At 36.7% G+C, this 230686-nt stretch carries 204 protein-coding genes, 2 tRNA genes and 6 pseudogenes (2 of these 212 only partly in view); 141 read left to right on the plus strand and 71 right to left on the minus strand.

Going from position 1 to position 230686, the window contains the following annotated elements:
* The 3 genes from cydC to trxB form a co-directional block, all read right to left on the minus strand.
* Nucleotides 1–610: the start of a heme ABC transporter ATP-binding protein/permease CydC gene (gene cydC, locus ABN080_RS00675; RefSeq protein WP_349440114.1), read on the minus strand. Its footprint begins 1142 nt before the window's first position; the window shows 610 of its 1752 coding nt (coding positions 1–610); the start codon lies at nt 608–610; the stop codon falls past the left edge of the window.
* 2 nt (nt 611–612) lie between these two features.
* Nucleotides 613–2382, minus strand: a complete 1770-nt coding sequence (gene cydD / locus ABN080_RS00680; protein WP_284551553.1) for a heme ABC transporter permease/ATP-binding protein CydD — start codon at nt 2380–2382, stop codon at nt 613–615.
* Between the two features lie 140 nt (nt 2383–2522).
* Complete coding sequence (trxB, locus tag ABN080_RS00685; RefSeq protein WP_036938142.1) at nt 2523–3482, minus strand: thioredoxin-disulfide reductase; 960 nt, start codon at nt 3480–3482, stop codon at nt 2523–2525.
* 543 nt (nt 3483–4025) lie between these two features.
* On the opposite strand from trxB, the gene lrp reads away from it, so the two are divergent.
* From lrp to allD, 9 genes are all read left to right on the plus strand, one after another.
* Entirely contained in the window at nt 4026–4520 is a 495-nt protein-coding gene (lrp, locus tag ABN080_RS00690; RefSeq protein WP_004244566.1) for a leucine-responsive transcriptional regulator Lrp, read from the plus strand.
* A 133-nt stretch (nt 4521–4653) separates the two neighbouring features.
* Entirely contained in the window at nt 4654–8364 is a 3711-nt protein-coding gene (locus ABN080_RS00695) for a DNA translocase FtsK 4TM domain-containing protein (RefSeq protein WP_349440115.1), read from the plus strand.
* 112 nt (nt 8365–8476) lie between these two features.
* Nucleotides 8477–9085 (plus strand): outer membrane lipoprotein periplasmic chaperone LolA, encoded by a 609-nt coding sequence (lolA, locus tag ABN080_RS00700; RefSeq protein ID WP_196553346.1) that lies wholly within the window; start codon nt 8477–8479, stop codon nt 9083–9085.
* 7 nt (nt 9086–9092) lie between these two features.
* The gene (locus tag ABN080_RS00705; protein WP_072069730.1) at nt 9093–10442 is read left to right on the plus strand and encodes a replication-associated recombination protein A; all 1350 of its coding nucleotides are present in this window, start codon (nt 9093–9095) and stop codon (nt 10440–10442) included.
* Nucleotides 10443–10559: 117 nt separating this feature from the next.
* On the plus strand, nt 10560–11849 hold the full coding sequence (serS, locus tag ABN080_RS00710; protein WP_072069685.1) for a serine--tRNA ligase: 1290 nt from the start codon (nt 10560–10562) through the stop codon (nt 11847–11849).
* A gap of 259 nt (nt 11850–12108) precedes the next feature.
* On the plus strand, nt 12109–13149 hold the full coding sequence (locus tag ABN080_RS00715) for a methionine ABC transporter ATP-binding protein (protein WP_349440116.1): 1041 nt from the start codon (nt 12109–12111) through the stop codon (nt 13147–13149).
* A 1-nt stretch (nt 13150) separates the two neighbouring features.
* Nucleotides 13151–13837, plus strand: a complete 687-nt coding sequence (locus tag ABN080_RS00720) for a methionine ABC transporter permease (protein ID WP_349440118.1) — start codon at nt 13151–13153, stop codon at nt 13835–13837.
* A gap of 50 nt (nt 13838–13887) precedes the next feature.
* Nucleotides 13888–14712, plus strand: a complete 825-nt coding sequence (locus tag ABN080_RS00725; RefSeq protein WP_349440119.1) for a MetQ/NlpA family ABC transporter substrate-binding protein — start codon at nt 13888–13890, stop codon at nt 14710–14712.
* A 262-nt stretch (nt 14713–14974) separates the two neighbouring features.
* Nucleotides 14975–16024, plus strand: a complete 1050-nt coding sequence (gene allD, locus ABN080_RS00730) for an ureidoglycolate dehydrogenase (RefSeq protein ID WP_196553344.1) — start codon at nt 14975–14977, stop codon at nt 16022–16024.
* A gap of 82 nt (nt 16025–16106) precedes the next feature.
* Here the strand turns inward: allD and ABN080_RS00735 are convergent, their stop codons facing one another.
* The 5 genes from ABN080_RS00735 to ycaO all read right to left on the minus strand — a co-directional run bounded on the left by ABN080_RS00735 (nt 16107) and on the right by ycaO (nt 24011).
* Nucleotides 16107–16994, minus strand: a complete 888-nt coding sequence (locus tag ABN080_RS00735; protein WP_349440120.1) for a BPSS1780 family membrane protein — start codon at nt 16992–16994, stop codon at nt 16107–16109.
* A gap of 545 nt (nt 16995–17539) precedes the next feature.
* On the minus strand, nt 17540–18280 hold the full coding sequence (pflA, locus tag ABN080_RS00740) for a pyruvate formate lyase 1-activating protein (RefSeq protein ID WP_036938126.1): 741 nt from the start codon (nt 18278–18280) through the stop codon (nt 17540–17542).
* A 109-nt stretch (nt 18281–18389) separates the two neighbouring features.
* Nucleotides 18390–20672, minus strand: coding sequence for a formate C-acetyltransferase (gene pflB / locus ABN080_RS00745; RefSeq protein WP_197269379.1), 2283 nt, complete (start codon nt 20670–20672; stop codon nt 18390–18392).
* A gap of 54 nt (nt 20673–20726) precedes the next feature.
* Nucleotides 20727–21581 (minus strand): formate transporter FocA, encoded by an 855-nt coding sequence (gene focA, locus ABN080_RS00750; protein ID WP_109408791.1) that lies wholly within the window; start codon nt 21579–21581, stop codon nt 20727–20729.
* Nucleotides 21582–22253: 672 nt separating this feature from the next.
* Nucleotides 22254–24011 carry a 30S ribosomal protein S12 methylthiotransferase accessory factor YcaO gene (ycaO, locus tag ABN080_RS00755; protein WP_196553341.1) on the minus strand — a complete coding sequence of 586 codons (1758 nt, stop codon included), beginning with the start codon at nt 24009–24011 and terminating at the stop codon, nt 22254–22256.
* A gap of 228 nt (nt 24012–24239) precedes the next feature.
* On the opposite strand from ycaO, the gene ansB reads away from it, so the two are divergent.
* Nucleotides 24240–25277, plus strand: a complete 1038-nt coding sequence (ansB, locus tag ABN080_RS00760; protein WP_349440121.1) for an L-asparaginase 2 — start codon at nt 24240–24242, stop codon at nt 25275–25277.
* Nucleotides 25278–25346: 69 nt separating this feature from the next.
* Here ansB and ABN080_RS00765 read toward each other — a convergent pair whose 3' ends face one another.
* Nucleotides 25347–26777 (minus strand): MFS transporter, encoded by a 1431-nt coding sequence (locus ABN080_RS00765; protein ID WP_197269378.1) that lies wholly within the window; start codon nt 26775–26777, stop codon nt 25347–25349.
* A 136-nt stretch (nt 26778–26913) separates the two neighbouring features.
* Between ABN080_RS00765 and serC the strand changes: the two genes are divergently transcribed.
* The 11 genes from serC (at nt 26914) to kdsB (ending at nt 40332) form a co-directional block, all read left to right on the plus strand.
* Nucleotides 26914–28002: a 3-phosphoserine/phosphohydroxythreonine transaminase gene (serC, locus tag ABN080_RS00770; RefSeq protein WP_197269377.1), complete on the plus strand. Its 1089-nt coding sequence runs from the start codon at nt 26914–26916 to the stop codon at nt 28000–28002.
* 193 nt (nt 28003–28195) lie between these two features.
* The gene (gene aroA, locus ABN080_RS00775; RefSeq protein ID WP_349440122.1) at nt 28196–29482 is read left to right on the plus strand and encodes a 3-phosphoshikimate 1-carboxyvinyltransferase; all 1287 of its coding nucleotides are present in this window, start codon (nt 28196–28198) and stop codon (nt 29480–29482) included.
* Between the two features lie 313 nt (nt 29483–29795).
* On the plus strand, nt 29796–30482 hold the full coding sequence (cmk, locus tag ABN080_RS00780; RefSeq protein ID WP_109408797.1) for a (d)CMP kinase: 687 nt from the start codon (nt 29796–29798) through the stop codon (nt 30480–30482).
* A gap of 173 nt (nt 30483–30655) precedes the next feature.
* Nucleotides 30656–32329 (plus strand): 30S ribosomal protein S1, encoded by a 1674-nt coding sequence (rpsA, locus tag ABN080_RS00785; protein WP_036938108.1) that lies wholly within the window; start codon nt 30656–30658, stop codon nt 32327–32329.
* A 63-nt stretch (nt 32330–32392) separates the two neighbouring features.
* On the plus strand, nt 32393–32680 hold the full coding sequence (ihfB, locus tag ABN080_RS00790) for an integration host factor subunit beta (RefSeq protein ID WP_006537420.1): 288 nt from the start codon (nt 32393–32395) through the stop codon (nt 32678–32680).
* Nucleotides 32681–33225: 545 nt separating this feature from the next.
* The gene (locus ABN080_RS00795; RefSeq protein ID WP_349440123.1) at nt 33226–35469 is read left to right on the plus strand and encodes a DNA internalization-related competence protein ComEC/Rec2; all 2244 of its coding nucleotides are present in this window, start codon (nt 33226–33228) and stop codon (nt 35467–35469) included.
* 36 nt (nt 35470–35505) lie between these two features.
* A complete protein-coding gene (gene msbA, locus ABN080_RS00800) occupies nt 35506–37251 on the plus strand; it encodes a lipid A ABC transporter ATP-binding protein/permease MsbA (RefSeq protein WP_072069672.1) in 1746 nt (581 codons plus the stop codon).
* Nucleotides 37248–38237 (plus strand): tetraacyldisaccharide 4'-kinase, encoded by a 990-nt coding sequence (lpxK, locus tag ABN080_RS00805; protein WP_349440124.1) that lies wholly within the window; start codon nt 37248–37250, stop codon nt 38235–38237. Before msbA ends, lpxK begins: the two co-directional genes overlap by 4 nt.
* A gap of 519 nt (nt 38238–38756) precedes the next feature.
* Nucleotides 38757–38972, plus strand: a complete 216-nt coding sequence (locus ABN080_RS00810; RefSeq protein ID WP_023581324.1) for a cold-shock protein — start codon at nt 38757–38759, stop codon at nt 38970–38972.
* 414 nt (nt 38973–39386) lie between these two features.
* A complete protein-coding gene (locus ABN080_RS00815; protein WP_004244593.1) occupies nt 39387–39566 on the plus strand; it encodes a Trm112 family protein in 180 nt (59 codons plus the stop codon).
* Between the two features lie 4 nt (nt 39567–39570).
* Nucleotides 39571–40332 carry a 3-deoxy-manno-octulosonate cytidylyltransferase gene (gene kdsB, locus ABN080_RS00820; RefSeq protein WP_196553336.1) on the plus strand — a complete coding sequence of 254 codons (762 nt, stop codon included), beginning with the start codon at nt 39571–39573 and terminating at the stop codon, nt 40330–40332.
* An 81-nt stretch (nt 40333–40413) separates the two neighbouring features.
* Here the strand turns inward: kdsB and elyC are convergent, their stop codons facing one another.
* On the minus strand, nt 40414–41244 hold the full coding sequence (elyC, locus tag ABN080_RS00825) for an envelope biogenesis factor ElyC (protein WP_349440125.1): 831 nt from the start codon (nt 41242–41244) through the stop codon (nt 40414–40416).
* 377 nt (nt 41245–41621) lie between these two features.
* On the opposite strand from elyC, the gene cmoM reads away from it, so the two are divergent.
* The 8 genes from cmoM (at nt 41622) to ABN080_RS00865 (ending at nt 53481) form a co-directional block, all read left to right on the plus strand.
* Nucleotides 41622–42395 (plus strand): tRNA uridine 5-oxyacetic acid(34) methyltransferase CmoM, encoded by a 774-nt coding sequence (gene cmoM / locus ABN080_RS00830; protein WP_109408802.1) that lies wholly within the window; start codon nt 41622–41624, stop codon nt 42393–42395.
* Nucleotides 42396–42404: 9 nt separating this feature from the next.
* The gene (mukF, locus tag ABN080_RS00835; protein WP_349440126.1) at nt 42405–43727 is read left to right on the plus strand and encodes a chromosome partition protein MukF; all 1323 of its coding nucleotides are present in this window, start codon (nt 42405–42407) and stop codon (nt 43725–43727) included.
* The gene (gene mukE, locus ABN080_RS00840) at nt 43708–44439 is read left to right on the plus strand and encodes a chromosome partition protein MukE (RefSeq protein ID WP_166539631.1); all 732 of its coding nucleotides are present in this window, start codon (nt 43708–43710) and stop codon (nt 44437–44439) included. Before mukF ends, mukE begins: the two co-directional genes overlap by 20 nt.
* Nucleotides 44436–48896, plus strand: coding sequence for a chromosome partition protein MukB (mukB, locus tag ABN080_RS00845; RefSeq protein WP_340895829.1), 4461 nt, complete (start codon nt 44436–44438; stop codon nt 48894–48896). Before mukE ends, mukB begins: the two co-directional genes overlap by 4 nt.
* A gap of 225 nt (nt 48897–49121) precedes the next feature.
* Complete coding sequence (gene aphA, locus ABN080_RS00850) at nt 49122–49835, plus strand: acid phosphatase AphA (RefSeq protein ID WP_072069664.1); 714 nt, start codon at nt 49122–49124, stop codon at nt 49833–49835.
* 354 nt (nt 49836–50189) lie between these two features.
* Nucleotides 50190–51917 (plus strand): L,D-transpeptidase, encoded by a 1728-nt coding sequence (gene ldtD, locus ABN080_RS00855; protein ID WP_349440127.1) that lies wholly within the window; start codon nt 50190–50192, stop codon nt 51915–51917.
* A 327-nt stretch (nt 51918–52244) separates the two neighbouring features.
* Nucleotides 52245–52793 (plus strand): peptidoglycan L,D-endopeptidase MepK, encoded by a 549-nt coding sequence (gene mepK, locus ABN080_RS00860; protein ID WP_072069662.1) that lies wholly within the window; start codon nt 52245–52247, stop codon nt 52791–52793.
* Between the two features lie 37 nt (nt 52794–52830).
* Nucleotides 52831–53481 carry an MBL fold metallo-hydrolase gene (locus ABN080_RS00865; RefSeq protein ID WP_072069661.1) on the plus strand — a complete coding sequence of 217 codons (651 nt, stop codon included), beginning with the start codon at nt 52831–52833 and terminating at the stop codon, nt 53479–53481.
* A 155-nt stretch (nt 53482–53636) separates the two neighbouring features.
* Here ABN080_RS00865 and ABN080_RS00870 read toward each other — a convergent pair whose 3' ends face one another.
* The 4 genes from ABN080_RS00870 to pncB form a co-directional block, all read right to left on the minus strand.
* Nucleotides 53637–54827, minus strand: a complete 1191-nt coding sequence (locus ABN080_RS00870) for an amino acid aminotransferase (protein WP_072069660.1) — start codon at nt 54825–54827, stop codon at nt 53637–53639.
* Between the two features lie 412 nt (nt 54828–55239).
* The gene (locus ABN080_RS00875) at nt 55240–56352 is read right to left on the minus strand and encodes a porin (RefSeq protein ID WP_349440128.1); all 1113 of its coding nucleotides are present in this window, start codon (nt 56350–56352) and stop codon (nt 55240–55242) included.
* Nucleotides 56353–56692: 340 nt separating this feature from the next.
* Nucleotides 56693–58093, minus strand: coding sequence for an asparagine--tRNA ligase (asnS, locus tag ABN080_RS00880; RefSeq protein ID WP_349440129.1), 1401 nt, complete (start codon nt 58091–58093; stop codon nt 56693–56695).
* A 257-nt stretch (nt 58094–58350) separates the two neighbouring features.
* Entirely contained in the window at nt 58351–59565 is a 1215-nt protein-coding gene (pncB, locus tag ABN080_RS00885) for a nicotinate phosphoribosyltransferase (RefSeq protein ID WP_166539552.1), read from the minus strand.
* A gap of 340 nt (nt 59566–59905) precedes the next feature.
* Between pncB and pepN the strand changes: the two genes are divergently transcribed.
* The 3 genes from pepN to ABN080_RS00900 all read left to right on the plus strand — a co-directional run bounded on the left by pepN (nt 59906) and on the right by ABN080_RS00900 (nt 64506).
* Nucleotides 59906–62521, plus strand: a complete 2616-nt coding sequence (gene pepN / locus ABN080_RS00890) for an aminopeptidase N (RefSeq protein ID WP_349440131.1) — start codon at nt 59906–59908, stop codon at nt 62519–62521.
* Between the two features lie 204 nt (nt 62522–62725).
* A complete protein-coding gene (gene pyrD, locus ABN080_RS00895; protein ID WP_036912193.1) occupies nt 62726–63736 on the plus strand; it encodes a quinone-dependent dihydroorotate dehydrogenase in 1011 nt (336 codons plus the stop codon).
* Between the two features lie 218 nt (nt 63737–63954).
* Nucleotides 63955–64506 carry a cell division protein ZapC gene (locus ABN080_RS00900; protein WP_196553331.1) on the plus strand — a complete coding sequence of 184 codons (552 nt, stop codon included), beginning with the start codon at nt 63955–63957 and terminating at the stop codon, nt 64504–64506.
* 267 nt (nt 64507–64773) lie between these two features.
* Here ABN080_RS00900 and ABN080_RS00905 read toward each other — a convergent pair whose 3' ends face one another.
* On the minus strand, nt 64774–65898 hold the full coding sequence (locus ABN080_RS00905; protein WP_196553330.1) for a YcbX family protein: 1125 nt from the start codon (nt 65896–65898) through the stop codon (nt 64774–64776).
* A gap of 107 nt (nt 65899–66005) precedes the next feature.
* Here ABN080_RS00905 and rlmKL point away from each other — a divergent pair, with 107 nt between their 5' ends.
* The 7 genes from rlmKL to rmf all read left to right on the plus strand — a co-directional run bounded on the left by rlmKL (nt 66006) and on the right by rmf (nt 74795).
* Nucleotides 66006–68120: a bifunctional 23S rRNA (guanine(2069)-N(7))-methyltransferase RlmK/23S rRNA (guanine(2445)-N(2))-methyltransferase RlmL gene (gene rlmKL, locus ABN080_RS00910; RefSeq protein ID WP_196553329.1), complete on the plus strand. Its 2115-nt coding sequence runs from the start codon at nt 66006–66008 to the stop codon at nt 68118–68120.
* Between the two features lie 6 nt (nt 68121–68126).
* Entirely contained in the window at nt 68127–70058 is a 1932-nt protein-coding gene (locus tag ABN080_RS00915) for an ABC transporter ATP-binding protein (protein ID WP_349440132.1), read from the plus strand.
* A gap of 89 nt (nt 70059–70147) precedes the next feature.
* Nucleotides 70148–71437 carry a membrane integrity-associated transporter subunit PqiA gene (pqiA, locus tag ABN080_RS00920; protein WP_349440133.1) on the plus strand — a complete coding sequence of 430 codons (1290 nt, stop codon included), beginning with the start codon at nt 70148–70150 and terminating at the stop codon, nt 71435–71437.
* A complete protein-coding gene (gene pqiB, locus ABN080_RS00925; protein WP_340895855.1) occupies nt 71430–73082 on the plus strand; it encodes an intermembrane transport protein PqiB in 1653 nt (550 codons plus the stop codon). The genes pqiA and pqiB overlap by 8 nt, the downstream gene beginning before the upstream one ends.
* Nucleotides 73082–73654, plus strand: a complete 573-nt coding sequence (gene pqiC, locus ABN080_RS00930) for a membrane integrity-associated transporter subunit PqiC (protein ID WP_349440135.1) — start codon at nt 73082–73084, stop codon at nt 73652–73654. Before pqiB ends, pqiC begins: the two co-directional genes overlap by 1 nt.
* Nucleotides 73655–73744: 90 nt before the next feature.
* Complete coding sequence (locus ABN080_RS00935) at nt 73745–74158, plus strand: ASCH domain-containing protein (RefSeq protein ID WP_072069648.1); 414 nt, start codon at nt 73745–73747, stop codon at nt 74156–74158.
* A 466-nt stretch (nt 74159–74624) separates the two neighbouring features.
* The gene (gene rmf, locus ABN080_RS00940) at nt 74625–74795 is read left to right on the plus strand and encodes a ribosome modulation factor (protein WP_023581348.1); all 171 of its coding nucleotides are present in this window, start codon (nt 74625–74627) and stop codon (nt 74793–74795) included.
* 379 nt (nt 74796–75174) lie between these two features.
* Here rmf and fabA read toward each other — a convergent pair whose 3' ends face one another.
* On the minus strand, nt 75175–75693 hold the full coding sequence (fabA, locus tag ABN080_RS00945; protein ID WP_349440136.1) for a bifunctional 3-hydroxydecanoyl-ACP dehydratase/trans-2-decenoyl-ACP isomerase: 519 nt from the start codon (nt 75691–75693) through the stop codon (nt 75175–75177).
* An 83-nt stretch (nt 75694–75776) separates the two neighbouring features.
* Nucleotides 75777–77519, minus strand: a complete 1743-nt coding sequence (locus tag ABN080_RS00950) for an AAA family ATPase (protein ID WP_349440137.1) — start codon at nt 77517–77519, stop codon at nt 75777–75779.
* Nucleotides 77520–77883: 364 nt separating this feature from the next.
* Between ABN080_RS00950 and matP the strand changes: the two genes are divergently transcribed.
* Nucleotides 77884–78345: a macrodomain Ter protein MatP gene (matP, locus tag ABN080_RS00955; protein ID WP_072069645.1), complete on the plus strand. Its 462-nt coding sequence runs from the start codon at nt 77884–77886 to the stop codon at nt 78343–78345.
* A 185-nt stretch (nt 78346–78530) separates the two neighbouring features.
* Here matP and ompA read toward each other — a convergent pair whose 3' ends face one another.
* Nucleotides 78531–79622, minus strand: a complete 1092-nt coding sequence (gene ompA, locus ABN080_RS00960; RefSeq protein WP_196553322.1) for a porin OmpA — start codon at nt 79620–79622, stop codon at nt 78531–78533.
* A 349-nt stretch (nt 79623–79971) separates the two neighbouring features.
* The gene (sulA, locus tag ABN080_RS00965) at nt 79972–80523 is read right to left on the minus strand and encodes an SOS-induced cell division inhibitor SulA (RefSeq protein WP_349440138.1); all 552 of its coding nucleotides are present in this window, start codon (nt 80521–80523) and stop codon (nt 79972–79974) included.
* A gap of 230 nt (nt 80524–80753) precedes the next feature.
* Between sulA and ABN080_RS00970 the strand changes: the two genes are divergently transcribed.
* Nucleotides 80754–81362 (plus strand): TfoX/Sxy family DNA transformation protein, encoded by a 609-nt coding sequence (locus tag ABN080_RS00970; RefSeq protein WP_349440140.1) that lies wholly within the window; start codon nt 80754–80756, stop codon nt 81360–81362.
* A gap of 75 nt (nt 81363–81437) precedes the next feature.
* Here ABN080_RS00970 and yccS read toward each other — a convergent pair whose 3' ends face one another.
* Complete coding sequence (gene yccS, locus ABN080_RS00975; RefSeq protein ID WP_349440141.1) at nt 81438–83606, minus strand: YccS family putative transporter; 2169 nt, start codon at nt 83604–83606, stop codon at nt 81438–81440.
* Nucleotides 83607–83719: 113 nt separating this feature from the next.
* Between yccS and helD the strand changes: the two genes are divergently transcribed.
* Nucleotides 83720–85771: a DNA helicase IV gene (helD, locus tag ABN080_RS00980; protein WP_349440142.1), complete on the plus strand. Its 2052-nt coding sequence runs from the start codon at nt 83720–83722 to the stop codon at nt 85769–85771.
* 2 nt (nt 85772–85773) lie between these two features.
* Here the strand turns inward: helD and ABN080_RS00985 are convergent, their stop codons facing one another.
* Nucleotides 85774–86232 (minus strand): methylglyoxal synthase, encoded by a 459-nt coding sequence (locus ABN080_RS00985; RefSeq protein WP_072069639.1) that lies wholly within the window; start codon nt 86230–86232, stop codon nt 85774–85776.
* Nucleotides 86233–86369: 137 nt separating this feature from the next.
* Here ABN080_RS00985 and ABN080_RS00990 point away from each other — a divergent pair, with 137 nt between their 5' ends.
* Entirely contained in the window at nt 86370–86783 is a 414-nt protein-coding gene (locus ABN080_RS00990; protein ID WP_072069638.1) for a CoA-binding protein, read from the plus strand.
* A gap of 79 nt (nt 86784–86862) precedes the next feature.
* Here ABN080_RS00990 and hspQ read toward each other — a convergent pair whose 3' ends face one another.
* Entirely contained in the window at nt 86863–87183 is a 321-nt protein-coding gene (gene hspQ / locus ABN080_RS00995; protein ID WP_181879868.1) for a heat shock protein HspQ, read from the minus strand.
* A 197-nt stretch (nt 87184–87380) separates the two neighbouring features.
* On the opposite strand from hspQ, the gene ABN080_RS01000 reads away from it, so the two are divergent.
* The gene (locus ABN080_RS01000) at nt 87381–87662 is read left to right on the plus strand and encodes an acylphosphatase (RefSeq protein WP_072069637.1); all 282 of its coding nucleotides are present in this window, start codon (nt 87381–87383) and stop codon (nt 87660–87662) included.
* 38 nt (nt 87663–87700) lie between these two features.
* Here the strand turns inward: ABN080_RS01000 and tusE are convergent, their stop codons facing one another.
* Nucleotides 87701–88030, minus strand: a complete 330-nt coding sequence (gene tusE, locus ABN080_RS01005) for a sulfurtransferase TusE (protein WP_072069726.1) — start codon at nt 88028–88030, stop codon at nt 87701–87703.
* Between the two features lie 182 nt (nt 88031–88212).
* On the opposite strand from tusE, the gene ABN080_RS01010 reads away from it, so the two are divergent.
* Nucleotides 88213–88300 (plus strand) — tRNA-Ser (locus ABN080_RS01010).
* 194 nt (nt 88301–88494) lie between these two features.
* Nucleotides 88495–88761, plus strand: a pseudogene (locus ABN080_RS01015) (Arm DNA-binding domain-containing protein); the annotation flags it as partial.
* A gap of 73 nt (nt 88762–88834) precedes the next feature.
* Here ABN080_RS01015 and ABN080_RS01020 read toward each other — a convergent pair.
* Complete coding sequence (locus ABN080_RS01020; RefSeq protein ID WP_231619318.1) at nt 88835–89035, minus strand: hypothetical protein; 201 nt, start codon at nt 89033–89035, stop codon at nt 88835–88837.
* A 42-nt stretch (nt 89036–89077) separates the two neighbouring features.
* On the opposite strand from ABN080_RS01020, the gene ABN080_RS01025 reads away from it, so the two are divergent.
* Together ABN080_RS01025 and ABN080_RS01030 are read left to right on the plus strand one after the other, a co-directional pair.
* Nucleotides 89078–89344: a phage tail fiber protein gene (locus ABN080_RS01025; protein WP_196553318.1), complete on the plus strand. Its 267-nt coding sequence runs from the start codon at nt 89078–89080 to the stop codon at nt 89342–89344.
* Nucleotides 89345–89496: 152 nt separating this feature from the next.
* Nucleotides 89497–89760 (plus strand): hypothetical protein, encoded by a 264-nt coding sequence (locus tag ABN080_RS01030; protein ID WP_349440143.1) that lies wholly within the window; start codon nt 89497–89499, stop codon nt 89758–89760.
* A 41-nt stretch (nt 89761–89801) separates the two neighbouring features.
* Here the strand turns inward: ABN080_RS01030 and ABN080_RS01035 are convergent, their stop codons facing one another.
* Nucleotides 89802–90008, minus strand: coding sequence for a hypothetical protein (locus ABN080_RS01035; protein WP_349440145.1), 207 nt, complete (start codon nt 90006–90008; stop codon nt 89802–89804).
* Between the two features lie 534 nt (nt 90009–90542).
* On the opposite strand from ABN080_RS01035, the pseudogene ABN080_RS01040 reads away from it, so the two are divergent.
* Nucleotides 90543–90854, plus strand: a pseudogene (locus tag ABN080_RS01040) (colicin E3/pyocin S6 family cytotoxin); the annotation flags it as partial.
* Between the two features lie 16 nt (nt 90855–90870).
* A complete protein-coding gene (locus ABN080_RS01045) occupies nt 90871–91125 on the plus strand; it encodes a colicin E3-like toxin immunity protein (RefSeq protein WP_196553317.1) in 255 nt (84 codons plus the stop codon).
* Nucleotides 91126–91485: 360 nt separating this feature from the next.
* Here the strand turns inward: ABN080_RS01045 and ABN080_RS01050 are convergent, their stop codons facing one another.
* The 7 genes from ABN080_RS01050 to ABN080_RS01080 all read right to left on the minus strand — a co-directional run bounded on the left by ABN080_RS01050 (nt 91486) and on the right by ABN080_RS01080 (nt 98153).
* Entirely contained in the window at nt 91486–91716 is a 231-nt protein-coding gene (locus ABN080_RS01050) for a DNA polymerase III subunit theta (RefSeq protein ID WP_196553316.1), read from the minus strand.
* Nucleotides 91717–92419: 703 nt separating this feature from the next.
* Complete coding sequence (locus ABN080_RS01055; protein ID WP_196553315.1) at nt 92420–92869, minus strand: hypothetical protein; 450 nt, start codon at nt 92867–92869, stop codon at nt 92420–92422.
* Between the two features lie 238 nt (nt 92870–93107).
* Nucleotides 93108–94040: a nucleoside hydrolase gene (locus tag ABN080_RS01060; RefSeq protein WP_340895985.1), complete on the minus strand. Its 933-nt coding sequence runs from the start codon at nt 94038–94040 to the stop codon at nt 93108–93110.
* A 76-nt stretch (nt 94041–94116) separates the two neighbouring features.
* Nucleotides 94117–95304, minus strand: a complete 1188-nt coding sequence (locus tag ABN080_RS01065; protein ID WP_196553314.1) for a NupC/NupG family nucleoside CNT transporter — start codon at nt 95302–95304, stop codon at nt 94117–94119.
* 52 nt (nt 95305–95356) lie between these two features.
* Nucleotides 95357–96556, minus strand: coding sequence for a ribokinase (locus ABN080_RS01070; protein ID WP_340895988.1), 1200 nt, complete (start codon nt 96554–96556; stop codon nt 95357–95359).
* Between the two features lie 283 nt (nt 96557–96839).
* Nucleotides 96840–97034, minus strand: a complete 195-nt coding sequence (locus ABN080_RS01075; protein WP_196553312.1) for a hypothetical protein — start codon at nt 97032–97034, stop codon at nt 96840–96842.
* A 666-nt stretch (nt 97035–97700) separates the two neighbouring features.
* Nucleotides 97701–98153 carry a multidrug/biocide efflux PACE transporter gene (locus ABN080_RS01080; RefSeq protein WP_196553311.1) on the minus strand — a complete coding sequence of 151 codons (453 nt, stop codon included), beginning with the start codon at nt 98151–98153 and terminating at the stop codon, nt 97701–97703.
* 100 nt (nt 98154–98253) lie between these two features.
* Between ABN080_RS01080 and ABN080_RS01085 the strand changes: the two genes are divergently transcribed.
* Nucleotides 98254–99126, plus strand: a complete 873-nt coding sequence (locus tag ABN080_RS01085; RefSeq protein WP_072069628.1) for a LysR family transcriptional regulator — start codon at nt 98254–98256, stop codon at nt 99124–99126.
* 68 nt (nt 99127–99194) lie between these two features.
* On the opposite strand, the gene ABN080_RS01090 is transcribed toward ABN080_RS01085, so the two are convergent.
* The 3 genes from ABN080_RS01090 to dkgB form a co-directional block, all read right to left on the minus strand.
* Nucleotides 99195–99533: a DUF1869 domain-containing protein gene (locus ABN080_RS01090; protein ID WP_349440146.1), complete on the minus strand. Its 339-nt coding sequence runs from the start codon at nt 99531–99533 to the stop codon at nt 99195–99197.
* A 4-nt stretch (nt 99534–99537) separates the two neighbouring features.
* The gene (locus ABN080_RS01095) at nt 99538–99870 is read right to left on the minus strand and encodes a TehB family protein (protein ID WP_196553309.1); all 333 of its coding nucleotides are present in this window, start codon (nt 99868–99870) and stop codon (nt 99538–99540) included.
* A gap of 366 nt (nt 99871–100236) precedes the next feature.
* Nucleotides 100237–101040 carry a 2,5-didehydrogluconate reductase DkgB gene (dkgB, locus tag ABN080_RS01100; RefSeq protein ID WP_196553308.1) on the minus strand — a complete coding sequence of 268 codons (804 nt, stop codon included), beginning with the start codon at nt 101038–101040 and terminating at the stop codon, nt 100237–100239.
* Nucleotides 101041–101417: 377 nt separating this feature from the next.
* Here dkgB and cbpA point away from each other — a divergent pair, with 377 nt between their 5' ends.
* From cbpA to ABN080_RS01115, 3 genes are all read left to right on the plus strand, one after another.
* Nucleotides 101418–102359: a curved DNA-binding protein gene (cbpA, locus tag ABN080_RS01105; protein ID WP_349440147.1), complete on the plus strand. Its 942-nt coding sequence runs from the start codon at nt 101418–101420 to the stop codon at nt 102357–102359.
* The gene (gene cbpM, locus ABN080_RS01110) at nt 102359–102667 is read left to right on the plus strand and encodes a chaperone modulator CbpM (RefSeq protein ID WP_196553306.1); all 309 of its coding nucleotides are present in this window, start codon (nt 102359–102361) and stop codon (nt 102665–102667) included. Before cbpA ends, cbpM begins: the two co-directional genes overlap by 1 nt.
* A gap of 534 nt (nt 102668–103201) precedes the next feature.
* Nucleotides 103202–104698: a C69 family dipeptidase gene (locus ABN080_RS01115; RefSeq protein ID WP_196553305.1), complete on the plus strand. Its 1497-nt coding sequence runs from the start codon at nt 103202–103204 to the stop codon at nt 104696–104698.
* A 73-nt stretch (nt 104699–104771) separates the two neighbouring features.
* On the opposite strand, the gene ABN080_RS01120 is transcribed toward ABN080_RS01115, so the two are convergent.
* Nucleotides 104772–105668, minus strand: coding sequence for an AraC family transcriptional regulator (locus ABN080_RS01120; RefSeq protein WP_115350998.1), 897 nt, complete (start codon nt 105666–105668; stop codon nt 104772–104774).
* Between the two features lie 357 nt (nt 105669–106025).
* Between ABN080_RS01120 and ABN080_RS01125 the strand changes: the two genes are divergently transcribed.
* The 4 genes from ABN080_RS01125 to lpxL all read left to right on the plus strand — a co-directional run bounded on the left by ABN080_RS01125 (nt 106026) and on the right by lpxL (nt 109878).
* A complete protein-coding gene (locus tag ABN080_RS01125) occupies nt 106026–106358 on the plus strand; it encodes an MliC family protein (protein WP_196553304.1) in 333 nt (110 codons plus the stop codon).
* 630 nt (nt 106359–106988) lie between these two features.
* Nucleotides 106989–107846 carry an alpha/beta fold hydrolase gene (locus ABN080_RS01130; RefSeq protein ID WP_349440148.1) on the plus strand — a complete coding sequence of 286 codons (858 nt, stop codon included), beginning with the start codon at nt 106989–106991 and terminating at the stop codon, nt 107844–107846.
* Nucleotides 107847–108271: 425 nt separating this feature from the next.
* On the plus strand, nt 108272–108484 hold the full coding sequence (gene cspE, locus ABN080_RS01135) for a transcription antiterminator/RNA stability regulator CspE (protein WP_193014255.1): 213 nt from the start codon (nt 108272–108274) through the stop codon (nt 108482–108484).
* A gap of 464 nt (nt 108485–108948) precedes the next feature.
* A complete protein-coding gene (gene lpxL / locus ABN080_RS01140; protein ID WP_349440149.1) occupies nt 108949–109878 on the plus strand; it encodes an LpxL/LpxP family Kdo(2)-lipid IV(A) lauroyl/palmitoleoyl acyltransferase in 930 nt (309 codons plus the stop codon).
* Nucleotides 109879–110258: 380 nt separating this feature from the next.
* Here lpxL and ABN080_RS01145 read toward each other — a convergent pair whose 3' ends face one another.
* Entirely contained in the window at nt 110259–110570 is a 312-nt protein-coding gene (locus ABN080_RS01145; RefSeq protein ID WP_349440150.1) for a YmdA family protein, read from the minus strand.
* A gap of 523 nt (nt 110571–111093) precedes the next feature.
* Here ABN080_RS01145 and ABN080_RS01150 point away from each other — a divergent pair.
* Nucleotides 111094–111846, plus strand: coding sequence for a class I SAM-dependent methyltransferase (locus ABN080_RS01150; protein WP_349440151.1), 753 nt, complete (start codon nt 111094–111096; stop codon nt 111844–111846).
* Between the two features lie 606 nt (nt 111847–112452).
* Here the strand turns inward: ABN080_RS01150 and ABN080_RS01155 are convergent.
* Entirely contained in the window at nt 112453–113874 is a 1422-nt protein-coding gene (locus ABN080_RS01155) for an SMI1/KNR4 family protein (RefSeq protein WP_349440152.1), read from the minus strand.
* Between the two features lie 773 nt (nt 113875–114647).
* On the opposite strand from ABN080_RS01155, the gene ABN080_RS01160 reads away from it, so the two are divergent.
* Nucleotides 114648–115583, plus strand: a complete 936-nt coding sequence (locus ABN080_RS01160; RefSeq protein WP_349440153.1) for a 5'-nucleotidase — start codon at nt 114648–114650, stop codon at nt 115581–115583.
* 256 nt (nt 115584–115839) lie between these two features.
* A complete protein-coding gene (locus ABN080_RS01165; protein WP_115351004.1) occupies nt 115840–116019 on the plus strand; it encodes a hypothetical protein in 180 nt (59 codons plus the stop codon).
* Between the two features lie 150 nt (nt 116020–116169).
* Here the strand turns inward: ABN080_RS01165 and ABN080_RS18175 are convergent.
* A pseudogene (locus tag ABN080_RS18175) lies at nt 116170–116319 on the minus strand (DUF1543 domain-containing protein); the annotation flags it as partial.
* A 286-nt stretch (nt 116320–116605) separates the two neighbouring features.
* Here ABN080_RS18175 and ABN080_RS01170 point away from each other — a divergent pair.
* Nucleotides 116606–116785 (plus strand): hypothetical protein, encoded by a 180-nt coding sequence (locus tag ABN080_RS01170; RefSeq protein WP_349440154.1) that lies wholly within the window; start codon nt 116606–116608, stop codon nt 116783–116785.
* 357 nt (nt 116786–117142) lie between these two features.
* Here the strand turns inward: ABN080_RS01170 and ABN080_RS01175 are convergent, their stop codons facing one another.
* The 4 genes from ABN080_RS01175 to ABN080_RS01190 all read right to left on the minus strand — a co-directional run bounded on the left by ABN080_RS01175 (nt 117143) and on the right by ABN080_RS01190 (nt 120398).
* Nucleotides 117143–117724, minus strand: coding sequence for a hypothetical protein (locus ABN080_RS01175; RefSeq protein ID WP_349440155.1), 582 nt, complete (start codon nt 117722–117724; stop codon nt 117143–117145).
* A gap of 521 nt (nt 117725–118245) precedes the next feature.
* Nucleotides 118246–118322 (minus strand) — tRNA-Pro (locus ABN080_RS01180).
* 85 nt (nt 118323–118407) lie between these two features.
* Nucleotides 118408–120144 carry an LPS biosynthesis-modulating metalloenzyme YejM gene (gene yejM / locus ABN080_RS01185; RefSeq protein ID WP_349440156.1) on the minus strand — a complete coding sequence of 579 codons (1737 nt, stop codon included), beginning with the start codon at nt 120142–120144 and terminating at the stop codon, nt 118408–118410.
* A gap of 26 nt (nt 120145–120170) precedes the next feature.
* Nucleotides 120171–120398, minus strand: a complete 228-nt coding sequence (locus ABN080_RS01190) for a YejL family protein (protein WP_004247042.1) — start codon at nt 120396–120398, stop codon at nt 120171–120173.
* Between the two features lie 155 nt (nt 120399–120553).
* Here ABN080_RS01190 and yejK point away from each other — a divergent pair, with 155 nt between their 5' ends.
* Nucleotides 120554–121558, plus strand: a complete 1005-nt coding sequence (gene yejK / locus ABN080_RS01195) for a nucleoid-associated protein YejK (RefSeq protein WP_109408876.1) — start codon at nt 120554–120556, stop codon at nt 121556–121558.
* 83 nt (nt 121559–121641) lie between these two features.
* On the opposite strand, the gene rplY is transcribed toward yejK, so the two are convergent.
* Both rplY and radD read right to left on the minus strand, forming a co-directional pair.
* Nucleotides 121642–121926 carry a 50S ribosomal protein L25 gene (gene rplY / locus ABN080_RS01200; protein ID WP_006537318.1) on the minus strand — a complete coding sequence of 95 codons (285 nt, stop codon included), beginning with the start codon at nt 121924–121926 and terminating at the stop codon, nt 121642–121644.
* A 144-nt stretch (nt 121927–122070) separates the two neighbouring features.
* On the minus strand, nt 122071–123834 hold the full coding sequence (gene radD / locus ABN080_RS01205) for a DNA repair helicase RadD (protein WP_349440157.1): 1764 nt from the start codon (nt 123832–123834) through the stop codon (nt 122071–122073).
* Between the two features lie 193 nt (nt 123835–124027).
* On the opposite strand from radD, the gene rsuA reads away from it, so the two are divergent.
* The 3 genes from rsuA (at nt 124028) to ABN080_RS01220 (ending at nt 126832) form a co-directional block, all read left to right on the plus strand.
* Entirely contained in the window at nt 124028–124732 is a 705-nt protein-coding gene (gene rsuA / locus ABN080_RS01210) for a 16S rRNA pseudouridine(516) synthase RsuA (protein WP_164526138.1), read from the plus strand.
* 37 nt (nt 124733–124769) lie between these two features.
* Nucleotides 124770–125954 carry a Bcr/CflA family multidrug efflux MFS transporter gene (locus ABN080_RS01215; RefSeq protein WP_231619316.1) on the plus strand — a complete coding sequence of 395 codons (1185 nt, stop codon included), beginning with the start codon at nt 124770–124772 and terminating at the stop codon, nt 125952–125954.
* A gap of 530 nt (nt 125955–126484) precedes the next feature.
* Entirely contained in the window at nt 126485–126832 is a 348-nt protein-coding gene (locus tag ABN080_RS01220) for a YejG family protein (protein ID WP_072069943.1), read from the plus strand.
* 125 nt (nt 126833–126957) lie between these two features.
* Here ABN080_RS01220 and mepS read toward each other — a convergent pair whose 3' ends face one another.
* Together mepS and ABN080_RS01230 are read right to left on the minus strand one after the other, a co-directional pair.
* Nucleotides 126958–127572, minus strand: a complete 615-nt coding sequence (gene mepS / locus ABN080_RS01225) for a bifunctional murein DD-endopeptidase/murein LD-carboxypeptidase (protein ID WP_072069942.1) — start codon at nt 127570–127572, stop codon at nt 126958–126960.
* A gap of 364 nt (nt 127573–127936) precedes the next feature.
* Nucleotides 127937–128644 carry a phosphatase PAP2 family protein gene (locus tag ABN080_RS01230; protein ID WP_349440158.1) on the minus strand — a complete coding sequence of 236 codons (708 nt, stop codon included), beginning with the start codon at nt 128642–128644 and terminating at the stop codon, nt 127937–127939.
* 346 nt (nt 128645–128990) lie between these two features.
* Here ABN080_RS01230 and ABN080_RS01235 point away from each other — a divergent pair, with 346 nt between their 5' ends.
* Nucleotides 128991–129302 carry a YmdA family protein gene (locus ABN080_RS01235; protein ID WP_349440159.1) on the plus strand — a complete coding sequence of 104 codons (312 nt, stop codon included), beginning with the start codon at nt 128991–128993 and terminating at the stop codon, nt 129300–129302.
* A 266-nt stretch (nt 129303–129568) separates the two neighbouring features.
* Complete coding sequence (locus tag ABN080_RS01240) at nt 129569–129898, plus strand: YmdA family protein (protein ID WP_349440160.1); 330 nt, start codon at nt 129569–129571, stop codon at nt 129896–129898.
* Between the two features lie 141 nt (nt 129899–130039).
* Here ABN080_RS01240 and yeiP read toward each other — a convergent pair whose 3' ends face one another.
* The 3 genes from yeiP to ABN080_RS01255 all read right to left on the minus strand — a co-directional run bounded on the left by yeiP (nt 130040) and on the right by ABN080_RS01255 (nt 132702).
* Nucleotides 130040–130612 carry an elongation factor P-like protein YeiP gene (gene yeiP / locus ABN080_RS01245; RefSeq protein ID WP_072069938.1) on the minus strand — a complete coding sequence of 191 codons (573 nt, stop codon included), beginning with the start codon at nt 130610–130612 and terminating at the stop codon, nt 130040–130042.
* Nucleotides 130613–130753: 141 nt separating this feature from the next.
* Nucleotides 130754–131995, minus strand: a complete 1242-nt coding sequence (mtr, locus tag ABN080_RS01250; RefSeq protein WP_349440161.1) for a tryptophan permease — start codon at nt 131993–131995, stop codon at nt 130754–130756.
* A gap of 290 nt (nt 131996–132285) precedes the next feature.
* Nucleotides 132286–132702 carry a nucleotide triphosphate diphosphatase NUDT15 gene (locus ABN080_RS01255; protein ID WP_072069936.1) on the minus strand — a complete coding sequence of 139 codons (417 nt, stop codon included), beginning with the start codon at nt 132700–132702 and terminating at the stop codon, nt 132286–132288.
* Between the two features lie 186 nt (nt 132703–132888).
* On the opposite strand from ABN080_RS01255, the gene fruK reads away from it, so the two are divergent.
* Complete coding sequence (gene fruK / locus ABN080_RS01260; RefSeq protein WP_349440162.1) at nt 132889–133827, plus strand: 1-phosphofructokinase; 939 nt, start codon at nt 132889–132891, stop codon at nt 133825–133827.
* Between the two features lie 46 nt (nt 133828–133873).
* Here fruK and nfo read toward each other — a convergent pair whose 3' ends face one another.
* Both nfo and ABN080_RS01270 read right to left on the minus strand, forming a co-directional pair.
* Nucleotides 133874–134716 carry a deoxyribonuclease IV gene (gene nfo / locus ABN080_RS01265; protein ID WP_115351016.1) on the minus strand — a complete coding sequence of 281 codons (843 nt, stop codon included), beginning with the start codon at nt 134714–134716 and terminating at the stop codon, nt 133874–133876.
* Between the two features lie 168 nt (nt 134717–134884).
* The gene (locus tag ABN080_RS01270; protein ID WP_349440163.1) at nt 134885–135979 is read right to left on the minus strand and encodes a YeiH family protein; all 1095 of its coding nucleotides are present in this window, start codon (nt 135977–135979) and stop codon (nt 134885–134887) included.
* 184 nt (nt 135980–136163) lie between these two features.
* On the opposite strand from ABN080_RS01270, the gene yieE reads away from it, so the two are divergent.
* The 25 genes and pseudogenes from yieE (at nt 136164) to ABN080_RS01385 (ending at nt 164036) form a co-directional block, all read left to right on the plus strand.
* Nucleotides 136164–137057, plus strand: a complete 894-nt coding sequence (gene yieE / locus ABN080_RS01275; protein WP_349440164.1) for a DNA-binding transcriptional regulator YeiE — start codon at nt 136164–136166, stop codon at nt 137055–137057.
* A 118-nt stretch (nt 137058–137175) separates the two neighbouring features.
* A complete protein-coding gene (locus tag ABN080_RS01280) occupies nt 137176–138666 on the plus strand; it encodes an amino acid permease (RefSeq protein WP_349440165.1) in 1491 nt (496 codons plus the stop codon).
* A 485-nt stretch (nt 138667–139151) separates the two neighbouring features.
* The gene (locus ABN080_RS01285; protein WP_349440166.1) at nt 139152–140240 is read left to right on the plus strand and encodes a FecCD family ABC transporter permease; all 1089 of its coding nucleotides are present in this window, start codon (nt 139152–139154) and stop codon (nt 140238–140240) included.
* The gene (locus ABN080_RS01290) at nt 140240–141022 is read left to right on the plus strand and encodes an ABC transporter ATP-binding protein (RefSeq protein WP_349440168.1); all 783 of its coding nucleotides are present in this window, start codon (nt 140240–140242) and stop codon (nt 141020–141022) included. The genes ABN080_RS01285 and ABN080_RS01290 overlap by 1 nt, the downstream gene beginning before the upstream one ends.
* A 170-nt stretch (nt 141023–141192) precedes the next feature.
* Nucleotides 141193–143211, plus strand: coding sequence for a ligand-gated channel protein (locus ABN080_RS01295; RefSeq protein WP_349440169.1), 2019 nt, complete (start codon nt 141193–141195; stop codon nt 143209–143211).
* 756 nt (nt 143212–143967) lie between these two features.
* On the plus strand, nt 143968–144177 hold the full coding sequence (locus tag ABN080_RS18180; RefSeq protein ID WP_371032732.1) for a hypothetical protein: 210 nt from the start codon (nt 143968–143970) through the stop codon (nt 144175–144177).
* Entirely contained in the window at nt 144167–145546 is a 1380-nt protein-coding gene (locus tag ABN080_RS01300; protein WP_072069927.1) for an APC family permease, read from the plus strand. Before ABN080_RS18180 ends, ABN080_RS01300 begins: the two co-directional genes overlap by 11 nt.
* A 576-nt stretch (nt 145547–146122) precedes the next feature.
* Complete coding sequence (locus ABN080_RS01305; protein ID WP_072069926.1) at nt 146123–146674, plus strand: fimbrial protein; 552 nt, start codon at nt 146123–146125, stop codon at nt 146672–146674.
* Between the two features lie 58 nt (nt 146675–146732).
* Nucleotides 146733–147431 carry a fimbrial biogenesis chaperone gene (locus tag ABN080_RS01310; RefSeq protein ID WP_349440170.1) on the plus strand — a complete coding sequence of 233 codons (699 nt, stop codon included), beginning with the start codon at nt 146733–146735 and terminating at the stop codon, nt 147429–147431.
* A complete protein-coding gene (locus tag ABN080_RS01315) occupies nt 147409–147963 on the plus strand; it encodes a fimbrial protein (RefSeq protein ID WP_072069924.1) in 555 nt (184 codons plus the stop codon). Before ABN080_RS01310 ends, ABN080_RS01315 begins: the two co-directional genes overlap by 23 nt.
* 25 nt (nt 147964–147988) lie before the next feature.
* Nucleotides 147989–148516: a fimbrial protein gene (locus ABN080_RS01320; RefSeq protein ID WP_349440171.1), complete on the plus strand. Its 528-nt coding sequence runs from the start codon at nt 147989–147991 to the stop codon at nt 148514–148516.
* An 8-nt stretch (nt 148517–148524) separates the two neighbouring features.
* The gene (locus tag ABN080_RS01325; RefSeq protein ID WP_349440172.1) at nt 148525–149217 is read left to right on the plus strand and encodes a fimbrial biogenesis chaperone; all 693 of its coding nucleotides are present in this window, start codon (nt 148525–148527) and stop codon (nt 149215–149217) included.
* Nucleotides 149218–149221: 4 nt separating this feature from the next.
* Entirely contained in the window at nt 149222–149968 is a 747-nt protein-coding gene (locus tag ABN080_RS01330; protein WP_196553282.1) for a fimbrial biogenesis chaperone, read from the plus strand.
* Between the two features lie 34 nt (nt 149969–150002).
* A complete protein-coding gene (locus ABN080_RS01335) occupies nt 150003–152588 on the plus strand; it encodes a fimbria/pilus outer membrane usher protein (protein WP_349440173.1) in 2586 nt (861 codons plus the stop codon).
* Nucleotides 152589–152623: 35 nt separating this feature from the next.
* Entirely contained in the window at nt 152624–153790 is a 1167-nt protein-coding gene (locus ABN080_RS01340) for a hypothetical protein (protein WP_196553281.1), read from the plus strand.
* A gap of 519 nt (nt 153791–154309) precedes the next feature.
* On the plus strand, nt 154310–155935 hold the full coding sequence (locus ABN080_RS01345; RefSeq protein WP_349440174.1) for a ShlB/FhaC/HecB family hemolysin secretion/activation protein: 1626 nt from the start codon (nt 154310–154312) through the stop codon (nt 155933–155935).
* 72 nt (nt 155936–156007) lie between these two features.
* Nucleotides 156008–156100: pseudogene (locus ABN080_RS18185) on the plus strand (hypothetical protein); the annotation flags it as partial.
* Nucleotides 156101–156292: 192 nt separating this feature from the next.
* Nucleotides 156293–158071: a hypothetical protein gene (locus tag ABN080_RS01350; protein WP_349440175.1), complete on the plus strand. Its 1779-nt coding sequence runs from the start codon at nt 156293–156295 to the stop codon at nt 158069–158071.
* Nucleotides 158072–158213: 142 nt separating this feature from the next.
* On the plus strand, nt 158214–158381 hold the full coding sequence (locus tag ABN080_RS01355) for a hypothetical protein (protein WP_349440176.1): 168 nt from the start codon (nt 158214–158216) through the stop codon (nt 158379–158381).
* A complete protein-coding gene (locus ABN080_RS01360) occupies nt 158381–158980 on the plus strand; it encodes a hypothetical protein (RefSeq protein WP_196553278.1) in 600 nt (199 codons plus the stop codon). Before ABN080_RS01355 ends, ABN080_RS01360 begins: the two co-directional genes overlap by 1 nt.
* Nucleotides 158981–159170: 190 nt before the next feature.
* Nucleotides 159171–160400: a VENN motif pre-toxin domain-containing protein gene (locus ABN080_RS01365; RefSeq protein WP_349440178.1), complete on the plus strand. Its 1230-nt coding sequence runs from the start codon at nt 159171–159173 to the stop codon at nt 160398–160400.
* A 171-nt stretch (nt 160401–160571) separates the two neighbouring features.
* On the plus strand, nt 160572–161111 hold the full coding sequence (locus ABN080_RS01370) for a hypothetical protein (RefSeq protein ID WP_349440179.1): 540 nt from the start codon (nt 160572–160574) through the stop codon (nt 161109–161111).
* Between the two features lie 603 nt (nt 161112–161714).
* Nucleotides 161715–162404 carry a hypothetical protein gene (locus ABN080_RS01375; protein WP_349440180.1) on the plus strand — a complete coding sequence of 230 codons (690 nt, stop codon included), beginning with the start codon at nt 161715–161717 and terminating at the stop codon, nt 162402–162404.
* Nucleotides 162388–162627, plus strand: coding sequence for a hypothetical protein (locus tag ABN080_RS01380; RefSeq protein ID WP_196553273.1), 240 nt, complete (start codon nt 162388–162390; stop codon nt 162625–162627). Before ABN080_RS01375 ends, ABN080_RS01380 begins: the two co-directional genes overlap by 17 nt.
* A 1022-nt stretch (nt 162628–163649) precedes the next feature.
* Nucleotides 163650–164036, plus strand: coding sequence for a hypothetical protein (locus ABN080_RS01385; RefSeq protein WP_349440181.1), 387 nt, complete (start codon nt 163650–163652; stop codon nt 164034–164036).
* Between the two features lie 199 nt (nt 164037–164235).
* Here ABN080_RS01385 and ABN080_RS01390 read toward each other — a convergent pair whose 3' ends face one another.
* Nucleotides 164236–165885, minus strand: coding sequence for an alpha-keto acid decarboxylase family protein (locus ABN080_RS01390; RefSeq protein WP_349440182.1), 1650 nt, complete (start codon nt 165883–165885; stop codon nt 164236–164238).
* A gap of 148 nt (nt 165886–166033) precedes the next feature.
* On the opposite strand from ABN080_RS01390, the gene ABN080_RS01395 reads away from it, so the two are divergent.
* Together ABN080_RS01395 and dld are read left to right on the plus strand one after the other, a co-directional pair.
* A complete protein-coding gene (locus tag ABN080_RS01395; protein WP_349439773.1) occupies nt 166034–166921 on the plus strand; it encodes a LysR family transcriptional regulator in 888 nt (295 codons plus the stop codon).
* 232 nt (nt 166922–167153) lie between these two features.
* Nucleotides 167154–168923, plus strand: coding sequence for a D-lactate dehydrogenase (gene dld, locus ABN080_RS01400; RefSeq protein ID WP_072069910.1), 1770 nt, complete (start codon nt 167154–167156; stop codon nt 168921–168923).
* Between the two features lie 57 nt (nt 168924–168980).
* Here the strand turns inward: dld and ABN080_RS01405 are convergent, their stop codons facing one another.
* The gene (locus ABN080_RS01405; protein WP_349440183.1) at nt 168981–169970 is read right to left on the minus strand and encodes a DUF4917 family protein; all 990 of its coding nucleotides are present in this window, start codon (nt 169968–169970) and stop codon (nt 168981–168983) included.
* Nucleotides 169971–170131: 161 nt separating this feature from the next.
* A complete protein-coding gene (gene sbcB / locus ABN080_RS01410) occupies nt 170132–171562 on the minus strand; it encodes an exodeoxyribonuclease I (protein WP_349440184.1) in 1431 nt (476 codons plus the stop codon).
* A 339-nt stretch (nt 171563–171901) separates the two neighbouring features.
* Here sbcB and ABN080_RS01415 point away from each other — a divergent pair, with 339 nt between their 5' ends.
* Together ABN080_RS01415 and tmaR are read left to right on the plus strand one after the other, a co-directional pair.
* Nucleotides 171902–173164 (plus strand): MFS transporter, encoded by a 1263-nt coding sequence (locus tag ABN080_RS01415; protein WP_196553266.1) that lies wholly within the window; start codon nt 171902–171904, stop codon nt 173162–173164.
* A gap of 255 nt (nt 173165–173419) precedes the next feature.
* Complete coding sequence (gene tmaR, locus ABN080_RS01420; protein ID WP_036937771.1) at nt 173420–173758, plus strand: PTS system regulator TmaR; 339 nt, start codon at nt 173420–173422, stop codon at nt 173756–173758.
* Between the two features lie 182 nt (nt 173759–173940).
* On the opposite strand, the gene rne is transcribed toward tmaR, so the two are convergent.
* A complete protein-coding gene (gene rne, locus ABN080_RS01425) occupies nt 173941–177441 on the minus strand; it encodes a ribonuclease E (RefSeq protein WP_349440185.1) in 3501 nt (1166 codons plus the stop codon).
* A 531-nt stretch (nt 177442–177972) separates the two neighbouring features.
* Here rne and rluC point away from each other — a divergent pair.
* Nucleotides 177973–178926: a 23S rRNA pseudouridine(955/2504/2580) synthase RluC gene (gene rluC, locus ABN080_RS01430; RefSeq protein ID WP_196553264.1), complete on the plus strand. Its 954-nt coding sequence runs from the start codon at nt 177973–177975 to the stop codon at nt 178924–178926.
* Between the two features lie 106 nt (nt 178927–179032).
* Here the strand turns inward: rluC and ABN080_RS01435 are convergent, their stop codons facing one another.
* A complete protein-coding gene (locus tag ABN080_RS01435; RefSeq protein ID WP_196553263.1) occupies nt 179033–179428 on the minus strand; it encodes a hypothetical protein in 396 nt (131 codons plus the stop codon).
* A gap of 45 nt (nt 179429–179473) precedes the next feature.
* Nucleotides 179474–180073: a Maf family protein gene (locus tag ABN080_RS01440; RefSeq protein ID WP_196553262.1), complete on the minus strand. Its 600-nt coding sequence runs from the start codon at nt 180071–180073 to the stop codon at nt 179474–179476.
* Nucleotides 180074–180214: 141 nt separating this feature from the next.
* Between ABN080_RS01440 and yceD the strand changes: the two genes are divergently transcribed.
* From yceD to umoD, 21 genes are all read left to right on the plus strand, one after another.
* Nucleotides 180215–180748 carry a 23S rRNA accumulation protein YceD gene (gene yceD, locus ABN080_RS01445; RefSeq protein WP_023582576.1) on the plus strand — a complete coding sequence of 178 codons (534 nt, stop codon included), beginning with the start codon at nt 180215–180217 and terminating at the stop codon, nt 180746–180748.
* 5 nt (nt 180749–180753) lie between these two features.
* The gene (gene rpmF / locus ABN080_RS01450; RefSeq protein WP_006537252.1) at nt 180754–180924 is read left to right on the plus strand and encodes a 50S ribosomal protein L32; all 171 of its coding nucleotides are present in this window, start codon (nt 180754–180756) and stop codon (nt 180922–180924) included.
* 24 nt (nt 180925–180948) lie between these two features.
* The gene (gene plsX / locus ABN080_RS01455; RefSeq protein WP_349440186.1) at nt 180949–181986 is read left to right on the plus strand and encodes a phosphate acyltransferase PlsX; all 1038 of its coding nucleotides are present in this window, start codon (nt 180949–180951) and stop codon (nt 181984–181986) included.
* A gap of 4 nt (nt 181987–181990) precedes the next feature.
* Nucleotides 181991–182944, plus strand: a complete 954-nt coding sequence (locus ABN080_RS01460) for a beta-ketoacyl-ACP synthase III (RefSeq protein WP_109409383.1) — start codon at nt 181991–181993, stop codon at nt 182942–182944.
* Nucleotides 182945–182963: 19 nt separating this feature from the next.
* Nucleotides 182964–183896 carry an ACP S-malonyltransferase gene (gene fabD, locus ABN080_RS01465; protein ID WP_349440187.1) on the plus strand — a complete coding sequence of 311 codons (933 nt, stop codon included), beginning with the start codon at nt 182964–182966 and terminating at the stop codon, nt 183894–183896.
* A gap of 8 nt (nt 183897–183904) precedes the next feature.
* A complete protein-coding gene (gene fabG, locus ABN080_RS01470; RefSeq protein WP_115349522.1) occupies nt 183905–184639 on the plus strand; it encodes a 3-oxoacyl-ACP reductase FabG in 735 nt (244 codons plus the stop codon).
* A gap of 157 nt (nt 184640–184796) precedes the next feature.
* Nucleotides 184797–185033 carry an acyl carrier protein gene (gene acpP, locus ABN080_RS01475; RefSeq protein WP_004247087.1) on the plus strand — a complete coding sequence of 79 codons (237 nt, stop codon included), beginning with the start codon at nt 184797–184799 and terminating at the stop codon, nt 185031–185033.
* A gap of 74 nt (nt 185034–185107) precedes the next feature.
* The gene (gene fabF, locus ABN080_RS01480) at nt 185108–186349 is read left to right on the plus strand and encodes a beta-ketoacyl-ACP synthase II (RefSeq protein WP_349440188.1); all 1242 of its coding nucleotides are present in this window, start codon (nt 185108–185110) and stop codon (nt 186347–186349) included.
* 134 nt (nt 186350–186483) lie between these two features.
* Nucleotides 186484–187311 carry an aminodeoxychorismate lyase gene (pabC, locus tag ABN080_RS01485; protein ID WP_349440189.1) on the plus strand — a complete coding sequence of 276 codons (828 nt, stop codon included), beginning with the start codon at nt 186484–186486 and terminating at the stop codon, nt 187309–187311.
* Between the two features lie 17 nt (nt 187312–187328).
* Nucleotides 187329–188351 carry an endolytic transglycosylase MltG gene (mltG, locus tag ABN080_RS01490; RefSeq protein ID WP_196553258.1) on the plus strand — a complete coding sequence of 341 codons (1023 nt, stop codon included), beginning with the start codon at nt 187329–187331 and terminating at the stop codon, nt 188349–188351.
* A 2-nt stretch (nt 188352–188353) separates the two neighbouring features.
* A complete protein-coding gene (gene tmk, locus ABN080_RS01495) occupies nt 188354–189001 on the plus strand; it encodes a dTMP kinase (protein WP_349440190.1) in 648 nt (215 codons plus the stop codon).
* Nucleotides 188998–189981, plus strand: coding sequence for a DNA polymerase III subunit delta' (gene holB / locus ABN080_RS01500; protein ID WP_196553256.1), 984 nt, complete (start codon nt 188998–189000; stop codon nt 189979–189981). Before tmk ends, holB begins: the two co-directional genes overlap by 4 nt.
* A gap of 78 nt (nt 189982–190059) precedes the next feature.
* Entirely contained in the window at nt 190060–190845 is a 786-nt protein-coding gene (locus tag ABN080_RS01505) for a metal-dependent hydrolase (RefSeq protein ID WP_340896053.1), read from the plus strand.
* Between the two features lie 42 nt (nt 190846–190887).
* Nucleotides 190888–191238, plus strand: a complete 351-nt coding sequence (hinT, locus tag ABN080_RS01510; RefSeq protein ID WP_098943364.1) for a purine nucleoside phosphoramidase — start codon at nt 190888–190890, stop codon at nt 191236–191238.
* A gap of 39 nt (nt 191239–191277) precedes the next feature.
* Nucleotides 191278–191679, plus strand: coding sequence for a YcfL family putative periplasmic lipoprotein (locus ABN080_RS01515; protein ID WP_072069893.1), 402 nt, complete (start codon nt 191278–191280; stop codon nt 191677–191679).
* A gap of 17 nt (nt 191680–191696) precedes the next feature.
* Nucleotides 191697–192278, plus strand: coding sequence for a penicillin-binding protein activator LpoB (locus ABN080_RS01520; RefSeq protein WP_196553254.1), 582 nt, complete (start codon nt 191697–191699; stop codon nt 192276–192278).
* Nucleotides 192256–193155, plus strand: a complete 900-nt coding sequence (locus ABN080_RS01525; RefSeq protein ID WP_349440191.1) for a phosphotransferase — start codon at nt 192256–192258, stop codon at nt 193153–193155. Before ABN080_RS01520 ends, ABN080_RS01525 begins: the two co-directional genes overlap by 23 nt.
* A 38-nt stretch (nt 193156–193193) precedes the next feature.
* The gene (gene nagZ, locus ABN080_RS01530; protein ID WP_072069890.1) at nt 193194–194213 is read left to right on the plus strand and encodes a beta-N-acetylhexosaminidase; all 1020 of its coding nucleotides are present in this window, start codon (nt 193194–193196) and stop codon (nt 194211–194213) included.
* Nucleotides 194210–194749: an alpha/beta hydrolase YcfP gene (gene ycfP / locus ABN080_RS01535; protein WP_072069889.1), complete on the plus strand. Its 540-nt coding sequence runs from the start codon at nt 194210–194212 to the stop codon at nt 194747–194749. The genes nagZ and ycfP overlap by 4 nt, the downstream gene beginning before the upstream one ends.
* Nucleotides 194750–195198: 449 nt before the next feature.
* Nucleotides 195199–196506 carry an NAD(P)/FAD-dependent oxidoreductase gene (locus ABN080_RS01540; RefSeq protein WP_072069888.1) on the plus strand — a complete coding sequence of 436 codons (1308 nt, stop codon included), beginning with the start codon at nt 195199–195201 and terminating at the stop codon, nt 196504–196506.
* Between the two features lie 852 nt (nt 196507–197358).
* Nucleotides 197359–197859, plus strand: coding sequence for a flagellar biogenesis regulator UmoD (gene umoD / locus ABN080_RS01545; RefSeq protein WP_196553251.1), 501 nt, complete (start codon nt 197359–197361; stop codon nt 197857–197859).
* Between the two features lie 86 nt (nt 197860–197945).
* On the opposite strand, the gene mfd is transcribed toward umoD, so the two are convergent.
* Nucleotides 197946–201389 (minus strand): transcription-repair coupling factor, encoded by a 3444-nt coding sequence (gene mfd / locus ABN080_RS01550; protein ID WP_349440192.1) that lies wholly within the window; start codon nt 201387–201389, stop codon nt 197946–197948.
* Between the two features lie 193 nt (nt 201390–201582).
* Between mfd and lolC the strand changes: the two genes are divergently transcribed.
* The 6 genes from lolC to ABN080_RS01580 all read left to right on the plus strand — a co-directional run bounded on the left by lolC (nt 201583) and on the right by ABN080_RS01580 (nt 207682).
* A complete protein-coding gene (gene lolC / locus ABN080_RS01555; RefSeq protein WP_072069885.1) occupies nt 201583–202785 on the plus strand; it encodes a lipoprotein-releasing ABC transporter permease subunit LolC in 1203 nt (400 codons plus the stop codon).
* Nucleotides 202786–202825: 40 nt separating this feature from the next.
* Nucleotides 202826–203536: a lipoprotein-releasing ABC transporter ATP-binding protein LolD gene (lolD, locus tag ABN080_RS01560; protein WP_072069987.1), complete on the plus strand. Its 711-nt coding sequence runs from the start codon at nt 202826–202828 to the stop codon at nt 203534–203536.
* Complete coding sequence (lolE, locus tag ABN080_RS01565; RefSeq protein WP_349440194.1) at nt 203536–204783, plus strand: lipoprotein-releasing ABC transporter permease subunit LolE; 1248 nt, start codon at nt 203536–203538, stop codon at nt 204781–204783. The genes lolD and lolE overlap by 1 nt, the downstream gene beginning before the upstream one ends.
* A gap of 84 nt (nt 204784–204867) precedes the next feature.
* A complete protein-coding gene (gene cobB, locus ABN080_RS01570; RefSeq protein WP_196553248.1) occupies nt 204868–205725 on the plus strand; it encodes a Sir2 family NAD+-dependent deacetylase in 858 nt (285 codons plus the stop codon).
* Between the two features lie 52 nt (nt 205726–205777).
* The gene (gene pepT / locus ABN080_RS01575; RefSeq protein WP_196553247.1) at nt 205778–207022 is read left to right on the plus strand and encodes a peptidase T; all 1245 of its coding nucleotides are present in this window, start codon (nt 205778–205780) and stop codon (nt 207020–207022) included.
* Between the two features lie 351 nt (nt 207023–207373).
* Nucleotides 207374–207682, plus strand: coding sequence for a hypothetical protein (locus ABN080_RS01580; RefSeq protein ID WP_349440195.1), 309 nt, complete (start codon nt 207374–207376; stop codon nt 207680–207682).
* A gap of 97 nt (nt 207683–207779) precedes the next feature.
* On the opposite strand, the gene ABN080_RS01585 is transcribed toward ABN080_RS01580, so the two are convergent.
* From ABN080_RS01585 to rluE, 8 genes are all read right to left on the minus strand, one after another.
* Nucleotides 207780–208901 (minus strand): ribosomal protein uL16 3-hydroxylase, encoded by a 1122-nt coding sequence (locus tag ABN080_RS01585; RefSeq protein WP_072069880.1) that lies wholly within the window; start codon nt 208899–208901, stop codon nt 207780–207782.
* A gap of 183 nt (nt 208902–209084) precedes the next feature.
* Entirely contained in the window at nt 209085–210548 is a 1464-nt protein-coding gene (gene phoQ / locus ABN080_RS01590) for a two-component system sensor histidine kinase PhoQ (protein WP_197269340.1), read from the minus strand.
* 1 nt (nt 210549) lies between these two features.
* On the minus strand, nt 210550–211224 hold the full coding sequence (gene phoP, locus ABN080_RS01595; protein ID WP_072069878.1) for a two-component system response regulator PhoP: 675 nt from the start codon (nt 211222–211224) through the stop codon (nt 210550–210552).
* 213 nt (nt 211225–211437) lie between these two features.
* Complete coding sequence (gene purB / locus ABN080_RS01600; RefSeq protein WP_197269339.1) at nt 211438–212808, minus strand: adenylosuccinate lyase; 1371 nt, start codon at nt 212806–212808, stop codon at nt 211438–211440.
* Between the two features lie 31 nt (nt 212809–212839).
* Nucleotides 212840–213469, minus strand: a complete 630-nt coding sequence (gene hflD, locus ABN080_RS01605) for a high frequency lysogenization protein HflD (RefSeq protein WP_349440196.1) — start codon at nt 213467–213469, stop codon at nt 212840–212842.
* 2 nt (nt 213470–213471) lie between these two features.
* Nucleotides 213472–214575, minus strand: coding sequence for a tRNA 2-thiouridine(34) synthase MnmA (gene mnmA / locus ABN080_RS01610; protein WP_109409358.1), 1104 nt, complete (start codon nt 214573–214575; stop codon nt 213472–213474).
* A gap of 109 nt (nt 214576–214684) precedes the next feature.
* Nucleotides 214685–215134, minus strand: a complete 450-nt coding sequence (locus ABN080_RS01615) for an NUDIX hydrolase (RefSeq protein WP_197269338.1) — start codon at nt 215132–215134, stop codon at nt 214685–214687.
* Entirely contained in the window at nt 215127–215756 is a 630-nt protein-coding gene (rluE, locus tag ABN080_RS01620) for a 23S rRNA pseudouridine(2457) synthase RluE (protein ID WP_196553241.1), read from the minus strand. Before rluE ends, ABN080_RS01615 begins: the two co-directional genes overlap by 8 nt.
* A 138-nt stretch (nt 215757–215894) precedes the next feature.
* On the opposite strand from rluE, the gene icd reads away from it, so the two are divergent.
* Nucleotides 215895–217148: an NADP-dependent isocitrate dehydrogenase gene (gene icd, locus ABN080_RS01625; protein ID WP_006537208.1), complete on the plus strand. Its 1254-nt coding sequence runs from the start codon at nt 215895–215897 to the stop codon at nt 217146–217148.
* Nucleotides 217149–217257: 109 nt separating this feature from the next.
* Here the strand turns inward: icd and ABN080_RS01630 are convergent.
* Nucleotides 217258–218202: pseudogene (locus ABN080_RS01630) on the minus strand (tyrosine-type recombinase/integrase); the annotation flags it as partial.
* Between the two features lie 6 nt (nt 218203–218208).
* On the opposite strand from ABN080_RS01630, the gene ABN080_RS01635 reads away from it, so the two are divergent.
* The 7 genes from ABN080_RS01635 (at nt 218209) to ABN080_RS01665 (ending at nt 220543) form a co-directional block, all read left to right on the plus strand.
* Complete coding sequence (locus ABN080_RS01635) at nt 218209–218322, plus strand: transcriptional regulator (RefSeq protein WP_502935107.1); 114 nt, start codon at nt 218209–218211, stop codon at nt 218320–218322.
* A gap of 223 nt (nt 218323–218545) precedes the next feature.
* Nucleotides 218546–218821: a NinB/YbcN family protein gene (locus tag ABN080_RS01640; RefSeq protein ID WP_349440197.1), complete on the plus strand. Its 276-nt coding sequence runs from the start codon at nt 218546–218548 to the stop codon at nt 218819–218821.
* Nucleotides 218822–218852: 31 nt separating this feature from the next.
* The gene (locus tag ABN080_RS01645; protein ID WP_349440198.1) at nt 218853–219074 is read left to right on the plus strand and encodes a hypothetical protein; all 222 of its coding nucleotides are present in this window, start codon (nt 218853–218855) and stop codon (nt 219072–219074) included.
* 125 nt (nt 219075–219199) lie between these two features.
* Nucleotides 219200–219469 carry a phage holin family protein gene (locus ABN080_RS01650; protein ID WP_046334538.1) on the plus strand — a complete coding sequence of 90 codons (270 nt, stop codon included), beginning with the start codon at nt 219200–219202 and terminating at the stop codon, nt 219467–219469.
* The gene (locus ABN080_RS01655; protein ID WP_349440199.1) at nt 219469–219939 is read left to right on the plus strand and encodes a lysozyme; all 471 of its coding nucleotides are present in this window, start codon (nt 219469–219471) and stop codon (nt 219937–219939) included. Before ABN080_RS01650 ends, ABN080_RS01655 begins: the two co-directional genes overlap by 1 nt.
* On the plus strand, nt 219921–220079 hold the full coding sequence (locus tag ABN080_RS01660) for a hypothetical protein (protein WP_164530192.1): 159 nt from the start codon (nt 219921–219923) through the stop codon (nt 220077–220079). The genes ABN080_RS01655 and ABN080_RS01660 overlap by 19 nt, the downstream gene beginning before the upstream one ends.
* Nucleotides 220080–220081: 2 nt before the next feature.
* Complete coding sequence (locus ABN080_RS01665) at nt 220082–220543, plus strand: lysis protein (protein WP_349440200.1); 462 nt, start codon at nt 220082–220084, stop codon at nt 220541–220543.
* On the opposite strand, the gene ABN080_RS01670 is transcribed toward ABN080_RS01665, so the two are convergent.
* Both ABN080_RS01670 and ABN080_RS01675 read right to left on the minus strand, forming a co-directional pair.
* A complete protein-coding gene (locus ABN080_RS01670) occupies nt 220540–221442 on the minus strand; it encodes an LPO_1073/Vpar_1526 family protein (protein WP_349440201.1) in 903 nt (300 codons plus the stop codon). The genes ABN080_RS01665 and ABN080_RS01670 overlap by 4 nt on opposite strands.
* Complete coding sequence (locus ABN080_RS01675) at nt 221439–221693, minus strand: hypothetical protein (RefSeq protein WP_349440202.1); 255 nt, start codon at nt 221691–221693, stop codon at nt 221439–221441. Before ABN080_RS01675 ends, ABN080_RS01670 begins: the two co-directional genes overlap by 4 nt.
* A 202-nt stretch (nt 221694–221895) precedes the next feature.
* On the opposite strand from ABN080_RS01675, the gene ABN080_RS01680 reads away from it, so the two are divergent.
* From ABN080_RS01680 to ABN080_RS01710, 7 genes and pseudogenes are all read left to right on the plus strand, one after another.
* Nucleotides 221896–222057 (plus strand): hypothetical protein, encoded by a 162-nt coding sequence (locus ABN080_RS01680; RefSeq protein ID WP_349440661.1) that lies wholly within the window; start codon nt 221896–221898, stop codon nt 222055–222057.
* Nucleotides 222058–222074: 17 nt separating this feature from the next.
* Nucleotides 222075–222623: an Ail/Lom family outer membrane beta-barrel protein gene (locus ABN080_RS01685; RefSeq protein WP_198626589.1), complete on the plus strand. Its 549-nt coding sequence runs from the start codon at nt 222075–222077 to the stop codon at nt 222621–222623.
* Nucleotides 222624–222691: 68 nt separating this feature from the next.
* Nucleotides 222692–223090 carry a DUF6950 family protein gene (locus tag ABN080_RS01690; protein WP_349440204.1) on the plus strand — a complete coding sequence of 133 codons (399 nt, stop codon included), beginning with the start codon at nt 222692–222694 and terminating at the stop codon, nt 223088–223090.
* Nucleotides 223090–226848: pseudogene (locus tag ABN080_RS01695) on the plus strand (phage tail protein). The gene ABN080_RS01690 and the pseudogene ABN080_RS01695 overlap by 1 nt, the downstream one beginning before the upstream one ends.
* Before the next feature lie 3 nt (nt 226849–226851).
* The gene (locus ABN080_RS01700) at nt 226852–227103 is read left to right on the plus strand and encodes a hypothetical protein (protein WP_100159826.1); all 252 of its coding nucleotides are present in this window, start codon (nt 226852–226854) and stop codon (nt 227101–227103) included.
* The gene (locus ABN080_RS01705; RefSeq protein WP_100159827.1) at nt 227088–227351 is read left to right on the plus strand and encodes a hypothetical protein; all 264 of its coding nucleotides are present in this window, start codon (nt 227088–227090) and stop codon (nt 227349–227351) included. The genes ABN080_RS01700 and ABN080_RS01705 overlap by 16 nt, the downstream gene beginning before the upstream one ends.
* Nucleotides 227348–227989, plus strand: a complete 642-nt coding sequence (locus ABN080_RS01710) for a hypothetical protein (protein WP_349440205.1) — start codon at nt 227348–227350, stop codon at nt 227987–227989. The genes ABN080_RS01705 and ABN080_RS01710 overlap by 4 nt, the downstream gene beginning before the upstream one ends.
* Before the next feature lie 59 nt (nt 227990–228048).
* Here ABN080_RS01710 and ABN080_RS01715 read toward each other — a convergent pair whose 3' ends face one another.
* Nucleotides 228049–230686: the 3' portion of a hypothetical protein gene (locus ABN080_RS01715; RefSeq protein ID WP_349440206.1), read on the minus strand. 497 nt of this gene lie beyond the right edge of the window; only the last 2638 of its 3135 coding nucleotides appear in the window; its start codon lies beyond the right edge, outside the window — the gene reads right to left on this strand; the stop codon is at nt 228049–228051.

Here is a 230686-nt window from a genome sequence, read left to right on the forward strand (position 1 = left end):
TTAGCACAGTGCGATATTGCCCACGTAAATCAGTCAGATCTCGGCCGATAGGCTTACCCGCATAATAGAACACAAAAGGTAAAACAATCAGCAAGGTGAGCATAATGCCACCTAATGTATTGGCTAAGCGAGCATCAATTAACCCAAGGCCAAACATAATCATCATAATGACGACAAAAGCGGCAATAATAGGTGATATAACACGAATGTAGAGGTGATCTAATGTTTCAACATCAGCCACTAAGCGGTTAAGTAGCTCACCTTGACGAAAACGGGCAATTCCACCAGGAGAAAGAGGCAAGATCTTTTCAAAGGTGAATACCCGTAAGTGTGATAACACGCGAAATGTTGCATCATGACTAACGAGTCTTTCAAAATAACGACCCGCAGTACGAAATATCGCTGCACCACGAACACCTGCCGCAGGTAGCATATAGTTAAAGCTATAAATCCCCGCAAAACCGGCTAGAGAAGTACCTGCTAAAAACCAACCTGATAGTGTTAAAAGGCCAATACTCGCCAATAAAGTTAAGATAGCAAGAATAATACCTAGCAATAACATAAACCAATGGCGACGATAGAGTGCGAGAAAAGGAAGCAATACTTTCATAATTAAAGTTCCTCTTTACGATGAGCAAGAAGACGAGCAAAAGCCCCTTGTTGCTGGCTTAATGATGCATAAGTGCCCGTTTCAATAATTTGACCTTTTTCCATTACCCAAATCTGATCATAACCTAATGTTTCTTCCAATAAATGGGTAACAAGCAATGTAGTTTGATTTAATGATGCATTATTGAGTGCATGCATCACACGTTGTTCGCTATGAGAATCAAGGCTTGCCGCTGGTTCATCTAGTAATAATAATTGGCAAGGAGATAATAGGGCACGGGCTACGGCAATTCGTTGTGCTTGACCAACAGAAAGACGTGCAGCACTATCGCCAATGACTGTATTTAACCCATCAGGTAAATCGTTAATAAAATCGCTGACATAGGCGTTTTCAATAGCCAGATTAATTTGTTCTGAACTGGCATTTGGAGCGCTTAAACGTACATTATCAAGTAAAGTTTGTTCAGGTAAATTTGGATTTTGTCCCACCCAACTTAAACATTGACGCCATGCTTCAGGTGAAAGCTGAGTTAATTCAATACCATTAACTTTTAATGAACCGTGATAAGGTAAAAAACCTAAAAGTGCATTTAATAATGAGCTTTTTCCTGCGCCACTTTGACCTACAATTGCAATACGTTGCTGAGGATTAATTGTAAAACTTAATGGACCAGCCAATTTTACGCCTTGATGCGATAAAATCTCTAGTTCATGTGCCGTTATTTCAATACTTTCGTTTGTATTGATACGCTCATTACCGGCTAATTGAGGTTTTTCGCCATCAGTCTCTAAAAACTCAACCAGAGACTCCGCTGCGCCCACTGCTTGCGCTTTTGCATGATAATAAGTGCCTAAATCTCGTAAAGGTTGAAAAAATTCAGGAGCAAGGATCAGCGCTAAGAAACCTGAAAAGAGGGTAACACCCAAACCATAACTGCCAAAATTAAGTTCACCTAAGTAAGAAAACCCGAAATAAACGGCAACAACAGCAATAGAAACAGCTGTAAAAAACTCCAATACACCAGAAGAAAGGAAAGCCATTCTTAGTACTTCCATCGTACGTTTACGGAAGTCTTCTGTTGCTTCTGTAATTTGTTTGACTTCAGCATTACCACGATTAAATAGCCGTAATGTGTCTAGTCCTCTTAATCTATCGAGGAAATTACCACTTAAACGGCCTAACGCGAGAAAGTTTCTACGGTTTGCATCAGCCGCACCTAAGCCAACCAAAGCCATAAATAGCGGAATAAGCGGAGCAGTAAAGAATAAAATTAGCCCCGCAACCCAGTTAACAGGGAATAGGGTGATAAGGATAAGAATAGGAACAATAGCGGAAAGATACATCTGTGGAAGATAACGTGCATAATAATCTTGCATATCTTCAATTTGTTCTAAGATAATCGTTGCCCAACTTCCTGCTGGTTTACCTTTAACCCAAACAGGGCCTAATTCTTCAAGTCTATCAAGGACAATTTTACGAATTTGTTGCCTAACAGCCATACCACAGCGATAACCAACACGCTCCCGTATTGCCATTACTGCTGCACGTAAGATAAAAATACCAATAAGAGTGAGAAAGGTAGGTATATGCGTATCACGGTTAATACTGTCCATGATAAATGCTTGAAGTAAAACAGCTAATAACCACGCTTGAGCAATAATTAATAAACCGCTTACAACACCTAGAATCATTGATAGCCGTAGCCATCGACGGGCTGGAGCACTTTGCTGTTTCAGCCATCGAACCAATTCATTTTGTTTAGTTTTATCCATAAGAAAAGATTCAAATCTGCAGGTGAGATACAAAGTATCAGAAAGGCCAAGGTAAGTAGTTATACTCTTTGGCAACCAGGTTAGTATGTTACATGGTAAAAGGCGCTACTGAAATAGCGCCTTGAAAGGAAGTGATGATTTTAGTTGGATTTTTGTGCGTCTAAGTAACGTTCTGCATCTAAAGCGGCCATACAACCGGTTCCTGCAGAGGTAATTGCTTGACGATAAATGTGATCCATTACGTCACCTGCTGCAAAAACACCTTCAATTGAGGTTTGTGTTGCATTACCTTGTGTGCCTGATTGTACCTTGATGTAACCGTTATCTAATTCCAATTGTCCATCAAAAATAGCGGTATTTGGGCTATGTCCAATGGCAATAAATACACCCATTACATCCAATTCTTCGGTTTTATCGCTCTTAGTATCTTTTAAACGAACTTTAGTCACTCCCATATCGTCGCCAAGAACTTCGTCTAAAGTACGATCAGTATGCAAAATAATATTGCCACTGTTTACTTTGTCCATTAAACGATTAATTAAGATTTTTTCAGAACGGAATGAATCACGGCGGTGTATCAGATGAACTTCGGATGCAATATTGGCTAAATACAGTGCTTCTTCTACTGCAGTATTACCGCCACCAACGACCGCGACTTTTTGGTTACGATAGAAGAAACCGTCACAGGTTGCACAAGCAGAGACACCACGGCCTTTAAAAGATTCTTCTGAAGGTAAGCCGATATAACGTGCAGAAGCACCTGTAGCGATAATTAATGCGTCACAGGTGTATTCTTGTTCATCACCAAATAGGCGGAAAGGACGGTTTTTCAGATCGACTTTATTAATATGGTCAGAGATAATCTCTGTATTAAATTTTTCAGCGTGCTGAAACATGCGATCCATTAAACCTGGGCCTGTTAACCCTTCAGGGTCACCGGGCCAGTTTTCGACTTCTGTTGTTGTTGTCAGCTGACCGCCTTTTTCAACACCCGTAATCAGTACTGGTTCTAAGTTTGCTCTTGCAGCATAAACGGCAGCGGTATAACCCGCAGGGCCTGAACCTAAAATAATAAGTTTGCTATGTTTGATGGTGCTCATGTGTACCTCATCTCTGATTAGGCGTGATGCGAATTGTGGGATTGTAGGAGAAATAAGACGTTAAAAAAAGCCAATGACGAGAAATAGACATAATATTTTAGCTATTTTAGCAATAGTTAATACTAATATAGTTTAATAATTATAGAGTTATATTGGGCTAACATCATCGAATCAACATGAAACATTTTGCTTTACAATTGATGACTATCTTGCGTATATAGAGAATAACATAGCGCCTTGTTCTGATTTTTACTCATTTGCTTTGACAATCCGCTGTACATTTGCGAAAACATGATTGTTAAAGATAATTATCTTCGGATGTTATAGGTACAATTTTTCGACAGACAGGGTGTAAGATAGTTACTTTGCGATATTTGCTAATGAGTATTTAGATAAAATAGATGTTTTATCTGGCATTAAAAGAAAATAGATTGGTAGTTTGCTCTGACCGTTTGATACCGAAGTTTCGACATTGATGCTGAAGGTGTACAGGTATGGGTATAGGAAAATAAAGTAAGAGAAAAAGAGAAAGAGAGTATAGAGATGATTGATAATAAAAAACGTCCGGGTAAAGATCTTGATAGAATAGACCGGAATATTCTAAATGAGCTCCAAAAAGATGGTCGTATTTCAAACGTTGAGTTATCTAAACGTGTTGGTTTATCACCAACACCTTGTTTAGAGCGTGTACGTCGTTTAGAGCGCCAAGGATTTATTTCTGGTTATACTGCGCTGTTAAACCCTCATTACCTCGATGCATCATTACTGGTATTTGTGGAAATCACACTAAACCGTGGCGCGCCAGATGTTTTTGAACAATTTAATATGGCTGTTCAAAAACTTGAAGAAATCCAAGAATGTCATTTAGTTTCTGGTGATTTTGACTATCTGTTGAAAACTCGTGTGCCTGATATGTCTGCTTACCGTAAATTACTGGGTGAAACTCTGTTACGTCTTCCGGGTGTTAATGACACACGTACTTACGTGGTTATGGAAGAAGTTAAACAAAGCAACCGCCTTGTAATCAAAACTCGCTAAGCCAACTTAATAGGTTGGTGCAAAGCAGGAAAAAATTAGGTACACTCCTGTTTATGCATACAGTTTCAACGCTGAGATATCTCAGCGTTGTTCCGTTTTAATTTAACCCTAAGTTAAACCTGGAGAGCCCTCTTTGAGCCAGGAATATACAGAAGACAAAAATATTCGTTTAACAAAGATAAGTAACCGTCGTCGTGTTTGGGAAGCTATTCTCATTTTAATCGGGATTGGTGCTGTCTTTTTGATGGTTTCTTTATTTAGCTTTCATCCCTCTGATCCTAGCTGGTCACAAACCACATGGAATGAACCTATTCAAAACCTAGGTGGCAGTATCGGAGCATGGTTAGCTGATATCCTATTTTCAGCATTTGGCTTACTCGCCTATGCCATTCCTGTTGTGGTTGTTTTTGGTTGTTGGAATTCATTGCGCTACCAAAAAAATCGCGAATATACTGACTTTTTCTCCCTTGCACTTCGCACGATTGGCGCCTTGGCTCTGGTTTTTACCTCTTGTGCATTAGCTGATCTTAATTTTGATGATATCTACAATTTTAGCTCAGGCGGTGTTATTGGCAGCTTATTTAGTAAGGCATTGTTACCTTGGTTTAATGTATTAGGCGCAACACTTGCATTATTATCTGTTTGGGCTGTTGGTTTTACATTATTTACAGGATGGTCGTGGCTAACTATCACCGAAAAGATTGGTGCTGTTATCCTTGGTACGGTAGGTTTTATTACTAATCGAGGCCAACACGACGCTGAATATGAAGACGAACAAGATGATAACACTCAAGATTTTGTTGATGCAGTTAATGAACATTCAAATCAAACAGAAAAACAATCATCAGAACTGACAACAGAAGAGTGTGATGACATCTTATTTTCTGCGCCTTCAGCGCTTGAACTTGCTCGTCAGCAAGATATTGATTCATCTCAGCCTTCTAAAACAGAAGAAGATGACTTGCCTTCATTCAGTGCAACAAATGATACCGACGATCATGTTCAATCATTAACACCAGCTGCGCCTGTTATCGCCGAGTCTGTTGTAGAAAATACGCCTGAAATAACAGAAGAAGCACCTGAACATTACCGTTTTGATATTCCGGAAGCCTTCCTTAAAAAAGATATTCAGACAGAAGTCAGTACTCCTCAACATTCTGTTTATTCAATTCCAGAAGAGAACACATCTTCTGTGAAGCCATTAGTTGAAAATAATTCTATTGCACAACCTGCAGAGAGTTTTATGCCTGTAGGACGAGCTGAACCTACATTTTCACTGGCGCCAGATAGCGATGATACCTTAACACAAGTTGCAACGGTGACTGCTGGAGTCGCAACAAGCGCCTTAGTTAGTCACGGAGCACAAGTTAAACAGGGCTTAGGGCCTGAACTGCCACGACCAAATCCAGTACGTTTGCCTACTCGCCGTGAGCTTTATGGTATTCACATCCCTTCGCAACGTGAAGCAGAGTTACGTCGTCGTGAAGAAGCTGTTCAATCTGAGCCTGAAGATGAGTTAGCTGATATTCAAGACCAAGCGAATTTTGAACAAGAATTACGTCAGCAATTTCTAGAGCAACAGCGTAAACGCTATGGTGACGAAGCTGATGAAGTTATTGAGCAATCCGCTTCTCATTATGAGCCGAATATTGAAACGCCACTTTCTTCCTTTGATCATCAACAAGATAATTATCAAGACGAACCTACTGTTACTGCAAATACATTCTCTTCAGCAGAAGATAATAGCCATGATATCGACGAGAACGAGCTTTATGAACAGCAACAACTCGCTGCGCAATTTAAGCAACAATTGCAGGATCGTTATGGTGATGATGTTTCGTTAGATGATGACAATGATGAAGTTTTACCTCAAATATCAACATCAGCACCTTCATTACAAGCAACTACGGGTTATCAACCTCATATTCAACATTCGTTTGCCTCACAATCAGCAAAACCAACGCAAACAATGGAGAAAAAAGTAGAGTATCCAACCAGTAATGCGTTTTTACAAATCTCACCTCGTGATGATGACGAGGAAGAGTACACCCCAAAAATTGAGTTAGAAAGAGAACTCACCGCATTAGAAGCTTTCTCACCTATTGATGATTTATTGGATGAAGAGCCGATAGAGCCGGTATTTACACCGATTGTTTCTGAACCTGTTACGCCACATGCTGCATCTCAAACTGCATCGCAATCACGTATTGAACCACAGCCAAATATGGCTCAGCATTTTGCACAGCAACAGCAACAGCAACAGCAACAGCAACAGCAACAGCAACAGCAACAGCAACAGCAAGAATCTTTAATTCACCCATTCTTGATGCGTAATGACAGACCGTTGCAAAAACCAACCACACCAATGCCTTCTCTGGATCTATTAACAACACCACCAGTAGAAGAAGAACCTGTTGATATGTTTGAGCTTGAGCGTATTGGTAAACTTATTGAAGCGCGTCTTAATGATTACCGTGTTAAAGCCAAGGTGGTTGGTATTTCGCCGGGGCCTGTTATCACGCGATTTGAACTTGAACTTGCACCGGGTGTAAAAGCCGCTCGTATTTCAAATTTATCACGCGACTTAGCACGTTCATTGTCTGCTATTGCAGTACGTATTGTTGAGGTTATTCCAGGAAAACCGTATGTAGGATTGGAATTACCTAATAAAAAACGTCAAACCGTATATATGCGTGAGTTGTTAGATAGTGATGCATTTCGTGACAGTCGCTCTCCACTGACAGTTGTCTTAGGTAAAGATATTGGTGGACAACCCGTTGTTGCCAATCTTGCTAAGATGCCACACTTACTGGTGGCAGGTACAACAGGTTCAGGTAAATCTGTCGGTGTGAATGCGATGATTATCAGCATTCTCTATAAAGCGAAACCAGAAGATGTTCGTTTTATTATGATCGACCCTAAAATGCTTGAGTTATCTGTATATGAAGGTATTCCACATCTTCTGACTGAAGTTGTGACAGATATGAAAGATGCCGCAAGTGCGTTGCGATGGAGCGTGGCGGAAATGGAGCGTCGTTATAAATTAATGTCCGCACTTGGTGTACGTAACCTTGCGGGCTATAACGAAAAAATTAAAGAAGCTGAAGCAATGGGACGCCCAATTCCAGATCCATTCTGGAAACCAACAGACACTATAGCGACAGAATTGCCAACGTTGGAAAAAGAACCTTATATCGTGGTTGTCGTCGATGAATTCGCTGATTTAATGATGACTGCGGGTAAAAAAGTGGAAGAGTTAATTGCTCGCTTAGCGCAAAAAGCACGTGCTGCGGGTATTCACCTTGTACTTGCAACACAAAGACCTTCAGTTGATATTATTACTGGGTTAATTAAAGCCAATATACCTAGCCGTATTGCCTTTACAGTTTCAAGCAAAATCGACTCTCGAACTATTTTAGATCAAGGTGGTGCTGAATCATTATTAGGCATGGGTGATATGCTTTATGCACCGAATGGTTTTGTGCCTGAGCGTGTCCATGGTGCTTTTGTTAGCGATGATGAAGTACATGCTGTTGCAACTGATTGGAAGGCACGAGGTCGCCCGCAATATATTGAAGCTATTACTAAGTGTGGTGAAGAAGGCGAAAGTGGTAATGGTGGTGGTTACGATGACGGTGAAGAACTTGATCCATTATTTGACCAAGCGGTAGAATTTGTTGTTGAAAAACAACGTGTTTCTATTTCTGGTGTACAGCGTCAATTTAGAATTGGCTACAACCGTGCTGCAAGAATTGTAGAGCAAATGGAGATGCAAGGTATTGTCAGTACGCCAAATCACAACAATACGCGTGATGTACTTTCACCACCACCGTCTGATATGTAATATCTTGAAAACTCAGTTATCAGCTAATGAGATAGCATGATAACCTGCACAATATCATTAAAATTTATACGCCGACATTATGTCGGCGTAATCTCATGCCGAGGCTTGTAGAATGAAAAAAGTATTATTTGCAGTGTGCGCGATGACATTAATAAGTAGCCAAGCCGCTTGGGCTGATGCGCGTCAAGATCTGCAACAACGATTAAATAAAGTAAATAGTTTTCAAGCTAACTTTAGTCAAACTGTCACTAGTAATGAAGGTGCCCTTATTCAAAAAGGGGAAGGAAATTTAAAAGTACAACGTCCTGATTTGTTTAATTGGCAAATGACTGCGCCTGATGAGAGCACATTGATTTCTGATGGCAAAACATTATGGTTTTATAATCCCTTTGTAGAGCAAGTCACAGCGAGTTGGCTTGAAAGTGCGACAACCAACACTCCGTTTATGTTGATCGCGCGTAACGACAGTAAAGAATGGCAAAATTACGAAATTAAACAAACGGGTGACCGTTTTGAGCTAACACCAAAAGTAGAAAATAACTTAAAACATTTTACGATCACCGTGTTACCTAATGGGCAAATCCAGCAATTTGCTGCCACAGAACAAGATGGCCAGGTGAGTAATTATCAACTCACAGCTCAAACGGTTACACCAATCGATGCATCCGCATTTCGCTTTACACCTCCTGCGGGTGTGACTGTGGATGACCAACGTCAGTGAGGATATTTTGAGTAATTTATCACTCGATTTTTCACGCAATGAGTTCCAACCTCTGGCTGCAAGAATGCGGCCTGAAACATTGGAGCAATATATCGGACAAACGCATTTGCTTGCCGAAGGTAAACCATTACCTCGTGCTATTAAGGCAGGGCAATTGCACTCCATGATTTTATGGGGGCCACCAGGAACAGGGAAAACAACCCTAGCTGAGATTATTGGTCGCTATGCACAAGCTGATATAGAACGTTTATCTGCGGTAACATCGGGTATTAAAGAAATCAGAGAGTCTATTGAAATTGCGCGCCAAAATCGTAATGCAGGGCGCAGAACAATACTGTTTGTTGATGAAGTACATCGTTTTAATAAAAGCCAGCAAGATGCTTTTTTACCTCATATTGAAGATGGAACTATCACTTTTATTGGCGCAACGACCGAAAATCCTTCTTTTGAACTTAATTCAGCCTTGCTCTCTAGGGCGAGAGTTTATCTATTACGTTCATTGAGTGAAGCTGATATTGAGTTAGTACTTCAACAAGCATTAGATGATACTGAGCGTGGTTTAGGTGGTCGCAATATCATTTTACCTACTGACACCCGTAAAATGATTGCACAATTGGTTAATGGTGATGCACGTCGTTCATTAAATTTACTTGAAATGATGGCAGATATTGCCGAAGTAGATAGCCAAGGAAAACGTACATTGACACCCGCGTTACTCACTGAAATCAGTGGTGAGCGTAGTGCGCGTTTTGATAATAAAGGTGATCGCTTTTACGATCTTATCTCTGCATTGCATAAATCAGTAAGAGGGTCTGCACCTGATGCAGCACTTTATTGGTACGCAAGGATCATAACAGCAGGTGGCGATCCACTTTATGTTGCTCGCCGTTTATTGGCAATCGCATCAGAAGATGTAGGTAATGCCGATCCTCGCGCAATGCAAGTTGCTATTGCTGCATGGGATTGCTTTACGCGTGTAGGGCCAGCTGAAGGTGAACGCGCGATTGCGCAAGCCATTGTGTATTTGTCTTGCGCACCAAAAAGTAATGCGGTTTATACTGCATTTAAAGCAGCTATTGCAGATGCCAAAAGTAAACCTGATTATGATGTGCCTGAACATTTGCGTAATGCGCCGACAAAACTCATGAAAGATATGGGGCTTGGTGCTGAGTATCGTTATGCTCATGATGAGCCTAATGCTTATGCGGCAGGAGAGGTTTATTTTCCTAAAGAAATGGCCAATACGCAGTACTATTACCCAGTAAAAAGAGGGTTAGAGATCAAGGTTGCAGAGAAATTAGACTGGCTTTCTCAACAAGATCAAAATAGTGCTACAAAACGCTATCGCAAAATGTAAAGATGCGGTAAGGTTATTAAATTATCATTAATTTCTTAACTATGCCTTGTCTCAGATATCTTTTTATAAGATAGGAGAGAAGGTTTTTATTAATCTATCAATAAGCACAGGATAAGCATGCTCGATCCAAATCTACTGCGTAATGAGCTAGACGCGGTCGCCGAAAAACTGGCTCGCAGGGGGTTCACCCTCGATGTGGAAAAAATCCGTCAACAAGAAGAACGCCGTAAGGTGTTACAAGTTGAAACCGAATCCCTGCAAGCAGAACGTAATTCTCGATCGAAGTCCATCGGTGCGGCAAAAGCGCGTGGTGAAGATATTGAGCCACTTCGTCAGGAAGTTAACCTGTTAGGTGAAAAACTTGAAGCTGCAAAAGCAGAACTTGAAGTTCTTCAAGCAGAAATCCGCGATTACGTTTTAACTATCCCGAATATGCCAGATGATGCTGTGCCAAATGGTAAAGATGATAGCGAAAACGTAGAAGTTTCTCGTTGGGGCACACCAAAGACTTATGATTTTGAATTAAAAGATCATGTAACTTTAGGTGAGCTGACTGATGGTTTAGATTTCGCTTCTGCGGTGAAAATTACTGGTTCACGTTTTGTTGTGATGAAAGGTCAAATTGCACGTTTACATCGTGCTATCACACAATTTATGCTGAATCTGCACACCGAAGAGCACGGCTACCAAGAAATGTATGTTCCTTACTTGGTTAACCACGCAACTCTGTACGGTACAGGTCAGTTACCTAAATTTAGTGAAGACTTATTCCACACTAAACCGTTAGAAGAAGAAGCAGAAAGCCAATACGCGCTTATTCCAACAGCAGAAGTACCAGTTACCAACATGGTAAGAGACGTTATTCTTGAAGAAGACGATTTACCATTGAAAATGACAGCTCATACGCCATGTTTCCGTTCAGAAGCGGGCTCTTATGGCCGTGATACTCGTGGCCTTATTCGTATGCACCAATTTGATAAAGTTGAGCTGGTTCAAATTGCTCATCCTGAAAAATCAATGGAAGCATTAGAAGAGCTAACAGGTCATGCTGAAAAAGTACTGCAATTACTGAATCTGCCATATCGTAAAGTTGTGCTTTGCACAGGTGATATCGGTTTTGGTTCACGTAAAACTTACGACTTAGAAGTTTGGGTTCCGGCTCAAAATACTTACCGTGAAATTTCTTCATGCTCGAATATGTGGGATTTCCAAGCACGTCGTATGCAAGCACGTTTCCGTTCTAAAGGTGACAAGAAAACACAACTGGTTCATACATTAAATGGTTCTGGTTTAGCAGTAGGTCGTACTTTAGTCGCAATCATGGAAAATTATCAAATGGCTGATGGCCGTATTGAAATTCCAGAAGTGTTACGTCCTTATATGAATGGTTTAGAATATATCGGTTAATTATTATCTAATTAATTGAGTATTAATAATTTAACCCTCTGCTTAGGCAGGGGGTTTTTTATTGTTTGCAATAAGTATTAATCTCTATTAATTTAATTTAGCTTAGAGATTAAAGCTAATATATAAAAATATAATCGAGTAAATGTTTTCTAAAAAGATAATTAGAAACCTTTTAATTCTAAGGTATGCCATTTTTATTTATCGCATTTTCATTCCCTGCTTGACAATTTCTCTCATTAACATTAATTTGGATTTCTAGATGTTTAGCCATCTAGATTTCTATTTGATGAGTGGGTTACTTAAAATGATAACACTAAAAAATGTCAGCAAAATTTATCTGCGAGGTAAAAAACAAACTGTTGCAGTTGATGATATTAATCTCAATATTGAACAGGGGGATATCTTTGGCATTATTGGTTATAGCGGCGCAGGGAAAAGTAGTTTGATCCGACTATTAAATCGCTTAGAGCCAGTAACTAAAGGTGAGGTGATTGTAGGTAAATATAATATTACTACCAGTAGTGAGCGCGAGATCCGTAAAATTCGTCACTCGATAGGCATGATTTTTCAACATTTTAATTTATTGTGGTCACGCACAGTTAGAGAAAATATTGAATTTCCACTTGAAATCTCTGGTTTAGATAAAAAACAACGTTTTCAGCGAGCAAGTGAACTTATGACGTTGGTTGGGCTTGCTGATAAAGCAGATGAATACCCATCAACATTAAGTGGTGGACAAAAGCAACGTGTGGGCATTGCTAGAGCGCTAGCAAACAATCCTGATGTTTTATTATGTGATGAAGCGACATCTGCATTAGATCCAAAAACAACACAAACAATTTTAGCACTGCTTGCTGAAATTAATAAAAAAATGAATATCACGATAGTGTTGATCACACATGAAATGCAAGTTGTAAAAGCAATATGCAATAAAGTTGCAGTTATTGAGCAAGGAAGAATAATAGAACAAGGTGAAGTGCTAAAAATATTTAATCAGCCAAAACATAATGTGACGAAACAATTTTTATCTCAATCAATACAGGTTATAGATAATAATGATGATATTGATGATATTGATGATATAAAACAACAAAGCACAGTAATAAAGCTGTTACTGCAAGAGGGTAAAAAATATGACTATTTACTTTATGATTTAATTTCTAAATTTAATGAGCCTGTTAATTTAATAAAAGGTAGTTTTTCACAAGAGAATGGATTTATTTATTTACAGTTAAATAATAAATCAGATGAAATAATCCAATATCTTGAGAGCAATAATTTTGATATAGCGGTTGTATGATATGGATGAAATACAAATTTTAGTTAATAATTATTTTCCACATTTAAAACTCAATGTCTTAGGAGAAGAAACATTAAATACTCTATATATGACATTAGTTTCGGGCCTATTATCTTGCTTATTAGGTATATTAATTGGTGTCGCATTATTTTTAACAGCAAAAGAAGGCTATAAAGAGCAGATTTCTATTTATAGAACGCTCTCATTTATTGTAAATATTTTTAGAGCCGTTCCTTTTATTATTTTAATTATCTTATTGTTTCCTTTTACCAAATGGATTGTGGGAACTATATTAGGTGTTAATGCAGCACTACCTGCATTAGTGATTTCTGCGGCTGCTTTTTATGCTCGATTGGTTGAATTAGCACTGCGTGAAGTTGATAAAGGCGTAATAGAAGCAAGCCTTTCAATGGGGGCTAGTTTACCTACATTAATATTTAAAGTGTTGCTGCCTGAATCATCTCCTGCGCTGGTTTCTGGATTAACCGTAACATTAATTTCTTTAGTTGGAGGAACGGCTGTTGCCGGAGCGATTGGTGCCGGTGGATTAGGGAACTTAGCTTATTTAGAAGGATTTCAGCGCAGTCATCTTGATGTGGTTTGGGTCGCTACATTAGTTATTTTATTAATTGTGTTATGCATTCAGCTATTGGGAGATAGTGTTGTAAGAAATATAGATAAACGCTAATCAAAGAATAAACTTAATTAAAAATCAAATTTAAAAATAAGGTTATAACAATGAAATTAACAGTAATTAAAAAACTGGGTTCAGTGCTACTTGTTAGCTTAGCTTTATCTGCTTGTAAGCCAACGAATGAAAAGTCAGAAAATAAATTAATTATAGGTGCATCAAGTACACCTCATGCTGAAATCCTAGAATTTATAAAACCCCAATTGGAAAAAGAAGGATTAGAGTTAGATATTCGGATCTTTAATGATTATATTATTCCTAACCAAGCATTAGCAGAAAAAGAATTAGATGCGAATTTTTTCCAACATGTGCCTTATTTAAATAAAACCTTAGCAGATCATCCTGATTGGAAATTAGTTTCTGCTGGCGCTGTGCATATGCACCCTTATCGTTTTTTCTCACAAAAATATAAAAGCTTACAGGATTTGCCTAATGGATCGAAAATGATAAGTAGTAATAATCTGGCACAGCATGGACATATATTAAAATTATTCCAAGACGAAGGAATAATTAAATTACGTGATGGCATCGATCCTGATGATTCTACAATTGACGATATTGTAGAAAATCCTCGTAATATTAAATTCCTATTTACTTATGATGGCCCATTATTACCACAAATTTATAAAAATGGTGAAGCGGATGTTGCTTCTATTGATGGGCACTTTGCTATTAATGCGGGGCTAGATTTAAGCAAAGAAGTGATTTATACCGAGCCTGCCGCAAATAGTAAATTTGCTAACGTGGTTGTGATTAGAGAAGAAGATAAAAATGATCCGCGTATTGCTAAATTAATGACGCAATTACGAGCTCCAGAGACAAAACAATTTATTCTAGAAACGTTTAAGGGCGAAGCTGTTCCTGTTCCATAATATTATCTGTAGCAAAAATTTGTGATCAAACCATCAGTGGAACAAGAAATTGTTCCACTTTTTTGTTTATAACAAGAGCTATTATAAAAAGGTTTTTAATAAAGAAATGACTATTTAACAAAAATATAACGCAATCCTTCATTGGTTAAACCGATCACGGCAGATCCTATTTATGCTGTTAAATTAGACCTATCGCTCGAATTTACCTCAATTATTTTATGACGTTTCTATTTACATAGAACCCTACAAAAGAGCATATTCTATGATAGTTTCTAAACCGCAGTTACATCAATTAATTAAAAATAAATTACATCATGCAGGACTAAATGAAGCGCATGCAGATACGGTGGCTGATGTCTTAGTCCATGCTGATGGTAAAGGCATTCACTCTCATGGTGCTGTGCGTGTAGAGTATTATGCAGAGCGCATTAGCAAAGGTGGTACAAATACCACACCTAACTTTACTTATACTGAAACTGGACCTTGTAGCGCTGTATTTGATGGCGATAATGGTGCTGGGCATGTTGCAGCTAAAGATGCAATGGAACGTGCTATCAAAATGGCACAAGACAAGGGCGTTGCTGTTGTCGGTGTTCGACGCATAGGTCACAGTGGAGCACTATCTTATTTTGTCGAGCAAGCATCACAAGCAGGAATGATTGGTATCTCACTTTGCCAATCTGATCCTATGGTTGTTCCTTTTGGTGGCTCAGAAGTGTATTACGGTACAAACCCTATCGCGTTTTCTGCCCCAGGTGTAGGTGATAAACATATTACATTTGATATGGCGACAACCGTGCAGGCATGGGGTAAGGTACTAGATGCACGTTCAAGACATACTGATATTCCTGATACTTGGGCGGTAGATGAAAGCGGAAAACCTACGACAGATCCTTTTGCGGTAAAAGGCTTATTGCCTATTGCTGGTCCTAAAGGTTATGGCTTGATGATGATGGTCGATGTGTTGTCAGGTATTTTGCTTGGACTTCCTTTTGGTAAACATGTTAGCTCGATGTATCACGATTTAACGCAAGGACGAGAGTTGGGTCAATTGCATATTGTAATTAATCCAGCATTCTTTACTGATGCGACATTATTTAGAGAGCATATCTCACAAGTTATGGGGGAATTAAATGCCATTAAGCCGGCCCCTAATGTTGAAAAAGTCCTTTATCCTGGTGAAAATAGTCAAATAGAAGAACAGAGAAGTGAAAGTGAAGGTATTGAAATTGTTGATGAAATTTATGACTATTTAATATCTGATGCACTTTACAATAAATCTTATGATAATAAAAATCCGTTTGCGGGTTAATGATAATAGCTATTTATACTAGACAATAAAAAGCAGTAGAATTTACGCTCTACTGCTTTTTTATTTAAGTTAATGCTAAGAATTAACTAACTAATTTACCAATATTAGATTCAGCGGTTTTATTTAGAGAAATTGTTCCATTTCCACCATTTCCACCGTTATTTCCTTGATTTCCTATATTATGGTGATAAAAAACGTCACGATAAGAACCATACATTGCAGTATAGGAAAGAGGGATGGTAATAAGTAAACCTAAACCAAATGGAATAATACTAATAGCAATAATAAAGAACAGTAAAATAAAGAAGAAGAAACCACCAGATAAGTTTATTTTTACTGCTGAAAGGCTTGCTTTAACTGCAGGGAATGCTTTATAGCCATTGACTAATACCAGAGCTGGTACAAACCAATAGGCTGCAGTGCTTAACGCACCAAAAATAGCGATAATAACAAAAAATAATGTAAACCCAGATGAGTTATCCATCATCATTTCAGCAATGATTTCGTCAGGGTAATCGCTATTGATAGCATAAAAAATATCCATCATAGCAGCACTGCTGACGACAACCGCAAGAATAATCCCTACGAGTAAGATAAGAAAGCTGATCCCATAAGCGCCCATTAAACTGAGATAGCGCTTGTTATAAAAACCAAAAAATAAATTATCAACATCAATACGCTGTGTTTCATACTGTTGATGAGCAATTGCCACGACACCTGCGGCTAATACAGTAGTAATAAAAGGTGAGATGATTGGACCAATTAGTGGAATAAACCCAAGAATGGTCGAGATAATAAGACTAACGATAAAGTAGATAATAATAACGCCTATCCACATCCAAAAACGTTCTTTTATTAAATCCCATCCTAGCCCTAACCAGCGAACACCGCCTGAGGCACCTCGCGCTTGAGGGATAGGCGTAAATACCTCTTGTGGCTCTGTTAGCGATGAATTGTTGTCTTGTTCCATTTCCTGTACCTTAATCCCGATATTTTTGTTTATAAATATAAGCGCTCTATAATATCTTTTTGTTTTGTTATTAATCAACTGTATTAAAGCTAATATAGGTTAAGGATAATCTTATTATGAGGTTAATTTTATTTTGCCTATAAAAATATTCGATGTGAGTTTGATAAAAGCAGAATAAAGATAATTAATTGTCTTTTTGATAAAGGATTAGTTTATTTATCAGCATATAGAAAATTTATAGTTTAATTATGATGTAGTACTACATTGCTCACTTTAAGTTGATACCATCTTTCTTATATTAAAATATACGTGAATTAAATAAGAAGTATATCATGGGGAATAAAACAGGCGCTAAACCTGCTGCAAAAGCGACAGGTGAAACAGATAAGCGATGAAGAGTAACACCTGTAAGTAAGAAGAAACTCCCTGATTTTAAAGTTCATGATCATAAAAAAGGTAATTAATATAAGCTTTTGCTAATTTTAGTAAAACAAAAAAGCAGCGCTAAAAACGCTGCTTCTTAAATTAATTTTAAGTAGAAAAACTTAATACATGACTTTATGGCCGTAAGACTCAAGAATAGATTTTACATTTTCCATTGTCTCTTTTGACGGTGGATGAATACCATCTAATTTGTATTCTTCGCCTAAAGCGACCCATTTATGTTTGCCGAGTTCGTGGTAAGGTAGTAGCTCTACTTTTTCAATGTTTTTCATATCTTTAATAAATTCGCCTAAACGATGAGCAGAATCATCATCATCAGACCAACCCGGAACAACCACATAACGAACCCATGTTTTTTGGCCTCGTTTTGCTAAATAACGCGCAAATTCAAGTGTACGTTGGTTTGATACGCCCACTAATTTTTGGTGAATTTCATCATTGACTTGTTTTAGGTCGAGCATCACCAAGTCAGTAGCATCCATTAATTCATCAATAACGGGATCATAACGACGAACAAAGCCGTTAGTATCTAAGCAAGTATGGATATTTTCTTTTTGACATGCGCGGAACCAATCGCGCACAAACTCTGCTTGCAAAATCGCTTCGCCACCAGAAGCAGTAACACCGCCACCAGAAGCATTCATAAAATGACGATAGGTTACCGCCTCTTTCATTAATTCATCAACTGTGACGATTTGCCCACCATGAGTATCCCATGTGTCACGGTTGTGACAATAGAGGCATCTCATTAAGCATCCTTGAAAGAAAACAATGAAACGTATTCCGGGACCGTCAACAGTACCGCAGGATTCAAATGAGTGGATACGACCAAGTACGGACATAACAGGGTTACTCCAAAACTGTCTAGATAAAAAGGCCCCAAAGTAGGGGCCTTTATTCTAAGCGATTTTATCTACTTTCTCAGTAAATAAATGCATATAGTTATCTTTATTACATTGTTTGTGTAAATGTACGAGTGATAACGTCTTGCTGCTGCTCTTTAGTCAGTGAGTTAAAGCGAACTGCATAACCAGAAACACGGATAGTTAACTGAGGATATTTCTCAGGATCTTCCATTGCTTCTAACAGCATTTCACGATTCATCACGTTAACGTTCAGGTGTTGACCACCTTCAATGCCAGCTTCATGGTGGAAATAACCATCCATCAGACCCGCAAGGTTCGCTTTACGAACATCATCATCTTTACCTAATGCATTAGGTACGATTGAGAAGGTGTAAGAAATACCGTCTTTTGCATAAGCAAATGGCAGTTTAGCAACTGAAGTCAGTGAAGCAACAGCACCTTTTTGGTCACGACCGTGCATTGGGTTAGCACCTGGTCCGAATGGTGCGCCTGCACGACGACCGTCTGGAGTGTTACCCGTTTTCTTACCGTAAACAACGTTTGAAGTAATAGTCAGGATAGACTGTGTAGGTACCGCATTACGGTAAGTACGCAGTTTCTGAATTTTCTTCATGAAACGTTCAACTAAGTCACAAGCGATATCATCTACACGTGAATCGTTGTTACCAAATTGTGGGTATTCACCATCAATTTTGAAGTCAACTGCTAAGCCGTTTTCATCACGGATTGGAGAAACTTTTGCATATTTGATAGCAGACAATGAGTCAGCTGCAACAGACAGACCTGCGATACCACATGCCATTGTACGATATACATCACGGTCATGAAGTGCCATCAGAGCTGCTTCATAGCTGTATTTATCGTGCATGTAATGGATAACGTTCAGTGCAGTTACGTACTGAGTTGCTAACCAATCCATAAAGTGGTCCATTTGGTTCATCACAGTATCGAAGTCTAATACTTCATCCATGATTGGCGCATGTTTTGGACCTACTTGGATCTTCAGTTTTTCGTCAACACCACCATTGATGGTATACAGTAAGGTTTTCGCTAAGTTTGCACGAGCACCGAAGAACTGCATTTGTTTACCAACAACCATTGGGCTAACACAACATGCGATTGCATAGTCATCGCTGTCGAAGTCAGGACGCATTAAGTCATCATTTTCGTACTGGATTGAAGAAGTATCGATTGAGACTTTCGCTGCGTATTTTTTGAAGTTGATAGGCAGTTGTTCTGACCACAGGATGGTCATGTTTGGTTCTGGAGATGGACCCATTGTGTACAGGGTATTTAAGAAACGGAAAGTATTCTTAGTTACCAGAGTACGGCCATCTAAACCCATACCAGCTAAAGATTCTGTTGCCCAGATTGGGTCACCAGAGAACAGTTCATCATATTCAGGAGTACGTAAGAAACGAACCATACGTAATTTCATGACTAAGTGGTCAATTAATTCCTGAGCTTGTTCTTCTGTCAGTAAACCAGCTTCAATATCACGTTGGATGTAGATATCTAAGAAAGTAGATACACGACCAAATGACATTGCAGCACCGTTTTGAGATTTAACAGCGGCTAAGTAACCGAAGTAAGTCCATTGTACTGCTTCTTTTGCGTTTTGAGCTGGGCGAGAAATATCGTAACCGTATTTCGCAGCCATTTCTTGGATTTGACCTAAAGCAGCATGTTGCTCTGCGATTTCTTCACGCAGTTGGATAGTCATTTCCAGATCTTCGCCTTTTTCCATTCTTTCTTGTAAAGAAGTGAACTGAGCGAATTTGTCTTTACGCAGGAAGTCGATACCGTACAGTGCAACACGACGGTAGTCACCGATGATACGGCCACGACCATAAGCATCTGGTAAACCTGTTAAGATACCAGATTTACGGCATTTCATGATGTCTGGAGTATAAACATCGAAAACGCCTTGGTTGTGAGTTTTACGATAATCAGTAAAGATTTTTTTCAGTTCTGGGTCCAGCTCACGGTTGTAAGCGTGGCAAGAACTTTCAACCATACGGATACCACCGAATGGGATGATCGCACGTTTCAGAGGTGCATCAGTCTGTAAACCTACGATTTGTTCTAAATCTTTAGTGATGTAACCCGCATCGTGTGATGTGATAGTTGAAGCAACAGAAGTATCAAAATCAACCGGCGCATGCGTACGGTTTTCGATTTTGATGCCTTCCATAACTTGTTCCCAAAGTGTATCAGTTGCTTTAGTGGAACCTGCTAGGAAAGATTCGTCGCCTTCATATGGAGTATAGTTTTTTTGGATAAAATCACGAACGTTAACACCGTTCTGCCATTCACCTTCAGAAAAACCTTTCCATGCTTCAGCAAATTTTTCATTTAAATCAGACATGATACTTCTACCTTTTTACAATGGAACTTAAGAAATCAGTCATACCTGCACGGATTAATGTTTGTCACCGCGCAGATGCATTAACCAGTATACCAGACCGACTAGGACTGCCCCGCCAATAATGTTACCGATAGTGACAGGCAATAAATTATCAGAGAGAAAATTTGATACCGTTAAATTTGAAAATTGTTCGGGTGATGCACCTACTTTAGTCCAGAATTCTGCGGGTGCAAAATTCTTAATAACAATACCTAAAGGAATAAGAAACATGTTAGCGATACTGTGCTCAAAACCGCTAGCAACGAACATACCGATAGGTAAAATCAGTGCAAAAAGCTTATCAATGAGTGTACGACCTGCATAGCTCATCCATACTGCAAGACAAACCATTAAGTTAGCTAGAATGCCTAAACAGACTGCTTCGATAAAGGTGTGTTCAACTTTATGTTGTGCAGTTTGTAAAACGTTTAGCCCCCAAAGCCCATTCGCAGCCATATGTTGGCCAGCAAACCACATTAAGGCAACAAAAAAGAGTGCGCCAATGAAGTTACCAAGATAGACATTTATCCAGTTAGCAAACATTTTGCCCCAAGATATACGTCCAGTCGCTTTAGGAATAATAGTCAGAACAGTTGAGGTAAATAAATCTGCGCCACAAACGACGACGAGCATTAACCCCAGAGAGAAGCAGATCCCGCCAACTAATTTAGCCAGCCCAAATGGAACAGATGCGGTGCCTGTAGTAGCAGTAATATAAAAAACAAAAGCAATTGATATAAACATTCCCGCAGTAAATGCAGATAAGTAAGTCGTTGGAATATGTTTATTTGCTTTATAACAACATGCATCATCGGCAACTTTTGCCATATCAGCAGGTGATAATAAATTAAAAGGGCTGTCAGCTTTCATACTAACACTCTCTTATATGTTGGAATAATTATAGCACGCAATAATAGTAGCAAAGGGGCTTACTTCTAAAATTGATATGGATCATGGTCGCTTATTAGAAACCCGTTTTTAGTGCGTAAAAACCCGCTATTTATGCTATAACTATTTGATTAATAAAATAAAAAAATTTTTTAAAAATTATCAAAAAATTTTAGGGTAGCTGGATAAATAAAGTAAAAAGTAAAGATAAAGTATTATTTAGACTCCGTATGTTAAGAATTAAAAATCAAATTTAACGCCTTATTTACTTTTGCTATAAATATAAACATTACTTTATTTGTGGTTAATCAAGATTGATTACTCCAGACATATAACCATTATAAAAATAAGGTTTTTAAATTTTTGAGATCTGGTTAAACAAATAGCAATTTAAACTACACTTAAGCACTATTCTTAGTGCAAAAGTTTAATATCCATTTATAGTGTCGTATTAAATATCTCAAATCGTCACTTTTGCCATATTTTGGCAATTTTGTCGGATGGCATATTTGTCAAGTTGACAAAATTGTCAAAAATTTATTTTTAGCAAAATAAAACACTCTACTTTTCAATAGAGTGTTTCAATTTAAATACGCGCTTATTATTCAGTTAAATCTAGTGATTATTTAATAAGTCATCCTAAATAAAATAGGCTTATTTGTTCGATTGACGTTTTGCTTTTTGTAATTTTTCATAAGCAGCAAGTAGCGACTGATGAATAGGTAAATTTGTTAAGTCAGCATCGATAGGCTGTAAACCATAAAATGCTTGTTTACCTTGTATTGCGTTTAAGGCTGCTTGTAATGTTTCTTCTCCATACATACGAGAGAATGCATACATGTATTGCGCAGGTTCACGTTCAGTCTCTTGTTGTAATAATAAGAGATTGTGTAAGCAACGATAATAATTTTGGCGTTCTGGCGTAAATAAAGAAGCATTGAAATCTTGAGTCCATTCAACCCAAACAAGCGCTTGGTCAAGATCACCACCAGCCAGTGCAAGCATGGATTTTAATTCACCCACTCGCAAATGGCTCCAGCCATTATCTTTACCTGGTGCAATACCAATCATTTCTCTGATGCGAGTAAAGTCGTCTAAACCATCTTCATCAAATTGACCGATAAGTGATAAATATTCTTCTTTTGTACCTTCGCTTGTTGGTAACGAAAGAATAGTATCACGCCAATGTACACCCATAATGTTATTGGCTAACTGTAGATCTTCTGCAGGGTAAATATCCGATAAACCAGGCACTAAAATACGGCATGCATAAACGCCTAAGTGTGAGTAATCCATAATATAGACTTCAGCATCACACTGTTGGCATAGTGCCATTAAGGTATGGAACTCTTCTTCAGTGGTGCCACTGAAATTCCAATCAGCAAAAGTATAATCGGCATCTTTCTTAAATAGATCCCAACTAATTAAACCACTTGAATCAATGAAATGTGTTTCAAGATTGGTGTGATCACCCACTTCTTCATCATCAAAGCTTGGTGGGTTGAAAACATCAAGATCTTTAAGACTACGGCCTTGTAATAATTCAGTGACAGTACGCTCTAAAGCGACACCAAAATCAGGATGAGCTCCAAAAGAAGCGAAGCAAGTTCCATTTTGTGGGTTAAATAACACGACACAAATAACAGGGAATTTTCCACCTAAAGAAGCATCAAAGCTAAAGATTGGGAAACCTTCTTGCTCTAAGGTATTAATCGCTTCAATAACAGCAGGGTAGCGAGCTAAAACCTCTTTAGGAATTTCAGGTAAGCTAATTCTTTCGGTGATAATCCGGTTTTTCACATAGCGTTCAAAAACTTCTGAAAGTCCTTGGACACGAGCTTCATTCTTTGTGTTACCCGCAGACATACCATTAGAGGCATACAAGTTAGCGATAATATTTACAGGAATATAAACCGGTTTTTCATCTGATTGACGTATAAATGGTAGTGCGCAAATTCCACGATCATGATTACTTGATTGTAAATCAACTAATTCACTGCCACATAACTCACCTTCAGGATCATAAAATTCACGTAAACGTGCATCCAATAAGCCCGTAGGAACAGAATCATCCTCAGTGAGAGGGAACCATTTTTCACTTGGATAGTGAACAAATTCACCTTCTGCAATATCAGTACCTAGCCAGAAATCAGAGAAGAAATAATTAGTTGAAAGACGTTCAAAGTATTCGCCTAATGCGGAAGCTAATGCTGCTTTTTTGCTGGCACCTTTACCGTTAGTAAAACATAAAGGGCAATCTTTATCGCGAATATGAACAGACCAGACATTAGGAACTGGGTTTAACCATGAAGCTTCTTCAATGTTAAAGCCTAAGTCGGTTAATTTTTTTTGGAAGCTAGCGATAGAATCTTCCAGTGCGGCATCTTTGCCAGGAATGAATGTTTGTGACATGGCAGGTTTCATTAATATTTTGCGGATGATAGTTAGGGGCACATGATACTGAAATCCCTTGTTAAGCACTAATAATTTCTCTTATTTCGAACAGGCTAACCATATTCTTCACTAATAAATTGTTTAACATATGAGTTTTTTTAATAAATACGTTCGATTTATCACGGAATTAATAATTTAAAATCATCATAATTAGATTTATTTATAAACTCATAAGGGATCAGTTCGATGATGAAAAAAACATTACTTGCCAGTCTATTAGCTGTAGTTAGTGGTTCTGTTTTCGCCTTACCTAATGTCACCATTTTAGCAACTGGTGGTACCATCGCAGGTGGTGGTGATTCAGCAACAACATCAAGCTATACAGCAGGTAAATTAGGTATTGATACGTTAATTAATGCCGTGCCTGAGGCTAAAAAAGTCGCTAATTTAAAAGGCGAGCAAGTCGTTAACATTGGTTCTCAAGATATGAATGACCAAGTATGGCTTAAGCTGGCTAATAAAATTAATGCAGATTGTGATAAAACGGACGGATTTGTTATCACTCATGGTACTGATACCATGGAAGAGACGGCTTACTTTCTGGATTTAACAACAGCCTGTAAAAAACCAGTTGTTATGGTTGGTGCAATGCGTCCTGCAACTGCATTAGGTGCTGAAGGTCCTTTAAATCTTTTTAATGCAGTTGTGATTGCCAGTGATAAAGCCTCTGAAAATCGTGGTGTGTTAGTCACTATGAATAATGCGGTTATCGGCGGTAAAGATGTCGTGAAAATGAATACGACTGAAGTACAAGCATTCCAGCCGGTTAATGCAGGCGCTCAAGGTTACGTACACAACGGCAAGGTACATTATTATACTGCAGCATTACCTCGTGCTGATAAGCCTGCATTTGATATCAGTAAATTAACTGAATTACCAAAAGTGGGTATTGTTTATAACTATTCAAACGCTTCTAATTTACCAGCAAAAGCCTTTATTGATGATGGTTACAAAGGTATTGTCAGCGCCGGTGTTGGTAATGGTAACTTATATACTGATATTTTTGATACTTTAGCTGATGGCGCTAAAAAAGGTGTCGTAATTGTTCGTTCAAGCCGAGTACCCGTTGGTTTCACTACACAAAATGGCGAAGTCGATGACGTAAAATATGGTTTTGTGGCATCAGAACGCCTGAATCCACAAAAAGCAAGAGTATTATTACAATTATCACTCACACAGACTCAAGATCCTGCTAAGATCCAAGAAAATTTTGAAAAGTATTAATTTAAAATAGCTTGAATAATAACAAGGCCTCATTAAAGAGGCTTTGTTATTTTTAGCAATAAAATCAGGTTAATTTTTTTTGGTTCGAGACACGACTATTTGTGCTGTAAAGAAAGCAATTAGCGGAGTTACTGCAAAAACAATAAATAACCAATGTGCTGCATTTTGTGCACCCTCTAATCCCCCTGGCTCAGTCAAACCAGCCATATTAACGACAGTACCTGATATCGAAGCACCAACTGCAGCTGAAAATAATTGAATTGTCGTAATTGATGTCGCTGCTTTTTGAGCCTCTTGCCCCTGAGAGACATGTAATACACGGGTTAAATAATGAGGCCAAGCCATACCAATTCCTGCACCAGTAAAAAAGAGTGCTACACAAATAACGACAATTTGCCCATAAGGTAATGTGACGTTATTGGATATAAATAAACCAAGGATCACTATGGCAGAAAAATTAATCATAGGGCCAAAGCGCATTAAGCGTTGAGCAGTATATTGTTGGCTAGATGAAGAAATAATCGCAGAAAAAGACCAGCCAGCGCCCACTAATGCTGCTAAATAACCGGAAAGCAATGGGGTAATATTATGAATAGTCTGTAAAAAATAGGGCACAAAAACTTCAGTTTGTACACTTATACCTAATAATGCCATGGTGAGATAAATAGGGGCTAAAGGTGCAGAAAAAGAGAATGTCCCTTTAGGAAATAAGCCATCATTTGATTTTTTATCTATGTGTATTAAAAGCAAAATAAAGATAATAGCAAATAAAAATGATAATACATGATACAACGTGGTGTTATAAAGACTGCCGATTGAAATAGATAACACAGCAACCATTAATAGAAAAAGTTGCTGATAGGGTAAAGGTGATTTGGCGATGATATTATCAGCATTATTTTCAGTAGGAAGAATAGTAAATAATAAAATAGCATAAGGAATACCTACAAATAGAATAGACCAAAATGCACCGCGCCAAATATCATATTCTGCAAATACTCCACCTAATGCAGGGCCTAACAGTGTTGATATTCCCCACATACTTGACATTAATGCCATAGCTCTAGACCAAAGTGGCTGTGGAAACATCACTCTGACTAGAGAATAAGCTAGTGCAAGCAACATGCCACCACCCGCCCCTTGAATAAATCGGCCTAGCAGCAATATCTGCATAGAAGGTGCTGTTGCACAGATAACGGAACCGATTAAAAAACAAAGCGTAGCAATCATGTAACTATTACGAGGTGCAAATTTGCTCAACAAACGAGACGTCAACGCGGAAAAAAGAATAGAGGCTAAAATAAAAACAGTCGTATTCCATGCATATAAATTGAGCCCACCTATATCTCGGACAACTGAAGGTAGTGTTGTTATCGTGATATAAACATTAATTGCATGTAATGCAACGCCTCCTGCTAAAGCTAGCGATTTTAGACTATTTTTTCCATGAAGAAGCATTCCCCAGCTTGCTTCTTCTTTTTTATTCACACTCCCCGACATAAAACACTCCTAATCGTTATTTTTACGCACTGCGTATTATGCGTTAGCTCACAATAATCATTGCGCCAATTTAATGAGAATGATACAACCGATAAAGGTCATTTTGTAAAAACATATTCAGATAGGGTGAATTTGAATGAGTCAGGTATATAACTTTAGTGCAGGTCCGGCTATGTTACCGGCAGAAGTCCTTCGTCGTGCAGAATTAGAATTATGCAATTGGCATGAACTTGGGCGCTCGGTCATGGAAATCAGCCACCGCAGTAAAGAGTTTCTTGAAGTTGCTCATCAGGCAGAGCAAGATCTTCGTGATCTTCTCAATGTGCCAGAAAACTACAAAATTCTTTTTTGCCATGGTGGGGCGCGAGGCCACTTTGCAGCTTTACCTCTCAACTTATTAGGTGAGAAGACAACGGCTGACTATATTGATGGTGGCTATTGGGCGAAAAGCGCAGCTGAGGAAGCTGAAAAATATTGTTCGCCAAATATCATTAAAATTAAAACAGAAATTGATGGTAAAATTGGTATTAAGCCAATGAAAGAATGGCAATTAAGTAATGATGCTGCTTATGTACATTATTGCCCAAATGAAACTATCGATGGTATCGCCATTCATGAAGAACCCAATTTTGATGACAACAAAATTGTTATTGCAGACTACTCATCTTCTATTTTATCCCAACCACTAGATATTAGTCGCTTTGGTGTAATTTATGCTGGTGCACAAAAGAATATTGGCCCTGCGGGTTTAACCATCGTTATTATTCGTGAAGATCTATTAGGTAAAGCTCGTAAAGAAACACCATCAGTGTTTGATTATACAGTGCTCGCTGAAAATGACTCAATGTTTAATACACCACCTACCTTTGCTTGGTATTTATCAGGTATGGTCTTTAAATGGCTAAAAGAGCAGGGTGGTTTGCAAGAAATGGCAAAACGTAACTATGAAAAAGCGACGCTTCTTTATAGTGCTATTGATAACAGTGATTTTTATATCAACCGTATTGCAACAGAAAATCGCTCATTAATGAATGTACCTTTCCAAATGTCTTCTCCTGAATTAGATTCAGTCTTCTTAAAAGAGGCAGAAGCACAAGGCTTAGTCGCATTAAAAGGTCATCGTGTATCAGGTGGTATGCGTGCATCAATTTATAACGCAATGCCATTAGCTGGTGTTCAAGCATTAGTTGATTTTATGGCTGATTTTGAGCGTCGCCACGCATAATTGATACATTATATGTTTAGGAAGCCTATGTGAAAGTGGGTTTCCTTTTATCCAAAGATGTTGATAATGACAATCAAATTATCCCAGTACTAAAAATAAATAAAAAATAATAAGTACCTAAGTCGTTTTCTTATTTTTTGATTAAACCGTATCCCATCTTATTTTATTTGTTTATCGGAGTTCTTACCTGTTTATGGAATCGTTGACATTACAGCCTATTGCTCATATTGAAGGCACTATTAATTTACCAGGTTCAAAAAGTGTCTCTAATCGTGCGTTATTATTAGCCGCTTTAGCTAAAGGTAAAACACGTTTAACTAATCTATTAGATAGTGATGATATTCGTCATATGCTAAATGCATTAAAAGCATTAGGTGTGCAGTATCAATTATCAAATAACAATACAGTCTGTGATATAGAGGGTTTAGGTGGTGAATTTAAAACTAAGTCACCATTAGAACTCTTCTTAGGTAATGCAGGTACAGCAATGCGTCCATTGGCAGCTGCATTAAGTCTAGGCTCGCATGATATTGTATTGACGGGTGAGCCACGAATGAAAGAGCGTCCCATTGGGCACTTAGTTGATGCTTTACGCCAAGGTGGAGCGAGTATCGATTATCTCGAACAAACGGATTATCCACCTATTCGTTTACGTGGAGGTTTTAAGGGGGGGAATGTAGAAGTCGATGGCAGTGTTTCAAGCCAATTTTTGACCGCCTTATTAATGACCGCTCCATTAGCTGAGCAAGATACAACTATTACAATTAAAGGTGAGCTAGTATCAAAACCGTATATCGATATTACCTTAGCATTGATTAATACCTTTGGTGGCAAGATTGAAAATCAAAATTATCAACAATTTGTTGTGAAAGGTGGCCAACAATATCAATCACCTGAAAAATACCTTGTAGAAGGAGATGCATCATCAGCATCTTATTTCTTAGCAGCCGCGGCAATTAAAGGTGGAATAGTCCGAGTGACAGGTATTGGCAAAAATAGTTTGCAAGGCGATATTCATTTTGCTTCTGTACTTGAAAAAATGGGAGCGAAAATACGTTGGGGTGATGATTATATTGAATGTGAACGTGGCTCGTTAAAAGGCATCGATATGGATATGAATACTATTCCTGATGCAGCAATGACCATTGCTACTACAGCACTGTTTGCAAAAGGTGATACTGTTATTCGTAATATCTATAACTGGCGAGTAAAAGAGACAGACCGATTGGCTGCAATGGCTACAGAGTTGCAAAAAGTGGGTGCAATTGTAGAAGAAGGGCATGATTACTTAAAAGTAACGCCACCACAGCAGTTAACAACTGCAAATATCAAAACTTATAACGATCATCGTATTGCTATGTGTTTTTCGCTGGTGGCATTGTCTGACACACCTATTACTATTCTTGATCCGGGTTGTACAGCCAAAACATTCCCAGATTATTTTGATAAGTTAGAAACTCTTTCTCAGCATCATGGTTAATATCCATTATATTTAATAAAAACCAGTCAAATTTAAATCAGTTAAATCGGCAGTATTGGACTTTTAAAAGCACAATATTGCCGATTTTTTATTATATTCGGATAAAATTTTCTAAAAAATAACCTATCTATAAAAAATTGTATTGAATAAATCTCTTTGGCCTTTATCTGCTTGTTTCTTCCTATACATTGTATGCGTATAATGACGCGCATACATTAATACTGTTTTTCTCTGTTTGAATTTTAAGCCTGTTATATCAATGTAATAAGCGCGATAAACACAGAAATACAGTGCCCACGAAAAGGAGAAACTCATGGCGGTTATCGTCCCTGTTATAACTGTTGATGGGCCTAGCGGAGCCGGTAAAGGAACATTGTGCCAAGCATTGGCGAAAGCGTTTGGCTGGCATTTACTCGATTCTGGCGCTATTTATCGTGTATTGGCATTAGCTGCATTACATCATCATGTCGATATTACTTCTGAAGATGCATTAGTACCTCTAGCAGCAAATTTAGATGTACGTTTTGTTCCTAATGAGAATGGCTTAAGTGTTATTCTCGAAGGTGAAGACGTGTCGAATGAAATTCGTACTGAAACAGTTGGGAACACGGCCTCACAAGCAGCAACTTTTCCCCGTGTAAGAGAAGCATTATTGCGTCGTCAGCGAGCATTCCGTACAGAACCTGGTCTTATTGCCGATGGGCGAGATATGGGAACGATCGTTTTCCCTGATGCTCAAGTGAAAATTTTTCTTGAAGCCAGCGCAGAAGAACGAGCGCGTCGTCGCATGTTACAGTTGCAGGAAAAGGGCTTTAATGTTAACTTTGAGCGCCTTTTATCTGAGATAAAAGAACGCGATCACCGTGACCGGAATCGCGCCGTTGCGCCACTTGTTGCAGCGAAAGATGCATTAATTCTCGATTCTACAAGTTTGTCTATCGACGAAGTTATTGAAAAATCGTTAACTTATGCTAAAAAAAATCTGCAATTATCAGCGTAATTAATTTTTATTTCGTTTATACTAGGTAATTATCAAAATCGGGTTGACGTGTTAATGAAAACACAATAATGCCCGATGACCTTGTCACAAAGGATGTAACGAGGTATGTGAAACAACCCCATTCGGCCGGATGCTAAATGGACGTTAATTAAATTTACTTGAAGATCATTAACATGACAGAATCTTTTGCTCAACTCTTTGAAGAATCCCTAAAAACAATCGAAACTCGTCCTGGCGCTATCGTTCGCGGCGTTGTAGTTGCTATCGATAAAGACGTTGTTCTGGTTGATGCAGGTCTGAAATCAGAATCTGCTATTCCTGTAGAACAATTCAAAAACGCTCAAGGCGAATTAGAAATCCAAGTGGGCGACGAAATTGATGTTGCTCTGGACGCGGTTGAAGATGGCTTCGGTGAAACCGTTCTGTCTCGTGAGAAAGCTAAACGTCACGAAGCGTGGCTGATGCTGGAAAAAGCTTACGAAGAAAACGAAACTGTTGTTGGTATCATCAACGGTAAAGTTAAAGGTGGTTTCACTGTTGAACTGAACGGCATTCGTGCGTTCTTACCAGGTTCACTGGTAGACGTTCGCCCAGTTCGCGATACAACTCATCTGGAAAACAAAGAGCTTGAGTTCAAAGTCATCAAATTAGACCAAAAACGTAACAACGTTGTTGTGTCTCGTCGTGCGGTTATCGAATCTGAAAACAGCGCAGAACGCGATCAGTTATTAGAAAACCTGCAAGAAGGCATGGAAGTTAAAGGTATCGTTAAGAACCTTACTGACTACGGTGCATTCGTTGATCTGGGCGGTGTTGACGGCTTACTGCACATCACTGACATGGCTTGGAAACGTGTTAAACACCCAAGCGAAATTGTCAATGTTGGCGACGAAATCACTGTTAAAGTCCTGAAATTCGACCGTGAACGTACTCGCGTATCATTAGGTCTGAAACAACTGGGCGAAGATCCATGGGTAGCTATCGCTAAACGTTATCCAGAAGGTACTAGACTGACTGGTCGTGTAACTAATCTGACTGATTACGGCTGCTTCGTAGAAATCGAAGAAGGCGTTGAAGGTCTGGTACACGTTTCTGAAATGGATTGGACTAACAAAAACATTCACCCATCTAAAGTTGTTAACGTTGGTGATGTTGTTGAAGTTATGGTTCTTGACATCGATGAAGAACGTCGCCGTATTTCACTGGGTCTGAAACAGTGCAAATCTAACCCATGGCAGCAGTTCGCAGAAACTCACAATAAGAACGACCGTGTTGAAGGTAAAATCAAGTCTATCACTGACTTCGGTATCTTCATCGGTTTAGACGGCGGTATCGACGGTCTGGTTCACTTATCTGACATTTCTTGGAATGTTGCAGGTGAAGAAGCAGTTCGTGAATACAAAAAAGGCGACGAAATCGCTGCTGTAGTTCTGCAAGTTGATGCTGAACGTGAACGTATCTCACTGGGCGTTAAACAATTATCAGAAGATCCATTCAATAATTACCTGTCTGCTCACAAAAAAGGTGCTATTGTTTCTGGTAAAGTAACTGCTGTTGACGCTAAAGGTGCAACTGTAGAATTAGCTGACGGTGTTGAAGGTTACCTGCGTGCTTCTGAAGCTTCACGTGACCGCGTTGAAGATGCAACTCTGGTTCTGAATGTTGGCGAAGCTGTTGAAGCTAAATACACTGGCGTTGACCGTAAAAACCGCGTTATCAACTTATCTGTTCGTGCTAAAGACGAAGCAGACGAGAAAGACGCTATCGCTTCTGTAAACAACAAAGAAGAAGTTGGTTTTTCAAACAACGCTATGGCTGAAGCTTTCAAAGCAGCTAAAGGCGAATAATTTAAGTTATTAACGGAGGCAACGTTAATCGTTGCCTATATATCGGTAGTTTAGGGAGGTAATATGACCAAGTCTGAGTTAATCGAGAGACTTGCAGGCCTACAATCTCATCTTTCGGCTAAGACGGTTGAAGAAGCTGTAAAAGAAATGCTTGATCATATGGCTGATACTTTAGCTGATGGTGAGCGTATCGAAGTCCGCGGATTCGGCAGTTTTTCTCTACACTACCGTGCGCCGCGTACGGGTCGTAACCCGAAAACTGGTGATAAAGTAGATCTGGAAGGTAAATACGTTCCACACTTTAAGCCAGGTAAAGAGTTACGTGACCGTGTAAATATTTATACGGAATAATAACTCCTGTCGAAATGGCACGATGTTAGTTAACTTTCTCAAAAACGGTGCTTCGGTGCCGTTTTTTATTATCTTTTATTTGTGTTGATTATTTTTGATTACTTACATACGTTAGTTTTTGATTGTTAGTCCTTTACTTCATTTACCATATCTACTTATTTTCCTTTTCGTTCCCCTTTTTATTCTCTTTACTTACTTTTCTTTGTGTTACTTTATTGTACTTCTCTCGTTATTTCTTTATTTAATTATCACAATTGTTGACTTGTTTTGTTTTTTTCGAGTTTCTTCTCAAAATATAGTGTATACGACAATAAAGAATTTTCTTTTTATAGCGAAGTACAAAAAAATGCTCTAAAGAGCTACCTTTAATAAAAATATAACTTCATGATATTTAGATATGCTTATGAAGGGATGCAAAAATGATTCTATTGAGAGGAATAATAAGTATTTTGAGGTTGAAAATATTATCAATAAAACAACACTTCTTTTATTCAAAATATTTTAAACAGTTTTACTTCACAACACTGAGTTTAGATAGTATTGCTTTGACAATATTATTAGGTTGTTTACCTTTATTATTTCAGTATACGCTTTTTAGTTTAACGACTTATTATATTGCAATTATTATTGCAGTATTCTTATTATTTATTCCTTTTTCATTAATTCGTTTCTTAGCATTTTTTTTGTTTTTCTGGGTTTATTCTAATCTTATCGCACACTCATTGATGGCAAGAACAGTTCAACTTGTTGATAATATTGTGTCATTTGAAACAAATATTGTTGAATATCGTCAATTATCAGATGGTAATATTATTATCAAAATTCCCATTCCCAAAGAGACATCTTTTTCATCTTCTATTTACGCTAACGTATATTGGAGAAATCCACCTAAAAATATTGAAGTAGGGCAGTTTTGGAAGTTTAAAATTCAATTTAAAGCTGTACATAGCTATTTAAATGAAGGGGGATTTGATAGCCAAAAATATGCAGTTTCTAAGAAAGAAACCTTAGCGGGAAAAGTGATGTCAGCTACATTCGTTTATGCAGATGTTTCGCTACGTACTCAATTTATTCATTCACTTTTAACCTATTGGCAAACAGCAAAAAATAAAGGTGAGATTATTGCGTTAGTTTTAGGTGATAAACGCGATATAGATCATGAAAAAAAAGATCTTTATATGAAAACGGGAGTTGCACATCTTATTGTTATATCGGGATTACATATTGGATTAGCCGCGCTTGTAGGGTGGGTTATAGCAAGGGGTATTCAGTTCTTATTTCCTATTAAATGGATAAATACACAATTTCCATTGTTAATGGCTTGGGGATGTGGTGTATTTTATGCAACTTTATCGGGTTGGGGAATACCTGCAACAAGAGCTGTTATCGGATTAAGTGTTTGGGTGATTTTATATTGGCAAAGCCGGTTATTTCTGCCTTGGCAATGGGCTCTCTGGAGCGCTGCTCTTATTTTGATTATTGAGCCACTATCAATACTTTCAGCCAGTTTTTGGCTTTCATTTTCAGCTGTATTTGCCATTATTTTTTGGTATTGGATGTATCCATTAAAAGCTAAATATAATTATCAAAAACGGTGGTTTATTTTAAGGCTACTTCACTTACAATTTGGATTGTTAATTATTTTATTACCTTTTCAATTTTATTTATTTGGTGGTGCTAATTTTTTTAGTTTTATCGTTAATTTATGGGCAGTTCCTATTATTTCATTTATTACCGTACCGTTAATAATGTTTGGATTATTGACATCTTTTTTCTCATTTATACAACCAATAATTTGGCACTGGGTTGATCTTTCTATTAATCTTGCTTTTTGGTGTGCTCCTTTATTTTTACCTTATTGGCAATATAGTGGTGCTATTCCTTTTTTATTGGGATTTCTCGGTGTTGGTATTCTTTTAATTATAAAAATGTCATGGTGGCGTCATCATTTTATTTTGCTTATTGCTAGTGGTATTCTTTTATATTGTGAATTCACTACTTTCTCGCGTTATCAATGGTGTATGTCTATGCTAGATGTTGGTCATGGTTTAGCTATTATTCTTGAAAAAGACAGAGAAGCGATTATTTATGACACAGGAATACGTTGGAAAAGTGGTGGTTCAATTGCAAAAAGTGTCATTATTCCTTATTTAAAATATCATCGACTTAATCCAGTGGCATTAATAATCAGCCATGATCATTTAGATCATACTGGTGGTATTAATGATTTAATGATGGCTTATCCTAATTTAACACTTCGTAGTAGTTTTGATAATTCTTCACATTTACCCTGTTTACAGGGGGGATCATGGCAATGGAAAGGGATTAAGTTTGAGGCATTATGGCCACCCAATAAAGTTCTTTCACCTAAAAATAATCAATCATGTGTGATCAATGTAAGTGATGGTAAACATAATATCCTGTTGACAGGTGACATTGAAAAAGAGGCTGAAATTCAATTAACGAGGTCAAAAAAACGCCAGTTAAGTGCTGATATTTTGCAGGTTCCTCATCATGGTAGCCAAACATCGTCCACATTGGCGTTTATCCAAACAGTATCGCCCAAATTTGCACTCGTTTCTGCCGCTCGTTATAGCCTTTGGCGTTTACCTTCTGATAAAGTACACCTTCGTTATAAAAAAGAAGCGATTAATTGGCTAACAACCTCTATTAGTGGGCAGATATCGATCGAGTTTAATCAAGACAATATTGATGTATTTACCTATAGACGAGATATTTTACCTCGTTGGTATCATCAGTGGTTTGGTGTTTTGACGTTTCCCGAGTAGAATGGCCGGCTAATTATTAAAAGTTTGGTAATATATATGAATGATATAGACCTATCAACGTGGCAAACATTCCGACGCTTATGGCCGATGATTCGGATTTTCAAAGCGGGTTTGATCGCTGCAGCAATTGCATTAATCGTCAATGCGGGTGTGGATGCATTTATGATTTCTTTATTAAAACCACTGCTTGATGAAGGTTTTGGTAAAGCAAGTAATGACGTATTAAAATGGATGCCGATTGCTGTTATTGGACTGATAGTTCTGCGTGGTATATCTAACTTTATTTCAAGTTACTGCCTTTCTTGGGTATCTGGGAAAGTTGTAATGAATATGCGTCGCCGACTGTTTTCCCATATTATGGGAATGCCAGTGAGCTTTTTTGACCAGCAATCAACAGGAACTTTGCTTTCTCGTATTACATATGATTCAGAGCAAGTTGCGTCTTCATCATCAGGTGCATTAATTACAGTTGTTCGTGAAGGTGCCTACATTATTGGGCTCTTTGGCTTGATGTTTTATTATAGTTGGCAATTATCCATGATCCTCATTGTTATTGCCCCTATTGTTGCCATTGTTATTCGTTTGGTATCAACACGTTTTAGAACGATCAGTAAACGTATCCAAAATAGCATGGGACAAGTAACAACTAGTGCTGAACAGATGCTGAAAGGGCATAAAGAAGTGCTTATTTTTAATGGGCAAGAAGTCGAAAATAAGCGCTTTAATCATGTGAGTAACCATATTCGTCGTCAAGGTATGCGTATGGTTGTTGCATCGTCAATTTCAGATCCTATTATTCAATTAATTGCTTCCTTCGCATTAGCATTTGTTCTATACGCGGCGAGTTTCCCTGACATTATGGATACATTAACCGCAGGTACAATCACTGTTGTTTTCTCATCAATGGTTGCATTAATGCGCCCATTGAAATCATTGACGAATGTAAATGCTCAGTTCCAAAGAGGTATGGCGGCTTGTCAGACCTTATTTGCTATTCTCGATATGGAACAAGAGAAAGATACAGGTAAGCTAGAACTGAAAAAACCAACGGGTGATATTGAATTCCGTAATGTGACTTTCCAATATGTGACAAAAGATACACCTGCCTTGAAAAATATGTCATTTACTATTCCAGCAGGAAAAACTGTTGCATTAGTGGGGCGTTCTGGTTCCGGCAAGTCAACAATAGCTAATCTGATCACACGTTTTTATGATATCAATGAAGGACAAATATTGATTAATGGTCATGATATTCGTGAATACACATTGAAATCTTTACGTAATCAAGTTGCTCTTGTTTCTCAAAATGTTCACTTATTTAATGAAACAGTAGCAAACAATATTGTTTATGCGTGTGAAGACCAATACAGTCGTGACGATATCGAAAAAGCAGCCAAAATGGCACATGCAATGGACTTTATTAATAAAATGGATAAAGGCCTAGATACTGAAATTGGTGAAAATGGTGTTCTGCTTTCGGGGGGACAGCGTCAACGTATCGCGATAGCAAGGGCTTTACTACGTGACTCACCAATTCTTATCCTTGATGAAGCTACATCGGCACTTGATACAGAATCAGAACGAGCTATTCAATCTGCACTTGATGAACTGCAAAAAAATAGAACCTCTTTAGTAATTGCTCACCGCCTATCAACCATTGAAAAAGCAGATGAAATTTTAGTTATTGAAGATGGTGAAATTGTTGAACGTGGCTCACACATTGATTTAATCGATCAAAAAGGTGTTTATGCCCAACTTCACAGGATGCAATTTGGTAAATGATTGAACGGATTTGGTCTGGTAAATCTTGGTTTTATTTCCTCTTACTTCCATTTTCATGGTTGTACGGTGCAATTACTCTATTAAGGCGCTTTGCATATCAAAAAGGATGGTTGTCATCATGGAAAGCTTCTGTTCCTGTTGTGGTTGTTGGTAACTTAACAGCAGGTGGCAATGGCAAAACACCGGTTGTTATATGGCTCGTTGAGCAATTAATACAGCAAGGATTTAAACCAGGCATTGTTTCCCGTGGTTATGGCGGAAAATCAGATCATTATCCATTACTGCTAACATCAGAGACCCCACCTGCAATGGCAGGTGATGAACCTGTGTTAATTTATCATCGAACAGGTGCACCCGTTGCGGTTGCACCTAATCGACGAGATGCAGTAAAAGCCTTATTAGCGCAACATGAACTTGATGTAATTATCACTGATGATGGCTTACAGCATTATGCACTACAGCGTGATTATGAAATTGTTGTTATTGATGGGCAGCGTCGATTTGGTAATGGCTGGTGGCTTCCTGCTGGTCCTATGCGGGAACGAGCGAGTCGCTTACATTCAGTTGATGCAATTATCGTTAATGGTGGTTTAAGCCAAGATAATGAGATAGCTATGGTTTTAGCGGGTGATATTGTGGTGAACCTTAAAACAGGTGAGAAAAAACCAGTTCAACAGATCGCTAAAGCGGTAGCAATAGCCGGAATTGGTCATCCCCCTCGTTTTTTTAATTCTTTGCGTGAAAAAGGAATTCAATTAATTTCAATTAAAGCATTTAGTGATCATAGTGATTACAGTGCCAAAGAATTACAAGATTTAACACCTTTCAATGAAACCCTTATTATGACAGAAAAAGATGCTGTTAAATGTCAGCATTTTGCTCAAGATAATTGGTGGTATTTGCCAGTCAGTGCTGAATTAAATAGTCAATCGGTGCTAAAACAAGTCAGCAATTTAATTTACAGCTCGAAAAAAACTTGTATCTGATCTGAAACAATGATATTTATAGTGGAAATCAGGATAGCGTTACATAAAAGATTACCTACCCACAGTCGCATATCGCTTTTGTCGTAGTTCAATTTAACTCGCCAATACCCTATCTACTCAAAAGCCTTGTGTGGAGATTTTGTGGATCTTTAATGTAGACGTAGTATTTTTATGCTGTGAATGCAATTGGCTTTGTACCTAATGGATTGTAGAAACTATTTTAAATGGTGATTATTAATCCTTATATATGATTATTTTATTTATAGGTGCACAATAAAGTATTTTTCTCATGTCATCGTTTTGTCATGTTGATACTGTAAATATTGATTGAGCCTTAGAATATTCATTAAGCTTAGCTATCATGGTTTTGAACATTTATATTAAATAATAAAATGCACTACTTAAATTAATGTGTTCAGAATTTAATTGGGGTTTTATATAAGAAGACATAATAAAAAGTAGGATGCATTAGTATAGAAAAATAAAAACTATACGAAGAACAAAAGGAGTTTATCTATCATGACATTACAATTAAGAATGGGTCGCGTAAAATGGTTTGACAATAACAAAGGTTATGGTCTTATTGTTGCAAGAGATATTGAACAAGAAGTTTATGTCAATAAAAAAGCGATTGCCAATACAAAAAACAAAGCATTAACAGAAGGTCAAGACGTTGAATTTTCTGTTATCAGAACAGCCGCTGGCTTGGAAGCCGCTGATGTTATCGGATTTTAAATAAGGTTTACCTTGTTGATGATGTAGTTGAAACGATAGTTTAACACTGAGATTGAATTATCGTTTATACCTATTTTGGGGCAGGTAAGGTCAAATAGCTTACTACCAAGCCGAATAAGTAATATAAAAGAGTTATAACGTTAATTAGAATGCAATAAAGATAATAAAAAGGTTAAATTATTATCAATAAAAGCGGAATGTAATTCTTTATTAATGATGTTGCAGACTCAACGATAAAAAGCCACATTAATGTGGCTTTTTTGTTGCCTATAGTAAAAAAGAAAATAATAAATTTATTAATAACTAAAATAATTTTCGAATTATCACTAAACGAGAGGCTTTGAGTATTAACGCAGATCCTTCCTTATGATATCCTTTTGCTATATAAAATGATTAACCCTTGAGAGGGACAAAATGGATCACCGCTTACTTGAAATTATTGCTTGTCCAGTTTGCCACGGCAAACTTATCTTTGATAAAGAAAATTCAGAGCTTATCTGCAAAATTGATCATTTAGCTTATCCTGTTCGTGACAATATCCCCGTTCTTCTGGAGAATGAAGCAAGAGAATTATCACTAGAAGAGGAAAAGTAACTTCATGTTCACGGTCATAATCCCTGGTCGATATGCATCGACCCGCTTACCGGGTAAACCCCTCGCGGATATTCACGGTAAGCCTATGATTGTTCGTGTTATGGAACAGGCTATGCGTTCTGGAGCAAACCGTGTCATTGTCGCAACCGACAACTTAGATGTTGTTGCCGCTGTGGAAAAGGCGGGTGGGGAAGCGTGTATGACTCGAGAAGATCACCATTCGGGTACAGAACGTTTAGCTGAAGTCATTGAAAAATACCAATTTGCAGATGACGAGATAATCGTTAACGTACAAGGTGATGAGCCTCTTATTCCTCCCGTAATTATTACTCAAGTTGCTGAAAATTTAGCAAGTTGTGGTGCCGGAATGGCAACATTAGCAGTGCCTATTGTTGATTCAAAAGAAGCTTTTAATCCTAACGCTGTGAAAGTAGTGATGGATGCAAAAGGTTTCGCACTTTATTTTTCTCGTGCAACCATTCCTTGGGAAAGAGACCGTTTTAACTTATCACACGATGAAATTGGTGAGCATTACTTACGCCATATTGGGATTTATGCTTATCGCGCAGGTTTTATACGTCGATATATTACTTGGGAACCAAGCCCATTAGAATCTATTGAAATGTTAGAGCAACTGCGGGTGTTGTGGTATGGCGAAAAAATCCATGTTGCAAAAGCATTAGAAGTTCCAGGCGTGGGTGTTGATACTCAAGATGATCTCGTCGCAGCCAGAGCTGCATATCGAGCACTAAACCAAGAGTTCTGATCTTTTAACGGACACAAATAAATTTCAACGGCACTTCAATTAAGTGCCGTTTTTGTATCAGTCTGTAATGATATTTTTTAATTATTGGTTTGCTTCTTCATCAGATTGATGACTTTCATTTTTAGGAATAGTGGTGGGTTGTCCTGCTGGTTTTACTGATTGCCATATTGAGCCTAAAAACTCATACCATGCACGTTCACTATGTTGAAAATAGGTCGCTGAAGGGAAATATTTCTCCCAAGGATGTAATGGCGAAGTGATAGCCAATTGGTTAGCTGGTGCAACGATAGGTTTCATGCCTCTAGCTAAAAAGAAACGTTCAGCGCGTGCTAAATGGTTAGCAGACGTCACAAGTAAAAATGGTTTCTTACCAATTAATTTATCAACTTCATAGGCTTCTTCTTCAGTATCTTTCGGTGTTGATAATGCGATAGTTCTTTCAGGAGGTACACCTAAAGATTGTGCCACCTGAGCTGCCACCTCTGCACTACTTATTTGATTAACACCTGCACCACCTGTAAAAATCAGTGTCGAATTAGGATTGCGATAATAGAGCCTTACACCTTCAGCAACACGAAACAAACTATTATTAAGAAGATTAGAACTGGGTGCCCAATCTGGGTTATAAGTAAATCCACCCCCCAAAACAACAATGTAGTTCACATCTTGTTGTGAATTTTCTCGTAATTCATAACGAGCTTGATACTCTTTTTCACTTGGCATTAGTAATGTATCAGCAACAGGCTGTATGCCTAACATCGTCAATAAAATAAGGACAACAGTAAGTAGGCTTTTTCCTGTTTTTTGCCAACGAGTAAACCAAAGTAGAGCTAAGGCAAAAAAGGCGATTAATAAGAGTAAAGGCAAGGGCATTAGAAAACCTGCAACATACTTTTTGAGCAAAAACAGCATAAATCATCCTAAATTGAGTGAAATACATGCAATTGATAGAGAAAGCTTAGTGAAAACTAGGGGATCACAGAGGCATTGTGTCAAAATAGTCGCTACAACAACGTTTCACTAAGTTTTAATCAATAGAAATAAAGAACCGTTAAATTATTTATAAAACGATAAGCGTTCGAACATTAATTTTTTCATTAATAAGCGTTATATTTATACTGCGCTTTGCGAATAATCTGATTCATGGCTTATTTCTTTAGAGAAAACAGTCAGTATCATAGAACACTGGTAAAATTGCCGTCTTAATTTTATGTACAGTGTCTCATATTTTTTGAATTTATCAGAATGCAAAGAGCGCAAGTAGCAAGTTGTTATCATGAGGCGTTTTAATGTCAGATCGTAATTTTGACGATATTGCAGATAAATTCTCCCGCAATATCTATGGCACAACAAAGGGTAAAATTCGCCAAGCAGTGATTTGGGAAGATTTACAACAATTATTAACCCTTCTGCCTAATCGCACTTTGCGTATTTTAGATGCCGGAGGTGGAGAAGGGTATTTTTCTCGCCAATTGGCTAAATTAGGACACCAAATTATCTTATGTGATTTATCACAAGAGATGCTTAATCGTGCACAAGAAGCGGCGATTGATGAAGGTGTTGCTGAGAACATGACGTTTATTTGTTGTGCTGCTCAAGAGATTAAAGAGCATATAGATGAAAGAGTTGACTTAATTCTGTTTCATGCCGTATTGGAGTGGATCACGGATCAGAAAGACGCCGTAAATGTTCTTACCGATATGCTACTACCTAATGGTATCTTATCGCTGATGTTTTACAATGCGAATGGCATTGTTATGAGAAATGCGATATTGGGGAATTTTCATCTGGCAAATCCTGAAATTCCTCGAAGAAGAAAAAAATCATTATCGCCTCAAAATCCATTGCAACCTGAAGATGTTTATCAATGGCTGACAGAATTTTCAATGACAATATTAGGAAAAACGGGAGTTCGTGTTTTTCATGATTATTTACAAAGTCGCCAGTTGCAAAATAAAGATTTTCCATCGTTGCTTGCATTAGAGCAACGTTATTGTCGGCAAGAGCCCTATATCAGTCTGGGGCGTTACATTCATGTCATGGCACAAAAGCGTGTAAATTAAGGATGTACTATGAGTGATTTTACCCAGACCGTTCCTGAGTTAGTGTCTTGGGCGAGAAAAAATGATTTCTCAATCTCACTGCCACCTGAAAGATTAGCTTTTTTGATGGCAGTCGCTGTATTAAACAGTGAACGCCTTGATGGCGAAATTAGTGAAGGGGAGTTAATTGATGCCTTTAGAGAGGTCTGTAAAGGCTTTGAGCAACCCGCAGAATCAATACAAGTTCGTGCCAATAACGCCATTAATGATATGGTTAAGCAACGGCTTTTTAATCGTTTTACCAGTGAATTGGTAGAAGGCAATGCAATATACCGTTTAACACCGTTAGGCATTGGAATTAGTGATTATTATATTCGCCAACGTGAGTTTTCATCGTTACGTTTATCTATGCAGTTATCTATTGTAGCGGGAGAACTCGATTCTGCTGCAAGTTCTGCTGAAGATGGTGGCGATGAATATCATTGGCATCGTAACGTTTTTGCGCCACTGAAATATTCAGTCGCAGAAATTTTCGATAGCATTGATTTGTCACAGCGAATAATGGATGAACAGCAAAATACAGTAAAAGACGATATTGCAGCGCTATTAAATCAAGACTGGCAAGCCGCTATATCAAGCTGTGAACAACTGTTATCTGAAACCTCTGGCACATTAAGAGAGCTACAAGATACGCTTGAAGCCGCAGGTGATAAACTTCAAGCTAATCTATTGCGTATTCAAGAAGCAAACATGAATACGGGTCATGTTGATCAAATAGATACGTTAGTATTTGAGCTACAAAGTAAGCTAGACCGTATTATTAGTTGGGGTCAGCAATCTATTGATTTATGGATTGGCTATGATAGACATGTCCATAAATTTATTCGTACTGCGATTGACATGGATAAAAACCGTATATTTTCTCGTCGATTACGTCAATCAGTACAAAACTATTTCGACAGCCCATGGGCATTAACTTACGCTAATGCAGATAGGTTGTATGATATGCGTGATGAAGAACTGACTTTACGAGATGAAGAAGTCACGGGTGAATTACCTGAAGAACTCGAATATCAAATGTTCAGCGAAGTGAATGAACAAATAGCGCAATGGGTAGAGCAAGAGCTTGCTTCTTACAAATTAGAGCAACGAGCATTAGATCTCAGTTCAGTATTAGTTGAATATCTTGATCGTTACCCGCAACAGAAACATTTTGATGTTGCCCGTATTGTTATTGATCAGGTGGTACGATTAGGTGTAGCAAAAGCTGAGCTCGCAGGATTACCTGCAAAATGGTCAGAAATTAACGAATATGGAGCTAAGGTACAAGCGCATGTCATCGATACATACTGAACAATTTATGCCAGCAAAACTAGCGCAGGCATTAGCGAACTCACTTTTTCCTGAACTGGATAGCCAGTTACGTGCAGGTCGACATATTGGTATAGATTCTCTGGATAATCATGCTTTCTTGATGGACTTTCAAGATGAATTGTCAGATTTTTATGCGCGTTATAATGTTGAATTAATCCGAGCTCCAGAAGGCTTCTTCTATTTACGTCCTCGCTCAACTACGCTTATTCCCCGTTCTGTATTGTCTGAAATGGATATGCTGGTGGGGAAAATTCTTTGTTATCTCTATCTTAGTCCAGAGCGATTAGCGAATCAGGGTATATTTACTGTTCAAGAACTATTCGATGAGTTAAGAACGTTAGCAGATGAAAATAAATTATTACGTTTAGTGAATCAGCGTTCCACCGGTTCTGATCTTGATTTGCAAAAGCTACAAGAAAAAATGAGAACCTCTCTAAATCGTTTACGTCGTTTAGGTATGATCTCATTCTTATTAAATGACTTGCAGCGTTTTTCAATAACAGAATCAGTGTTCCGCTTTGGTGCTGATGTGCGTAGTGGTGATTCTCCACTTGAAGCTCAAATGCGAATGATCCGTGATGGTGAAGCGATGGCGCTTGATACAGGATCAGAGACACCAAACGATGATGAAGAAAATGAAGATGAGCAATTACAATCAGGTGAAGATGATGCGGAGGAAGAAAATAAATGATTGAACGTGGAAAATTTCGCTCATTAACACTGATCAACTGGAATGGGTTCTTTGCTCGCACTTTTGACTTAGATGAATTGGTGACGACATTATCAGGCGGGAATGGTGCAGGTAAATCAACCACTATGGCTGCATTTATCACAGCAATGATCCCTGATCTTACTTTACTGCATTTTCGTAATACTACTGAAGCTGGATCAACAAGTGGCTCTCGTGATAAAGGATTATATGGAAAGCTACGCCCGGGAGTTTGTTACGCTGTATTAGATGTGATCAACTCACGTCATTTACGTGCTGTGGTAGGGGTTCGTTTACAGCAGATTGCTGGTCGCGATAAAAAAGTTGATATCAAACCCTTTATGATCCAAGGGTTGCCAATGGCAGAAAACCCAACAGAAATTCTGACTCAAGCTGTTGCAGATCGCCAAGCACGGGTTTTACCACTCAATGAACTAAAAGAAAAAGTTGAAGCCATTGATGGGGTTGTTTTCAGACAGTTTAATTCAATTACTGACTTCCATGCAGTGATGTTTGATTTAGGGGTGATCCCTAAGCGCTTGCGGTCAGCCAGTGATCGTGCCAAATTTTATCGTTTAATTGAAGCTTCATTATATGGTGGTATTTCAAGTGCGATCACTCGTTCTTTACGTGATTACTTACTACCTGAAAATAGCGGAGTCAGGAAAGCATTCCAAGACATGGAAGGTGCGTTGCGGGAAAACCGTATGACGCTTGAAGCTATTCGTGTCACACAATCAGATCGTGATTTATTTAAACACCTGATCACAGAAGCAACATCTTACGTTGCGGCAGACTATATGCGTCATGCAAATGAACGACGCGTTCATCTTGATGAAGCTTTAGAAGTTCGCCGTGAATTATGGAGCCAGAGAAAATCCATCAATAACGAGGCATATCGCTTTGTTGAAATGGGTAAAGAGCTGGAAGAACAACAAGCACTTTCTTCTGATCTTGAAGCAGATTATCAAGCAGCAAGTGACCGATTAAACTTAGTACAAAATGCAGTTCGTCAACAAGAAAAAATTGACCGTTATGTTGCCGATGTGGAAGAAATAACTTTCCGCTTAGAAGAACAAAGTGAAGTAGTTGAAGAAGCCGCGTCTAAGAAAGAAGAACTTGAAGCACGAGTAGAATCGGCAGAAGAAGAAGTCGATGAACTGAAAAATCAGTTAGCAGACTATCAGCAAGCATTAGATGTACAACAAACACGCGCTATTCAATATCGCCAAGCTGTGCAGGCTTTAGAGCGAGCTAAAGCACAATGTGATATTGCTGATTTAGATGAAAGTAATGCTGATCAGTGGGCTGAACGTATTCAAGCAAAAATTCAGACCATTACTCATTCACTACTTTCTATGGAACAGAAACTTAATGTTTCTGAAGCAGCGAAAACACAGTTTGACCAAGCTTATAAATTGGTTAACGCTATTGTTGGTGAGGTTGATCGTAAAGATGCATGGAGTGCCGCCAAAACGGCATTACGTGAATGGTCTTCGCATCGACACCAAGCGGATAGGGTTCATCCTATTCGTATGCAATTAGCAGAATTAGAGCAACGTTTACATCAGCGAAACAATGCTCAGCGTCAACTTGAAGAATTTAATAAACATCATGGCAAATCAATGGAGCCAGATGATCTTTTAATTTTACAAGATGAGTTAGAAGCTAAAATTGAAGAGCTTAGTGATTATGTTAATGAGTCTGGTGAACATCGCATGCAAATGCGCCAAGAGCTAGATCAACTCAAGCAACAAATTGAAAAGCTGAAAAAACAAGCCCCAGCATGGCTTGCAGCACAAGATGCATTAACGCAACTGTGTGAGCAAACTCGTCAATCTTTTGAAACAGGTCATCAAGTAACTGAATATATGCAACAGTTACTTGAAAAAGAGCGCGAAGCCACCGTATTACGTGATGAAACAGCAACACGCAAACAACAAATTGAAGCACAAATTGAACGTTTAAGTCAGCCAAGTGGTGCTGAAGATGGGCGGTTAATTACGTTAGCAGAGCGTTTTAATGGGGTTTTATTATCAGAGATTTATGATGATATTACATTAGATGATGCACCTTATTTCTCAGCGTTATATGGCCCTGCACGTCATGCCATCGTAGTACAAGATCTCTCTCTTGTTCAGGCGCAATTAGAAACATTAGAAGATTGTCCTGAAGATCTCTATTTTATCGAAGGCGATCCTCAATCTTTCGATGATAGTGTATTTAATGCACAAGAGATGGATAAAGCGGTTCTTATCAAGAGCTCTGATAGACAATGGCGTTATTCTCGCTATCCTGAGATCCCACTTTTTGGTCGTGCTGCGCGTGAAAATCAATTAGAAATATTATCTCGTCAACGCGATGAGCTTTCTGAACTTTATGCAACGCAAGCTTTTGATGTGCAAAAAATTCAACGAGCACACCATGCCTTTAGTCAATTTGTTGGGCAACATATTTCAGTCGCTTTTGAAGCCGATCCTGAAGAGGATATCCGCCAGCTTAATCAAAGACGTAATGAGCTAGAAAGAGCATTAGCACAATATGAAGAAAGTACTCAGCAGCAGCGCCAACATTATGCTCGTGCCAAAGAATCACTGAATCTGCTTAATAAACTGATCCCTCAAGTGAATATCTTGATGGATGAAACATTGATTGACCGTGTTGAAGAGCTACGTGAAGAGCTATATGTCGCTGAAGAGTCTATGCGCCACTTACAGCGTCATGAAAAAGCACTAGCAACGCTAGAACCTATTGCGTCAATTTTGCAAAGTGATCCACAAGAGCATGAGCAATTAGCGCAAGACTATGAACAAGCAAAGGAAGAACAACAGCGTTATCAACAACAAGCTTTCTTGTTGGTGGAAGTCGTACAACGTCGTGCGCATTTTAGTTATAGTGATGCAGTTGAGATTGTGAGCGAAAATAGCGATCTTAATGAGAAGTTACGTCGTCGTTTAGAGATGGCAGAAACAGAACGATCTACAGCAAGAGAGCTTTATCGCCAACAACAAGCGCAATGTGCTCAATTTAATCAAGTGCTCGCATCATTAAAAAGTTCTTTTGATACTAAATCTGAATTGCTTAGAGAGCTTGAGCAAGAGATGCGTGATACGGGGATACATATTGATGTTGGCGCAGAAGTAAGAGCAAAAGAACTGCGTGATCAACGTTATTCTGCCGTTAGTGCTAACCGTACTCGTATTAGCCAACTTGAGCGCGATATCGCACTTAGTGAAGCCGAACGCGATAATTTAACCAAAAAAATTCGTAAACTTGAGCGTGATTACACTCAAATTCGTGAGCATGTTGTGAGTGCAAAAGCGGGTTGGTGTGCAGTGATGCGATTGGTGAAAGAAAATGGCATGGAACGTCGTTTACATCGCCGAGACTTCGCTTACCTTTCTGCTGATGAATTGCGTTCAATGTCAGATAAGGCACTAGGTGCATTACGTCAAGCTGTTGCTGATAATGAATATTTACGTGATGCATTACGTCGTTCTGAAGATGCTAAATATCCTGATCGTAAAGTTCAGTTCTTTATTGCGGTATATCAGCATTTAAGAGAGCGTATTCGCCAAGATATCATTAAAACTGACGATCCAGTTGATGCAATTGAACAGATGGAAATTGAGCTGGCTCGCTTAACGGAAGAACTGACAAGCCGTGAACAGAAATTAGCGATTAGCTCACGAAGTGTAGCGAATATTATTCGCAAAACCATCCAACGAGAGCAAAACCGTATCCGTATGCTAAACCAAGGTTTACAAGCGGTTTCATTTGGCCAAGTGCGAGGTGTTCGACTTAACGTCAATATTCGTGAAAGCCATCAAGTGCTTCTTGATGTGTTATCAGAAGAAGATAATCAATACCAAGACTTATTTAAAAACCAAAACCTTACCTTCTCTGAAGCGATGGCGAAGCTCTATCAACGTTTAAATCCACAAGTAGATATTGGGCAACGTATGCCACAAACGGTGGGAGAAGAGCTGTTAGATTATCGTAATTATCTAGAAATGGATGTCGAGGTTAATCGTGGGCCAGAAGGGTGGTTAAAAGCGGAAAGTGGCGCGTTATCAACGGGTGAAGCGATTGGTACTGGTATGTCAATTTTGGTGATGGTTGTACAAAGTTGGGAAGAAGAATCTCGGCGCTTAAGAGGAAAAGATATTTCCCCTTGTCGTTTGCTTTTCCTCGATGAAGCTGCACGTTTGGATGCTAAATCTATTGCAACGCTATTCGAGCTTTGTGATCGTTTAGATATGCAGTTAATCATTGCGGCACCAGAAAATATCAGTCCAGAAAAAGGTACGACTTATAAACTCGTCCGTAAAGTGTTCAATGGTACAGAACATGTTCACGTTGTGGGTTTAAAAGGTTTTGGTCAACACGCAGAAAAAGATAAAATCGCATCATCAAATGTTGCTGAAATAACAGAATAATTTTATTTGATTATCAGCTAAAAATAGGCAAATAGAAGGCGTTACGGGCATATGTTCATAGCGCCTTCTTTTTTTCAAAGTGTTAGACAGATCAAAAAATGAAAGTAAATTAACAAAAAAATGAAAATTTAAATGATATAACGTGCGCTATATCTCATTTAAATGTAAGCGTGATGTCTATGATTGTTCCCGTATGTGATTAATATAAAAATTAAAGGAAAGAAAATGCGTAAAGTCACGTTAGCTTTTAGTGCAATTGCTTTAGCGTTAAGTTTAAATGGCGCGGCAATGGCAAAAGTCCATATGCCAGAAGTTGTAAGCCCAGGTGTTACTGTTGCTCAATTAGCACAACAACAACCAATTAATTGGGTTTCTGTTGCAGAAATCGAGAAAAGCTTAGCTGGTCAAGCACCGATGGCTGTTGGTTTTGATATTGATGATACTGTTTTATTCTCAAGTCCAGGTTTTTACCGCGGTAAACTAGAATATTCTCCAAATGATTTCAGTTATCTGAAAAACCCAGAGTTCTGGGAAAAAATGAATAACGAGTGGGATAAATTCAGCATGCCTAAACAAGTCGGTATCGATCTTGTTCAAATGCACTTAAAACGTGGTGATACTGTTTATTTCATTACTGGTCGTACTCAAACTAAAACTGAGACTGTGACCAAATATGTTCAAGAGGGTTTAAATATCCCTGCTGATAAAATGCAGCCTGTTATTTTCGCGGGTGACCAACCTGGTGCAAATAATAAAGTAAGCTGGATGCGTGATCATAAACTGAAAATTTACTACGGTGATGCGGATGCAGATATCGCAGCAGCAGATGAACTGAATATTCGTGGTATTCGTATTCTGCGTGCAGCTAACTCCTCTTACCAACCACTGCCTAAAGCGGGTCAGTTTGGTGAAGAAGTCGTTATCAATTCAGAATACTAATCTTTACCCTTTGTTTACCTTTATTTGTAAGGCGTAGGAAACTACGCCTTTTTTCTATTTAAAAATACCATCCATTTAAATAATTTTATTTATTTAGTACATTGTAATTCTTAATTTCTATAAAACGCTCACTTTATTTGTCTGTTTTTTGCGCACTGATTATTTTTCCAGATAAAATAATATATTGAAGATAAAAATAGAAAATTAGTCTTTTTATGATTGGATAAAATAAAATTCCCGACAAAGGTTTATAAAACTTTAAAAATATTAGTTTATTCCTATAAAACTCTTTTCCAAGCTCATCTAATATTCTAGGATACCAAAATAATAATAAGGGATGAGGGTAGAGGATTTATGGCGCACCAACCAATTAAAAGAGCAATCGCATATTCAGTTGTTGTAGGTACACTTCTTTCTGGGCATTATGCTATGGCGACTGAAACTAAATCAGTTGTATTATCTACACCCGAAACAGAAACTATGACATTAATGCCTGTCATTAATGAAACGATGCTAACATCCACCAATGTGGCAATGAATATCCCACAAGTGACCGAGCTAGAGACAAAAGCAAAGTTACAGTCTTGGCTCCCAATAGGATATAAACCGTCATATTTAACTCAACTGGTAAAAGTCTACCAAGCAAATAACCTCGCACTGATTTGGCAAGATGAAAAAATTGCACAGCAATTACAGGAACAAATTGCAGAAGTGGCTATTTCAGGTATTCAGCCTCAATTTGGACAATGGTTAGTACAATTAGAAACACCGGAGTTAACAAAAGAAGGGCGTGATATTATTTTATCAGACGCATTTTTAGGTTATATCAGTTTTGTTGAGCAAGTGAATAAATCAGGTGCGTCTTTGCTGTATCGTAATGGCTCACAAACTTTGCCATCACCATCAGATAAATTTGTGGTTGACCTGCAACAAAATATTCAAAATGGCACTTTAGGCAGTTTCGTTATTTCTTATGCACCTTCTCATCCTTATTACAGTTTAATGAAAGAAGAAGTGCACAAACAATTACATAGTGCAGTTGTTTGGCCTGAAATGAAAGGAACAGGATCATTAAAGCCAAATCAATCCTCTGAAGAAGTCTTAGCACTTAGACAAATTTTACGCCATTTAAAATTGATCCCTGAATTAGCAGAAAATGAACAAGAAATTGCCACAACTGTTTATGATGCTCCTTTAATTTCCGCAGTTAAAGTGTTTCAAACAGCTCACGGATTAGAGCCTGATGGCATTATCGGGCGACAAACGCGAGTGTGGTTGAATATAACTCCCGAACAACGTGCCAGTATTATGGCACTAAATATTCAACGTCTTCGCTTAACACCAGCCATAGGTAATACTGGAATTTGGGTAAATATCCCTGATTTTTCGCTTTATTTTTATGCCAATAATGAACTTATTCTTGATTCAAAAGTGATTGTAGGCAGACCAGATAGAAAAACACCGATTATGAGCAGTGCGTTGAACAACGTAGTGGTTAATCCACCTTGGAATGTGCCAACAAGCATGACACGTAAAGATATTGTGCCTAGAGGTAAAGCAGATCCTAGCTACTTTAGCCGTAAGGGATATACCATTTACTCTGGATGGGGAAATGATGCTTACCCAATTAATCCTTATGATATTGATTGGCAAAATATGAGTGCAGCAAACTTTCCTTATCGTATTTGGCAGGCACCGGGTCCAACCAATTCATTAGGTCGCTATAAATTTAATATGCCAAATTCAGAAGCGATTTATTTACATGACACTCCAAATCATTCACTATTTTCAAAAAATATGAGAGCAATTAGTTCAGGTTGTATTCGTGTAAATAAAGCCTCTGAGCTTGCTTCAATTTTATTGGGTGATGCAGGATGGAAACAAGATAGAATTGATGCGGCGTTAAAACGTGGTTCAACACAATATGCTCCAATTCCTGAACGTATCCCAGTTTATTTATATTATCAAACAGCATGGGTAGCACAGGAGAATGTGCCTCAATATCGTGTAGATATTTATGGTTATGACAAAAGTATTTCAAATGCACAACCTTATTTAGAGAATATTAAGAAATACTTGTAATATAAAAAAACATAAATTGAATAAAGGGTGGCTAAATTGACTGCCCTTTTTTATATATAAATCAATAATATATTTTATTTACTGTGTTTTTTTAATAAGGAAATCAAAAGAATAATAAATTACAAAATATTTTTAAAATTTCCATTAAAAATAGAATGATAAAAAGAGTCTTTAGTATAAATAACTAAATTAATAAGATTTGAAATTCTTATAAATAAAAACGAAGTGTTATTTACAATACTATACAAACCATAAGAAACAATTCGGGAAAAATATTGTCATAATAAAGGTTCTTCCTCCTGAAATAATTTTTTGAGTGCATATACTATGGATATTATTGATTCACACCGCCGTAAGTGGCTGGGGTTGGGTATGGCGGCCGTGGGATTAGGTTTATTGCCTTCTCATGCTTTTGCTTCGTTAGCTACACCTCGTCCAAAAATCCTTCGCTTTAATAATTTAAATACGGGTGAAACTATTAAAGCCGAGTTTTTTGATGGTAAACGTTATAATAAACATGAGCTAGCTAAGCTAAACCATCTATTTAGAGATTACCGACAAAATAAAATTAAAACGATTGATCCCGCCTTGTTTGATCAAATCTACTTATTGCAAGTGATGCTGAATAACAATAAACCTGTTGAACTTATTTCAGGTTATCGCTCTTTAGTGACGAATAATAATCTACGTAATAGCAGTAGTGGAGTAGCAAAAAAGAGCTATCACACGCGTGGACAAGCAATGGACTTTCGTTTGGTTGGTACTGATCTTTCTAAAGTGCGCCAAGTTGCATTAAGAATGAAAGCGGGTGGTGTTGGATATTATCCAAGAAGTAATTTTGTGCATATTGATACAGGACCAGTTCGCTCATGGTAATCTATTGAGAATTAGTTAATAGAGAGTGGAGTGATTCATGATGTATCACATTGTACCTGTGACAAACTATATGCAAAATTGCACCCTTATTTGGTGTGATGAAACGAAGGAAGCGGCAATTGTTGATCCTGGTGGAGATGTCGAAACGCTTATTGCGGAAATCGAAGCCCGTCAATTAACATTAACCAAAGTATTATTAACTCACGGACACTTTGATCATATTGCAGGCACCTCTCAAATTGTTGAACATTTCAATGTTCCTGTTTATGGGCCTCATAAAGATGATAGTTTTTTACTTGAAGAATTAGAACAACAGTGTCGTATGTTTAATTTTCCTTGTGGAAAATCATTTACACCAGATAGTTGGTTAAATGAGGGTGATACCGTGACAATAGGTAAAACAATTTCGTTATCTGTTTTACATTGCCCTGGTCATACACCAGGACATATTATTTTTGTTAATCACCAGAATAAACTTATTTCAATGGGTGATGTGTTATTTAAAGAAAGTATTGGTCGTACCGATTTTCCACGCGGAAACCATGCTGATCTTATTGCATCAATCAAAAATAAAGTCTTACCTTTAGGTGATGATTATCTGTTTATTCCGGGACATGGACCTATGTCTAACTTAGGCCATGAGCGCCAATACAATCCGTTTTTACAAGATGAAATGCCAATTTGGTAATAGTGCGCTGATATAAGTGAATAAATATGAAAGCACTTTATTATAAAGCGCTTTTTTATCAGTAAGAAATGAGATTTATATTTCTTTGATTCTAAATATAAATGCCACATTATTAAATAAAGTGGCATTTATCTTAATTACGCTTTAGAAGGCAATTAAAGCACAGCAACAATGGCTTCACATAGTGGAACCATATTTTCAAGGGTTAAACCAGCTACGTTAATACGGCCTGATCCTACAATATAAATACCGTATTCAGCGCGTAAACGCTCAACTTGTTCTTTATTTAAACCACTAAATGAGAACATCCCATTTTGGTCAATAATAAAGCTAAAGTCTTGCTTAGCACCTTTTTCTTGCAGTGTCGTCACTAACAGTTGACGCATACGCTGAATACGTTCGCGCATAGTTGTTAGCTCTTCAATCCATTCTTCTTTTAACTCAGGGTTAGAAAGAATGGTTGTTACTACTGAAGCACCGTGTGCTGGTGGATTTGAGTAGTTGGCACGAATAATTGCTTTTGCTTGGCTAAAGGCTTTTTCAGCAGTATCGCTGTCTTTGGTGACAATGGTGCATGCACCTACACGTTCATTGTAAAGGCCGAAGTTTTTAGAATATGAACTTGCAACAATAAGCTCAGGATTTTTTTCTGCAAAGAGGCGTAAGCCTTGTGCATCTTCTTCAAGACCACGAGCAAAACCTTGGTATGCAAAGTCAAAAACAGGTAACCAGCCTTTTTCTGCGGATAGTGTCGCTAGTTGGCGCCATTGTTCTTCTGTTGGATCAATACCACTTGGGTTATGGCAGCAACCATGGAATAAGACAACGTCACCAGCTTGAGCATTTGCAAGACTTGCTAACATACCGTCAAAATCTAACCCGCGATTTTCTGCATCATAATAATCATAATTACAGATCTCAAGACCTGCAGTTTGGAAAATATTATTATGGTTAGGCCAAGTTGGATTACTTATCCAGACGCGTTTTGCAGTGGTTTGTTGAGCAATAAAATCTGCAGCAATACGTAAAGCTCCTGTACCACCAGGGGCTTGTGCTGTGCGTGCGCGTTTTTCAGTGATGATAGGGTGTTGTTCACCAAACAAAAGTGCTTGGGTCACATTACCAAATTCAGGAATACCGCTAATAGGAAGGTAATTTTTAGTGGTTTCGTTTTCTAACAGGTATTTTTCTGCTTTTTTAACAGTGGTTAAAACAGGAGTTTTGCCTGTTTCATCCTTGTAAACACCAATCCCTAAATTAATTTTGTTTTCACGAGGATCAGAACGGAAACTATCAGCTAAACCCAGAATAGGATCGGCTGGTGCAGCAATGATTTTCTCAAACATAGTGTAATTGTTCCCTAAGCTCAAAACGAAGCCGAAATATGAGTATCAAGAGTAACGCTATGAGGACTTTTTGCCAACTGTTTGTAGAGAAATTAACAAGAAGTTGTGAACTAAGTGAGAATAAATAGCAAATCAAGATGTAAATAAGTGAATATCCTGTGATTACATTAACATGTAAAAATAATCACTGAAAAGTCATAATTGTTTAGTATGATAAACTTTTATGATTTTAAAAAAGAGAAGTAAGGGGATTTATTGTATTCAATAAGCTAGTTGGGTGTGATTGGTTTAGGTAAAAAATAAGCAAGTAGGGAGGAGAGAGTGATGGTTAAATTGAACAAATAAAAAAGCAACACCGAAGTGTTGCTTTTCAAATCAATTAACTTGACTGTTTAATTACCTATAAGGGTAATTAGAACTGATAAGTCAGACCTAAACCAACTACGTTATCAGTTGCAACGCCGTAAGTTTTAGTGAAGTCATTTTCATCTAACAGGTTGATTTTATAATCAACAACTGCAGTCATGTTTTTGTTAAATTTGTAGAAAGAACCTACAGAGATATATTTAACTAAATCTTGATCGTTGCCTTGAGCAGCACCTAAGTCTTTACCTTTAGATTGTACATAACCTAAAGATGGTTTCAGACCTAAGTCAACGAAGTCATACTGTGCAGTTAACTCGATGTTTTGAGTTTTGTTAGCGATCAGAGCATCTGAACCGTAGTAGTTCATGTTACGGCTTTCACCGTACATAGCTGCTAAGTAAACGTTGTTAGCTGCGAATTTACCACCGAAGTTCCATGCTTCTGCATTTTTACCAGTAGCAGAACTGTGGTGTTCCTGCCAGTTAGTACGAGCAGAGTTAGAGTAACCACCACCCAGTGTTACGCCCCAGCCTAAGTTATAAGCTGTAGAGAAACCGAAACCGTCGCCATTCGCTTTAGCTGTGTCAACACGTTTGCTGCTGTTGTTAGTGTTTTCGTTGTTTTTGCCTTGATATTGCAGAGCAAAGTTCAGGCCATCAACGTAACCGAACATATCAGTGTTACGATAAGTTAAAACACCAGTAGTACGGCCAGTCATGTAAACGTCAGACTGAGACATTGAGTCACCGCCCCATAAAGGCAGAACGTCTGTCCATGCGTTGGTGTCGTAAATTACACCGTAGTTACGACCATAGTCTAATGAACCGTAGTCAGCAAATTTAAAACCAGCGTAAGCAAAACGAGTTTTAGATGAGTTTTCGCTTTCAGTAGTGTTAGTTTTGATTTCATACTCAAAACGACCGAAACCAACTAAATCTTTATTGATTTGAGTTTCGCCTTTGAAACCGATACGTGCACGTGAAGCGTCACCGCTTTCGTGATCACTCTTAGAATCAGAATCTGCGAAGTAATGACGAACGTCAACTTTACCGTAGATGTCTACTTTGTTGCCGTCTTTGTTATACATTTCAGCTGCGTTTGCTGCACCAGCAAACATTAAAGCTGGGATTACCACTGCAAGAAGATTGCGCTTCATCATTATTATTACCCTCATTGGTGTTATTCAGACACCTTTGCCACTGCCAGAAATAGTTTCTTAATTTTTATGGAACTATTTATGAGAGTTAAGTGTCGTCTGTGTCGGGTGACAGTGTTCCATTGGTAAAAAATTTTATCTACCCCCAATTTGCTACAAAAACGAAAAAAGTGTAACAAATTGTAACTATGTATTTCAAAGTGTGTATTTCGGGGAACTTTTGAATCAAATAACAGCCATGCATAAAAAAAGCCAACCTTGCGGTTGGCTTCTTTACTTAAGCTAAATCTGTACAATAAAACAGCACTACAAAATTTTAACTGAATACTAATTAATCACTAAATTAAAAATCTGCATTTCTTGGTGTGCGAGGGAACGGAATAACTTCACGAACGTTTGCGACACCGGTCACATAAGCAACTAAACGTTCAAAACCTAAACCGAAACCTGAATGAGGCACTGTGCCATAACGACGTAGGTCGCGATACCACCAGTAGTCTTCTTTATTCATTCCCATTTCTTCTAAACGTTTATCAAACATATCTAAACGCTCTTCACGCTGAGAACCACCAATGATCTCACCAATTCCTGGTGCTAATACATCCATTGCTGCAACTGTTTTACCGTCTTCGTTCATACGCATATAGAATGCTTTGATATCTTTCGGGTAGTTTTTCACAACCACAGGTGCTTTAAAGTGTTTCTCTGCAAGATAACGCTCATGCTCAGAAGAGAGGTCAACACCCCAATAAACTGGGTTTTCAAATTTCTCACCACAGTTTTCAAGCACAGTAACTGCATCGGTATAATCAATTTGAGCAAAATCAGAGGTGATAAAATTCTCTAAGCGTGTGATAGCGTCTTTATCGACACGTTGTGCAAAGAATTCCATATCATCTTTACGCTCTGCTAATACGGCTGCAAAGGTGTATTTCAGCATTTTTTCAGCAAGTGCTGCGATATCGCTAAGATCAGCAAATGCCACTTCAGGCTCAACCATCCAGAATTCAGCAAGGTGACGACTGGTATTTGAGTTTTCAGCACGGAATGTTGGGCCGAAAGTATACACTTTGCTTAATGCAGAGGCATAAGTCTCACCATTTAATTGACCTGATACGGTTAAAAACGCTTCACGGCCAAAAAAGTCTTCACTGAAATCAACTTCGCCTTTATCTGTACGTGGCAGATTGTTCATATCAAGTGTAGAGACACGGAACATTTCACCAGCACCTTCTGTATCAGCCGCTGTAATTAGTGGCGTAGAAACCCAGAAGAAGCCTTGTTCATCGAAGAAACGATGTAGTGCTTGTGCTAATGTGTGGCGAACACGAGCAACTGCACCAATTAAGTTAGTACGAGGACGAAGGTGAGCAACTTCACGCAGGTACTCAATACTATGACGTTTGGCGGCCATCGGATAAGTTTCCGGATCATCGACCATTCCTACCACAACAACATTGGTGGCGTGAATTTCAAAGTTCTGTCCCTGGCCCGGAGATTCAACAATTTTACCGGTGACTTCCACAGAACAACCTGTGGTTAAGTGCAGCACTTCATCTTGATAATTCGGTAAATTATTATTAATGATGGCCTGTACTGGATTAAAGCAGGAACCGTCATAGACGGTAAGAAATGAGATACCAGCTTTTGAATCTCTTCTTGTACGTACCCAACCGCGAACGGTGACGTCTTCGCCAACCGCGATACGGCCTTGCAGTACGTCGACTACAGGCGCAACGATCATAAATAAATCTCTCTTCGTTTAATTAAAATAATTGTTTGGTTAATTCACTCTGCCCCTGTCGGACAGTTTTTCTATGTTACTTGCAATAGCGCAGGAAACAAGTAGGAAATTTTAGTTTAAAGAGTCAATAAAGAAGAGAAAAGCTTTTGTATAAAATAAATTGGCAAAAATAGGAGAAATATTGATAAAAGTAGGAGTTATGACAAAAGAAAGGGTAATTATTACCCTTTCTTTTATTAATAAAGATTTTTGGCTAATTAACAGGCTTGTTTGACAAGTGGAACATCAAAGGCTTTGCGTAGCTTGTCAACAAAATCATCGTCTTCGCAAATCGTTTTACCTGGACTATCTGATAATTTAGCAACTGGCTTACCATTACACTCCACCAGCTTAATGACAATATTAAGTGGTGTTATTTCTGGAATGTTACAGGTGAGCCGAGTACCAATACCAAAGATTAAACGAATACGTTTATGGAAATGTTTATAAAGTACTAACGCCTTTTGAAAATCGAGGCTATCAGAAAAGACTAATACTTTACTCATTGGGTCGATGCCCAGTTTCTCATAATGCGCAATCGCTTTTTCACCCCATTCAATAGGATCACCAGAGTCGTGGCGTAAACCTTGATAACTCTCTGCGAAGGCCTTATCAAAATCACGCAAAAAAGCATCCATCGTAATACAGTCTGTTAATGCAATACCTAATTGATCGGGGTATTCATCTAACCAAGATTGTAAAGCTGCGCGCTGACTATTGGCCAGCTCCGGGCTAATTTGCTGATGTGCCTGAAACCACTCATGAGCTTGTGTACCCACAGGGGCTAATTGCATGCGTTCTGCTAAATGATAGTTACTTGTACCAATAAGATAAGGGAAATGATTTTTCAGCTCATCCACAATGGCGCACTGCACATCATAAGAAAAACGGCGACGAGTACCAAAATCCATCAATTTAAAATCAGCTAAGTCAATCTGCTGCTCAGCGGCATCACGGTAGAAAATATCAATTAATTTACGTAATTGATTAACTGCGTCATCTGGTGTGATTTGAGGTGAACGAGCACGATGTACAATTTCACTCACTAGAGCCAACAAAGGTACTTCCCATAAAATAACTTCACGCCAAGGGCCTGTGATTTTAATGGTAAGTTGGTTTTCAGGTGTCGTTGAAATATGGACTTGTTCTGGTTTAAAACGGAAATGCTTAAACCATTGCAGATAGTCATTTTTGAAAAAAGGGAGACTCTGAAGATAGTCAAATTCTTCATTCGTTAATGACAAGTCTGCCATCATATTAACTTGATGGCGTAAGGTTGTTGCATATTCACCTAGACGTTCATCACTCCGACAACGGAACTCAGCAACGACAGGAATATCACTATAATGATGGTAAACCGCTTGCTGCATGTGGAGCTTGTATGCATCGGTATCCAACAGTGATGTAATAATCGGTGTAGCGTCTAAAATCATAGCGCGTCAAGCATCCTCACGGAGCGTTTTTATGTCTGCTAAATCGTTAAGGTTGGAGAGTATACCCGAATATGGCGACAAAGCGTCACTATTCAACAATATTTCTCTGCAACATAAAAACAAGCTGTAAAACTTAGATGAGTTTACCACGTTAAACATAATTTGGGAGTATATTAGCATCATTTACCAAATAAATTGATTACATGTATTAATAAACTATTAACATTCCGTTGACTTTTAATGTTTTCAATTGAATATTCGACTGGCTAAACAGATTTTTGACGAGTAAGCTTTGGCAATATAACCGTTAAATAGTCGTGTTAACTAAAAGGTTTTTTCTATGACACAACAAAGAATCGCGAAATTTCGCAAAGATTATCGTGCCCCTGACTACACAATCACCGATTTACATCTTGATTTTATCTTAGATAAAGAAAGCACTCAGGTTACAGCAATCAGTCAATGTAAACGTCTAAACTCAAATGCGACGGTATTAGTATTAGATGGTGAAGATTTAACATTAAAATCAATTTCAGTTAATGATGTTGCTTGGACACACTATAAAGAAGAAAACGGCAAACTCATCATTGAACAATTACCAGAGCAATTTACATTAAAAATTATCAATGAAATTAATCCATCAGCCAATACAGCATTAGAAGGACTGTATGTGTCAGGTGATGCATTGTGTACACAATGCGAAGCTGAAGGTTTTCGCCATATTACTTATTATTTAGATAGACCTGATGTGCTAGCTCGTTACACCACGACAATCACCGCAGATAAAAAACAGTATCCTTATTTATTATCTAATGGTAACCGCATCGCACAAGGTGAACTTGAAGATGGACGTCATTGGGTAACATGGGAAGATCCACATCCAAAACCAAGTTACTTATTTGCGGTTGTTGCAGGTGATTTTGATGTACTACGAGATACTTTTATCACCAAAAGCGGTCGTGAAGTTGCTTTAGAGCTTTTTGTTGATAAAGGTAATTTAGATCGTGCAGATTGGGCAATGACATCATTAAAAAATGCGATGGCATGGGATCAATCTCGCTTTAATTTAGAATACGATCTTGATATCTATATGATAGTTGCTGTTGATTTCTTTAATATGGGTGCAATGGAGAATAAAGGGCTGAATGTCTTTAACTCTAAATATGTACTAGCGAAAAGTGAAACGGCAACTGACAAAGATTACTTAGGCATTGAGTCTGTTATTGGTCATGAATATTTCCATAACTGGACAGGTAACCGCATTACTTGTCGTGATTGGTTCCAACTAAGCCTAAAAGAAGGCTTAACGGTTTTCCGTGACCAAGAATTCAGTTCAGATTTAGGCTCTCGTTCCGTTAATCGGATCAACAATGTACGAGTAATGCGTACTGCTCAGTTCGCAGAAGATGCAAGCCCAATGGCACATCCAATTCGTCCTGATAGTGTGATCGAAATGAACAACTTCTATACTTTAACAGTATATGAAAAAGGTTCAGAAGTGATCAGAATGATCCATACATTATTAGGTGAAGAGCAATTCCAAGCGGGCATTCAAATGTATATTCATCGTCACGATGGTAGTGCTGCAACCTGTGACGATTTTATTCAAGCGATGGAAGATGCTTCTAATGTTGATCTTACTTTATTCCGTCGTTGGTATAGTCAATCAGGTACACCACAACTGACAGTGCGTGACAGCTATGATGTGAATAAAAAACAATACACTTTAACTGTTGGTCAAATGACACCACCAACAGCTGATCAAGCAGAAAAACAAGTACTACATATTCCATTAGATATTGAATTGTATGATCATAAAGGCAATGTGATCCCTCTGCGTTCACAAGGTCAGGCGATTTCTAATGTATTAAATGTCGTCCGTGAAGAACAACAATTTGTATTTGATGACGTTCCAGAACAGCCAATTCCCTCTTTATTACGTGAGTTCTCTGCACCTGTAAAACTTGATTATCCATTTACGGATGAACAATTGTCCTTTTTAATGAAATATGCTCGTAATGCATTTTCACGTTGGGATGCGGCACAATCATTGTTGGGGCGCTATATAAAAGAAAATGTTACTCGGGTGCAAAAGGGTGAAAACTGCATTCTTCCTGAAATGGTAATTGATGCTTTCCGCGCAGTATTGCTGGATAAAGATATCGATCCTGCATTAGCAGCACTTATTCTGACATTACCAACAGATGTTGAAGCGGGTGAGTCATTTAGCATTATCGATCCAATAGCTATTCATGAGGTACTTGGTTTTATTCGTAAAACACTAGCAACTGAAATGGCAGATGAATTCTCTGCTGTTTACCATTCTATGCATATTGACGCTTATCGTGTTAATCATGAAGATATTGCAAAACGTGATTTACGTAATGTTTGCTTAGGTTATTTAGCGGTTGAAAATGAGCAAACAGGTAACAAACTTGTTGATGCACAATATCACAACAGCGATAACATGACTGATGCTCTTGCGGCGCTTCATGCTGCTGTAATGGCGCAGTTACCTTGTAAAGATGTGCTATTACAAGAGTTCGATGATAAATGGTATCAAGATGGATTAGTGATGGACAAATGGTTTAGCTTGCAAGCCATGAGCCCAGCAAAAGATGTGTTACAAAAAGTACGTAGTTTGTTATCTCATCGCTCATTTACACTAGCAAACCCTAACCGTACTCGTGCATTAATTGGCGCATTTGTAAATAATAATCCAGTCGCTTTCCATGCTGAAGATGGTTCAGGTTACTTACTATTGACAGAAATTCTGACTGACTTAAATAGCCGTAACCCACAGGTTGCTTCACGCCTTATTGAACCTTTTATTCGTTTAAAACGCTATGATGCAACACGCCAAGAAAAAATGCGTGCAGAGTTATTAAAACTGAAAGCACTTGAGAATTTATCTGGTGATCTCTATGAGAAAATTACCAAAGCGTTAGCTGATTAATATCGTGCTTAATATCACTTTATAAGTGAATAAGTAGCGAAAAATTAGCATGATAATCAGATCCCCAGCATAGCCTGGGGATTTTTTATGGCAAATTGTGAAATTAGAGCGTTTACTTTTCATGCTTTTATCTATATTATGCTCGACGCTTAAATCGTCGTAGACATATCATTCCTAATACCCGATATTCTCAATGGAGATCGTATGTATTATTCCTTAGTAAGGAAGGCATTGTTTCGGCTAGATCCTGAACGTGCCCATGATTTTACCTTCCGTCAGTTAAAACGTTTATCTCATTCCCCATTTCAATTTCTTATTCAGCAATCACTTCCTTCAAAACCTGTTTCCTGTATGGGACTCTCATTTAAAAATCCACTTGGTCTTGCAGCTGGTCTTGATAAGAACGGTGATTGTATAGATGCCCTTGGTGCTATGGGATTTGGTTTTATTGAAGTCGGCACAGTGACACCACGCCCTCAAGTGGGAAATGATAAACCGCGTTTGTTTCGGTTAGTGGAAGCTGAAGGGTTAATTAACCGTATGGGATTTAATAATCTCGGTGTTGATAACCTTATTGAAAATGTAAAACAATCTCGTTATGGCGGTGTGCTAGGTATTAATATTGGTAAAAATAAAGATACTCCTGTAGAGCAAGGCAAAGACGATTATCTGATTTGTATGGAAAAAGTTTATGCACATGCTGGTTATATCGCGATTAATATTTCATCCCCAAATACCCCGGGCTTGCGTACACTGCAATATGGCGAAGCATTAGACGATTTGTTATCTGCAATTAAAAATAAACAATTAGAGTTGCAAGGAAAATATCAAAAATATGTTCCTGTTGCCGTCAAAATTGCACCTGATTTAACACATGAAGAATTAATTCAAGTTGCAGATAGCTTAGTGCGTCATCATATTGATGGTGTTATTGCGACAAATACCACATTAGATAAGTCATTAGTCAGTGGATTAGATCATTGTAATGAAGCTGGGGGATTAAGTGGTCGCCCTGTACAATCAAAAAGCACACAAATAATTCGCCAATTAAATGAAGAATTAAAAGGCGCATTACCTATTATTGGTGTAGGTGGAATTGATTCATTAACAGCAGCCAGAGAAAAAATGGATGCGGGTGCTTCTCTTATTCAGGTCTATTCAGGATTCATTTATCAAGGTCCTGCACTTATCAAATCCATAATTAATCACATATAAATACATTTAATAATGAGTTAAGGGCTTTTCTTCTGCCCTTAACTCGTTTATATTGCCCCTAGTTGGTTATTTTTTATTAAATTGCACTGATTGTGCTTAATTAATAGTAAAATGAATCCTGTTTTTGTTAGGTGATATTAAATATTTTATTTATGTCATTTAATTTTGATTATTTTTCAGAGTATAAAACAGGTAATGAATCGAAGGGGGATTAATTAGTGATAATAAAACCCGATGATCGCTGGCGTTGGTATTTTGATGTTGAGCAACAAAGATTAATGCTTGATTTAGCCAATGGCATGGTTTTTCGTTCTCGCTTTCCAAGCAAAATGCTAAGTGAGAGTGCTTGCCAATCAGCATCTTTTACCGTCGATGATGCAGCTCTTTATTATGGATACGATGAGCAGATCCGCCAAATTGATATGCCATCAGAATCAAGAGCTGAATTAGCTTTAAATGCATTAATAGCCCATCGCTTTTTAAAGCCACTGATGCCCAAGAGTTGGTATTTTGAAGTTAACAATAATCCAACCAACCCTTATTTATCGCAAGTGGTAGGGGCTTCATTAAAAGAAGGTAATGAAAAAGCTCTTTTTTTAGTGGCAGAAGTGGGTACTCAAGCTTGTTTATGCTTATTAGCGCAACCTCAATTAACGTTATTCGATAGAACACTTAATTTTTGTGACCCAATAAAAATTATGAATGACAGGTTAAGCAATTACCATAAAGAATCGGAGTCAGGATCATTTTTGTACGAAAAAGTTATTTAACAAAAAGAGTAAAAAGGACTTACTCTTTTTATTATTACTCATTAATTTAACATCCAAAAAAATTTACCTTAAACAACACTTCCTAAAACCAAATCTCTATTATCCTTTTCTTATAATACACTTTTAGAAACAAATAAAATGAGTTCATCGATAATTCATTATTCAGGTCTTAATGAGATAATTCTTATTAAATAAACTGTTTTATTTAAAATAAAAAAAGAAGATAAGGGCAAATTACCTTCTTTTAATTTGTGATAAAGATAAGTGTTATTTTTTGTTAAGTGAAAGTTTTACATTACTTTTAGGTATGCAACTGCATGCTAAAATTTTACCTGCACGTTTAATGGCTCCTGCTTTTAATGCGTTAACATCACCTTCATCTAATTGAATTAGACAAGAGCCACAAAGACCAGCTCGACAACTATAAGGAATGGTATAGCCATTATTCTCAAGTTGCTCTAATAGTACTTCTTGATTATTACCTTCAAAAACTTCACCGTTAAATTCAATACTGACAGTCTGTTCTTGTGTGTTTTCAACAATAGGTACTGATTGTGTTTCAATAGGAGCTGTTACAAGATACTGTTTCGCTTTTTTATAAGCTAATACCTCAACAGTATCCCCCACACGAATAATGCCAGTTTGACGAATGATGACATTTTGACCAAAATCGACATCACCTGTTTCATCACTACGGAATGTTTGCAGTGTTGCAAGTGGTTCTGTGTTAGGATGTTTAACGCCTTTATCAATACTAATTGTAGTCATGATGCAACGGCTACAAGGTTTCATCAGATCCATCACAACAGAGCCAACACGAATAGTCTGCCAAGTATCTTCTTCAAAAGGCTTTGCACCTGTTATGAGGATATTACCTCGAAATTGCTCAATATTAATTGAAGCGGGGCAACGCTGTTGTAAGTATTGAAATGAGGCTTCATTAATTAATAAGTAAGGGTAACCATCAGCAAAAGAAACAGAGGTTTCCGGATTTTTTTTCACTCGACGTGTCGATTTTTCGCCAGTCCAACGAAGTTGAACATCCATATTTAAATAACGACTGAACCACTGATTTATTTCATCTGGAGCCACATACGCGGTAAAATGGTTGCCCCAAACTTCTGTCGGTTGCAATGTGGTCTCAAAATCTTGATAAGTGATAGCAATACCCTCACCATCAGGTGCTTGAATATAAATACCATTTGCCATGACAGTGGGAATAAAACACAGCAAAACGGGAAATTTTCGTGCCGTGATAAAAGTCCCTTCAGGGGTAGTTATCATAAAATCACGATCAAACGTGAATCCGCTCTCACGAGCAAATGCATGAGAAAGGCGAATTCCCTTCATTGATTTAACTGGGTGTATATAAAGGCGTGAAACGTTGATCATCGGTGCTCCCAAAAGACATTATTATTTTTTATAGCCAGTAACTTTATGACAACGTAATACAATTAGCTATAATGCCCAACAATTTTATTTTAGGTGGTAACAATACTATGCGCTCTCTGTTTGCCAGCACAGGCCGAGGTCTGGAAGAACTATTAAAATCTGAACTTGAACACCTTGGTGCTCAGGCTTGCCAGATAACCCAAGGCGGTGTTTATTTTCGTGCAGATGATAAAACCATGTATCAGTCTTTGCTTTGGAGTCGTTTAGCGTCACGTATTATGCTGCCGTTAAATGAATTCAATGTGTATAGTGATCTAGACTTATATCTTGGTGTGCAGGCAATTGATTGGAGTGAGATTTTTACTGTTAATCAGACCTTTGCTATCCATTTTAATGGTACTAATGACATTATTCGTAATAGCCAATATGGTGCATTAAAAGCAAAAGATGCCATCGTTGACTCATTTCAACGCAAAATAGGGCAACGTCCTGATGTAGCTAAACAATCTCCTGATATCCGCTTAACGATCCATCTTCATAAAGAAAAAGCATCACTCTCTTTAGACTTAAGTGGTGATGGCTTACATCAACGAGGTTATCGTGATTTAACTGGGCAAGCACCTTTAAAAGAAAATTTAGCGGCTGCGATCATTATGCGTTCTGGTTGGAAAACCGATACACCATTAATTGATCCAATGTGTGGCTCAGGAACATTATTAATTGAAGCTGCTATGATGGCGACAGACTGCGCTCCAGCATTAAATCGAGTTCATTGGGGCTTTCGTCATTGGTTAGGCCATGATGAAGCATTATGGAAAGAAGTCACTCATGAGGCTTTTGCTCGTTTTCGTGAAGGTAAAAAGAATACCACTGCTCGTTTTTATGGTTTTGATGTTGATAAACGCGTGTTGGATATGGCAAGAGCTAATGCGCGTAGAGCTGATGTTGCTGATTTAATTACTTTTGCTCATGGTGATGCGGCAAAACTGACTAATCCTGTGTCAGCAGAAATAAAAGGAACAATTATCAGTAACCCGCCTTATGGTGAGCGTTTAGAAAGTGAGCCAGCACTAATTGCACTGCATAGTCAATTAGGAAGAGCTATAAAGGCACACTTCCCAGGTTGGCGATTATCATTATTTAGTGCATCACCTGAGTTATTGAGTTGTATTCAATTACGTGCAGAACGCGAGTTCAAAGCAAAAAATGGCCCTCTTGATTGCGTACAGAAAAACTATTTACTTTCTGATACCCCATCAACAATTAACACTGGGCTTGCTGAAGATTTTGCAAACCGTTTGCGTAAAAATGAGAAAAAACTCGCGAAATGGGCAAAACAACAGCAAATTGAATGCTATCGCTTATACGATGCTGATTTACCTGAATATAATGTTGCCGTAGACCGTTATGGCGAAAAAGTCGTTATTCAAGAATATGCACCACCTAAAACTATTAATGAACATAAAGCTCGCCAACGTTTGTTTGATGTTATTAGCGCTACGATGGAAGTATTAGCATTACGTTCTGATCAACTGATTTTAAAAACCCGCCAACGCCAAAAAGGTAAATTACAGTATGAAAAAATGGCAGAGAAGGGTGATTTCTTTTTAGTTAATGAATTTGGTGCAAAATTTTGGGTAAATCTTACGGATTACCTCGATACAGGGCTGTTTTTAGATCACCGTATTGCACGAAAAATGCTGGGTGAAATGAGCAAAGGAAAAGATTTCTTAAACCTCTTTGCTTATACCGGTACTGCATCTGTACATGCTGGGATTGGTGGTGCAAAAAGTACGACGACAGTCGATATGTCACGCACTTATCTTGAATGGGCGGAGAAAAACTTCCAAGCAAATGGCCTATCAGGTAGACAACATCGTTTAATGCAGGCTGACTGTTTACAATGGTTAATGCAAAGTAATGAACAATTTGATGTGATTTTTATCGATCCACCTACGTTTTCTAACTCAAAGCGTATGGAAAATACCTTTGATGTTCAACGTGATCATATTGAATTGATGAAACATCTAAAGCGTTTGTTGAGAAAAGGTGGCACGATCATGTTCTCAAATAACAAACGTGGGTTCAAAATGGAACATGAAGAGTTAGCAAAAATAGGATTATCCGCAAAAGAGATAACACAGAAAACATTATCGCAAGACTTTGCGCGTAACCGCCAAATCCACAATTGCTGGCTGTTAACTCATGCTGGTGAGGAATAATTTACAATGCCGTTAATTAGTTTGACAGGGGCTTATTTATCTTTCAGTGATGCTCCTCTATTAGATAGCACCGATTTATTTATTGAAGAAAATGAACGCGTTTGTTTAGTTGGTCGTAATGGTGCCGGAAAATCAACACTATTAAGAGTGTTATCAAAAGAACAACCTTTAGATGATGGTCAAGTTGTTTATGAGCAAGATCTTGTAACTGCTCGCTTACAGCAAGATCCCCCAAGAGATATTGAAGGCACTATCTTTGATTTTGTTGCTGAAGGTGTTGAAGAGGATGCTAAATATCTAACGGATTATCATCATATTTCTAAATTGATTGAGACAGATCCTTCTGATAAAAATCTCAATAAAATGGCAGAGCTGCAAGAAGTACTCGATAGTCGTAACTTATGGTTACTTGATAGCCGAATTGCAGAAGTGCTAGAGAAACTTGGTTTAGATGGTGAAGCTGAGCTTTCTTCTTTATCGGGGGGTTGGTTAAGAAAAGCGGCATTAGGGCGTGCATTAGTTAGCGCACCAAGAGTGTTGTTTTTAGATGAACCAACAAACCACCTTGATATTGAAACGATCCTTTGGCTTGAGAAATTTTTAAAAGATTTCCAAGGAAGCATCGTATTTATTTCCCATGACCGTTCCTTTATTCGAAATATGGCAACCCGTATTATCGATCTTGATCGAGGCAAACTTTCTTCATGGCCGGGAAATTACGATAAATATCTTGAGAGCAAAGAAGAAGCATTACGTGTTGAAGAGCAACAAAATGCAGAATTTGATCGCAAATTAGCGCAAGAAGAAGCGTGGATACGACAAGGGATTAAAGCACGACGTACTCGTAACGAAGGTCGTGTACGTGCTCTAAAAGCATTGCGTGTTGAACGTAGTGAACGCCGTGATGTGTTAGGCAGTGCGCGTATGCAAGTCGAAGAAGCAACTCGTTCTGGTAAAATCGTATTTGAGTTAGAAGATGTTAATTATAGTATTGGAACCCGCAAGTTAGTTCGCGATTTTTCTGCCAAAGTACAACGTGGCGATAAAATTGCGCTGGTGGGACCAAATGGTTGCGGTAAAACTACATTGTTAAAACTGATGTTAGGTGATTTAAAAGCTGACAGTGGTCGAGTGCATTGTGGTACTAAACTTGAAGTGGCTTATTTCGATCAACATCGTGCCACTCTTGATCCAGATAAAACTGTGATGGATAACCTTGCTGAAGGTAAGCAAGAAGTAATGGTCAATGGCCGCCCTCGTCATGTATTAGGTTATTTACAAGACTTTTTATTTCCACCTAAGCGTGCAATGACACCGGTTCGGGCACTTTCAGGTGGTGAAAGAAATCGTTTATTACTGGCTCGTTTGTTTTTAAAACCAAGCAATCTACTTATTCTCGATGAACCAACCAATGATCTTGATGTTGAAACATTAGAGTTATTAGAAGAACTCGTGGATGCGTATCAAGGCACTGTTTTACTGGTTAGCCATGACCGTGAATTCGTTGATAATAGTGTCACGGAATGTTGGATCTTTGAAGGTGATGGCGTTATTAATAGTTATGTAGGTGGTTATTACGACGCTCAGCAACAAAGAGCACAAACAGTTTCACTGAGAAGTGAACAAAATAAATCACGTAATGCACCAGAAAAAGCTGAAAAAGAAGCTAAAACTAAAGATAGCGCTAAAAAGAACACCCGTAGTGGCAATAAGTTAAGTTATCATTTAGCGCGTGAACTTGAACAATTGCCTGCTAAACTAGAAAGTTTAGAAACACAGTTAAGTGCCTTACAAGAAGAAGTAAGTGCCCCAGACTTCTTTACTCGTCCCCATGAGGAAACTGAAAAAGTCTTGAAAACACTTGCGGATAAAGAACAAGAGCTTGAAACCGCTTTTGATCGATGGCAAGAGTTAGAACTGATGCAAAGCGGTGAATAAATCGCCAGCCGAAAACGGGGCATTTGCCCCGTTTCACTTTCTGGATTAAATATTCTTTTATTGATCATTAAAAAATAAGAGGTGTCACTGTGTGTTCTGGTCAACAACATCGTCATGAACATAAGCATGAGCAAATATTATGTCCTCAGTGCGATCTGGTGGTCAGTGTTCCTGAATTAGTGCAAGGAACCAAAGCAACATGTCCTCGTTGTCACACAGTGCTAACGGCACGTTGGCGCCAGCCTTTTTATCAACCTGTAGCATTGGCAATCAGTGCATTATTTATGTTACTGATGGCGAGTCAGTTTACATTTGTCAGTATGGAAGTTGCGGGTATTGCTAATAACGTAACATTGATGCAGATCCCAAGAGTGATGTTTAGTGAAAACTACATTGAATTGGGGGCTTTTTTCTTACTATTTGTTCAAATTGTGCCTGCTTTTTGTATGGTGGCAATTTTATTACTGTGTACCCCAATCAAACTGCCTAGAAAATTACAAATCTGGTTATCTCGTATTTTATTCCAACTTAAATCATGGTGTATGGCTGAAATTTTTCTCGCGGGAATTTTAGTTAGTTTTGTAAAATTAATGGCTTATGGTGATATTGGTTTAGGGTTAAGCTTTTTACCTTATGTTTTGTATTGTTTATTTCAAATCCGCGCCTTTCAGTGCCTTGATAGACATACACTATGGGAAAAACTAGAGCCACGCCCTGATTATCCTAGTATTAAATCAGGTAAACCAGGATTAAAACAAGGCGTAAGATTATGTCGCTCATGTACGGCAATCTTACCAGTAGATCAATACGAATGTAGTCGTTGTGAAGTTAAAGGACATGCAAGAAGACCGAAAAGCTTGCAATGGACAGTCTCACTGTTGATTACATCACTTATTCTTTATATCCCTGCAAATTTATTGCCTATTATGGTGACCGAATCGCTAGGTAATAATCTTTACTCTACGATTATGGCTGGGGTGATTTTGTTATGGGAAGATGGCTCTTATCCTGTTGCGATGGTGATATTTATTGCCAGTATTATGGTGCCAAGTTTGAAAATGATAGCAATAGCTTGGCTGTGTTGGGATGCACACAAATCCAGTGGTAAAAGAGATCCTGCTAGAATGCATTTTCTCTATGAAGTTGTTGAATATGTAGGGCGTTGGTCAATGATTGACGTCTTTGTTATCGCTGTTTTAGCTTCATTAGTCAGAATGGGACGTCTGATGAGCATCTATCCAGATTTTGGTGTAGTGCTATTTGCAGTAGTTGTTGTATTAACGATGTTCTCTGCAATGATGTTTGATCCTCGGTTGACGTGGGATAAATGTACAGCCGATGATGATAAACCGATGATTAAGGAGCCTAAGGGTGACTGAAAAGAATGAAACTGCTTTAACAGAAGCAAAAATTAACAAACTAAAAAGCTGGTCTCCAGTTTGGATCATACCGCTTGTCACCTTATTGATTGGTGCATGGATACTTTATTATCATTTCAGCCATCAAGGTCCAGAAGTTACCTTAATTACTTATAATGCTGAGGGCATTGAAGCGGGTAAAACAAAAATCAAAAGTCGTAGTGTTGATATTGGTTTAGTCGAAAGTGTTACACTCGATAGCAATTTTAGTCGTGTTATTATTAATGCGCGCCTAGATACAGGTATGAATGAGCTATTACGGTCAGATACCGCTTTTTGGGTTGTAAGACCTCAAATAGGTAAAGAAGGGGTGACCGGTTTAGGTACCTTGCTTTCTGGTGCCTATATTGAATTACAACCAGGTCTAACTGGTAAAGAGAAAGGTGAATTTAATCTTCTTGATGCACCTCCTCTTGCTTCACCTGATGCAAAAGGTATTCGCATAAACTTGGTGAGTGAAAGAGCCGGGCAGTTAAATGCGGGAGATCCTGTTTTATTCAGAGGTTATCAAGTTGGCTCTGTAGAAACCAGTGAATTTAATATTGATAGCCGAGACATGCATTATCAACTCTTCATTAAAGCGCCTTACGACAAAATGGTGACATCCAATGTTCGTTTCTGGAAAGATTCAGGAATTGCTTTTGATATGTCTTCATCGGGTGTGCGTGTTGAAATGGCATCACTTTCTACACTCTTTAGTGGTGGCGTGAGTTTTGATGTGCCGGCTGGTTGGTTACCTGGTGAACAAATTGCACCTAAAACAGAATTCAAACTCTACGATAATGAAAAGAGTATTCAAAACTCCTTATATACAGATTATCGCAGTTACATCATGTTTTTCTCTGATTCAGTAAGAGGGTTACAAGCTGGAGCACCGGTTGAATTCCGAGGAATTCGAATGGGGACTGTTGTGCAAGTGCCTTATTACACGAAAGGAATGCAACAATCGCTTGATAAAGATTTTCGTATTCCAGTGCTTATCCATGTTGAACCAGAACGTTTTGCCAATGATGTTGGTGAAAGTTTTGATTTCGTTAAAGAGATCTCTTCAGCTTCTAATAATGGTCTAAGAGCTTCATTAAAATCAGGAAATCTTTTAACGGGTGCTCTGTATATTGACCTTGATTTCTATCCAGACGAAACAAAATGGGAAGGACCTCAAGAGGTCGCTGGTTTTCAACAAATTCCTACTGTTAGCTCAGGTTTAGCGCAAATTCAGCAAAAAGTGATGACATCGCTTGATAAGATCAACAATCTTCCGGTTGAACCGATGCTTAAAGAGATGACAGCAACTTTATCTGAAAGCCAAAAAGCAGTAACTGAGGCAAAAGAAACACTGAAAGCATTAAATGCCATGATTGGCAGTGATGAATTTAGAAATCTTCCTAATGATATTCAACAGTCACTGAAAGAGATCAATCGTAGTATGCAAGGGTTCCAACCAGGCTCTCCGGCATACGGAAAAATGATCGATAATATGCAGCAGCTTGATCAGGTTTTAAGAGAAATGCAACCTTTATTGAAAACATTAAACAATAAAAGTAATGCATTAATTTTTGAGGCGAAGGAAGGTAAAGATCCAGAACCAAAGAGGGCTGAAAAATAATGAGATACATTATTGGAATATTTGTTTTGATGCTAACGGCATGTTCAAGCCAAACTGAGAAAACCTATTACCAGTTACCTGATATTTACCAAACAGGGGTATCAACTCAAGTTACGACAACACAGTCAGCGAAAAGGCCTCAAATTTGGGTTCAGCCGATCCGTTTGTCCAATATGCTGGTTAATGCTGGTATTGTTTATCAAACAACAGATATTAACTATACCGTAGCAAATCAACATTTATGGATAAACCCACTTGATCAGCAATTACAACAGAACCTCATTTCAGGTTTAACAAAAGCACTACCAGGAACTGTTGTTGCGAACCAGCCAATTGAAGATAATTTAGCAAAATTAACAGTTACAGTTAATTACTTTCAAGGTCGTTATGATGGGCAAGTGATCATTTCTGGTGATTGGATTTATACTGAAAATAATAAAGTGATTAGTCAGCCATTCTCTCTTGTGTTGACACAAACAGAAGATGGTTATCCTGCTTTAGTCCGTACATTAGGGCAAGGCTGGGAGCAGGTTGTTTCTGATATTGCGACAACAATTCAAACTCAATATTAACTAGCCTAGCATACATTTATTTAAACCCAATATTCTCTTAAATTGCATTTAAGTTGAATATTGGGTTTTGTTTATAAAAAAAGGAACAATATGTTAGAAATGCTTAAAAAGAAATATCCCTCTGCAATCAGCTGGTCATTTGGTGATAATGCTCAGTTAGCGGATGAACTTGCAGTGCTGGTGGTCGAAGGAAAAAAAACGGCAACGTGTAGTTCATTAAGCGGTTTTTTTAGTGACAGTACTATTCCTGTTATTGGTGGTTTTAGCATTATTTTAAATAGTCAAAATGAGCCTGTTTGCGTTATTCGCACACGTTCTATGCAGTTAATCCGTTTTAATGAAGTTACAGAAGAACAAGCTAAGAAAGAAGGGGAAGGGGATTTAAGTTTGGCATATTGGCAAGACGGACATAAAACTTTTTTTACTCGAGAAGGTCATTTCTCAGAAGATATGGAGTTGGTATTTGAAGAGTTTGAATTAATAGAAGTATGTAAGAGGTATTAATAACTTATTTTACTTTCCAAGATGGCTAATTCCTTAATAACAATAAGGTAATTCTAATAGGCTTTTCTATAAATAAATAAAGAAAGAGAAAAAAGTTATATCGGCTAATAATAGCTTATATTGACATTACTTTAAAAATAAAGATTATTTTTGTTTATTTAATTTGTTGATTATATAAGATAAAAATAGATGTTATTATCTGAAATATTTTTAAATATTTTCAGATCAATAGGTTAACTTAATCTCTATTTTAAATCTTAAATTTAACTCTACAAATATTAATTAAATAAAGTTAATGATAACAAGTGTTATTAAAGTTAAATTTAGCTCGGCTTCACAAATATGACATTTGTATTAACTTCTTTACTTGCTTAAATGCTCAATAAAGCGTATCAATTTATAGTGGCTGTTGAAAAAACAATCATTATCTTTCCGCTTAAACTTAGAACGTGAGGGTTGTCTAGACATGAAAAGACAGAAACGAGACCGTTTAGCAAGAGCATTATCGAAAGGTTATCAAGCTGGTATGCAAGGCCGTTCAAAAGAGCTTTGTCCTTATTTCGCGATTGATGCGCGTTCACATTGGCTGGGAGGTTGGCGACAGGCCATGGAAGATCGCCCAAGTCTGGTAAAATAAATAACCCGTCGTAGTAAAATAAACAATGGTGATATTAAATATAATCACTAAATTTTGCCGACGAACAGAATAAGGGTTATTTATATATATTTCTGTGCTCACATTGAACACAGGACAATTTGAGTATAAATAACAAACAGTAGTTATAAATTGAATACAAAAAGGCTTGCATATTTTGCGAGCCTTTTTACATTCAGTTGTACTTATTTTCTTACGTAAACGAAACCCATAAATGGTGAAAAAATATATTGATAAAAACTAAAATGAATATGATCTGTTTTTTATAAAGAAAATAAATACATTATTAGTACAGATAAAAAAATACCGTGTACTGTATATTACACGGTATTTCTATAATAATTTTTTGGAATTACCGATCTTAGAATGCAGTCGTATCTTTAAATAAGCCAACTTTTAAATCTTTTGCTTCATAAATCAGCTTACCATCAACATACACTTCACCGTCGGCGATACCCATAATCAGTCTACGATTGATAACACGTTTGAAATCAATTTTATAGGTAACTTTTTTTGCAGTTGGTAATATTTGTCCAGTGAATTTAACTTCACCGACACCAAGAGCACGACCTTTTCCTTCACCACCAAGCCAGCCAAGATAAAAGCCAACAAGTTGCCACATGGCATCAAGGCCTAAGCAACCCGGCATCACAGGATCATTGACGAAATGGCAATCAAAGAACCATAAGTCAGGCTTGATATCGAATTCTGCTTCGATAAAGCCTTTATTATGGGTGCCGCCATCTTCAGTCATTTTAATGATGCGATCCATCATTAGCATATTACCAGACGGCAGTGGTGGGCCATCTTGGCCAAATAATTCACCACGGCCTGAAGCAATGAGGTCTTCTTTAGAATAAGATTCGCGTTTATCAACCATTGTCTATATAGCCTTTATCAAGTGTAAGACAACAGAATAGCTTACACTTGTACGCTGAACAACTCCGATCACTTGAAACAGAATTATCTGAATAGGCGTAAGAACCAAGGTAACTTAGGTCTATCTTGATTATTTGCAAGTGTTATACGGTCATGGATCACAGCTAACAAGTGTGCATCAGATTGTTCTGGCTCACATTGCTCTTCATAATATGGCTGACGGGTTAGTAATGTTATGGCTTCAGCAACATGTGTTACAGGCCAAATATGAAATTTCTCTTCTTTGACTGCTTGTTGAACATTTTCATTTAGTACTAGATGACGAATGTTCGCGAGAGGAATAATTACACCTTGTGATCCAGTTAATCCTCTTTGCTGGCAAATATCAAAGAAACCTTCGATTTTTTGGTTTACGCCACCAATAGGTTGAACCTGACCAAATTGATCAACAGCACCCGTTACCGCAATTTGTTGATCTATCGGCTGCAGTGCAAGTGTACTAATTAATGCACACAGTTCAGCGAGAGAAGCGCTATCACCATCAACCTCACCATAAGACTGCTCAAAAACAATAGAAGTGCTAAATGGTTGTGGTTGGTCTAAACGTAATTCTGAGTTTAAGTAAGCTTGCATGATCATCATTCCTTTAGCATGAAGATTACCACCAAGCTCAGCTTTACGTTCAACATCAGTAAACTCGCCATCACCAATATGGGCAACACAAGTTATACGAGTAGGTTCACCAATTAAATCAGGATAACCAGGATAATCTAAGACAGAAAGTCCATTGATTTGGCCAACGGCTTCACCTTCTGTTTGTATCATTACCTGATCTTGCAAAATTTCATCACGACTACGTTCTAACAGATAACTATGTCGCCATAAGCGATTTTCTTCTGCTTTTTTTAGTGCGTCTGCATTTAGATAAGCATCATGATTAAAACGCATTGCGTAACGGAGTTGACGTAAGATCCATTCTAAATCTAAGCTCAATATCAATTGATCTTCATGTTGCCTTGCTGCTTGTGTTAATAACACTTCCCAAGCATCTGCTGATAAAGAAGGGAGGCGGTATTTTTGGCACAATGCATTTACAAAACCACACCATTGAGAAAGTGCAGACTCGTCTTCTAAATACATATCGTATTCATATTCGCCATATAAAGCTACGTTGCTTAATTCTGGCTCCATGAATTCAAGCTCTTCAAGGCTTAGTCTATCGCCAACTAAAATCACTCGCAGATTGAGCGGCATACTTTCAATGGGTAAAGGCAATGATTGATTATCATTCCAAACAAGCCATTCAAAGCGTTGCTCTTCAACCATTTTTTTCAGGCGAAACCACATTAATGGTTGAGCTAATAAAGATTTAATGGAGAGAACAAGAATTCCGCCATTCACTTTATGTAATAGACCTGGGCTGACAGTGACATTATCTTTATGACAATAGAAAGAGCCAAAGAGTTGTTCGGGTTCTATCCACTGGCAGCAAGTAATAGATTCTGATGATGAAAATGTACCTTGTACATTTTCTTGCCAATAGATTTTATTTGATTCTGCTTGATAGGCACCAACAACCGGATAGGTTTTGATCTCTGATTGCGTTAATGTGTCTGTCAGCATATCAAAGTAAGCGGTAGAATCATCGGCTTTTAACAGCATAAACTGGCCTGAATCTGCATTATTTAGCCACTGTAGGCTTTCATACAGGCGAGGCTGAACCTCACGTAGTAGTGATGCAGGTAATTGAGATGCTGTTTGAAAGAAAGTCTGGTAGGAGGCGTAATCAGGACGTAACGCCTGCCATTCTAATTCGTTGTTTTTCAAGGTTACCGTTTTTATTATTGGTTAGTGAAAAGAGATTTATTAGATGCCACTATAAGTGGGTATCTATCCTGCAATAAGACGGTTCTTTAACTGTCATCAACTGCATAGGCAGGGAATATGTATCGCTACGACCTTATAATGATGAGCTAACAAATCAGCCATTAAGTTTTATTATAGCGACGCTCGATTCTATCATAACGTGCCTAGAAAACTATCCCTTATCAAGGCTTGTTATTAATTGATAAAAAAAGATTATTCAAAACATCTTTGCTTATAAAATAGGCAAAAAAGTTCGGTTCAATGGCAGTATTTTTGTAAAATTGTTGATATGCTAGTATATAGTTACGTTGTCACGGGGATTTGTATGAAATATCAACAGTTAGAGAATCTAGAATGTGGCTGGAAGTGGGCGTATCTCGTCAAAAAGCATCGTGAAGGTGAGTTAATTACCCGTTATATTGAAAAAAGTGCGGCTGATGAGGTTGTTGAGCAATTATTGTTGATAGAATCACAGCCATTAAAAGTTTTAGAGTGGATAGACTTGCATATGAATCCTGATCTATCCAATAAGATGAAACAAACTATCCGCGCTCGTAGAAAGCGATATTTTAATGCAGAGCACCAACATACACGAAAAAAATCGATAGATTTAACGTTTAAAGTTTGGCAGCGCTTATCGGCTTTATCGCAACGCCGAGGAATAACATTATCAGAAACAATAGTACAATTAATTGAAGATGCTGAACGAAAAGAGCAATATGCTTTAAAAGTACATAGTTTAAAAGACGGATTAATTGAATTATTAGAACGAGATAAAGAAAAGTAATCGATATTATTTTTTTATCTGTGTTAACGACATCTCTTTTTTATTGTGATACTTCATATCTCTTTTTATTTATTCAATCTTTGCCTCTCTATTCTTAATTTGTATATTTTTTCTTCCCATAAAGAAAAACCCTGCCAGTGGCAGGGTTTTGAATTCATCAACAGTAGATTATTCTACTATCTGAATTATTTACCAGGTTGAACAACAACTTCAGTTGTACCTTGGATTTCGATTTCAACACGACGGTCTGGCGCTAAGCAATCGATCAGAGCTGAACGAGCTTTAACGTTGTCACATGTGTTGCCAGTAACTGGATTTTCTTTACCACGACCTTCTGCAGAGATGCTGTTTGCAGGGATACCTTTAGATACCAGGTAATCAACTACAGATTGAGCACGTTTTTCTGACAGAGGTAGGTTGTAGTTTTGAGAACCGATACGGTCAGTGTAACCAATAACTACTACACGACCTTGAGTTGGGTCGATGTTAGCCAGTTCATTGTACAGACCATTCAGAGCTTCTTGACCTTCAGCTTTCAGGGTAGATTTGTTGAAGTTGAACAGAACGTCTGAACGCAGAGTAAAGGTTTTGTTCTCAACAACTGGAGCTGGAGCTACAACTGGAGCTGGAGCTACAACTGGAGCTGGAGTTTCTTGGTTGAAGCGGTAAGCAACACCAACACTCAGCATGCCGTTGTCTGGACGCGCATTCAGAGTACCTTTATCACCAATGTTGTTGATCCATTGATATTCAACACGAGTAGCGATGTTTGGAGTGATCGCGTATTCAGTACCTAATGCGAATACTGGAGAAACGCCAGTGTCGTTATTAGAGAAGCTTTTCTGAGTTGGAGCTGGTGAAGTTGCGTTTTTAGTTGCAGAAGAATCTGCACGCCACACCATACCACCTAAACGTGTATAAACGTCTAAGTCTTCCATTACTGGATAACTTAATTTAGTGGTTAATTGGATACCTTGAGCACGGAATGCGCCATTGTCATATGAACCTTTATAAGTCATACGACCTAACCAATCATAACCCAGTTCAAAACCTAAGTATTGGTTGTACTGATAACCAGCAAATGCACCTGCACCTAATTGATCACGGTGAGTGTTACCATTACCGATAGAAGTACCATCAAAATGGTTGCTAGTACCTTGGTATTGAGACCAACCTAATTTACCACCGGTATACCAGGTATTGTCTTTTGGAGCTGCTTGCGCTGCAGTTGCGAAAGCTGCCACTGCCACTGCTAATGCGATAGCTGTCTTTTTCATTTTTACGCCTCGTTATCATCCAAGTTAGGCATTTGGCTTTAAGCCTTATTATTTGCCCTTGGTTAAATTATTGTTAGGAATCCAATGCTTTCATCAAATGATGATCCCAAAAAATGGGATTTAAAGCATAACCTTAACGACATAAAGTCTACAATGAACTTAAAAAGTTACAAGTAATCCTTTAAAATTCGACTTAAAATTTTAAAAAGATCTGTCTAATTCCACAATGGGTAAGATTCTGTATTTTTGTTAAAATTATTGTAACTATATGATTTAGGTTAGAAATACTTTTAACTTATCTTAAATGATATTGAGGTGTTCTGAGTATTAGGAAAACTCTTAAATTTCACTAATGGTAGTGAATTGAATGAATTTTTACGGAATTCAAATGTCGTTTAGATGTATTAGTACTTTCTAAATGGATATTTGTATTAATTTGTTGACGCATGATAAACCCCAAGCTTTTACCTTTGCTTGCAGCAGATTCTAATCTTTTCATCTCTTCTGGCGATATTTCTGGTAACCAAGCTAGAACGACACTGTAATTTCCACTCATTAACGCTTTTTCCATTAAATCAACCGTATTGATTGTATTTATATGATTTAACTGAATTATTTTATCAAGAGGTAATCCTGCGTTTTTCAACCAAGAGCGATTGAGTCTTTGTTGTGGGCTTAACCACAATAACCAACGTGATTCATGGCTATACTGTTTTAGTAATGGCAAAAGGATGTGATTAATAACGAGTGGATTTTGGTAGAGAAGTTCACTTACCATGCCTTGTTTATTATCACTCTCCAGAGTAACCCTTGCTGAAGGGATAGATAGAGGTAATACCTCATTCGAGATCTCTTGGAGAATGGTGTTTTGTCTTATCGGAGATGATGTTGAGATTTTCATATTTACCCCTGCCTATGTATACTGTATGAATATACAGTATCTCTAAATTTCGCTTAAATCAAGCTCAATTTTTTGAAAGTTCCTCTCAAATTTTATGTAAATCTCTATTTTCAAGTTGTTAGCTATTGGCAATAAAAAGGAAATTCTTTATTGTCTTTATGGTAAGTTTTATATGCATGTTTTTGAATTCAAAGATAAAAATTAACATCAATGTTTATGTTGGAGTTTTAATGTCATTTTTACCTGAGCAACGGAAGGCTCATTTACTATCGCGTATTGCGAAATATGGAGAGTTAACAACAAAGTCTCAATTTGGTGGTGTTAGCTTAATGATTGATGACGTTATGTTTGCTATCACGTCTGATAATCAACTTTATTTAAAAGGAAGCGATTTTTTAGAGACGCTTTATAAGGCAACAAAAATGGAAGCCTATATATATCTGAAAAAAGGAAAACCAATAACGTTACGTTATTATAAAATCACAGCTTCTTTATGGGAAAATCAGAAAAAATTAGATCAATATATTGATTTGTCATATCACTACAGCATGCAAGAGTATTTAGGACAACGGAAAAGGCCTTGTCGAATAAAAGACTTACCTAATTTAGGCGTTATATTAGAGAAAAGACTAAGCCAAATTGGGGTTAATAAAGTTGAAGAATTACGACTTATTGGAGCCAAAGCCTGTTATTTGAAATTAATGCGCAGTCATAATTTAAAAAATAGTGAGCTTTTACTTTCATTAGCGGGGGCAATAATGGGTTGTCATCGTTCGGTGTTACCTAACCAACTAAAAGCAGAACTATTAGATTGGTATAATGAATTATCTTTTCAATAAGCTGAACCTAAGGACAGTTATTTTCTCTGATCTTCATATGAAATTAGAGAAAATAACGTCGATTAGGTATTAATGTTAATGTTGTGGTTCAAGTGCTTTGTTTGTTTCTCCTTGCTCAATCATTTGAATGCAGTTAATGATTTGAGGGAGCAAATCTAGTAATAATCGAATCTGAGTAATGACTAATTGAATTCGGCCATCATCAGCATTAGGTAATGAATTGATCCGTTCAATTAACTCGATATAAGATTGTTTAAATGCTTTATCTTGCGCTGTTTTACGACGCAAAGCAGCGTCGATATAACAAACAGTATCATTAAGCAACGTAAGTACTGTTTCATCTTCGATTTTAGAACGATGAACACCAAGTGCCGAAATATAACTAAGCAAGGTGTGATTCAAACAGAGTAACTGGAAAGCGACCTCTTGGGAGGCTTGATAACTTTTTGGCTCTGATGACATATTCGAGATAAGTGAAGCAAGTTCACCATCACTACTATGAGCATTACGGCGAGCAATTCGATAACCTAAACTATTGTCTTTTCCTTGATAATATTGAATAAGGATAGCATCAAGGTAATAGCAGTTATTTGTCATTGTTTTTTGAATAACAAAAGGTAATTGGCGGAACTTCCAATCAGGCCAAATAAAACTGACCGCAAACCATGCAATAGCGCAACCAATTAAGGTATCAATAATTCGAGGAAGAGCGACATCATAGCCTTCACCAAGTAAATTAAAACTTAGCAAAACTAATAATGTAATAAATAGTGTGGCATGTGCATATTGTATTGTTCTAAATGCAAAAAAGAGCGTACCGGTTATTACGATTAAGACCAGCTGTCCTTCAATAGAGGGAACAAAATACAAAATAGGGAAACCGATTAAAATACCAATAATGGTGCCACTTACACGTAATGTTAAGCGTCTACGTGTTGCATTGTAGTTAGGTTGGCACACAAACAAACTGGTTAATAATATCCAATAGCCTCTGTCTAATTGGAAAAATTGAATAATTGCATAACCAATACAAAGTACGAGTGACATTCTAACCGCATGCCTGAAAAGCGCTGATTTAGGGGTGAGATGTTCTTTTATTCTTAATGCGATATCTCGCCATCCGGTTAAACCATCATCGGAAAGTTGCGTTTCTTCTTTTTGGTCATGAGATATTTGGTACTGCTCTGTGCTAATACTGCGTAAAAGAGCATCAATCCCTTGAAGGTTTTGCAATAAATTATTCAAAGGAGTCATTAATTGCGGTTCTGAGGTTGTATTTTTTAAATGATGGAGGGCATTTTCTAAATAATTAATGGAACGCTCAAGGGCGGGATTATGCTGATATTTTTTATGCCAAAGAATCGATTGTGCAACTTGCTCACAAGCCCGAGCCTGCATAGAAAGTAAACGTTGAAAACGAAAAAGTACATCACTGTGGCGCAATTCATTACTCAATAATTGATACTGGACATGAGATGAACTTGCTCTTTCATGAATATCTTGAGCTACAAAATAGTAATGAAGCGTAAAGCGACTACTGCGCTGACCTCTATCACCTTTGAGTCGGCTTAATAATGTGACTTTAGTTTGATTCATTGTGTCAATAAGCTGGCTGTTTGCCATAGCCAAACTATAAAGCGAGTGTTGATAGTCATCTTCAATATCAGGATCAAATAAAGTTGCTTTTGCCTCTAGGTACGTTGCAAGTTGCTGGTAGCAGCGAGTCAAATTATCTTGTACAGGGCGAATAGGAAACAATAAGTGACCAACCAAGGTTAGCGAATTGTACCAAATAGCACCTAACAGCAGCAAAATAGGTTGTTCATACCAAACGGGGAAAATAGGCATGCCGAGCATAGTGTAAATGGCAATTAATAAAGCTCCAAAAGCAATGGTAGCGTAGCGTTGTCCTAACGCACCTAATAAAATAAATCCCCAAGTTGAAATTGCTAAACCACAAAAGAATAAAATAGGGTAAGGGTAAAGCAATCCTATTGATGCTGATGCAAGAAGAAAACAGCATAAGGTAATGACCAGGTTTTTTAAACGCCCGACAAGTCTGTCATCTAAGTCCGTTAATGCTGCTGCGACCACACCTAAAGTCAGCGGAATGGTATATTTAGGCTCTTGACCTAACACCCAAGGAAACAAAGTCGTTCCCGTAAGTGCGATTATTATGCGAATATAATAGAGAAAGTGGCTATTATAGATAAATCGGCGGGCGCCATTTAGCAAAGTGAACACAAAAAGCCCTTAAATAAACAAGATGGAGATAATTACCTCTTAGAATATAGGGTTTATCACCGATTAAAAAGAGCTTAACAACAGACTATTGTTATTTATTGCAGGAATTACGTATGGAACTGAAATCCACTCCGATGGGGCAACGTTTAGCACAGCATCCTTATAATAGAGTCAAATTGTTAAATGCAGGTATTGAAGTCAGTGGTGAAAAACACCAGTATTTAATTCCTTTTAATGAATTGATTGATATTCACTGTAAAAAAGGGATTGTGTGGGGCGAATTAGAATTTTTATTGCCTGAAGATAAAGTGGTTCGATTACATGGAACAGACTGGGAGGAAACACAGCAGTTCTATCGATATCTATTCCAGACATGGCAAATTTGGAGTCAAGAAATGAGTGAAATAAGTGCTCAAGTTCTTGAGAAACAACTCCAAAATATTACTGAAATTACGCAATCTAATAAATGGATAAAACAATCTAACCTTAGTGAAATTCAACAATCTATAAAAGAAAGCTTCTCGGCTATTCCACTTCCACTCGAACGCCTTACCCAATTTGATAATTGCCAAGTGCTTTATCAGCAATGTTTAGAGTGGTTAAAACAAGGTGAATCACTTATTAATAAAGAAAATTCTGCATGGATAACACAAATGCTAAATGAGCATGCGGAGTTTTTTAATTCGATTGAATCATCTCCACTCAATGGATCACAATGTCGCGCGGTTATTAATGGTGAAGAGAATATTTTAGTCTTAGCAGGGGCAGGAAGTGGTAAAACATCTGTATTAGTCGCAAGAGTAGGATGGTTATTACGTCGAAATTTAGCGCAGCCAGAGCAAATTTTGTTATTGGCATTTGGGCGTAAAGCGGCGCAAGAAATGAATGAACGTATCTCAGCGCGTTTAAATGCCGATATTATGGCGAAAACATTCCATGCATTAGCATTATCCATTATTCAACAAGCGACAAAGAAACAACCTAAAATTAGTGAACTTGAAATAAATAGTGAAAAAAGAAGAGCATTATTATTAGGCGAATGGCGAAATCAATGCCAACAGAAAAAAGCACAAGCAAAGGGATGGCGTGAATGGTTATCTCAAGAGCTTGATTGGGATATTCCAGAAGGTGAATTTTGGCATGATAAAAAATTAGAAAATCAAGTTGCTGTAAGGTTAGAACGTTGGATTGGCTTGTTAAGAATGCAAGGCGGTAGCCAAAAATCACTGATTGAAAGTGTACAATCTGAATATACAGATGCATTTAAAAAATATTTAAAATTGTTATCTCCTTTATTAAAAGCATGGAAGATGGCATTAAAAGAAGAAGATGCGATAGATTTTTCCGGTTTATTACACCAAGCTATTAATCTTATTGAAAAAGGGCGTTTTATTAGCCCATGGAAACATATACTTGTTGATGAATTTCAAGATATTTCGCCACTTAGAGCATCATTATTAACAGCATTAAAGCAACAAAATAAACAAACGTCTTTATTTGCTGTGGGTGATGATTGGCAGGCTATTTACCGTTTTAGTGGTGCAGAATTATTATTAACGACCTCTTTTCATCATTCATTTGGAGAAGGCGCCGAATGTGCATTAGATACGACCTACCGCTTTAATGACATAATTGGTGATGTTGCTAATACATTTATTCAACAAAATCCAATGCAATTATCTAAGCCTTTAAATAGCCTGGTTAAAGGTAATAAAAAAGCGGTTGTTTTATTATCAGATGATCAGCTTGAAAATCTATTAAATAAAATGAGTGGTTACGTTGGTGACAATGAAACTATCCTTTTACTCGCCCGTTATCATTATTTAAAACCTGAGCTATTAAAAAAAGCTAAGACACGTTGGCCTAAATTAAATTTAGAATTTATGACTTTCCATGCATCGAAGGGACAACAAGCTGATTATGTTATTATTTTAGGTTTACAAGAGGGTAAAGATGCTTTCCCTGCACCTGCAAGGGAATCAATTATTGAATTAGCGTTATTACCAAAAGTTGAAGATTATCCTAATGCGGAAGAACGACGTTTAATGTATGTCGCATTAACAAGAGCAAAAAAACAAGTATGGCTATTATTTAATAAACAACAGCCATCTTGTTTTGTTTCAGAGCTAAAATCTCAAGGTGTCCCTATACAGCGAAAACCTTAGAATTATTTTAATCTTTCTTTTAAATAACCTTCGTAATCAGGAATTTTAATTGTTGATTCTTGTGAAAACAGAGGCGATGAAATTAAAAAGTTTGCAGTTGCACGATTGGTGGCAACCGGAATGTTCCATACCGTTGCTAAGCGTAGAAGGGCTTTAACATCTGGATCGTGAGGAACAGCGTTCAATGGGTCCCAAAAGAAAATCATAATATCGATTTTCTTTTCAGCGATCATTGCACCTATTTGTTGGTCACCACCCATTGGGCCACTTAGCATTTGAGTAACACTTAAGCCCGTGTGGTGGTTAATTAAATTTCCTGTGGTTCCTGTTGCAAATAATTTATGTAAAGACAATTGTTCACGATTATTTTGAACCCATTCAAGTAATGAGCTTTTGCAGTGATCATGGGCAACAAGCGCGATATTTTTTTCTTTTAAGAGCGTGCGGTCAATTTGTTCCATTTGATACCTTTAAAAATAAATATAGTTATTGTTCCAGCTGTCAAAATACCTTTTTTTTATCTTACAAGCTATGAACGGATCAAGATACTATGATGTATCATAATATTTTCAATCTTCATGATGAACGGAGTATATAAATGGTGGACTCAGATATTTATGACATTTTAAGAAGTGTCAAAACAATTGCACTTGTTGGTGCGAGTAGCAAAGAAGATCGTCCAAGCTATAAAGTCATGAAATTCTTATTAGAACAAGGTTATGATGTTATTCCTGTAAACCCAGGTATGTCTGGGCAAACATTGTTAGGTCAACAATGCTATACCTCATTAAAAGATATTCCTGTCTCGATTGATATGGTTGATGTTTTCCGTCAATCATCTGCCGCATTAGAAATCGCAAAAGAAGCGATTGAAATTGATGCCAAAGTCTTATGGTTACAAATTGATGTGATTAATGAAGATGCCAAAGAGTTAGCAGAAAAGGCAGGATTACGAGTGGTTATGGATCGTTGCCCTAAAAAAGAAATCGAAGCACATGGCCTTCCTTGGTAAGAAATCAAAATAAAATCGCCGAAAACAAATTCGGCGATTATCATATTTATTCAGATCACAGCTTATTTAGATTATTCGGTTAATTTCTTAATCGTGGAGCCTGTAATTGGCTACGAATTGACTGCGATAGCTCATCCAATGAGTCATTATCTAAGTGTTCATCTGAGACTTCATAAGTTATCTGCGCTTCAGCAAGATAAGTATGAATAGGTTGTCCTTCATCATCTTCCATCACAACATGGTACCAAGGTGCTGCTCGCAAGGTCACATTAGATGCAATATCATCCTCATTAGGCTGATCAAGGGAATATTCAGCATCCACATCGACAACAACGCCTAAGTAGCCGAGTAATTTATGTCTAACTTGCTGTCCTATCCCAAATTTGCTGGCGGTCATCATAGTATCACCTCCATATAGCCTTGCTTATTGGTTATATATATGAGGGCACAAAGTGAAATATCAAGGATTTGAAAAAAATATAATCCTTTGCTTTCATTATGAATAAAGAACCTCACAAAATTAGATTATCTATTGTATAAAGAAAAGACAATAACCTGAGTGGAATTTTTATTTTAACAATACTATCAGGAGAGCATATGAAAAAAGGTAGAGAATATATTATTCAAGGGCGTGTACAAGGTGTTGGATTTCGTTTTTTTACTTATCAATGGATGAAAAAACAACCAATAACAGGTTATGTTTGGAATCGTGACGACGGTAGTGTGGGAGTAAGAGCGTTTGCAAAGGAAGATGTATTCAAAGAATTTGAAAATTGGTTAGAAGCTGGTGGCCCTAGAAGCGCCAAGATTACATTTTGGTCTGCCACACCTTGTGAATATGAATCAATGGCAGATTTTTCAATCCGCCATTATGAGTAATGTAGCTTTTAATTATTTTTTTATTAAAAGCTAATGTTTTAAATACATTTAACGGGTTTAGGCAAACCAGCCAGTTTTGTGGCTTGCTTCGCTGGGCCTTTAGGAAATAAGCGATAAAGGTAACGACTATTGCCTTTCTCTTCGCCATATTTTTGCGCAAGGGCTTTTACCAGCATACGAATAGCAGGGGAGGTATTAAATTCTAAATAAAATTGGCGAACAAAGCGGATAATTTCCCAGTGCTGTTCTGTCAGCTCAATTTCTTCTATTTCAGCTAATGTTGGAACCATATCTTCGCTCCATTCATTGCTATTTTTTAGATAACCGTGACTATCTGTCTCGACTTCTTTTCCGTTAAATACAAACATATGCATTATGACCAATCAAAAATAATAGCGTTAATTTAGCAAAAATAAGGAAAATACCCAAGCAGAACCCATAAATCGTTGATTAATTAAGCCATTGACTTGTAATACGTTTAATTTTACAGCAAACAGTACAATAAGACCTTTACAATATAAGCCTAGGTGTTTATATTGCTCCCCATTGCGGAGGGGTGGCCGAGCGGCTGAAGGCAGCGGTCTTGAAAACCGCCGATGGGAAACCATCCGAGAGTTCGAATCTCTCCTCCTCCGCCATCTCAACATCTCCTAGCGTCTCCTGAAGTCTCCTTATCCCAGTAAAATCAAACCTTCGCACTAAATCATTGTCTCTTGAAGTCTCTTAACGTCTCTTGAAGTCTCTTAACGTCTCTTGAAAGCTCTACCACTTGTTGTATAGTTTTTTGTATAGAATTACCCTATACAAATTCCCTATACAAAATTGGTGATTTATGAAGCTAACGGACATGGCGATTAAAAAAGCCAAACCACGCGAAAAAGTTTATTCACTGGGTGATGGCAACGGATTGTCTTTAATTGTTGAACCTAACGGGTCAAAAGGGTGGAGGTTCAGATATCAGTTCAATGGTAAATCAAAGATGATATCGCTTGGCATATACCCTGTTATTACATTAAATGAAGCCAGAGAAAAAAGAGATGACGCTAGAAGATTGGTTGCAAATGGAACTGATCCAGCAGAAGCAAGAAAAGAAGAAAGGAATAACGCCAATTAAATGACTATCAGGTGGCGCTACTGATGGGCTATATCCGTGAGACTTCTTAAACCAGACTTCAAATGCTTCTTCTAATATATCCATCACTCCACCTTTTTAATTCTTCAATACCTAACTCTGTTAATTGCCATCCGTCCTTTGGGTGAAGCTTAATAAGCCCTTTATTCTCCAACGAGAAAATTGACATACTATTGCTTAACTGACCATATCCATTATTTATATTTTTTAATGTGCTAATTTGACGTTCTGTTAATTTCATATTCATTCCTCTTCATTGCATCCCTGTGAGTTAAATTAAGCTGTGCGTATTCTCGTTAAAACGTATCACCGAACTCATCCTAATGCGCCAGAGTTTGCCAATAATACAATTGATGGTTTCAACGATGGGGATCCAATTGATATTCCTGATGGTCGTTTTATCTCTGTTCGTGTGCAGATGCCAGAACAATCAATCTATAACGTGAGAATGCGTGAAATGGAAGAAGCGCAGAAAGCTGAAGAGGAGCGTAGACAAAAAGAAGAGGAAGAAAATCAGGACACCAATAGCGCACCAGAAATTGATAACTAGCTGATTATATTTATTTGACTCAAGGATGAGTTAAATGCTAATGATAACCATTCCGAGCATAGCCGAAATAAGACGATTGCTTAGTTATTTATATAGGAGTACTGTTTTTATACACAGTGATTGTGTGATTTTAAATATAAAAAGGAGTTTGTATGAGTAGTCGCGTCAAGCCAATTGAGGTCATGAAGCGTAATATTTGTCCCGTATGTGCAAAAATGGACTGCCCATTCTTGACAAAGGATAAGCATTGCAAAGAGATGATGGATGCTTTCAGGGAAGGTGATATAACCAAAGCGATAAAAATTTATTCTCAGCGTTATTTACAGTATGCGGGGCTGATGAGTGGTAGCTTAAAGAAAGCGATTGAATCATACGATTCCATTGTTCAAATGGTTACTTCAACACCTAAGCAATAAATCAGTATTCCTGCTGAGTTAAATACAGCAATAACATCCGCTCAGTCAACTTTAATCCCTGGAAAGACTATTGATAAAGCCACTTTAGCACCAGTTGCTATTTTTACGCCAGCAGTAACAACGACAAGCGCAACGTCCGCGACAGAAACGTTGGGGGCTATTTTAGGGCGCGCATTAGGTTTGGGTGCTGGTCTTATGCTGTATTCTCCTCCCGTTGGTGTAGGCAGTGATAGATATCCTTCCGTCATTTACCAAGAGTATCCTAAAAACCAAGAAACCAAGAAACCAAGAAACCAAGAAACCAAGAAACCGCACTTACTGTAGCTGGACAGAGATTAAACATCCCTAAAGAAGCACATTTAAGAGATATTGCAAAGCGAAAAGGTATCATTAATACCTCAGCTACTGTAATTGAAAAGGTCGTTAATGGAGCGAAGCAAATTGAGTTAGTGCAAACGGATACACCAGTTAAAACTCGTGTGGTTGAGGCGAGAAAAACTGCTGAGAAAGGCATTTTTGCTTATACATTACCACATGAAAAGCAGGAAAGAATGGCTCAAATTGGTAATGTGGCGATATTAACGGGTGCGGCTTTACCTGAGCCTGAAAAGCATAAATACATACCAGGCGGGGTATATGATATTCCTAGGTTTAATAAGCTACCTTTAGAGGCTCCAACCTTTTTTACAGAAGGCGAGAAAAAGCTGTCCACATTGAAAGAGCCTATAATTTTGGTATTTCCATGGGAATTAGGAATAAAGCCAATTTATTTATCGACGGGTAAAAAGGATAAAGCTCGTCAAGGAGTTAAAGAAAAAGGGCATAGTTACCACCCCGCGCCTAAGACCGAAGAAATTAAAGGGTTAGGGGAGTTAAAAAAAGGTCAGAAAAAGACCCCCAAACAAAGTGGAGGGGGAAGACGAGATCGCTGGATTGGCGACAAAGGTCGAAAAATCTACGAGTGGGACTCACAGCACGGTGAACTGGAAGGGTACCGCGCTAGTGATGGACAGCATATCGGTGCATTTGACCCGAAAACCGGTAATCAGCTGAAGCCAGCCGACCCGAAACGTAATATCAAAAAATACCTGTAACGACGGAGATAACATCATGGGATTGAAATTAAGATTAGAGTGGTTTGATAAAAAAACGGAAGATTTTATTGGTGAAGAGTATTCGGTAGATCTGGGTGATGATGATACGGTTATTGAACAAACCGTTAAGCCGACAGAAAACATCATCAATAACGGCGGTTTTGATGTTATTTCTGCTTGGGTTCCTTATCTTCAGAAGCATCTGACTCATAAGATTGAGTTGGATAAATACACTTATTTCATTTCATTTGATTACAGGGATAAGTGGTAATGAACAAACGTATATAATATTTATTCGTATCGTTTTGAAAGCCTCTTAACGGAGGCTTTTTTTGTTCCAAATGACGATCTAGAAAAATCAGTAAGTTAATCAGTCTTAACACACTCACCTTCAATAAAATCCTCTCCGTCATTTTCGTATTTCACCAGGCGACACTCTCCTAGTAAGCCATACCGACTAACTACACAGCGAACACCAGGTGATGAACTTGAGCTTTGGTGTTTGTTTTGTCTTCACTCGTAACTGGACACTTTCTCTAGCAAAGCATCTTTAACCATGCTATCTAATGTTCTGCGGGTAGATTCGAGAATATTTTTCTTATCAAAAGAATCTATTTCTTTAAGCATCGCACTACTCTATTTTCAAATACTGCACCGAATTCCCATCTGGCAACTTCTTACTTCTCTCACGATAAAACGCTAGTCGTTCATTTAAGTGCTCGCGTAAATGTGCTGGTTGTTGTCGTTCAACTTCGGACGCAACAACTGGCATATTGAGTCGTTCTTTATATGCGACACCACTTGCAGCTAAATCGACATTGATCTTGTCTTTTTCTTCTTGAGTTAGGTTTGCGATGTTCATAATAGATCCGGTTAGTTTTTGGAGAGTATAGCAGGGTGTGGAATTAAAGATGAGGAGGTGGTATAAAAGCATCACCTTTCTTTTTTACTGTTCAAAAAATATCTAGCATCAGTCGTGGTTGTATAGGATTTTGTATAGAATAATAATTATTATTAAATTTACACTTATAAATCAACGCTGTATTTCTTTTGTTTTATTCTCTCCTCATCCGCCATCTCAACATCTCCTAGCGTCTCCTGAAGTCTCCTAATTCCAGTAAAATCAAACCTTCGTACTAAATCATTGTCTCCTGAAGTCTCTTGAAAGTTCCATTTTTTGGGTACAAATGGGGGAACATTATACCCCCTTAATACTTAATACCCTCAATATGAAACCTCAGATATTTAATCATGAAACTGGTGATGAAGATGATCTCTATTTAATCAATGCAAAATTGAGTAGGGATAAGTTTGAAAGACTTTCTATTAAAAACATTTCCATGTGTGACCCTATTCAGTATCTATCAGGATTTGAAGCATTAGTTAAAATGAATGCAATCGACCTGAAGTGGTAGTTTGCTACTATAAGTAACTATACCAAAGAAAATAAAAGTACTGCGGAATCATTGCCATTTTAGGGCTGTTTTTTCATTCTATTTTATAGGTGAGAAAATAATCAATAAAACTCACCTATTTAGTATTAGTATCAAAATAATTTTAAAGGCTTATTTGTTGATTTCATTATTTTGAGCTTGAAGAAAATCAGTGAGAAATGCTTGTGCATTACCTTCATGGGATATTTCTTCAGAGTAATTTACTGATATAGGCTGAGGTTCTCCTGGTATATAAAGGTTACCACAGCATTTATTCTCAATAATTAGGGTAACAAATTTATTTCCATTAATATTTATTGAGTACCGGGTATCTCTAGTGGTTTTTTCGACCTGCATTTTTTGAATTTTTAAATTCCAGTCATGGTCAATATTTTCGATCTGTACTAATGCTTCATTAGCATTACGATCACCAACACGTAGAGTCCAAACAATCACTCCTTGTTGACCTTTATAGGCAATGACATTATCTGCCACATCAGGGCGTTGCTCTGCATGTGCGCTCCCTATTATGCAGGTAAATAATATAACGATTAGTGCTATTAAATTTTTATAACTAGTCATATTTTCCATCCTAATTTATTGTTATATATAAATAATTATGTAAATACTAATATTCTATTACTATGATGTTAGTCATCATAATAGATTTATTTATTTTTAGACATAGCACGAATTTACTATTATGATATTTCTTGTTTAATTTTCAACAAAATATTAATCAATTCTTTTTAAGAAAAAAATAATATAATAAAGATTGATACAGAGAAGCTACACTTCTCTGTATTTTTCTTGATTTAGTTTATAAAGATAAAATTCGTTCAGATATCAGCGACATTAATTTCTCTGATTGAACATCAGTGATTATCATCGTATTCATGCGGCATTCATTTGAATTGCCATTACTTCTAGATGGTGTTTGGTCATCATGGATTGTTGCGAAGCTTAGACCAAAGAGTTTGCCTGATCCGTACTCAATATCAATATGACCGTTTATACCTGTAAAAATATCTGGGCGAATTAGATAACCTATTACACAGGGATCATGTAAGAAGGGATCAAATGCAGCATATCCACGAGCCATTTTTGCTGCTGTTCTAGCAATAACGTTACCTTGCTCTAACGATTGACATAAACCAGCTCGAATATCAGCTTTATGGGTTACATCTAATCCCAGCATCGTAATATGTTCTGCTGTATCAAAAACAATATGTGCTGCATGTGGATCAACATAAAAATTGAATTCAGCGGCAGGTGTTATATTTCCACCGCGAAATGCTGCGCCTCCCATTAGAACAATATCTTTTACATTATCTTTAAGCCTTGGTTCTTTGAGCATAGCCATTGCGATATTGGTAAGTGGTGCTGTTGGACAAAGGGTAACTTCTTTAGGGTTAGACATCACTGTATCAATAATAAAATCCACTGCATGTATATCGGGATAAGTGTAATTGGATTTCGGTAACGTAACCCCCGCAAGACCATTGTTGCCGTGTACTTGAGTCTTATTTCCTCGGCGTGTTATCAAAGGTCGTTCACATCCTCTTGCTAGAGGTATATCGGGTCGTGATACAAATGAGAGAATATTACGAGCATTTTCATGAACTTTATCCAACTCAATATTTCCGGCTACGGTTGTGATCCCCAGAACTTTAATTTCTGGTGATGCTAATGCAAGTAAAATTGCAATAACGTCATCGACACCCGGATCACAATCTATAATAATTTTAGTCATATAACTTCTCCTTTGATAACTTACATAACACATTGAATAACAAATAAAACTAAAACTAGGACTAAGGAAATAAATATCAACTGACAAAAATACCGACTATTGTTGCAGATAAGCAACTCACCAACGTTGAACCGACTATCAGTCGAAAACTGTTTGCCGCTATCATTTTTCCATGTTCTTTACTGATACTGGCGACACAGGCAATAATCATTCCTATTGAACCAAAATTTGCGAACGAAATTAGGAATACAGAGATAATGGCTTCTGTTCTCGGGCTTAAATCATCCAATTTGCTATAATCAAACATTGCAACAAACTCATTTGTTAAAATTTTTGTGGCAATAATTTGCCCAAACTGAATACTGTCTTGCCATGGAACACCAAGTAAAAACGCAATGGGTGAGAAAATATAGCCAAGAAGACCTTGGAAACTAATTCCTATGCTGTATAAAAAAATATCATTCAACATGCTAATCAGGGCAATAAAGCCAAGAAGCATTGGAACTATAGCTAGAATTAATTTAAAACCATCAAGCATATGTTCTGTTAGTACTTCAAAAAAACTATGATGCTCATTTTTAGGGGCAAAAAAATGGCTCGATATTTCAATGGGATCGTTAGGATTAATAATAGAAACAATAACAAAAGTACTAAAAAAGTTTAGACATACACCAATAAAGACAAATTCAGGTGATAACATTTGAGTGTATGCACCCAGTATTGCGATATCCACAGTAGACAACGAGCATGCAGCTATTGTGTACATTTGTGGTTTTGTTAAATTGGGAATGTATTCTTTAATCGAAACATATACGGCCATCATACCTACAATAACAGCACTAACTGCTGAAAAAGACTCAAGTTTACCGACTTTTGCTATTTTATTAATAAGGTAACCAATAGTAAGAATAATCAATCGTAGAATACCGAAATATTTTAATATCCCAATAATTGAACAAATAAATACTAAAGGCATTAGAGCAACAATAACAAACACAATAGGTGTTTTTGTGCTTATATCTCCAAATACAAAATCAATTCCTTTATTTGCATGATGTATTAAATATTCTATACCTATATTCGTTGTATTAAGAATTGTGATCCCAATAGTTGTATGTAAAAGTATAAAAGCAACGGTGGCCTCTATTAATAGAAGAATAATTATAGGAATAAATTTCATTTTTATTTTATTAGCATTAAAACTAATAGAAGATGCCACTATAAAAATTAAGAGAAGGCTAATAATGAAAATTAAATATTTCATAACGACCTCGATTATATAATTTATTAACGGGGGGGTTATTTATGCACTTCCCTTACATACGCTCTTTTTTTAATCTGGCATCAACACTTGTCCTAGATGGCATTGATGATGCACCTTTTTTTTCAACGGCCAATGATGCATAAGCAATAGAAAATTTAATTGCTTCATCCATATTTTTACCTTCTATTAATTTTGCGGCCAAAGCACCAGTGAATGCATCACCTGCACCACTTGTATCAACGACAGATGCACTCATCGCTTTGTAATATTTCATCGTTTTACCATTGAAATAAAGAGCACCACTGTCACCAAGTGTCATTACTATTTCTTTAACACCTAAGTTGTGTATTGCTTTTATGGCTTCCTGCGCTGAAATAACGCTATCAATTTTAATGTTTGATATTAGTTCTGCTTCTGTTCCATTTGGTATTAATAAATCAACAGATGGCAAATGTGAGACAATGTGCTCTGAATAGGGTGCTGGATTAAGAATGACATAACATCCCGATTTTTTTGCTATTTCAATCGCAAACTTAGTTGCTTCTATATTATTTTCTAATTGAGTAAGAAAAATTTTTGCCGATTGTAGATTATTAATATCTGAAAGAATTTCAGCTTTAGTAATGGTTGCATTAGCCCCTAGATCAATAACAATACTATTGTTACCGGTGGTGCTCTCAACCATAACTAATGCATTCCCTGTCTTTGCATTGGCATCCTTAATTAAGGTATATGAACTTATCTTTGTAGTTCCGAAATATTTCTCTGCAGTAGCGCCGAATGAATCGTCGCCTACTTTAACAAAAAAATGCACATGGTCATTTAATTCAGCCGCCGCAACTGCTTGATTAGCACCTTTCCCACCAGGAAAAAAATTTGTAGAGATTGCTTTGATTGTCTCTCCGACAAAAGGAAATCTTTCAACTTCTGTGACAACATCTAAATTGAAAGATCCTAAAATATATAATGAGCATTTATCTGCAGTTTTTTTATCTCTACTTTGTTCTTCATAATTAAATTGAAGTACTCTGGTTTCATCAATAGTTCTATTTATTATTGGTTCTAATTCAATTTTTTGTAATCTCACTCCACCATGAAATTTAGTTGCTATACCTAATAACTGTAATTCATCTATGTATCTTCTTACTGTTCTTTCCGATACATGAAGTAGCGTACTGAGCTCTTTCACGTAGATAGAATTATCTTTCACTAATTTTTTTCTGATAAATGCAATACTACTCTTTTTTTTCATATCACCTCTCATTTGTTAAAAAAATGTTTTACTATTTGTTAACATAATAGAGGTTAATTAAGTTTATTCTGCCTGAGTAGTCACGTTTTTTGCTCGTAATTGGACAATTAACTGTCCGTTTAGATAAGTTTTAAGGAAAATATATGAATAATGCGATTTGCTTGTATTGGATGATTATCTAAAATCGTAATGGAATTATTGAAAATATTTAGACCAAAATTAATAAAAATATAAGATAAAGAAAAACAACTTCGATAGTATTTTCATATAAATTTCAATCAAATCAAAGTAATTGACTGAGTAAAATAAAAATCAAACAAATATCAGCGATAACAAGTAAGACGCCAATAAGTGTTCTGACCAAAAGGCATGAAAGTGCTGTAGAAGGAGCTTTAGGAAATAATGCAGAAAAAGACCAATGAGCCAGTGCGGCAATCAAAAATATAGCGAGTATCATATAACTTATAAAAAATACCATCATAAAATCCTTTAGACTAAGTGTTATATTTTCTTCTAAAAAAGAATACCTTTATTTTTTATAGAAATTTTATAATTCTAATTTACTATTGAGATAATTTGAAGCATGTTAGTATGATGATAGTCATTAATTTGATTATTACTATCTTTATATTAAGAAATTTATACTATATTTGTACTAGTAATTGTTTTTTTTTAGATGTTTTTTTGTGTGTTTTTTTATTTGTTTCTAGTTTTAATAAAACCTAGAAAATCAATTGGATTATATTCTGATATTATTTTTATTTTTATTTTTATTTTTATCATCATATTAGCTTTGTGTTTTTATATTGAATTTATTCTTTGATATGGTTTTAATTAAATTAATACTCTTTATTTGTATAAATACAAGGTTCTTATATCAATGAGGTCAATATGTTCCAACTTAAACGCAAGCTAGTTTGCATTAGCAAATTTCCCTGTTCAAGATCAAACGGTCAATATTAAATTTACCTCTAACTATTCACTATAGTAACGATCCAGTTAAACATGATGAAGCGAATGGCAAAGTAGATTTCACATTTACCTATGATTAATTATGAAAAATAAGTAAAAAAGCACCTAATGGAATATGAACTATCCAATAAACTGGGGTCATTTCAATATCAAAGGGTGCTTTTTTGAGATTTTAATTACGTGCAACAATACGTTTTTCTTTATGGCTGAACCAGCTTTCGCGTAATTTATCGTAACTAAGATTAAATGCATAAGTATAGAAAAGGAAGAAGATAAAAAATCCTATTTCTAATAAAAATGCATCCAATAGCGACATATTTAATAAAAATGCCAGTATTGGCAAACCGATAATAACAAAACTAAATTCAAAACCAATTGCGTGCATAATACGTATTTTTGTTGGCCTTGGTCCTTTAGATAAAGGCCAATAACGATCGAAAATCATGTTATAAAATAGGTTCAATAGCATCGCTAACGTTGATAAAACAATAGCCACTGTGCCCATTTGAAAAATGGAGCGACCCAAAAGCCATGCACTAAGCGGTGCTGTTATGGCAATAGCAATTGCTTCAAATGTAACAGCGTGAAAAACGCGCTCAGTAAATGTTTTTTGATATTGGCTCATATCCCACCTCAAATTAATTATTTAACAAAAAACGAGTGCAATTATTGGTGATATTTTGTATATATACAAAATAGGTGCCATCGAAAAAACCGATACCATAATGAATTATTCCATAGAAACTTTACGTACATTTATTGAAGCTGCTTCATTAAAATCATTTTCTGCAGCTGCTCGAAAATTAAATAAAAGCCAATCTACGGTCAGTAGCACAATAACTGGTTTTGAAGATGATATGGGGTTTGAATTGTTTGAGCGCAAAGGACGAGAATCAACACTCACTTTTGCAGGACAGAAAGTATTAAGCCTCGTTGAAGATATCTTAGCCGCTGATGAGCGATTACAGGCATTAAGAATAGAACTATCGCCTGAAATGGAGCCTCGTTTAAGTTGTGTATTCTCTGATATGTATCAACCACCTTATTCAGAGAAACTCTTGAAAATTCTAGATAAAGAATTCCCACATCTTGAATTTGAGTTTCTTGTTGCTGAGAATGATGATGTGATTAATATGCTGCAAAATAATCAGGCGCATATTGGTATGATGGAATCACGAATAGAATATCCTGCTGATATTGCTTTTGCCCGATTACCTATACAAGGTGAGCTAGGATTATATGCACATAAAGCCCACCCTTTGGTGAAAGAAAAGCAGATAACTTATCAGCATCTCACAATGAATCGTCAGCTTAGATTAAGTAGTCGTGCTCAATTTGTTATTAATAGTGAGAAAAACTGGCAGGCACCTAATTATCTATTATTGCTCGAAATGGCAGAACAAGAGATGGGATGGGCGATACTACCTACATGGCTAGTAAAGCAATTTGGGCATGGCTTATTAATGAGCTTAAATTACGATCAATTTCCTAAAAAAATAGATATTGATTTAGTTTGGTCTAGAAACAATCCGCCAGGAAAAGCAGGGTATTGGATGATAGATAGGCTCTTAAAAAATGATCTTCAATTTTCTCTCTAAGTATTAATCAATCACCTTCATTATCAATATATATAGTGAAGGTGATATATTCCTTTCACGACATCAGATCACCAACCACAAACATTTGTTTCTTCATCCATATCATAACCACGTACAATATTGATAAGATCTTTTACCATTAAACTTGATGTATCAGCATCGAGTAAATCGGTTAAATAACACTCTTGATCAACAGAAACGCCATTATTTTTGTTCGTGAGTTCCAAAGAGAGTTCTTGAGTATCAAGATTTATTTTATTTTTTAATTCATCAACTAATGATATAATTTCTTTTGTTGCGATTTCTGGAATATATAAAATTTTAGGGTTAAGAAAGATTTTTTCAGCTTTTTCATTATCATTAGTGTTAATCAATGCTAATAAATAACCTTTGTTTTCATTTTCCATATTATTAACCTTCAGCAAGGACTTTGGGATCGACATAAAAATCGACATTAAAAACAGTATCTTCAGTTTTTGCTTCTATTTTGTGCCATGTTTCTGGTGGGAATACACCAAATTCACCCGCATTAATCACTAATGTTTCTGTTGGCTCCGGGCTAATTTCATCTGCATATGCGTAATAAACAATCACTCCTTGCATAACAGATAGTTTTGGGTAAACCCCTTGGCGAGTTCCTTTATCTAAATGTCTTTCCCATATTGATTTTGGGGCTGTATCTACAGTCCAAAGTGGCGTTGAGCGTACATGAATATAGTGAGTAGGGATAATAATCCTTTCCATTTTACCGCCCTTATTGCATTGAATAATGTGATTTATCTGCTTTTTATCTTAGTCAGAATAAAAAGCTAAATTTGTCACTAGGTAAATGACTTTTCTTAATGACAAATCTACCTCGTATAAAAAAGTATTTCAAATGCCACTTAACAATAAATTGCTAAAAATAGACGGAGGGTTAAATAAGATATTGTTTTTACTTAATAAAAAATATTTTAAAAAATAAAAAATATTTTAAATGAGAGGGTTAAATGATAACACTATGTTATTTAATTTGTTTATAAGGTGTCTCATTATAGTGCGAAAAAATAAAAAAATAGGGTGAAAAGTCATCTTTTCACCCCATGTTTGACAAAATTTGTCGCTATTTCATTAATCCCAATTAGGTGCTAATCCTTCAGGGCTAACTAAACGATCATTACAATCTAATGCTGCAATTGCTTTTTTGTCTTCAGCATCAAGTTGAAGATGAAGGCTTAATAAATTACTCGCTAAGTTTTCACGTTTTGTTGAAGATGGAATAACAGAATATCCTTCACTTATTGCCCAAGCTAAAATAACTTGTGCGGCAGTTGCATTATGTTTTTTAGCAATTGCCTGAATAGTTTCATCTTTTAATGCTTTACCATAGGCTAATGTCATATAAGACGTAATAGGGATCCCATGTTCTCTCGCCCAATTAACAACATGATGACTTTGCAAATAAGGTGATAATTCGATTTGATTAGTTGCGATATTTTCTACACCAACGGCGTTAATTGCTTGTTCCATTAATGGGATCGTAAAGTTAGAGATCCCAATTTCACGTGTTAAACCTTGTTTTTTTGCTTCTAATAATGCTTGCATAAATTCTTCTACTGAAACCGCATTATTAGGTGATGGCCAATGAATAAGGGTTAAATCAACATAATCGGTTTGTAAATCACGTAAACTTTGTTTTAAGCTCGGGATCAATTTGTCTTTAGGTAAATTTTCTATCCAAATTTTAGTTGTGATATAGAGATCTTGACGTGGAATACCACTTTCAGTGATTGCTTGACCAACGGCTACTTCATTACCATAAATTTGAGCAGTATCAATTGCACGATATCCTAATTCTAACGCTGTTTTTACAGAGGCAATAACAACGTCATCTTTTAAACGAAAAGTACCAAGACCTAATACTGGAACGCTCATAATATTCTCTCTTAATAAATTAAATTAATTTTAAAGCACAACTTAATATTCAAGATGGATTAATACAGCACATGCTCATAACTTATTGAATTTAGTTATCGTTACTTGCTGCTATAAGCTCATATTGATAGAAGGTTGTGCTATTCATAATGTTTCGATGGCAGTTATTATATTCTTATCTTCTTTTCTAAAAAGAGGGATAAAAACAAAAAACTTTTGCTAAATAGGCAATAATGAAAGGGTAAATCTATGTGTTATAAGCTGAAAAATTCTGCTTTAAAGAGTTTCATTAACCAACGTAGTTTCTCTGTTCTATAATAAATTAAGTATAAGGTATTAATATTTTATTTGTTATTTAACGTAATTGAGATATCACTATGGAATTAAAGGATTATTACGCCATTATGGGCGTTAAACCTACGGATGATATTAAAACGATTAAGACAGCATATCGCCGTTTAGCAAAAAAATATCACCCTGATGTCAGTAAAGAGCCTGATGCTGAGGCGCGTTTTAAAGAGATTGCTCAAGCTTGGGAAGTTTTAGGTAATGAACAACGTAGGGCAGAATATGATGAGCTCTGGGCTCATCGCAACGACCCGAAATTTAGGCAATTTACGCAACAACACTCAAATCAAAACCAAGAAAGCTTTAGCCAAGAAGAGTTTGACGATTTTTATACCTCTTTTTTTGGACACCATTCTCCATTTGAAGGGCGACGAGCTCAACAACCTCAAAAACAACGTGGTCATGATTTAGAAATAGAATTAGCTGTTTTTTTAGAAGAGTCGCAAGAAGAGCATAAACGTACAATCAGTTATCATTTACCGGTTTATAATGTGTTTGGGATCTTAGAAAAAGAAATGCCTAAAACATTGAATGTTAAAATTCCTGCTGGTGTTATTGATGGTCAACGTATTCGTTTAAAAGGGCAAGGAACAACCGGTGAGAATGGTGGTGAAAACGGTGATTTATGGCTAACAATCCGGATTGCACCACATCCTTTATTCGATATTAAAGGCCATGATTTAGAAATCGTTGTTCCTGTTGCACCTTGGGAGGCTGCATTAGGTGCAAAAATTCCTATACCCACAATAAAAGAAAAAATCTTATTAACGATCCCTGCAGGAAGTCAAACTGGGCAAAGATTGCGCATTAAAGGGAAGGGATTGGTTAGCAAAAAAGTCAGTGGTGATTTATATGCAATTATTAAAATTGTCATGCCACCGAAACCGGATGAAAAGACACGCGAATTATGGCAACAAATTGCAGATAGCCAGGCCGATTATAATCCACGTAAAGACTGGGAGAATAAATAATGGGTCAATTAACAACAACAGTATTTACTGTTACTGAATTTTGTCATCATACGGGAATATCCAGTGATGATCTCAAAGAATTTGTCGCACTTGGCGTTATTGAACCATTAGAAATTGAAACTCAAGAATGGTTTTTTGATGATAATGCGATTGTAGTAACACACCGCGCATTAAAACTGCATAAAGAACTTGCATTAGATTGGCATGGGATTGCGATAGCGCTCACTTTATTAGATGAAAATGAGCAACTTAAACAAGAAAATAAACAATTACGTCAGCAGTTAATGCGGTTTATCGATAAACTCTAGTTAAATAACATAGCCATTAAAGACATTAACTCTCTTAGTGGCTATTTTATTATTTTCTGACTTTAGCCACTTTTTATGCACTACTAGATACAGGATATAGAGTTATTTATACAAGTGCAGTAGGGCCTAACAAAGAGATCTACTATTTATTAGAATTTATAAAAAAACGCATCATTTAAATTTAATAAGAAAATAAATATTAATAAATGGGGGGATGTTTATTAAATCACAATGGAATTAACATAATTTGTGCATTATATAATGATTTATTACATGAAGTGATTACTAATAACAATATTTTTTAATATTTAATTGCATTCTAAATATATCTTTTAATAAAGATTATTAATATTAATACGATATGATTAAATAATGTTTTTATTTCGAAATATAATGCTTGTTGAGATATAAATCACGGAAATACTCTCTTTCTCATTGCTAATATTCTATCTCCAATTATCTATCTGGTTTTTTATTTCTTTATAGATATTTAATTAATATACAAATTATAAATAACAAGCAAATGGGAGTTTTATGTCTTTATTCAAAAAAGGCATTATTGCCTTATCAATTAATATAGCACTTGCTTCTTCTGCATTAGCATGTACCACGCTTTTAGCTGGCACTGAAGCAACAAATGATGGTTCATATATCATTGCTCGTAGCGCAGATAGTGATGCATTAAAAGCACAACATTTTGTTATTCATCCAGCAAAAACAAACCAAACAGGCATCTATAGCACTAAAGAGCATAATGGTGTTAATAACTTCACTTATCCATTACCTAAAAATTCATTACGTTATACCACTGTACCTAATTGGAAAACACAATTGCATGGTGCAACTGGGTTTAATGAATTGGGTGTTGGGGTTAGTGGAACAGAATCTATCTTCGCCTCACCTCAAGCACTTGCATTTGATCCTTATGTTGAAGATACAGGAATAACAGAAGATGATATTCCTGATGTGTTACTTTCAAGAGCAAAAACAGCGCGTGAAGCAATCGAATTATTAGGAAGCATTATTGAAAAACAAGGGGCTGGAGAAGGATTCGGAGTTGCAGTTGTTGATAAAAATGAACTTTGGTATTTAGAAACAGGGACAGGACATCATTGGGTTGCACAAAAATTGCCTAAAGATAAGTATTTCGCAACAGGCAATCAAGGCAGGCTACAATTTTATGATATTAAAAGAGATGATGTTTTAGGTTCTAAAAATTTAGTGGAATTTGCGATCGAAAAAGGACTTTATAACCCAGAAAAAGAGGGGGTTTTTAATTTCTCTAAAGCTTATACGCGTGATGATGAACGTGATCGCACCTATAATGATCCTCGAGTGTGGATCATTCAACAACAATTTAACCCATCACTAAAACAAGCTGTCGATGATGGGCGCAATTTTGCACCTTTATTAACGCCAGAGAAAAAAGTTTCTGTTGAAGAAGCTAAGGCAATGTTACGTAATCATTTTGAAGGTACAGAGCACGATCCTTATACCAATGGATTAAATGGTAAAGAGCCATGGCGCCCAATTAGTGTATTTAGAACTTATGAAGCACATGTAATGCAAGTTCGTCCTGAACTTCCTCAGGAAATAGGTGAAGTAACTTATGTTGGTTTAGGTATGGCGGATTTAACTGCATTTGTTCCGTATTACAGTGGACTAAAAGCTTATCCTCAACATTATGGAATAGGTACAAATAAAGCAGATAGCGATTCTATTTATTGGAAATATCGAAAATTACAAACATTAGTGATGACAGACTATCCAAAACTTGCACCAATAGTAAAAAAAGCCTACCAAGAATGGGAAGAAAAAACAGCATTAGAGCAAAAAGAAATGGAAGCTAAATATCTTGCTATGGTTAAAACAAATAAAGTAGGTGCAGATAAAATGCTAAATGAATTTAATTTACGTGTGATGGCAAGTGCGGAGTTATTGACCGAAAATTTAACAAATGAATTATTTACTGTAAAAACAAAAGATATTCAAGATGATATTTTCTTTGCTAATAAGTCTAAAAAAGACTGATAAAGAAATATTGTTTTAAATACAATTTAGACAAAAGATCCCAAATTGTTGGGATCTTTTTAATAATAGGCCATTAAATAACAGGAATATAGTAGCTAATTTTTTGCAAATACTGCCCACTTTGATCAAGTAATTTATCGTAACTCACTGGCTCTTTTAGTGTATATCGTTCAATATCAGGGCCAGGTCTACGTAATAAATTCATTTTTGGTAATACCTTAGTATATACCGTATAAATAATGTCATCATAACCCGTTAATGAATCCAAAATTTCATCCATATGGAAAGTAATTTCTAAGTAATTACCACTGGGTAGTTCTAATTGTGACATTGCTGAGATATTAGCTGCCGTTGATAGCTTTTCTTTATCAACCGCAGTGTTATAAATGTACATGGTGTCATCTAATGTACTTGCAGATGCTCTGTGCATTGCGTATAACTCAGTCGGTATTGTATGTACATCTTTCAAAAATTTACGCCAAAACTCCCTTCTGAATTTTTTCTTGTCTGAATTCCACGTTGAAATGGGTTTATTATACTGGTGTGACATGCCGGCTAATTTTAGAGAAGGGAAGGTAACGACCTCATATTTGGCACTTAGCTCAACAGTTTCTAGTGCTGGAAAAATAAGCTCACTAATATCCCAACCTGGTTTTTTTCTATACTCGGAAGGGGTGATATTAAATTGTTTTTTAAATGCACGACAAAATGTTTGCTGAGAGTCAAACCGGTATTTCAATGAAATATCTAGCAGACTGCAACGTGTAATACGTAAGGCATAAGCACCACAAGATAAGCGGCGGGCGAGTATGTATTTTCCTAAAGATATTCCTGTATATGCTTTAAATAAGCGCTGAAAGTGCCACTTCGTATAGCCTGATTTTTCAGCAACGATATCTAATGATAAACGTGAATCAAGATTCTGCTCGATCCAAACAATGATATCTTTAACAACATTCTCTTGAAGCATGAATATTCCTATTATTTTTCTCTATCGATATTTTTCAATAAGATCGATTTAATTTATTGAACTACAATAAATTTATAGGTGCTAGGATAATAGCATATCGTATAGTGGTAGTTACATTGAATAAAGTAAAATAGGCGAGTATTAATGTAAAGTTATGTATTGAAAATTATTTGAATTAAATTTGATTTTAAATAAAAAATAACCGGCGAGGTCATTAATCAATGATTGATTTTATTTATTCAAATAAAGATAAATTTTTTGTTTTCATTAAATGCGGAAGTATCCTATTTTGTCTTTAAAAGAAAGCGCCTAGCTTTATTGTATTAGTGAAATTCATTTACTATTTTAGGAGATATAATGAATAAGTTATTTTCTATTTCAGCTGTTGCTTTAGTCTCATCGTTAATAGCAGCTCCCGCTTTAGCTGCTAAAACGGATACTTATAATTGTGAAGGCCAGAAAATTAGAGTTTCATTTCCTAATGAACAGCTTGCTGTTATGTACTACAGCGATGAAATTATTGTTCTGCAAGAGGCTATTGCGGCGAGTGGTGCTCGTTATGTTGGTGAAAATTTCCAAATATGGGGAAAAGGGAAAAATGAGTTTAACCTCGCTACCATTTCAGAAGATGATGCTATAAATGGACGTGTTGCCGAAGATAAAGGGCGTATGTGCGAATTAGTAAAATAGCTTCGTTATAGCAATAATGTTTAAAATTAAAGGGGAGTGTGTATAACTTCCCTTTTATTTACAAATCAGGTTGAATATAAAATATTTCCATAGAATGCAATTAGTTTTAGCATATCTATTATCAATTTAGTAGCTTTTAAAATTTAAAAATAAAAAGATCATAAATATAACTATAATAATTCCTGTGCTGTTAAATATAAGTTGGTGTTTTTACTGTTGTTCAATAGAAGGGAGAATATACTGTTTTTTTATTTAACAAATAGAAAAGGAAATTATTTGAATTAAACAAATATACTTAAAAGTACACGGAAGATGATGATAAAGGTATTATTTTGAATTCAATAAGTAAGCTTAATTTAACTATATAGTGATATTGTGACTTAAGCAGTGATAACAGTATAAATAGGCTCTTAACGAATGGGCTCATTTTAGTTATACTGTATGAAATAACATAAAAGTTATTCGTTTTTTGCCTTGAAACACTATCAGAAAATTTATTGTGAGTTTATATGAAATCTTATCCTTAGCTAGTCTCATATTAGTTTTTAAAAGTTAAATTTAGAAGATAATACACCGCTATTTAATATAGTGGGAATTATACTATCAAAAAATTAATAGAGAATAAATCTAATGAAAGTTAAAAATTCAAGAAAATATAATGTAGTGTTACCTGATAATAGAATTTTAGAGTGGTATGAGTCTGGGTCAGAGCAAGGCAAACCAGTGGTATTTTGTACTGGTGCAGGTATGAGTGGTCTATTAGGTGTGGACGCTGAATATCTAAATAAGCTTAATATCCGTTTAATTACTCCAACTCGTCCAGGATTAGGTGATTCAACGATCGATCCTCATAAAACGTTAAAATCTTTTTCTCAAGATATTTTATTTTTACTCGAACATCTTAATATTAAAAATTTTAATGTAGTGGGGTTTTCTCAAGGGGCTGTATTTGCTATGGCACTTTGCTTTTATTGTCATGTAGACAAATTAGTCATTGTCGCAGGACAAGATCAATTTGATTATCCTGATACGCGGAACCAACTCACAGAAGATGTTGCTAATATGCAACAGCAGGCGGTGAGTGCTCCTGATGTATTAGCTTCTTGGATTAAGCAAAATATATCAGCTAATTGGTTAATGGACTTTATTCTAAATTACAGTGCAGATGTTGATTTAGCTGTTTATCAATCGATAGATTTTCTTCCTGTTTACCAAGAATGTATGGCTGAAGCTTTTAAACAAGGTAATGAGGGATATACTCAAGATCTTCTTATTGCTATGCAATCATGGGGCTTTTCACCAGAAGACATAAAAACGCCAACAACATTATGGTATGGCATGAAAGATACGAGTACCGTTCATTCTCCTGATTTTGGAGCATTGTTGTTTCAACGTTTTCCTAATGCACAACGACATTTATGGCCAGAAGAAGGTGGATCACTTCTGTGGACAAAAACTGAAGATATTTTATTAGAATTAGTTGATTAAAACTAAGCACTATATTATTGATGGAGTAGATACTGCGTATTATAAAAAATAACAGTATCTACTGTTTTAAGGTATATTTAATCGATTTACTTCAGTTCTACCGGAAAATACAATTATAAATATGGTTTTCGATTGGATGGATAATTACTCTTATATTATAATTATTTTCTAAATTGCCAAAATGACATTTTTTTTTAAATAAATTTGAAAATAATTTGCTATAGATCGAATTATATGACTTAATAGCGCCACTGGTTTGGAAGTACAGACCTATTTATGTTAGTGCAGTTTTAAGTAGTTCACCGTTTAGCGTTATCCATGATACCTCTTCGTAGCGAATTCCTTCAAATAGTGACCATAAGTAAAATCCGAAATCAAACCGCAAACAATGCCTTATGGCAAAATAATTAATTAAAGGAAATCTTATGTCTAATACAATGACTGGTACAGTAAAATGGTTTAACGATGATAAAGGCTTCGGTTTTATCACTCCTAAAGATGGTAGCAAAGACGTATTCGTACACTTTTCAGCGATCCAAAGCGAAAGCTTCAAATCTCTGAAAGAAGGCCAAGAAGTTTCATTTTCTATCGAAAATGGCGCTAAAGGCCCTGCAGCCGCGAACGTAATCGGTCTGTAATTTTTAGTCATGATTAAATAAGATATTACGTTAAGTAATATTAAATTTATTAATCAGGCTAATAAAAAACCTCGCTTCGGTGGGGTTTTTTTGTGTCTGCTTTTTATATCCGCTTTTTATGTTACTTTATTTTTATTTTCACGTAGTAAGATATATAAGTCATTTTATTAAAGTTAAGTAAATATTTAATGTAAATAATTTAAATTACCATAAGTATATTTACCTTTATAATTGGTATGATAGATAAAATAATAAGATTCTTATAATGCTGAAATAAAGATAGCAAGATATTGCCTTCTCGATGAAAAGAAAGAAAAAAACTTCATTAGAATAGAAAGATATCAGATAAATCATAAAAAATAATTTAAAGAAGAATATTAAATTAATATTTAATGACTTATCTAAAAAAAATGCTGTCTAATTCAATGTGGCTTAAATGCTTTTAGTTCTCTAAGGACAAACTTGTGTACGCTAAAAATTTTTTTTCATTGCATCTGTTACACCCAAAATATTTTTTAACTTGGTTTGGTGTTTTTATTCTTTTTCTATTAGTACAATTACCCTATTCTTGGTTACTTTTCTTAGGTAAACGTTTAGGGTTACTATCTCGTTTTTTTGTAAAAAGAAGAGTCTCTATAATAAAGCGAAATTTAGAGCTATGTTTTCCTAATAAAGATAAATATGAAATAAATAAACTCGTCATGGAGAATTTATCTTCACTTGGTGTTGCTTTATTTGAAACAGGAATGGCTTGGTTTTGGAGTGATCGCCGATTAAAAAACCTTTTTGTAGTACAGGGAATATCCAATTTTACAAATGCTAATGAGAAAAATGCAGGAATTTTATTAATCGGTATACATTCGATGTCGCTAGAGTTGGGTGGGCGTATCATGGGGCTTTGTTTCCCTGTTAATGCCATGTATAGACCGCATAATAATAAAGCGATGGAATATATTCAAACTAAAGCGAGATGCCGTTCTGATAAAGGGATGATAGATAGACGTAATTTAAAATTTATGGTTATGGAGCTAAAAAAAGGAAGGGCAATTTGGTTTGCTCCTGATCAGGATTTTGGTTTGAAAGGAACCACATTCTCACCTTTCTTTTGTGTCGAAAAAACATCAACTTCGAAAGGTGTTGCAATATTAGCCAAATTATCAGGAGCACCTTCTTTAACTGTAACGCTGATTAGAAACGAAAATAAGAAAGGTAAACAATACAGCTTAATTATTGGTGAAGAGTTGGTTAATTACCCTAGTGAGAATATTCAAAACGATACAGATAGAATGAATAAGTTGATTGAAACAGAAATTATGAGGGCGCCAGAACAATACTTATGGGCCCATAGACGATTCAAAACACGACCTGCAGGTGAAGCGAGTTTCTATCATTAACCTATTTATAAATAGGTTAATAAAAAAAGACCAACACATAATGTGTTGGTCACAGTAAATACTGGAAGCAATGTGAGCAATGTCGTTGTAAAGGTTGAGTAAAAAACTCAATCATTTACAATCTAAAAGATAATCATTATCAATTGCCTTGTCAACCCTTACGTTTGTATGGATTAATGAAAAATGCAACAAAAGGGATAGAATGGAAAATAAAGAGGCAAGAAAAAGAATAGAGTCAGCAGGTATATAAGTTAACTATACCTGCTTAATATATTATGATCATAATAGAGCAATACCATTAATATAAATATAGTAATAACTTCTAATGTTCGAAAATATATACTCATTATTTAATAATAAATATTAGATTAGAGAAGTGATTAATTATATACTATATCCATTATGGCTAAATTTTCACCAATCCAATTTATATTCATTGAACCTCTATTTTCATTTAATTTAACATTAAAAATTTCATTTGGTTCAATTTTATGCTGTATTTCCTCCATTTCAACACCATTCCAGCAATTTGTCTTAAATATATGTCCGACAGAGTTAATCATACAATTACCTTCTACGATAGAGCCTGTAAAAGTAATTGTTCCTGAACCAATAACCTTATTATTATTTGCGAGGGTAGGAGGTGATAATAAAAATGTTAAACAAGCTCCTATAATAAGATTCTTTTTCATTTTATATTCCTTAATATTATTCTATTGGTCAAATTTAATAATTGATCTCTATTGTGAAAGATCTGTATTTTTTGTACTGGGCTGATGGAAGGAATATTAGAGAAAAAAAATATATCAATCTGTAAAAAAACTTGATGGATAATGACAATTATATAAACATTTATGAATGAATTTTTGAAGGCTACAATAATAGAATAATAATTGAAATAAAAAATAGCTCACATAACTAGTTGAATAGTATTAATTTGATAAAATTAGGTCTACTTTTATTAACAAACTAAATTTATTAAACATAAGTTATATTACTTAATTTTTTCATGATACATTTTGTTGTTAAAACAAAAAATTAATAATCTGAGCTATTTAAATATGACAAAAAATTTGTCAAAATATTTCGACGAAGTTACTGTAAAAATAAAAACTATATCTTTATTTGATGATTTTTATCTAGTTAAGCATTGATATCTTAATTTATCACTTTATTATCATTTAAAATAAACAACAAAAAGAGAATAAAATATTTATGCAGAGTTATCATTCACTATCAGCCCAAGTTTACCAAATAGATAAACCTATAGGATGTAGTTTTGGTGATGTAGAATATTATCAAGAGCGTCTTAAGGATGTTAATGGTAAAATCTTAGAACCCGCTGTGGGAACTGGGCGTATTTTGATCCCTTTATTAAAGGCTGGGTTTAATATTGAAGGGTTTGATCTTTCAGATGAAATGCTTTATTTCTGTATGGAAAATCTAAGAAGTAATGGATGCCCTCAAGATAAAGTGACTAAAGATAATTTGTTGACATTCCAAGTTGAGACACTTGTTGATGCAATAATTATTCCGACAGGAACTTTCTTATTGTTAGATAGCGAAACAAAAGCACTACAGTCACTTCAACAATGTTACAACGCATTAAATCCAGATGGACGTTTGCTAATTGACATTAGTTTGGCGCATACCTTTACCAAAGGCCAATGTTCTAGTCGACAATTTGAAACGCCGGAAGGGGATTTAATTACCTTGCAGATGGTGAATGCCGAAATAGATTATATTAATCAATTAATAATATCTCATCACCGTTATGATAAATGGAGAAATGGGAAAATAATTGAAAGTGAGTGGGAAGTGTTTAAATTGAAATGGTTTGGTATTTATGAATTTAAACGGCTCCTTGAGTTTATTGGTTTTAAAAAAATAACAATTTCTGGAGATTATCAATATTTACGCGAACCAAATAATGAAACAGAAATTATTACTTTTGAAGCTTATAAATAGAAATGAAATAAAATAGTGATAAAAAGGTCATAAAAATAATGGCCTTTTTAACTTGTTAGTTTTTTTGGTTTTTTCTTGAGAAATTAAATTTTATCTTAGCTATAAAAAACAAGTGAACATTTAATTTGAAAGGAACAGTAATTTTATTTACCAGTATTAAATTGAGTTCTTGAGATAAAAAAATCCCCGCACTAGGCGGGGGGAAATTAAATATCTATCAGTGATGAAATACTGAAACCAATAGTAAGGGAAAAAAAGATATCAATCTGTAACAAACTTTAAAAAAAAATAATGAAAATAAGTGTGAAACTAAAAGTGTTTTTTGAAAAAATCAATAGATACTTGATTCATTTTTAATATAATTGATTGTTTTTAATCGATTTTTAATTTATTGGGAACTCAGGCTTGGATCATATAGCTAATAATCATGTTAATTTAGCAATAAAATTTGTATACATTTAGCTGAGAGCATTGATAAATTTCTTAATCTTTAGAACAAAAATATACGTATTATAATTATTTTGGGTGAAAATTAGGCAATGATAATGATTGATTATTGCCTAATTAGAACAGATGCAAGAAGATGATAGGGTGTCTATCTATTAACTACCATTGTTTTACATCAATCATATTGTTTGGGTATGCCTTTGCGATATAAGAAGAGATATTATTGCGAATATAGGGACTTTTTTCTTCAGGATACATTTTCCACGCTTTTTTTAAATAACCCAATAGCTCACTATTGATATAATTTGAACTAGATAATGCCTGAATTGCGCCTAAGCTGATTTCTGCGTTATCAGAGATAGTTAGTTCAAAAAATGCTGAAATTTTATATTTTAAATTAGTATCATGAGAGGCAGCATAAATAGCACTTCTTATGATCTCTACATTTTGATGAGTAAAGAAAGGCTGAAAGTCCTCAACAAAAATAGTTTCTAGTTCTGTTAAAATGTAGCCGATAAAGCGCAATGTATCTTCGTGATTGGTTACTTTAAGAATAGAAATAAGACTTTCTTTAAACTGTGCATATTGGTCTTTATATTTGAAGTAAATAACATAAATCGCAATATCTGTTTTTTCATCATATGGCGTAATTAATGTTCGTTGAATATAAGGTAAAGCTAGTTCTTTAAAATAAGTTGCTAAGACATTTAAAGAGGCTTTATATAACTCAATACTTTCAGTTTGTAGTTGTTGCTCTAAAAAATATAAACTCCTATTTGATAATTTAGGTAGTTTAGTTAATGAGTTGATAGCATTGGTTTTTTTAGTAATATCATCATTATCATTGGCAAGACAAAGTAGAACTTCTTCATTACCTCCCATACGATGACCAAACCAACTTGTGTCATAACCTAAAATAACTTCATCTAACCAACGTTCATACCATTGTGTAAATGATGTCTCATAAGAAAATGTGTAGGGAGTATCTGAATTTACCCAATCAGATGTATATAAAACATGACCTTTATAATCACCATTCACCACTAATAAAAGATCATACTCACAACCACAGGTTCCTAAATAGAGTGTACCTTGGTGAAGCCTATCGTAAATATTATCAAATTCTTCATCACTACAATCATCAGGCACATGACATAATGCTTTCCATTCCTCAATATCCATATTAGGGCTAAGCAAGCAGGGTAACGCATAGTTTTTTATATCATGTCTATCTATCGCATCATCAAAAGCGTAGAGCCCATAATAAGGGCCTGCACCACCATAAGAACCTATACCACCATGACCAATTCGAGTGATAAAGTCGATATAGTCCTGTGGAAATTTACATCCAGTTTTTTCTTGTAACTGACCAGCTTTTTCTATCGAGAGTGGTGGGTTTAATTGATAGTTATGGTTATTAGCGCCAAATTCTTTGTGTTCGTGATCGACAATAGCAACAAGTACTAATTTTTCACGGATACGCTCAATAGGATTATCTGCATATTTTTTATTTATTTGTTCCCATTGTTGCAACGATGTCAATTTGTTCTCTTTTTCAAAGAGAGATGAAATAAAGCCCATAAAGTAAAATCCCTATTGATGATATGCTTTAAGTCTAAAATGCTTGTTTAACAATCCATTATTATGGGTAGAAAACCAAATATAAAATGATTTTCTTACTGAAATTACACTATAAACTATTTTATCTTTAATAAGAAAATAGTATTTTTAGGTAATGGCTTTCTTTATTTATTGTGAAATGAGTATAAATATACGATAGATAAAAAAAAGACCAACGCTAGGAGAGTTGGTCAATAAATACTAGAAGCAATGTGAGCAATGTCGTTGTGAAAAACCAAGTAAAACACTCAACTATTCACAAGGTAAAAGATAATCATTATCATTTGATATGTCAACCCCACTAAGATTATGGTCACTACTCATTCACACTAAAAACCAACAAAATAATCTAGTTTATAGAAACTAAAGTCGGTAATTTATCAATTATAACAATGAGATCACTTTTTTCTGATTTGGTATTTATCGCATTCTCAATTCTTTTCATTTTTTTTATTTTATTGATTAAATCCTTAGCGTGTCGAGATCGTAAATGTATTGTTTTTTTTACCATGAGTTTTCTCCTTATTTGTGATGACCACTACGATAATAGTGATAACACTCAAATGCAAATGATAATCAATATCATTTATTGTTTTGTATTGAGGAGGAGAATAAATTCTTGGTAAAGATTGTGACACATCTTATCCATACTTTATGCGCAAATTTTCTTATCTCAGCACTAATAAAAAAATGATAGTATAAATAATCAAGAGCTTTAATAAGGAATTGACGCTATGGCATATGATTTAACAAAAAGATTAGTCATAGGGCTATCTTCTAGTGCGCTATTTGATTTAGAAGAGTCAGATAATATATTTCGTACTGAAGGTGAGGAATCTTATCGAAAATATCAGCGAGAAATGCAAGATATTCCATTAAGTAAAGGTGTTGCATTTCCGTTTATTAGCCGACTTTTGAAGTTAAATAATATTAGGATTGATGATCCTTTGGTCGAAGTTATTTTATTATCTAGAAATGATCCTGATACAGGATTAAGAGTGATGAATTCTATTGAGCATTATGAGTTAGGGATCACCAGAGCCGTATTTCTTCAAGGAAAATCACCTCATATTTATATTCCAGCCTTTGATATTGAATTATTTTTATCAGCAGATCATGATGATGTTATACAAGCAATTAAAGCTAATTATCCCGCAGGACAAATATTAGCGGGCCATATTAATGATGATAATGCAGATGAATTAAGAATTGCTTTCGACTTTGATGGTGTTATCGCTGATGATGAGGCTGAGGTTATTTACAAAACATCGGGAGAATTATCACAATTTCATCTTCATGAGGCTAAAATGGTTGATACTCCTCATAACCCAGGGCCGTTAAAAAAATTTCTACTGCGCATTTCAGATATTCAAAAACTAGAATTAGAAAAAGTAAAACAAGATCCTAGTTATGTTCCATTACTTAAGATCTCCATTGTTACTGCACGAAATGCACCGTCTCATAAGCGAGTTATTAATACCATGAGGGCGTGGGGAATTTCTGTTAATGAAGCTTTTTTTATGGGAGGAGTAGAGAAAGCAAATGTACTAAAGATTTTAAAACCACATATATTCTTTGATGATCAAAAGTTACATTTAAAATCCTCGTCTGAACTTCCTTCTGTACATATTCCATTTGGAATAGCGAACAAAGATATAGATAATAAATAAATTATTATAATAAAAAAAGGTGTGTGATATTTATATCATACCCTATTTTTTTATTTTGTCTAATATTGCCTTTGGTGAAAACATTCTATTTTTATTGTTTTATTTTTGTTATTTTAAATAAAAGTAAGAACAAAATTGGATCTATTTTTATAGAAGTAGTATGGTGTTGTCTGAATTATATATACTATAAATTAATAATATATATAAATATTTTATCTTAAGAGTTATCTAATTAATATTAGTAAGGAAAATTGAAATGGATAATAATCATAGATTTTTTTCTGATGATGTATGCCCTAAAACTGCATTATATGGCCAGTTTTATGGTGATAATCACTATGCTGGCCGAGATTATGAGCGGAAAATATATAATGGAAATAAATTTCCAAAAACTAAAAAAGGATTCTATTTTAAAAAATTAATGAATTTCAAATAATAAAAGTAACAAGCAAGTAATATAAATTTATTTTAAATAAAAATATCAATATTATTTAATACGTTCAAATTGATATTTGAAAATGAGTTGATGATTGCAAATTCGGGTAATTTACTACACTGATAATTTACAGTGAAGTAAAAATAATTATTAATTTTTCTCAATACCAATCGGTTGATCACCTTGCCATAAAGGTTTGAAATGTTTGCCTGAATTATTTGGTATTAGATGAATGTAGTGATCACCGATTTTGCTCAATAAAATGCAATCATCAACATCTTTTAAATTATCTTTATGTTGTTACTGGCTATCGAATAAAATTGTTGTGATGGCTTTTTGGGGCCTTATTTGTTGATTGTGCAACAAATTGAATATCGTGAACTTCGATATTTTACTTACCGATATTGTCACTAGCGTAAATAATTTCATTAAGAATCCATTTTTTTGTATTATTATCAATATATTATTTATTATATAATCATATTGAGAGTAAGTGTAAAAAATGAAAATGATTGGTTTTGTGAACTAATTTATTCATTTTCACTCTAAATACTTGCTATTAATTTAAATGTTATTTGGGGTAGATATGAGGTTACTTATGCTTTTGAGTGTTTTTTTTATTTCTGCTTGCTCATCAACAGGAGCAATAGAATCTCAAGGAAGTAAAAGTCATAAAGAAGATCCATATTCTGATAGCACATTAAATAGTATTAAAACTAATCAGAGTATTTATATTGAACAGCAACGTAGTAAAGGAAATTTTTAATCTATTAACTATAGGTCCAGATGAGGCTAAACTTAAATTATCAGATGTGTCTAGCTCTTTATTAATATCAGGCAGACCTACACCTGTTCTAGTGACCAGTAGTTACTTAAAAGATTTTCTATCAAGTTTGGAAAAATAAAGTAGCATTGATAATAAGCCTCTTCAAACAGGCGAGGTTTATTATCTAAAAAATATAGGAAAATCAGACTTTGTGGGTTAGTTTTTATAGAAGGCAGCTATATTAGCCAGTTACATAATATTTATGAGAGTAATTTAATGTGCATAATACCTACTAAAAGAGAGACAGAAAGCAAAATAAAAATTATCATTTAAATGATATGTTGTGAAAGAGCAGACTTAATCATAATTAGAAAAAGACTTTCTTATCGTAATAATAGTTACTGCCCCAAAAAATATAATAAAGAAAATAAGCGAATAAAACATTAAAAAATTAATATCGCTTTCTTTAAATAACATTATTATCAATAATAAAAACAGAGAGAGTAAAAGGAATTTTTTGTTACTATTAATCATGCAATATATGAAAGAAACAAAAATAGATACGAAGAGAAAAGAAAAATAAGCTATAAGAAAAGCAATAAATTCCACACTGTTAAAAAAATCAGAGGGTACTTTTTCTTCATGGAGTATAATTATCAACACTATGGCGGTTGCTATAAAACTCATTAAAGTAAAGATTAAAATAACAAATTTATTAGTATATAAAAATGATAGCTCTTTAAAATAAATAATTTTTATAGAAATTTCTAATGAAGATATGAATATGAAAAAAGCGATAAAGAAAATAACAGAAGAAATAGCTAGCCAAATAATATTATTACAGCCAAATGTAGATATGCTGATATAGAGTGATATCGTCAAAGATAATAATGGAGATGCAAATGTTAATAATTTTTTGTTTTCTTGTTTATCGTTCATATTCCTATCCATTGTAAAAATAACAGGATATTAATTAGACAGTGGCAATGATAACTGAATGATTATATCGCTTAGTCAGTTACATTGAGCATTATTTGCCACGTTTAGTTTTGTTAGACCTTCGATACAGAGAAGCCGTTTTTGCTAACTAAGCTGATTTTATTTTATATGAGATAGTATCTGATTTATCCAACGAGAAGAATATGCAACTATTCAAAAATGTGGTTAATGTGATAATACCAAGTATGCATATTATTTTTTCATATTACGCATCAAACATTTCTTGTTTTTCTCTTAAGTAATGATACCTGCTATTTAATTTTACTTTTCTAGTTATCCAGTAAGAATCTTTTTACATAAGTTTTGCTAATAATTTTGGCAAAATAATCGCAATAAGAAAAGGGCAATTTTATAAGCGAAAGAAAGGACTGTTTTGAGGGATTAATTGTCGGGGTTTTACCAGTGGCAAATTTCAGGCATAAAAAAACCAACCCTAAGCGGTTGGTTTTCTTAAATATATTTGGTCGGCATGATAGGATTTGAACCTACGACCCCCGACACCCCATGACGGTGCGCTACCAGGCTGCGCTACATGCCGTTTGTGCCCTGTATATTACTGTTTTTAGCTGCTAAAGCAACCCTTTGCTAATTAAGTGACGTAATTTTATACATCACTAAATGTGTTAGCGTTCAATAAAGCGTTTTTGTTCGGCAAGAACTTGTAGTAATAATTTTAAGTCAGGTTTTGCAGAGCTAATTTCTTTTCCTGATTTATCAAATAAAGCATATCGGCCATGTTTATCTATCAACAAAGTATTGTCTTGTAAAAAGACCACAAATGCTTCGTCATCACCAGTAAAAATCCATGGATGATTACGAGTGCTTGCAAATAAATCCTCACCTTGTGAATAGTTATCCGCAGGGCTAATCACACGTAAAACATGTTGCATTAAGGTTGTCATGATATCTTGATGGCTAGTCATTTTATCAATCAACTGTGGTTTCATGTTTGGCCAGTGTATCATTAGAGGCACTTGTGATTGGCTTAAGTTAAAGGTGGTTTTATCAGAAAGCCATTGGTTATTTTGTTTTTTATCACCGTCTTGATGATAGCTAGAAGTGACAACCACAACGGTATTATCGAGTACTTTGGTTTCTTGCAATGTATTAAAAATACGCTCTAATTGCTGATTTAATGTCATACGTTGAGACGTTTTATTGGTATGACCATTAATTTGTAAGAAAGAGAACCAAGGTGTTGTTTGGTTATTTTTTATTAGCCAATTGCGCCAGCTATCAATGGTGGCATCGTTATTACCACTGCGTGATGTTGGAATAGAGAAATCTGATAACACAGCTTGTTTAAACAATGGTGTCTGAAAGCCATATGTTGAGAACATTGCTAATTGATAGTTTCGATAACTTAAGGCATCAAATAGTGCAGAGTTTTTTCTGCTACTCAATACACTATCTAAATAAGAAGGTGAGATCCCATAAAATAAACCAAACAACGCCGTATCATTATCAATACCCGATGAATAATGATGGGTAAAATTGAGATTATTTTGTGCAAATTCTTGCAAGCTTGGTAATTCAGGAACTTCTTCATTACCTAATCCATCAACAACGATGACTAATAGATTATAAGAATATGTTTCTTTTGAGTAAATCAATGGTGCAAGAGGGTAGGTAATACCTTGTGCGGCTGGGTTACCTTCACTGATCACTCGTTGTTCATACTCTGATTGGTTAATAAAACCATGGCGCTCCAAGAACTTACGTGCAGTCATCGGGTAGGATAATGGTAAATTGGCGCGTTGCATTGTAATCGGGCGATAAAAATTAGCATCAGCCCAAATTGACATAGAGTGAGATAAGACAAAACAAGTAATAAAAATACCCGCTAATGGTTTACCCCATCGCTGACGGTTTAAACTGCGTAATTTTTGCCAACTCCATGTTGCAAAAAGCATCTCAACAAGAAAGATAATAGGAATGCCAATAAAAATAAGTTGCCATTCTCGAGCCATTTCACCTTCATCTGGATTAATGACTAGATCCCAAACAAGTTGAGTCAGATGAAGCTGAAATTGCTGGTAAACAGCCATATCAAAGATAAGGATAGTGAGTCCTGCACTGGCAAGAGCACAAGAGATCACCCTAAGTAGCCGTTGAGAAACGACTACAAAGGTAAGTGGAAAAAGAACAAGAATATAGATAGCAAAAACAATAAAACTAAAGTGTCCCATCCAACTTACAATAGCGTAAAAACGACCCGCGAAAGTTGCAGGCCAATCTGAAATAAACAGGTAACGGCTTCCAAGCAATAAGCTTAGAATAATATTAAATAGCGCAAACCAGTGACCCCAACTGATCATTTGGGATACTTTTTCACGATAGGACTGAGGTCTCGTTACCATGTCTATAAATAATTTTTCTATGTTTATTAGTGAATATTGCCTTCATCAATTGAAGCACGCAATGCGTGAACAAAAGAATCAGCAATCAGCATCCGTTGAGCAGGGGCAATACTTGTATTAATTAAGTTTGTCACCATGTTCCCCAACACCATCAAAGAAAGATCTGTAGGAGTATGATGTTTTTCAAGAACGCTGACAAGTTCTGCTAATAACTGCTCAACTTGTTCATCACTATAACGGGATTTTTGTGGCATAAAATCAGAATTCCTACTAAATGAATAAAACGCTATATATTACCGTATTGCTGGGCCTTTTTCCGCTATTAAATTAATTAATTTTCCCTTGATACTGAAAGTGGGGAGTGTTTGAATACGCGCATGAGAAAGTGAAGGAATAAAAGAGGACGACCATGAGTCTAGATATTAGTCAGTTAGTCTTACATCAGCTTATCAAGCGAGATGAGCAGACATTAGAAGTTGTGTTACGCGATTCAGTATTAGAGATTGAACCTGTTGTTCAGGAAATGATTGAAGAGTTGCATCGTGTCTACAGTGCAAAAAATAAAGCTTATGGTCTGTTTAATGAAGAAAGTGAATTAGCGCAAGCATTACGTTTGCAGCGCAAAGGTGAAGAAAACTTTTTAGGCTTTTCGCGTGCCGCCACAGTGAGATTAAAAGATGAATTAGCAAAATACCCCTTTGCAGAAGGGGGAACGGTTCTCTTTTGTCATTATCGTTATTTAGCGGTGGATTATCTTCTAATTGCAGTATTGAGTAGCTGCAATAGTATGTGGGTGAATGACAGTCTTGATGTTTCATCAACACGCTATCTAGATATTCCTCATGCAGATATTATTGCTCGTATTGATTTAACTGAATGGGAAACGGCTCCAGATTCTCTGCGCTATTTAACTTTCTTAAAAGGTCGAGTAGGACGCAAAGTCTCTGACTTTTTTATGGACTTTTTAGGTGCTCAAGAAGGTTTAAACGCTAAAGTTCAAAATAAAGGTTTATTACAAGCGGTTGATGACTTTTGTGAAGCTTCTGAAATGGACAAGCAAGCACGTCAGACTTGTCGCGAACAAGTATATAGTTACTGTAATGAGCAATTACAATCTGGTGAAGAAATTGCCTTAACTGAGCTTGCTGAGGAATTACCATCTTTGGGTGATCAAAACTTTGTTCAATTTACCGAAGAGAAGGGCTATGAATTAGCTGATACTTTTCCGGCTGATCGCAGTACTTTACGCCAATTGATGAAATATTCTGGTAGTGGCGGTGGATTAACCGTTAATTTTGATGCGAAATTATTGGGTGAAAGAATATTCTGGGATCCAGCAACAGATACACTCACGATCAAGGGTACTCCACCTAATTTACGTGATCAATTACAGCGTAGAGCATCAGAAAAATAATAATCTAGTAGAAACAAATAACGCCACATTAAGTGGCGTTACATGCTCGGCGTCCCGAAAAATAAAGCTCGAAGGGTGGCTTATTAAGCGCGCAGGAAGTCAATATGAGTAATTTTTGGCTTATACTCGTGACGTTGCACTGCTTTAACTTTAACTTTAGTTTCTTTACCATCGATTACCAGGTTAACGAAATCAGAATAGAATTCAGATTTGTGCTCTTGGTTGATCACTTCGTTGTGATCTAAATCGATAGCGATTGGCTCTTCATTTCCGCCATAAACGATAGCAGGAAAACGGTTAGCCACACGCAGGCGGCGGCTCGCACCCTTACCCTGCTCTTTACGTACAGTTGCATTAATAGTTAACATCTTTTTTCTCTTATAAAAAAGAAAGAAAATACATACTTGTTACAGGCGACCCAGCAACAAGCTCGAGATTTGGTTTATCTAAAAATAGATAAAGCGGGGCGCATTTTAACGAAAAAGTCCACTAACAGCAAATATAAATCCAGATTAATATAAGGTATCTGCTTTTCGATAGCGTCCTGTATAGTCAAAAATCTTATTTCTTATCTTCCAAAAATGTTCTTTTTTACCTTTATGGGCGACAATAAAATCAGGATGGCGTAATAAATCGAACTGCTTAATGATATCGTTAGCATTATGCCAAACAAAAGGAACAGCGGGTGCTCGTTGGTGTTCACGTAGAAATTTCAACTCAAAAACTTTACGTTGTGCTGGGGTGGTTAAGCGAAAACGCTCTGATACAGAAGTGCCTTCTTCATCGTAATAATTGATGTCTAACCATTCTCCTTTAACATCATTCCCTGATTGAAGTTGCATGCCACCACAGCGCAAAACAAGCGCTCCTTTTAGCTTTAATGCGGCTTTAAGCATATCATCAGGATCAACTAATATTTCATCACAGTGAACACAACGACGCGCGGCAATATCATTTTCTTCATTACAATAAGGGCATAATTTAAAGCGGAAGCGGAATTCACATTGCTGTTTTTGCCCATGTTCATTTAGTTCCCAGCCTTGGCAACGCCGACCATAATGTTCAATGATATCGCCATCAGCATCCATTATTCCCCAAAAAGTATTAGCAAATTGGCAAACAGGACAGAATACTTGTACGGGTTTGCTATTAGGGTTGGGTTTTTTGGTGCCAACTTCAGGAAGATAAAGATCATGAGGATTACCCGCATAGTCCAATATCAGACATTCGGTTTTTCCTGCAAATAATCTTAATCCTCGTCCTACAATTTGTTGATATAAGCTGACTGATTCTGTAGGGCGCAAAATAGCAATTAAATCAACATGAGGTGCATCAAAGCCTGTTGTTAGCACGGCGACATTGACCATATAGCGTAACTGTTGCTGTTTAAAACGAGAAATCAGCGTATCTCGTTCATGAGAAGGCGTATCTGCGCTCACTAATGCCGCTTCATCTTGGGGCAAAAGAGAAAGAATTTCCTTTGCATGTTCAACGGTGGCTGCAAATATCATGACGCCACGGCAGTTTTCTGCATATTCAATAATCTGTGAAACAATGTGGGGAGTAATACGTTTTTGTCTTTTTATTTCACGATTAAGATCTTCTTCATTAAATATTCCATTTTGACTTGTTCGGACTTGGCTAAAGTCATATTGCAAAATGGGCATATCTAATCGAGTTGGAGGGACTAGAAAATGATTGCTTATCATATAACGCAATGGTAATTCATAAATACAATCACGGAAAAAACACTCTTCAGTACCTCTAATCATACCGTGATAATGATATTGATAAATCCAACCTGTAGGCAAACGATAAGGTGTTGCAGTTAATCCTAAGATCCGTAATTTGGGATTAATGGATTGTAATTGTTTAATAACTTGTTGATATTGGCTATCTTTAGATAAACTAATACGATGGCATTCATCAATTATAAGAAGCGAAAACGTATCATTAAATTGCGATAAATTACGTGCAACAGATTGCACGCTACCAAAAACAACTTTTCCACTACTCTCTTTTTGTTGTAAGCCTGCGGCATAAATATCCGCAGATAGACCATAAGCTTCATATTTGTTATGGTTCTGCTCGACTAATTCTTTTACGTGTGCCAAGACTAAGACACGTCCTCGCGCTCTTTTAGCAAGTTCAGCGATAACTAAACTTTTTCCTGCACCAGTGGGTAAGACTATCACCGCGGGTGTGTTGTGTTGACGAAAATAAGAGATTGTCGCGTTAACGGCGTCAAGTTGATAAGGTCTGAGTGTAAATGCCATAACTCTACATAAGAAATCAAACAGGACGTCAGCGTAGCATTTTTTGATAGGTAGCGCGAATAAGGTAAGTGCTGCTTGATAAGTAAAGGATGTAATAGTTTATTTATAAATTAATTAGTTGTTTTATTGTTAATATTCATTTTTAATAGATACCTCATATCAGATGGTATTCATCCATTTTTCAGAGAAATTCATGCGATTAGATAAATTTTTATCCCAGCAATTGGGGATTAGCCGTAGCTTGATACTTCGTGAGTTAAGAGCTGGGCTTGTAACAATTGATGGTGAAATGGTGAAAAGCGGCTCGACCAAAATAGCACCAGAACAAGAAGTGGCTTATAACGGTAATGTGTTAACTCAAATTTTAGGGCCCCGTTATTTTATGTTGAATAAGCCCATTGGCTACGTGTGTTCAACAGATGATCCAGTTAATCCAACTATCCTTTATTTTATTGATGAGCCTCTGGCATATAAATTACATGCTGCTGGGCGTTTAGATATTGATACAACGGGGCTTGTATTATTGACTGATAATGGTCAATGGTCACATCGTATTACAGCGCCAAAACATCATTGTGAAAAAACATATCATGTCATATTGGAAGAGCCGATTGCTGAAGGTGTCGCTGAAAAGTTCCAAAAAGGTGTGCAACTGAATGGCGAAAAAGATCTGACTAAACCCGCCAAATTAGAAATTATTACACCTACAGAAGTGAAACTCACAATTAGTGAAGGCAAATATCATCAAGTAAAACGTATGTTTGCAGCTGTGGGTAATCATGTCAGCGCATTACATCGTGAGCGTATTGGGGATATTACATTAGATGAAACTTTAGCTGAGGGCGAATATCGTCCATTAACAGAAGAAGAGATCAACAGCATTCACTTACCTCAATAATTATTATCTGTCCTGTCGTTTTTGGGAGTTTATTTGCGTGCAACAGCAACGTTCGTCGTACCTTAGTCTCATTTTAATATTGGGACTTATTTCCATGCTTATGCCATTGGCCATAGATATGTATTTGCCAAGCTTACCTACTATCGCGCAAGATTTTGGTGTGCCTAGTGGTAAAGTGCAAATGACATTAAGTATCTATATTTTTGGTTTTGCTATTGGGCAACTAGTTTATGGTCCTATGGCGGATAGTTTGGGACGTAAGCCTGTCATTTTGGGCGGTGTGATTGTTTTTGCTTTTGCCTCTAGTGCATGTGCATTATCTGAATCTATTGACATGCTAATTGGTATGCGTTTTCTCCATGGCTTTGCAGCAGCTGCTGCGAGTGTGGTTATTAATGCATTAATGAGAGATATGTTCTCTAGAGATGATTTCTCTAGAAGTATGTCTTTCGTTGCATTAGTGATGACGATTGCGCCTTTATTAGCACCATTACTGGGTGCTTGGGTGATGAATTGGTTTTCATGGCATGCTATTTTTTGGAGTATTGCGATAGCCGCTGTGATTGCAGGTGCATTAATTGCGTTTTATATTCCTGAAACCTTACCCAAAGAGCGTCGTCAGCGCTTTAGCTTAAGAGTAACATTTAGCCAATTTATTAGTTTATTTAGAACTCGTCGTGTTCTTTGTTATATTCTGGCATCCGGTTTTTCTTTTGCCGGCATGTTCTCATTTCTGAGTGCAGGGCCTTTTGTTTATATCGAATTACACGGTATCCCATTCGATCAATTTGGCTTGTACTTTGGTTTTAATATTATCTTTTTAATTATCATGACAAGCATAAATGGGCGATATGTTCGTCGATTTGGTGCGTTGAAGATGTTGCGTTTAGGGCTAACCATTCAATGTATTATGGGGATCTTTCTACTATTAGTTGTTGCCCTTAATTTACATTTCTATTATCTCGTTGTGGGAGTAGCGATGTATGTTGGTGGTATTGCAATGATCACATCAAACGCTATGGCTGTTATTCTTGATGATTATCCTCATATGGCAGGGACGGTTTCTTCTTTGGCAGGAACTGTGCGTTTTGGTGTTGGGGCTTTAGTTGGAACGGCTATTGCTATGTTTCCAGCAAAATCAGAATGGCCAATGGTAAGTGCTATGGCTTTTTGTGTGCTATTTGCTATGGGCTTTATTTTACTTGCGCGCCGTTACAAATAAGAATATCACGCTATAAATAAGAGATATTTATAGCGTGCTTCTCCTTTTTCTCCTTTTTCTCCTTTACTCCCACTGAATCAGCCACGTTTTCCTCTGCTGTACTTTATGAATCGTTTCAAATTAGTATGCTTTTTTGATTTGAATCAATACTCAATGTTGTTGTTTTGTTAAATTAAGTGAAATTTATTTTAATAATCATCTATTATTGTTTTGTTGGTATGAAGCATAGTGATAAAAATTGATGAATTGTTTTACTTGAATGCGTAATATTTTATACAATTATTTTATATGGTTGATAAAATGTTAAAAAAATGAAAGAATAATTGAAGAGATTAATCATCGTAGAAATGAATACGTACAAACACTAAACTAGATAAATGGTTTGATACGTCTCTTCGCTTTTTTTGTAAAATAATTGTAATAATTATGTTTTATGATTAGCAAGGTTTTAATATGACGTGTGAGCAAGTCAGTTCAAACTCGTATTGATGATGTATTAAATTAACGTGTTGATGAAACAGGATTGATTTGTGGATAATGTACAACTTTCGGTAGTTCATAAGCTGCCGCTGAGTTATCGGTGGCTAGCAGGCTTTGCAGGTACAAGAGTAGAGATACTACCTGAAAATGATGCTGGAAAGCAAAATACACTGATTGGCTTAAAATTATTAAGTCATGATGGTATGACACTGGATGAAGCAATACAGAATTTGCGTCAGTATCTGAGTAATCTCCATATTGATAGTGTTGTGATCGAGTGGGATGGCGTGCCATGCCTTTTCTTATGTAGTGATGATGAATGTGCTGCGTTATGTTGCTTGAAGAATGCAGGTGTTGCTATTGCTGAGCCCTTTCCAACGGCGTACTCTTATTTATAACACTACCTATCGTTATAAAACTAACGTGATGATTGTGTGATTTACAAAATGATTAAAGAACACAAAAAAGCCTCATTTATTTGATAATGAGGCTTTTTATTTGCAATAAGATATAAGGGAATTAGTTATCTTAATACACTTTTTGAAAAGTTGTTCTCAGCAAGGGTTGCATCATTATTTTCTATAACACGTCTTGCCGCGTAAAAACGTTTATTCCAGTAGACATTAGACATTTCTGACACCGTCACCCCGTTGCTGGTGGATGCGTGTACAAATTTATCATTTCCTATATAAATACCAACATGGCGCATAGTACGGCCTGTCTTAAATAGAACTAAATCACCTGCTTGTAATTTTGATTTGTTAACCTGAGTACCTGAGAATTGTTGGTCTGAGGTTGAGCGAGGTAGTTCTACACCGAATTGGTCAAGGAAGGTTCTTTGTACAAAGGCAGAGCAGTCGATGCCTTTTTTAGTATCTCCACCTAAGCGATAAGCGACGCCTTTCCAGTCTGCATATTGGTCAAGTATCTTAGATTTTATATCGAGATTCTTCACCAATGATTCAAATTCATCTTGAGATGCTTGGGAAATAGAAGTGCTTGATGATGTATTAAGTGGGGTAGTGCTTGAATTCGCTAAGCGTGAATTTGCGTTCTGTGAGCTACAGGCCGATAGCGTAGCTACAACAATGAACGCCGGTATGAGCTTAAGCATTCTCATATACGGTTTTGTTCTCATTGTGACAGATTTCCCTTACATCCTTACGTGCAGAAGTGCACCTGAATTATTCACCAAATAACCAGAGAATATAGTGTAATTTAACTCTGGCAACCCTATTTCGCGAAAAACGTGCTCTAAAGCACGTAAATATCCACATTAAACAATAAATAATGAGGAAACCAGAAAAGTGTACAGAAAGAGGCGTTAAATGGCGAGAGAAAAGGGGTTTAATTTACAAAACATTAGATAATAAAGTGCTAATACTTAAAATAGATCTCATTTGTCATCATAATATCATTCAAATGTCAAAAAATGACCAAAAGAATAAGTGCCATTATGTTTGCACTTATTCTTTTTTAATTAATCTGAGGTATTTTTTCTTTTATTTTTTAAAAGGAAGATATTTATCTAATTGTCTGACAATAACATCTGATAATGGTGTGATTAATAACCAACTTGTTGTGATTAAAGTTAAAGAAATAGAACCAACTAATATATCAGAAGCCCAATGTGCGCCAGCCATTACTCGAGGTAATGCGAACACAACGGTAATAAGCAGTGCCCACAAGAAAGCGCGGAATGAAAGATAACGTAATATAAAGCTACAAAAGATAAGTAACATTAAGCCATGATCGCCAGGAAAGCTGTCACCAGAGGCATCTTTTGTTGGAATGCCAGTCACAACTCCTACTCTATGTGCATCTTGAAAATAAAGTGTTGGGCTGGGTCTTTCTATTGGAATATTTTGTCCAATTTGATTAATCAGTACAGCGCTGATTACCATCACTAATCCTACAATTATAAGATGGCGTTTACCTTTATAATCTTTTTGACGAAAAGTATTGTAATAAAGTACGCCCATAGCTAACAAAATGACTAAATCAAATTTTCTATTATTAACGTAAGCAACAAAAGTCGCGAAAAAAGTATCAGGCAAAATATGTTGATTAAAATAATAAAAAATATGGGTGTCTATTGATAGCCAAAATCCATGTTGTGCTGGAAGATACCAAGAAAGGAAAATAATGAGGCTCACAAGGTTAAGTAGAAAAATGGCGAGAGCTTTTTGGTGAAAATTAGAAAGTTTCATAGTAATTAAATGACAAATTTCACATGTTTTTGGTGATCTAGATCACAATAAGTTTAAGTTTGATTATAGGACTATAGTCAAAATAAAAAAATATATCTTTGCAATTTATTGCTTAGATAAATGTTATCTATTTATTTCATTTTTGTTATCCTCACTCATTCTCACTTAACTTAAATTTATAGTGTTTTTTCTTGGTAGTCTTAATTTGAGCGTCTTATAATTTTTTTCTATTCTTTTATTAAAGATAAAAATTAAATAAATAAAGTAACAAGCCGATATTAGTTATGACTTTAATAACATATTGGCTTGTCAGATTTCTACGCACAATAATCAGAGGAGATCAGTTTTGAAGAAGCTTTATATTGCAGCTATGTGCTTGTCTTTATTATTAAGTGCACCTTCTTTTGGTAAGGAAAATAAAGTTATAGGCTCCGGAACAATCACTTTTGTTGGTGCGATTGTTGAAGGTAATTGTTTAATGGATACAGATAAAAATACTTTTAAAACAAAATGTTGGAATGGTAGTGAAATGCAGGAATCTCAATATCAATTAGAAAGGAATAAACAATTTAGCTCGAAATTGATTAACAACAAAGGTTCTATGGATATTAAGTGGATTAATGACAACTTAGCTATAATGAATATTGTTTATAATTAATTACACAAGAATAGAATAATAACAATAATTGTATTTTTTAAATAAAATTTTAATGATTTTATAAAACAGTTATTAAAGCTACAAATATTTGACTTAAGTTTGATTAACGTTGATTTCTTATTTATAAATATCGAACATTTATATTTGATAGACATCAAATATTCTTCTTATGTCTATATGAATGTCATATTTTATTGCTATGATGAAAATATGTCGGGTGGGTGTGATCCTCATACCTACTAGCGCAAACAAGAAGTGAGGTCGTTATGAGAAAATATCTGACCGTAGTATGTAGTCTTCTCGTTTCCAGTTCGATATCATTAGCTTGGGCATCTGATCCCATTCAAACAACAGGGCAGATTTATCTGCGGGGTGCGATTGTTGATCCTGCATGTGAAATGAATTTTACTTTAGATAAAGCTGAATATCAGTGTTACAAACACAACAAAGTGTTTACATCTACTCAATCCATTGTTCCTACTTCTTTTGATAATCCCCAACAAATAATAATTTTGCCTCAAGATATGGGTAAGGCTGAGATCCGTTGGATGGATAATACGCAAAAAAATGGTGTTATTGACGTTCAATATTTTTAAAGCATCAATGGGTTGTAGAGAAAAGTAACAAGGATAAACAAGTCAAATAATCGTTTGTCACATTGGGTTTCTTACGATTATCTGACCTATTTAGAACAACATTAGCAATACGCTAATGAGTAGATGTTTTGACTATTAATTTTAGTCAGCTCGTCCCATATAGCGACGTTCAGCAATATGTATACGCACTTTGTCGCCAGTAGAAAGGTACTCAGGGACCTGAATAACTAATCCTGTAGGTAATGTTGCTGGTTTAGTACGCGCACTTGCTGACGCGCCTTTAATACCTGGAACAGTTTCAACAATTTCCATATCAACAGTTTGTGGCAGTTCTAATGCTAAAACCTGACCATCCATTGTTAATACTTGCATTCCCGCTAAGCCTTCCTCAGGAATAAACAGTAATTCGTCTTCGATTTGATCTTTTTTGAAGGTATAAGGAGTGTAATCTTCGTTGTCCATAAAGATATACTCATCACCATCAATGTAAGAAAAGCTAACAGCACGACGAGTTAAGTTGATGGTGTCAACCATATCATCGCCTTTAAAACGCTCTTCTACTTTTTGGCCTGTACGGATATCGGTAAAACGCATTTTATACAGAGTACTTGCGCCTCGAGCACTGGGTGCTTGAATGTCGATATCTTTTACCAGTAATAATTTGTTGTTATAACTAACAGCCATACCACGTTTAATTTCATTGGCTTTTGCCATATAAAACCTTCCATTAAATAACATTGACGATAATGGCGACAAAATTACTCGCAGTGCAGAAACTTGGCAAGTTATTCACGCAATTTTTTATAAGATTTAATGAAAAAATAAAGCCAGCAATGCTGGCTTTTAGTGAAGTGATTAGCGGTAGATAGGAAGAAGATTAAAGTTTGCTAAAATATGTGCACTAGCATTGATGATGCCGAATAAAATAACAAATCCAATCATAAACATACCACCTGGCGCTTTAAAGCTCTGACCTTGATGACGTTGGCGACTGGCCTTTGCCATTAAGGCTGGAATAATTGCTGCCCAAATAGTTGCTGCGAGTCCTGCAAATCCAATAGCATATAAGAAACCATCAGGAAAAATAATGGCCAAAATAGTCGGTGGTATAAACGTCACTAGAGCAGATTTAAATCGACCACTTCCTGTATTGGAAAATTTAAAGAAGTCCGCTAAGTAATCGAATAATCCTAATGAAACTCCTAAGAATGAGCTTGCTAATGCCATATAAGAGAACAAATCTAGTAACAATGATACAGTAGCATTGGCAGTTGTTGAACGCATTTGTGCTAGTAAATTACCAATATTCCCACCATCAGCAATGACTTGCTTGAATCCTTCACGAGGAATATTACCTTGTACAACAAACTGCCATAAAATATAAATTGCTAGTGAAATCAGTGTACCAATCAACAAGCTTTTCATGACGGCTTTGCCATCTTTACGGTAATACGTTACTAAGCCTGGGATATTGCCATGATAACCAAATGAGGTCAGTAAGTAAGGGAGTGCGGCTAAAGCATAAGGTAAATAACTCGCATTACTTTCATTTGTATTAAATAACACAGGCATTTTTACTTCTGTAAATAAGCCACCAATGGCTAACACAAAAGCAATTACCATACCGCCAATTAAAATGGTGCTTAATCTATCCACTGCACGTGTTGATAACCAAACAAAGAAAGCAACAATTAATGCAAAGACTAAACCTGCAATAGCTTGTGGTACGCTGACCACCTCTGCAAAGTTCTGCACAATAATGGAGCTACCCGCAGAAATATAAGCGTAAGTTAAAATATAAAGAACAAACGCAATCGATAGTCCATTAATAGTACTCCAGCCTTTTCCTAATAAGTCTTTGGTAATGGTATGAAAGCTTGAGCCTAAAGGATAATGAAGGTTCACTTCTAAGATCATTAACCCAGACATAAATAAACAAAACCAAGTGTAGATCAAAAGAGAAATAGAACCGGTAAACCAGACACCGGAAGTCACAATAGGGATGGAAAACATGCCAGCACCGACAGCGGTGCCTGCTATGATCATTGCGCCACCAAGTATGGATGGACGCTTTGTTATTGATGTGACTTCTGACATAAGATGTCCTTATTAAATTGACTCAATGTACTAGCTTGATGGTGTAAAGAATACACGTTTGTATTCAGAGTGTAAATAGAGGTTATTGTGCTTTATAAAAGAAAAAAGTGAATAAAAATAATACAGTAGAAGGAGGCGATCATATAAATCAATAGATTAGTGTAAGCATTATCAGAAATGATAAAGAAATCGAGAATTAAATAAGTAGTTTTTTAGGCAAGATCAAACGTTGAAAACATTATTCTGAACAAAAAACATTCAGAATAATGAAGGTGATAGATGGGTTCCAATTAGCTTTGGTAAAACTGTTTATTTTTCCATAATGCAATGGAGTTACGGCTGGCTTCAAAATGAGGTTCAGGTAAATCATTCGGTGAACACCAGCGGATCTCAGAACATTTGTCTGGCTCCATTAATTTAGGCTCATCGCCTTGGTATTGTGCAATCATGCAAATAGAAACAGTGTGTTTACCTTCTAATTGGTAAGTCTCTAAATTATTACTAATGCCAATTACTTTAGGTGATGTAATAGCTATGCCAATTTCTTCTTTTATTTCGCGAATGGCGCATTGTTCAAAGGTTTCACCATCATCGACATGACCACCAAAAATTGACCAATAAGGTGCGTGTGTTCCACAGCGTTTTCCTAATAATACTTCACCTTTTTCATTTACAATAATCACGCCAACACCGACCACGACTGACATTCTAGGCTCCTTATTTTTTATATAGTTATTGATAACGGATAGATAAGTCATTTTTTATGAGCATTATTGTCCTTGGAGAAGAGTGAGAGTCAAGAAGAACCGATGCAATTTCACTGAACTTAAGGTTAATTAGTGCTATATATAGCCCCTAAATATTCATAATAAAAACGATTGGAGAGTAAAGGCATGAGTCGCCGTGTCGCTACGATCACTTTAAACCCTGCCTATGATCTTGTTGGTGCTTGCTCCGCAATTGACGTAGGTGGTGTTAATTTAGTCCGAACAGCTGGGCTTAATCCCGCGGGGAAAGGTAATAATGTCGCGAAAGTCTTACGTGATTTAGGGGTAGATATTACTGTCAGTGGATTTATGGGGCGCGAAAATCAAGAAGAGTTTCAGCATTTTTTTAGTGAAAATGGAATGGCTAACCGCTTTTATTTGGTATCTGGCCGTACACGCATTAATGTGAAATTGACTGAGGGAAAAGGGCAGGTTACTGATTTTAATTTTTCAGGGTTTACGGTATCACCACAAGATTGGCAGCGTTTTGCAACAGACTCACTTAATTGGCTGGGGCATTTTGATATGGTGGTTGTTAGTGGCAGCCTACCTAATGGTGTTGACCCTGAAGCCTTTACACGGTGGATGATTAAATTAAGGCAGTTGTGTCCTTGCATTATTTTTGATAGTAGTCGTGATGCACTAGTGGCAGGGTTAAAAGCCGCACCTTGGTTAATAAAACCAAACCATCGGGAGTTAGAAGCCTGGGTTGGACATTCACTGACTGAAATGACAGATGTTATTAAAGCAGCGCATCAATTGAGGGATAAAGGCATTGCACATGTTGTTATTTCATTAGGTGAAAAGGGAGCATTATGGGTAAATGCTTCTGGTGCTTGGCTAGCTAAACCACCGCATTGTGATGTAGTAAGCACTGTAGGAGCTGGTGATTCAATGGTTGCGGGATTAGTTTACGGTTTATTAATGAGCCAAACTAGCGAACATACGCTACGTTTAGCAACGGCCATTTCTGCGTTATCTGTGAGTCAGCCTGATGTAGGAATTAAAGATAGAAGCCAACTTGCTCAGATGATGACTAAAATTGCGTTAATACCAATAAAATAATGCTATTTGCGGTTTATTTTGGGATAAACCGCAAAGAATACCAAATTTAGGCTTGTTGTGATTTTAACCAAGCGATTTCATCAGGCCAAATATCAGGGTTAATAGTTTCTAAAATTAGTGGAATACCGTCAAAACGTGCATCTTGCATAATATAACTGAAAGGAACTTTGCCAATATTGCCTTCACCTAAGCTATGGTGACGGTCAACTCGACTTGCTAATTCACTTTTAGCGTCGTTTAAGTGCATCGCTTTTAAGTATTGGAAGCCGACTATTTTTTCAAACTCAGCAAAGGTTTTTTCACACTCTTCACGGGTTCTTAGATCATAACCAGCAGCGAAGGTGTGACAAGTATCAATACAAACGCCAACGCGAGATTTATCTTCAACACCATCAATAATCGCCGCAAGATGTTCGAAACGATAACCCAAATTAGTACCTTGGCCAGCTGTATTTTCAATAACAGCGGTAACATTTTTTGTTTTTTCTAAAGTGATGTTAATTGACTGAGCTATTTTTTGTAAGCATTTATCAACATCAATTTTATTTAAGTGGCTACCAGGATGAAAATTAAGTAGTTCAATGCCAAGTTGTTCGCAACGTTGCATTTCATCTAAAAAAGCGTCTCTCGATTTTTCAAGCGCTTCTTCTTCAGGATGGCCTAAATTAATTAGATAACTGTCATGGGGTAAAATTTGAGAAGGGCCATAACCATAAAGTTCACAGTTCTTTTTAAATTTATCAATGACTTCTGTGGATAATGGAGCGGCTTTCCACTGGCGCTGGTTTTTAGTAAAAAGAGCAAACGCAGTAGCTTTGATTTCATGTGCGCGTAATACCGCCTGATCGACGCCACCAGCAGCACTGACATGTGCGCCAACAAATTTCATTACTTCTCTCCTTAGATTTATTTCACACCACGATAACAAACATACAAGCGTATAACATCATATTGAGATAATAAAAGCAAAAAAGCGCAACTAAAAAGTTGCGCAATAATAAAAAACACTTCTCAAGGCGAAAATTTAAGGGGAGGGTAATTTTTATCGATATTCCTATTAAGACATCAGCACAGTTTGAATAAAGATATTAATTATCGCACCACCAAGGGTTAACCAGAAAAATAAGAATAAAGCTAATAATAATGGTTTGATACCGGCTTGTCGGATAGCGCTAATATGTGTTGTTAAACCTAATGCCACCATTGCCATTGCTAATAAAATGGTATCGATAGTCACAATGTAACTAACAATAGAAGCTGGAATTAAATTTAAAGAATTGAAACCAGCCATTAAAATAAAGAATACGGCGAACCAAGGAATAGTGATTGGACTTTTTTCGGTAGTTTGTGCGCCATTGTTTGCCTTACTTTTCTTTTTACTTAAATAAGTTGAAAGAATAATTAAGAATGGCGCCAGCATCATTACGCGGATCATTTTACTAATAACGGCTGCATTTTCAGCGTCAGGGCTAATTGAGTGTCCTACAGCAACGACTTGAGCCACTTCATGAATTGTTGAACCTGAAAAAATACCAAAAGTTTCTTCTGTAAATGGCAACCAGCCTGCAAATGCATTTAAGTGATAGAACCAAGGATAAAGAAAAATACCAATAGTCCCAAAAATCACAACCGTAGACACCGCTACCGCTACTTGGCTTGCTTGTGCTTTGACAACCGGCTCTGTTGCCATAACAGCCGCCGCACCGCAAATACTACTACCGGCACCAATCAAGATCACCGTTTGTTCATCTAGCCCAAAATATTTTCGACCGATCCACATTGCAATAAGAAAAGTCGATGTCAGCATAATTGCATCTATAATTAAACCGGTTGCACCCACATCAGCAATTTGCTGAAACGTTAGTCTGAAACCATACAAAATAATACCTGTGCGTAATAAATAGTGTTTGGCGAATTTGACACCTTCATCACTATAGGGTTTTGCAACAGGATAAAGCGTATTACCAATAATAATACCGAATAAGATCGCCAGCGTTAATGCACCTAAACCCATGTTAGAAAACCAAGGGATATCACCAATATAAATAGCAAGCGCAGTTAATACGCCTGTTAATAATAAACCAGGGAGCCAGCGATAAATTGGAGTAACACATTTTTTCGCCAATGTAATAGGTTGACTTTGCTCTGACATAGAAAAACCTTGCTTATATGAATTTTGCATAAGCATATAACAACCAATCTTATTTATTAAACTCATTATTTTTATAATAATAACCAGTAAAACTAATATAGGTGTATTTTCTTAAATGTGCTTGGTATGTTACTGGTTTGTGGATAGTATGTTATTACAATGACGGCTCAAAGGTGGAATGGACATGCGAATTACGTTGCGGCAACTGGAAGTCTTTACTGAAGTTCTTAAAAGTGGTTCTACAACGCAAGCATCACAACAGCTTGCTCTATCTCAATCTGCTGTCAGTGCTTCTTTAACTGATCTAGAAAGCCAATTAGGAGTACAGCTTTTTGATAGAGTGGGAAAACGTCTTGTTACGAATGAACATGGTCGATTACTTTATCCCAGAGCATTATCTTTACTTGAACGTGCAATCGAAATTGAACAACTATTTCAGGCTGGAAATGGTGCTTTACGTATTGCTGCTAGTACCACAATAGGTAATTACATTCTTCCAAAAATGCTGGGTAATTTTCATCGTAATTACCCTGATATTCCATTAGAAATGAGCATTGGGAATACAGAAGAAGTCGTTAAGCTCGTGAGTGAGTTCCGGGTTGATTTAGGATTAATTGAAGGTGCTTGTCAAAGTTCTGAGTTAATTAGCCAAAAATGGCTTCTAGATGAAATGGTTGTTTTTTGCTCACCAGATCATCCCTTAGCTAAAGCAACAAAAGTGACTTTAGCTGATTTACAATCAGCACCTTGGATCTTACGAGAAAATGGTTCAGGAACTCGAGATGTTCTTAATCATCTTCTTTTTGCTTCTTTGCCAGGCTATCGCATTGAAATGGAATTAGGTAATTCAGAAGCGATAAAACACGCAGTTATGTATGAAATGGGTATCAGTTGTTTATCTCGTCGAGTTATTGAGGAACAGATTAATAACGGCTCATTAAAAGAGATAAAAGTAGAAGGGTTGGCATTACAACGTACCCTATATCTGGTGTATCACCGCCAAAAACATGTCTCTGATGCACTGAAAAAACTGCTGACATATTGTAATGCTGAACACTTAATCAGCAATTTTTCATAAATTGCTAATAATTGACGCCCGATTATGAAGGTATCTTATAATCATGGATCCTTGCTATTCACGAACGACAGATTTGCTACAATCCTCGTCAGAAAAGTGAATATAAAAGTGGAATGTTATGTCAGAACAACAAAAAAGTACTGCTAAGTCGGGCACAGTACAGCAGACTTTGCGCCGAGAATTAAAGGCGCGGCATTTAGCGATGATCGCTATTGGTGGTTCAATTGGTACAGGACTTTTTGTCGCATCAGGGGCTACGGTTGCTCAAGCAGGGCCTGGTGGGGCATTACTCTCTTATGCTTTAATTGGGCTGATGGTCTATTTTCTAATGACAAGCCTTGGTGAGTTAGCCGCATTTATGCCCGTATCCGGCTCTTTCTCAACTTACGGTTCTAAGTATGTAGAAGAAGGCTTTGGTTTTGCATTAGGTTGGAACTATTGGTACAACTGGGCAGTTACCATTGCAGTTGACCTTGTTGCTGCACAATTAGTCATGCTTTATTGGTTCCCTGATGTTGATGGTTGGATCTGGAGTGCTCTATTCCTTGGCGTTATATTCTTGCTTAACTATATCTCTGTAAAAGGATTTGGTGAGGCTGAATATTGGTTCTCTTTGATCAAAGTTTCCACCGTGATTATCTTTATTGTTGTAGGTATTGCGATGATCACTGGCATTATGAAAGGAGCTGAAAACGCAGGTTGGCATAATTGGGAAATTGGTGATGCACCTTTTGCGGGTGGATTTGCAGCCATGATTGGTGTCGCTATGATTGTTGGTTTCTCATTCCAAGGTACAGAGTTAATTGGTATCGCGGCGGGAGAATCTAAAGATCCGGCTAAAAACATTCCAAAGGCTGTGCGTAAAGTTTTCTGGCGTATTTTGCTGTTTTATATCTTTGCTATTTTAATCATTAGCTTAATTATTCCTTATACTGATCCAAGTTTATTACGTAATGATGTTGGCGATATTAGCGTTAGCCCATTCACGTTAGTCTTTAAAAATGCAGGATTACTGTCTGCTGCTGCAATTATGAATGCCGTAATTTTAACGGCGGTTCTTTCTGCGGGTAACTCAGGTATGTATGCCTCAACTCGGATGCTATTTACACTAGCAAGAGAAGGCAAAGCGCCAAAATGCTTTGGTAAATTGTCTAAAAATGGTGTGCCACGTAATGCACTTTATGCAACAACCGTTGTTGCAGGTCTGTGTTTCTTAAGCTCAATGTATGGAAACCAAACTGTCTACTTGTGGTTATTAAACACCTCAGGAATGACAGGTTTTATTGCATGGCTAGGCATTGCAATTAGTCACTATCGTTTCCGCAGAGGTTATGTTGCACAAGGACGCGATTTAAATGACTTACCTTATCGTTCAGGTTTCTTCCCAATTGGTCCAATTTTTGCTTTTATTCTCTGCTTGATCATTACATTAGGACAAAATTACCAAGCATTCTTAGAAGATACGATTGATTGGTATGGTGCAATTGCAACCTATATTGGTATCCCATTATTCTTGTTAATTTGGTTTACTTATAAAATTGTGAAGAAAACCCGCTTTATTCGTTATAACGAAATGGAATTTCCAACCCATATTGCGAATAAAAAATAACCAATAAATCAATGCATTAAAATGCCTACTTTGTGATACTTATCACAGTAAAGTGGGCATTTTTTATTTTTTTAGCCACAAGAAGATAAAAAGCATGTAAAAGACCTAATTATCTCGGGAATCGCATTGATAATAGTTATTATTTGCTTTATTGTTAGCGCATGATTTGTTTTCTGATAAATGAATGTCGATGCTATTGGTTGTAAATAATATGCTTAATGTAATCGGTCTGATCACAGTTAATCCTTTTATTGCTTATAACAGTACACCAATCAAATTTCGCCATGTAATAAGTTATACAGCGAATATATTTCACCGTATAATAATTTGGCGACTCACTTCTTTGTTAAATAGATTGTCCCAGATTGATAATTTGCTCTTTGATTATAAAAAACAGTTGATGAGTTGTACGGTATGTCTTTGCCTTTCAAAACGGCAGATAATGGCAGAAAAACGTAAAAAAAAGATCAGGTACAACAATTGATATGAGCATGATGTCAGAGCGACTCGCGACACAAGAGCATGAAAAAAACGCATCAGATAGCGTGAAAAAACACTATCGTAAAATGATGAATAAACGCATGTTATGGCTAGGCGTTATCATTTTAATTATTTGTGGTTCGGTGGTGTTAGATTTCATCATGGGACCTTCAGGTTTATCACTGGATAAATTATTAACAACACTTTTTCAGCCTGAGCTTGTTGATGCAGGTTCAAGAGTAATTGTATGGGATATTCGCTTACCTTATGCCTTAATGGCAGTGGTGGTAGGTATGTCGCTAGGGTTAGCGGGTGCAGAAATGCAGACCATTTTAAATAACCCTTTAGCAAGCCCATTTACATTAGGTTTATCAAATGCGGCATCATTTGGTGCGGCATTAGCCATTGTGCTCGGTATTGGTATTCCTGGCATTCCTGATCAATGGTTTATTTCAGCCAATGCATTTCTTTTTGCATTGTTATCAGCCTTGTTATTGGATGGAATTACACGTTGGACTCGTGTTCCGACATCAGGTGTTGTGCTTTTTGGTATTGCCATGGTGTTTACTTTCAATGCATTGGTTTCAATGATGCAATTTATTGCGACAGAAGATACTCTTCAAGGACTTGTTTTCTGGACAATGGGAAGTTTAGCGCGTGCAACATGGGTAAAACTTGGGGTTATGGCTGGGGCTTTCGCTGTCATTATGGTGATTTCATGGCTAAGTTCATGGAAACTAACTGCATTGCGATTAGGTGAAGACAGGGCGATTAGCTTTGGTATTGATGTAAAACGCTTAAGATTAGGCTCATTACTGCGGATTAGTATTTTAACGGCACTGGCGGTTGCTTTTGTTGGGCCAATTGCTTTTATTGGGTTAGTTGCACCTCATATTGCCCGTATGATGTTTGGTGAAGATCATCGTTTCTATTTACCAGCAAGCGCATTAATCGGTGCTTTAGTTTTATCATTGGCGTCGATTGCATCTAAAAATTTAATACCTGGTGTCATTATTCCTGTTGGTATTGTGACATCGCTGGTGGGTGTGCCATTTTTCTTCAGTATGATTTTACGTCATAGAGGGAATATCTAATGATTGAAGGATTAAAAATCCAAGATTTTAGCGCTGGCTATGCTAAACATCTCATCATTAAGGCACTTGATGTTGAGCCATTACCTAAAGGAAAAGTCACTGTACTATTGGGGCCAAATGGGAGTGGAAAATCAACATTATTAAGAGCATTGGCTGGATTAAATAAATCATCAGGTGTTATCAGTTTAAATGGAAACGATCTGGCGTCGATGAATTTTGCACAACGTGCCCAAAATGTCGTCTATTTACCACAAACATTACCGGCGGGTGTTCATTTACATGTTTTAGAATCCATTATTGTGGCACAGCGTGCTTCTGGCGGATTACATAATGAACATAGTGAAGCTCAGGTAATGCACTTATTACGTCAATTAGGTATTGAGCATTTAGCGTTACGTTATTTAGATGAATTGTCAGGTGGTCAAAAACAATTAGTTGGGCTTGCACAATCATTGATTAGACAACCCTCTTTATTATTATTAGACGAGCCATTAAGCGCATTAGATCTTAATTACCAATATCATGTAATGGATTTAGTCGCTAAAGAAACACACCGTAGAAATATTATTACTGTCGTTGTTGTCCACGATATTAATATAGCCTTACGACATGGTGAACATATATTAATGTTAAAGCAAGGGCAATTAATGGCGCAAGGTGCACCAGATAAAGTTATTACAGCACAAAGCCTTGCTGATGTTTATGGCGTTCAAGGTCGATTGGAATATTGTTCACAAGGAATACCTCAAATTATTATTGATGGTTTAGTGGATAAATTATAGAGAAGTAAAAGAGAAAAAAATAAATATAGGGATGCAGTAAATAGGGATATAAAAATAATATTAAAATAACTAAGGGTAATTAAATTTATTTATTACCCTAATTTCTGAGCAATTGTCGATCTGTCCATCTATATAAAATGTAAAGAATATATATTCTTGGAGAATCGGGAATGGTAGTGTTAAATAAAAATAAAATCGCGCTTGGCGTTGTTGCTGCTATTGCATCAAGTTTTGTAATGACTGCAACAGCTGAAAATGTAGAAAAACTACTTGTTACAACTGCTTCTGGGTTTAAACAAACGGTTGAAGATGCGCCTGCGTCAGTTTCTGTTGTTACACGTGAACAATTAGAAACTAAGTCTTATCGTGACGTGACTGATGCGCTAAAAGACGTTCCTGGCGTATTAGTAACAGGTGGTGGAAGTAGTTCTGATATTAGTATTCGTGGTATGGATGCAAAATATACCATGATCTTGGTTGATGGTAAGCGTGTTGCATCGCGTGAGACGCGTCCTAATAGTGATAACTCGGGTATTGAACAAGGCTGGTTACCGCCTTTACCTGCCATTGAACGCATTGAAGTTGTACGTGGCCCAATGTCTTCTTTATATGGTTCTGATGCAATGGGTGGGGTTATCAATATTATTACCCGTAAAGCGCAAAAAGAGTGGAACTTTAGTTTACGTGCAGACAGCACTATCACAGAGCGTAAAGATTCAGGTAACACTAATCAAGGCAGTTTTTATGCGGGTGGTCCACTAATTGATAATGTGTTGGGTTTGAAAATTCAAGGTCAATATTCACATCGTAGCGAAGACAAAATTGTGAATGGCTATAACCGTCAGATCACAGCAACAGGTGGTGGTACTTTAAGTTGGACGCCTGATGAGCAGAACACGATTGATTTTGAATTTAAAAAAGATAATCAACATCGTGACTCTCGCGTGTGGCATTCTAAATCAGGAGCACCTAGCCGAGGAAAAGCCCCTGAAAGTAGTTTTACCGACTATGAACTGACACATTATGCACTTACTCATGATGGTGTTTATGACTTTGGTACGATGAATACTTATGTTCAGCGTGATGAAAGCCGTAATCCATCCCGTAAAATGGATTATGACGACACAACAGTACGTAATCAGACAGTTTTAATGTTCGGTGATCATACCTTAAGTGTTGGTGCCCAGTATCGTTATGAAGAATTAAAAGATGAAGGGAATAAACTTAAAGGTAGCAATAAATTAGACCGTTATAGTTGGGCACTATTTGCTGAAGATGAATGGGCAATGACTAACGATTTCGCTTTAACGGGCGGTTTGCGTATGGATAAAGATGAAAACTTTGGTACACACTGGACACCTCGTGTCTACGGAGTCTGGCATCTTGCTGACGAGTGGACATTAAAAGGTGGGGTATCTACCGGTTATCGTTCACCTGATTTACGTCAAGCAACAGCATCATGGGGACAAGGTACAGGTGGTGGTAACTATGATGCGGTTATTTATGGTAATCCAAGCTTAAAACCTGAAAAATCAGTTACCGAAGAAATCTCGATTATTTGGGATAACCGTGAAAACCTGACAGCAAGTTTAGGTCTGTTCAATACCGACTTTAAAGATAAGATCATGGAAGAGCGTCGTTGTGATAGCCGTACCAATAAAGACGGCTCTAAAATGACGGATCTACGTGATTGTACATTAGCAGATGGTGTCGGAAATAGTGGCGGCCCTTATGACTTTGTAAGCGATAGAACGAACGTAGATAAAGCTAATATGCGTGGTATTGAAGCCACCTTTAACTGGACAATATCACCAGAGTGGAATTTAGCGGCTAACTATACTTTTACAGATACTGAGCAAAAAAGTGGTGATTTCAAAGGTAAGCCATTAAATAAACAGCCACGTCATATGGCTAATGCAACTTTAAACTGGGAAACAACGCCAGAAATGGAAACATGGGCGCGTATTAACTTCCGTGGTAAAACCTCTGATTACTTATCACGCACCTCTATGTCACATGGTACGCCTTCTTATGCATTTGTTGATATTGGTACCAGCTACAGCTTAACCAAGCAATTAAATGTGATTGGTGGTGTTTACAACGTGTTAGATCGTCGTATTGACCAAGAACATTTTAATACTACATTAGAAGGTCGTCGTTACAATATTGGTCTGAACTATAACTTCTAATTAATTACCCCTCAGTTTGTGTCATTAAGACTCCACTTGTGGAGTCTTTTTTTATCTTTTATTTGCTGAGAATTAATACTGGAAAGTTTAAATATTGAGGTCTATATTTAGCTCAATAAATTATCTTATCAATCGCTTTATTCTGACTATCATATTGTTATTTCTACGTATTATTCATCATTTTGTTCTTAATTTGTTTACTGACATTTTTATTATGCGAAATAAACCTATAAAAAATAGGTGTTTTTTATTAAAAAACGTTTTATTTAAAAAATGGAAATGGATTTTAACAAAATAATATCATTAGTCTTATTAATGTATTTTAAATACTTTATTTTGATGATTTGATATTGATGGTAAATTTAAATTCGCTTTTAGTCTTATTTATCAATTGGTTGTAGATGTGTTTTTTTATGGTTATTCTGTTTTTTGAAATGTTTGCATTTCAGTATTTGTGATAAAAGCACAATCATTGTTAATTAAATGTGGCGTTATATGTTGACTTAGTTTGCGAATTGAAAAGATCGTAAAAAAAGAGGGTTTTTTGATGAAAATGTATTGCTATTTAAGTCTGAGACGTGCAAAATGCGCCCACTAAAAATATGACTGATGCGTTTAAAGTGCATCGGTTTTTTTTTGCATTTTTATTTATTACTACACCAAGAGGTCAGATTCATTTGAGTCTGAATAGATAACATAATTTGATTAGCAGCCAGCCCCTTAGAGAAAGGGTTGTCATGATAGAGGAATGCTAATATGGTACAATTATTCTCTTTCGCAGTCGGGCCAAACGGCACCTGCGGTAATGATGACTACGGAGCACGGCGTCTCCTAAACACATACACATCCTTAAAAACTTCATTCTATTCTGTTTATAGGCAGATGCGAAGTCTTCCCAGTAACTGTCGGTTGAGTTTATTGAATACTCAAGCCGAAGTTATGGGAGGGTTCGCGAATGTCAGATAACGTCATCTCCTCTATCGGCACTAACCAAACTGGTGCTAACAATCGAGTTCAACTACGTAAAACCTTGACACTAATGCAGGTAGTCATGATGGGGCTTGCTTTTTTACAGCCTATGACTATTTTCGATACATTTGGTATCGTTTCTGGCATTACCAATGGTCACGTAGCAACATCGTATGCAATTGCTTTAGTTGCAATTTTATTTACCGCAGTAAGTTATGGAAAATTAGTTAAGCGTTTTCCATCAGCTGGTTCGGCGTATACTTATGCTCAAAAATCCATGAGTCCATATGTGGGCTTTATGGTGGGTTGGTCTTCTTTACTCGACTATTTATTTATGCCAATGATCAACATCTTATTGGCGAAAATCTATTTACAAGCAATATTCCCGGGTGTTGAACCGTGGATCTTTGTATTTGGTTTAGTGGCTTTAATGACGTTCTTTAACCTACGTGGTATTAACGTTGTCGCTAACTTAAATACAGCAATTGTTATTGTGCAAGTTGCGGTAATGGTTGTATTTGTAGGGTTACTTATCCACGGTGTATATAACGGAGAAGGTGCAGGGGAGTTATGGACCTTTAGACCATTTGCGTCTGTTGATGCAGAAGTTATACCGATGATAACTGGAGCAACAATACTCTGTTTCTCATTCTTAGGTTTTGACGGTATCAGTACATTGTCAGAAGAGACACCAAATGCAGGTAAAGTTATCCCTAAAGCGATTTTCTTAACAGCGCTGATTGGCGGAATTATCTTTATTGCGGTTTCTTACTTTTTACAACTGTATTTCCCTGATATTTCACGATTCAAAAATCCAGAAGAATCACAACCAGAAATAATGCTGTATGTTGCTGGAGCTTTATTCCAGTCCATTATATTAGTGTTCTCTTGCGTAACAGTATTAGCATCAGGCATGGCGGCTCATGCAGGTGTTGCTCGTTTACTTTATGTTATGGGACGCGATGGGGTATTCCCAGAGAAGACTTTTGGTTATGTACACCCTAAATGGCGTACCCCAGCATTTAACGTGCTATTAGTGGGTTTCTTAGCCTTAGGTGCAGTGTTCTTCGATTTAGTCACTGCAACGGCATTAATTAACTTTGGTGCGTTGGTTGCGTTTACTTTCGTGAACTTGTCTGTAATTTCACAGTTCTATATTCGTGAGCGCCGTAATAAAGGAATAATGGACCACATTAATTACCTGATATTACCTATTATTGGTGCAGCGACAATGGGGGTCTTGTGGATAAACCTTGAGCCAGGTTCTATGGAATTAGGCCTTGTTTGGGGCGCTATTGGTATACTTTATATGGTGTGGATCACACGTCGTTTCCGTCGCCCAATGCCACAAATGCCAGAGAAGTAATATTCTAAGAATTGTCATTATGATAAATAAAATGGCCTCAGTAATGAGGCCATTTTTTTGCATTAAATAAATAGTATTAGAATTGAACAGGATAATAAATAACCAATTGATTAATTTGAATACAATAAAGTTAAGGGTATTTACTCATTTAAATAAAAAAATTAAAAATAATTTTATGTGGGATCTAAGTTTATTCTTAAGTATTTGTATTTAGTTATATTTACCTATTTAGATTAAATTAAATTATTATTTATATTAACATAAACATATCTATATATATGAAAAACAAAGTATATATATTGGAAATATACTTTTTTATTTTTTAAGTATTATATCGATGCTCAATTAAAGATTAGCTGAATATTCTAAAAATAAAGAAAATGTTTTATAAATAAAGAATTTTAAATAATTATCCTTATGCAATTTAAGCGTGTTATATAAGTAAGCTTTGATTGTTGTGCTACGCTTTAATAAGAATTAGAAAATATATTTTCTTAGTTCACATCTAATTGAGGTAATTAAGGGAATAATACTAATTCCAATAGACGATTTGTTTAAAAAACGAAAGGTAACAATATGTCTTTAATTAAGAAAGTTGCTCCGTTTATCGTGTTGTCTGGATTTATGGTTGCAGGTAATGCTTTTGCTGCAACACAGGGTACAACTGTGTCATTCGAAGCATTAATTCGTGCCGCAAGTTGTGATGTTTCTTCAACAACAGAAGGTTCTAGAATTGATTGGGGAACCTTCACGAGTGATGAAGTTTCTGGCAAAAACGTCGGTGATCAATTAGGAGATAACAAGACGTTTAATTTAGAGCTTTCTAATTGTACAGCAGCACTAGCAGCTGATGGAACAATCAATCTTTATGCTCGTGGTAATAAATCAAACTTTGATTCTGAAATGTTTGCTAACGCAACAGCCGCTTCTTTAGCTGTAAAATTGCTAGCAACAGCAAGTAATACTTTAGTTAAACCAAATGTTGAAACAGGTCTGAAATTAGGACAAGAGATCATTAAAGATGGTACTGGTCGTATTCCGATGACTGCTGGTCTGTATTTAACAAATGGTGCAGTAACAAGTGATGAATTAAAAGTACCTGTTACTTTTACTGTTGCTTATAACTAATATTACTTAATTTTTAGAGGCTCTATCTAATAGAGCCTCTCATTAAAGAAGAAATATAATGATTAAAATTACAAATAGAATAAGAAAATTTTTTGTTATTTTACTAATGATTATATCTCCACTTGCTTATTCTAAAGGTGTGGGTTTAAACGCTACACGTCTTATTTATCCTGAAGGTGAGAATAGTGTAGGTGTTATCATTCGTAATGAAGAACCAAAAATGAATTATTTGGTACAAGCCTATATTTCCTCTGATGAAAACCCAATTGTATTTCAAGTCACTCCACCTCTTTTTAGAATTAATAGTTTATCAAGGCATGAAGTGAAAATTTATGCCATGAGTAATTCTTTACCGAAAGATAGAGAAAGTATTTTTTATTTTCATGCAAAGATGATCCCTGGACAAAGCAATAATTCTGACACAGCGGGCCTAAGTGTGGGATTTGATAATGTTATAAAACTTTTCTACCGACCTAAAAATTTACCGATGACATCAGAGGATGCGCAAAAGAAATTAGGATTCAGTGTGGAAGGCAAACAATTAAAGGTAGTTAATAATTCCCCTTATTATGTCAACTTTGCTGGGTTTTCTGTCAACAATATAAAGCTAGATGTTAGTTTGGCCAATAACAATGCCATGATCGCGCCTTATAGTTCGATAAAATATACCTTACCTACAGGTGTAACTAAAGGAAGTGTTCAATGGCGTACAATAGATGATTTAGGTGGATTTAATGAACATAAAGCCACATTTTAAACCAATTGTATTGGGTGCATTATTAACTTGTATCTCTTTTTATGGATATAGCGCTGTTGATGATTCTGCGGTTGTAATAGTAAAAGGCTCAGTAACAAAAGGAACGTGTGCTTTTACTTTATCAGACCAAGCGGTGAAGTTTTCTCAATCAATATTAATGCAAAATGTTGATGAAATAGGTGTAAAAAAAGAAAACAAAATACCTTTTTCAGTTAATTATCTTTGCCAGGATTATGTTGATGAAACACCTGATATGGAAGTTGTTATAAAAGCGGGATCAGGAACACAAATTGCAAATAACAAAATATCACCGGTGAATAATCCAACTAATGCGAGTTTTGCTCTATACGATTGTAAAGATGATCATTGTTCTTTAGTTAATTTTAATGCTGGAACAAGTTCTGTTTATATTACAACAGGAAATGGTAATAAAAATAAAGACTTTGAAGTCGAGCTCGTTAAGAAAGACAGTTCAGCGGTTAATCCCGGTACGCTAAAAGCAATATTAGCATTAACACTTATACAACCTTGAGAAAGTAAATATGAATATATTTCTATTGAAAAGGAGTTTGTTAAGTTTATTTATTACACCAATACTATTTATTAGTTTTAGTGCTCAAAGTATTGAATTTGATTTTAAAGTGACCATTGATAAACAGACCTGTAAGCTATCAGTTTCAGGAACAAGTAGTAATGAAGTTGATTTTGGCAGTATTCAATCGAATAAAATTAAAAATAATCTTATAGAGCCTATTCCGATAAAGGTATTACTGAGTGACTGTAAAACGAATGACTTTTTTGATACTTATGTGACGATGAAGGCAAAAAGTACTTTAAATACGATTACTTTTAATGATGATCTCAATAAAAGCTTTGGTATTAGAGTATCAAGTAAAAATAATGTTGCTCAATCTAATACTAATACGGATTTTTTTAAATCTGAAGATACTGTTTGGAATAACATAAGTAAAGATAAATTAGAAAAAACACTTTATACCTATGTCAAATGCAAAGATCCCACTGTTTGTGATCCCGAATCTGGAGAGTTTTCGGCAACATTAACTTTTTCGTATATCGTTGATTAAGATATTATATGAATAATTTTATTATAAAAATCTCTGTCATTTTAATATTAGCTTTTAGTTATTTTAATGCTAACGCTCAAGGGGTTAGTTTAGGCAAAACACGGGTTATTTTTTCTGAAGGTAGTTCAAGTGAAAGTGTATATATTTCAAATGATGATAATCAACCTTATTTAATACAAGCTGGCGTTACTGAAAAAATTGATGGGAATTTGTCATCTAATTTTATCGTTACTCCTCCTGTATTTCGTTTAGAAAGCAAGAGTGTATCATCTTTACGTATCTTATTAAAAGACACTCAAGATTTACCCAGCAATAAAGAGTCACTCTTTTATTTGAATACAAAAATTATACCATCTACTAAACGACCTAATGAAAGTGAATTACAGGAATCAAAATTAGTATTAATAACTAATTTTGTGATTAAAGTAATTTATCGACCTGAAAATATAGCTAGGCCTTTAGAACAAGATTATAAAAAAGTTTTTATTAAAGAACAGGAAGGAAAGTGGTTTTTAGATAACCCAACTCCATATTATATGACATTAACATCAATTAAAGTTGATAATGAAAAATATAATAAAACTTTCTTATTGGCACCTTATAGTAAAACTGAATTGGTAGAACTATCAATAAAAGAAGCTAGTTGGCATATAATTAACGACTATGGTGAGTTATCAAAAGAATTCAAATATAAGGACTAATGAAATGAACATTTTGAATAGTCGTATTTTTTCTATTGTTATTTTGATATTAGGTTTTTTTTATTGCCAATTAGCATGGCCTGCTAATAATGCATTTGAATTTTCATTACAAAGAATGACATATAATGAAGGTAGTAAAAGCATCTCTATCGGTTTAAGAAATAATGAAAAAAAAGCGTATCTTGTTCAAGCTAGTATGAGATGGTTAGATGAATCTACAGGGTTACAATTAATTGATAAAAAAGAGAATCCTCCTTTTATTTTAACTCCGCTATTACAAAAAATAGAACCTGAAGAATACTATGAGTGGGTAATTAAGTTTACTGGTTCAGAAAGTGCGTTATCAACAGATAGAGAGAGTGTTTATATTTCTCAATTTCGATTAATACCATCCACATCTGAAGAAACACCAAATGTGCAGATGAACTTTATTAGGGCATTAAACTTTAAAGTATATTATCGACCAAAATCTCTTGAAGGTATAAAAATAAAAGATGCAGAAAAAAAATTAACATTCTCAATTGATGGTAATAAAATAATTGCTAAAAATGATTCACCTATTTATCTAGCTTTTAACACAATAAAGATAAATGGAAAAGAGATCGAACTGCAAGAGTTATCGAAAAATGTGCCTCCATTTGGTACGCAAGAATACTTATTTTTAAATAAAGAAAATATTACATCTATTCATTGGCAAGTATTAGATGAATTTATGTTCCCATTAGATGAAAAAATGAAAACAGTAAATTAATAAATTTATAAAGCCAAATATTAAGAGTGTGAAAATGAATAAATCAATGGCAATGTTTAGATACAGTTTTTTTACATCACTTATTTTGCTCTCATTTAATTCTTTTTCAGAGGATTATTTTGATCCCGCATTACTTGATGGACAATTAGGTGCATCTGCAAATGAAATTGATTTAAGCCAATTTTCACAAAAAGATGCGTTACCTGAAGGTGAAATATCTTTGTTAGTTTATGTCAATAATAATAACAATGGTGAATTCGTCATTAATTTAGTAAAAGGGCCTAATAATAAAGTGGTACCTGAAATAACCAGAGAGTTATTAGATAAATTAGGTGTTAATACTAAGGTAATACCTAAATTAAATGCGTTAAGAAACGATCAGGTGATTTATGATATTAACGAATATATTCCTGATGCATTAATAAAAGTAAATTTATCTGAATTAAAACTAATCACTAGTTTTCCTCAAATTGTTATGTCTAATGATGTCGTTGGCTATATTGATCCAGCCTCTTTTGATAGTGGTGTTACTGCCATGTTTATCAATTATATGTTTAGTGGAGGCCATTCTTCTAACGATAGTCATTCTGATAAAATGAATAATAATGGAAAACAAAAAAATGATAATTTCTTTGCTCAACTAAGAGCTGGGTTTAATCTTTATGATTGGCGTTTACGTTCTACAATGACACAGACGTATACCCGAAATTCAAATAATGCAGAGACTCAAAGTAATAATAGTAATAAATTTTCTAATACATACCTTTCACGTAATCTTTATTCTTTACGGTCGGAATTTATAATTGGTGAAACTACAACTGGAAATGATGTCTTTGATAGTATTCCAATGAAAGGTATGCGTTTAGTTTCTAACGAACAAATGTTGCCAGCGAGTCAACAAGGTTTTGCTCCAGATGTGAGTGGGATTGCTCAATCTAATGCCCAAATTACTATCCGACAAAATGGGAATGTTATTTATCAAACTTATGTTGCACCCGGCGCATTTAAAATAACGGATCTTTATGCGAGTGGCTCAGGGGGGAACTTGGATGTCACAGTGAAAGAAGAAGATGGTTCAGAAAGGACATTTACCGTTGCTTTTTCATCATTACCCGTAATGTTAAGACCGGGGGGATGGAAATATGAAATTAGTACTGGGCGATTTGATGGCGGCACAACGGTTGGCTCTAAAAAGGCAGATTTTTTGCTTGCCAGCGGTATTTATGGTTTACCTTATGATGTCACTCTTTATGGTGGGGTATTAGGGGCGAAAGATTATTACGCTATTTCCTCTGGGATAGGAATTTCATTAGGTAATTGGGGGGCTCTGTCTACAGATATCACCCATGCTCATGCTGATTTTAATACTATAGGCTCTCAAAATGGGCAATCTTATCGATTCCGTTATTCTAAAAATATGACTACTACCGGAACCTCTGTTGACTTAACAGCATTACGTTTTTCAACTAAAGATTATTACGATTTTAATCAATTTAATACTGAAGATTATCGGTTAAAAGATGGTACTTCACCGTGGTTAGGTGAACGAGAAAAAAGCCGTTTTACAACTTCATTATCACAATCATTAGGTCAATACGGTAGTATTTATTTATCTGGTAGCCGTTATAATTATTGGGAACAAGATAAGAATGTTACTCAACTTACGACAGGCTATAATGGTAATATTCATGGTATTAACTTTGGCATTAATTACAGTATTGATAGAATAAAATCAGATGATAGCTGGCCTGAGAACAGGCAAATTAGTTTTAATGTGAGTGTTCCATTTAGTGTGTTTAGTAATTCGCCTGCGCTCAGCAATTTTAATAGCACTTACATGATAAACCATGATAATAATGGAAGAACTAATCAGCAAGTTGGATTATCTGGTAGTGCATTTGATAACTCCTTATCTTATGGTATTTCTCAATCTTGGGCTAACCAAGGCCAACCTAATAATGGCTCAGCATATGCTAATTATTCAGGTAACTACGGTACATCCTCTCTAAATTATAATTATTCAAGTGACTATTATAATGTTAATGGCAGTATGAATGGTGGTTTACTTTTACATTCAGATGGTTTGTTGCTGGGTAGAAGTATGGGCAATAGTATGGCTATTGTTGAAGCGCCTGGAGCAAAAGGAACTGAGTTAAGTTCAGGAAATGGTGCGATTAATGGTCAAGGATATGCGTTATCACCATATCTTACAGAATACCGCCAAAACACAATTGCATTAAATGTCAATACATTGCCTGATAATACGACTCTACAATCAACATCTCAAAATGTAGTTCCGACAAAAGGCGCTATTGTTAAGGTTGCCTTTAAAACAAAGATTGGCTTCCAAGCTATTTTAAATCTTTCTCAGAATAAGAGTGTTGTCCCATTTGGTGCTATTGCTACGTTAATTGATGCTGATAATCCTAATGATTTGAATACAGGTATTGTTGGTGAAAATGGTCAGCTTTATATGAGTGGACTTCCTGATAATGGCAAGCTGTTAGTGAAATGGGGTAATAAAATCCAGCAAAGTTGCAACGTTTCATATAGTGGCTTAAGTAATATTGAAGTCAATAGCAAGCAACCAATAAGAATTTTATCTCTTTCTTGCCAATAAAAAATAATCCTTATTTTATAGGTGGATGCAGAACTATGAAAATACGTAATTTAATGATGGCATCACTGACTTCAGTATTAATGACTTCGTCATTTAATGTTTTAGCTGGAACAGATAGGGGGGTTATGACATTAAACTTAACAGGGGTGATTGATATGAATATTAGCCCCACTCAAGTTCAATATATAAATGGTACATTGGGTGGAACTAGTAGTTTTCCTGGGAGTCCTGTTTATGATAGTAGCAGTAACTCTTCCTGGGATACTAAGTATGCGATTATTTCATTAAGTCAGTCAAAAACGAGATGTGATGCCACATTTGTTTCTAAAATTCCTGGGCAAACTAATAAATATGGTCTGAAGTTAACGCATGCCAATAATTCAGGGACTGCAGTATATGTAACACCACAATTTAACTTCAATGTCAGTTTATCTAATTTTAGCTCTAATTATCAAAGTGCTTATTCAGGACAATTTTTTCAGGTAAACAGTAATCTTGTTGATAAAGAATCATCTAGTATTAATGTATGTTTTGTGCCATATAATTATGCAACAACAGCAGTTCCTGGTGGTGGTTCAAAAGTTATTAGCGTCACAACACCAAGTTCATTTCCTGTTTATATTGATGCTAATTTAACGCCAGGTAAGTTAACGTATAGAGGTACTCCTTTTTATGTAGGTAGTTTTGGTCGGAGTGCTAGTGGTGACTTTTTTGCACAAGTTAACGTAATTGCAGATGTAACAGTAAAACGTTCTTGTGCTGTTACTGGTGTATCTAATCAACAAATTAATGAAAATATGACATTTACGAATGAAGTCATTAAAGATTCTGTATTTACACTATCCTGTGGTGGTACAGGTAACCCTGTAAATATGTCTGCGGTGATTAAAGAGGGAAGTTTAGATCCAAGTAATGTAAATAAATTAGTCTTAGCACCTATTAATGGTACTGTATCTAACAAAAAACCTTGGGTTATAGGATTGCCTTATAAGCAAACTTCAACACCGAATTTAAAATGTGCTGATGAAAATAATAACAATTTATTAAAGTTCAATAATACAGATATCGAGCTAAAAGGAACCAATATGGGGAATAACCAACCTGATATATTTGGTATCAAATGGGCTCTTTGCAAACCAGATGGTACAAAAGCGGGTGAATATCGCGGAAAAGTGGATGTGAATATTTTTGTCCGTGGATAAAGATAGTGGTTTAAAAAAGAAAAAAGTGGATCATAGGGTCCATTTTTTTTATGAAAGATATTTTTACTTCTATTAATTCAACTTAAAATTTTATTTCAAATCGAATAAGTATTTCAATTGCAAACTATTTTAAATTAGATTATTTAAACTAAATAAATGATCAATTTTTTATTTTAAATAAAATTTATTTTAATTTTTATAATTAAATAAGCTTAACATTAATTAACTTGTTAAGTGATTTTTGTGATTATATAAGACTAATTTTTTAAGATAAGTTGATTTTTTTAATCTTTATATTCTAAAAGTTATGGTGTTTTATTTGTTATTCATTTTTTGATATTTACTTTATATATTTTAATATCAATAATGTTAAAGATTAGATGTATCATAAATAAATATGATTAAAATCACAGACCCTATTTATTGCACAATATGAAAAAAATTATACTCTTTTTAAAATTATGGTTATTTTTTGCGCTATTTAATATTCCCATATCTTCAGCTGATACTTCTGAGAAAATGACTGAAATATTTAATCAGCAACAACAACATAATCAAAGTCAACAAGAAGCGCTTTATCAACAATTAATACCTGAAGTACCTAATATATATTTTGATATTAGCCAATATGAAAAAATAGAGCATAAAACAGAAGAAAAGCTTTGTTTCCAAATAGAACATATTGAAATAACCAATGCAGAAGTTATTCCTCATTGGGTTAATTTATCTCGTTTTAAAACAGAATTTATAGGGCAATGTTTGGGTATAAAAGGAATAAATACCGTCGTCACTCGAATGCAAAATCGTCTATTAATGCATGGGTGGATCACCACACGTATTGTTGTACCTGAACAAGATATTAGTCGTGGAACATTATATTTAACAATAGTTCCGGGGATTATTCGTAATGTTAAATTTACTGATGACTCTGATAAATACGCCTTGTTGTATACCAGTATGCCTGCGCATAAAAAACAGTTACTCGATTTACGAGATATTGAACAAGGGCTAGAAAACCTACAGCGATTGCCGGTTGTGAGTGCTGAAATGGAAATTAAACCAGGGAAAAATGCAGGGGAAAGCGATATTGTGATAAAACGAAAACAATCTCGTTTCTGGCATACTTCATTATGGATCAATGATGCCGGATCGCCTGCAACAGGGCGTTATCAAGGTGGCTTAATGTTAGCACTAGATAATCCTTTAGCGCTGAGTGATTTGTTCTATTTATCAACAGAACGTGATTTAGACTTCGCTGGGAATAAAAATAATCAAAATATTATGGCGCATTACTCTGTGCCTTTTGGGTATTGGCTATTTGATATTAACGCTTCTAAATATGATTATTCCCAAACAGTTGCAGGTCATATCAAAGATATTCTCTATTCAGGTGAAAGTGAGAGCATTAATGCGGGTGTGTCATACACTCTTTTTCGTAATCAGAAAAGTAAAACGACCTTACGTTATGCTATCCAAGCTAAAGTTTTACGCAATTATGTTGATAATACTGAAATTGAAATTCAGCGGCGAAGGGTTAGTCACTGGTTAATTAACTTATCTCACCGCCAATATTTTAGTTTTGCGACCTTTGATGCCAGCATTAATTATCAAAAAGGAACACGCTGGTTTGGTTCAGTCGCAGCGTATGAAGAACAATATCGTGATAATTATTATGCAACAGATAAAGCCGGTATTTTAACATGGCGTGCTGAATTAGATATTCCAATGTCTATTGCTCAGCAGCAATTTAAATACCAAGTAAGTTATCGTAAACAAATGACGCACGATGCATTAACGCCCATTGATCAGTTTGCAATCGGAAATCGTTGGACTATTCGTGGATTTGATGGTGAAAGAACACTGAGCGCTAATGAAGGTTGGTATTTACAAAATACATTAAGTTGGCAATACCCTAAATCAGAGCAATTTTTTTATTTTGGTGCTGATTACGGTGAACTAAAAATCAATGCGAATAATCCTCGATTATTAGGTAAACATCTTGCGGGTGGTATCGTGGGTATAAAAGGCTCGTTATTTTCATCCACAATAAAATATGATTCGTTTATTGGTACGCCATTATCTAAACCAGACGGATTTAAAACGGATCATGTTAATTTAGGATTTAGTATTAACTTTAATTATTAAAATACAGCATTAAATATTAATACTGACAAACAGCGCATTGATAATACTGATACAGCAACAAGTGGCGGTATTATAAGTAAAGGCGAATTAGAAATTAACGCCGGTAATATTGATAACCTTGAAGGTAAAATCACGTCAACGGCTAAACAGTCACTGTTTGTTGAAGATATTAATAATAAGAAAGGTAAGATTGGTAGCATAGAAGAGCGGGTATTAATCGAAAGTGGTGCTATTAATAACCAAAATGGTCTTATTACGGCAAAAACACAATTAGATATCACAACGAAAAATAATCAATTAGATAATAGCAACACGTTGTCTCAAGCCGGGATTATTAGTCATGGGGTATTAAACCTTGTGACAGGTAACTTAAATAATCAATCTGGCTATATCTTTTCTGCTAAATCTTTATTGCTTAATAACTTAGGGATGCGCAACCGTGGTGGCGAAGTTATTAGTCAGGCAAACGGCTTTAAGTTAACGACTCAAACATTAGATAACCAGCAAGGCACACTTTATTCAGCAGATAATTTCACTTTAGATACACAAGGTTATGCGTTAAATAATAATCAGACGCTATCGGGTGGTATTATTAGCCAAGGAAAATTAGATCTAAAAAGTGGTGAGCTTAATAATACTCAAGGGCGCATTATTTCTGATGACGACTTAAATATTTCTAGCGCAAAATTGATTAATCACCAAGCACAATTAGGCAGCAAACAGGGTGGGTTAAATTTAAAATCAGCTGAAATTGATAATAAAAAAGGTGTGATTAGTGCGAGTCAAAATGTCGTTATTAACACACAGAAACAAAATATTAATAACCAAAATGGACTAATAAGTGCATTAGCTAACCTGACTATTTATAGTGGGCAACTGGTTAATCAAACAGGAAAAATAACCACTAATAAGCAAGCAACGATTAATGCGACCGATCTTGATAATAGACAAGGGAGCATTGCCAGTAATAGCCATCAATTAACCATTAATGCCAATAATATAAATAATGCGAAAGGGCTAATTTACGCGGTTAAAGCGCTCACCATTAATGCCGATGGTAAGTTAACGAATACGGATAACAAAGCGACAGCAGGCATTATTACTCAACATAATCTGAACGCAACGGTTAAGCAACTAGACAACCAAAATGGATTAATTTCTGTCGCTGGTATGCTGAAATTAATTAGCCCTGAAAAATTAAATAATCAGCAAGGGATAATAACGGTGGGGCAAAAAGCAGACCTACAAACAGAACAGTTAAATAACTATCAAGGAAAAATTTCTTCTGGCGATTTATTAACGATTAGCCACTCCAATACGCCACTTATTAATCGTGAAGGGACGCTTGTATCTTCTGGTGCGATTTTATTAAACAGTGGCGATATTGATAACCAGCAAGGGAAAATAACTGCGCTTAATGCGGTCACTATTAACAGCGGTAAGTTACAGAATAATCAAGGCACTCTATACGCCAGAAAAGCGTTAAATATCCATTCTCAAGAATTGGTTAATACCGATGGCTTATTGCAATCAGATAGCCAACTTAAGTTAAATACCAGACAAAATGATCTGATCAATTTAAATGGCAAAGTTATTGGTGCGACTGAAACTCAACTTAATGTTGCAGGGCTTAATAACCAAAAAGGGCATATTCAGGCAACTGACAAACTGAATATTCAGTTAAATCAAAGTGAGTTAGATAATCAGCAAGGAACACTATTATCAGCTAATAACTTACTGATCAACGGTAAGCGTATTGATAACCAACAAGGCGTTATTCTTGCGGGTAACAATACCGAAATCACGCTAAGTCAGGAATTAAATAACCAGATAGGTCAGATCCAATCTCAAGAACAACTCACTGTAACGGCTCAACGGCTTGATAATCAGCAAACAGACGATGAAAACCTAGGATTAAAAGCAAATAATATTCATATTGCAGTAAACGATTTGCTTAATCATCAAGGTGTTATTCAAGCCAGTGAGCAACTCAAATTAATTCCTACTGAAAACCTGAATAATCAACATGGCTTGATATCTGCTGCAATGTTGGTCATTGAAGGTAAAAGCGAAAACAAATTAGCTATTGATAATAAAAAGGGGCTATTAGCCGCGACACAACAGCTTCGTTTATAGCAATAAAGAAATTACTGCAGATTCGCTACACCCAACAACAGTAGATTATATTAAGAAACAGTTAGGAGTCGAAATAGGTGAGTTTACTCATTTTTGTAAAAATAAAGTTGGTGCATGTGCTGAGGTATCGGCGGCAGATTCATTGGTTCGCCAAGGTGCTAAACCTGAAAATATTAAATTTACTGATGCATTAAGACCTAAAGCATTTAGGCAAGCATCTAGTCAAAAGAATGGAAATTTAAATTCAGAAAAGATAATTATTGAAACATGCGATAATTGTAAAGTCACATGGTCAAAGGAAATAAAATAATGAATACATCAAACAGTCATTGGGAACCCGGTTTTGGTACTATTTATACTTGGTTTGCAATGGATAAAAATGGAAAGATAGCTGTAATGGTTAATAATTGTTGGGGCTGGTTACCTAACTCTCTTTTATCAATTAATAACTTTGAAAATTTATTAGATGAACTCAATGAATTTAAGTGGGAAGAATCAGAAAAATATACTACATATCCTGAAAATAAAAATGGAAAAACTATTCTTGATTTATACTCATCTCTTGTATATCGAGGTTTCAAACATAGAGAAGATATTGAATATTGGGTAAATAGGCATCTGAGTGGAGAACTTAATGAAATTAATATGCCATCTAGAAAAGGCTTTTTTATATATCACGGTATAGAAGGTAATATGGAAGGGGAAGATTATCCGGTTGGTTTTACTGGAAAAACTAAAATGGGTGATTATTTTAGGTACTTAGTACCAACGATATACGCTTCAATCTATGACTTTCCTGAAGAATTACGTCATGGAATAGCCGTTTCTGATACAGTAGATTTTACTCTCAATAGAGTATTGGATAACGATAAAATTGATGAATACTTTCCAAGAATGTATAGCAAGTAATAGTATTACTAAGGATATTTTAGCGTAAGCGAAGATCTCCTTAAGTTTTTATACGTTACTCACTCCTTATTCAACCAGATAGTCAACTGTTTAGTTTAGCCATGTTGGGGAACCGTATTCCCACATGGTTCCGTGTTAACTTGTTATTTAATCAGCCTTATTTGCAGGCAATCAAGGGTTTGATATTAGCGTGGGTAAACATACCCAACTTGATGGTGCCGTGATCAGCAGTACCGCAGAGGCTAAAAATAATCAGCTCGATACAGGCACATTAGGCTTTAGTGATATCCATAACTACGCAGAATATAAAGTTGAGCATCAATCTGGTGGTGTAAGTACTTCAGGTGGCGTTGAAGGCAATATGCTGGCGAATATGGGGCACGCTTTAGCAATGGCAGGCAACCATAGTGACAGCGCTGAGAACACCACTCAATCTGCGGTATCACAAGGCACATGGACAGTACGTGATAGCGACAATCAACAGCAAGATATCGCGCAATTAAGCCAAGACACCGATAACGCCCACAGCACGTTAAATAAAATCTTCGACAAAGAAAAAGAGCAAAACCGCCAACAGAAACAGCAATTAGTGGGCGAAATTGGTGCGCAGGTTATCGATTTGGCAACCACGGTTGATACCCTTCGTGGCACTAATATTGCCAAAGAAGAGTCAACATTAAATCGCCTTTCAGACACCACTTACGACGATATCTATCAAGCCCTTTCAGAAACTAAAGATAACGTCACCGAACGTGATATTCAAAACTACCTTTTCCAACAACGTTTACAGGACTATACCAACCAGTCTGACTTTGGCACGGGCGGTAAATACACCCGAGCTATTCAAGCTATCACGGCATTTACGCAAGGTATGATGGGTAACAACATTGTTACCGCGATTGCCAATGGTTCCGCCCCTTATCTTGCCCATGAAGTGAAAAACCAAATTCAAGGCAATCGTGTTGAAAGTGATATTCAGCGCACGATAGCGCATGGTTTACTCAATGCGGGTCTTGCACTGGCAAAAGGTGAAAATGCCTTAGTGCAAGCCGCTGGGGCAATGACCGGCGAAACGGTGGATATTTTATCGCACTCACTGTATGGCAAAACCCCAGAAGAACTGACTGAAACTGAAAAGCAAAATATAAGTGCATGGGCAACGTTAGCTTCAGGCATTGCTGGTGGTTTAGTGGGTGATAATAGCGCAGGCGTCGCCAATGCCGCCCAAGCTGGGAAAGTGGTGGTTGAGAATAATTATTTAACAGCCAAACAAATAATTACATGGCTTGAAAAGTATTATCTTGCTTCTACGGATGAAGAAAAGAAACATTTAGTTGGCTTAGGAAATAATGTTGATGCAGAACAACAGAAAAAAGCGATAGAAACTAGGATCACTAAAGAACATTTGGTTCAACAATAAGATGAATTAATTTTACTGATTCAATCAGCAGATTGTAATGCTCATTGCAAATCAATTGCTGAATATAGTATCAAAAAACTGGATCCTATCATTGAAAATTATAGTGAGTTACAGCGTGGTAATAATATTCCACGAGCCGTTGTTGCAACGACAGCATTAGGCTTACCAATAATGAGTAAGGCTATTAGTCCCTATGTTTCTAGTTGGTTAGGTAGCACGACTGTCGCTAGCCGTGTGATAGGTGTAACAACTACAGGTACAGCAAATTTAGGCATGCAAGGGTATAATATTTACCAAGACCCAGAAACTAGCTTTAGCTATGCAAGCTTTGGTTCTTCTTTGTTAACAGGAGGAATAACACCAGGAATGGGGTATTGGGGAACGCTTACAACGAATACAACCGGCGCTGGTATTTCAAGTCTAATTGATGGGCAATCACCTTGGGTTCCTATGAGTGGGGCATTAGTGGGTTCAACAGCAGGCTACGGAGGCACAAAATGGTTAACTCATCGTCTTGAAAATAAATTTAATCCTTGGGCTAGTGGGTTTAAAGAACGCCCATTTGTCGTAATGCCATCAATGACAGCTCCACCGAGTGTATCAGTAGTACCAAGTATTGTTGGAAGTGGTGCTGGTGCTCTAGGTGCTGAAGGTGCGAATAAAATAGTTACAGATAAAATAGAAAAATTGAATGACAATGAACAAAAATGAAATTGTTTAAATATTTTATTCTACTTTGGGTTGCATTCTCTTTTATGGTTTTTTTTATTCTATTAATAATAAAAACTCTAATAGAATTAATGTTTTATTGCTTAATAGAATATAGTCTTTTTTCTCTTACTAAAGAGAATATTATAGATTATATATGCTTGGGAATAGGATTTGGTTTTTTCTTTAGTATAGTAGCTTGCTTAGTTAGTTATCTTGAACATAAAAGACACTAATATTCTTACAAAGAAAAAATTAGCGTCACACTGGGTCTTGTATGACTACCCTATTTTTCAGCCAACTGGATTATTAACAATCTGGTTTGGCGTATGAAGAGGGTAACATTAAACTCATTCAGTTAATTACCTATAATAGTTAGTTAGAGGTTCGCTATTTAGTACTAATCCTTTGGCGCTAGTTTTTCAAATCTAAATTACGACCAATTTCTATCAAGCCCTTTCAGAAACTAAAGATAACGTCACCGAACGTGATATTCAAAACTACCTTTTCCAACAACGTTTACAGGACTATACCAACCAGTCTGACTTTGGCACGGGCGGTAAATACACCCGAGCTATTCAAGCTATCACGGCATTTACGCAAGGTATGATGGGCAATAGCATTGTTACCGCGATTACAAATGGTTCCGCCCCTTATCTTGCCCATGAAGTGAAAAACCAAATTCAAGGTAACCGTGTTGAAAGTGATATTCAGCGCACGATAGCGCATGGTTTACTTAATGCGGGTCTTGCACTGGCAAAAGGTGAGAAAATGATGCTTACAACCGGAACAATAGGAGCTACAGCAAATGCTGGGATTCAATATGTGTTTACAGGAGAAGTCAACCCGGTGGATGTGGTGTTTGCTTTTGGGACGGGCAGCATGACGGTGTACACGAAATTAGGGGGAACTGTTGCTTGGAATGCAGGCATGGGGGGAGCTTTAAGCATATTTAAAGGTGATGATCTTTCTGCAATCTTTACAAATACGTTCAGTGCAGGTCTTGGTTCTAGTATGGGGTATAGCTTCGCGGGTAAGCCTATCAGTTATGGGGTTAACCAATTGGGATATTGGAAATCTGGAGGTTGGGATCCCAAATACAACCCTAAATTGCAGGGGGGAGCTATAAACGGATTATACGGACTTTTGAAGGATATGAAACCGAGCATAGTTCCTAGCATTGCTGGAAATATGGGAGCTGCTTTTATAACAGAAATTACTAATACAGAGATCCAAGAGGAAATTAAATATTTTAATGAACAAAAAAGAGAAAAAGATAATGAGCCAAAAAATTAATTCTATTGAATATTTATTCATTGTAACAATTTTATCTTCCGTTGGGCTATTTTTTATAGGAACATTTTACTATCTCATAATTCGTAGCATTATTGGGTTATTTATTAGTGGTGATTTTATTTTCTCATTTGAAACATTAAAAAAAATAATTAAAGCAAGTGTGGTTTGTGGAATAATAGCTGGTATAGGTAATTGGTTTATAGAATATAAGTTACGTAGATGATGTTAAGATCCCAGTCCAAGTGCTGGGGTTTCAGAATATTTAAATAAAGAGACTAGCGAAGTATTGAAGGAAATCACAATAGAGAACGAAAATGAAAGTAATTAATTATTTTTTAATGTTGTTTTTTTGTTACTTTATACTGGTTTTTATTACATTCTTATTGCTTGGTTTTATTGTTGAATTTATTCATTATATGAAATTAGGTGTTTTTTATATTGATATATTTTTTTTAAAAAAACCGATTGTTTTTGGGGGAGTATTTGGTTTGAGTTTTAGTGGTATTCATCTATTTGTGAATTATTGGGAAAATAAACATTGAGTGGCTAAGTCAATCATTAAATAGATATTAACTTTGTAGTGTCCAGCCAGACATCAGTCTGTAATTATTATCACTAAAGGGCGCAAGACATAATGCTGATTATACGTGATTGGGTAGTATCAATTGTACATAATCTCCTAGTGTTATGTTGAATTGCCCTGTGGTGATGAAGACCATAGTTAATTGAATTATCAACGATCCAGCGTAGCATGTGAGGATAAAGCGATTTCTAACCATAAATTTTAGTAAATTCGATTAATTATCCATGATGTCAGTTTTGGAATCGCTATTTAGTACTAATTCTTTGACGCTAGTTTTTCAAATCTAAATTACGACCAATTTCTACCAAGCCTTTATGATTTTTTAACCAGCATAGGGCGTTTTAGTGGTGGTCTCTTTGGCGATGATCCTCTTCTTTTTTATAGAAATCAAAAAAACAATAAGAGGAAGTATATTGATGTAATCAGGAATGAGAGAGGAACTACCTACTATTCAATAGTATGATTTATTAGATAAAAAATCACTTTTTATCTCAGTGGAAAGTTATACTCAGTACTACTTTTTACTTACAGCAACTGATGATCCTAATAGAATTTATCACTATGATGTAAAAAAACCTTTTGATAGAGATAGTGAGCTTATTATCATTTAACTAAAATATCTATTTCCATATACAAAGTGATTAATTCTCAAGGTGCTTATGATGATGAAGTCTAGTGATAATTTAAAATGGTTGAAAGAAAGTGAACATTATCACTATGAAAATAATGGTGGAGATTTATTCTACTTATTAGAGACGATGTATAAAATGGAAAAAATGAATTTTAGACAATTTATTTATGATACATCTAGGGGAATTGGTAATGTTATTTGTGAAGGTTCTGAATATGTATTAGATATGGATTTAGATGATCCCGCTGATTTTCAAGCGGTAACTTTTTTTATTGGTGATTATGAATCTTCAACTATATCACCTAAAAATTTTGTTGAATTAATGCGAGTTATATCAAAAAACTATATAAAAGAAAATCCTCAAGATAAAGATTCGGTAGCATCTTCGATGTCAAAACTTGAATTACGTTATTTATAATTAATAACATAAATTTTGTATTATTAGTAAAATAAAAATCAATTAATTGTAAACTCATGGAATTATAAATTAATTTATATTTTACTATGTTATGTTTACATCTAAATAAAGCCTAGCTAAAAAAGATTAAAATAATAGCTAGGCTTTTTTATAGCCTAATAAAATGAGTTTATTTAAGATTTAGTTTTACATGTTTACGTTAAAACGAATAAAGCGAATCTTTAGACTCTTTTAATTTTTGTGCTAATTCAGAAGCTTCATATCGCTCTGTTACTATTTCGATGTAAGAGGCACTTTCTATTGATTCGGCTATTTCAAGTGCTTTATTTAATTCATCTATCGTTGTAACTTTCTCACAATGCCAATCTTTTGCACCGAAAGCTTTAGGCAATTGATGATAATTCCATTGAGCAAGATCGTTATAATAAGCTTCGGGATAATCACACAACAGTCGTTCAATTAAATAACCGTCGTTATTTAAAACAAGAATGATTGGTTTTAGTCCAAAGCGAACAAATTGGCTAATTTCTTGTACGGTTAATTGATGTGAGCCTTCACCTGTAATTAAAATAACGCGTTTTTCAGGCGCAGCAAGTGCAGCACCAAATGAAGCTGGTGTTGCCCAACCAATAGAGCCCCACAGTGTTTGATTATGAAATTGTGCACCTTCGGGTAATAAAGCAAAACCTAATCCCATTGATGAGGTGCCTGTTTCAGCAATAATAATATCATTAGGTTTAAAGAATTTTTCTAAACGAGGATAAAGATATTGAGCCGTAATTTCACCATGTTCAGATAAAACCGCGTTGTTTAACCCTTTAGCCTTTATCTGATGATATTTTTTATAAGGTAGTTGTTTTGTGAGCGCGGAGAGAACATCTTCCATATAAATATCGTCATAAACAACAGAATCAATTTCAACATAATCTGACATGATGCTGATAAATTGCGTTGGTTTAATACTGGCGGTAAAACTACCGGTATTAAAGTCTGTCATCATTGCACCGATCCCTAATATATACTCGCTATTTTCGACAAACTCTCTGACATCAGGCGTCATTAATTTTCCATCGTACATCCCAACATATTGAGCATTAGATTCACTTAATATACTTTTATCCATAAACATAGTGGCGTAAGGTAAACCTGTTTTATCAATAAAAGCTTGGACATTATCTGATAACCCTAAACGTGTGGATAAAATACCGGGTAATACGCAGATATTATTGCTTTGTGTAAGCTTCTCAATAATCAGTGATGCCACTTTTTCTAGTATTTCTTTATCACTTATTGGTTTTTTCGGTGTGGTAACAGATGTGTTTTCTATTACTGGCATCACTGCATAATCAGATGGTAAGCCAATATAAACAGGACGGCGTTCTTTTAATGCTGTTGCAATTAAACGCTCCATTTCAGCAATACAATTTTCAGGCGTTAATATTGCATGAGCACACGCAAGACGTTGGGCTAATTGATAGAAAATATCAAAATCGCCATTACCTAAGGTATGGTGAACGAGACGTTTGCTTTTTTGTACGCCACTTGCTGGCATACCCACTAAATGAAAAATAGGTAGATTTTCTGCATAAGAGCCTGCAATAGCATTAATCGCACTTAATTCACCCACACCAAATGTTGTCGATAACGCTGCCATACCTTTAATTCGAGCATAACCATCAGCAGCATAAGCCGCATTTAATTCATTGCAGTTACCAATCCAACGCAGATGGTTGCTATTACAAATTGTGTCTTCAATAGGAAAGGCGTAATCGCCGGCAACGCCAAAAATATCACTTATACCTAAGTCATATAATCGGTTTAAAATATATTCAATAACGGTGTTGTTCATATTATCTCCATAAAATCAGAATAATAATCTCTAAAAATAGAATTATTCATTTATATTATGCTTAATGTTTTATCGCGGATATTATTTGATATGAAATGGTTTATTATTATTGATGGTATAACTAAATGTAATAAGGTAAGTATTGCTAATGGATATTCGCACGCTTCGCTATTTTGTTGAGGTTGTTCAATTAAATGGGTTTAGCCGAGCAGCTGATGCATTGTTTATTACGCAACCTGCGATTAGTCGCAGTATTAAAAAATTAGAAGATGAATTAGGTGTTGTTTTATTAGTGAGAGAGGTCAATGGTGTAAGGTTAACTGATGATGGTGCAATACTTTTTGAACATGCAAAAAAGATACTCACGCAATTTAATAGTATGAATAAAGCTATACAAGACAAGTCTGGACCATTGACAGGGGCATTAAATGTGGGATTACCTCCGGTAATAGCTTCGACATATTTTGCCGACATTATTATGGCATTTAGTTCTCTACACCCTCAGGTTGAACTAAAAATATTTGAATTAGGAACTAAACAAATGGCAGAAGCGATGATAGAGGGAAAAGTAGAAACCGCAGCCGTAGTATTACCTTTTAATAATGACATATTTGAATTAACACCTTTTTCAGAAGAAAGCTTAATGCTATTAGTGTCTCCATCACATCCTTTAGCCATCAAGAAAGAAGTACATTTTAACGAGTTGATTAATGAATCATTTATTTTCTTCTCTGAAGATTTTCGCATTAATGATTTAGTTTATAGTGCCTGCGGTATTTATAATACAACGCCTATTGTTGCGGGACGTAGTAACCATTTAGATTTAATTATAGCAATGGTAAAAGCGGGTGTAGGTGTAACTCTACTGCCTAGGAGTATGTGTAATAAAAATCCCATAGGTGATTTAGTGGTACTTCCTGTTGTTGAACCTATATTGTCATATCAATTGGCATTAGCAAATAATAAAAATGGTTATAAAAGTCGAAGTTGCCAAGCATGGGATCGACTAGCAAGAGAAAAGCTAATAATAGAATAAAATAGCAAATTGAGGCTTATCTATATTCTGTTTAAGAAATAAATATCAAAAATATTTTTAAATAACAAAAATGGCTGAACACAAATTATGTTATTTTTTTTGGAAATGTGGATAGCAGTATAAAAGCAGTTATATAAATGATAAGTTTATATTTTGCACGTAGCCTTATGAGTAATAATAAAAGCGAGCAAAATACAAATTAATCAGACAAGACAGGAATAGGATAGGGAAAATGAATGAGAGTAATAGCTCTGTAAATCAACATTTTATTCGTAAACTTGAAAGTATTGTTGGTAAAAAACAGGTATTAACACAAGCACATAAAACAGAACGTTATCGTAAAGGCTTTCGTTCAGGACAAGGAAAGGCATTAGCAGTTGTATTTCCTGCCAATTTATTAGAACAATGGCGGGTTTTTAAAACCTGTGTTGAAGCTGATAAAATTATTATTATGCAAGCGGCGAATACGGGACTAACAGAAGGTTCGACGCCTAATGGCGATGATTATGATAGAGATATTGTGATTATTAGTACATTACGTCAAGATAAAATACAGGTTCTCTCAGAGCATAATCAAGTTATTGCCTTTCCTGGTAGCACGCTGTGGCATTTAGAAAAAGTATTAAAGCCATTAGGACGTGAACCTCATTCTGTTATTGGCTCGTCTTGTATCGGTGCTTCTGTTATTGGAGGGATCTGCAATAACTCCGGCGGAGCTTTAGTTCGTCGAGGACCTGCTTATACAGAATTATCGCTGTATGCACGTGTTAATGAAAAAGGCGAGGCTGAATTAGTTAACCATTTAGGAATTGATTTAGGCGAAACCCCCGAAGAGATTTTAACCAATTTAGATAATCGTCATTACCATGAGAAACAAATACAAGCGACAGAAAAATTAGCATCCGATCATGAATATCATGAACGTGTGCGTGATGTAGATGCCAATACGCCTTCTCGATTTAATAATGATGAACGCCGTTTATATGAGGCTGCGGGGAGTGCGGGTAAATTATCTGTTTTTGCTGTGCGATTAGATACATTCCCAGCGGATCATCGTACTCAAGTCTTTTATATTGGCACTAATAATCCTGACGAGCTAGAAGATGTTCGTCGCCATATTTTAAGTCATTTTAAAAAGCTTCCTGTTGCAGGAGAGTATATGCATAGAAGTTACTATAAAATGGCTGAAGTGTATGGAAAAGATACATTTTTAGTGATTGATAAATTGGGTACAGATAAAATGCCTATTTTATTTGCCGTGAAAGGGCGAGTAGATGCGGTATTAAATAAAGTCCCTTTTTTACCTAAAAATATGGTCGATAGAACCATGCAGTTTATGAGCAAATTATGGCCAGCTCATTTACCTGAACGTATGACGGATTTTCGTGATAAATATGAACATCATTTAATGTTAAGAATGGCTGATGAGGGCATTGAAGAAGCATCAACCTATTTAAAAGAATACTTTAAACAAGCTTCGGGTGATTATTTTGAATGCACTGAAGAGGAAGGGAATAAAGCATTCTTGCACCGTTTTGCTGCTGCTGGTGCCGCTGTTCGTTATCATGCTGTTCATGTGAATGATGTTGAAGATGTATTGCCATTAGATATTGCATTGCGTCGTAATGACAAAGATTGGTTTGAAAAATTACCACCAGAAATAGAGAGTAAATTACTTTATAAACTTTATTGTGGTCATTTTATGTGCCACGTTATGCATCAGGACTACATTATTAAAAAAGGTGTTGATGCGAAGGCGCTAAAAGAAGAAATGTTAGCGTTATTAGATAAACGTGGGGCAGAGTACCCCGCAGAGCATAATGTTGGCCATATGTATTATGCAAAACCTCAATTAAAAGCGTTCTATAAACATAACGATCCAACCAATAGTATGAATCCAGGTATAGGTAAAACCTCAAAATTAAAATATTGGGGAGAAGAGTGTGGATGTGGGCATGCACATAGTGAGCCTAAAATAGGTAACGTAGAGAATAAAGGATAAGTTTTATTTTTTTAATTGAAAATGATAAAGGCAGGATAAAACCTGCCTTTTGTCTATTTAGTCATTAGCCCATAATGCTTCACTGTTATGAGCAATAAAATGAACATCAATTTCATCAGGGTTAATAAAATGACGAATGCGAGAATAAAAATAATCGCATGTCTCTTCGTAATTATCATTCATAAAAATCACGATCCCAAGATGGTTGATTTTATCAAAAGGGATTTGCTTTAATATATGTTCATCTTGGATCCCCATACGCCAACCTAAAATGAGTAAACTATCATTAATGGTTGGAATAGCTTCATGATAAATACGTGTTAAATAGTTACTTGAACGTATGGTTTTTAGTTTTTCCTCACTTGTACCTTCAGAGATAAACAGCGGAGAGTAATTATGATCATCCCAATTTTGACTAATTTGATCAACAAGATGGTTATCACCTTGAATACTTAATTTTAACTCTTCATCATTTTCATTCTTTGCAAGAATAAGATTACCATGAGGATAAAAAACAAGATTAGAACGATTACCTCTGTATTCGCGGTATTCTTCAAAATCTTCATAAAAACTACTGCGATTGAAGCAATCTTTAAAAAGTGGATATGGGTGATTATCATTAACTTGCATGATAGTCCAATAAAGCATAATGTCGTAATTCAAACTGAATATTGTGTCAAACTGCTTAATAAAATTAGCACAATTATTAATTTTATCTCTCACTTTATCAATGCAAGGGTGAATACCTTTCACTGTATTAATTAAGGTTTTTTTCACTTGACTGTGAGCAATATGAATATCATTACAATTTATATTGAAGATATTATTAATTACTGTGGCTTGGGTAAATTTTCTTAAAATATATTCAAAATCTTGAGAGTGAAAAGAATCAAAAATATTTTTTACATTTTCCGGCAACTTTGCATTGGAAAATAAATTAGAGTAATTAAAATTAGGATCTATAGCAATTGATGATCCATTTCCTAATAATAAACTTCCTGTAAATAACTCAGAAACAGCATTCCACTCTTTTACATTAAAACGCATAATAACCTCAGTATAAAATATGAGTGGTTATTTTATTTATTTGCATTTAGTTTTTATGCGTAGCTATTCGTAAATATATAATCAATTTATACCTAAAAAGGTGTGTTAATACCAGAGATTATAATAATCTCTGGTATTGATTAATAATTTATTGAATAGTGTTAACTCGCAATTTCTTGAGCATATAAATAAAGCTCTTGTAATTGTTTTAGTTTTTCTTCGTTATCACTATGTTCTTCTGCTAAAAGCTGGATCGTATTGATATATTCAGTCAGCTTTTCGGGCGTTAACACTTCTTTTCTATGCGCGAGCCAACGCTGTTGCTCATCATAATTTAATGTTGATGGATAATTTCTGGCACGATAACGGAAAAATAACGGCTCCATTCTTGCATCTTCAAAGGTTAAATCTAAAGCAGGTAAATTCTGTGGTTGTGTTGAGCGAATAATGTCCATTGCACTACGATCATTTTCACTGAAAAAACCATTATAAATTTGAGAATCAACATCATCAGAGACAACAAAAGGTGCCTGTTGAGCGAAGAGTTCTACGACTTTATTGCGTATTTCAGGATGTGAAAATAAAATAGCTTGATTATTTAAACAAGTATCAACATCTAAACCAATTCTATCTGCATCTTGTGGTCTTAATGTATTTTGTGGAGCCACAATAGGGCATTTATTAATATGCAGTAATTTAATGGGAACAGGTGGCTCATCAACTGACAATTCACTGCGTGGTGTATATAAACGCTCACGTAATTGGTCTGATGTTAAGGTTAATAATGGGGATATATCGGCAGATAAATCGCACACAATAACAGCATTACGATTATCAGGATGCCATGCCAATGGTGCCACAAGACTTAAATTAGAACGAGCAGCTCCAAACATACCTGAAACATGTACAATTGGCGTCATGGCGGGAATATCAATTAACGCCTGAACTTTACGTTTATCGCGTAAATTAAAGAAATAATCAAACATCCGCGGTTGTGCTTGTTTTAATTTTTTTGCCATCGCAATGGTGGCGTAAACATCAGACATTGCATCATGTGCATTCTCATGAGAGATGCCATTGGCTTTAGTTAATAGCTCTAGACGAAAGCTTGGGAAACCGTCCTCATTTTCAGGCCAAACAATACCTTCTGGACGTAGTGCATAGCAGGCTCGTAATACATCGAGCAAATCCCACCGAGAATTCCCTTTTTGCCAACTATAGGCATAAGGATCATAAAAATTACGATAAAGGATATTACGGGTTACTTCATCATCAAATCGAAGGTTGTTATAACCCATAATACAGCTATTGGGTTGGCTAAATGCTTGGTGAATTTGACGAGTAAATTCAGCTTCAATAACACCGTTTTTTAACGCAATTTGTGGTGTTATTCCCGTGATCATTACCGCTTCGGGGTGGGGCAAATAATCGTCATTAGGTTTGCAATAAATAACGAGAGGATCTTCAATTATGTTGAAATCCATATCAGTTCTTATACCCGCAAATTGAGCTGGGCGATCTAGCGCTGGGTGTGTACCAAAGGTTTCGTAGTCGTGAACATAAAATGTGGGCGTTTTCGCTGAGTTAGACAAGGTTTCCTTCCATGATTTATTTGCTTGATAGATATGCAGACATGGTAAACCATAAAGTTGAAAACGTGAAATATCAGATGAAAGCAGGTTAATAAAGTTTCTGAGATAGGGCATTATCGTGAGGATAAGTAAAAGAATACCCCACTTATATTATCTCTTTTTGTGCGTTTTATTTGAACAATAGCAATGAAAAATAAAAGCAGAGCTAGAACACATAACTCAACGTTGTTAACGTTAACTTTTGTGCTTTATATCACATTATAGTGAGATAGTAGTTTGTTAAGTGAAAAGTTAACGTTAACATTTAAAGGTGGAATGACTTTATAAGGCGCTTAACCAATGAACAAAGACTCAAAAAAATACTATGCGATTTTAAGTGCGCTGTTATTTTTCTTCTTTTTTACCTGGTCTTCATCATTTTCATTAGTTTCTATTTGGCTAAACCAGTATGTTGGGTTAAAGGCGACTGATACCGGATTGATATTCTCTGCAATTTCTCTTATTGCATTATGTGCACAACCTTTATATGGCTTTATTCAGGATAAGTTAGGTCTAAGAAAAAATCTGTTATTAGTAATTGCGATATTACTTATTCTTTCTGGGCCATTTTTTCTTGGTTTTGCTTCAATACTACGGTGGAATATTTTTATTGGTTCCATTTTTGGGGGGTTATATGTAGGTATGACCTTTAATGCAGGTATTGGTGTATTAGAGTCATATACAGAACGTGTGAGTCGTATTCGTGGTTTTGAATATGGTAGGGCGAGAATGTGGGGCTCGCTTGGGTGGGCATCAGCAACATTTGTTGCTGGGCACAATATTAATATCGATCCTAATTATAATTTTGTGATGGCATCTATTTCTGGTGTCGTGTTCTTAATTCTTTTAGCTCTATTAAAAACAGGTAAATCAGACGCATTTAATCAATTAGAGCATGGGAAAACATCAGGTATTACTGTAAAAGACGCACTTAATTTACTTTCATTACCTCGTTTTTGGGCTCTTATTTTATTTGTGATTGGAACCTGTGTATATGGTGTTTATGACCAACAGTTTCCAGTCTTTTTCTCATCACAATTTGCTACTTTACAGCAGGGTAATGAGATGTATGGATATCTAAATTCATTACAAGTGTTCCTAGAGGCTGGTGGTATGTTTATCGCTCCGTTCTTAGTCAATAAAATTGGTGCTAAAAACGGTTTATTGCTAGCTAGTAGCGTTATGGCCACGCGTATTATTGGTTCTGGATTAGTTGAAGGGCCAATTTTGATCTCTTGTATGAAATTATTACATGCCGTTGAGTTACCTATTTTATTAATTTCAATTTTTAAATATAACAGTCAACATTTTGATAAACGTTTATCTTCAACACTCTATTTAGTGGGTTTCCAATGTGTGAGTTCCATTGTTGCAACATTGCTCTCACCATTAGCAGGTTATGGATATGATCATTATGGGTTTGCACCAACTTATATGGTGATGGGCTGTATTGTGATAGGAACAACGCTTCTTTCAGCTGTATTTTTACGCTCAGATTCGAAAGCGTTATTGCCATTTGATAACTTACAACATGGAGATCAAAATAAAGCTCAGCCTGTTTAATCGTGCTCTAATTTATCCTTTGTCGTGTCGATTTTGGCTACCCATGAAAATGTGTAGCCATTTTTTACTCATAAGTAAGTCAACATTTACTCATTAAAAAATGTTGACTATATTTATTAATACAAATAATCCTAATTATTTGTTAATTAAGTGAAATCAATTAAATTTGTAAACTTTGCTTGTTTATTGACACGATTAAGCGATAATCTTAAACAGAACTATTTATCTTAAATATCAATTGTAAAGGTGTAGGAAATGGATAACGCAAACAAGCCGTCTTTCCAAAACGTACTGGAGTTTGTGCGTATGTATCGTCGTAAAAACAAAATCCGTCGTGAGATCACTGACAATGAGAAAAAGATCCGTGATAACCAAAAGCGTGTTCTTTTATTAGACAACTTAAGTGAATATATTAAACCTGGTATGTCTATCGAGGATGTTCTAGGTATTATTGCGAATATGCGTAGTGACTATGACGATCGTGTTGATGATTATATTATTAAAAATGCAGATCTGTCTAAAGAACGCCGTGAGCTTTCTAAACAGTTAAAAGCGATGGGTGAAATTAAAAATCTTCCTGATCTAAAAGACTGATTATTTTACTAAGAATAAGAAATTAAAGGCCTCTGAATTGAATATTCAGGGGCTTTTTTTATCTTATTTGAGGTTAAGTACATTAAGTTAATTTGCTAATGGTTACCCAAAAAAAGAACCCACTAAAAAGTGGGTTCTCAATTTAAAGGTATTATCAAGATATTCTTAATAACACTTTATTATTAGTTTTGACTTTCAGCTTTAGTCATTACTGATGAAGCTTGGTTGGTTGAACAATGCCCACCTGCACCAGTACGGCCTTTTTTATCAAAAGCAGGGCGAGTTTCCCATGCTTTGATTTCAATTGCGACAGTAGGTTCATCAGATGCTGGCGCTTTTGTCATTGGTGCGCTTGCATGAAGTTGGCGTACTACAGGCTCTTGACGAATAATAACGGCTGTAGGTTTACTTTCTTTTACTGGTACTGGCTCTACTGCAGGCGTTACACTTTCACTCTCTTCAGGCTGACTTTCAATAGCCGTTTCAACGATAGGCTCAGCTGCTGTTTCAACAATAGCTTCAGCATCATTTTCTTTGTGTTGCTCTGCTATTTCTTCGGTTGTAACTGAAGTAGCAATAGGTTGAGGTTCAGGAGTAGATGTTTCACTTACTTCTCGTTCTATTGGTGCAATGACTTCTTGTGTAACGTTTTCAGCCTCTGCGTCTGTTTCTACTTGCTGTGAAGCTTCATGCATATAAGCTTCAGTTGTGTTTAATACCGCAGAAATGTTTTCTTTACGAGTGACATGTTCTTCGGTATTCACATCATCGATAACGTTGTTGACAACACTTTCTTCAACTTGATTCTCAATGCTATTTGCTTCTGCCGGTGCTGATTGTGGCTCTACTGCAATAATCTCAGCAACAGCTTCAGTGGTTGATTCAGAGCTAACAGTCACAGTATAGGTTGATTCTGCTGTATCAGCTTGTTCCACTTTTGCAACAATGGCTTCTGAAACCGCCGGTGCGATAGCAACCATTTGAGGATCTGCATGAGTAATAATGTTCTTTTCAACAATATTGTTATTATTTTCAACACTATTCTCAATAAATGGAGCATCACTGACTGGTGTTACAGGGTAACGAATAAATACTTTACCAGAAGCAAGCTCAGGTGATGCAACTGCCATTGTAAGTGGCATTGGTGACACTGTTAATGTACGTTCATCACGATAACGACGGCGACGTTGACCACTTACACGTAAATGACGAGGTGAACGACGAGAACGACGAGGCATGACATTCTCTTGCCCGTTGTTATCTTCATTTTTATTATCATCTTGTGCTTTTGGTGCTACATCAGATAAGGCTTTTACTGGTTGTGCTTCATTTGTTTCAACTTTTACAACAGCATCGGCTTTAGGTGCTGTTTTTTCCGTTGGAGCAACTTTAGCTGGTGCGATAGCTACAGGAGGTTCTGAGATTGCCTTTTCTGTTGTTGCAACAGTTGCAACAGGAGCAATGGTTAACGTTGTATCGCTGTCGGTTACACGCACAGATTGCGTTAATTGGCGACGATTACGACGTTGCATAGCAGGGCGACGAGGTTCTTCTTTCTTCTCATCAGCACTGTCTTTTCCAGTCGTATCATTTTCGCTAAGTGCAACTTGTGCTTTCGCGGCTTCTTGTTGCTGTTGACGTTTTTCTTCTTGGCGACGACGTTGCTCTGCGCGTTGTTCACGACGTTGTTGGCGACGCGCTTCGCGTTCTGCAATCTCTTGCTCACTACTCACTTCAGTTGTTGGAGCTGTTTGTGGTTTTTGATTGCGATTCTTGCGGTTGTCTTCGTTATTCGTGTTATCACGATTACGATCGTTATCGCGGTCACGGCGATTGTTGTTGTTACGTCGATTGTTATTATTACGACGCTCACGACGATTGTCTGTATTCTCTTTCTTGGTTTCCTGTGGTTTTTCTTGTGTTACCGCAGGCTCTGGCTCACTACCAAATAAGTTAGAGAAGAATTTTGCAACTGAGGCAAAGAAGCCAGTACCTTGGGCTTGCTCTGATTTAACTGGCTTAGCTTGAGGTTGAGGTGCTTTTTTACTTTTCGTCGTCGTTTCTGGAGTGTTTTCTTCTTGCAATCCAAAGGCTGAAATTGCAGGTTGTTCAGGCACTTTACGTTCTGTGACAACATCGTCTTCAGCTTCATTTAACTGACTTTCATGGAATTGCGCTAAGTTGTAACTCAGAGACGTAATTTCTTCGCCCTTACGCACTCGAATAACAGAAAAATGAGGAGTTTGCATTTGGTCATTAGGTACAATAACCACTTTAACGTTAGATTGACGTAATTCAATATCTGTTACGGCTTTACGTTTTTCGTTAAGCAAATAAGAGGCAATTTGAACAGGGACAATTGCATGTACTTCATGGGTATTTTCTTTCAGTGCTTCTTCTTCAATTAGACGTAACACAGAAAGAGATAATGATTCGTTATCACGAATAGTACCAGTGCCTAAGCAACGAGGACAAACGTGATGGCTTGATTCACCTAATGAAGGACTTAAGCGTTGACGAGACATCTCTAATAAGCCAAAGCGAGAGATGCGTCCAATTTGAATACGAGCACGATCTTGGCGTACAGCCTCGCGCATTCTATTCTCAACTTCACGTTGATGACGCACTGGCGTCATGTCGATAAAGTCGATAACAATTAAACCACCGAGGTCACGTAAACGTAATTGACGTGCAATTTCGTCAGCGGCTTCTAAGTTAGTATTGAATGCAGTTTCTTCGATATCACCACCACGCGTTGAACGAGAAGAGTTAATATCAATTGCTGTTAATGCTTCAGTGGTATCAATAACTAATGCACCACCGGAAGGTAGGCGAACTTCACGTTGAAATGCAGATTCAATTTGTGATTCAATTTGATAATGGCTAAATAATGGAACAGCGCCAGTATAATGACGAATTTTGCTGGCAAAATCACCACGACCAATCGCTTCGATATGGCTACGAGCCATTTCAACAACTTTTGCGTTATCAATTAAGATTTCACCAATATCAGGACGTAAATAGTCGCGGAATGCGCGAACGATTACGTTACTTTCCTGATGGATTAAGAAAGGAGCGGGGCGATTCTCTGCTGCTTTTTTAATGGCATCCCAATGTCTTAGGCGATAGCTTAAATCTTGTTGTAGTGCTTCAGCCGATTTACCGACACCCGCAGTACGTACAATCAGACCCATACCATCTGGAATTTCAAGACTTGATAAGGCTTCTTTGAGTTCTGTACGGTCTTCACCTTCGATACGGCGAGAAATACCACCTGCACGAGGATTATTTGGCATTAATACCAAATAGCTTCCTGCAAGGCTGATAAAAGTGGTTAATGCAGCACCTTTATTACCGCGCTCTTCTTTATCTACTTGAACAATAACTTCCTGACCTTCTTTCAAGACATCTTTGATGTTAGGACGGCCATGAGAGTGATAATTGCTAGGAAAGTATTCGCGGGCTATTTCTTTAATAGGAAGGAAACCGTGGCGTTCCGCACCATAATCAACAAAAGCTGCTTCTAGGCTGGGTTCAATTCGAGTGATTTTACCTTTATAGATATTCGCTTTTTTCTGTTCATGACCGGGGCTTTCGATATCCAGATCGTACAAGCGTTGCCCATCCACAAGGGCAACACGCAACTCTTCCTGTTGAGTCGCGTTAATTAACATTCTTTTCATATTGTGACTTACTCGTTATTTTCACGTTTTATAATGTGCCACTAACATACGTAATTACACTATTGATAACCGATGACCTCGTGTCTTTTACAAATGCGTCAACCTCACGGTTGTCGATTGTATAGAGGTGCAATATCTCGGTGAGTCTGATTTTTAGTTCAAAAATTCAGCACTCTTTAATTGAACACAATGTTTCAACTCAATAAGCGATGTATTTGTGGCATACTAAATTGTTTGATTTTCGACTATGTCTTACGCCATTGCTGCATTTTGAAAATCAAACAAACAAAATTTTCATAAATATACCTGATAAACATAATCAGGAGAGTCTGCATTATTCCATTGGTGTTAGGGTTATAGCAAGATGACTTTTCCGCTTTGGTGACTTTTTCTGTATAAATATGAGAGATTAGCTAATGTTTCGTCTTTTTCCCATTATTCAGGTTAAAATAGACGACAGAATTGATGTTATTTTGTGCACCACAAAGTTGTTTGTTATTTTTATTTTAAGAGAGCCAAAGAATCGCCACTATGAAATCATTTAATCAAGTTCAGTTCGTCACCATTGATGGCGATGAAGCAGGCCAGCGTATCGATAATTTTCTACTGGCACGCTTAAAAGGTGTACCAAAGAGTATGATTTACCGAATTATCCGTAAAGGGGAAGTTCGAGTCAATAAAGGGCGAATTAAACCTGAATATAAATTAAATGCAGGTGACAGTATTCGTATTCCACCGGTGAGAGTAGCAGAAAAAGAAGAAATTGCTGTATCACCAAAATTAGACAAAGTTTCTGCATTAGCTAATTGTATTTTATATGAAGATGAACATTTAATGTTGATTAATAAACCATCAGGTACAGCAGTGCATGGTGGCAGTGGTTTAAGCTTTGGTGTTATTGAAGGCTTGCGTGCATTACGCCCAGAAGCTCGCTTTTTAGAGCTTGTTCATCGCCTTGATAGAGATACTTCCGGTGTATTGTTAATTGCAAAAAAACGTTCAGCACTACGTGCATTACATGAGCAATTACGTTTAAAACAGATGCAAAAAGATTATTTGGCATTAGTTCGTGGTCAGTGGCAATCACACACTAAAGTGATACAAGCACCGTTATTGAAAAATATTCTTCAAAGTGGTGAACGTGTAGTAAAAGTGAGTAATGAGGGGAAGCCTTCAGAGACACGTTTTAAAGTGGAAGAGCGTTTTGAGTTTGCTACTCTGGTGAAAGCAAGCCCTGTTACCGGAAGAACACACCAAATCCGTGTACATACATTACATGCAGGTCATCCTATTGCTTTTGATGATCGTTATGGTGATCGTGATTTTGATGCGCAATTGGTTGGAACAAAGCTTAATCGTTTATTTTTACATGCAAGTTCTTTGACATTCACTCATCCTTCAACGGGTGAACAGATGCGAATTGAAGCACCAATGGATAATACATTACGCCATTGTTTGCAGGTGTTACGTAGTCAAAAATCTTAGGTCTGAAAATTCTTATTTCGACAGAAAATCCGAACGCTCAATGCGCCCAGTTAGCTGGGCGTATTTTTTGCTAACATTATGTAAAATCGTTAATTTAAAAATACCATTAACTTTCTACTTTTGTCATACATTGCTCAACAATGTTATCAATATCCCACTCTTTAGGCAGTGATTTTGAACCATTTTTGCGCATTTCCATATCAACACGAATAAATTCGGTAATACCGTAATTTTTAATGATGCTGTCGTAGGTGCACTCGCACACTTCTGTAATTTGAGGAATGAGTGCATCATCAGTAATACCTGATCCTAATATGCAACTACTGACAAAATTCTTTTTGAATGAGGATGTGCTGTCATCTTTTTTATTTGAAATTACACTGTCTTGGACAGTATTGGCCACATTAGTCGTTTTGGCTATTTCTGAGTCTTTTTCATCGGAACAACCTACTAATGCTGTTGCCATCACTAACGCTATCAAGACGGATGTTAGTTTATTCATAATACGTTTTATCGCTACATAAGATTAAAAATAAGATGATCGGGTTTATTTTTGATCATCAGAGAATAATATTGGGTTTATTCTTTGCGAGAGTAACATTTTATTCAATCGGATAAGTGGTAAACCAATTAAAGAATTTGGATCATTGCCTTCCATTTTATCAAAAAGAGTAATACCTAACCCTTCAGACTTAAAACTTCCCGCACAATTAAACGGCATTTCTTTATTTAAATAATGGGTAATTTCATCATCAGTTAGATGGCGAAAGTATACTTGAAATAATTCACAATGTGTTTGATGTTCTAAAGTTAAACTATTGTATACTGTTAATCCGGTATAAAACGACACACATTGTCCTGAAGCTTGTTTTAATTGTGCGAAAGCATTATCAAAATTATGGGGCTTACCTGTGATTTTTTTATTTAACACACAAACTTGATCAGAGCCAATAATAAGGTGATGTGGAAATTTTACTTGTAAAGCGCTAGCTTTTTCATAGGATAAGCGAGTGACAAGATCTTGAGCACATTCAGTGGGCTTCGGGGTTTCGTCAATATCGGGAGATGCCTGTATAAAGGGCATTCCAAGCTTTTTCAGCAACTGAGCTCGAAAGGGTGAAGTAGACGCAAGAACGAGTGGCAACATATTTTTTTTAAAATCCGTAGCAAAATGATGCCTGACATTCTAAACTATGCGCCGCTGATAAAGCGAATTTTGGTGGAAAGGTGTAGATAACCCGCCTTTTTCTTTGACTATATTCCATTACAAAGATAATATGCGCGCCTTATGCAAAAGGTAAAATTACCCCTGACCATTGATGCGCTGCGAGCAGCTCAGAAGAATTTAGACTATGACGGTCATTATTCTCCAGAGCAAGTAAGCCGCTTAGCTGAATCGGTGGTCAGTGTGGACAGTAATATTGATGTGGCTTTATCATTTGATATTGACCATCAACGTCTTGCCGTGATTAAAGGACATTCCGATGTGGATGTCACTTTAGAATGTCAACGTTGTGGTGGCCATTTTCCTTATCATGTTCACGCAACATATTGTTTTAGCCCTGTTGTCAGTGATGAACGGGCCGAGACATTACCGGAAGAATATGAACCAGTTTATGTAAACGAATTTGGTGAAATAGATTTGCTGGCGATGATTGAAGATGAAATAATCCTCAACTTGCCGGTGGTTCCGGTACATGATTTTGAACACTGTGAAGTGTCCGACGCGGATATGGTGTTTGGTGAACTCCCTGAAGAATTATCAGAGAAACCAAATCCATTTGCCGTATTAGCCAGTTTAAAGAAAAGTACTAAGGAGTAAGGTCAATGGCCGTACAACAAAACAAACCAACTCGTTCTAAACGCGGTATGCGTCGTTCTCATGACGCGCTGACAGTAACTCAAGTTTCAGTTGACAAAACTTCTGGTGAAACTCACCTGCGTCACCATGTAACTGCTGACGGTTACTACCGTGGTCGCAAGGTTATCAACAAGTAATTAGCTTTATAGCTCGTTGATACCTTGACAAATCTAACCATAGCGTTAGATGCGATGGGCGGGGACTTCGGTCCTCGCATCACAGTGCCTGCTTGTTTGCGGGCGCTGGCATCTAATCCTCATTTAAAAATATTGCTGGTAGGTCAACCAGACGCTATCTCTCCTCTGCTTGCAGATCAAAATGCTGAGCTAATCTCCCGTTTACATGTTATACCCGCAGAACATATTGTCGCCAATGATGCTAAACCTTCACACGGTATTAGAGCCAGTAAAGGTACATCAATGCGAGTGGCACTTGATCTCGTGAAAACAGGCGAAGCACAAGCATGTGTAAGTGCTGGTAATACTGGCGTATTAATGGGATTAGCAAAACTGCGACTTAATGCTATTGATGGAATTGAACGTCCTGCACTGGTTTCAGTATTACCCAACCAGAAAAAAAGTAAGACTGTCGTTCTGGATTTAGGTGCTAACGTTAATTGTGATAGTCAAATGTTAGTACAGTTTGCCGTAATGGGCGCAGTGATGGCCGAAGAAATTGCAGGGATTAGTTCACCTAAAGTAGCACTTTTGAATATTGGTGAAGAAGAGAGCAAAGGATTAGATAATATCCGCGAAGCCGCTACAGTATTAAAGTCAACACCTAATATCAATTATATTGGTTATGTGGAAGGTAATGAATTACTGACAGGCAAAACAGATGTATTGGTGTGTGACGGCTTCGCAGGTAATGTCTCCCTTAAAACGATGGAAGGAGTTATTCGAGTTTTCCTTTCATTGATTAAATCTTTTACTACTGAAAATAAAAAAACGTCGTGGTGGATGAAAATATTGAAGAAATGGTTACAAAAACGGCTAATTAAGCGTTTTGGACACATGAACCCCGACCAGTATAACGGTGCTTCTCTGTTAGGATTACGCGGTATCGTCATTAAGAGCCATGGTGGCGCAAATGAAAGCGCGTTTACAGCAGCAATAGAACAGGCTGTTCATGCCGTTGAGCGAAAAATCCCAGAACGGATCGCTTCTCGACTGACAACAGTATTACCCAAGAGCGATTGATAGAATGTATACAAAAATCTTAGGTACTGGTAGTTACTTGCCTGTACAAGTGCGAACTAATGCCGATTTAGAAAAAATGGTTGAAACATCTGACGAATGGATTGTTACCCGAACAGGTATTAATGAACGTCGGATTGCAACAGAAGAAGAAACTGTTGCTGTGATGGGCGCAGGTGCGGCTGAAAAAGCACTAGAAATGTCTGGTATTGATAAACAAGATATTGGATTGATTGTTGTTGCCACAACATCAGGCTCACATGCATTTCCAAGCGCAGCATGTCAGATTCAAAATGCGTTAGGCATCAATGATTGCATCGCTTTTGACGTTGCAGCCGCATGTTCTGGCTTTGTTTATGCATTAAGCATTGCTGATCAATTTATTAAAGCAGGTTCTGTTAAACATGCTCTTGTGATCGGTGCTGATAGATTATCCCATGCGTTAGATCCTAACGATCGTGGCACCATTATTTTATTTGGTGATGCGGCAGGTGCGGCAGTTGTGGGTGCGTCAGAAGACGAAGGTATTATTTCTACACATTTACACTCTGATGGGCGTTTTGGTGATTTATTAGCATTACCTTATCAGCGTAAAGAAAATGAAGATTTACCTGCTTACGTTACAATGGCAGGAAATGAAGTATTTAAAGTCGCAGTTCGTGAACTTGCCCACATTGTGGATGAGACACTCGAAGCTAACAATATTGATAAATCTGAACTGGACTGGCTTGTGCCTCATCAGGCAAATTTAAGAATTATTTCAGCGACAGCGAAAAAGCTGGATATGACAATGGATAAAGTAGTGGTGACATTAGATCGCCACGGCAATACGTCAGCAGCATCAGTCCCAACAGCATTAGATGAAGCTGTAAGAGACAATCGCATTCAACGTGGTCAGTTAATCTTGCTGGAAGCGTTTGGTGGCGGTTTTACTTGGGGTTCTGCACTTATCCGTTTTTAATATTATCAGGAAAATAAACATGACTGATTTTGCAATGGTTTTCCCTGGACAGGGATCGCAAACTGTTGGAATGCTTGCAGAACTTGCAGAGCAATATCCGATAGTGACTGAAACATTTGCTCAAGCATCTGATGTATTGGGTTACTCTCTGTGGGATTTAGTTCAAAATGGCCCAGAAGAAGAGTTAAACAAAACATGGAAGACACAGCCAGCATTATTAGCAGCATCCGTTGCTGTTTGGCGTGTGTGGCAAGAAAAACAAGGCAAAATGCCACAAATGATGGCAGGTCACAGTCTTGGTGAGTATTCTGCTTTAGTGTGTGCAGGTGTTATTGATTTCGCCGCCGCCATTAAATTAGTAGAATTGCGCGGTCAATTGATGCAAGAAGCTGTACCTGCAGGTACAGGTGCAATGTATGCGATTATCGGTTTAGATAACGATGCTATTGCAACAGCATGTGAAGAAGCTGCTCAAGGGCAAGTTGTTTCACCTGTAAACTTTAATTCACCAGGCCAAGTTGTTATCGCAGGTAACAAAGAGGCAGTAGAGCGTGCTGGTGTTTTATGTAAAGAAGCTGGCGCTAAACGTGCATTGCCATTAGCGGTAAGTGTGCCTTCGCATTGTGCTTTAATGAAACCAGCCGCTGATAAGCTTGCAATTGCATTACAAGAAATTGAATTTAAACAACCTGAAATTCAGGTCGTTAATAACGTTGATGTGAAAGCGCAAACTGATGCGAATGCTATCCGTGATGCGTTAGTTCGCCAGCTGTATAACCCAGTTCGTTGGACTGAAATGGTTGAACTTATCGCCGAAAAAGGCATCACACAACTATTAGAAATCGGTCCAGGAAAAGTATTAACTGGTTTAACTAAACGTATTTCTAAAGAAATGAACGCTGCAGCAGTTAATGATATTGCGTCATTAGATGTTGCATTAGGAAATGACTGAGGGATCTCATGGGATTTGACGGAAAAATAGCGCTAGTTACTGGTGCAAGCCGTGGCATTGGCCGTGCGATTGCAGAGGATTTAGTTGCGCGCGGTGCGACCGTAATTGGTACTGCAACGAGTGAAAACGGTGCGCAAGCTATTAGCGAATATTTAAGCGATAAAGGTAAGGGTTTTGTGTTAAATGTCACAGAAAACGACTCTATCGAAAAATTTTTAGCTGAAGTGCGTGCTGAATTTGGCGAAATTGATATTTTGGTCAATAATGCAGGTATTACTCGTGATAACCTGTTGATGCGCATGAAAGATGATGAGTGGCAAGATATCATCAACACAAATCTTTCATCAGTCTTCCGTCTGTCTAAAGCTGTTATGCGTGCTATGATGAAAAAACGTTATGGTCGTATAATTACCATTGGTTCTGTTGTTGGAACCATGGGTAACGCAGGACAGGCAAACTACGCGGCGGCAAAAGCGGGTGTGATTGGTTTTAGTAAATCATTAGCACGCGAAGTTGCTTCCCGAGGCATTACGGTAAATGTTGTTGCACCTGGTTTTATCGAAACTGATATGACAAGAGCATTAACAGATGACCAAAGAGCAGGTATTTTATCTCAAGTTCCTGCTAACCGTTTAGGTGATGCCAAAGAGATTGCCAGTGCTGTAGCTTTCTTAGCTTCTGATGAAGCGAGCTATATCACGGGTGAAACATTGCATGTCAATGGTGGCATGTACATGATCTAATTATGGGGACGTCTTTATATTTGCTTTTTGCGTACAATATAATGCAAAATATAGCGAATAAAGTAGTCCACACAGTCGGGATTGGTTAGATCTTTTCCTGTATTTATAAACTAAGAAAATCATCGCGCAAGCGAGTTTTGATAGGAAATTTAATAGTATGAGCACTATCGACGAACGCGTTAAGAAAATCATTGTTGAACAACTGGGTGTTAAAGAGGAAGAAGTTGTAAATTCAGCTTCATTTGTTGATGACTTAGGCGCTGATTCTCTTGACACAGTTGAGCTGGTAATGGCTCTGGAAGAAGAATTCGATATCGAAATCCCAGACGAAGAAGCAGAAAAAATTACTACAGTTCAAGCTGCTATTGATTACGTTGAAAACGCAGGTAAATAAGCTTGCTAATCTAGGCGGTCACTCGACCGCCTATATTTTTAATCCTAAACTTTTTCCCTCCTTGGAGGATAAGCGTGTCTAAGCGTCGTGTAGTTGTGACCGGACTAGGCATGTTATCTCCTGTCGGTAATAACGCAACAGCTTCTTGGGAAGCCGTGTGTGCCGGACAGAGTGGTATCGGCCTTATCGAAGATTTTGACACCAGTCATCATGCGACTAAATTCGCAGGATTGGTAAAAGATTTCAATCATGAAGATTATAATCTTTCGCGTAAAGACGCGCGCAAGATGGATCTTTTCATTCAATATGGTATTGCGGCAGGTGTGCAAGCCATTGCGGATTCAGGTCTTGAAGTAACAGAAGCCAATGCAAGTCGTATCGGAGCTGCTATTGGTTCTGGTATTGGTGGCTTAGGCCTTATCGAAGAAAACCATACGTCAATGACAAATGGTGGCCCTCGTAAAATTAGCCCATTCTTTGTACCTTCAACCATCATTAACATGGTTGCAGGACATTTAAGCATTATGTATGGTCTTCGTGGCCCTACAATCTCTATTGCAACAGCATGTACATCAGGTGTCCATAATATTGGTCACGCTGCACGTATTATTGCTTATGGCGATGCAGATGCAATGCTCGCAGGTGGTGCCGAAAAAGCAACTACTCCATTAGGTTTAGGTGGCTTTGGTGCAGTTCGTGCATTATCAACACGGAACGATAACCCTCAAGCGGCTAGCCGTCCGTGGGATAAAGATCGTGATGGTTTCGTGTTAGGTGATGGCGCGGGTGTTCTTGTTCTTGAAGAATACGAACACGCTAAAAAACGTGGCGCTAGAATCTATGCTGAAGTGGTAGGTTTTGGTATGAGCAGCGATGCTTATCACATGACTTCACCAGCAGAAAATGGCGAAGGCGGTGCGCTAGCGATGACAAACGCACTAAAAGATGCGGGTATTGATGCATCTCAAGTGGGGTATATCAACGCACATGGTACATCAACGAATGCGGGTGATGTTGCTGAAGCACAAGCAGTAGAAAACGTATTTGGTAAAGGCACAGATGTATTAGTTAGCTCAACAAAATCTATGACAGGCCATTTATTAGGCGCTGCTGGAGCTATTGAGTCTATCTTTACTATTCTTTCGCTACGTGATCAAATCGTACCTCCAACAATTAACCTTGATAATCAAGACGAAAATTGTCATCTTGATTTTGTTCCACATAAAGCACGTAAAGTTGAGAACATGGAATATGCTCTGTGTAACTCATTTGGCTTTGGTGGCACTAATGGTTCAATTCTCTTTAAGCGCGTTTAAACCGTTTTTTGCAGAAAGTTGAAATATACTTAAAGACCCAGGATTATTCTGGGTCTTTTATTTTTGTCCTTTTACTGCCAGTTGTTTTATCATGTGCAGATTGATATCAATAACATAGATTTAGGATGTGTTAGATGCATTGGGTAAATGGACAACAGCAACAAAATGTAGATGCAAGTGACAGAGCAGTACAGTTTGGCGATGGCTGTTTTACTACCCTAGCAATAGAGCAGGGCAAGCCTTCCATGCTATCCGCACACCTTAATCGTTTAAAACAAGGCTGTGAGGCACTTTTTCTACCTCATCCAAATTGGTCTGATTTAAAAAAGCACATTATAGATATCGCTTCTGACACTCAAGCGAAAGGTGTTATTAAAATTATTATTAGTCGTGGTTGTGGTGGTCGTGGTTATTCTTCAAATGGATTTATTACGCCAACAGTTATAACCTCATTGTCATCCTATCCTACCCATTATTCCCACCAGCAAACTGAAGGTATATCTCTGGCGATCAGTCCTGTTACTTTAGGAAAAAACCCACAATTGGCGGGAATTAAGCACCTAAATCGTTTAGAGCAGGTTCTTATTAAGCACCATTTAGAAAAAACAGAATTTGATGATGTTTTAGTATGTGATAATGAAGGATATTTAGTTGAAGCAAATGCAGCAAATCTTTTTTGGCGTAAAGGGAATACACTTTTCACACCGGATCTGACGGATTCTGGTGTAAATGGCATTATGCGCCAATCAATTATTCAATTAGCACAAAAATTGAATTGGAAAATTGTTATTGTGAGAGAGAAGCCGGAAACGCTTTATCAAGCAGATGAAGTTTGGTTAACAAATAGCTTAATGCCTGTACTTCCTGTTTCATGTATCACTTTCTCGGATGATAAGTGCTATCAGTATTCGAGTAGAGAGTATTATCATGTTGTTTTACAACACAGTTTGTCACTTAAATAGAATTTGATGAGTTATAAATGAAGATAAAAAAAATAGTATGGATAGTTTTTTTTGCCTTATTAATTAGTATTGGTGCAATTGCGTTGTATATGATGCAACATATTCGTGGCTTAGAAGAAAATGTTGTTATAAAGCAAGATGAAATGTTACTCACCGTACCAGCAGGAACAGGGCGCGTAGCCATGGAACAACTGCTAATAAAAAATAATCTACTTAACCAAGGCGATTATTTTCAAATTTTGCTAAAAGTAAAACCAGAGCTTAGCCAATTTAAAGCAGGTACATATCGTTTAACAAAAGGTATGTCTTTGCGTGATGTTTTATTATTGATCAAAAGTGGTAAAGAGGCTCAATTTACGATCCGTTTTATTGAAGGTAGCCGTTTACAAGACTGGCAATCTATTTTTGAACAAGCTCCGCAACTTATGACTGTCGCACATACAATGGATAGCGATAAATTACGTGAAGAAATAGGAATAAAACCTGAAATTACTAACCTAGAAGGTTGGTTTGCACCAGATACATACCATTACACGGCAGGTACAACAGATGTCGCAATTTTAAAGCGCGCCTACCAACAAATGGAAAAAACATTAGAAGAAGAGTGGATTAAACGCGATAGTGACCTACCGTATAAATCGGCTTATGAAATGCTTATCATGGCATCAATTATTGAAAAAGAGACGGGGATTGATGCAGAAAGAACAAAAGTCGCGTCGGTATTTATTAATCGACTAAAAACAAATATGAGATTACAGACCGATCCTACCGTGATTTATGGCTTAGGTGATAAATACAGAGGTACAATTTATCGCAGTGATTTAAATGGTTATACCCCTTATAACACGTATCAAATCGATGGATTGCCACCAACACCAATTGCGATGCCTAGTGTTGCTTCAATCAGAGCCGCTGCACATCCAGCGGATACACGTTATCTCTATTTTGTTGCGGATGGAACGGGTGGTCATAAATTTTCAACTACACTTAATGAACATAATAAAGCTGTCGCACAATATCGACGCTTACAACAAAGATAATTATGAATAACAGTAAATTTATTGTAATTGAAGGATTAGAAGGCGCTGGAAAAACGAGCGCAATTCAAACCGTTATTAATACGTTAAAAGAAAAAGACATCACCAACTTAGCATTTACCCGAGAACCGGGAGGCACCCCACTTGCTGAAAAATTACGAGAGCTTATTAAACAAGGCATTGAGGGTGAGAAAGTTACCGATAAAGCGGAACTGTTAATGCTATATGCAGCACGTGTTCAGCTCGTTGAAAACGTGATAAAACCAGCGTTAGCCGAAGGTAAATGGGTGATTGGCGATAGACACGATCTATCTTCACAAGCCTATCAAGGCGGTGGTCGTGGCTTAGATAAAGATCTTATGCTGTCACTTCGCAATACGGTTCTTGGTGATTTTCGCCCAGACTTAACGTTATATCTTGATTTAGATCCAGCTATAGGGCTTGCAAGAGCACGCGCTAGAGGTGAATTAGACCGAATTGAAAAAGAGTCAATGGACTTTTTTTATCGCACACGTGAACGTTATCAGGCATTAACCAAAGGTGATGACTCTATTATTACAATAGATGCATCTCAAACTATCGATAAAGTTCAAGCGGATATTCGCCAAGCACTCACTACATGGTTAGTCCAGCAGGAAAATAAAGCATTATGAATTGGTATCCTTGGCTAAATCAGGCATATCGGCAACTTATTAGCATGTATCAAGAAGGGCGTGGTCATCATGCTTTGCTTTTACATGCGACCGAAGGAATGGGAGCAGATGCTCTCTCTTATGGATTAAGCCGTTGGTTAATGTGTCAGAATAAACAGGGATTAAAAAGCTGTAATGAGTGCCATAGTTGCCGCTTGATGCTTGCCGAAACACATCCTGATTGGCATCTTTTGCAAAATGAAAAGGGCAAGACATCTATTGGCGTAGAAGCCGTTAGAAAAGTGACAGAAAAACTGGAACAACATGCTCAGCAAAGCGGTGCAAGAGTTGTTTGGATCAAAGAGGTTGAAGCCTTAACTGAGGCTGCAGCAAATGCATTACTCAAAACGTTAGAAGAGCCTCCTAAAAATACGTATTTTTTACTTAATTGCCAGCAACCTGAAGTTTTGTTAGCTACATTGCGTAGCCGCTGTTTTTATTACCATTTAGCCTCGCCTGATCATCAGCACGCTACCCATTGGATACAACAGCAGTTGCCGAATGTCTCTTACGCTAATAGTGTAACTGCGTTAAATTTGTCACAGAATGCACCAATAGCGGCACTTTCATTATTGAAAGATGAATGGCAAGAAAGAGAAACTTTTTGCCAAGCGTTATATTCAAGTTTACAACGGCATGATTTATTTGGGTTTCTTCCACAGTTAAATCAAGATAATGTAGATCGTCGCTTGTATTGGTTGTTATCGCTTTTACTCGATGCATTAAAGTATCAAACAAATGCACAAGCTTATTGTATCAACCAAGATCAACAACCTTTAATTATGGCGTTATCACAATCGCCTTCAAATATTGTGTTAGCCATTATTGATGGATGGAAACAGTGTCGTTATCAGCTAATGACCATTCCAGCCTTAAATAAAGAGTTATTACTAGCAGAACAGTTACTAGATTGGGAAAATCAGTTAGTAACACAACATTAATTAGCAGCATAAAATTAATTGTGATCTAGCCGTAATAAAAAACACCTATAAGTCATACCAGATAAATGAGAGTACGTTATGTTTTTAGTTGATTCACACTGCCATCTCGACAGCTTAGATTATGAAAAACTACATGAAAATATTGATGATGTTGTCGAAAAAGCACAGCAGCGTGATGTTCAATATATGTTAGCTGTAGCAACAACTTTGCCAGGTTTCAAAAATATGCGTGAACTTATCGGCAAACGTGACAATATTGCATTCTCTTGTGGTATTCATCCCTTGAATTTAGACGAAGGCTACGATGTTGAAGAATTAACGCGCTTAGCTGCTGCACCTGATGTTGTGGCTTTAGGTGAAACAGGTCTGGATTACTATTACCAACAAGAAAATGCAGCATTACAACGTGAAATTTTCCGTGAGCATATCCGTATTGGCAGACAAGTTAACAAACCCGTTATCGTGCATACACGTAGCGCACGTGAAGATACGTTATCGATTTTAAAAGAAGAGAATGTGCAAGATTGTGGTGGTGTATTGCATTGCTTTACTGAAGATAAAGAAACGGCAACAGCATTGCTCGACCTTGGAATGTATATCTCTTTTTCAGGTATTGTGACATTTAGAAATGCGGAACAAATTAGAGAAGCTGCACGTATTGTTCCTCTTGATAGAATTTTAGTTGAAACAGATTCCCCATATTTAGCGCCAGTTCCTCATCGCGGCAAAGAAAATCAACCCGCTTATGTTCGTGACGTTGCAGAATATATGGCTGTATTAAAAGGGGTGAGTGTCGAGGAGTTAGCACAACAAACAACGCGCAATTTTGCTAAGCTCTTTCATATTCAAAACTTACCTGCTTAATTGAATTAATCAGGAATTAAAATAAATAATAAGGTGATGGTAATGGCAGAAGAAACAATTTTCAGTAAAATTATTCGTGGTGAAATTCCGGCTAATATTGTTTTTCAAGATGATACAGTCACTGCATTTCGTGATATTTCGCCACAAGCACCCACACATATTTTGATTATTCCTAATAAACTTATCCCTACGGTAAATGATGTTACTGTTGAAGATGAACAAGTGTTAGGACACCTATTTGTTGTTGCTGCAAAAATAGCTCAACAAGAAGGTATTGCTGAAGATGGTTATCGCCTAGTGATGAACTGTAATAAACATGGTGGACAAGAAGTTTTCCATATTCACATGCATTTATTAGGTGGAAAACCATTAGGGCCATTATTAAGTCAATGATCGATATGATGCTAAAAGCGAGATAACAGGAAGTAATACATGATAAGACAAAGTAAGGCTATTTACTCATTACTTATCGCTATGTGTATGACGACATTGCTCTCTGGGTGTTTATCATCTCATTCAGATAATAAACTCTATTTTAATCGGCAGCAGGCTATTATTATGGAGCCTTCGGTCTTAGCTGTGGGAATTGTGGCAGGACAACCGATCCTTGAACACCATACTAACGGCACAAGAGCGACAGTTATGCTATCAAATACACAATCTTACCCTGTTTCAATTCGCTATCGCTTTTACTGGTATAACGAACAAGGGCTTGAAGTATCTCCTGCTGGACATGTAAATGATGTGACTATTCTTGGTGATGGAGATACGGAAATTAGCGCTGATGTTCCAGATAAAACCATTAGTTATGTCAGAGTTTATCTTTTTACTTAGGATAAGGTAACGCGAGTATGAAAAGACTTCTATTTGTGGCGATGTCTGTGTTTTTATTAGCAGGTTGTCCGTCTATGTTGCCACAACAACCTCCTGTGCCTGTAGAGCCAGTAACGCCGACAGAGCCTGTAGAGCCTCCTAAACCGATAGAGCCACCAATTGAAGTAGTACCAACACCACCTAAAATCACCAGTATTAATTGGAATAATGTGGTAACTCCTTTAATTAGAGAGATGGCGGTTACTGACGATTTAGAAACGGGTAAATTAATTGTTATTGATAATGTCAAAAATAATTCAGGTGGAAATATCCAAGCAGTAAATGCAACCAATGCAATTATAGAATCAGTTAATAGTATTAGTTCATTACAAACAGTACCTTATGCACAAATGATGTCAGCACGAAAAGCGCTCGGCTTATCAGGAGAGGACAGTTTAGGTCTTCGTAGTGCTGCTATTGGGTTAGCGCGGAATTTAAAAGCAGATTATATTTTATTCTCAACTGTTGATGGCAAAAAAGATAACCGCGTTATTAGTATGCAATTAATGTCAGTTTCTTCTGGCGAAATTCTTTGGAATGGACGCAACAAGGTTGAGTGATCGGTATGACTCAAGTTTACTTAATGCCTTGCAAACACTTTTCCCTGCAACGGCATTAAGTAAATGGAGAATAACGGCATTAACAGGATTAGGTGGTGGGTCTTTTCGTGTGCAATGTGCTGATATTGATTGGATTGCTCGCTACTACGGAAATGAAAGAAAAGAACTTTATGTACACGGAAAAAAAGAATACGCCATTTTAAAACAACTGGCGGGTCTTGATTTATCCCCTGAAGTTGCAACACGCCATGGAGAATGGTTTTTTCTTCATTGGTTATCCGGTGAGCACCTTACCCATCAATCACTTTTTAGTGTCTATTTAAAGCCATTAGCTGAAAAAATAGCAACGTTACATCAGCAAACACCATTTGGTTTTCCTCTTAATTTAAACCATGAGTTATCCCTTTATTGGCAACAAATCGATAGAAAACGGTTATCCGCTAAATGGTTACGCTTACAACAACATTTTTTACGCCAACCGCGATGCAATCTCATAAAATACGCGCCAGCTCACATGGATTTGCACGTTGAGAATATTCTTCTTAGTGATTCAGGTATAAAATTTATCGATTGGGAATATGCGGCTGATATTGATACTGCTGATTCATTAATGACGTTCTTTGCCACTAATCAATTAGATGAAATGCAACAAACGGCATTTTTAGATTATTATTGTTCGTATCATAGTCATTATACAGAGCAAAAAGAGGTTTACTCTTATTCTGTCAGAGAGTTAAGAAAGCGTATTCTTTCAAGAGAACCATTTATTTTTTATATGATGCTAATGTGGTATGAAGTTCGTTGGCAACAAACAAAAAATGGATCATTTTTAATAATGTCTGAACCTTTACGTCGTTATTTTAGTCTGATGAGTTAAAGACATTATCTTGTCACAATTACAAAGAGAGGAATGTTATGGGTCCAGTAATGCTTGATGTTGAAGGATATGAACTCGATAGTGAAGAGCGTGAAATTTTAAAGCATCCTCTTGTCGGCGGATTAATCCTTTTTACCCGCAACTTCCACGATGCTGAACAATTAAATGAATTAGTTCGTCAAATTCGTGATGCATCTCATGAACGTCTAGTGATTGCCGTTGACCAAGAAGGTGGACGGGTACAACGTTTTCGAGATGGTTTTACACGGATACCCGCGGCACAATCCTATGCAGCATTAAATGAAAGTTATCAAGCTAGCCATTTAGCACAAGAAGCTGGGTGGTTAATGGCATCAGAAATGATTGCCATGGATATTGATATCAGTTTTGCACCTGTGCTCGACTTAGGTCATAACTGTATTGCGATTGGTGAGCGTTCTTTCCATGATTCACCTGAGATTGCCATGACAATGGCAGAGAGCTTTATTAAAGGTATGCGCTCTGCGGGCATGAAATCAACAGGTAAACACTTTCCTGGCCATGGCGCGGTAAGGGCTGACTCTCATAAAGAAACACCTCGTGACGATCGCTCTTTAAATGATATTCGCCAACGTGATATGTCTATTTTCAAAGACTTTATTCAACGCCAGTTATTAGATGCGATTATGCCGGCTCATGTTATTTATTCTCAGGTTGATGATCGCCCAGCAAGTGGTTCATCCTACTGGTTGAAATCAATTCTACGAGAACAACTTGGCTTCCAAGGCGTTATTTTCTCTGATGATTTATCCATGGAAGGTGCTGCTATTATGGGTAGTTATGCAGAAAGAGCACAGCGCTCCCTTGATGCGGGTTGTGATATGCTTTTAGTGTGTAATAACCGAAAAGGGGCTGTGAGTGTGTTAGATAACCTGTCCTCAGTCAAAGCAGAACGTATTTCCACATTGTACCATCACCGTGGTCGTTACACATTGAGTGAGCTACAAACTTCTGATCGCTGGAAAAAAGCGAATCAGTTGCTGACCCAATTACAGGAGCAATGGCAGGAGCGCGCATGATTATATATTTACATGGTTTTGATTCCACAAGTCCTGGAAATCATGAGAAAGTTTTACAGCTACAGTTTATTGATCCTGACGTTCGTTTTCTAAGCTACAGTACCTTGCATCCTCGTCATGATATGCAACATTTACTGAAAGAAACGGATAAAGTGATTAAATCCACTAAAGAGCCCGTATTAATTTGCGGTGTTGGGTTAGGTGGATATTGGGCAGAGCGTATTGGTTTCTTATGTAATATTCGTCAGGTAATGATTAATCCTAATCTTTTTCCTTATGAAAATATGACTGATAAGATCGACAGGCCTGAAGAATATTTAGATATCGCAACGAAATGCATTAAAGATTTTCGTTCTAAAAATAAAGATAATGCTTTAGTGATTTTATCTCGCAATGATGAGATCTTAGATAATCAGCGTTCTGCTGATGAATTATCACCTTATTATTCTGTGATTTGGGATGAAGTGCAGATGCATAAATTTAAGAGTCTCTCTGAGCATCTATTTAAAATTAAAGCATTTTATAGCAAAAAATAAGATTAAAATCGTTTCTAAAAAATGGGTGGTTTTCCATCCATTTTTATTTTTACCCGTCTAAGATTTTTATCTCTTTCTTACTTCCTTCAACTTTAGAACAATTGTTTTAAGATGAGATTTTCATCAGCTAATGATCAAAGCCTGTTTTATTACACTAATATCTCTTTTTATGCTCTAACTTTTTGTATTTATTTAAAAATCCATTATGTATATCTTTCTGGTGGTTGTTTAATCATCAAGTAAAGGTACGTTATCGTCGATTTCTTCAAAAAAGAGATATGAATATTCAACTATTTTTGATATAAATCAACTTTGGTATGACCATCTTTCCAATTACTTTGTTTAAGAACAAAAATAACAGCCGAAACGATTTAACTGTCGTTATATAAGTAGATTTCACCAAGGCTATTTAAATAACAACAGTAAATATCTTTATGGAGTGACGTTAAATGTCATTAACAAAAATTGTTATTGTCGGTGGTGGCGCTGGTGGCTTGGAACTTGCGACAAAATTAGGCAATAAATTAGGCCGCAGCAAAAAAGCAGAAATCACCTTAGTCGATCGTAATAATAGCCATTTATGGAAACCGTTATTACATGAAGTAGCGACAGGCTCTTTAGACGATGGAGTTGATGCACTAAGTTATTTAGCTCATGGTTACAACCATCATTTTAACTTCCAATTAGGCTCACTTATGGGCCTTGATCGTGAACAAAAAAATATTACATTAGCTGCTATCTATGATGAAGGCCAAGAATTGCTCGTCCCTGAACGCACGCTTGATTATGATATTTTAGTCATGGCATTAGGCAGTAAATCGAATGATTTTGGTACTCCAGGCATTAAAGAAAACTGTATTTTCTTAGATAGCCCACAACAAGCCCATCGTTTCCATAATGAAATGCTGAATTTATTTTTGAAATATTCAGCTGATGCTAATGCACAAGCTGAAGATCGCAAAGTGAATATCGCTATTGTTGGTGGTGGTGCAACGGGAGTTGAACTTTCTGCAGAACTACACAATGCAGTGCGCCAATTAAATAGTTATGGATTAAAAAAATTAGCGCCTTCTGCATTAAATATCACTTTAGTTGAAGCGGGAGAGCGAATTCTTCCTGCATTACCAGTACGTATTTCGAGCGCAGCACATCATGAATTAACAAAATTAGGTGTGCGAGTCATGACCAAAACTATGGTCACAAGTGCAGATGAAGGTGGATTAAACACTAAAGAAGGTGAGCATATTGATGCTGACTTAATGGTGTGGGCAGCAGGTATTAAAGCACCTGATTTTATGAAAGAGATCGCAGGGCTAGAAACCAATCGTATTAATCAATTGGTTGTTAAGCCGACTTTGCAAACAACTTTAGATGAATCGATTTTTGCTATTGGTGACTGTGCATCATGTCCTCGTAAAGAAGGTGGCTTTGTTCCACCAAGAGCACAATCTGCACATCAAATGGCGAGTCGCTGTTATAGCAATATTATTGCAATGTTAAAAAATAAGCCGTTAAAAGATTATGTGTTTACTGACCACGGTTCATTAGTTTCTCTTTCTAAATTTAGTACAGTAGGAAGTTTAATGGGCAATCTGATGAAAGGTGACATGATGATCGAAGGGAGGATTGCTCGGATTGTTTACATCTCTTTATATCGAATGCATCAAATTGCATTACATGGTTATATCAAAACAGGGCTTATGATGTTGGTTGGTTCTATCAACAGAGTGATCAGACCTAAGCTAAAACTTCATTAATTTATCTTTTGCTTTGCAAGTAAGGCAAAAGTTATCTTTTTAAACCCTCATATAATATGAGGGTTTTTTATCTGTTTTTTCTTTCAAATTAAATAATTAAATGAGAATATCTAAATAAGATAAATAATCTTAGCATAAATGACTAGATGATTTATCTGTTTATATCAAAATAACCAGTAACTCTAAAGTTCAATAAGACAATAGTAAATATAATTTTATCATTAAGAATAAATGAGTAATATTAAAGCTCGGCTCTGTTTTTGGTTATTATGCTGAATTATTTAAGACTTTTCTTAAATAAAAAATGATGTTTAATTCATTAATTAATCAAATAAAGTGTTATGGTATTTCTTTAATTTGTATTAAAAATATAATAAGTAAAAAATGTTAAAGTTAAGCTTAACTTGTTATTTTTACTCAATTTTAATTGATTAAAATATTTTCATAAGTCTTGGAGATAAATTTTAAAATATGAATTTAAAATGAAATGCCACATATTTCTAAGCAACAATTGTTAACCTCGTGTTATCATAATGATGTATTATAAATAGTATAACGATTTCAATTTTTTCAGAAAAATAAATTAAGACCACTCTTAATATAATAGGTAAATCCTAAAAAAGTGGTGATATTTATTTAATTAAGTAATTAAAACAGAAATAAGTGGTGTATTTAACATGTCATAAATACGTAGTTTGCTTATTATGCTAATCAGCATGGATGTTGAATTAAGCTATCAGATAGAGAGTTCATTTATTGAATACTATATATATTAGCCGGTTATCGTAAAACAGTGGCTTTGTATTGCATATCTGTAGCAATTAAGGATAAAACAGATAAAAAGGGGTAAAAGTGAGTGTTGATGTCAGAAAGTACACACTGATAGGACTAATCATTGCATTAGCTATTCTTTTATTTATTGCGTGGAGGTGGGTTTTCCCCCAGCCTCAATTTGCTCATGTCGTTTCCGCTACACCGATTAAATCAACGGTATTTGTGACAGAAGAATACTGTCATCGAATCGGCTTACCAACACCTTTTACACCCGAAAAATTGTCACGATTTCATCCAGCAGAGCAAGAATGTCGTGTGTTTTACATGATTGAAGCACTTAATAACAGCAATATTGCAAATTTCCCTTATCCTCAATTCAAAGAGTGTATTCCTATTTATCGACAAGAACGTAGAACTGTGGGTTATGATGTGCTTTACACTATTGATGGCACGCCGGGGAAAGTGCGCACCACGTTTAAACCTGGCGAAGTTATTGCTTTAGATGCTGATGGTAGGCTAATCTTAGAACAAGAACCCTATTGTTCAATGAATGAAAAAGTCCCTTGCCGTAAAGATTAATATCAATAATATAAAAAGGCGTAATGAAGGAGATGAGCATTTCAGTTACGCCTTTTTATTAGCTTAAAGAACGGTTAGCTCTTGTGTTATTTCATCTTATGATCATCGAATGCACTTAACATATCATCAATAAAAGTAAGACGCTTTTCGCGTTCAGCTAAATCAATAATAAACTTCAATTTAGATGGGCCATCTAAGCGGAAAACTGCAGGTTGTTCTTGAAGCAAGCTAATCAAATAGCCTGGATCAACCTTATTTTTTTCGCCAAATTCAATGAATCCACCTTTGTCATGGGCTTCAATACGAGTAATACCGAGGCTCATGGCATTTAAACGAATGGCCGCATTACGCAGTAAATAACGACCAGCATCAGGTAATTTACCAAATCTATCAATTAACTCTGCTCTTAAATCATTAAGCTCATTTAAATCAATCGCACTTGCAATTCGTTTATAGAATGAGAGTCTGACATTTACATCTGGAATGTAATCATCAGGCAATAAGACAGGCATTCTTAATTCAATTTCTGTTTGTTGATTAGTGAGATCTTCAAGTGATGGCTCTCTGCCATCTTTAAGGGCTTCTACTGCGCTTTCTAATAACTCCATATAAAGTGAGAAGCCTACGGTATTCATTTGACCGCTTTGTTCTTCACCAAGTAATTCACCCGCACCTCGAATTTCCAAATCATGTGTTGCCAATGCGAAACCGGCGCCCAGATCTTCTAGTGAAGCAATCGCCTCTAAACGTTTATGTGCATCTTTTGTCATGGCTTTAGGATGTGGCGTTAACAAATAAGCATAAGCTTGATGATGAGAACGACCTACACGACCACGTAACTGATGTAATTGCGCTAAACCAAAGTGATCGGCACGTTCAATAATAATGGTATTCGCGCTTGGTATATCAATACCCGTTTCGATGATGGTGGTGCAAAGTAACACATTAAAACGTTGATGGTGGAAATCATTCATCACACGTTCAAGTTCACGTTCACGCATTTGCCCATGACCAATTCCAATACGTGCCTCAGGTACAAGTGTAGCCAGTCTCTCACGCGCCTTTTCAATATTTTCAACATCGTTATACAAATAATAGACTTGCCCACCACGCAATGTTTCACGCAAGATGGCTTCACGCACCACTAAATCATCATATTCCCGCACAAATGTTTTTACGGATAAACGGCGTGCAGGTGGCGTTGCGATAATAGAAAGATCACGCATACCACTCATGGCCATATTTAACGTACGAGGAATAGGCGTTGCTGTCAGTGTTAAAATATCTACATTAGCACGCATGGCTTTAATGCGTTCTTTGTGGCGAACGCCAAAGCGATGCTCCTCATCAACAATGAGGAGCCCTAAATCTTTCCAGTGAATGCTAGGTTGCAGTAATTTGTGTGTCCCAATGACAATATCAACAGTGCCTTCAGCCAGTTTTTCTGTAATTTGTTGCTGTTCTTTTGCACTGCGAAAACGCGAGATCATCTCAATATTAACGGGCCAATTGGCAAAACGATCGCGGAAATTATCAAAATGCTGCTGGGCCAATAGGGTGGTTGGGACTAAAATCGCAACTTGTTTATTATTGTTAACCGCGAGGAATGCAGCGCGCATTGCCACTTCTGTTTTACCAAAACCAACATCACCACAGACTAATCTGTCCATTGAAATGGCTTGGCACATATCACTTAATACGGCATTGATCGCTGTTTCTTGATCGGGAGTGGTTTCAAAAGGAAAGCTTTGTCGGAATGCGTGATACTGCTCTTTATCCATTTTAAAGGCAAATCCCGTTTTTATTTCTCGCTGGGCATAAACATCTAACAGCTCTGCTGCAACATCACGGACTTTTTCAGCTGCTTTTTGACGAGCTCTTACCCATGCATCGCCCCCCAATTTATGTAAAGGGGCATTTTCATCAGCACCACCGGAATAACGACTGATTAAATGCAATGATGAAACAGGGACATAAAGCTTGTCATTACCTGCGTAGCTTAACATCAAGTATTCAGCTTTAACGCCTCCCGCTTCTAAGGTTGTCATGCCTTGATAGCGTCCAACACCATGCTGAAGATGAACAACTGGTTGACCTATGCTTAATTCGGCAAGGTTACGAATTAAAGTATCGGTATTAATTGCTCGGCGATTGTCTTGACGACGGCGATTAATTCGTTCGCCTAACATATCGCTTTCACAGATCATGGCTAATTGACGATGATTATCAATAAAACCGTGTTCAGCTGCACCAATAATAAAATAGGCTCCTTTTTCTTGGGCATCTGATAACTCAATGATCTGTTTAGGTGCAATTTTTATCCGTGATAACAGTTCTTGTACTGTTTCACGTCGGCCTTCGCTCTCAACAGAGAAAATCACACTACCTGAAAATTGTTCTTGGAATCGACGTAGATTGTCTAAAGGGGATTTGCTTTGTGCGTTGATCGATAAATCAGGAAGTGGTTGATAACCTAAATTAGTTTGTCCAGCTTTTTCTGGCAATGTTTCTGTTTTAAGTTGAATTCGTGGCCACTGTTTAAGTTCTTTATTAAATTTATCAACACTAAGCCAAATATCATCAGGAGGAAGCAATGGTCGCATTGGGTCAACACGACGGCTTTCAAAACGCTGGTTGATGTCTTGCCAGAATTTATCTGCAAAATCTTGTAGATCTTGCGTCACTATCAGCGTGTTTTTAGGAAAATAAGCAAATAAGTTAGATAACGGTTGTTCAAAAAACAGCGATTGCCAATATTCAATCCCAGTAGGCAATATGTGTTTGCTGACTTGCTGATAAATATGTTCAGGATCGCGTCTTACATCAAAGCGCTCACGCCACTGACTACGAAAAAGCTCAATTGCATTGGCATCAGTAGGAAATTCATGTGCGGGCAATAAATTTATTTGCTCCACTTCTATTAATGTTCTTTGGGTATCAACATCAAAAGTACGCAGGCTATCAATTTCATCATCGAAAAAATCAATACGATAAGGAAATTCACTTCCCATAGGAAATAAGTCAAGCAATGCACCGCGTGTTGCATATTCACCGTGTTCTAATACTTGCTCTACATGGCGATATCCCGCTTCATCGAGTGTTTTACGTAAATTATCACGAGAAAGTATCTCTCCTTTTTGCATTACCAACGCATGACTTGCGAGATAATCCGTAGGGCAGACTTTCTGCATTAACGTATTGACGGGTAAGATTAAAATTCCCTTGAGAAGTGATGGAATACGGTATAGCGTAGAAAGGCGGTTTGAGATAATTTCTTGGTGAGGTGAAAAACTGTCATAAGGCAGCGTTTCCCAATCCGATAATGTCTCTACTGGATAATCACAAAACTGACGGATTTCATCTTGTAAACGTAATGCATTTTGCATGTCACGAGTAACAAGGACGACTAATCCAGAATGACGTTTGATGATCTCTGCACATTCTAGAGCACAAGCGGCACCAGTCAGTTGACCTAGCTGGCGAGTATCCCCTTGTTTTATAGGAAGTTGATAACGATATTCTGAGGACATAAGCGTGTAATGTGAACTCTTTGTTGTAGTTAACTCCCAACACATCTTCAGCGTACTCGCTAAAGCTTAAACTGGCGGGCAGGTTAAGATAAAAGAAAAACCACAGTTTGGGAATAGAGTGGTTCCATTCAGTAAGACTACCCTTTATTATCCCTGAACACTTCGCATTAGCAACAGGAACAGCACAGATTTCATGTACAATTCTGTCTCATTTTATATAGGGCTCCGTTATATGCGGGGTCGCGCGGTCGATAAGTTCGGTCGCTTCGTCTCATGGCTATCCGCTTTAGGGATCATGTTAGGTGTAGCAGCGCTTATCACAGTGACTTCTGTCATGAATGGTTTTGAGCGTTCATTGCAAGAAAGCATTCTTGCTTATCTTCCACAAGCCATAGTGACATCACCTAACGGGCAATTACCCCGACAATCAAATATAGCCGAAAATCTACTGACGCGAGAAGGTATCATAAACGTTGTCCCTTTAGTAGAAGGTGATGTTGTTTTGCAGAGTAAAGATAATATCAGCGTTGGTGTCATGTTAGGGATTGAAAAAGCACAAGATGAACCTTTAACAAAACATATTCGTTATGGTGATTTCTCTATGCTTAAATCGGGTGAATATGGCGTGATCTTAGGAAGTGGCTTAGCTAAACAACTAAAAGCAAAAGAAGGGGATAAAATCCGTCTGATTGTGCCAAGTGTTAGTCAACTCACTCCAATGGGAAGATTACCCAGTCAACGATTATTTACTGTTAAAGGTATTTTCCAAAGTGGTGGGGATGCTGACGCCTCTCAAATTCTAGTCAATCAACAAGATGCGGCGCGTTTAATGCGTTATCAGCCTGGTAATATTACAGGGTGGCGTCTTTTCTTTTCTGATCCTCTCAATATTGAAAAATACAGTGCTAAGCCTTTAGCTACAAACTTAAGTTGGAAAGATTGGCGCGAACGTAAAGGTGAATTTTTCCAGGCAGTTAAAATGGAAAAAAATATGATGGGATTATTATTAAGCTTAATTATTGCTGTGGCTGCTTTTAATATTATTACCTCACTTTCTTTATTAGTGATGGAAAAACAAGGAGAAGTAGCTATTTTGCAAACTATGGGCTTAAAACGTTCCCAGATTATGTCCATTTTTATGTTGCAAGGTGCTGGTGCCGGTATGTTAGGTGCAGTTGCTGGTGGTCTTTTGGGGGCATTACTCTCTAGCCAGTTAAATACTATTATGCCAGCGGTAGGGCTTATTCCACAAGGTGTTGAATTACCTGCAACGCTTGAATGGGGAAGAGTATTTATGATTGGCTTTGCAGCCATTGTGATTTCCCTTTTATCTACTTTATACCCGTCTTGGCGGGCCGCGACTATTCAGCCAGCAGAGGCGCTACGTTATGAGTAATTCTTCTATTAATAAACAGCCAATGGCATCAGAAAAAAACATGCAAATTGACAAAAATTGTTTATTGGATTGTCACGCCCTGTGTAAACAATACCAAGACGGTACAATTTCAACCCAAGTGCTGAAATCGGTTTCATTTAAAATGGAAAAAGGTGATTTTTTAGCGATTGTGGGTAGTTCTGGTTCAGGCAAAAGTACCTTATTGCATTTATTAGGTGGCTTAGATTCACCGACATCTGGCGAAGTTTTCTTTGAAGGGCAATCACTCAATACATTATCTTCTTCAGAAAAAGCCGATCTGCGTAATACACAACTGGGTTTTATTTATCAATTCCATCACTTATTACCGGATTTTACTGCGCTTGAAAATGTGGCAATGCCATTAATGATTGGTGGGGTTAGTGTTGCAAAGGCGAAAGAGAAAGCAATGTCTTTACTTGAAGCGGTTGGCTTAAAAGAGCGTGCTCATCATCGTCCTTCAGAGCTTTCAGGTGGCGAAAGACAACGTGTTGCGATTGCGAGAGCATTGGTTAACGATCCTGCATTAGTACTTGCGGATGAACCAACAGGTAATCTTGATCAGAAAAACGCCGAAGGTATTTTCGAGTTATTGATTAAATTAAATAAAGAGAAGCAAACTGCTTTTCTGGTGGTGACGCATGATTTATCACTGGCGGCTCGTTTTCAGCGTCAACTTGAAATGAAAGATGGTCAATTACAGCCACAAAATATGATTTCAGGAGTGAAATAATGGCGCAATTGCCACTTGCATTAGTGACCGCATTACGTTTTTCAAGAGGGCGAAAACGTGCGGGAATGGTTTCGTTAATCTCGGTTATTTCAACACTGGGCATTATGCTTGGCGTGGCTGTTTTAATTATTGGCTTAAGTGCCATGAATGGCTTTGAGCGCGAATTAAAAAACCGTATTTTATCGGTAGTGCCTCATGGGCAAATCTATTCAGTAGAACAGCCATTTGTACAATGGCAATCGGCATTACCTCGAATTGAAAAAACATCAGGAGTTGTCGCGGCCGCGCCGTATATCTTATTAACGGGATTGTTAGAGAAAGGAACTGAATTAAAAGCAGTGCAAGTTATGGGAGTATCTCCTGAAAAACAAGGAGATATCAGCTTATTACCTCGCTATGTACAAAATAATGCATGGCAAGATTTTCGTGCGGATAAGCAACAAATTATTGTTGGGCAAGGTGTTGCAGACGTATTAAAAATTAAACAGGGTGATTGGCTAACGGTATTAATCCCGAATAATGATGATCCAACTAAGTTATTACAGCCTAAACGTATTCGCTTACAAGTTAGTGGCATATTTAAATTGAGTGGAATGCTCGATCACCAATTAGCATTAATTCCTCTAGCAGATGCTCAACAATATATGGATTACGGCCAAGGTATTACAGGAATTGAAGTGAAAACGGTTGATCCGTTTTTGGCTAATGAAATTATTCATAATGCGGGTTTAAATAGTGAAGAGTATGTTTATGCTAAAAGTTGGATAAGTGACTATGGCTATATGTATAGCGATATTCAAATGATCCGTAGCATTATGTATTTATCCATGATCTTAGTGATTGGTGTGGCTTGTTTTAATATTGTATCGACGCTGATTATGGCGGTAAGAGATAAAAGCAGTGACATTGCTATTTTACGAACGCTCGGCGCACGTGATAGTCATATCCGTAATATCTTTTTATGGTACGGCTTATTATCAGGCATGATTGGCTGTATTGCAGGCGTCATTTTTGGTGTATTAGTGGCTTATAATTTAACACCTTTAGTTTCTGTTGTTGAATCATTAACAGGGCATAGTGTACTTTCTGGTGATGTTTATTTTGTCGATTTCCTCCCTTCAGAAGTACATTTGATTGATGTTTTTTCTGTATTTATCACCACTGTGATCTTAAGCCTGATAGCAAGTTGGTATCCTGCTCGTCGAGCCACTAAACTAGATCCTGCAAGAATTTTAAGTGGACAATAAGTTTATTGACATACAAAGAAGAAAAAACACTTAAAATAGTAACGCTAGAAACGCAATATTTAAATTTGAAAACCAAGGATTGTAATGATGAAACTTAAACTTCGTCATCGTCGGCTTAGGAAGTTTCGTAAGATCAAAAGTTTACGACGACAACATTCACGTTGTCGTTATTTTCATCTCACCCATAAAACGGAACATGAAATGAGTTTACCCAAAGTTGTCGTATTAACAGGGGCTGGCATTTCTGCTGAATCAGGAATTAAAACATTTCGTTCAGAAGATGGATTGTGGGAAGAACATCGCGTTGAAGATGTTGCTACACCTGAAGGCTATCAACGCAACCCACAATTGGTCCAGCAGTTTTATAATGAACGTCGTCGCCAATTACAACAACCTACAATTCAGCCAAATGAAGCGCATTATGCATTAGCAAAACTTGAGCAATGCTTAGGTAAAGATAACTTCCTTCTTGTAACGCAAAATATTGATAATTTACATGAGAAAGCAGGTAGTCAGCATATTTTACATATGCATGGTGAATTATTAAAAGTACGTTGTCCACAATCCCGCCAAGTTTTTGAATGGAAAGGTGATTTAGAAACAACAGATCACTGCCATTGTTGCCAATTTCCATCACCACTACGTCCACATATTGTCTGGTTTGGTGAAATGCCTATTGGCATGGATGATATTTATCGAGCTTTGGCTGAGGCTGATATTTTTATCTCTATTGGCACTTCTGGTAATGTCTATCCTGCTGCGGGTTTTGTACATGAAGCTAGGCTAGCTGGCGCTCATACTGTTGAGCTAAATCTTGAGCCAAGTTTAGTTGAAAGCCAGTTTGAAGAAAAACATTATGGGCCAGCAAGTCAGGTTGTTGATGAATATGTTCATAAATTGTTTGAATTAATTAATGATCCTAAAGCTGATTTGACGCAATAATTATTTTATAGAGTTCCCTATTATTGTTATTAGAGAGATCTTAGGGGGCAAAATGGATAAATTATTAGAACGTTTTTTTGAATATATTAATTTTGATACACAATCAAAACCATCTTCAAAAATGTCACCAAGCAGTGATGGTCAGCTAAAACTAGCTAAGGCATTGGCACAAGAATTAAAAAAACTGGGTTTTGCTGATGTAACACTCAGTGACAAAGGATGTGTAATGGCAAGTTTGCCATCCAATGTTTCTTGGCCAGTGCCTGTGATTGGTTTTATTTCGCATCTTGACACAGCGCCTGATTTTTCTGGTAAGCATGTAAAACCACAAGTGCTTGAAGATTATCGTGGCGGAGATATTGCATTGGGTATTGGTGATGAAGTGTTATCACCTGTTATGTTTCCAATCTTACATTCCATGATTGGTAAAACATTAATCACCACAGACGGTAAAACCTTATTAGGCGCTGATGATAAAGCGGGTATTGCTGAAATCATTACCGCTATGGTGCGTTTAAAAGAAACGAACCGACCTCATGGTGATATCCGTATTGCGTTCACACCTGACGAAGAAATTGGTCGTGGCGCGCATTATGTCGATTTAAATGCATTTGGTGCAAGCTGGGCTTATACCGTTGATGGTGGTGGCGTTGGCGAATTGGAATATGAAAACTTCAACGCTGCATCAGTGAATATCAAAATTGTTGGTAACAATGTTCACCCTGGGAGTGCAAAAGGGGTGATGGTAAATGCATTAGGATTAGCAACGCGCATTCATCAAGAATTACCGACTGATGAGACGCCTGAAAATACAGAGGGTTATGATGGTTTTTATCACCTTCAAAGTATTAAAGGAACGGTAGAAAGAGCGGAAATGCACTATATTATCCGTGATTTTAATCGTAACGTATTTGAAAAACGCAAACAGAATATGATTGCGATTGCAGAAAAAGTTGGTAAAGGTTTACACCCAGATTGCTATATTGAGCTGACTATTGATGATAGTTATTACAATATGCATGATAAAGTTGTTCAATTCCCACACATTATTGATATTGCAAAACAAGCGATGATTGATTGTGATATTGAGCCTAACATCAAACCTATCCGTGGTGGCACAGATGGTGCTCAGCTTTCTTATCGTGGATTACCTTGCCCAAATATTTTTACGGGTGGGTATAATTTCCATGGTAAGCATGAATTTATCTCTTTAGAAGGAATGGAAGCTGCGGTGAGTGTGATCATGCGTATTGCTGAAATTACGGCTGAAAGAGAAAAGGCTAAAGTGATTAATTAATCGCTTGTATAGCTCAGAAAATAAAATAATAGCCGATATGTCGGCTATTATTTTTTTAATTACCTTATTTTAGCTACCTTATTATTTTTGAATATTTATTTGCATTTTTAATTTAATTTTATCTTAAGGGTAATTAATAAAATAAAATAGGAGTGGTTGCTGAAGATCAATCTAAAATAAATTGAATAGGGGGTACTTAATCTAAAATAAAACTACTTTATAATAATGATAGTGCTAATTATGAATTTTTCAAACTTAAAATATACGCTATTTTATCGTAATAGATTGATAAATTAGAATGATTACATTTCATTTATAATTATTATAAAACGATACTATAAGGGTAGTAGAATGGATTCGATTTCAGAAAAATTAGTTGACCCCATAATTGAAAAACAAGTTAAATCAAATAAACAGAAAGAAAATAATATTAATAATGAAAGTGAATATTTAATCAAAAAGTCTGAAAAACATTCATTTATTATTATTTTTAGTTACTTTGCTATCACTTTTATAATTTTATTTTCTTTATTTATTACAAATAGTAAGCACACTTTATTACTCTTTTTCTTACAAAGTGTTTTTTTTGTCTCAATTCCTTTTTTCTTTCATAATACAAGAGTGCTTTTAAAAGGAACTGTAAATTATTTAATTCGCTGAGTTTTAAAATCAGAGATATTTTAAGATATTGAGTAATAAAAAAGCCCAGCCATGTTAATGGCTGGGCTTTATAACTTATCACTATAATTAGTGATAATTAATCTTCAAAATACCAATAACCTTGATTCACTAACTGTGTTAATAAACGTACAAATTTTGGATCAGCTAATGCATCACCCAAGTGTTGTTTATTAATATAATCATATTGGCAAAGCGCATCTACCGCTTCTATATGATCAGTATCCATCAATTGACCATTTACAAAACAGTTATCGCCAACTCGTAACGCACGAATACCATTTAAACGATGGAGTTGCTCACCTTGTTGCAGTAAATCGTGAATTTCTGCATTTTCATATAAAGGTTCTGGAACTGCGAGATCAAGTTCATGGCGAGATTGAGAAATAAATTCACCAAACCAATGACGGAATACTTCTGGTTGAGCAAGTAAATCTTCCATCATGTCATGAAGTTTATTTAATTCTTGATGTTGCACTAATGCTGGGTTTTCACGCGGTGTTAGGTCTGGATCACTATAACGATAGCTGCCTAAATCATTTGCTAACACATAGTCAGCGAAACCACTGAAAAGTTCACGAGCATTAGGCGCTCTGAAACCTACAGAGTAGTTTAGTGACTCTTCAATCGCATAGCCTTCATGTGGGAATCCAGGTGGGATATAAAGAATATCACCCGGTTCTAATTCTTCATCAATAATTGCTTCAAAAGGGTCAACTTGAAGTAAATCAGGGTGAGGGCAGTGTTGTTTCATCGGGATTTTTTCACCCACACGCCAGCGACGACGACCTTGTCCTTGAATAATAAAGACATCATATTGATCGAGGTGCGGGCCTACACCACCACCAGGAACAGAATAAGAGATCATTAAATCATCAATGCGCCAATCGGGTAATACACGAAATGGCTTCATTAATGCCGCACTAGGAAAATGCCAGTGATCGACGGCTTGTACAAGTAAAGACCAATCTTTATCACCAAGTCCTTCGAAGTGCTCAAAAGGCCCATGTTTGACTCCCCATTGTCCGTCTTGACAGCTAACAAGACGGCTATCCACTTCATCTTCCATTGCAAGACCAGCAAGTTCGTCAGGAGATAAAGGATCAACAAAACGTGAGAAGCCGTTTTTAATTAATAAAGGGCGTTTTTGCCAATGGCTTTCGAGAAATGATTGCCAATCTAAATTAAGTTTATAGTCCATTGTGTATATCCTGAATTCGGGAAGCCTGAAGCCATAGTATAATGAATTCTAACTTCCTGCTAAACATTACTTTGAGCAATGTGAGTAATAGCGAGTAACACTGTAATAACTGAGCAGATATCATACATAATGCAATATACGGAGTGGGGAGTTTGATAAAAAAGTATTTTTTATCATGAATGGTTATTCACGCTCAGTGGTAAGTTGCTGTTCAGCAAAGATTACAGTGATACGAGCGCCACCTAAAGGGCTATCGGTAATAGTAATTTCGCCACTGTATTGTTCAATAATATCTACCGCGATAGATAATCCTAAACCTTGCCCCGGTCGTAGCGTGTCTGCTCTTGTTCCTCGCTGGAAAATAATCTCTCTTTTTTCAGAGCTAACACCAGGGCCATCATCATCAACAATCATTATTACGCTGTTTTCATTATTACTTACATTGATTTCAACAAACTCTAAGCAGTATTTACAAGCGTTATCCAGAATATTGCCCATCACTTCCATAAAATCATTTTTCTCACCTAACCACATGATTTCAGGTGAAACATTGAGTGTTAAATCAACGCCTTTTGACTGATAAACTTTACTTAATGCACTACACAGATTATCTAACAACCCTGATAGTGAATGGAGTTTTCGCGTGGTAATGTCGTGATCACCATGAATAGATGCTCGATGCAAATAATAACCGACTTGTTGTGAAATTCGTTCTATTTGATCAAGCATGATAGGTTCAGCTTGCTCTATCGTCATTTGCTTACCTGATCGTAAAGAGCGTAATGTTGATTGTAATACGGCGAGTGGCGTTTTTAAGCTGTGGGTAAGATCAGATAAACTTGTGCGATATTTACTATAACGGCTTCGTTCATTACGCAATAACACATTTAAATTTCTAACTAAGCCTTTTAACTCGGTTGGTGGGTTTTCATCCAAATCATTACGTGTACCTTTTTCTAATGCACTGATTTGTTCTATCACTTGTTTTATAGGCCGTAAACTCCAGTGTGCAGCTAACCAAATTAAAGGCACAACTAAAAATAAATTAGCGAGAATAATATATAAAAACCAGTCCCAAACTTGACTGACTTTTTGCATGCGCTGAGGGATAGGATCGATAACCGCGATTGCCATATAAGGCATATTATCAGCCGCAGGATAATGATTAATTACCACGGAGTGAGTTAAAAATTCGTTACTTGAATATTCTTCGAGTCGTTTGAGATAAACACGGTATTGAGGCAACTGTTGTAGCATTAAACGAGTTGTTTTGACATCAACCGAAATTTCAAATAACCCTTCTTCATGGCGCCATTTATGCTTAATGCTATTAGGAATGGCTTTAGGTAAATCAGAAGGTGTCCATAAGACATTACCTTTATCATCAAAAACGACCACTAGCGATGTATTGTTATTATTCAAATTTGTTGGAAATTCAATATTCAGCTTGCCTTTATTCCACTGGGCTAAACTGTAATAAAGATTACTTTGACTACGCATCAGCATAAAAGTGGTTTTATCTACACTGACAATAGAACCGACTATAGCAACCAACCCATAAGAGAGTGTAAGAGCTAAAATAATAGCACTCGTTGCAAGTAAAAATCGTGTTCGTAATGAGAGTGGAGAGCGCTGTTTTTTTTGCATATTAAGGTTTCATATCAAAACGGTAGCCTTGTCCACGGACTGTCACGACAACATCATCAGGGTATTTTTCTAAGATTTTTTTACGTAATCGCCCCATTAGTACATCAATAGTGTGGCTTTCTTTTAATTCAGCATCTGGATACAACTGACGCATTAATGCATCTTTGCTAACAACTTTGTTTTGATTACGCATTAATGTTTCTAAAATGGTATATTCAAACGCTGTTAATTTGATTTGCTCGCCTGAAATCATGAACTCTTTACGTGACAAATCCAACTCAAAAGGCTCAATAGAGAGTATTTGTGATGCAATTCCCATGTTTCTTCGCATTAATGCCTGAATACGTGCAACAATTTCCTCAAAATGAAAAGGTTTTGTCACATAATCATCAGCGCCCGCATTTAATGCAGAGACTTTTTCTTGCCAACTTTCACGCGCAGTTAATACCATAATAGGTAACGTAATATTGTTTTCTCGCCATCTTCGAATAAGGCTAATGCCATCTTCATCAGGTAATCCTAAATCTACAATAGCAACATCGGGTGTACCTTCGGTTATAAAACTATCTGCTTCTTTGGCATCTTCTGCTGCATCAACTTGATGGCCTGCATCACGAAACTGCACGGATAAGTGATGACGAAGTAAAATATTATCTTCAATAATTAAGATCCGCATTATTCCACCTTGAGTACAATCGGTAAAAATACACCGTTGTAAAATAAATATAGGACATGATAGTCAGTCTATTAGATAAAAATATAAGGTTATCATAGACAATCTATTGATTAAAAAATACTGTAGCCAGCGACGTGTTTAGGTTATAGATAGTTTTCTTCGTTTTTTTGTTATAAAAAAAGGCAGAAATTATCTGCCTTTTCGTGTGATAAATTAGTTTAACTTATCAACAAACTGAGTTGCAAAACCAACATAACTTTCAGGTGTCATCGCTTTTAAACGAGTTTTTTCATGCTCAGGCAATTCTAAACCGTCGATGAAAATAACCATATCTTGCTCAGTAATACGCTTACCACGAGTTAATTCTTTTAGTTTTTCATACGGTTTTTCAATGCCATAACGACGCATTACAGTTTGAATAGGCTCTGCTAACACTTCCCAATTACAATCTAACTCTTCGCGAAGATGTTTTTCATTTACTTCAAGCTTATTAAGGCCTTTCATGGTTGATTGGTAAGCAATTAACGCATAACCAATACCCACACCTAAATTGCGCAGAACGGTTGAATCAGTTAAATCACGTTGCCAACGAGAAAGCGGCAATTTACTAGAAAGGTGCCCCATAACGGCATTAGCTAACCCTAAGTTGCCTTCCGAGTTTTCAAAATCAATAGGGTTTACTTTATGTGGCATGGTCGATGAACCAATTTCGCCCGCAATAGTTTTTTGTTTGAAGTGATTCAGTGCGACATAACCCCAAATATCACGATCGAAATCGATCAAAATGGTATTGAAACGACTAATACAATCAAAAAGTTCAGCAATATAATCATGCGGCTCAATTTGTGTTGTGTATGGGTTCCATGTAATACCTAATGAAGTCACAAATTCTTCACTAAATTGGTGCCAGTTTACTTCAGGATAAGCGGCCAAGTGGGCGTTATAGTTACCGACGGCACCATTAATTTTACCTAAAATCTCAACTTGCGTAAGTTGACGATATTGACGTTCCATGCGGTAAGCTACGTTAGCAAACTCTTTACCCATTGTAGACGGGGTAGCAGGTTGACCATGAGTGCGAGAAAGAAGAGGTAAGTCGCGGTATTCTTGCGCCATTTTACTAATTGTATCAATAAGTTCACGCCATGCAGGTAGCAGGATCTCTTGGCGAGCTGTTTCTAGCATAATGGCATGAGACAGATTATTAATATCTTCAGAAGTACAAGCAAAGTGAATAAACTCAGAAACCTGATGTAAAGCAGGGATAGTCGCCACTTTTTCTTTTAAGAAATATTCTACGGCTTTTACATCGTGGTTAGTGGTGCGTTCGATAGATTTGATGCGTGTTGCATCTTCTTCATTAAAATTAGCAACAATTGCATCAAGGTAATCGTTTGCGTTTTTTTCAAAGGCGGGAACTTCTTTAATGTCGGTGCAAGATGCCAGCTTTTGTAGCCAGCGAACTTCTACCTGTACACGGAATTTCAGAAGACCGAATTCACTAAAAATAGAACGTAACGACGAAGTTTTACTACCGTAACGACCGTCAATCGGTGAAATCGCTGTCAGCGAAGATAATTCCATTGTTGGCAACTCCCAGGTTGAATTTAAAGTATTAACATTGAGCGAGAAAATCATCAGCTTGTCGGATTATCGTCTTTTGATGCAATAAAAAATCAAAACGACGACCACCAACTTGGCGCCAGAGCACGGCACTACGGATACCCGTTAATAATAACGCTCTAACTTTAGCTTGAATAATTGGGTTTTTTAACAGTTCAATAGAGCCATGAACTTGAATGCGAGGGCCTACAGGGCTAACCGCATCAACATAAACTCCAGCGAGTGCATTGAATACACCTTCGGACATAGGTTCAAAATAGCTTTTTTGGCGCTCTAATTGAGAAATTTTTTGTGATAAACGTGAACTATAATCATCATTTCGTCCGATTAAGCGCTCTAAGTTGATTAAACCTTGTTGATAAGTCATCAATTCTAGCGTTAACTTTTCTCTTCTTACTGCCTGATGAATAGCTTTCAGTGTTTGAAAGCCTAATTTTAAATGACTGATTTGATTGCCATAAACATCAAGTGTTGATGTTGGATTGAGATTAAAAATACTGTTAACCATCACTTCAACATCATTCTCGTTCGCATTACCTTGGTAAGCAATTTGCTGAACAAGACGACTTGCCTGGCAGACGCCTGCCAGTGCAAGTGTAATATCACGAAAATCTTTAGCCACGTCTACTCCTGAATACGGGTTTCAATGATACCGCCACCTAAACAGACTTCGTCTTGATAAAAGACGGCTGATTGTCCCGGCGTTACAGCAGCAACGGGATAATCAAAGCGGACTTCAATTTTATCTTCACTTAATGGTGTTACTGTACACGCAATATCAGGTTGGCGATATCGTGTTTTAACAGTACAGCGGAAAGCTTCAGTAATTGGCTCTCTCGATACCCAATGTAATTGTTGAGCAATTAAGCCGACAGACATTAATCTTGGATGTTCATGACCTTGCGCCACAACAAGAATATTATTTTCAACATCTTTATCAACGACATACCAAGGATCATCTCCACCGTCTTTTGTTCCACCAATACCTAAACCTTTACGTTGACCTAATGTGTGATACATCAATCCTTGGTGTTCACCAATAGTTTCACCGTCAACTGTGATGATAGGACCAGGTTTAGCTGGGAGGTAACGTGATAAGAAATCGGTAAATTTACGCTCACCAATAAAACAAATACCCGTTGAATCTTTTTTCTTTGCTGTTGCTAAATCAAGCTTTTCAGCGATTTTTCTAACTTCAGGTTTTTCCATTTCACCAACAGGGAAAAGGCTTTGTGCGATTTGCTCGTGACTTAACGTGTATAAGAAATAGCTCTGGTCTTTGTTATTATCGACGCCACGAAGTAATTGGCTTTTGCCATTGATATCACGACGGCGAACATAGTGACCTGTTGCGATATAATCAGCACCTAAATCTTCTGCTGCATATTCTAAAAATGCTTTAAATTTTATTTCTTTATTGCACAGAATATCGGGGTTTGGAGTGCGGCCTGCTTTATATTCAGATAAAAAATGTTCAAAAACATTATCCCAATACTCGGCGGCAAAATTGATAGTATAAAGTTCAATGCCAAGTTTATCGCACACAGCTTGCGCATCGGCAAGATCCGTTGAAGCTGAACAATATTCTGTATCGTCGTCTTCTTCCCAGTTCTTCATAAACAGACCAACGACCTGATATCCCTGTTCCTTAAGAAGATAGGCTGAGACGGATGAATCTACGCCACCGGACATTCCTACGATGACTTTTTTTTGGCTGTTATCTGACATGACTGGATCTCACTGCGGAAAAATAAGCGCCATACTTTACCATATCACTGACACAGGTGCATCAAGTGTTGCTCTGTTTTTGATGCTTTGTTTTTCCATTCTCTGTCATTTAGTTAAAGGGGGCGCCAAAGCTAGTTAAAATAGACAGAGGGTAACATTCACCTTGTTGATAACATAACAGGCTTTCTCTTACTAAAGGCGAGCGTAATTGCTGGCTTTGGATAATTTCATCTGCGCTAACCCAGTGACAACAATTGATATCGCTATCATTAGGGTGAGTTTCAAATTGTTCTTGTGCTTCAATTAGAAAGAGAAAACGTAAAAAAGGGGTTTTATCAGGGGCAATCCATTGATGTAATTTAAGGAAATATTGAACAGGAAGTGTTAATCCTGTTTCTTCCCATAACTCACGTTGAACGGCTTGGATAAGTGTTTCATTGGCTTCAAGGTGCCCCGCAGGTTGATTCCACGTTGCTTTTCCATTGACAGTTTCTTCAACAACGAGAAACTTATTTTGCGCATGAACAATACACGCGACAGTCACATGAGGTTTAAACAAAATCAATCTCCTTCCATTCACCGGGTAATAAATTATCCAATGCAATATTTCCCATACTAAAGCGGATCAAGCGTAATGTAGGATAACCAATATGAGCCGTCATTCGCCTTACTTGCCGGTTTTTACCTTCAAATAAGGTAATTTTTAGCCAAGTTGTGGGAATAGTTTGGCGTTCTCTAATAGGCGGATTTCTCTCCCATAGCCATTCGGGTTGCTCAACTATTTCGACTTGAGCTGGCAATGTTTTGCCATCTTTAAGCTCTAATCCATCTCGGAATTGTTGTAATGCTACTGTACAAGGAACACCTTCTACCTGAGCATAGTAGATTTTTCCTGTTTTTTTACCTGGTTGTGTTAATTTTGCTTGTAGCTTTCCATCATTTGTTAAGACTAAAAGTCCTTCACTGTCTCTATCTAAACGTCCAGCTGCGTAAATGTCACGAATAGGAATAAAATCTTTTAGTGTTTTTCTGCCACTTTCATCGGTAAATTGGACTAGCACATCAAAGGGTTTATTAAAGATAACCACTTTGCGCTCACCTCTAGGGCGTACTGCTTTCTTCTGTGCTGATGGAGTATGGTATTTTTTCGATTTAGCACTATTTTTAAATTGATTTGGCATAGTTAATTTTTGTAAAAAATGGGAGATTGATTATACCTTAAAAGAGAAGCGATTGGCGTTAGCTGAATAATCAAGTAGTATTGACAGGTCTCTTACAAAAAATTAACAAAGCGTGCGCTTACATGAAAGGAGAGGTAAATGGAAAGCAAAGTAGTTGTTCCGGCTAATGGCGCTAAAATTACACTAGATGCTAAAGGTAAGCTTGTTGTTCCAAATAATCCGGTTATCCCTTATATCGAAGGGGATGGTATCGGTATCGATGTCACGCCAGCAATGTTAAAAGTTGTTGATGCAGCAGTTGAGAAAGCTTACGGCAAAGAACGTAAGATTGAGTGGATGGAAGTCTACACCGGTGAGAAATCAACACAGGTATATGGTAAAGATGTTTGGTTACCAGAAGAAACCTTAGATCTTATCCGTGAATATCGTGTTTCTATTAAAGGTCCTCTTACTACCCCAGTTGGCGGTGGTATCCGTTCATTAAACGTTGCATTACGTCAACAACTCGACCTCTATATTTGCCTACGCCCAGTACGTTACTACAAAGGCACACCAAGCCCAGTTAAACAACCTGAACTAACTGATATGGTTATCTTCCGTGAAAACTCAGAAGATATCTATGCAGGTATTGAATGGAAAGCGGGCTCAGCAGAAGCTGATAAAGTAATTAAATTCCTGCAAAATGAAATGGGTGTTACCAAAATCCGCTTCCCACAAGATTGTGGTATTGGTATCAAGCCTTGTTCAGAAGAAGGGACTAAGCGCTTAGTTCGTGCAGCGATTGAATACGCGATTGATAATGATCGTGATTCAGTCACTCTGGTACACAAAGGTAATATTATGAAATTTACCGAAGGTGCCTTTAAAGACTGGGGTTATGAATTAGCACGCGAAGAGTTTGGTGGTGAATTATTAGATGGTGGTCCTTGGGTTAAAATTAAAAATCCAAAATCAGGTAAAGAGATCATCGTTAAAGACGTTATCGCCGACGCATTCTTGCAACAGATCCTGCTACGCCCAGCAGAATATGATGTCATTGCATGTATGAACCTAAATGGTGACTATATTTCTGATGCATTAGCTGCGCAAGTTGGTGGTATCGGTATTGCACCAGGTGCAAATATTGGTGACGAGTGTGCATTATTTGAAGCAACACACGGCACAGCACCTAAATATGCAGGTCAAGATAAAGTTAACCCAGGCTCAATTATCCTTTCCGCGGAAATGATGCTACGCCATATGGGTTGGACAGAAGCCGCTGACTTAATCATTAAAGGTATGGAAGGCGCGATTGCCGCTAAGACTGTAACTTATGATTTCGAACGTCAGTTAGAAGGCGCTAAACTGCTGAAATGTAGTGAGTTTGGTGACGCAATTATCAAACACATGTAATTGTTGATTTGATAAATAGTTAACGGGAGCTTATTAGTTCCCGTTTATTTTTTGTACTATAAAATTCTTCCCCAAAATATCCCCAAAACTCTTCCCCAAAACTGTTCAATTAAACAGCAATAATTTGCCATTCTTTGCCTCTATCGTCGTGGTATTTATCAGTCATATTTTGTGTTTTATGCCCCAATAATTTTTGTGTATTAATTCCTTGCTCACGATAAAGCCGCTCGGATAAAGAACGTTGTTCATGGAAAGTAGGTGCAGTACCTTTTTCCCAAGTTAACCCACATTTATCTCGTGCTTTTTTAAATGTTGTGGTTAATGTATTTGGTGTGACTTGTTCGCCACGTTTCGCTTGCGCGGTGGTATGTCGATAATGCACGAGATATTTACTCACAACCGCGTCACGACATTGAGCAACAACATCCCTTAAGGAGAGGTTGATAGCCTCACATTTTAGCGAGAGAGGGATGGCCAACTTACTCCCCGTTTTCTCTTGCTGTATATGTAACATGTCATCCCAAATATCAGAGAATTTCATTTTACAGATATCACCGATCCGCTGACCTGTGGTTAAGGCCAGCAACATGCCACATTGCAAGTAAGGAGGGTGGTTCTTAGCTTGCTGGTAAATAGTGCGCCATTCGTCCAATGTCATGCGTTCTCTTTTCACTCTGTTCCGTGGTTGTTTAGTTGCTTTCGCGGGATTGTAACCAGGAGGAACATAGCCAGCATGTTGAGCTTCTTTAAATACATCAATAAGCACCATGCGAACAACCTGCGCCATTCTTGAATGTCCTAATACTTTGATGGAATCTATTATTTCAGCAATATCTAAAGCGGTTATCTCTTTTAATATTTTCGTACCACAATACTGACGGAATAAATTAATAGGTTTCATTTTTTGTCGATAAGAATTAATTTTTAATTCACCGATATCTAATCTTTCTTTTTGAATATCTAAATATTTATCCATCCATATATCGACAGATATTTCAGACTTGTTTGTCTTAATTTTTGATAACCGTTCATTAATACTTAATAACTGTCGAGTAGTGCTATTTCTCCTAAACGTTGTGTTGAAATTGAAATAGTAACAAATGGTGCAGTCACACGCAGAGATTTAAGACCAGACGATTGGTATAAAATTTGGCCTGAATTAGAAACTGTATAGTTTTATTCGCTCTTTAACAATCGCAGTTTTTGACTGCTACGGAGTCGCTGATAAAGCGACAACTCTTCCTCAATATCAACTCATACGGAATGAGTCACGGATCATTATTGTCCCTTAGTTAACTCATAAGGACTTTAAACAATGGAATGCGCAAATACACGCAAACAATTCAATCAATTTATCTCTAAAAATCACCGAGTGGAGTGATTTAAGAACCATACCAATGAATAAAACATGGCGTATGTGGATGGAAATCACAGGCGAGTGGTTACGTGCGCGTGGCGTTGTTATTGATATTAAAAATGGTGTCGGTGAAATTGTTTTATCAAAGCCCATCACTAATGAGGAAACTCACGAATATTTTGTTGGACATTGGTTAGGACGCAATGAAAACGGTGAGCGTGAAAAAACCAGCGAGATGGATAAAGCAAGGATGCTTTACATGATGGAGAAACATGAACAATGGTGCATTGAGAAGGGAATTATCAAAGGCACTTAATTTATCCAAATAAGCGAATAAGGAGAGAATGATGTGTGATGAACGATTAAAAATGACAATGAGCACCTTAATGCGACAAGTTACTCAGCAGGGCAAGCAAATTGCTGAGTTACAAAAACAGCTCACTAGCATGCAATTAACGAGCTGTGAATTAGAGACTATTAATAATGCCACATTAATGGCTATTTCTAATAATCTCATTGAAATAAAAAAAGTTAATGGTTCTACTATTTGCCGGATATCGCCATTTTAGCAAATTGCCCTGCAATAGTTATTTGAGTTAATTATTAGGCTGAATCATTAATTTAATTAAGTCTTATATTTTCACTTTTAACTCTCTCACACTAATCATTAACGGACACTCCTCTGGGGGTGACTATGCGTATGGAAAAATTAACCAATGTAACTTATGGAACAGCAGGCCTAACGGCCTTTTTTGCCAGTCTCTCTTTATATGAATGGGGATTTGTTATCGGGATGGCGTTCAGCATGGTTCTAGGTTTAGCCACTTATTTTATGACTCGAAGAGAACAGCGAAAACGTACTCAATTATTTGAAGAGCTTGTTCGACATGTTGACCCACAAAACCCAACTGAAACCCTAAAAAGGCTTGCTGAATTAATGGTGAAAGCGCCAAAGGATATTTAATGTCTCTCAAACAGAAAATAGCTGCGTTAACAACAGCAGGGGCAACAGCAATCGCGTTAGTAGTAATAGCCCATTTTGAAGGTGTACGTTATGAACCTTATCGTGATGTGGCAGGCGTTCTAACGGTTTGTTATGGACACACAGGCAAAGACATTATTCAAGGCAAGAGATACACACAACAAGAATGTGATGTGTTATTACAAAACGATTTTATTAAGACACAACAGCAAGTCGATGCATTAATCAAAGTACCACTCGATGACTACACTAAAGCCGCTTTATATTCCTTTGCTTTTAATGTGGGTGCCACCGCATTTGCTCGCTCAACATTACTTAAGAAACTAAATGTGGGTGATAGAGCGGGTGCCTGTGAAGAAATGAAACGTTGGGTATATGCAGGCGGAAAGGTTTGGCGAGGGCTTGTCAGTCGTCGAGAGGCGGAGTCAGCACTATGTCATGGAAACCTTTAATCATCATTATTAGCTTTATCCTTGCATTATTTACCACCGTCGCTGGTGGTATTTATCTCTTGATTGATAACACATGTACTAAAGACCACATTAGTTTAGAAAAACGCTGTCAGATTGCTCTCTCACATCATCGGTACTAATCATGAAATACGGGAAACTCTATGCCGTCATTGTGATGGTAGGCATCATTGTGGGTGGCTATTGGGTGATTAACAGGCAAGCTAATAGAATTACCACACTGACAGATACCAACAAAAAACTAACTGTGGCTCTCGAAGAACAGAAGTCTATTAATACTGATTATCAGGCACGCATAATGCGATTAAACCAACTGGATATTCAATATACGCAGGAGCTAGCGAATGCTAAGAATGAAATTAGTCGGCTGCGTGATATTAGCGAGCATCATCCTGAGCGGGTGTATATCAAAGCCGAGTGCCCAAAAAACAAAAACACTCCCACCACCAGCTTGGCTTCTGCAACCACCGCCAGACCTACTGACACCGCTATCCGAAATTATTGGTTGCTCAGAGAGCGAATTGCAGAATCAGAGCAGATGATTAAAGGGTTGCAGAGCTATATTGAAGCAGAGTGTTTATATTAATTTAACCCTCCTTGTGCATTTATAAAGTTTTCAGCAATAATATTTCCTAATTCATTTGGAATTATTTCATCCAGCTGAGATGATGAACTGATACCAAATGCATTAATAATTTTTTTAAAATCAGGAAATGTTGTAAAAAGTAACTCATCTGAGTCAATTGTTAGACCAGAGAAAGTTGAAATAATATCTAGAATATTCCGTTTGTAGCTCTTACCATTGTAGAGACATCCTTTAATTTCTAAGTAGCTAAGATTAATTGGAGTGATGTTTGACAGTTCAACGATGATTTTTTTTAATAAAGGATAGTCTATTTGAAGTCTTTGTCTTGATAAGGAATAACACTCTTCTAGTGTCACGGTTGGATGTATAATATTATTTTTGTAATCATTAATTATGTTTTGAACAGGCATGTTACCTATGGATACAGTTATGTGTCTAAGGTAGTAAATGAAAGCAAGTAATTTTATTTCTGAAGTAGTTAGTCGTTTTGTGATTTCCAGTGCATGATCTAGTAACAAATCAATGTCTTCATTTTCATTATGTATCTTAGATACAATAATTTCTTGTAATAGTTCAGATTTAGTTTTATCCCCTTTTTTAGCGACTATAGTTGTTGCTTCACTAATAGCAAATTGTAGGTCAGGTTCTTTTAATTTTTTTTCAATCTTGCTATCTAATTCAGAGGTTAACCGTTCAGTGATATTTACAGCAAACTCCTGTGCTCTTTGCATAGCAACGTTCATTGCATCTTCACGTAATGTGGAAAACTTTTCCATAACAACGAGTCTACAAATCTCCATAACCTCAGTAGTTGAGTTTCCAATAGTAGCATTGCCTGCGACTTGAATTGCAGATGAATGGTCACCTACGTGTTGTCCTGATTTGTCGATAATACTCATTCTTTCTCCTTTCTATCAGTACCTATAGTTAGATTTCCACCAACCTGTATGCCTGAAGAGTTTTTACCTATGGATTGATTTATAGTGTTTTTATCTGAATTTTTTGATGAGTTTATATTTGCTACAGCAGTAAGAAAAGCTACGATGCTACCAATTAACCCGGCTATAAAGATCAATTTAGGAGTAGACCAAACAATATACCCAAAAATAATTACCCCAATAAAAGCAATACAAGCAATAAAAACCCGCATTAAAACCTCTGATTGTATAAGTGTAGTAAATCACTATATTAAATATATTAGAATTTTCAATAATAAACATTTAACTATATGAGATAAACACGATGACTAAACCAGATTGGGTGAAATACTAAAATAGTTTCTCACCGAACATGATAAATCAGGAACATCCTCTAAAGAGTAGTGTGATATCACTGAATACAACATTGAGTTGATGTTGGTAATTAAGGCGTGCAGCTTACCCGATAGATTTACCGATGAGTCGTGGTCATCTCGAAGACAAGGTGATCGTATCTTTCGCTATGTTGCTCAAATGGCTGAACGGGCTATTTATTGGGGCAGCAAGAAAGATGCACCTGCATTTATTTATAAATAATTGTTGGAAGAAACGAAATGAGTAAAAAACTTTTAGTTCCCCTTATTATGACCAGTCTATCGCTATGCGCAGCAAGTGCACAAGCTGTAGGTGAAAATACGCTTTCATTAGGTTATGCACAAAGTCATGTCAAAGCGGATGGCGATAAACTAAAAGAGAAACCGAAAGGATTTAATGTCAAATATCGCTATGAATTTGATAATCATTTAGGTGTTATTGGCTCTTTTGCTTATACACATCAAGGTTATGATTATCGATTCAATTCTCGTTCTGTAGGGAATGGTGATTTAGATTATTATTCATTCACAGCAGGACCAACCTATCGTTTTAATGATTATATTAGTGCCTATGGTTTATTGGGCGTTGCTCATGGTAAAGCTGAGATGGAATTAAATGCCCTTGGCTATCACGAAAAAGAGAGTCAAAGTAAATCAGCATTTGCTTATGGTGTAGGGCTTCAATTTAACCCATTCCCGAATATTGCTATTGATACTTCTTATGAACATAGCAAATTGGATGGTGTTAAGGTTGGCACATGGACGGTCGGTCTTGGCTATCGATTCTAATTAAAAGATAAATATTATGTATGAAAGTCGGCATTATGCCGACTTTTTTGTTTTTAGGAGTTTTGATAATGAAACAACCTAACTGGACACTTAAATTACCCGAAACCATAAGGGCGGCGATGAGTCGCCCTTTTTCATGGGGTGAATTTGATTGTTGTATTTTTGCCTCAGAATGTATTTACGCACAATGCGGTTTCTCTCCAATAAAGCCTTATCTCAATCACTATAAAACCAAAGCCGAAGCCTTCAACTTGATCAAATCTAAATTTGGCTCCTTAGAGAAAGCCGTATCACGCTATTTCAAATCCATTGAGATTGAGCGGGTTCAGCGTGGCGACCTCGTACTGTTCAAAGGTGAGGACGGTGACAGCTTAGCCGTGGTCTGGGCGGGGCATTATTGGGGCGTAACCCCAGAAGACGTGAAGCCGGTGCAGATTAACCCAATCAAAGCGTGGAGAGTGGAATAATGGGTGGGAGTGGTGGATTAATTTCAAAAGTCGTGGGTGCTGGCTTAATGATTGCAGGGCTATTTACCGGAGGCGTCACCTCGGCGATGGGCATGGCACTGATGGCAGCAGGCGTTGCGGTTCAAGTCGCGGGTTCGCTTATCTTTAAGCCGAAGTTTCCGTCAATGAATTATCGAGATACGGGTGAACGCAAACAGATGTAACGTTCATCGTCTGCGCCTGAAACCGTGATCGTCGGAAAAACAGTGATATCGGGTTTGCTTTTCTTCGCCGAAGAAGAGGTGGGTGAACAAGATGAAAACGAAAAAATCACACTGACATTGGCTCTGGCAGGGCACCCCATAGAGAAAATCGGGAAGATTTGGTTGGGTGATGATCTCATTGAGACGTTTGGTGATAAAGCGTCATGGGAATTACATAACGATAGGGAAGATGTCGATCCCTTTATGCTTAAAAATTGCCCATCATGGAAAGAGGATATGATTGGTCGAGGTCTGGCGTGGTTACGTGTGACACTCACGTTTGACCAAGAAAAATTCCCTTATGGATTACCCAATGTGAAATGTGAAGTCTGGGGAAAACACCTGTTTGATCCTCGCACTGGGCAAACCGAGTGGAGTAACAATGGGGCCTTAGTGATTTTGGATTATTACCGCCATTATTTAAAAGTACCTGATACGGATATTGATTTTGACAGCTTTAAACAGGCAGCCGATTTATGTGATAAAAAAGTGAGTCTGCCAGAAGGCGGATTTGAGTCTCGATATACCCTCAATGGCGCCTATGACTTAAATGAGAGTCCATCAAGTGTCTTGGAAGCGATGCACAAATGTATTAACGCGGAACCGACATTCACCGCAGGAAAACACGGTATTCAAATCGGTGCTTATTATGGGCCGGCAATAAAAACCATCACTGAATCACAATTGATTGGTACCGTCACTTGTACCCCTGAAACAGGGTTAAAAGACGCGACCAATGCGGTGTATGGCACGTTTATTGATGCCGAACAGTTATACACAAAAACCGATTTCACGCCTGTGATTGTGGACGAATGGGTAAAAGAGGATGGCTTAGAAATTCGGGAGAACATCGATTATCGTTTTGTTACTAGCCCTTATCAAGCCCAACGATTAGCCCGCCAATATCTCCGTAAAAAGAAAGCCGGAAGACGGGTTCAATTGACCATGAACTTAGACGGCTATGCTTATCGTCCTGGTGAAGTTGTGCTTTTAGAATTACCAGCTTTGGGGATTAGTGGGCTGGAGTTCCGTATTGCCGAATGGTCTTTCCATGCTTTAGACGGTGTGGCTTTAACGTTGGAAGAGGATGGCGCCTATTTATATGAAGATGTGATTGGCAAACCTTTTGAGCGCCCGCCGTTTGTGAGTTTACCCACTGGCGGTGTTGCTTCGCCGATTAATCTTACCTTTGTTCCACTTGCTGTCAGTGATATCGTGCAAGGTACACTTTCTTGGCAGAATGTGGCGTCTGATGTGCGCTATAACACCGTCACTATTCTTCAAGAAGGCAACGTTATTCAATCTATTCAGGTACCGGCTGAGCGTGTTGATATTAACGGATTAGCGCGAGGAACTTATCGCGTTGAAGTCAGAGCAACAAACGTGGCCGGCGCAATGTCGGCACCTGCTATTAGTGATTTTGCTATTCAAGCACCACCACCTCCTGAGCATGTTGATGTTACCTCTGGCTTATTTAATCTGACCGTTGCACCGAAACAAGGTGATAGCGCTGTCTTTGGTTATACCTTTGAATTTTGGTTTAGTGAGGAAAAGCTCGCTGATCTTTCTGAAAATGAAGTGATCACCAAAACAAATAAAGTTGGCCAAGGGAATTTCTGGACGCAAGAGAATTTAAAAGCAGGGCATACGTATTATTTTTATGTTCGAACAATCAACAGCTATGGTAAATCACCTTTTGTGGAAGCTTCGGGGACTTGCTCTTCTCAAACGGATTTAATTCTTGAGGAATTAGCGGGGCAAATTAGCCGAGATCAACTCACACAAGACCTATTGGGTGAGATCAACAGCAAGGCTAACCAACTCGATATTACTGAATTACATGAGTTGATGAGGATAAATCATGACAAGATTTTATCTGAGTTGATGATGCATGGAGCAACGATTGAAGAAAGTGAAAAAAAACTGGAGGAGGCAGGAAAATTATTAGCTGAGCGAATGAACCAAGTTGCAACGGCAACAGAAGCACAGGCTGCCGCAATTAAACAAGAGCAACAAGCACGTATTGAGGCTGATAAAACTGAAGCGCAACAACGATAATCCTTAGCCACTCAACTTCGTGGTGATTATACCGGTAATGATTTATCGAAAGTCACAGCAGGACTCATCTCCGCAGAGAAACAAGCGCGTGTTACAGGCGACCAAGCAGAAGCGAAAGCTCGACAATCACTGGAAACACGGATGAATGGGAATGTTTCCGCGATTAATAAATCATTAGAAACCCTCACCTCGAAACAGCAAGCACAAACGCAAGAGATTTCAACGCTCAATTCAAATCTTAAGGGGAAAGCTGATAGTAGTGCGGTAAATGCATTAAATACACGAGTATCTAATATCGATGGCAAAGTGACGTCTGCAACCTCTCAGGTACAAACGTTATCCAGCAAATTAGATAAAGTGAAAGCCGATTTAACGGGATCTGTGGTGGTGGATTTAGATTTATCAAAACTCAATGAAAACACCTATTATCCAGTGATTTTGCCTTTAGTGACCTCTCGACGTTATGCCTTTAAGGTTTTTAGAACCCTAGGGCAATATTCAGACAATAAACCCAGCTATGCGACACACAGCACCAAAGGCTTTGCCATGATTGTGGAATGGCAAGTCAGTGGTTCTGGATGGGGAACTCAGTCTGAAAATCGCATCATTGATAATTTTGATTGGCGATGGACAAATCAATCTCCTGTGATGGGGCCAGCTCAATTAACGAATGGCTCTGTGGAATATATTTATTTGCGAGGAGGCGCTAAATACCAACTCACTAAGCATAAAAGTGTTAACCATCAAATCATCACCAGCACTTATACCAACAACAAGCAATCGGTGGCACAAAAGGTTTTTTTGGCGAATGAAGTGCCTAAATCCAGCGAACAGAAAGCCAATGCAACAGCGAATGCGGTAAACCAACTTGAAACTAAAGTGACCGAGGTTTCAGGAAAGGTGACCTCTACCGCTCAGCAAGTCACTCGTTTAGAAAGCCAAGTGGGTACAAGTTCAGCCAAAATCGAACAAACTTCGAAAGTGGTCACAGACATAAATGGCAAAATTTCGGCATCATGGACAATGAAAGTCCAGCAGGATAGCAAAGGTAATAAAGTCATTACTGGCATTGGCTTAGGGTTTAATGCGCAAGGAAATAGCCAATTTCTGGTTAATGCCCAAAACTTTGCAGTGATATCGTCATTAAACGGCAAAGTGGTGACACCTTTTGTGATCCAAAATGGACAAGCTTTTTTCAATGATGCGTTATTTAGCAAGGCAACCATTGATAAATTATCAGTAGGTAAAAAAATCACATCCACTAATTATTCAGCGGGCAAGAAAGGATTTAATATTGATGCCACAACAGGGAATGTGGAATTAAATGATGCGGTATTTCGTGGACGATTAGATATTAACTCAGGAGGAACAAAAGGGCGGTTAGTGATCACAAATAATACTATTTATGTTTACGATGAAAACAATCAGTTAGCGGCAAAAATAGGTTATTTAGGGTAGCGTATGAAGTTTATTGTTTTAATTACAGCATTATTATTGTCAGGGTGTACCTCTGGATATAAGAAAGTCGATTGCCAAGGTGTTTATCAAATAAAAACTTTTCACTATCAACAACCTGTATTGGTAAAGTTTGATAAAAAGAGAGAAACCATTAAAGGGCCTCTTTATCATGCTGTACCTCAATTAGGATTTAAATTCTTGGGTGGATGGGTATCTTCTGATGCCGTAGAGGATTTCTCATGTCGTGGGGAATAGAGATATATGAAAAAGGAAAACCAATAAAAATCACAGGGCGTTCGTTTATTTTTGACCAAATAGCGGTCACTCAAAATGGCAGTAAAACTTATAATAATATTCCTAAAGGGCGGTCATTGGCCGCCTATATTGTAGCGAGAAATCGAGGATCTTATTTCACTGTTAAAGTCGAGAATAATAAAATTTCGTGGAATTCTCTACGAGGTAGTCAATCGATTAATGGAATTATTATGGTACTAATTAAATGAGTAAATATGGTGCATTATTTTTTAATCAGGGTATTACCGAAGAATTAACACCTTATGAATCAGCCGTATTTTTAAAAAAGATAAAAACTAAGCCGGGGCTAATTAAAATTATCGAAGGTAATAATAACGCAGTGCCACTTATTTTTATTCGAGTTCTTAATTCTTCTAATCCATCATTAGGTGGATTATCTGAAGTAATTTATGAGAACAATGAGTGGTGTGTGAATTTAATCGATACTATTCAAGGTAATTCAGCAGAATATGAGCTCTATGTATTTGTGAAGTCTTCTTATCATATTTCACTTCATCCTCAAAAATGGGGAATTCAAATCTATCATAAAGGTGTTATTACACATGCCTCAAGCCAAAGACCACTTAATTTATTAGAGGGAAATAACTTTGTACTCACAGGAAATAATTGGAATGGTGTGGATGTCGGTTTCCCCTGTGCGGTATTAATCACAACAATAGGGCAGATTGGTATGATGGATTCGATGGGAGGAAAAACGATTAGAGTAACTCTTTGTGGCCGAGGTAACCGTATTATTCCTCATTCCATGATAGTTTCAGGACAGATGTCAACAACCTCATTAGGAAAGCAGTATTTTTATATTGATGTGAGGGAGTATGGTGGGTGATAAGAAAGTGGCAATAAATTAATAAGGGCAGGCAAAAAGTACCTGCCCCGTAAACATTTTTAGAGGTGCTTGAATCTGGCTACCACTGAACCTGTGATTTCCAGTTGCTGTTTCCAGAGAGTAGATATTGTTCCTTCTAGTTGGTTTGTACTACTGCTTTGCCAGGAGGAATTGAAAATCATACCATCAGAATCACTCAGGAGACGAAATTCGCCAAATACACTATTGCGGACAAGTAGAGAATAACACTTATTACCTTCCCTAACTGGGTATATGGTGCAATTATTGCATTTTAGTGACATCAAGCCACTTGTGAGCAATTTTCTATCTATGGTGAGCCCAAACTTTGAATGTGATTCGCTATTATATGTAAGTGTATGCAATTCACTTTGCAATTTTGTTCCGAAGAAAATTAACGTATAGTCATCGTTATCTTTTGTTAGTTCTTGTAAGCGATTGAGAAGCCCATCCACATCATGGATTACTTCTGTATAGATAGATGGTAGGTGATTCAAGAGATTATAAACATTATGATGTAGATATTGTTTGATATCATTAATCGAAATAGGGTCGCAATAAATATTACTGTTGATGTTTTGGGCAACAATATCCTTAGGTGCGCCTACGCTTAAATATTTGGTCTCCCATTGTTTATCTTCGTCTTCAGAACTACTAAAAGATAAATGTGAAAGAAGTCCATCTTGAGCAAGCATTATAGGCAACTCTTTAGCAAGGGTAATATCGGTGTTTTTTAGACCTTCAGTATCGATCTGTGCATTTAGAAGGTCTATATGTAAGCTTTGAGTGAAAGCCTGAATATATGCATCTAATGTTTCATTGAAACAAACAATCTTTGTATTAAAGTTTTTTTCAGACATCAAATACCCATGTGAGGATGTTTTTTCACAACGTCTCATTCCCTGTAATTGAGTAATAATTTGTTCCTTTCTGTGATACGGGAAAATATTATCTTTTAACGCATTTAGTGTATGTCTGCTGACAGGACAGGAGTTAGACGATAGATAAAATGCTATATCTGCATAACTATTGTACAGACTCCTTATATCTTCGTAGGTTCCATTATAGATACGTCCAGATATCATTTCTGTTTCATTGGATGCTGAAATAGTTTTAATCAGCTCAGACAGCATCGTGTGCCAACGATCTTTACTAGCATCCCGACGATATTCAAGCCTGATAATACAGTCAATAATATCTGTGGCAGACCTAAATGGAGAAGTCATTTGATTATGAGAGCCTGTCGGATAGACAAGTTTAGAATTTAGGAGTTGTTTTATAACTTCTTTTAGACTCACATTCTTTTTCTGTTTAATGTGAGAGAGAATATATCCAGCAATTAGCAAACGTAAATCTGATAGAGCATTGAAAAAAATAATTGCCTTTCCAGTTTCGTCTGAATATTGGTTTCCTTTTAGTATAGATAACCAGTCGTGTTCATTAGGTGTTAATGTTAAATATGAAGGAGTAAGGAAAAAGTTGTGCCAAGAATATCCTACAGTGTGTTGCTTAAAGTGGTTTTGACTGAACCAAAGCAACAGAATATCGATACTATGATTTGAGGCAAAATGATCATCTGTCATTATGGCTGTTATAACTAATCGAGCTGTTTGGCAAAGATGATTCAGAAGATGGTTCGAGTCATCAGGGCTATCCGTGTCATTGTGTTGTAAGCGTCGCCACATGTACCAGCTTTCCCATTCTCCTGTAAATTTTATGATAAGTTCCCTGTGGCGTTGTTCCTGACTGACTGACACTTTTTCTCCATAACCAGTTTTCCAATTAATAAGTGCATGCCAAACATAAAAGAGAGATTGAGTACATTGTCGAAAGTCGCTGATTTTATGATTGTCTAAATTACAATAAATTGAAAAAGGTATATCAATCACTTGGCGAAAATACTCCCCTGTCGTTTCCAGTGACTTTATGGTTACATGACTGAAGGTGTAAAAGTCTTGTTGGAATAATTGACTGAATGTAGTTACTAATTCCGAGCTATTGCATTCGTCAATATAGTTTCCATTTTCATATTGAAAACTTTTTGTTAAGGTTGTGTAGGTCTCAACCAGTCTATCTGTAGCGCTGGTGAATGAATTGATGTTTCTATCTTCTAAAGCATCATATACTTCGCCATAAAAATCGCGGGTGATATGTCTGTATTCTTTCCAGTTTTCTTGGGAGCCACAGATAAAACAATACTTAAATAGGGTAGTCCAATATTTAGGTAAAAGGACATCATCTGAAAAGGTAGCTAGTATGATTTTATTTTTCCTACGCCCCAAGGAAGGAAGAATAGCAATTTTACCTCTCTTACCTTTGGTTGATTTCAGTATGTATAACAGAAAATATAATAATCTAAGGTTTATGTCTCGAATCTCCATATCTTCACATAGGTCATAAGGTATCTGATTCATATTTTCTACCTGATAGTTATACCCGGGAAGGATCTCTATATTTTTGATCTTATCTTTATCGAGATCTTTATTGAGGTATTGGTAGGGATACATAATCCATGAATTCACCTGTGACCGAAGGAGATATTTTTCCACAATCTCTGATTGAAAATATTTTAACATCAAACGGTCTCGTTTTTTATCATCTAGCACGTTAAGGCTTACGATAAAAAACCATATTGACATAGCAATATTGAAAAGCATCCAAAATAAAGCTGTAATGCTA

This window comes from Proteus sp. fly-1089, from assembly GCF_040138965.1.
In the GTDB taxonomy this organism is placed as follows: Bacteria; Pseudomonadota; Gammaproteobacteria; order Enterobacterales; family Enterobacteriaceae; genus Proteus; species Proteus vulgaris_B.

Bases quoted from the DNA above. Each gene is read 5' to 3' on its own strand.
- cydD (WP_284551553.1), bottom strand. From the start codon at position 2,382: ATGGATAAAACTAAACAAAATGAATTGGTTCGATGGCTGAAACAGCAA.
- pepN (WP_349440131.1), top strand. From the start codon at position 59,906: ATGACACAACAAAGAATCGCGAAATTTCGCAAAGATTATCGTGCCCCT.
- acpP (WP_004247087.1), top strand. From the start codon at position 184,797: ATGAGCACTATCGACGAACGCGTTAAGAAAATCATTGTTGAACAACTG.
- focA (WP_109408791.1), bottom strand. From the start codon at position 21,581: ATGAAAGCTGACAGCCCTTTTAATTTATTATCACCTGCTGATATGGCA.
- dkgB (WP_196553308.1), bottom strand. From the start codon at position 101,040: ATGAGCGTTCCAGTATTAGGTCTTGGTACTTTTCGTTTAAAAGATGAC.
- pncB (WP_166539552.1), bottom strand. From the start codon at position 59,565: ATGATTTTAGACGCTACACCGATTATTACATCACTGTTGGATACCGAT.
- ABN080_RS01165 (WP_115351004.1), top strand. From the start codon at position 115,840: ATGGATAATAATCATAGATTTTTTTCTGATGATGTATGCCCTAAAACT.
- ABN080_RS01290 (WP_349440168.1), top strand. From the start codon at position 140,240: ATGATTGAAGGATTAAAAATCCAAGATTTTAGCGCTGGCTATGCTAAA.
- rsuA (WP_164526138.1), top strand. From the start codon at position 124,028: ATGCGATTAGATAAATTTTTATCCCAGCAATTGGGGATTAGCCGTAGC.
- yceD (WP_023582576.1), top strand. From the start codon at position 180,215: ATGCAAAAGGTAAAATTACCCCTGACCATTGATGCGCTGCGAGCAGCT.
- ABN080_RS01660 (WP_164530192.1), top strand. From the start codon at position 219,921: ATGTCATGGAAACCTTTAATCATCATTATTAGCTTTATCCTTGCATTA.
- ompA (WP_196553322.1), bottom strand. From the start codon at position 79,622: ATGAAAAAGACAGCTATCGCATTAGCAGTGGCAGTGGCAGCTTTCGCA.
- ABN080_RS01070 (WP_340895988.1), bottom strand. From the start codon at position 96,556: ATGAAAAAAAAGAGTAGTATTGCATTTATCAGAAAAAAATTAGTGAAA.
- pepT (WP_196553247.1), top strand. From the start codon at position 205,778: ATGGATAAATTATTAGAACGTTTTTTTGAATATATTAATTTTGATACA.
- rplY (WP_006537318.1), bottom strand. From the start codon at position 121,926: ATGTTAACTATTAATGCAACTGTACGTAAAGAGCAGGGTAAGGGTGCG.
- ABN080_RS01240 (WP_349440160.1), top strand. From the start codon at position 129,569: ATGAGAAAATATCTGACCGTAGTATGTAGTCTTCTCGTTTCCAGTTCG.
- ABN080_RS01160 (WP_349440153.1), top strand. From the start codon at position 114,648: ATGGCATATGATTTAACAAAAAGATTAGTCATAGGGCTATCTTCTAGT.
- ABN080_RS01325 (WP_349440172.1), top strand. From the start codon at position 148,525: ATGAATAATTTTATTATAAAAATCTCTGTCATTTTAATATTAGCTTTT.
- ABN080_RS01540 (WP_072069888.1), top strand. From the start codon at position 195,199: ATGTCATTAACAAAAATTGTTATTGTCGGTGGTGGCGCTGGTGGCTTG.
- lolD (WP_072069987.1), top strand. From the start codon at position 202,826: ATGCAAATTGACAAAAATTGTTTATTGGATTGTCACGCCCTGTGTAAA.
- yieE (WP_349440164.1), top strand. From the start codon at position 136,164: ATGCGAATTACGTTGCGGCAACTGGAAGTCTTTACTGAAGTTCTTAAA.
- mukB (WP_340895829.1), top strand. From the start codon at position 44,436: ATGATTGAACGTGGAAAATTTCGCTCATTAACACTGATCAACTGGAAT.
- ABN080_RS01270 (WP_349440163.1), bottom strand. From the start codon at position 135,979: ATGTCAGAGCAAAGTCAACCTATTACATTGGCGAAAAAATGTGTTACT.
- dld (WP_072069910.1), top strand. From the start codon at position 167,154: ATGAATGAGAGTAATAGCTCTGTAAATCAACATTTTATTCGTAAACTT.
- ABN080_RS01085 (WP_072069628.1), top strand. From the start codon at position 98,254: ATGAATTATTCCATAGAAACTTTACGTACATTTATTGAAGCTGCTTCA.
- allD (WP_196553344.1), top strand. From the start codon at position 14,975: ATGATAGTTTCTAAACCGCAGTTACATCAATTAATTAAAAATAAATTA.
- yejK (WP_109408876.1), top strand. From the start codon at position 120,554: ATGAGTCTAGATATTAGTCAGTTAGTCTTACATCAGCTTATCAAGCGA.
- aphA (WP_072069664.1), top strand. From the start codon at position 49,122: ATGCGTAAAGTCACGTTAGCTTTTAGTGCAATTGCTTTAGCGTTAAGT.
- ABN080_RS01145 (WP_349440150.1), bottom strand. From the start codon at position 110,570: ATGAAAAAGAATCTTATTATAGGAGCTTGTTTAACATTTTTATTATCA.
- ABN080_RS01585 (WP_072069880.1), bottom strand. From the start codon at position 208,901: ATGGACTATAAACTTAATTTAGATTGGCAATCATTTCTCGAAAGCCAT.
- mtr (WP_349440161.1), bottom strand. From the start codon at position 131,995: ATGTCAGAAGTCACATCAATAACAAAGCGTCCATCCATACTTGGTGGC.
- fabG (WP_115349522.1), top strand. From the start codon at position 183,905: ATGGGATTTGACGGAAAAATAGCGCTAGTTACTGGTGCAAGCCGTGGC.
- mepS (WP_072069942.1), bottom strand. From the start codon at position 127,572: ATGAGAACAAAACCGTATATGAGAATGCTTAAGCTCATACCGGCGTTC.
- mukF (WP_349440126.1), top strand. From the start codon at position 42,405: ATGAGTGATTTTACCCAGACCGTTCCTGAGTTAGTGTCTTGGGCGAGA.
- cspE (WP_193014255.1), top strand. From the start codon at position 108,272: ATGTCTAATACAATGACTGGTACAGTAAAATGGTTTAACGATGATAAA.
- ABN080_RS01230 (WP_349440158.1), bottom strand. From the start codon at position 128,644: ATGAAACTTTCTAATTTTCACCAAAAAGCTCTCGCCATTTTTCTACTT.
- rne (WP_349440185.1), bottom strand. From the start codon at position 177,441: ATGAAAAGAATGTTAATTAACGCGACTCAACAGGAAGAGTTGCGTGTT.
- ABN080_RS00985 (WP_072069639.1), bottom strand. From the start codon at position 86,232: ATGGAACAAATTGACCGCACGCTCTTAAAAGAAAAAAATATCGCGCTT.
- ABN080_RS01440 (WP_196553262.1), bottom strand. From the start codon at position 180,073: ATGTTGCCACTCGTTCTTGCGTCTACTTCACCCTTTCGAGCTCAGTTG.
- ABN080_RS01080 (WP_196553311.1), bottom strand. From the start codon at position 98,153: ATGAGCCAATATCAAAAAACATTTACTGAGCGCGTTTTTCACGCTGTT.
- icd (WP_006537208.1), top strand. From the start codon at position 215,895: ATGGAAAGCAAAGTAGTTGTTCCGGCTAATGGCGCTAAAATTACACTA.
- ABN080_RS01330 (WP_196553282.1), top strand. From the start codon at position 149,222: ATGAACATTTTGAATAGTCGTATTTTTTCTATTGTTATTTTGATATTA.
- ABN080_RS18180 (WP_371032732.1), top strand. From the start codon at position 143,968: ATGGTACAATTATTCTCTTTCGCAGTCGGGCCAAACGGCACCTGCGGT.
- ABN080_RS01055 (WP_196553315.1), bottom strand. From the start codon at position 92,869: ATGACTAGTTATAAAAATTTAATAGCACTAATCGTTATATTATTTACC.
- ABN080_RS01690 (WP_349440204.1), top strand. From the start codon at position 222,692: ATGAAACAACCTAACTGGACACTTAAATTACCCGAAACCATAAGGGCG.
- ycaO (WP_196553341.1), bottom strand. From the start codon at position 24,011: ATGTCACAAACATTCATTCCTGGCAAAGATGCCGCACTGGAAGATTCT.
- mltG (WP_196553258.1), top strand. From the start codon at position 187,329: ATGAAGATAAAAAAAATAGTATGGATAGTTTTTTTTGCCTTATTAATT.
- mukE (WP_166539631.1), top strand. From the start codon at position 43,708: ATGTCATCGATACATACTGAACAATTTATGCCAGCAAAACTAGCGCAG.
- ABN080_RS01000 (WP_072069637.1), top strand. From the start codon at position 87,381: ATGAAAAAAGGTAGAGAATATATTATTCAAGGGCGTGTACAAGGTGTT.
- mepK (WP_072069662.1), top strand. From the start codon at position 52,245: ATGGATATTATTGATTCACACCGCCGTAAGTGGCTGGGGTTGGGTATG.
- cbpA (WP_349440147.1), top strand. From the start codon at position 101,418: ATGGAATTAAAGGATTATTACGCCATTATGGGCGTTAAACCTACGGAT.
- ABN080_RS01675 (WP_349440202.1), bottom strand. From the start codon at position 221,693: ATGCGGGTTTTTATTGCTTGTATTGCTTTTATTGGGGTAATTATTTTT.
- yeiP (WP_072069938.1), bottom strand. From the start codon at position 130,612: ATGGCAAAAGCCAATGAAATTAAACGTGGTATGGCTGTTAGTTATAAC.
- pflB (WP_197269379.1), bottom strand. From the start codon at position 20,672: ATGTCTGATTTAAATGAAAAATTTGCTGAAGCATGGAAAGGTTTTTCT.
- ABN080_RS01700 (WP_100159826.1), top strand. From the start codon at position 226,852: ATGAAGTTTATTGTTTTAATTACAGCATTATTATTGTCAGGGTGTACC.
- ihfB (WP_006537420.1), top strand. From the start codon at position 32,393: ATGACCAAGTCTGAGTTAATCGAGAGACTTGCAGGCCTACAATCTCAT.
- fruK (WP_349440162.1), top strand. From the start codon at position 132,889: ATGAGTCGCCGTGTCGCTACGATCACTTTAAACCCTGCCTATGATCTT.
- ABN080_RS01385 (WP_349440181.1), top strand. From the start codon at position 163,650: ATGATGAAGTCTAGTGATAATTTAAAATGGTTGAAAGAAAGTGAACAT.
- ABN080_RS01175 (WP_349440155.1), bottom strand. From the start codon at position 117,724: ATGAACGATAAACAAGAAAACAAAAAATTATTAACATTTGCATCTCCA.
- ABN080_RS00720 (WP_349440118.1), top strand. From the start codon at position 13,151: ATGGATGAAATACAAATTTTAGTTAATAATTATTTTCCACATTTAAAA.
- tusE (WP_072069726.1), bottom strand. From the start codon at position 88,030: ATGTTTGTATTTAACGGAAAAGAAGTCGAGACAGATAGTCACGGTTAT.
- ABN080_RS01520 (WP_196553254.1), top strand. From the start codon at position 191,697: ATGAAAAGACTTCTATTTGTGGCGATGTCTGTGTTTTTATTAGCAGGT.
- rmf (WP_023581348.1), top strand. From the start codon at position 74,625: ATGAAAAGACAGAAACGAGACCGTTTAGCAAGAGCATTATCGAAAGGT.
- ABN080_RS01315 (WP_072069924.1), top strand. From the start codon at position 147,409: ATGAACATAAAGCCACATTTTAAACCAATTGTATTGGGTGCATTATTA.
- cobB (WP_196553248.1), top strand. From the start codon at position 204,868: ATGATGAAACTTAAACTTCGTCATCGTCGGCTTAGGAAGTTTCGTAAG.
- fabD (WP_349440187.1), top strand. From the start codon at position 182,964: ATGACTGATTTTGCAATGGTTTTCCCTGGACAGGGATCGCAAACTGTT.
- ABN080_RS01640 (WP_349440197.1), top strand. From the start codon at position 218,546: ATGAATAAAACATGGCGTATGTGGATGGAAATCACAGGCGAGTGGTTA.
- purB (WP_197269339.1), bottom strand. From the start codon at position 212,808: ATGGAATTATCTTCGCTGACAGCGATTTCACCGATTGACGGTCGTTAC.
- ABN080_RS00810 (WP_023581324.1), top strand. From the start codon at position 38,757: ATGACATTACAATTAAGAATGGGTCGCGTAAAATGGTTTGACAATAAC.
- ABN080_RS01655 (WP_349440199.1), top strand. From the start codon at position 219,469: ATGTCTCTCAAACAGAAAATAGCTGCGTTAACAACAGCAGGGGCAACA.
- ABN080_RS01650 (WP_046334538.1), top strand. From the start codon at position 219,200: ATGCGTATGGAAAAATTAACCAATGTAACTTATGGAACAGCAGGCCTA.
- ABN080_RS01340 (WP_196553281.1), top strand. From the start codon at position 152,624: ATGAAAATACGTAATTTAATGATGGCATCACTGACTTCAGTATTAATG.
- ABN080_RS01370 (WP_349440179.1), top strand. From the start codon at position 160,572: ATGAGTAAGGCTATTAGTCCCTATGTTTCTAGTTGGTTAGGTAGCACG.
- ABN080_RS01305 (WP_072069926.1), top strand. From the start codon at position 146,123: ATGTCTTTAATTAAGAAAGTTGCTCCGTTTATCGTGTTGTCTGGATTT.
- ABN080_RS00905 (WP_196553330.1), bottom strand. From the start codon at position 65,898: ATGATCAACGTTTCACGCCTTTATATACACCCAGTTAAATCAATGAAG.
- nagZ (WP_072069890.1), top strand. From the start codon at position 193,194: ATGGGTCCAGTAATGCTTGATGTTGAAGGATATGAACTCGATAGTGAA.
- ABN080_RS00765 (WP_197269378.1), bottom strand. From the start codon at position 26,777: ATGTCGGGGAGTGTGAATAAAAAAGAAGAAGCAAGCTGGGGAATGCTT.
- lolC (WP_072069885.1), top strand. From the start codon at position 201,583: ATGTACAATTCTGTCTCATTTTATATAGGGCTCCGTTATATGCGGGGT.
- pabC (WP_349440189.1), top strand. From the start codon at position 186,484: ATGCATTGGGTAAATGGACAACAGCAACAAAATGTAGATGCAAGTGAC.
- lolE (WP_349440194.1), top strand. From the start codon at position 203,536: ATGGCGCAATTGCCACTTGCATTAGTGACCGCATTACGTTTTTCAAGA.
- hspQ (WP_181879868.1), bottom strand. From the start codon at position 87,183: ATGATGACCGCCAGCAAATTTGGGATAGGACAGCAAGTTAGACATAAA.
- nfo (WP_115351016.1), bottom strand. From the start codon at position 134,716: ATGAAATTTGTTGGCGCACATGTCAGTGCTGCTGGTGGCGTCGATCAG.
- msbA (WP_072069672.1), top strand. From the start codon at position 35,506: ATGAATGATATAGACCTATCAACGTGGCAAACATTCCGACGCTTATGG.
- ABN080_RS01090 (WP_349440146.1), bottom strand. From the start codon at position 99,533: ATGGAAAATGAAAACAAAGGTTATTTATTAGCATTGATTAACACTAAT.
- ABN080_RS00725 (WP_349440119.1), top strand. From the start codon at position 13,888: ATGAAATTAACAGTAATTAAAAAACTGGGTTCAGTGCTACTTGTTAGC.
- ABN080_RS01375 (WP_349440180.1), top strand. From the start codon at position 161,715: ATGATGGGCAATAGCATTGTTACCGCGATTACAAATGGTTCCGCCCCT.
- ABN080_RS01580 (WP_349440195.1), top strand. From the start codon at position 207,374: ATGGATTCGATTTCAGAAAAATTAGTTGACCCCATAATTGAAAAACAA.
- ABN080_RS01280 (WP_349440165.1), top strand. From the start codon at position 137,176: ATGTCAGAACAACAAAAAAGTACTGCTAAGTCGGGCACAGTACAGCAG.
- ABN080_RS00935 (WP_072069648.1), top strand. From the start codon at position 73,745: ATGTTAGAAATGCTTAAAAAGAAATATCCCTCTGCAATCAGCTGGTCA.
- ABN080_RS00715 (WP_349440116.1), top strand. From the start codon at position 12,109: ATGTTTAGCCATCTAGATTTCTATTTGATGAGTGGGTTACTTAAAATG.
- ABN080_RS01060 (WP_340895985.1), bottom strand. From the start codon at position 94,040: ATGACTAAAATTATTATAGATTGTGATCCGGGTGTCGATGACGTTATT.
- elyC (WP_349440125.1), bottom strand. From the start codon at position 41,244: ATGCTGTTTTTGCTCAAAAAGTATGTTGCAGGTTTTCTAATGCCCTTG.
- ABN080_RS01030 (WP_349440143.1), top strand. From the start codon at position 89,497: ATGAGTAGTCGCGTCAAGCCAATTGAGGTCATGAAGCGTAATATTTGT.
- rpsA (WP_036938108.1), top strand. From the start codon at position 30,656: ATGACAGAATCTTTTGCTCAACTCTTTGAAGAATCCCTAAAAACAATC.
- ABN080_RS00735 (WP_349440120.1), bottom strand. From the start codon at position 16,994: ATGGAACAAGACAACAATTCATCGCTAACAGAGCCACAAGAGGTATTT.
- ABN080_RS01045 (WP_196553317.1), top strand. From the start codon at position 90,871: ATGGGATTGAAATTAAGATTAGAGTGGTTTGATAAAAAAACGGAAGAT.
- rluE (WP_196553241.1), bottom strand. From the start codon at position 215,756: ATGCCAAATCAATTTAAAAATAGTGCTAAATCGAAAAAATACCATACT.
- ABN080_RS01395 (WP_349439773.1), top strand. From the start codon at position 166,034: ATGGATATTCGCACGCTTCGCTATTTTGTTGAGGTTGTTCAATTAAAT.
- ABN080_RS01405 (WP_349440183.1), bottom strand. From the start codon at position 169,970: ATGCGTTTTAATGTAAAAGAGTGGAATGCTGTTTCTGAGTTATTTACA.
- lolA (WP_196553346.1), top strand. From the start codon at position 8,477: ATGAAAAAAGTATTATTTGCAGTGTGCGCGATGACATTAATAAGTAGC.
- ABN080_RS00815 (WP_004244593.1), top strand. From the start codon at position 39,387: ATGGATCACCGCTTACTTGAAATTATTGCTTGTCCAGTTTGCCACGGC.
- ABN080_RS01415 (WP_196553266.1), top strand. From the start codon at position 171,902: ATGAACAAAGACTCAAAAAAATACTATGCGATTTTAAGTGCGCTGTTA.
- ABN080_RS01685 (WP_198626589.1), top strand. From the start codon at position 222,075: ATGAGTAAAAAACTTTTAGTTCCCCTTATTATGACCAGTCTATCGCTA.
- ABN080_RS01095 (WP_196553309.1), bottom strand. From the start codon at position 99,870: ATGGAAAGGATTATTATCCCTACTCACTATATTCATGTACGCTCAACG.
- ABN080_RS00875 (WP_349440128.1), bottom strand. From the start codon at position 56,352: ATGATGAAGCGCAATCTTCTTGCAGTGGTAATCCCAGCTTTAATGTTT.
- sulA (WP_349440138.1), bottom strand. From the start codon at position 80,523: ATGAAAATCTCAACATCATCTCCGATAAGACAAAACACCATTCTCCAA.
- cmoM (WP_109408802.1), top strand. From the start codon at position 41,622: ATGTCAGATCGTAATTTTGACGATATTGCAGATAAATTCTCCCGCAAT.
- rluC (WP_196553264.1), top strand. From the start codon at position 177,973: ATGAAATCATTTAATCAAGTTCAGTTCGTCACCATTGATGGCGATGAA.
- ABN080_RS01130 (WP_349440148.1), top strand. From the start codon at position 106,989: ATGAAAGTTAAAAATTCAAGAAAATATAATGTAGTGTTACCTGATAAT.
- pyrD (WP_036912193.1), top strand. From the start codon at position 62,726: ATGTATTATTCCTTAGTAAGGAAGGCATTGTTTCGGCTAGATCCTGAA.
- pqiC (WP_349440135.1), top strand. From the start codon at position 73,082: ATGAGATACATTATTGGAATATTTGTTTTGATGCTAACGGCATGTTCA.
- ABN080_RS01020 (WP_231619318.1), bottom strand. From the start codon at position 89,035: ATGAAATTAACAGAACGTCAAATTAGCACATTAAAAAATATAAATAAT.
- ABN080_RS01710 (WP_349440205.1), top strand. From the start codon at position 227,348: ATGAGTAAATATGGTGCATTATTTTTTAATCAGGGTATTACCGAAGAA.
- matP (WP_072069645.1), top strand. From the start codon at position 77,884: ATGAAATATCAACAGTTAGAGAATCTAGAATGTGGCTGGAAGTGGGCG.
- ABN080_RS01300 (WP_072069927.1), top strand. From the start codon at position 144,167: ATGTCAGATAACGTCATCTCCTCTATCGGCACTAACCAAACTGGTGCT.
- ABN080_RS01665 (WP_349440200.1), top strand. From the start codon at position 220,082: ATGAAATACGGGAAACTCTATGCCGTCATTGTGATGGTAGGCATCATT.
- ABN080_RS01680 (WP_349440661.1), top strand. From the start codon at position 221,896: ATGTTGGTAATTAAGGCGTGCAGCTTACCCGATAGATTTACCGATGAG.
- ABN080_RS01075 (WP_196553312.1), bottom strand. From the start codon at position 97,034: ATGGTATTTTTTATAAGTTATATGATACTCGCTATATTTTTGATTGCC.
- ABN080_RS01155 (WP_349440152.1), bottom strand. From the start codon at position 113,874: ATGGGCTTTATTTCATCTCTCTTTGAAAAAGAGAACAAATTGACATCG.
- ABN080_RS01190 (WP_004247042.1), bottom strand. From the start codon at position 120,398: ATGCCACAAAAATCCCGTTATAGTGATGAACAAGTTGAGCAGTTATTA.
- serC (WP_197269377.1), top strand. From the start codon at position 26,914: ATGAGTCAGGTATATAACTTTAGTGCAGGTCCGGCTATGTTACCGGCA.
- ycfP (WP_072069889.1), top strand. From the start codon at position 194,210: ATGATTATATATTTACATGGTTTTGATTCCACAAGTCCTGGAAATCAT.
- ABN080_RS00865 (WP_072069661.1), top strand. From the start codon at position 52,831: ATGATGTATCACATTGTACCTGTGACAAACTATATGCAAAATTGCACC.
- ABN080_RS01035 (WP_349440145.1), bottom strand. From the start codon at position 90,008: ATGACGGAAGGATATCTATCACTGCCTACACCAACGGGAGGAGAATAC.
- mnmA (WP_109409358.1), bottom strand. From the start codon at position 214,575: ATGTCAGATAACAGCCAAAAAAAAGTCATCGTAGGAATGTCCGGTGGC.
- phoQ (WP_197269340.1), bottom strand. From the start codon at position 210,548: ATGCAAAAAAAACAGCGCTCTCCACTCTCATTACGAACACGATTTTTA.
- ABN080_RS01285 (WP_349440166.1), top strand. From the start codon at position 139,152: ATGAGCATGATGTCAGAGCGACTCGCGACACAAGAGCATGAAAAAAAC.
- ldtD (WP_349440127.1), top strand. From the start codon at position 50,190: ATGGCGCACCAACCAATTAAAAGAGCAATCGCATATTCAGTTGTTGTA.
- ABN080_RS01170 (WP_349440154.1), top strand. From the start codon at position 116,606: ATGAGGTTACTTATGCTTTTGAGTGTTTTTTTTATTTCTGCTTGCTCA.
- radD (WP_349440157.1), bottom strand. From the start codon at position 123,834: ATGGCATTTACACTCAGACCTTATCAACTTGACGCCGTTAACGCGACA.
- tmaR (WP_036937771.1), top strand. From the start codon at position 173,420: ATGGATAACGCAAACAAGCCGTCTTTCCAAAACGTACTGGAGTTTGTG.
- aroA (WP_349440122.1), top strand. From the start codon at position 28,196: ATGGAATCGTTGACATTACAGCCTATTGCTCATATTGAAGGCACTATT.
- holB (WP_196553256.1), top strand. From the start codon at position 188,998: ATGAATTGGTATCCTTGGCTAAATCAGGCATATCGGCAACTTATTAGC.
- ABN080_RS01335 (WP_349440173.1), top strand. From the start codon at position 150,003: ATGAATAAATCAATGGCAATGTTTAGATACAGTTTTTTTACATCACTT.
- ABN080_RS01345 (WP_349440174.1), top strand. From the start codon at position 154,310: ATGACTGAAATATTTAATCAGCAACAACAACATAATCAAAGTCAACAA.
- ABN080_RS01435 (WP_196553263.1), bottom strand. From the start codon at position 179,428: ATGAATAAACTAACATCCGTCTTGATAGCGTTAGTGATGGCAACAGCA.
- tmk (WP_349440190.1), top strand. From the start codon at position 188,354: ATGAATAACAGTAAATTTATTGTAATTGAAGGATTAGAAGGCGCTGGA.
- ABN080_RS01515 (WP_072069893.1), top strand. From the start codon at position 191,278: ATGATAAGACAAAGTAAGGCTATTTACTCATTACTTATCGCTATGTGT.
- ABN080_RS01125 (WP_196553304.1), top strand. From the start codon at position 106,026: ATGAATAAGTTATTTTCTATTTCAGCTGTTGCTTTAGTCTCATCGTTA.
- serS (WP_072069685.1), top strand. From the start codon at position 10,560: ATGCTCGATCCAAATCTACTGCGTAATGAGCTAGACGCGGTCGCCGAA.
- ABN080_RS01360 (WP_196553278.1), top strand. From the start codon at position 158,381: ATGAATACATCAAACAGTCATTGGGAACCCGGTTTTGGTACTATTTAT.
- ABN080_RS01065 (WP_196553314.1), bottom strand. From the start codon at position 95,304: ATGAAATATTTAATTTTCATTATTAGCCTTCTCTTAATTTTTATAGTG.
- ABN080_RS00915 (WP_349440132.1), top strand. From the start codon at position 68,127: ATGCCGTTAATTAGTTTGACAGGGGCTTATTTATCTTTCAGTGATGCT.
- ABN080_RS01150 (WP_349440151.1), top strand. From the start codon at position 111,094: ATGCAGAGTTATCATTCACTATCAGCCCAAGTTTACCAAATAGATAAA.
- ABN080_RS00990 (WP_072069638.1), top strand. From the start codon at position 86,370: ATGGTGGACTCAGATATTTATGACATTTTAAGAAGTGTCAAAACAATT.
- ABN080_RS01255 (WP_072069936.1), bottom strand. From the start codon at position 132,702: ATGTCAGTCGTGGTCGGTGTTGGCGTGATTATTGTAAATGAAAAAGGT.
- pflA (WP_036938126.1), bottom strand. From the start codon at position 18,280: ATGTCCGTACTTGGTCGTATCCACTCATTTGAATCCTGCGGTACTGTT.
- ABN080_RS00970 (WP_349440140.1), top strand. From the start codon at position 80,754: ATGTCATTTTTACCTGAGCAACGGAAGGCTCATTTACTATCGCGTATT.
- yejM (WP_349440156.1), bottom strand. From the start codon at position 120,144: ATGGTAACGAGACCTCAGTCCTATCGTGAAAAAGTATCCCAAATGATC.
- asnS (WP_349440129.1), bottom strand. From the start codon at position 58,093: ATGATCGTTGCGCCTGTAGTCGACGTACTGCAAGGCCGTATCGCGGTT.
- ABN080_RS01380 (WP_196553273.1), top strand. From the start codon at position 162,388: ATGAGCCAAAAAATTAATTCTATTGAATATTTATTCATTGTAACAATT.
- ABN080_RS01670 (WP_349440201.1), bottom strand. From the start codon at position 221,442: ATGAGTATTATCGACAAATCAGGACAACACGTAGGTGACCATTCATCT.
- lpxK (WP_349440124.1), top strand. From the start codon at position 37,248: ATGATTGAACGGATTTGGTCTGGTAAATCTTGGTTTTATTTCCTCTTA.
- trxB (WP_036938142.1), bottom strand. From the start codon at position 3,482: ATGAGCACCATCAAACATAGCAAACTTATTATTTTAGGTTCAGGCCCT.
- ABN080_RS01115 (WP_196553305.1), top strand. From the start codon at position 103,202: ATGTCTTTATTCAAAAAAGGCATTATTGCCTTATCAATTAATATAGCA.
- fabA (WP_349440136.1), bottom strand. From the start codon at position 75,693: ATGGTTGATAAACGCGAATCTTATTCTAAAGAAGACCTCATTGCTTCA.
- helD (WP_349440142.1), top strand. From the start codon at position 83,720: ATGGAACTGAAATCCACTCCGATGGGGCAACGTTTAGCACAGCATCCT.
- ABN080_RS01390 (WP_349440182.1), bottom strand. From the start codon at position 165,885: ATGAACAACACCGTTATTGAATATATTTTAAACCGATTATATGACTTA.
- ABN080_RS01295 (WP_349440169.1), top strand. From the start codon at position 141,193: ATGGTAGTGTTAAATAAAAATAAAATCGCGCTTGGCGTTGTTGCTGCT.
- phoP (WP_072069878.1), bottom strand. From the start codon at position 211,224: ATGCGGATCTTAATTATTGAAGATAATATTTTACTTCGTCATCACTTA.
- ABN080_RS01460 (WP_109409383.1), top strand. From the start codon at position 181,991: ATGTATACAAAAATCTTAGGTACTGGTAGTTACTTGCCTGTACAAGTG.
- ABN080_RS00870 (WP_072069660.1), bottom strand. From the start codon at position 54,827: ATGTTTGAGAAAATCATTGCTGCACCAGCCGATCCTATTCTGGGTTTA.
- ABN080_RS01505 (WP_340896053.1), top strand. From the start codon at position 190,060: ATGTTTTTAGTTGATTCACACTGCCATCTCGACAGCTTAGATTATGAA.
- rlmKL (WP_196553329.1), top strand. From the start codon at position 66,006: ATGCGCTCTCTGTTTGCCAGCACAGGCCGAGGTCTGGAAGAACTATTA.
- cmk (WP_109408797.1), top strand. From the start codon at position 29,796: ATGGCGGTTATCGTCCCTGTTATAACTGTTGATGGGCCTAGCGGAGCC.
- mfd (WP_349440192.1), bottom strand. From the start codon at position 201,389: ATGTCCTCAGAATATCGTTATCAACTTCCTATAAAACAAGGGGATACT.
- lrp (WP_004244566.1), top strand. From the start codon at position 4,026: ATGATTGATAATAAAAAACGTCCGGGTAAAGATCTTGATAGAATAGAC.
- ABN080_RS01050 (WP_196553316.1), bottom strand. From the start codon at position 91,716: ATGAACATCGCAAACCTAACTCAAGAAGAAAAAGACAAGATCAATGTC.
- kdsB (WP_196553336.1), top strand. From the start codon at position 39,571: ATGTTCACGGTCATAATCCCTGGTCGATATGCATCGACCCGCTTACCG.
- ansB (WP_349440121.1), top strand. From the start codon at position 24,240: ATGATGAAAAAAACATTACTTGCCAGTCTATTAGCTGTAGTTAGTGGT.
- ABN080_RS01705 (WP_100159827.1), top strand. From the start codon at position 227,088: ATGTCGTGGGGAATAGAGATATATGAAAAAGGAAAACCAATAAAAATC.
- rpmF (WP_006537252.1), top strand. From the start codon at position 180,754: ATGGCCGTACAACAAAACAAACCAACTCGTTCTAAACGCGGTATGCGT.
- cbpM (WP_196553306.1), top strand. From the start codon at position 102,359: ATGGGTCAATTAACAACAACAGTATTTACTGTTACTGAATTTTGTCAT.
- ABN080_RS01645 (WP_349440198.1), top strand. From the start codon at position 218,853: ATGTGTGATGAACGATTAAAAATGACAATGAGCACCTTAATGCGACAA.
- ABN080_RS01525 (WP_349440191.1), top strand. From the start codon at position 192,256: ATGGACGCAACAAGGTTGAGTGATCGGTATGACTCAAGTTTACTTAAT.
- ABN080_RS01120 (WP_115350998.1), bottom strand. From the start codon at position 105,668: ATGCTTCAAGAGAATGTTGTTAAAGATATCATTGTTTGGATCGAGCAG.
- hinT (WP_098943364.1), top strand. From the start codon at position 190,888: ATGGCAGAAGAAACAATTTTCAGTAAAATTATTCGTGGTGAAATTCCG.
- ABN080_RS01310 (WP_349440170.1), top strand. From the start codon at position 146,733: ATGATTAAAATTACAAATAGAATAAGAAAATTTTTTGTTATTTTACTA.